Here is a 224,115-nt window from a genome sequence, read left to right on the forward strand (position 1 = left end):
CAGGATCACGGCGATATAGGACAGTTTATGCAGCTGCTTCCATGTGGCCGGCCCGAGCTTGCGGATCGCCAGATTGTTCGAGGTTACCGCCAGCGGGATCAACAGCACGAAGGCCAGCATCCCCACCGTCACATAGGGCCGCTTGACGATTTCGGTCCAGACACGCCCAAGGCTTTGGACATCCAGCACCGCGAAGACCAGAAAATGCGCGACCACGAAGAAGAAGGCGCATAGCCCGATTGCGCGCCGAAACTTGATCAGGTTCACGCCACTCCATTGCCGCAGCGGCGTCACCACAAGGCCCGCCACCAGCAAGATCAACGCGATTTCCCCATAGCTGCGTTCCAGCACGTTGATCGGTTCCACCAGATAAGGCCCCTGCTGGGTCAGCGCGCGCCAGAATTCCCACGCGCCATAGGCCGCCGCCAATAGATAGAGCGGCCAAGCCGGAACCCTGCGCAAAGCGCCATTGATCCTTGCCGAGACTGTCATGAGCTATCCAACCGGGTCCGCAGCCGTCAGATGAACACCGACAGGTCCATACCTTCGTATAAAGGCGCAACTTCGGGATAGCCGTTGAACATCAGCGTGTCGTGCCGGGCCGCGAACAAGCCGCTGCCGATGCGCCGTTCGGTGGCCTGGCTCCAGCGGGGGTGATCCACATTGGGGTTCACATTACTATAGAACCCATATTCGCGGGCATTGGCGATATTCCAACTGGTTGGCGGTTCTTCGTCGGTCAGGGTGATCCGCACGATCGACTTGATCGATTTGAACCCGTATTTCCATGGCACCACCAGCCGGATCGGCGCGCCGTTCTGGTTGGCGATAGGTTCGCCATAGATGCCGGTCGCCATAATGGTCAGCGGATGCATCGCCTCGTCCAGGCGCAGGCCCTCGACATAGGGGAAATCCAGCACGCGGCGTTGCACGCCGATCATGTTTTCGGGCTGCACGACGGTCTCGAAAGCGACATAGCGCGCGCCCGCCTGCACACCGACCTTGTTCAGGATATCGGCCAGTTCGATACCGTTCCAGGGGATGACCATGGACCAGGCCTCGACACAGCGGAAACGATAGATCCGGTCCTCGACGGTCAGACCCGCCAGCAAATCGCCCAGCGCGTAATCGCCGGGACGGTCCACCATGCCATCCACGGTGATCGACCATGGCGATGTCACAAGCTGGTGGGCATTGGCCGCAGGATCACCCTTGCCGGTGCCGAATTCATAGAAATTATTATAATTGCGGATCTCCGCAAGCGTGTTGGGTTCCAGCCCTGACTGCGCATCCGCCATCCTGGGCACCAAACCGATCGCACCCAGCCCAGCGGTGCCCGCAAGAATCTGGCGCCGGTTCAGATAGGCGGCTTTTGGTGTGACATCTGCGGGGGTCAGCGTGTTCTTCCAGCGATAGGCCATTGTCGGTCTCCGTTTCAGGTCGGTTACGTCTTTATACGACAAAAACCGGGAATGGTTTCTCACGATGCTGGCAGAGGATGAAATATGCCAGTTTTTGCACGGGATTTTCACAAGTTTTCACGGGACAGTGATTTGAAATGACGCAAAGCGCTGGCTTAGGCCGCGCGCCCTTTGCGTCAAGCGGCATGAGCGGGAATCCCCCCTGATCCAGACCCAAACCACTGCGTAAAAACTGCGATGCCAAAGACAGGCATTTCCAATCAAAGGAACTTAACATGCTACGTAGAACTTTCATCGCAATCGCCACCACCACCGCCTTGTCGTCGGTTGCTTTCGCTGGCGGGCATTCCAAGGATATCGTGGATACGGCTGTCGAAGCGGGCACATTCACCACGCTGGTCGCCGCTGTCGAAGCTGCCGGTCTGGTTGAGACGCTGAAAAGCGACGGCCCGTTCACCGTATTCGCCCCAACAGACGAAGCCTTTGCCGCCCTGCCCGCAGGCACTGTCGAAGGCCTGCTGGCCGATCCCGAAGCCCTGGCCGCGATCCTGACCTATCACGTCGTCCCCGGTGCCGTGATGTCGACCGACCTGTCGGATGGCATGACAGCCACCACTGTCAACGGCGCTGATATCACCATCGGCACGATGGGCGGTGTGACGGTCAATGGCGCGAATGTCGTGGCCGCCGATATCGCGGCGTCAAACGGCGTGATCCATGTCATCGACGCGGTGATCCTGCCACCGATGTAAGACCATTCGGTCTGAACAAGAAAGCCCCGGTCAGTGACCGGGGCTTTTCGTTTTCAGACGCTGCCGGAAGCGGGCGTTGATGGCGCTGAAGCCTCCGGCGGGGATATTTCGGCTCGGAAGATGCGAAAGGCTTTGGCCTTAATGCAACGGCAGGTTTGGCGGGGCGATCCGGCTGCTGGTGGCGACACGGTCGCCCACGATCAACCCATCGGCCCCGGCCGTGACCTTGATCACATCGCCGTCCATCACATCGCCGCCAAGGATCATCTCGGCCAGCTGGTCCTGCAAGGCGCGCTGGATCACCCGTTTCAGCGGACGCGCCCCGAACACCGGATCATAGCCTTCATCGGCCAGCCATTGCAGCGCGGCATCATCCAGATCAAGGCTGATATTGCGCCCTGCCAGACGTTTGGCCAGCAGACCCAGCTGGATCGTCACGATCCCCGCCATGTCATCGCGCGCCAGACGGTCGAAGATGATGGTTTCATCCAGCCGGTTCAGGAATTCAGGCCGGAAATGCGCGCGTACCGCATCCATCACATCGCGCTTGGCCGCGCTGGAATCGACCCCGTCGGGCAATTGGCTGAGCGCTTGCGCGCCAAGGTTCGACGTCAGGATGATCAGCGTCTGTTTGAAATCGACATGCCGCCCCTGACCGTCGGTCAAAACCCCGTCATCCAGTACCTGCAACAGCACGTTGAAGACATCGGGATGCGCCTTTTCGACCTCGTCAAACAGGATCACCTGATAGGGGCGGCGGCGCACGGCCTCGGTCAGCACACCGCCTTCGTCATAACCGACATAGCCCGGAGGCGCGCCGATCAGCCGCGCGACAGCGTGTTTTTCCATGAATTCGGACATATCGATCCGCACCATGGCGCTGTCATCGTCGAACAGATATTCGGCGACGGCCTTGGTCAATTCGGTTTTCCCGACGCCGGTTGGCCCAAGGAACAGAAACGACCCGAGCGGGCGGTTTTCGTCGTTCAAGCCCGCCCGCGCACGGCGCACGGCATTGGCCACGGCGCGCACGGCGGATTTCTGGCCGATGACGCGTTTGCCCAGCTCGTCTTCCATGCGCAACAGCTTGTCACGCTCGCCTTCCAGCATCTTGGACATCGGAATACCGGTCCAGCGTTCGACCACTTCGGCGATCTGTTCGGGGCGCACGGCCTCTTCGACCATCAGATCATCGCTGGCTTCAACCTCGGCCAATTGCCGTTCCAGCTGCGGGATCACGCCGTAAGACAGCTCGCCCGCTTTCGCGAGATTGCCTTCGCGCTTGGCGATATCCAGATCGGCGCGCGCGCGGTCCAGTTTTTCCTTGGCGCCGCGGGTGTCTTCGAGCTTGTCACGCTCGGTCTGCCATTTCGCCGTCATCTCTGACGCGCGGTCTTGCACATCGGCGAGTTCCTTTTCCAGCTTGTCCAGCCGGTCCTTGGAGGCTTTGTCATCCTCTTTCTTCAACGCCTCGGCCTCGATCTGCAATTGCAGGATCTGACGGTCCAGCGCGTCGAGTTCTTCGGGCTTGCTGTCGACTTCCATGCGCAAGCGGCTGGCGGCCTCGTCCATCAGGTCGATCGCCTTATCCGGCAGGAAACGGTCGGTGATATAGCGGTGCGACAAGGTGGCGGCGGCGACCAAGGCCGCATCGGAAATCCGCACGCCATGGTGCAATTCGTATTTTTCCTTGATCCCGCGCAGGATGCTGATCGTGTCCACGACGGTCGGTTCCTCGACCATCAGGGGCTGGAACCGGCGGGCAAGGGCTGCGTCCTTTTCGACATATTTGCGGTATTCATCCAGCGTGGTCGCGCCGATGCAATGCAATTCGCCCCGCGCCAATGCAGGCTTGATCAGGTTGGCGGCATCCATCGCGCCATCAGCCTTGCCCGCGCCGACCAGCGTATGCATCTCGTCAATGAACAGGATGATTTCACCGGCGGCGGTTTCGATTTCCTTGAGGACAGCTTTCAGCCGTTCCTCGAATTCGCCGCGATATTTCGCACCGGCGATCAGCGCCCCCATATCCAGCGCCATCAGACGTTTGTTGCGCAGGGATTCGGGCACATCGCCATTGACGATGCGCAAGGCCAGGCCTTCGGCGATGGCGGTTTTCCCCACACCGGGTTCCCCGATCAGGACGGGGTTGTTCTTGGTCCGGCGCGACAGCACCTGCATCGCGCGGCGGATTTCCTCGTCGCGTCCGATGATCGGGTCGATCTTGCCTTGCTCGGCGGCTTCGGTCAGGTCGCGGGCGTATTTTTTCAGCGCATCGAAACTATCCTCGGCGCTGGCGCTATCGGCCGTGCGGCCTTTGCGGATATCATTGATCGCGGCATTGAGCGCCTGTGCGGTGACGCCGCCGGCATCCAGCGCATCCTTGGCCTTGGATTTCACCAAGGCGAGCGCGGTCAGCAGCCGTTCGACAGGCACGAAACTGTCGCCCGCTTGTTTGGCGATCTTTTCAGCCTCGTCCACCACCTTGGCGGTCAGGTTGTCCAGATAGACCTGCGCGGCATCGCCGGTCACCTTGGGCATCTTGGCAAGGCTCGCATTGACAGCGCCCAGCACATCGGCCGGGCGGCCACCGGCACGGGTGATCAGGTTGGCGGCAAGGCCTTCCTCGTCATCCAGCAGGGCTTTGAGCAGGTGTTCGGGCGCCAGCCGCTGATGGCTTTCGCGCATTGCGATCGTCTGGGCGGCTTGAATGAAACCGCGCGACCGCTCGGTGAACTTGTCCAAGTTCATGAGTCTCTCCTTTATAAAGCGCCCATTGGCGGACATGCCCGGCTTTGCGGCACATGCCCAATTGGGCCTCATCCCATAAATGGGTGGACAGGATTGATTGCGCAAGACCCGGCCAGGGGCTAGACCGCTGGAAACCGCGAAAGGACCCGCCATGCCTGATGACCGCCTGATCGTTGCCCTTGATGTGCCAAATGTGGTGGCCGGGCTGGAATTGGCCGCAAGACTGGGCGATGCCGTATCCTTCTACAAGATCGGGCTGGGGATGCTGACTGGCGGCGGTCTGGCACTGGCCAACGAGCTGAAACAGGATCAGGGCAAGCGCATTTTTCTGGACATGAAGCTCTTCGATATCGGTGCCACGGTCGAGGCCGCCGTGCGCGGCATCGCACAATTCGATCTGGATTTCCTGACCGTGCATGGCGACCCGCATGTGGTGCGCGCCGCAAGGCAAGGCGCGGCGGGGTCCGAGATGAAAATCCTTGCTGTGACGATCTTGACCTCGCTGGACCGCGCCGATCTGGACGCGTCCTGCATCAAGGCCGGCGATCTGGCTGATCTGGTGCAGGAACGCGCGGGGCTGGCGTTTTTGGCGGGGGCCGATGGCGTCATCGCCTCGCCACAAGAGGCGGCTTTGATCCGCGCCCTGCCCGAATCCGCAGGCAAGCTGATCGTCACCCCCGGCGTGCGGCCTGTCGGCGCTGATCTGGGTGACCAGAAACGGGTGATGACCCCCGCCGAAGCCATCGCAAATGGCGCCGATCATGTCGTCGTCGGGCGGCCCATCTGGCAATCATCCGATCCCAAAGCCACCGCCGAAACCATCCTGCGCGAAATGTCATCGCCACAGGCGACTTTGCCCAATCATTGATTGACCTATTGCCCGTCGATCGGGGTTGTAGCCGCTGGCCCACCTTCCAGATCAATGATCAAAGCGCGCATTTCGGCAATTTCCAGCCGCTGGGCCGCGATGATCTCTTCGGCCAGTGCCACAACGCGTGGATCCTCAAGATCGGCGCGTTCACTGGTCAGGATCGCAATGGAATGATGCGGGATCATCGCCTTCATCCAGGCGATCTCATCAACGGTGGCCTGGCTGCGCAGCAGATATAAAGCGGCGACAAAGGCCAGACCGCTGCCCAGAAAGATCGCGGCATTCACGGCCTTGTTGCCATACATGCCCAGCATGAACGACAGCATGATGACGGCCATCGCCGCCCCCATATACAGCGCCATCCATGCCCGCGTCTGGCTGAAATAGACGTGATCAAGCGCATAGCTGTTGAGATACATCAGGCCATACATGACCAGCGTCGAGGTGGCGATCATGGCGGCAAATCTGTAATACGACATCGCTTGTTCCTTTCTGTTCCCATGACAGAACCGGATTTGCGCCGTATTCGTTCCGCTTTTCGCGGCTGCGATGCCGTAGCTTAATCGTTGATATCGGTTTCCCAGACCTTGACCTGCCCCTTGCGCAGCCGGAAAAACCGGCGCATCGCAAGATAGGACAGCAAGGACAGAAGCGCGAAGATCACCAGCATCAGCGCCAGACCGGTGGCGTTGATGCCAAACAGGATCAGCAGCCCCATCAGCCCCGCCCCGACAGCGAATCCCAGAAAGATATAGCCCGGAATAAGGACCTCCAGCGTGGCAAGGATCAGCGCGCCCGACATCCAGACCCACCATTCAGCCCATAACATCATATCACCGCCCCTTCAGCATCTTGAACGCATCGGCGAATGCATCCAGCGCATTGGCCGGCAGCACCACGGTCTGGTTGCCCTGACCTGCGCCCATCTTCGATATCGCCTCGACCTGTTTCAGCGCAACCTGATATTGCGCCGCTTCTAGGCCGTTTTCGGCAATGGCACCCGCGACAACCTGCGTGGCATAGGCTTCGGCATCGGCCAGCACCCGGCGCGCCTTGGCTTCCTGCTCGGCGGCATAAAGATCGGCGTCGGCCTGCAATTCGACGGCGCGCTTCTTGCCCTCGGCCTCTGTCACCTGCGCGCGGCGGGCGCGTTCGGCGTTCAGCTGCTGCAACATGGCCGCGCGCGTTGCCTGATCCAGATTGACGTCAAGGATTTCGGCGCGTGTCACCTCGATCCCCCAATCATCGACCTGTTGCGAGACTTGGTCGCGCACCGCCTCGATCAGGCGGCTGCGGTTGGCCTGCACCTGATCCAATTCCATCCGGCCGATCTCGGAGCGTACGATCCCGGCCACAGTGGTAGAAATCGCAGCATCGACATCGCGGATGCGATAAACGGTCTTTTCAGGTTCGATGATCCGGTAGAACACAGATGTTTCAACCTGCACCAGCACGTTGTCGGACGTGATCGCATCCTGCGTCATCGGGGGCAATTGCCGCTCGAGGATGGAGACCTGATGGCGCACCCGGTCCAGAAACGGCACGATGAAATTGATGCCGGGGCCAAGCACCGATTGCAGGCGGCCAAGGCGTTCCACCACGAACTTTTCCGATTGCGGCACGATGCGCACACCCGCCATGACGCAGATGATGATGAACACCGCCAGCAAAAGATAAACGATGTTCTGGCCAAAAAACTCTGCCATAAATTGATCCACGGGCATCAACGCATCCTTAAGTTGTGTCGCGCTCAGTTAGGCACGGTTGACGGCGATTGCAAATCAAACTGCGCCTTGCTGTTGCTTTTGAAGCGCGCGGCGATCGTCGCACCGATCGCATCGGCCGTCGCGGGGCTCAGCGTCCAGCCCAGGTGGCCGTGGCCGGTGTTATAGAACACACGGTCATTGCGGCCCGGCCCCACCCGCGGCATCATATTGGGCATCATCGGACGCAGCCCCGCCCAAGGCACACAATTCTCGGTAGATACGTCCGGGAAATGGGTTTCGCACCATTGGATCAAGGGCCGGACGCGGCGTTCCAGAATATCGCGGTTTTCGCCGTTGAATTCTGCCGTGCCCGCAATGCGCAACCGGGTCTTGCCCAGCCGCGAGGTGACGATCTTGGCCTTGTCATCCAGCAAGGAGGTGCTGGGCGCCGCCGCCTGACTGGCCGCATCATCCAGATTGACGGTGATCGAATAGCCCTTGACCGGATAGACGTTCACGCGGTCGCCCAGCTTGGCCGCGAATTTGCGGCTGGCGACACCGGCCGAAATGACGATGCCGTCAAAACGGGCTTCATCCCCGCTTTCGACATAAACGCCATCGGGGCGGACATGCAGATCGGTGACCGGCGCGCCAAGGCGAAAGCTGACACCTTGCTTTTGCAGCCAATCCGCCAGCCCGACGGTGAATTTGTGAATATCACCGGTGCTGTCGCTTTCGGTCCAGAACCCCCCGATGATATCGCCGCGCAGGGTCGGTTCGCGCGCCAGCACCTCGTCGACGCTCAATTCATGACGCTCAAGGCCACCTTCGCGCAACAGCCGGTTGACCATGCGGGCATGGCGCAGGTCTTTGTCGGTCTTGTAGAAATGCAAGATACCCGCCGGGCTGAAATCGAAATCCACGCCGGATTTATCCGCCATTTCCGCCAGCCCCGCACGCGCGGCCACAGCCAGCCGGGCAGTCTTGACCGTGTTGGACTTGTAATTGGGGATATTGCCCAGAAATTCCATCATCCAGCTGACCTTGTGCCAGCCCGGACGCGGATTCACGAACAAGGGCGCATCGCCCTGCAACATCCATTTGATGCCTTTAAGAACGGTGGACCATTGGTTCCAGACCTCGGCATTGGACGCGCTCAGCTGGCCGCCATTGGCGAAACTGGTTTCCATTCCGGCGTAACGCTGGCGGTCATAGACCGTCACGTCAAACCCGCGGATCATCAAGGAATAGGCAGTGGTGACGCCGGTAATCCCGGCACCGATAACAGCAATCGAAGGCATGGCATTTCTCCGCCAATGGCGCTTGCGCGCATTTGCCCCCACCGTTGCTGTGCCTGAGAGATTCACCCAGATCGCGGGGCTTGCTCCTTCGGCGGACCATCAAAGGCCACTCTTCGGCGTGTTGCACCCCAACCGGTCCTTTTGCCTGAGAGTGACCGGGGCGGTTGCTCCTTCGGCGACGGACATCCGTTCTCTCCCGGATGGCGTGTGATGACATGGCCATAAGCCGGAACCCACCACGGCGCAAACAGATTTCCGCATCTTCCGAGCATAAATATCCCCGCCGGAGGCCAGAAGTCTCTTTTTTACGCAACTGCCCGGTCTATGATGCGCCATGCCCGCCCTATGCCGCGATTGCCTCACTACATTCGACAGCGACACCCGCTGTCCAGCCTGCCGGTCACCGCGCGTGACACGGCACCCCGAATTGTTCGACCTCGGCATCGCGCATATGGATTGCGATGCTTTCTATGCCTCGGTCGAAAAGCGCGACAATCCCGCGCTGGCGGATAAGCCGGTCATCATCGGCGGCGGCAGGCGCGGGGTGGTCTCTACCGCCTGCTATCTGGCACGGATCAAAGGCGTCAAATCCGCCATGCCGATGTTTCAGGCACTGAAGCTCTGCCCCGAGGCGGTGGTGATCAAGCCCCGCTTCGATGCCTATGTCAAAGCCTCGCGCGCGATCCGCGCGATGATGGATGAACTGACCCCACAGGTCGAACCCCTGTCGCTGGACGAGGCCTTCATGGACCTGCGCGGCACAGCAAAACTGCACCATGCGCCACCTGCGGTCATGCTGGCGCGGCTGATCAAGCGGATGAAAGATGAATTGGGCCTGACGGGGTCAATCGGTCTGTCGCATAACAAGTTTCTGGCCAAGGTCGCGTCGGATCTGGAAAAGCCGCGCGGCTTTTCGATCATCGGCAAGGATGAGACCACCGCATTCCTGCGCCCGAAATCAGTGCGGCTGATCTGGGGGATCGGCCCTGCGGCGCAAGCCAGCCTCGATTCCGCCGGTATCCGCACCTTTGATGATCTGCTGCGCTGGGACCGGCGCGACCTGCAGGCACGATTCGGCAGCACGGGTGAACGGCTTTACGCGCTCGCACGCGGCGAGGACGCGCGCCGGATCAGCCCCAATGCGCCGGTCAAGACATTGTCGAATGAAACCACCTTTCACGAAAACACCGCTGACCCCGATATTCTGGACGGCCATCTGTGGCGGATGGCCGAAAAGGTCAGCGCGCGGGCCAAGGCCACCGACAAGGCAGGGCGGGTCGTGCAGCTGAAACTCAAGACAGCGGATTTCCGGCTGATCTCGAAACGGCAAAGCCTGCATCACCCGACGCAGCTGGCCGATACGATCTATCGCATAGCACGGGGGCTTTTCGATCAGGTGCCGGGGGCCGGGCCTTACCGGTTGCTGGGGGTCGGCCTGTCCGAGATCACGCATGCCGCAGATGCGGACCGGACCGGCGATCTGCTTGATCCTGCGGCAGGGCAACGGGCCAAGGCGGAACAGGCCACCGACCTGATCCGGCAAAAATTCGGGGCCGCGGCGATCATCAAAGGCCGGGCGCTGCGGTAAGGTGGATCATGATCCACCCTACTCTGCGGCGACGCGCAGATCGGTGATCCGTCCAATACCGGCAAGGCTGGCGATCACCCCGTCCAACAGGTCCCGGAACGCCTCGAAATTGGCACCGGGCGTCAGGGTCTTTTCATTCATGTAAAGCGCGCGGTCGATCTCGACCTGAATGGCATGCTGCTGGCGTGACGGGCGGCCATAATGCTGCGTGATATAAGCCCCCGCAAAAGGCATGTTGCGCGCCACTTTCAGCCCCGCCGCGACAAAAGCGGCCTCGACCTGATCCACCACCACGCCCGAGGCGGTCGCCCCGAAACGGTCTCCGAGCACGACATCAGGGCGGCCCGCACCGGGTGGGCCCATGTTTTCCAGCGCTTCATGCGGCATCGAATGGCAATCAATCAGGATCGCCTGACCGAAATCAGTCAGGTTTTGATCCAGCAACATCTGCAAACGGTCGTGATAGGGCCGCCAATATTGGGCGACCCGGTGATGCGCCTCGACCAGCGTCATCTTGCCGCGATAGATCTGCCGGCCATTCGCCACGACACGCGGAACAACGCCCAGACCGCTGGCAATACGCGGGTTATGGGCGTGACGCCGGGCGCCCTCGATCAGGGCCGGGTCAAATTCATCGGGTCCACGATTGAGATCTAGAAAAGCACGCGGCGCGGTGGCTGTCAGGAACGGCGCGCCATGCAGCGGTGCCGATGCAAAGAGCAGATCAACGAATGCATCTTCGGAGGACCGGATTTCCTGCGCATCCAGCACCGCGCGGCGCAGAAAGGCCGCAGGATAATCGCGCCCGCTGTGTGGCGAGGCGAAAACAACGCTGGTCGAACGCGTCTCTGGCAGGGCAAGATGATAGGGCGATGGCGGCAATGAAACACTCCTTCACAGCCCCAAGCTAGCGCATTTCTGGAAATGAGCAAAAGCCCTTGATCCCTGTTCCGACTCCTTTTATAGACCGCACGACTGACGCGGTTCATGCCGCGTCCTATTTCTTTGTAGGACGCATCAGACCGCCGACGGCATGGATGATTAGCTCAGCGGTAGAGCACTTCGTTGACATCGAAGGGGTCACTGGTTCGATCCCAGTATCGTCCACCATGAATTCGCGGGGCTTGCCCCATATTTTAACCCAAGGCGCAATCCGCGCGCCGCGACATGAAGGACACGCACCATGAAGGTCCGTAACTCCCTCCGCTCGCTCAAGCAGCGCCATCGCGATTGCCGCGTCGTGCGCCGCAAGGGCCGCGTCTATGTGATCAACAAGACGCAACGCCGGTTCAAGGCCCGTCAGGGCTAAGACCTGCAACAGCAGCAGATCGAAAAAGGTCGCATCCTTCGGGGCGCGGCCTTTTTCTTTGCGCTGGGTTCATGAAATTGAAGGCTCGGGGTCATAGAGACTGGCCAAACACGGCGGGGCTGTCATAGGCTCGCGCTGCTCTCGGTTTGATTGTCATAGAGGAAAGCACATGGCCCGTAGATCCCTTTTCCAACCAGCCGCATTATCGTTCCTTTTGCTGGGCATCGCCGCCCCTGCGTTCGCGCAGGACCTTTGCGGTGGCACCGGCGCTGGCGGCCAGTGGATCGGCGGCAACGAAAGCAGCTCGGATATCACAACAGCCGATAATTTCCGCGAACAGATGGCGCTGGTGCTGGGGGGCAATGATTATGTGGCCCTGTTCACGCTCTCGGCTGCGACGGATGTCCGGCTGGAGGCTGCGGGGCGCGGGGCGGGTGATCCGATGATCGACCTGCTGCATGCGGATGGTCGCCTGATCCTGTCGGATGACGATTCCGGTGGCAATGCCGCAGCGCGCGCCGAAACCAGCCTTGACGCCGGCACCTATTGCATGGCGATGCGCAGCTATGATGGCGGGCCGATGACCGCATTCGTCCGCATCGGGCGGCAGGACCATGCCCCCCTGACCGAAGGTATCAGCCTGCAGGGCGATCCCGGCACCAGCGGCACTTGTTCCGAGGCCATGCCGATTGGCCCGCTGGGCAGCAGCGTCACCGGTTCGGCCTTCGACACCCCCTATTGGAGCTTTACCCTTGATAGCCCCACAGCGGTGACCATCACTGCGATGAACGAATCTGCTGATCCGGTGATCACGCTTTTCGATGCCGCCGAGAATTACATCGCCGAGAATGACGATTATGACGGGTTGAATTCACGCATCGACATGACAGAACCGCTTGGCGCGGGGACCTATTGCATCGCGCTTGATGCCCTGTCCGATGACAGCGCACCGATCACCCTGACGGTCAGCGCATATAACCCGCAGGCCGCCTTGCTGGCGGTCTATGACCGCGGCGATGCGGCACCACCGCTGGACGGGACCGTGCCGGTGACCGAGCTTGGTCTTGTGAGCACCCGCATCCGGCAGGATGTGAATGCCAGCGCCAGCGCCTCTTGGTTCACCATCGATGTCGACACGCCCGGCCTGCTGGTGCTGGAAGCTATCGGCAATGCCAGCGCCGATCCGGTTCTGGTGATCTTTGACGATCTTGGCCGCGAGATTGGCCGGAACGATGATTATGGCAACGGGCTGGACAGCCTGATCGCGGCACGGGTGGATGCCGGGACCTATGTCGTCGGTGTGTGGAAATACGGCGAAGGTCTGGGCCTGATCCGCCTGCTGATCGAACGCTACGTTCCCGCCCAATAAGCGGCAGGCCTCAGCGCGCGAATGTATCCGTCAACAGGCGCGCCAGCGTCGGCTGATCCAGATAGCCGGTTGCGGGCAGGCTGCTGCGGGCCTGATAGCGGCTGATGGCCGCGCGCGTGTCACGGTCGAACCGGCCATCGACAGCACCCGGCGCATCGCCCATCTGCTCCAGCCTGCTTTCGATCAGCCGTGCCATGACCGGGTTGATGTTCAAACCATCCTCGATTGCGCGGGCCTGATCGGTGCTGTCGTCATCCTGCAACGCCTCTGTGGCCTGATCCGCGAACAGCCCTTGGGGATAGCGGTTCAGATAGGCGCGATAGCCCGCCTGCGTGCCGCGCGCGCCGGTTTCTTCCCAATAGGCGCGGTCCAGCCTTTCGTCCTCGGCCTGTGCGCGGGCAGCGGCGGCATCGGCTTCGGCCTGTCGGCGGCTGGCCTGCGCGTCGATCCGGCTGATCTGTTCGCGCGTCAGATACCCGGTCTGCGCGAACCCGTTGATCTGTTGCCAGTTGCGGATCGCGCGGCGGGTGCCTTGGCCGAAAATGCCGTCCACGCCGCGCGTGTCATATGCCAGCAGGGTCAGGTCGCCTTGGATCGCACGGCGGTCCGCGCGGGTCAGGCCCAGCGCAGTTTCTGTCTGTTCGGCAAGGCGGATCGGGTCGTTTTCGATCTGATCCAGCAGGCGGCGGGCCTCGGCGGCATAGGGGCTATCGGGAAAGCCGAGCAGGAACACGCGATAGGCATCGGCGGTATTTTCGGCCTGTGCATCCTGCCAGAATGGCAAAGCGGCATCATTGGGACGGGTGGTTTGGACAAGGCCCGCCTCTTCACGTTGCATGACAAGGCTGCGGGGCTGATAGCCCAGCACCTGCACCGCACGGGTATTGCGCGCGAAAGCCATCACATCGGCCCCTTGCACGGCAACCGCATCGATCACGATATTATCGGCAACATTCGGCGGCCCATAAAGAACGGTCACGCCCTGCGGGATGTCCAACTCTCCCAGACCCTGACGCAGATAGGGGTCAATCCGGCTGGTATCGCTGATATCCAGCCCAAGGATCAGCAGGCCACGCCCCGGCGTCTGCGCAAGCACGGCAAGAACCGAATCGATCGACAAAGCCTTGTCCAGCGAGAACAGGCCGGGCTGCGCTGGCGCATCACCGGCCAGCAGCCATGTCCGGCGGCCATCGGTGACAAAGCGCCCCGAGAGACCAATCACCAGCCGGTCGGCACCCTGCTCATCCTCGGCCAGGCGGTCCAGCAGACGGCGCATATCGGCCGCGGCGCCGTTTTCCAGCGAGCTGACAGCATAGCCCGCATCCCGCAGCGCACTGATCCCGACGACAATATCCGTCGCCCCTGCGACACGGCGGAACGCATCATAACGGTCGACCCCCATCAGCAAGGCCGCATCATCCGCCACAAGAGGTGTCGTCAGCATCACAAAGGCGGCGGTCAGGGTCCATCGGCGCATCGGCTGTCTTCTTTCCTATCAGGTGTCATAGGTCCGGCGATCCTCGATCACGAGCCCGTCGCGCGGCAAGGTGCCGGGGGGACAACAGATCACATCGCCTTTGAGTTTCAAAATATCGACAACGGCAGTGGCGATGGCGGTGGCATCCAGCCCCGCGCCCTCGACATGGACCTGCATCACATCGGCATCGCCCATGCGGTCAGCGATGATACGGGCGCGCGCCGCACCGACCTTGGCCACAAGGGCAGCCACCTGTTCAGGGCGCACGAACATGCCCTTGATCTTGGTGGTCTGGTCGGCGCGGCCCATCCAGCCCTTGATGCGCAGATTGCTGCGCCCGCAGGGGCTGGTGCCGGGCATCGCAGCGCTCATATCGCCGGTGGCGAAGCGGATCAGCGGATAATCGGGGTTCAGCGAGGTGACCACGACCTCGCCCACATCGCCGGGGGCGACCGGATCGCCGGTGCCGGGGGTGACGATTTCGACGATCACGCCTTCGTCGACGATCATGCCTTCGCCGGGGGCGGTTTCATAGGCGACATGGCCCAGATCGGCGGTGGCATAGCATTGCAGGCAGGTGATCCCGCGGTCGGCGTAATACTGGCGCAGCTGCGGAAACAGCGCCCCACCCGAGACAGCGGCTTTGGTGATCTGCAAGCTGACGCCCATCTCATCGGCTTTTTCGAGGATCACCTTGAGGTAATCAGGCGTCCCCGCATAAGCGGTGGTGCCGATATCCGCAGCGGCACGGACCTGCAATTCGGTCTGGCCAGTACCCGCAGGCAGCACGGCAGCCCCGACAGCGCGCGCCCCGTTCTCGAACATCGTGCCCGCAGGCGTCAGGTGATAGCCGAAACAATTCTGCACGATATCGCCAGGGCCGATGCCGCAGGCATGCAAGAACCGCCCGAAACGCCACCAATCATGTGACGACCCACCCGGTTCATAGATCGGGCCGGGGGATTGGAACACATGGGTCATGTTGGCCACATGCAGCCCCCCGAACGGTGGCTGCGCCTTTTGCCAGCCGCCAAGGTCGGATTTGCGCAGGACCGGAAACTTTGCCAAATCCGCCAATGACGTGACCACGACATCGGGCAGACCGGCCCCCGGCATCGCACGCACCAGCGCTATCTGCGCGCGCAGCGCGTCAAGCTGGGCTGCGGCCCGCGCCTCTGGCCTGCGTGTTTCCAGATCGTCGAAATAGCTCGTCATCAGTGTCTCCTGTCCACATCAAGGCAGCGACGTGGATAGGGGCAGGTCTGGCCCTGCACGCACTGCTATTCAATAGCGCCCCTTGCGCGGGGCGCGGGTCAATAGCGCCCCATGCGCGGGGCGCAGGTTACGCCAACCAGCGCTTGCGGCGTCGATAGCTGCGCACATCGCGAAAGGATTTGCGCCCCTCATCCGACATGCCCAGATAGAATTCCTTCACATCGGGGTTTTCACGCAATTCAGCGGCGGGGCCTTCCATCACGACGCGCCCGCTTTCAAGGATATAGCCCTGATGCGCGAACCGCAGGGCGACATTGGTATTCTGTTCGGCCAAAAGGAAGGACACGCCCTCGTTTTCATTGAGGTTCTTCACGATGGTGAAAATCTCTTCCACCAGCTGCGGCGCAAGACCCATCGAGGGTTCATCCAGCAGGATCGTCTCTGGCCGCGACATCAACGCGCGGCCGATGGCGCACATCTGCTGTTCGCCGCCCGAGGTATAGCCCGCCTGACTTTTGCGCCGTTCTTTCAGACGCGGGAAATAGGTATAGACCATCTCAAGATCGGCCGCGACCGCCGCCCCGCCATCGCGGCGGGTATAGGCACCGGTCAGCAGGTTTTCCTCGACCGTCAGATGTTCGAAACAATGCCGGCCTTCCATGACCTGCACGACGCCTTTCTTGACCAAAGCCTCGGGCGACAGGTGATGCACGGATTCGCCGCGATACAGCACCGACCCTTTCGTCACCTCGCCGCGTTCGGAATGCAAAAGGTTCGATATCGCCTTGAGCGTGGTGGTCTTGCCCGCGCCATTGCCACCCAAAAGCGCGGTGATCCCGCCTTTGGGTACGTTCAGCGACACGCCTTTGAGCACCAGAATGACGTGATTATAGATCACTTCGATATTGTTGACCTCAAGCAGGGTCTCTTTGGTATCGGGCATCGCTGTCTCCATGGGAAACGGACGGCCCAAAGGCCGCCCGTGGTGATGTGCTTACAGACAGCCGGGGGTGATCCCGCTTTCCGCAGCAAAGGCGGCGGAATCCTCGGCAACCAGCGGCGCGATGACAGAGGCATCGGGCGAGATGAAACCCGTCAGCGGCTCCCAGACACCGGCAGAGGCGTTCCATTGCTGCACAAGGCCCTGGCCCGTGCCGCCATGGTTCTGGCAGGTGACCGCGAATTCCGGCCCGATCCCTTCCATGCCCAGTTCAGCCATGCGGGCATTGGTGATCTCCAGCGCTTCCATCCCGTCACGCACCATCGGCGCTGTCACATCGGAAACGCCGTGGATCTCTTGCGCCTTGGCAATGGCCTCGGCAGCCAGCATGGCGGCATACATGCCACGGACATAAAGCACCGAGCCAAGGTTCGATCCGTCACCGGCGGCATTGCCTGCGTCATGCACAAGGCTCTGGATTTCCGCCAGCACCGGGTAATCGATGATCGGGTTCATGTTCAGCGATTTATAGCCATTGGCGGCCATGCCCGCAGGTGTCACGTCATGTTCCGCCCCGGCCCACCAATTGCCGATGAAGTTTTCCATCGGGAAACCGATATTCGCGGCTTCTTGCACGGCCACCTGGTTCATCACGCCCCAGCCCCACATCACCACATAATCAGGGCGTTCGCGCCGGATTTGCAGCCATTGCGATTTCTGTTCCTGACCGGGGTGATCCACCGCCAGCTGGGTCAATTTGAACCCATGCAGCGCCGACAGTTCCTCCAGCGTGCGGATCGGTTCCTTGCCATAGGCGGAATTGTGATAGACCAGCGCGATGGTCTTGCCATCCAGCGACCCACCATTTTCATCCAGCAGGTAATTCACCGCGACCGAGGCGGCATCCCAGTAATTGGCGGGATAGTTGAAGACCCAGTTGAACACCTCGCCATTGGCAGCGGATGTGCGGCCATAGCCCATCGTGTGCAGCGGGATATTGTCGGCCGTGGTGCGCGGGATCAGCTGATAGGTGATGCCCGTGGACAAGGGCTGATAGATCAACGCGCCTTCGCCCTTGGTCGCCTCATAGCATTCGACACCGCGTTCGGTGTTATAGGCGGTCTCGCATTCGATCACGCGGACCGTTTCGCCGCCGATCCCGCCGTCACGGGCATTCAGCAGCGCAAAGTAATCCTGATAGCCATCCGAAAACGGCACGCCGCCCGCGGCATAGGGGCCGGTGCGATAGCTCAGATCCGGTATCACCAGATCGGCCATTGCGGTGCCTGCGGCCATCGCGCCGGCCAAGGCCGTTGCGGCCAGTGTCTTCATCTTCATCGGTTTCTCCTCCCAATGGTTAAGATTGTTCTGCCGGGGTGTGCCCCGATCCGTCTTTTAATAGGGGAACGGCCATAGCCGGAGCTTCTCTTTCGCCAGGCGCCAGAGCTGGGCAAGGCCATGCGGTTCCTTGATCAGAAAGAACATGATCAACGCGCCCACGATCACCAATTGCAGATGGGCCACCAGATCGGTGGGCCAACCCAGCAGATCGACACCGATCACCTTCAGCGCGACAGGCAACAGCACCAGAAAGGCCGCCCCCGCGAAGCTGCCGAACAGCGATCCCAGCCCGCCAATGATGATCATGAACAACACCAGAAAGGATTTCTGGATGCCAAAGGCCTCGCCCACCTCGACAGCCCCCAGATAGACCGCAAAGAACAACGCCCCCGATATGCCGATAAAGAAGGATGACACGGCAAAGGCGGTCAGCTTGGCCTTCAGCGGGTTCACCCCGATGATCTCGGCCGCGATATCCATGTCGCGGATCGCCATCCAGGACCGCCCGATCGTGCCACGCGTCAGGTTGCGCGCGATCAGCGCACAGATCGTCAGGAACACAAGGCAGATCATATATTGTGCCCAAGGCGCGGTATTCGGTCCGGTCACGGCAATACCGGCGACAAAGCGTTCCGGCGCATTGATCTGGCCGGATGCGGAATAATTGTAAAACCAGCTGACCTTGTTGAACATCCAGACCAGGAAAAACTGCGCCGCCAGCGTCGCCACCGCCAGATAGAACCCTTTGATACGCAGGCTGGGCAGACCAAAAGCCGCACCGACAGCCGCCGTGATCCCACCGGCCAGAACGATATGAATGACGATGCTGACATCGGGAAAAGCGGTCATCAGCTTGTAACAAGCATAGGCCCCCACCGCCATGAACCCACCGGTGCCCAGGCTGACCTGGCCGCAATAGCCCGTCAGGATATTCAGCCCGATGGCCGCAATCGCATAGATCAGGAACGGCACAAGAATGGCATTGGCCCAATAGGCATTGACGAAAAACGGCACCACACAAAAGGCAATGACCAGCACGGCCCAATACCGCCAGCGATCAAAGGCAATCGGGAAAGTCTGGCTATCCGCCTGATAGGACGTCTTGAAATCGCCCGCCTCACGATACAGCATGGATCATCCCCTTCGCATCTTCCGAGCAGAAATATCCCCGCCGGAGGCCTGAAAGTTCTTTTGAAAAGACGCTTGCATCACACACGTTCGATGATCCTTTCGCCAAACAGCCCCTGCGGACGGAACACCAGAAAAACCAGCGCCAGCATATAGGCGAACCAGTTTTCCGTGGCGCCTCCCAGATAGGGCGCGCCAATCGTGTATTCGAACAGCTTTTCACCGACGCCGATGATCATGCCACCCACGATGGCACCGGGGATCGACGTGAACCCGCCCAGCATCAGCACGGGCAAGGCTTTCAGCGCGATCAGTGACAGCGAAAACTGCACACCGGATTTGGCACCCCACATGATCCCCGCGACCAATGCGACGACACCCGCCAGCGACCAGACCAGAACCCAGATATAGCTCAGCGAAATCCCCACGCTCAGGGCAGCCTGATGGTCATCGGCGACAGCGCGCATCGCGCGGCCCTGCTTGGTGTATTGCGCGAAGGCAACCAGCCCCGCGACCAACAGCAAAGCGACGACACTTGCGACCATATCCAGCTTGTCGATGAAAAAGCCGTAGAAATCGTCGCCGCCCAGCCCGCTGGTCATGTCTTCGACCCAAAGCGACCCACCCTGCGGCAGGCCCAGCGCCAGCGTGCGGATGCTCGACCCCCACATCAGATCGCCCATCCCTTCCAGGAAATAAGCCAGCCCGATGGTCGCCATGAACAGGATGATCGGCTCTTGCCCGACCAGATGGCGGAAGACGAAATATTGCACCGCCCAGGCGAAACCGATCATCACCACCACGGTCATGAAAATCGCCAGGATCGCCGGCACCTGCCAGCCGAAATGATGGATGCTCGTGCCGAAAACCGCATTGATCAGATGGGCAAAAGGCACCTGCCCTTCCATGATGCCGACCAGCGTCAGCGCGGCAAACAGCGCCATCACCCCTTGGGCAAAGTTGAAGATCCCCGAGGCCTTGAAGATCAGCACGAACCCAAGCGCGACCAGCGCATAAAGCACGCCCGCCATCAGCCCGTTGATCACGACTTCGATGCCGTAAAGAAAATCAGCCGACATAAGATGCCTCCCCGCCCCGGGCCTGACCCGGGGCCTCTTGCAAGTGATGGTCGAGGTCCCGGATCAGGTCCGGGACGGCGAAGGGTGCCAGAGATCCCGGATCACGTCCGGGATGATTGCGCCGTGCAAAATCATTCATGCGCCACCCCCAGATAGGCGTCGATCACCTCTTGATTGTTGCGCACCTCCTCGGGGGTGCCGTCGCCGATCTTGCGACCGTAATCCATCACGACCACGCGGTCGGACAGGTCCATGACCACGCCCATGTCATGTTCGATCAGCGCAATCGTCGTGCCGAATTCATCGTTCACATCCAGGATAAAGCGGCTCATGTCCTCTTTCTCCTCGACATTCATGCCGGCCATGGGTTCATCCAGCAGCAACAGTCTGGGTTCAGCCGCCAGCGCGCGCGCCAGTTCCACCCGCTTTTTCAACCCGTAAGGCAGACGGCCCACGGGCGTTTTGCGGATCGCCTGGATTTCCAGAAAATCGATGATCTTTTCCACCGCCTCGCGGTTGGCGACCTCCTCGGCCTCGGCGCGGCCTTTCCACAGGGCCTGCGAGAACAGCCCCGCCTTCATATGGGTCAGCCGCCCGGTCATGATATTGTCCAGCACGCTCATGCCTTCGAACAAAGCGATATTCTGAAAGGTGCGCGCAATGCCAAGCCGGGCCACCTGATAGGGTTTCATCGGCTTGCGCTTTTCGCCGCGAAACCAGACCTCGCCATCCTGCGGATGATAGAAGCCTGAAATCACATTCAGCATCGAGGATTTGCCCGCGCCATTGGGCCCGATGATCGCGCGGATCTCGCCTTCGCGGATATCAAACGAGATATTCTTGATCGCCTCGACCCCGCCAAAGCGCAGGGTGATGCCGCGCATATCCATCAAGACACCACCGATCTGGCGGCCATCCGCGGTCACATAGGGTGCAACACCGTCCATCATTCTGCTGCCACCTTGTGCTGTTCGGCCGCCACCTCTGCGTCGCAGATCACCAGCGTCGCCTTGATCTTGCCTTTGCGGCCATCCTCATAGGTGACTTCGGTTTCGGTGTAGATTTCGGGCACCCCGGCATAAAGCGCCGTGATCAGGTCGTGGAATTTCTCTTCCACGATCCGGCGACGGACCTTGCGGGTGCGTGTCATCTCGCCGTCATCGGCATCCAGTTCCTTGTGCAGCACCAGAAAGCGATGCACCTGACAGCCCGCCAGCATCGGGTCGGCGGCAACGGACCTGTTCACCTCGGACATATGGCCAAGGATCATGTCGCGCACGCGGCTGTGCTGCGACAATTCCTGATAGCTGGAATAGGCGATATTGTTGCGTTCGGCCCAATTGCCCACGGCCATCAGGTCGATATTGATGAAAGCGGTGCAATAATCGCGGTTCGCGCCGAATACGACCGCCTCGAGGATATTGGGATAGAATTTCAGCTTGTTCTCGACATATTTGGGCGCGAAGAGCCGCCCATCCGCCATCTTGCCCACATCCTTGGCGCGGTCGATGATCCGCAGATGGCCGGTGCCATCCTCGATGAACCCCGCATCACCGGTCGCAACCCAACCTTCGGCATCTTTGGTGGACGCCGTGCTTTCAGGGTTCTTGTAATATTCGACGAACACACCGGGGCTGCGATAGAAAACCTCGCCATTCTCGGCGATCTTCAGCTCGACACCCGGACTGGGCACGCCCACGGTATCGGACCGCACCTCGCCATCGGGTTGCTGGGTGATAAAGACGGTCGCTTCGGTCTGGCCGTAAAGCTGTTTGAGGTTGATGCCCAGCGCGCGGTAGAAATCGAAAATTTCCGGCCCGATCGCCTCGCCCGCTGTATAGCCCACGCGCACGCAGCTCAGGCCAAGGGTATTTTTCAGCGGCCCGATCACCAAGAGCTTGGCCAGCATGTAATTCAGCCGGTCCAGCGCGCCGACCGGCTTGCCATCCAGCAACAGCGGCCCAACCCTGCGCCCCACGGCCATATAGTGGTGGAACAGCCATTTCTTGAACCGCCCCGCATCTTCCATGCGGATCATCACATTGGTCAGCTGCTGTTCGAACACGCGCGGCGGGGCAAAGAAATAGGTCGGCCCGATCTCGCGCAGGTCCAGCTGCATCGTATCGGCACTTTCGGGGCAATTGACGCAGAATCCGGTCCACATCGCCTGCCCCACCGAAAAGATGAAGTCCCCGACCCAGGCCATCGGCAGATAGGCCAGCACCTCGTCATCGGGGCGCAGATGGTCGAATTCGGCGGAATTCTTGGAGGTCTCGATCACATTGCGGTTGGACAGCACCACGCCCTTTGGCCGACCCGTCGTTCCTGACGTATAGAGCATCACGCAGGTGTCGTCATAGCTCCGCGCCGCACTGCGGGCGTTGACCTGATCCAGCAAGCCCGACGCGCGCCCGGCCTTTTGCACATCGGCATAGCTGGACATGGCGGCATGGTCGTATTTGCGCAGGCCGCGCCCGTCGAGATAGATCACATGTTCAAGCTGGGTCAGCCCGTCGCGGACATCGGCGATCTTGTCCACCTGTTCCTGATCACCCACAACGGCAAAACGCGCGCCGCAATGATCCAGCGCATAGGCGATTTCTTCGGTGGCGGCTTCGGCATAAAGCGGGACGGGGATGCAGCCAATCCGTTGCGCCGCCACCATCGCCCAATAGAGCGCCGGGCGGTTCCGACCGGAAACAGCGATATGGTCACCCACATCCGCACCCAAGCTCAGCAAGCCCATCGCCAGCGCGTCGATCTGTTCGGCAGCCTCTGCCCAGGTCCAGCTTTGCCAGATGCCGAATTCTTTTTCCCGGTAGGCGGGCTTGGACCCATGGCGCGCCACATTGCGCGCCAACAGGTCAGGGATAGTCACAGGGTCGCCCTCGGCGCGTTCTTGCATCGTGATGATCCTCCCTCTGGGCGGTTATCCCGCCCTTGGCCGCGAGTCGCCTCCTCGCAAATCGCGACCTTGGGGTGATCTTGCGGACCATGGGGCGATCCGTCAAATCTTTTTTTGAACAAGCGTTCAGTTAATTGGCTTGGCCTTATTCCGCCGCAACCTCGCTTTGCGCCTTCTCCACCCTGACGGCGGCGAATTTGAATTCGGGGATCTTGCCATAGGGGTCGATCGCGGGATTGGTCAGGATATTCGCCGCCGCCTCGACATAGGCGAAGGGGACGAAGACCATGTCGGGGGCGACGGCGCGGTCGGACCGCGCCATGATGTCGATGCTGCCGCGCCGTGTGGTCAGGCGGACCATGCCGCCCGGTTCCACGCCCAGCCTGCGCAGGGTGGATGGATGCAGCGAACAATTCGCCTCTGGCTCTACCGCGTCCAGCACGCGCGACCGCCGCGTCATCGACCCTGTGTGCCAGTGTTCCAGCTGGCGGCCCGTGGTCATGATCATCGGATAATCGGCATCGGGGGTTTCATCCGGGGCGATCACGCTGGCGGGGGTGAACCGCGCGCGGCCATTCTCACGCGGGAAAGCATCGGCAAAGACAATCGGCTGGCCCGGATCATCGGGCGTGAGCGACGGATAGGTCACGGCGTTTTGCGCCTCTAGCCGGTCCCAGGTGATATTGGTCAGCGACGCCATGACTTGGGTCATTTCGCCAAACACATCGGAGGGATGCGCATAGGTCCAGGGCAGGCCCAACCGCTTGGCCAGTTCCACGGTGATCCACCAATCCTCGCGCGCGTCACCGGGGGGCGGCACGGCGGGACGGCCCATCTGGACCTGCCGGTTGGTGTTGGTCACGGTGCCAGACTTTTCGGCAAAGGCGCTGGCGGGCAGGATCACATCGGCGAAATTGGCGGTTTCGGTGATAAAGATGTCCTGCACGACAAGGTGGTCGAGCTTGGCAAGCGCCGCGCGCGCATGGTCCACATCAGGGTCCGACATGGCCGGATTTTCGCCAAGGATATACATCGCCCGAATATCGCCATCATGCACGGCATCCAAAATCTCGGTCACGGTCAGGCCCTTGGTGGCATCAATCTCGCCGTGTTGCCAGACCTCTTGGAACGCAGTCCGCACGCCTTGGTCGCCGACGGGCTGGTAATCGGGCAAAAACATCGGGATCATGCCGGCATCCGACGCGCCTTGGACGTTGTTCTGCCCGCGCAGCGGATGCAGCCCCGACCCCGGCCGCCCGACCTGCCCGGTCATCAACGCCAACGAGATCAGACAGCGCGCATTATCGGTGCCGTGGATATGCTGGCTGACGCCCATACCCCAGAAAATCATCGCAGCCTTGGCCCCCGCAAAGGTGCGCGCCACATCGCGCAGCGTTTCGGCATCGATCCCGCAGATACCGGCCATCTTTTCGGGGCTGAAATCGGCCAGATGCGCCTTTTCGGCCTCCCAATTCTCGGTATAGGCGGCGATATATTGCTGGTCGTAAAGCTGTTCCTCGACGATCACATGCATGATCGCATTCAGCATCGACACATCGGCACCGGGGCGGAATTGCAGCATATGCGAGGCATGGCGTTTCAACGCCTGCCCGCGCGGGTCCATCACGATCAGCTTGCCGCCGCGTTTGGCGAATTGCTTGAAATAGGTGGCGGCAACGGGGTGGTTCTCGATCGGGTTGGCGCCGATCACGATGGCAACATCAGCATGTTCGATCTGGTTGAAGGTCGCGGTGACAGCACCGGAACCCACATTTTCCATCAGCGCCGCCACAGATGACGCGTGGCACAGCCGGGTGCAGTGATCGACGTTATTGTGGCCGAACCCCTGCCGGATCAGTTTCTGGAATAGATAGGCCTCTTCATTGGTGCATTTGGCAGAACCGAAGCCCGCGACACCCTTGCCGCCAATCGCCTGCAAGCCGTTTGCGGCGGCGTCCAGCGCCTCGTCCCATGTCGCCTCGCGGAAATGTTGCTGCCAGTTGCCGGGATCGACGTTCAGCCCCTTGGCGGGCGCATCGGCGCGGCGGATCAGCGGCTTGGTCAGGCGGTGCGGGTGATGGATATAATCGAACCCGAAACGGCCCTTGACGCAAAGCCGCCCTTCATTCGCGGGGCCGTTGATGCCTTCGACGAATTTGACCTTGTTATCCTTGATCTTGAGACTGACCTGACAGCCCACACCGCAGAACGGGCAGACGCTGGCAACCTCGCGGTCGAAATCAGCGGTATCGCCCATCTGGTTTTCATCCGTCACCGTCGCGGGCAGCAGCGCGCCCGTCGGGCAGGCCTGCACACATTCGCCGCAAGCCACGCAGGACGATCCCCCCATCGGGTCATCCATGTCGAACACCGGATAGGCCGTGCCACCGCGCCCTGCCATGCCGATCACATCATTGACCTGCACTTCACGGCAGGCCCGCACGCAAAGCCCGCATTGGATACAGGCATCAAGATTCACCGACATCGCGACATGGCTGTCATCCAGCAGCGGGATATGATCCGCCTTGGCGGGAAAACGGCTGTCAGCCACGCCTTGCGCACCCGCCATGTCCCACAGATGGCTGGACCGGTCATGCGCCACATCCTGCGCCGGTTGGTCGGCGACCAGCAATTCCATCACCATGCGGCGCGCCTGCACCTCGCGCGGCTCGTTCGTGGTGACGACCATGCCATCACGCGGTTCGCGGATGCAGGACGCGGCAAGCGTGCGTTCGCCGTCGATGGCGACCATACAGGCGCGGCAATTGCCGTCGGACCGATAGCCGGGGGCGGGTTTGTGGCAAAGATGCGGGATCACCAGACCGCGCCCGTTCGCCACCTCCCAGATGGTCTGACCGGGGGCGGCGGTGACGGTTGCGCCATCAAGGGTAAAAGTGATCTGGTCGGACATTGCATCGCTCCGCTTGGCTTGGGGCGACTAGACCACGGCTGCCGCCATGCGGAAAGGTCAGGCGCGACCGCCAGCGGCAATTTTGCGCCATGCCGCCATGCGGGTTGCGATCAAAGAAACGCGCCCATGTTGTTGATCAGGAAGATGCGCAGGATTTCCAGACCGACCAGCACCAAGACCGGCGACAGATCGATGCCGCCCATATTCGGCAGCATCCGGCGGATCGGGCCATAGATCGGTTCCAGCACACGTTCGAGCGTGTACCAGACCTGCCCCACGAATTGCTGACGCACGTTCAGCACCTCGAACCGGATCAGCCAGCTCATGATGAAATGCGCAATGACGAAAAACCGCACGACGCCGATGATCAATAGCAACGCCTGTATGATGGTAAGCATGAAGAAACCGCCTTTTTGAAACTGTCGCACTGACCTAAGCGGTTCCCCCCAATCCGACAAGCCCAAGGTTGCCCCGAGGTTAAAGTTGACGTTAACGTCAGGCGAGATCACTTTGCACCCAGCAGCAAAAGGCGTCTTATGTATCCTGTCATCCGCACCCTCAAGGAAATCATCCTCGCCCGGCGCAGCCCTGCGATCGGGCCGATGGACGCGCATGTGTCTTGGCACCGCTGCTGGCCGCAGGATATCGACGTCTATTTCGAGATGAACAACGGCCGTATCCTGACGATCATGGATCTGGGGCGCACCGGGCTGGGCATCCGCACCGGGCTGGTGGCGGCATTGCAGCGCAACCGCTGGGGGCTGACGATGGCGGGCGCATCCGTGCGCTATCGCAAAAGGATCAGACCCTTCACACGGTTTCGCATGGTCAGCAAATGCATCGGCTGGGATGACAAGTTCATCTATCTGGACCAATCCATCTGGATCGGACAGGATTGCGCGGTGCAGATCCTCTATCGCTCGGCGGCAACGGATAGAAACGGGATCGTGCGGCCAGACAGGCTGCTGGCCGAAATGGGCATGCGCGATCCACAGCCCCGCCTGCTCGATTGGGTGCAAGGCTGGATCGAGGCCGACCGCGCGCGGCCATGGCCCCCTGTCGATCACGGCGCACAACCCTAAAGCTTGTCTTGCCAGCGACATGATTTGCAGTGTCTAGTCCCTGAAAAGAGATGCAGGGACAGGTCATGGTCAGCAAGAAACGGATCTGGGGATGGATGGCCTTTGACTGGGCATCGCAGCCCTTTTACACGCTTGGCCTGACCTTCATCTTCGGCCCCTATTTCGCGGTGGTCGCGGCGCAATATTATCTGGGCGCAGGACTAGAGGAATCCGCCGCCAACGCCCGCGCGCAATGGATCTGGTCCGCAGGCCAGACGGTCGCGGGGCTGCTGATTGCCTTCAGCGCGCCCTTTCTGGGGGCCTTTGCCGACCGGTCCGGGCGCAAGATCCCATGGATCGCCTTTTTCTCGGTCGTTTACGTCGTAGCGACATGGATGCTTTGGGGGCTGACACCGGATGGATCCGCGCTGATCCTGATCCTGATCCTGTTCTATGTGGGCTTTATCGCCGCTGAAAGTGCGCTGAACTTTGTCAATGCGATCCTGCCGTCCTTGGGAAATGACCGTGAGGTCGGGCGCATTTCGGGGTCGGGTGCGGCCTTTGGCTATTGGGGCGGGGTGGTGTCACTATTCCTAATGCTGCTGTTGCTGGCGGAAAACGAACAGGGCGTGACCTTGCTGGGCAATGCGCCGCTGTTCGGGCTGGGCCCTGACCTGCGCGAAGGCACCCGGTCTGTCGGGCCGTTTATCGCGATCTGGTATGTGATCTTTATCATTCCGTTCTTTCTTTATGTCCGCGACGATCCAGATGCCCTGCGCCAGCCCACCAATATGCGCGCCGTCACCGGCGAGCTGATGGCGACGCTGCGATCCGTCGTGAAACGCAAAAGCCTGTTCAATTTCCTGCTGGGGTCGATGTTCTATCGGGACGCGCTGAATGCGGTCTATGCCTTTGGCGGGGTCTATGCCGCGCTTGTGCTGGAATGGCAGACGATCCAGATCGGCGTCTTTGGCATCATCGCGGCCATCGCGGCGGCGATCGTGACATGGCTGGGCGGTTTGGGCGATGCGCGCTATGGCCCGAAACCGGTGATCAAAGCCTGCGTCTGGGTGCTGATCGGCGTGTCTGTCATCATCGTCGGCATGTCGCGGCAGGCGATCTTTGGCATCCCGCTGCCCGCAGGATCACCGATCCCCGATCTGGTCTTCTATTTCTGCGGCATCTGCATCGGCGGGGCGGGGGGTGCGCTTTATGCCGCGTCACGGTCAATGATGGTGCGGCACACCCATCCCGATCATCCGGCCGAGGCGTTCGGCCTGTTCGCCCTGACCGGCAAGGCCACGGCATTCCTCGCGCCCGCGCTGATCACGCTTTTCACGATCCTCACCGGCAGCAACCAATTGGGTTTCCTGCCGATCATCTTTCTTTTCATGATCGGGCTTTTCTTGCTACGCTATGTCAACAAGAACGGAGATCGTGACGCATGGTCCGCATTGCCGCAGCCATCATCCTGAGCATGGGGCTGGCGGCCTGCCAGCAGGATACACCACGGATCGCGGTGACGCAGAACGCGGGCGACAGCCGCGTGGCCAAGGTGCTGTTCGGCGCAGCCCCGCGCCCCAGCGCGCAATCACCTGCGGCCTTGGGCGGTTATGCACAAGGCTGTCAGGCCGGCGCCGTCGCCTTGCCAGAAACCGGCCCGACATGGCAGGCGATGCGCCTGTCGCGCAACCGCAACTGGGCGCAGCCGGTCACCGTGGATTATGTGCAAGACCTTAGCCGCTTCGCCGCAACCTTGCCGGGGTGGAACGGCCTTTACGTCGGCGATCTCAGCCAGCCACGTGGCGGACCGATGCTGACGGGCCACGCCAGCCACCAGACCGGGCTGGATGCCGATATCTGGATGCTGCCGGCGACACGGCTGGATCTTTCGCGCGCCGAACGCGAGGCGATTTCGTCGATCTCGATGCGGCGGGCGAACGGGGCCTATGTCAACAGCGACTGGACCCCGCAGCACGAGGCGCTGATCCGCGCCGCCGCCTCTGACCCGCGCACGGCACGGATTTTCGTCTTTCCGGGCGCAAAGGTCGCAATGTGCCAGAATGCGACCGGCGACCGCAGCTGGCTGAACAAGGTCCGGCCTTGGTACGGGCATCATTATCATTTCCATGTCCGGTTGCACTGCCCCGCCGGGGATCCGACCTGCGTTGACCAGGCCCCGCCGCCCGTCGGCGACGGCTGTGCCGAGGCCCAGGATTGGGTGAACACCATCCTGAACCCGCCGCCACCTGACCCTGCGGCCCCGCCCGCCATACCGCGCAGCGAATTGACCATGGCCAGCCTGCCGGGCCAATGTCTGAGCGTGCTGAATTCCAACTGAGTTTTGTAAAGCGATCTTAACCTTGCGGCGCTATCGTCGGGTCATGCGCCATCATCATGAAATGACCTTGCCTTGCGCCTGATCACCATGCTCTGCGCCCTGTTTTTCGGGCTTCCCGTCCGGTCAGAACCTGTCCTGATCGGCAGCTATACCTGGACGCTGGATGATCCGCGCTTTGGCGGCTTTTCCGCGATCGAGCTATCAGATGATGGGGACAGTTTCCTCGCGCTCAGCGACCGGGCGATGTTTATCACGGGTCAGTTTACCCGCGCTGACGGCCAGATCACCGGGATCACGGCAGGGCCGATCGTGACGATGACAGGCCCCGGCGGGCGCGCCCTGACCCGCGCGCAAAGCGATAGTGAGGGGCTGGCCATCGGGGCCGATGGCACGATCTATGTCTCTTATGAATGGACCCATGGCATCGGCAGCTTTGCCGCCATCGACGCACCCGGATCTGACCTGATCACCACACCGGCCTTTGACGGGATGCAGACCAATGCATCGCTAGAAGCTTTGGCCATCGACAGCGACGGGGCGCTTTACACCATCCCCGAACGGTCGGGTGCCGCGACGCAGCCTTTCACGGTTTACCGGCTGCGCGATGGCATCTGGGACCAGCCGTTCAGCATCGCGCGGCGCGGCGCGTTCCTGGTCGCGGGCGCGGATATCGGGCCGGACGGGCGATTATATGTGCTGGAACGGGATTTTCTGGGGATCGGGTTTCGCAGCCGGGTGCGGCGGTTCGATCTGACCGGCGGCAACGAAGCGGTCCTGCTGGAAACGCGGCTGCGCCAGCACGATAACCTTGAGGGGATCAGCATCTGGCAGGATGATCAGGGGCTGCGGATGACCCTGATCTCTGACGACAATTTCCGCGCCTTTCAACGGACCGAGATCGTGGAATACCGGTTGACGGACTGACGGGCGGGCGTTAGGTCGCGCTGTCCCCCTTGGGGGCCAAGTGCCGCACCCTTGTCAAAACGGAAACAATCAAATGACACGTATCCTTCCCGGCGTTATCGCCATGGCCGCCATCGTCGTGGCCTCTAACATCCTTGTTCAATTCCTGATCCTCGACGGTCTGCTGACTTGGGGGGCATTCACCTATCCGCTGGCCTTTCTGGTCACCGATGTGATGAACCGCGTCTATGGCATGCAAGCCGCGCGCAAGGTCGTGTTCGCCGGTCTGGTCGTCGGGATCATCTGTTCGCTGATCGGCAGCCAGATCATGCTGCAAGGCGACGGCTATGAATTCCCCGCCGTCGCGCTGCGGGTCGCCATCGGGTCGGCCACCGCCTTTGCCGTGGCGCAGATGCTCGACATCGCCGTGTTCAACCGGCTGCGCGACGGGTCCTGGTGGAAAGCACCGCTGGGCAGCACGCTGGTCGGGTCCACCGTCGACACGGTGATCTTTTTCTCTATCGCCTTTTCGGCGGCCTTCAACGGGCTGTCAGCCGCGGCGGCGGATGAAATCATCTGGGCACAGGACGCCGTGCCGTTCCTGAACGCCGGCCCGCTGGTGCCGCTTTGGGTGTCGCTGGCCGTGGCCGATTGGGGGGTCAAACTGACCATCGCCCTGCTGGCCCTGTTACCATTCCGCCTGATTGTTGGGCGAATGCAGCGGGCGCAAATTTAAACGCGACCTGTGGTATATTTTTACTTGAAATATACCAAATCTGTGCGACTCTGTAGAGAGTGAAACATTTGAAAGGAGGTGATCCAGTGCATCATGAAGTATTGGAAACGTGTGGCGGGACAACTTGGGGGGCGCGCAGCTAAGGCAGCCCTTGGCTGAATTAACCCCAAGGTGGAGATCCTAACCGACTCACCTCCGACATTCAGGAAAGGGCTATCCAGACCGGATAGCCCTTTTTCCATGGTCGAAAGCGCAGCTTTCGACCTCGTGCGGGTCAGCGTTTGGCGCAGCCAAATGCGGCCACACCACCCAACCAAAGACACCGTCATGACCCTGCGCATCACCGACCAGATCACCATCGCCGATTGGGAGCTGACGGAAAGCTTTGCCCGCGCCTCCGGTCCCGGCGGGCAGAATGTGAACAAAGTGTCCACCGCCGTGGAATTGCGGTTCGAGGCGGAACGGTCCCCCAACCTGCCCGATCCGGTGAAACGGCGGCTGCGGCGGCTGGCGGGGCGGCGCTGGACCAGCGAGGGGGCGATTGTGATCTTCGTCCAAGACACCCGCAGCCAGGCCCGCAACCGCGACATCGCGCGCGAGAGGCTGGCCGAACTGGTCCTCTCCGCCACAATGGTCCCCAAACGCCGCGTCGCCACGAAACCGACCTATGGGTCAGTCAAGCGGCGGCTGAAAGAGAAGAAGGTGCGCGGGGAAGTGAAGGCGATGCGGGGGAAGGTGGATGAGTGAGGGGATTAGCGCATCGACGAGATTTTTTGGTCTTTGATCTCGATGAAAAGGCGACGCGACTGTTTATGCTCGCAAAACTTCCACTCATGCTCAAGCAGACTCAATGCCTGTTCGACACGATACTTGGCTTGCGTTTGCTTCTTCAGTGTGAGCTTTAACAGGCTCAATTTTCGATATCGAGTATTTGTGACGCCATACTTTTTAGCCATGACCTTCATGTCACCATCACAGGCAACCAATATCGCGTCGTTCTCTTGAGCGGTTAATGCTACTAGATCGTCAGGAGATCCCGTCTGCAGCGCCTCTGAAAGGTAGATGACCGCATGGCCGTTATCAGTTAACACGGAGCCTACACTCCTCGGCACACCTTCATCCAAAAAAACCGCACTGAAAAACCTTTTTAAGCAGCTATTTCCTCGCGAACAGCAATTACATCAGCGATGGCTATCGTCGGGAATTCCGCAATAATTTCTATATCGGAGTAGCCTTCGTCAATAAAATCTCTGATCGTAGAAACTGGCACGCGTGTTCCGCTGATGACTGTTGCATTATGAACGACATTTCGCTTCTGCTGAAACGAACCTACAAGCTCCTCAGGCCTTACCCACAGCTCTTTAATCCGATCCCTCATGTCAGCCTTTACGATCCGAAGAGGAATTTTCAGCACTCGCTGAGAAGACAGGATATCTTCAAGTTGATCTGTCTCTTCGTCGTATACAACTACGCGTTTATCTAGAACGTATAGAATAGTGTTGGACCAACGCTGCTCGCCAATTTCTTCAAGCTTCTTCTTGACGCCCTTTAGGTGCTGCAAGGAACACTTATGGTCATTCCTAAGCGTCCTCAGCACTTGAAGTTCAACAAGATCTGAAAATGAATATACTCGACTAAGCGCTACACTTCTATTTGCGTGCGCCATCGCCGGTTGAAAGAACCCAATTTTATCCCAGTGACGAAGCTGATGCTTCGACAGCCCCGTGAGACTTGAGGCTTGCTCATCCGAAAAAGCTTTTATTACATTTTGCATGTCGGACACCAAGTAAGGTTCATACGCCAACAGGTACCTTAGTTATGATCACGGCATCAATGTGGCAATTTTGACTCAGCGTTACGCCTTTACCTAAACCACAACCTCTACCCTCTCCTGCTCCCCCACCCCGAACACGCGCTTATAACGTGCGATCTCGTCCGCTGGCCCCATCGCCTTGTTGGGGTTGTCGCTCAGCTTCACCGTCGGTCGCCCATTCGCCGCGACCGCCTTGCAGACAAGGCTGAACGGCGCTAGCGCATCCCCCGCCACCAAGCCCTTGAAATCATTAGTCAGCATCGTCCCCCAGCCAAAGCTCACCCGCACCCGTCCGGCAAACTGCTGGTGCAATTCGCTGATCTTGGCCACGTCCAGCCCGTCGGAAAAGATCACCAGTTTCTGGCGCGGGTCCTCGCCACGCGACTGCCACCAGGCAATCGCCGTCTCGGCCCCCGCCGCCGGATCGCCGCTGTCAACGCGGATACCCGTCCAGCCCGCCAGCCAATCGGGGGCGCGGTCCAGAAACCCCTTGGTGCCAAAAGTGTCGGGCAGGATGATCCGCAGATTGCCGTCATGTTCCTCTTGCCAATCGGCCAGCACCGCATAGGGCGCCTGCCGCAGGGCCGCGTCGCTATCAGCCAGCGCGGCATAGACCATGGGCAGTTCATGGGCATTGGTGCCGATTGCCTCGATCTCGCGCTGCATGGCGATCCGGCAATTGGAGGTGCCGGTGAAGTTGTTGCCCAGCCCTTCCATCATCGCCTGCACGCACCAATCCTGCCACAGATAGGAATGCCGCCGCCGCGTGCCGAAATCGGCCAGCCGCAGGTCGGGGATATGGCGCAGGTCCTCGACCTTTTCCCATAGCTTGGTCATGGCGCGGGCATAAAGCACCTGCAATTCGAACCGTCCCAGCGTTTTGAGCACCGCCCGGCTACGCAATTCCATAATGACCGCCAGCGCGGGGATTTCCCACAGCATGACTTCGGGCCAGGACCCCTCAAACGTCAGTTCATATTGCCCGTCGATCTTTTCCAGATGATAGGGCGGCAGTTGCAGGTTCTCGAACCAGGTCATGAAGGCGGGGGTGAACATCTGCCGCTTGCCATAGAATGTGTTGCCCCGCAGCCAGGTGCTTTCACCCCGCGTCAGCCGCAGCGAGCGGATATGATCCAGCTGTTCGCGCAATTCGCCTTCATCCACCAGATCGGCCAGCCGGATGGATTTGGTCCGGTTGATCAGGCTGAAGGTGACTTGCGTATCGGGATGATTGCGAAACACCGACTGGCACATCAGCAGCTTGTAGAAATCCGTGTCGATCAGCGACCGCACGATCGGGTCGATCTTCCACTTGTGGTTCCAGACGCGGGTGGCGATATCGACCATGATGTTCCCCTGACGGTTTGGGGTGTTAGACCAAGGCCTGCGCGCAAGGGCAAGGGTTAGCTGCGTGCCAGTTTGCGCGCGACGCGGCGCTGGTGGATGTTCTTGCCGCGCCTCTTCATTTGCCAGAACAGCCATGCGCAGACGCGCCAGTCGAGCGGTTTCAGTCCCGCCAAAAGCTCAGGCGGCGTCTCGCTAACGTCGTGGTATGCCGCAAAGCGGAGACAGCGTCGAATCAACGCCCAGCGCTCGGGCGACCTCGTACCAAAATACTTCTGGTTGCGCTGGAATGTACGCAAGTGGCATTCCGATTCGATCCGTTTTGCGGCGCCACGGGTCAGTTGCGGCGCGGTGTTTTCACGGACAGTGTAATTCTGGCTATAGATACAACCGGGCTCCGACTCGAACCATGCTCTGTGCCCGTGGCCATAAAGTCGTAAGCAATAATCGGAGTCCTCATCTAGCGTCTGATCAGCAAAGATCGGTCCAAGGTCATCAAAAACCTCCCGTCGTATCCAGAATCCTTGGCTGAATGCCGGCAAGCGCGTGAGGATCGGCACATTGTCCGGTACCATCCCGGTCGCGATATCTGGTGTCTGAATAGGTCGCGCCGTTTCTAACGCCTGTCCGATCCATGCAATCTCGGCCCGTCGTGCGAAACCCCAATCTGCCACGCTTTCCCGCGCCGCCGCAATCACCCGCGCGGGATAATCAGCGACCATCACATCATCGTCGTCAAGGAACATCACGATCTCGCCGCACGCGTGCGCGATGCCGTGGTTCCGCGCGCCCGCCGCACCTTTGTCGCCCGTATTTGTAGTTATCCGCAGACGCGGGTCTGTGATATCGCGCAAGGCTGTCTCGGCGGTATCGGACCTGTCGTCGATCACGATGACTTCGCCATCCTGCGGGCAGGCGGTCAAGGCAGACGCGACCGCCCGTTGCAGCAATGCAGACCGGTTATAGGTCGGGATAATGATCGACACCATCATCAGAGCGCAACACCCGCCGCGTCCATATCCGCCTTGGCTCGCGCCAGCGACCCGTCGAAATCAATCGCCCGGCATAGATCCAGCCGCACCGTCACGTCAAACCCCAGCTTTGCCGCATCCAGCGCCGAATAGGCGACGCAGAAATCTGTCGCCAGCCCGACCAGCGTGATCCGGTCGATGCCGCGCGTGCGCAGATAGCCTTCCAGCCCGGTCGGCGTGGTCCGGTCGTTTTCAAAAAACGCCGAATAGCTGTCGATGGCCGGGTTATGCCCTTTGCGGATGATCAGATCGGCGCGGTCCACCGTCAGATCGGGATGGAATTGCGCGCCCAGCGACCCCTGAATGCAATGATCCGGCCAGAGCACCTGTGGACCATAGGGCATGTCCATCATGCTCATCGGGGCGGCACCATGGGTCGATGCAAAAGAAGAATGCCCCGCCGGATGCCAGTCTTGCGTCAATACCACGACATCGAAATCATTCATTGCCGCGTTGATCCCCAGCACGATCTGGTCACCATCCGCCACGGCCAGCGCGCCACCGGGGCAAAAGTCCTGCTGCACGTCGATCACGATCAGCGCATGTGTCATCGTCGGCTTCCTGTCCTGCTTCTTGCCCAATCTGCCATTGATTTATCCCAAACGAAACCCGGGGGCTTGCGCCTTGCGCGCAATTTTCCTATCGGCGGCGTCTTTGCAGGGGGTATGATGGCGACGCTCGGGATCGATTTTGGCACCTCCAATACGGCGGCGGGCGTGATGGCGGCGGGGCGGCCGCATCTGATCGCGGTTGAACCCGGTCAGACGACTTTGCCGACATCCGTGTTCTTTGACCCTGATCGCAAGGTCACGCTTTATGGCTCCAGCGCCAATGCCGCCTTGATCGAGGGCCGCGAAGGCCGCTTCATGCGGGCGTTGAAATCGGTGCTGGGCACGCCTTTGCTGCGCGAACGGCGCATGATCGGCCATGAACGGCTGACCCTGCTAGAGGTCGTTGCCCGGTTTCTGGCGATGATCCGCGCCCGCGCCGAGGCCGAGACCGGCCAAAGCTATGACCACGCCCTGTCGGGCCGCCCGGTGCGGTTTCACTCTGGCGATCCCGCGCGCGATGCCCAGGCCGCGCTGGACCTGCGCGAGGCTTATCTGCTGGCCGGTTTCCGCGATGTGACCTTTATGAACGAACCAGAGGCGGCGGCACTGGCCGCGGGGCCGCTGGACAAGGGTGCCTTGGGGCTGGTCGTCGATATCGGCGGCGGCACATCGGATTTCACGATTTTTGAACGCGACGGGGAGGCCACGCGCATCATCACCAGCCACGGCGTGCGCGTCGGGGGCACCGATTTTGACCGCGCGCTGTCGCTGGCGCAGGTGATGCCGCTGCTGGGCCGCGGGGCCGAGATTGGCAATGCCATCGGCGACGGGCGGCATGTGGCACCGAATGCGATCTATAATGACCTGGCGACATGGCAGAAAATCCCTTTCCTCTACACGCCGGAAAACCGGCGCATGGCGGCGGGCTTTGCAAAACTGGGCGTCGATTCCACACTTTTCACCCGGCTGCAGACCGTGCTGGACATGGAATTGGGCCATGATGTCGCCTTTGCGGTCGAGGCGGCCAAGATCCGGCTGAACACCCCCGATACGGACCAGACCGGCATTGATTTGCGCTTTATCGCGGCTGATCTCTGGGAGCCGACCACCAAGGCCGCGATGGAAACGGCGCTGGCTGCACAGACCGCCGCGATCAGCGCCTGCGCGGCAGAGACGCTGGCGATAGCGGGCCTCACGCCTGCGCATATTGCCAAGATCGTCTTTGTCGGCGGGTCCAGCCTGTTGCAGGCCGTCGAAACCTCGATGACCGCGCTGTTCCCGCAGGCCGCCCTTGAACGCGGCGAGGCGTTTACCGCCGTCGTCGATGGGCTGGCGCTGGCGGCAGGCCCCTCTTGAACAGATGCGCGGGCAGGCGTAATCCAAGGCCCATGTATATCGTCGCTGCCCTTTACCATTTCACCCGCTTTGCCGACCCTGCCGCCCTGCGCGGGCCGCTGCTGGACCTGTGCCGCGCGCGCGGGATCAGCGGCACGTTGCTGCTGGCAGGCGAAGGGATCAACGGCACCATCGCGGGGGATCGCGCGGGCATCGACGCGGTGCTGACGCATATCCGCGCCTTGCCCGGCTGTGCCGATCTGGAATGGAAGGAAAGCACCGCCGCAGACGCGCCGTTCCACCGCATGAAAGTCCGGCTCAAGCGTGAAATCGTCACCATGGGCCAGCCCGATATCGACCCGGTGTCGCGGGTCGGCCATTACGTCGATCCAGCCGATTGGAACGCATTGATTTCTGCGCCCGATGTCGCGGTCATCGACACGCGCAACGATTACGAGGTGGCGATCGGCACATTCGACGGAGCAATTGACCCGCAGACCAAATCTTTCGGCGAATTCCCCGCATGGTGGGAAGCCAACAAGCACCGGTTCCACAACAAGCGCATCGCGATGTTCTGCACCGGCGGCATCCGCTGCGAGAAATCCACCAATTACCTGATGGGCCAAGGGGTGGAAGAGGTCTATCACCTCAAGGGCGGGATCCTGAAATACCTCGAAGAGGTGCCGCAGGATACCAGCAAATGGGACGGGGAATGTTTCGTCTTTGACGGCCGCGTCAGCGTCGGCCACGGGCTGGCCGAGGGGCCGCATATCCTGTGCCACGGCTGCCGCCGCCCGCTGCTGCCCGAGGATCGCAACCATCCCGCGTTCGAGCAAGGCGTTGCCTGCCATCATTGCGTGGATGAGACCAGCGCCGAGGACAAGGCCCGGTTCCGCGAACGGCAAAAGCAGATCGCCTTGGCAAAGGACCGTGGGGCCCGGCATATTGGCGGGCTTTGAACACAGAACCGCGCTGGCGCTGCTGATCGGGCTGGCAGGCGGGGTGATCGCCTATGCCATCGGGCTGCCGCTGCCGTGGATGCTGGGACCGATGATCGCCAATGTCGCCGCCGCCATGCTGCGCGCCCCGGTCAAAGGGCCCGCCGGGCTGCGCCATATCGTGGTGCCGGTGATCGGTGTGCTGCTGGGGTCGGGTGTGACGGCCGACATGTTCGGGCTGATCTCGACCTGGGTGCTGACGCTGGTCCTGCTGCCGCCCTTCCTGCTGGCGGCGGCGGGGGTGTCTTTCGTGATCTATCGCCGCATCGGCGGCTATGATCCGGTCACCGCCTATTATGCCGCCATGCCCGGCGGGTTGAATGAAATGATCCTGCTGGGCGGCGAGGCGGGTGGCAGCGAACGCCAGATCGCGCTTGCCCATGCCGCGCGGGTGATGATCGTGATTACCTTTGTGGCGCTTTACTTCGGGCTGGTGCTGGGCGTGTCGGCGGGGGGCAGCGATGGCGCCAATTGGACAGGCTTTGGCGCGCTGACGCTGCGCGATTATGCCGTGCTTGGGCTTTGCGCCGTGGCGGGCGCTTGGCTGGGCAAGATCGCGCGATTGCCCGCCGCCCCCGTCTTTGGCCCGATGATCCTGAGCGGGATCGCCCATTATACCGCCCTTGTGACCGTGCCGCCGCCCAGCCTGTTTGTCATAGCGGCCCAAGTCACCATCGGCACCGTGATCGGCACCCGCTTTGTCGGCGCAAGGCTGGCCGATCTGGGGCGCGAACTGGGGCTGGCTGCGCTGTCCTCGGGGATCATGCTGATCGTCGCCCTTGGCTTTGCCGAAGTGATCGTGCTGGCGGGGGGCATGCCACTGGCGCAGGCGTTTCTGGCCTATGCGCCGGGGGGGCTGACGGAAATGTCGCTGCTGACCCTCGCGATGGGGCAGGACGCAACCTATGTATCGGTGATCCACGTCATCCGCATCACGCTGGTGATCGCGGTTGCACCGCTTGTCTTTGCGATGATCCGCAAACCCAGCCTTTGATTGGAAATCTTGATGTTCAAACATTTGCCCGACGCGCCCTTGGCCGACAAACGCCCGACCACCGCGACGGCACATGGCGTCACCTTGCACGACGATTTCGCATGGCTGCGCGCGGACAACTGGCAAGAGGCGATGCGCGATCCCGCCAAACTGCCCACCGATATCGCGGATTACCTGCGGGCCGAGAATGCCTATTACGACACCGCCATGGCCGATACGACCGATCTGCAAGCCACGCTGATCGCGGAAATGCGCGGAAGGATCAAGGAAGACGACACATCCGTCCCGCGCAAAAACGGCGCTTATGCCTATCTCATGCGCTATAGCGAAGGGGCCGAACATCCTGTCTATATCCGCACCGCGCGCGATGGCGGCGACGAGGTCGTGCTGCTGGACGTCAATGCCGAGGCGGCGGCGCATGATTATTTCGACCTTGGCGCTGTCGCTGTGGCACCCGGCCACGGCATTCTTGCATGGAAGGCCGACACCACGGGATCAGAGTTCTTTACCCTGCGCCTGCGCGATACCGCCAGCGGACAGGACAGCGCCACGCTGATCGCGGATGTCGGGTCGGTTGCTTGGGTCGATGACCAGACATTGCTCTATGTCCGCGTGGACGACAGGCATCACCCCAACAAGGTGTTTCGCCACCGGATCGGCAGCGATCCCACAGAGGACGTGCTGGTTTACGAAGAAAAAGATCCCCGCTATTTCGTCGGCGTCAGCCGGCTGCGCTCGGGGGCCTATGTCCAGATCGCCACCGGCATGAACGACGAAAACGAGGTCTGGGTGATCCCCACCGCCACGCCGGAGGCCGCACCCCAGCTGATTGAAGGCCGGACCGAAGGGCTGGAATACGAGATCGACCATCAGGGCGATAACTTCGTGATCCTGACCAATGCCGATGGCGCGGTGGATTTCAAGATTGTCACCGCACCTGTCGCCACGCCGCAGCGCGCGCATTGGGCCGATCTGGTGCCCTATCGCGCGGGGCGCATGGTGATCGGGCTGGCCGCCTATCGCGACTGGCTGATCTGGGTGGAACGCGAAAACGCGCTGCCACGGATCTGCTATCAAGGGCCTGCGGGCGAGATGCAGAGTATCGCCTTTGACGAAGAGGCCTATGCTTTAGGGGCTGACCCGAGCGCGGAATATGACACCAATATGTTCCGCTTTACCTATTCATCGCCCACAACGCCGTCACAAGTGTTCGATTTTGATCTGGCGACAGGCAAGCGGGTGTTGATGAAACAGACAGAATTGCCCAGCGGCCACGACCCTGCCGATTACACCACACGCCGGATCATGGCGCCATCGCATGACGGGGCGCTGGTGCCGGTGACAATCCTGCACCACGCAACGACCGAACTGGACGGCGCAGCGCCTTGCCTGCTTTATGGCTACGGCTCTTACGGGGCATCCATGCCCGCAGGCTTTTCCGCCAACCGGTTGTCGCTGGTGGATCGCGGCTTTGTCTATGCCATCGCCCATGTGCGCGGCGGCGAGGAAAAGGGCCGCGCCTGGTATGAGGATGCGAAATTCGGACGCAAGGCGAACACGTTCCACGATTTCATCGGCGCAGCCAAGGCGCTGATCGCCGACGGCTACACCGGCAAAGGCCGGATCGTGGCGCAGGGCGGATCGGCGGGCGGGCTGCTGGTGGGGGCTGTGGTGAACATGGCACCCGAGCTTTGGGCCGGCATCATCGCCGATGTGCCTTTTGTCGATGTGCTGACCACGATCCTTGACGACACACTGCCCCTGACGCCGGGCGAATGGTCGCAATGGGGCAATCCGATCGAAAGCAAAACCGCCTTTGACGATATCCGCGCCTATTCGCCTTATGACAATGTCACCGCGCAGGATTATCCCGCGATGCTGGTGACAGCGGGCGTGTCCGACCCGCGCGTGACCTATTGGGAACCGGCCAAATGGGTCGCCAAGCTGCGGATCACCAAAACCGACGACAATATCCTGCTGCTGAAAACCAATATGACATCGGGGCATTTCGGCAAAACCGGACGGTTTGCAGCGCTCGAGGATGCGGCGCGGTCCTATGCCTTTGCGATCAAGGCTGTGGGTCGGGGGGTGCGCTGAAGCGCACCCTACCCTAGTTTTGCAAGACCGTAGGGTGCGCTTCAGCGCACCCCTGCACCCACATCAAAAATCAAGATTTTCCACGCTCAACGCATTGGTCTGGATGAATTCGCGCCGCGGCTCGACCACATCGCCCATCAACTTGGTGAACAGATCATCCGCCTCGGCCACATCCTCGACCTTGACCTGCAACAGGGTGCGCGCATCGGGGTCGAGCGTGGTTTCCCACAGCTGGTCGGGGTTCATTTCGCCCAGACCCTTGTAGCGCTGCAAGGACAGGCCCTTTTCGCCCTCTTCCAGAATGGCGCGCAGCAGGTCCAGCGGGCCATGGATCAGCTGGCTACGGTCCTTGCGCACCAGCGTCGCGGGCAGGTTGTAAACCTCTTGCAGGCTTTGCGTGAACGTCCCCGTGCGCCGCGCCTCGCCCGAACGCAGCATCGTGCCATCCAGCGTGCGCACCTCTTCCACGCCGCGCAGGATACGGGCCAGACGCATGCCTTTGTCCTGCGTGATCCGGCCCTGCCAGCCGCGTTCCCATTCCAGCGCGATCAGATCAAGGCGCTGGGCCACGCGGTCGGCAGTGCCCTGCAGATCGTTTTCCACGACGCCGGGCACGAAAGCCCCCGCAATGGCCGCCTGTTCAAGGATATGGCGGGGGTAATGGGTCGGAAACGCCTCTAGCACGCGTTTCAGCTGGCGGGCCTCGTCGACGATGCGGCGCAGATCGGCACCGGTGATTTCCTCGCCATTGCCTTGGCGCAGCATGGCACCTTCGATGCCCTGTTCGATCAGATATTCGTCCATCGCGGCCTGATCTTTCAGATAGACCTCGGACCGGCCGCGCGTGACCTTATAAAGCGGCGGCTGCGCGATATAGAGATGCCCGCCTTCGATCAGTTCGGGCATCTGCCGGAAGAAGAACGTCAGCAGCAAGGTGCGGATATGCGCGCCATCGACATCGGCGTCGGTCATGATGATGACCTTGTGATAGCGCAGCTTGTCGATATTGAATTCATCGCGCCCGATACCGGTGCCCAGCGCCATGACAAGGTTGCCAATCTCCTGACTGGACAGCATCCGGTCGAACCGGGCGCGTTCGACGTTCAGGATCTTGCCCTTCAGCGGCAGGATCGCCTGCGTGCCACGGTCACGGCCTGTCTGGGCGGACCCACCGGCGCTGTCACCCTCGACCAAAAAGACTTCGGTCTTGGAAGGGTCCTTTTCGGAACAATCCTTGAGCTTGGAGGCATTGAAATTCACATCCATCGCCGATTTGCGGCGGATCTCGCGGGCTTTGCGGGCGGCTTCGCGGGCTGCAGCCGCCTCGACGATCTTGGAGATGATCGCCTTTGCGGTGGCGGGGTTTTCCTCGAACCATTCGTTCAGCTTTTCGCCCATCAGGTTTTCGACGGCGGGGCGCACCTCAGAGCTGACGAGTTTATCCTTGGTCTGGCTGGAAAACTTCGGATCGGGCACTTTGACCGACAAGACGCAGGTCAGCCCTTCGCGGGCATCATCGCCTGTCAACGCGATCTTTTCTTTCTTGGTAATGCCGGTTTCGGTCGCATATTTGCTGATCGCGCGGGTCAGCGCGCCACGGAAACCCGCCAGATGCGTGCCGCCATCACGCTGCGGGATGTTGTTGGTAAACGGCAGCACCATTTCGTTATAGCTGTCATTCCACCACATCGCGACCTCGACCCCGATATCGTCACGTTCGCCGGTGACATAGATCGGCGTTTCCATCAGCGGCGTTTTCGACCGGTCCAGATATTTGACGAATTCGCGCACGCCGCCTTCGTAGAAAAGTTCGGTGCGCAGCGGTTCTGCGGGGCGTAGATCCTCGAGTATGATGCGCACGCCAGAGTTCAGAAAGGCCAGTTCGCGCAGGCGTTTTTCAAGAATATGGAAATCGAAATCGCGGTTTGAAAAGGTGGTCAGGGCCGCAAGAAAGGTGATCTCGGTCCCCTTGCGTCCGTCGGCATCGCCCATGATGCGCAGGGATTCCACGGTGAACCCGCCTTCGAAACGGGCGTAATGTTCCTTGCCTTCGCGCCAGATGCGCAGTTCCAGAAAATCCGACAAGGCATTCACAACCGAGACACCAACGCCGTGCAACCCGCCCGAGACCTTGTAGGAATTGCTGTCGAATTTGCCGCCCGCATGCAGCTGGGTCATGATGACCTCGGCTGCGGAAACCCCCTCGCCCTCATGGATGCCGACGGGGATGCCGCGCCCGTTGTCACCCACGGTGACAGAGCTGTCGGCGTTGATCCGCACATAGACATGGTCGGCGTGACCGGCCAAAGCCTCGTCAATGCCGTTATCGACGACCTCATAGACCATGTGGTGCAGGCCGGACCCGTCGTCAGTGTCGCCGATATACATGCCGGGACGCTTGCGGACAGCCTCTAACCCTTTGAGAACTTTGATGGAATCGGCACCGTATTCTTCTTGTTTCTTGTCGTCATCGGCCATGGGGTCAGTCCTGTTCATCTATGCGCAAAATATATGCGGTTTGGCCGGGGATGTCACGCGAATGACACCATATTTTGTGTGTTTGCAAAGCGCTTAGCTGATCGCGATGACGGCCCCGACCGCAACCAGCAAACAGCCAGCGACAAGATTGATCCGGCGCAGCACGTCAGGCGATTTCAGCGCGCCACGCATTCGCCCGATAAAACCCGCCAGCAGCAGATTGCCCACTAGCGGGATCACGAAGCTCAGCGTGCAGATCGCAAAGATATCGGCCGGCGTCACCTGTGTCAGGTCGAAAAATCCCGGCAGCACGCCCATGTAGAACAGCACCGCCTTGGGATTGCCAAGGATCACCGCGACACCCGCAACAAAGCCTGCCCAGCGCCCCGGCCGTGTCAGGCGGCTGTCCGCGCGCAGCGCGTGCCCCCCAGACCGGATCAGCCCGATCCCCATGAATATGAACACCGCCACAGCGATCCATTTCATCACCAGCATCACCTCGGCAAAGGCCGAGACCAGCCATGTCACACCGAGGATCGCAACCAATGGCCAGAAGATATCACCCAGCGCCACGCCCACCGCGAGCGGCCACGCGGCGGCAAACCCGCCCGACAGGGACCGCGCCAGCAGCGCGACCCAGACCGGACCGGGGGTGACGAACAGGATAAGCAAGGCACCGGCATACAGCACAAGGCCCGAGGCGGTAACGGTCATATTGCGTCTTTGCGCTCCACTGCCGACTGGCCGTGCGTTTCGGTGACTTCGGCGTATTGCGCGCGGGACCCCAGCTCGGCGAACAGTTCCGGCCCCGTGCCCGTCATGAACGCCTGTGCGCCCAGCGCGCAGATTTCATCATAAAGCGCGGCGCGGCGGCTGGCGTCAAGATGGGCTGCGACTTCGTCCAACAAAAGGATCGGCGGCGCGCCGAAATCCTGCGCCAGTGCGCGTGCATTGGCCAAAATCAGGCTGATCAGCAGGGCCTTTTGTTCACCGGTGGAACAGTCGCTGGCCGGCACATTCTTATCGACAAAGACGGCGTCAAGATCGGCGCGGTGCGGCCCCAACAGCGTGCGCCCGGCGGCCATGTCACGGCTGCGATGATCGGCCAGCGCCGATTGCAGGTCATCCGGCAACGGGTCCGCATGGGTCAGCGTCAACAGCGCGGTAGGAAAGGCGCTAACCGCCGCGGCCTGCGCAGCAGTCAGCGCTGCGATGGCCTGTGTGCGGTTGGTCGTAATCTGGGTTGCGGCCTCGGCCATCTGGCCTTCGATCGCGGCATACCAATGCGGATCGCGCACCATGTCTTTCAGCAGGCGGTTACGTTCGCGCATCGCCTTTTCATAGGTCAGCACAGCATCGGCATGGCTCGGCTCGAAGCTCAGCGTCGCGCGGTCCAGAAAGCGGCGCCGCCCCTCGGCCCCTTCGATCCAGAGCCGGTCCATCGCGGGCACCAGCCAGAGCACCCGCGCGATCCGGCCCAAGGCCAGCTGGGGGGCCGTCTTGGCGTCGATGCGCAATTGGCGGGGCTGGCCTGCCTCGGCCCAGGTTTCGATTTCATGGACCTGATAAAGCGATTGCAGGATGCCGGTGACCTTCCAGCCCAGCGCCTCTGGCCTGCGCGCCAGATCATCGGCCCCCGCGCGGCGCAGCCCACGCCCCGGCGACAAAAGCGACACCGCCTCTAGGATATTGGTCTTGCCCGCGCCATTTGGCCCAAAGATCGCCAGCGGGCGCGGGTCCAGATCCAGCACTGCGCGTTTATGCGACCGAAAATGCGACAGGCCAAGTTGAGACAATGCCAGCGCGGTCATGGCCCGCACAAAGAATTTTCACGAAAATTCTTCCCCCGACAAAATTTTTCGCGAAAAATTTTGTGCCCCGTCACACGCGCATCGGCATGACGACATAAATGGCGGACATGTCGTTGCCTTCGCGCATCAAGGTCGGATCGCCCGACGAATTGAACATGAAAACGGCGTTTTCGCGGTCCACTTGGCTCGCGATTTCGAGCAGGTATTTCGCGTTGAACCCGATTTCCAACCGTTCATCGGAATAGGCGACGGCCAGTTCTTCTTCGGCGGCACCGGAATCAGGGGAATTGACGGACAGGATCAGCCGGTCTTCATCCAGCGACAATTTCACCGCGCGCGACCGTTCGGACGACACAGTGGCCACCCGGTCCACGGCGCGCGCGAATTCGCTGGCATCGACCTCTAGCTTGCGGGTGTTGCCCTGCGGGATGACGCGGGTGTAATCGGGGAAGGTCCCGTCGATCACCTTGGATGTCAGGGTAATATCGGGCGTGGCAAAGCGGATCTTGGTTTCCGACACCGAGACGGCGATTTTCATATCGTCATCGTCCAGCAGCTTGCGCAGCTCGCCCACGGTCTTGCGCGGCACGATCACGCCAGCCATGCTTTCGGCACCCATCGGCAATTCCGCATCGATCCGCGCAAGGCGGTGGCCGTCGGTTGCCACGCAGCGCAGAACCTTGCCGTCATCCCCATCCGCGACATGCATATAAACGCCGTTCAGGTAATACCGCGTTTCCTCGGTCGAGATGGCAAATTTCGACTTGTCGAACAGCCGCCGCAACACCGGTGCCTTGGCCGAGAAATTCGCCGCGTAATCGGACGAGGCCATGACGGGGAAATCTTCCTTGGGCAGCGTCGCCAGCGAAAAGTTGGACCGGCCCGCCTCGATCGTCAGGCGGCCTGTGGCGCTTTCCTCGATCAGGGTGACCAGCGCGCCATCGGGCAATTTGCGCACGATCTCGTTCAAGGTGACGGCCGACACGGTTGTCGCGCCGGCACGTTCCACCTTGGCGGGGGCCTTGTCGACGATTTCGATATCAAGATCGGTGGCGCGGAAATGCACCTCGTCGCCCTGCGCCTCGATCAGCACATTGGCAAGGATCGGGATCGTGTTGCGCCGTTCGACGACCGATTGGGCCTGCGCGACCGCCTTGAGCAATACCGCGCGTTCAATGCTGAATTTCATGTCCCAATCTCCGCCTATCTTGTTGCCGGACGTGGCCGGGACGCGAAATCTACTGCATTCCGGCGCGGCCTCAAGTGTTTTGTTTCTGATGCAAGGCCCAGCGTCAAGCGCGGCTATGCTTCCAATGCGCGGCGCAACAGTTCCAGATCATCCGCGATCTGGCTGTCCAGCTGTTTGAGTTCCTCGATCTTGCGCACACCATGCATGACGGTCGTATGGTCGCGGCCACCAAAGCGCCGGCCGATTTCGGGCAAGGACCGGTTGGTCATCTGCTTGGCCAGATACATCGCCATCTGCCGCGGGCGGGCATAATTGCGCACGCGCTTGGGGCCGATCATGTCGGACAGGCGGATGTTGTAATGTTCTGACACCTTGCGCTGTATTTCCTCGACCGTGACCTTGCGATCAGAGGCTTTCAGCACATCGGACAGGCAATCCTGCGTCAGTTCCAGATTGATTTCGCGGCCCACCAAGGATGCAAAAGCAAACAGACGGGTCAGCGCGCCTTCGAGTACGCGGACATTGGTGGAAATCCGATGCGCAAGGAATTCCAGCACATTGGGCGCGACCGCCAGCCCGGGATATTGCGCCGCAAACGTATCCACCTTGGATTGCAGGATGCCCAGCCGCAATTCGTAATCGGTGGGGTGCAGATCGACGACCAGCCCGCATTGCAGGCGCGACCTGATGCGGTCTTCGAGGTCTTTGATCTCTCCGGGGGCGCGGTCGGCGGAAATGATGATCTGCTTTTGGCCATCCACAAGCGCGTTGAATGTGTGAAAAAATTCTTCCTGGGTGCTGTCCTTGCCCGCGATGAATTGCACGTCATCGACCATCAGCACATCGACTGACCGGAACAATTGCTTGAAATCCATCATCTTGCGTTCGCGCAGCGCGGTGATGAAACGGTACATGAATTGCTCAGCCGACAGATAGAGCACGTTCAATTCCGGCGAGCGGCGCTGCAATTCATGCGCGATGGCATGCATCAGATGGGTTTTACCCAGACCGACCCCACCATAAAGAAACAAAGGGTTAAAGGTCACTGGGCCGCCATCGGCGACGCGGCGTGCGGCGGCATGGGCCAGCTCATTGGGTTTGCCGACGACGAATGTGTCAAAGGTGAACCGCGCATCCAGCGGCGAGCCCGAGATTTCGTCAACGCTGACAGTGCGGGCCGTAGGCTTGGGCGCGGGTTTCGGCGCAGCCTGCGCCACCGCGGGCACTTTGAATTGCAGGCGCTGCACAGCCTCGCCCTGCTGGCCGAGGTGATAGATGATCTGATCACCAAAATTCTGAGAGACATAATTGCCAATAAAATTGGTCGGCACATGAAATACGGCAACACCATCGGCCAGTTGGGCAAATTCCAGCGGTTCGATCCAGTTGGAAAAATTGTTCACCCCAAGCGCCCCCTTGAGTGTCAGAAGCACCTTTGCCCAGATATCGTTCGTCATTCTTTTCTTTACCCTCACCCCGCACAACCCCACAGCAGAGCCGCACCCATCTTCGCCATGTCACATCGCCGTCGACAACAACATTTCAGGCGGCCGAGGTGTCCACCCCGGTCGAAATGCCTTTATCAAGCTACAGTCCATTCAGGGCACACGATGTTACTCGCGCACCAAAACGGCAGACGCATGGTGACACAGCAGCAACGAACACCAAAGAGCAGCCCTTGATGTCCACGCAGACACAAATGCGGGATCCTACGTTTTCGCAGTTTACCCCAGTCACATTTGCACGAAGGCCGACCCTCATATTCTGACCACCCTTGCAGCAACAGCAGGCTTGCGGATGTCAGACCGGATCGATCCCCCCATGTCCCCCCGGAACGATGTGAATCGCAGCGTCAAGCTAGCAAGGGGTTTAGGGCTGCTTCAACATAACAACGTGCTTGACTCTGCCTTTGCCCGAAAAGAATCTCTGGCGTCTTGGTTTTGCGCCAGATTCTCGGCAGGCCTGCAACACCTGCACAAAAAAAAACGCGCCCCGCAAAGGGCGCGTCTGTCGAATCTGGCCGGATGGTGCCGGTGGATCAGCCGATTGCTTTCACACGGGCGGACAGGCGCGACATTTTGCGCGCGGCGGTGTTCTTGTGGACGACGCCTTTGGTCACGCCGCGCATCAGTTCGGGCTGGGCGGCGCGCAATGCTGCGATCGCGGCGGCCTGATCGCCAGAGGTGATGGCCTCTTCGACTTTGCGCAGGAATGTGCGGATGCGCGAACGGCGCATTTTGTTAACCTGAAAACGCGCATCGTTCTGACGGGCCCGTTTTTTGGACTGCGGTGTATTTGCCATGGGTCTTTCCCTTCGTCGGGTCAAATTGATCTGTTAAGCGCAAAAAGCCCCGACCGGGTTCAGTACCGGTGATTCTGGCCTAGGCGGGCCTCTCGCGCATGTGTTGCGGGCTTTAGTGCAGTTTTCCCCCGAAGGAAACCCGAAATATCAGCGGTCGCGGAACTGCGCCTCGCGCTTTTCCAGAAAGGCGGTCATGCCTTCGGTCTGATCATCAGTGGCGAAGAGCGATTGGAACAGGCGGCGTTCATAATGCAACCCTTCGGCCAGCGTGGTCTCGAAAGATCGGTTGACCGCATCCTTGGCCGCCATTGCCGCGATCTGCGACTTTGCGGCGATCTTGACCGCTGCCTTGCGCGCCTCGGCCAAAAGTTCCTTGGCCGGGACAACGCGGCTGACCAGCCCACTGCGTTCGGCCTCTGCCGCATCCATGAACCGGCCTGTCAGATGCATATCCATGGATTTCGCCTTGCCAACGCAGCGCGTCAGCCGCTGGGTCCCACCAATCCCTGCGATGACGCCAAGATTGATCTCGGGCTGGCCGAATTTCGCGGTATCGGCGGCGATGATGAAATCGCACATCATTGCCAATTCGCAGCCGCCACCCAGCGCATAGCCTGCAACAGCCGCGATGATCGGCTTGCGGGTTCGGTTGAAACGGTCGGTTTCATTTTCGAAAAACCGGGTCGTGTAAAGATCGACAAAGCTCTTATCCGCCATTTCGGCGATATCCGCACCGGCGGCAAAGGCCTTGTCCGATCCGGTGATAATGATGCAGCGCACCTTGTCGCTGGTGTCGGCCTCTTCCAGCGCTGTGCAAAGCTCGCGCAGCAGATCGCCGTTCAGCGCGTTCAGCGCATCGGGCCGGTTCAGCGTGATGGTTGCCACGTCGTCGCGCGTATCGACGATGATGTTCTCATAGGCCATGCCGCTGTCCTTTTGCTGATGATCAGAGTCCCGTGCTTAACAAAGGCAGCGCATGGTTCAAGTTATCTTTGGCATTGGGCACAAAAGAAAGACGACCGCCCCGATTGGACAATGCGGCTGATCGGACGGCCGCAATCGGGGGTGACACATGGCGCGCCTTCGCGGTCATAGACCTGAAAACCATGCTGGAAATAGCCAAGCTCACCATCGCTTTGGCGGTAATCGCGCAGGCTCGATCCGCCCGCGGCAATCGCCTCGGTCAGCACGTCGCGGATCAGCGGCACCAAGGAGGCGATGCGGCTGGGCGCGATCCGGCCCGCCTTGCGCCTTGGGTCGATACCGGCGCGAAACAACACCTCACAGACATAGATATTGCCCAGCCCGGCCACGATCCGCTGGTCCAGCAAGGCCGATTTGATCGGGGTGTTGCGCCCTTTCAGCCGCGCGACCAGATAGGTTTCGTCGAACGCATTGCCCAAGGGTTCCGGCCCCAGATCGCGGATCAGCCAATGATCGTCCTGCGCCGCCGTCGGCATCAGATCCATCGCCCCGAAACGGCGCGCATCGTTAAAGGTGATCCGCGCGCCGCCATCCATATGCAGCACAACATGGTCGTGTTTCGCAGGTGCCGGATGGGGATGGCAAAACACCCCCTGCGGCGCCCCCGAGACCAGCATCCGCCCCGACATGCCCAGATGGATCAGCAAGGTTTCGCCGCTATCAAGATCGACCAGAATATATTTCGACCGCCGCCGCAGGGCCAAGACCCGCCGTCCGGTCAGCCTGTCCGCCATGTTTTCGGGAAAAGGCCAGCGCAGATCGGGCCGGTTGACCTCGGCTTTCGCGATCACTTGCCCCGTCATGACGGGGGCTATTCCAGCCTTGACGGTTTCAACCTCGGGCAATTCGGGCATGGCGGACTTTCTATCGGCGGGTCGGCGTTGTAAGCCTTTGTCTGCGCCCTATAGTTGGGACCAGCGCAAAGGACCACAAGCCCCGATGACCGACGATACAGACAAGACCACGCATTTCGGTTTCGACACCGTCCGCGAAGATGAAAAGGCAGGCCGCGTGCAGGGCGTGTTTTCCTCTGTCGCCAGCAAATACGACATCATGAATGATGTGATGTCCGGCGGCATCCACCGGATCTGGAAAGATGCGATGATGGATTGGCTGGCGCCCCGTCCCGGCCAGCGCTTGCTGGATGTGGCCGGCGGCACGGGCGATGTGTCGTTCCGTTTCCTCAAACGCGCGGGGCGCGGGCATGCGACCGTGCTTGACCTGACCGAATCCATGCTGGTCGAAGGCCGCAAACGCGCCGAGGCAGCGCAGATGTCCGACAGCCTTGACTGGGTGGTGGGCGATGCGATGGCGCTGCCCTTCGAGGCGAATACCTTCGACGTTTACACGATTTCCTTCGGCATCCGGAACGTGACCCGCCCGCAAGACGCCTTGGCCGAGGCTTACCGCGTGCTGAAACCCGGCGGACGCTTGATGGTGCTGGAATTCAGCCAGATCCCGAACCCGATGATGCAGGCCGCCTATGACGCCTATTCCTTCAACGTCATCCCACGCATGGGCCAGATCATCGCGGGGGATCGTGACAGTTACCAATATCTTGTCGAATCGATCCGACAATTCCCCGATCAGGATACATTCCTTGGCATGGTCCGCGACGCAGGCTTCGGCAATGCGAAATACCGCAACCTGACGCTGGGTGTGGCGGCGCTGCATTCGGGGTGGAAGCTTTAGGGTGCGCGGACCTCATAATATCATCCGCCTGATCCGGACAGGTGCGACGCTGGAACGCACCGGTGCGATGAAGGTGATTCTGGACGCTTTCGACGTTGGGATCTTGCTGCGCGTCACGCTGCGATCGCTGGTCTGGCCGTTCCAATGGCTGGGCTACAAAGGCGATCCGTTGATGCCCCCCGCCCCCCGCGCGCTGACGGCGCTTGGCCCGGCCTATATCAAATTCGGGCAGATCCTGTCGACGCGCCCCGATGTGGTGGGCGCTGACATGGCCGTGCAGCTGCGCGTGTTGCAAGACAAGCTGCCCCCCTTTTCCATGGCCGAGGCCAAGGCCGAAATCCAGCGAGAGCTGGGGATGCCCGTCGAAAAGCTGTTTTCCAGCTTTTCCGCCCCGGTTGCCGCTGCATCACTGGCGCAGGTCCACAAGGCCCATCTGGCCGACACCGGCGAGGCCGTGGCCGTCAAGATCCTGCGCCCCGGCATCGAAAAGGCCTTTCGCCGGGATATCGACGCCTTTTATTTCGCCGCCCGCACGATCGAAGTGCTGTCGCCTGCGTCGCGCCGCCTGCGCCCGATGGATGTGATCACGCATTTCGAAGGCGTGGTGATGGGCGAACTTGACCTGCGGCTGGAAAGCTCTGCCGCCGCCGAATTTGCCGCCAATACCAAGGATGACACGGGCTTTACCGTGCCGCAGGTCCGCTGGCACCTGTCGGGGCGGCGAGTCATGACGCTGGACTGGGCCGAAGGCACCGGGATCGGCGATAATCCGGCGCTGGATGCCGCAGGGCATGACCGGCGCGTGCTGGCGAACCGTGTGCTGGGGCTGTTCCTGAACCATGCGCTGCGCGACGGCTATTTCCACGGCGACATGCATCAAGGCAATCTCAAGGTCGACGCGGCCGGCGACATCATCGCCTATGATTTCGGGATCATGGGCCGGATCGACGAATATACCCGCCGCGTCTATGCCGAAATTCTGTTCGGCTTCATCCGCAAGGATTACCAGCGCGTCGCCGAGGTCCATTTCGAGGCAGGCTATGTCCCCGCCAACCGCGACGTCGATGAATTCGCCCGCGCCCTGCGCGCCGTGGGCGAGCCGATCTTTGGCATGGATGCCAGCCGCATTTCCATGGCGCGGCTTTTGTCCTATCTGTTCGAGGTGACCGAACGTTTCGGCATGGAAACCCGCACAGAGCTGATCCACCTGCAACGCACGATGGTCGTCGTCGAAGGCGTGGCCCGGTCGCTTGATCCACGGATGAATATCTGGGAAGTCGCGAAACCCGTGGTCGAAGATTACATCAAGCACAGCATCGGGCCAAAGGCCCTGCTGCGCGACCTTGGCCGCACCGCGATGATCCTGTCGCGCTTTGGCCCGCAGCTGCCACGCCTTGCCGAAGAGGCCCTGATCCGCCTGAACAACCCGGCACCCGAACCGAAACCGCAACGCAGGATCGCGCGCCTGTCGTGGATGGCGTTGGGGGGGGTATTGGTTGGCGGCGCGATGTGGCTGGGCCAGCTGATGTAATCCAGATGGGTGGCGGGTGATGCGTTGCCGCCTATTGCTGGCCTTTTGCAGGCAATCTGCACCCGATTACCTGCGCTACGGCGCATCATGATGCATTGCGCAGCGCCGTCACATCGCCCGACAGGATCACGATGCCGCCATCCATGACAAGGCTGGTCTGCCCGCCAGTCGACTGGACCTCTTTGACTGTGCTATAAGTTTCGACAGGGTTCTCGCCCAAGGTCTGGCCATCTCTTAGGCTGACAAAGGCGAAACTATAGACACCATTGGGCAAGCGATCCCCGTTGCTGCCGACACCGTCCCATTGCACAGGGTCAGTCGTCGCAGGTGACGCGAGCCGCTGCACCACCGCCCCGCCAGCATCACGCACGACAATTTCGCCAGCGGTAGAGGTCGCCGCGGGGTTGGGGTGCAGCGTCACGGGTGCCCCGTCAAAATAGACGGGCGCAGGCGCGCGCACTTCCTTGCCGACCCAGGCCGCCAACCCCGAAACCCCGAGTTGCAGCGAAAGCCCCCGCAACAGATCATTCGTCAGCACGGCCTGTTCGACGCCTGAGAATGTCGCCAGCTGCGTCGCGAAATCGGTTGATTCAACGGGGTTGAGCGGGTCCTGATTATTCATCTGCGCGGTCAGCATCCGCAAGAAGGTTTCAAAATCGGAACTGACCGCGGATTGCGATTCCGCAGGCGCTTGCGTGTTATTCACTGCAATCGTGCTGGTGGATTGGGCGATTTCCATCATCTCTCCTTAAAGGCGCAGGTCAAGGCCGCTGCGCGGCTGTGGCATTTCTGTGAGGTCCGGCACCTGCTGTTCGGTGACATCTTCGGCATGGTCAGGCAGCGGACCGGCGTCATGGCGCGCGTCGTCCTGTCTGCGCCCATCGCCGAAATCAAAGGAAATATCGTCATAGCCAAGGCTGCGGAATTCCTGCGCCAAAGTATCAATGTGACGCCGCAGCAAATCGGCTGTTTCCGGCCGTTCCGCATTGATATGCAACATCAAGGTGCCGTCGGTCAGCGACATGCTCATCCGGACCCGGCCCAATTCATCGGGGTTCAGCGCGATCTCGGTCAGCTGTCCACCGGTCTGCGTGATGGTGACCGCCAGCTGCTGGGCAACATGGCGGGCAAGCGCAGGCGCAGTTGACGTATCCCATGCCCTGGCCGCGCCCGCCGTTGTCGTCGTATCGCCAGCAGGGGCAAATAGCACAGCACTTTCGTCACCCCCAAGCGCGATGCCCCCCGTAGGGTCCAGCCCTTTGACAGCCGGGGTGACAAGCTCGGGTCGCTTGACCATGGCCACGACAGGCGGCGGCACCGCCCGATCCACGGCGATAGCGGGCGGCGCAGCTGCGGGGATGTCATCCGGCAGCGGCACCAGCGCCGGCGCTGGCGCGGCAGGTGGTGACGCGGCGGCAACCGGCAGCGGCACGGCAGCCGGCAGCGGTGCCTGGGTCGGCGGGGCGGCGACAGCGCTGGCCATGCGGGCGATTGCTGCGTCTTGCTTTATGGTGAGGGCGTCGCGCGGGGTGGGGACGAGGGCCGGATCGGGCAGATTGGCCCGGGCGATTTCCTCTGCCAAGGCGGGCGGGCGCGGCGCGAGCAGCGCATTTGTCGGCGCAGGCAGAACGGGTGCATCGGCAGCCGGCGGCGGGACGGGCGCGGCGGGGCTGTCAAACATCATCTGGACCAGCGCATGCTGGGTGATTTTGACCGGCTGGCGCGGGTCGGCCACCGCGATGGTCGACAGGGCGGTTTTCGGATCGGGACCGGCGGCGGTGATCGCAGGTTCTGCCATCGTCATCAGCGCCTGATCAGGATTGATTTCCCCCATCATATCACCAGCCAGAATCGGCATGTCGGGATCAAGATCCACAGCCGCAGCCAGATCGGGAATGATGATCGCCGTATCTGGCACGGGCGGCGGGTCAATAGCCGGCACTGTGGCAGCCGCATCATAAGCAAGGTGAAAATCATCCTGGCCTGCCAGCGCGACAGCACCGGCAGGGGCCTCGGGCAGTGCCGATGCAGCGGGAATCAATTGGGGCACAAACATGCAATGTCCTGTCCGATAATGTTCGGCATGTTGTGACAGAAGAAACTTACTGAATGTTTACGGCTTTGCGGCAGGATGAAAAAAACCACTGACGGAATTTGACATGACCATCATCCCCGTATTGTCGCCCCCGCGCGCGCCGATCGCCATCCCCGAATCGCTAAGTGGCGACAGCAAACTGCGCGAAGCCGCCCAAAAACTCGAAGCCACTTTTCTGTCGGAAATGCTGAAATCGGCGGGGCTGGGAACCAGCAGCAGCTCTTTCAGCGGCGGTATCGGTGAGGATCAGTTTTCATCCTTTCTGCGCGACGCGCAGTCAGATGAACTGGCGAAATCGGGCGGTATCGGCCTTGCCGAATCGCTGTTCAACGCGATGAAGCGCAGCATCGATGCGTGACCCGACAATCGCCCAATTGCGCAGCCTGCTAGAGGCGGAAACCACGGCGATTCTGGCCGGGCAATATGCCGTGCTTGACGATCTGGCCGCGCGCAAGGACCAGCTGTTCGACGATTTGCAGCAGGCGCCGCGCACGGCGACCGATCTGCGCGCAATATCAGGGCTGCTTACGCGGAATCAGGCCCTGCTGGCCGCCGCGCTAAAGGGGATCAGCGCCGCGCGCCTGCGGCTGACCGCCCTTAAGGCAGTGCGCGACGGGCTGCAGGTCTATGATCAATCAGGGCGCTTTGCGGCCAGCCCGGTCGCGCGGCCCGATCTGGTCAGAAAGGCCTGATTTGAGTCGAATTGGCTGAATCGCGATCTTGGACATTAATCCGTTGTTCAGGATCCGGCGCTTAACTCGGCGCACTGCCCGAACGGCAGGATGGCAGGCACCGGGGTGCCGACATCAACGTCAGAATGGCGCAACAACCTGCATATCCGCAGATTTATGAACCAACCCGGCGCAAAGCGCCTTTTGAAGGACCAACAATCATAGCGACCTTCCAGGCGCCACCGTGATGACCGCCACCGGCAACCACCTTTTTGCGCTTGATGATCGTTGGCTTATCATTTGCTTTTGTCATGCCGCACCTCTGCCACCCGAGGCCAGCTTTAGCGTTTGCAATATGAAGGGGCCGTTAAAGCTGCAATGCGATTAAAATACGCTCAGTTTTCGGGCCAGCCGTCTGTCGCGGATCGCGCGGCATGGCGCGCATAGCATTGGTTGATGCCTTTGCGCGCCTCTTCAACCGAGGCGATGGCCGCCAGCAAAGCCTGCGACATGGCCACGAAAGCAATGCCGTAATCCTTGCGCGCGTCGCAGATCTGCAGATCCGTCAGCAGGCTCGCCAGATCCCTGCGCGCATCGCCAAGCTGCTGGATCAGATCGGGCAAGATATCATCGGGCGGCATGATCCGGTCCGCCAGACGCGACAGCAGCCCATGCTGGCGACGCAGCTCGGATTGCAGCGACGGATCGTCCATCGCGTCGATACGCAATTGCAGCGCGACAATCCGGTCGATCAGATCGGCGGGGTCGGCCGGGACAAGAATATCGTTCATTGGAACTGTTCCACTTCGAGAGGGCCGGGCGCGCGGTTGCAGGCCACGCCATGCGACAAGACCGTAAACGGAAATCCTTGTCAAAAGACCCACCGTACGGTGGTCATGACAAAGCACTTGATCGGCTGCGGATTTTGTGAAAGCCGCCGCGCATGGCCCCCATCGACAACGCGACCGATTAGCGCAGTGTAAGCTTTAGTTTACACTTGCTCTGGCCATTACTGTCATCTTAGAGTGACAGAATGAATGTCGCCATCGATCTTGCCCTGAAACATCCCGAGCGCCGCTGGCCAGAGCCGCGGGCGGTCCTGCAGGTAATCAAACCGGTCACATGGTTCCCGCCGATGTGGGCGCTGCTGTGCGGGATCGTGTCTTCGGGGGCGGCGTTTACGGGCAATTGGACATTGATTCTGCTGGGTATCTTGCTGGCAGGCCCGATTGTCTGCGGCATGAGCCAGGCAGCCAATGATTGGTGCGACCGGCATGTGGACGCGATCAATGAACCTGACCGGCCGATCCCTTCTGGCCGGATACCGGGGCGCTGGGGCTTGTGGATCGCGCTGGTGATGACCTTGCTGGGGCTGGGCCTTGGCTATCATTTGGGGCCTTGGGTCTTTGGCGCGACGATTCTTGCCGTGCTGGCGGCATGGGCCTATTCGGCGGAACCTGTCCGCGCCAAGAAATCAGGCATCTGGGGGCCGGCCTTATGCGGGCTGGCCTATGAAACGCTGCCCTGGGTCACGGGTGCCGCGCTTTTGACATCGGGCGCACCCTCTGGTCCGGTCATCGCAATCGCTGTTCTTTACGGGCTTGGCGCGCATGGGATCATGACGCTGAACGATTTCAAGGCGGTTGCGGGTGACCGCGCCATGGGCCTGCGATCCCTGCCTGTCACGCTGGGGCCGGATCGCGCGGCGCGGGTGGCTTGCTGGGTGATGGCTGTGCCGCAGCTCGGCGTGATCGGCCTGCTGGCCTATTGGGGCCATCCGCTGCACGCCTTGGGTGTCGGTGCGATGCTGGCGGTGCAACTGGCCGCGATGCGGGTGCTGCTGCGCGATCCTTTGGGCAAGGCGCAATGGTATCAGGGCATGGGAATCCTGTTCTATATCAGCGGCATGATGATCGCCGCGACCGCCTTGGGGGCGATGGCATGACGCTGACATGGCCACAGATTTTCCGGCTGGGCCTGGTGCAGATGGCCCTGGGCGCAATCGTGGTGCTGATGACCTCGACGCTGAACCGGCTGATGGTGGTGGAACTGGCCTTGCCTGCGGTGATCCCCGGCCTGCTGGTGGCGCTGCATTACGGCGTCCAGATGTCGCGGCCGAAATGGGGCCATGCATCAGATACCGGCGGGCAGCGCACGCGCTGGATCATCGGCGGAATGGTCGCGCTGGGGGCGGGTGCCTTGGCCGCGACGATCGGGCTGATGGTGCTCGAAGCCTCCTTTGTCTGGGGCATGATACTGTCCATCGGCGCCTATGCGATGATCGGCATGGGCGTCGGCGCATCGGGCACGTCACTGCTGGCCTTGCTGGCCACGACCACCGCACCGCACCGGCGCGCAGCGGCAGCAACGATCACATGGCTGATGATGATCTTCGGGATCGCCATGACCGCGGGCGTGGTCGGCACGCTGATCGACCCCTATACCCCCTTGCGCCTGATCGAGATCGTGGCCGCCGTCGTGCTGATCGCGATTGGCGTGACAACGCTAGCCGTCTGGGGCATCGAGCGGGGGCTGAAAGTCAGCCGCGAACCCGACCCCACCCCCTTTCGCGCAGGGCTAACAGAGGTCTGGGGCGAACCCAAGGCGCGCAATTTCACCTTATTCGTCTTTCTGGCGATGACGGCCTATTTCATGCAGGAACTGATCCTTGAACCCTATGCCGGGCTGGTTTTCGGCCTGACGCCGGGGCAGACCACGTCGCTGTCAGGGGCGCAGAACGGCGGGGTGTTCATCGGCATGTTGACCGTGGGCATCATGGCAACAGGGCTGAAAATCGGGGCTTTGCGCAATTGGGTCATGGCGGGCTGTCTGGGGTCGGCCGGTGCGCTGGCGATCATCACACTGCTGGGGCCTGTGGGGCCGGGCGCGCCGATCCTGCCTGCTGTCGTGACCTTGGGCTTTTTCAACGGCATGTTCGCTGTCGCGGCCATCGGGTCGATGATGGCGCTGGCCGGTCAGGGCCGCGAGAGGCGCGAAGGCACGCGCATGGGGCTCTGGGGTGCGGCACAGGCCATTGCCGCCGGTTTCGGCGGGCTGCTGGGGGCTGGCATGGCCGATCTGCTGCGCCTGAACCTGACCGACACCCAGGCCTTTGGCGCGGTCTTCCTGTTTGAGGCCTGCCTTTTCATCGCCGCCGCTGTCGTGGCCGCCAAGATCATGGACCGCAAGATGCCGTCCGCAACCCTCGTTCCGGGAGAATAGCCAATGCAATATGATGTCATCGTCGTGGGCGCAGGGCCTTCCGGGGCCACCGCAGCCGAGGATCTGGCACGGTCCGGGCACAAGGTCGCCTTTATCGACCGCGAAGGGCGGATCAAACCCTGCGGCGGGGCCATTCCACCCCGGCTGATCGCGGATTTCTTCATCCCCGACGACCAGATCGTCGCCAAGGTGAACACTGCACGGATGATCTCGCCCACGGGCCGCCAGGTCGATATCCCGATCGAGAACGGCTATGTCGGCATGGTGGACCGCGAACATTTCGACGCATTCCTGCGCAAACGCGCGCAGGATGCGGGGGCGCATCGCTATGCAGGCACCTTTACCAAGATCACCCGCGACGCGGATGGCACCCATGTCATCTATCGCGACAAGGTCAGCGGCAATGACATGCAACTCAGCGCGAAACTGGTCATCGGGGCCGATGGCGCGCGGTCCAATGTCGCGCGGGCCGAAATCAAGGATGGCGACAAGATCCCCTATGTGATCGCCTATCATGAGATCATCGAGGCCCCCGCCGCCAATGCGACCTATGATCCGCTGCGCTGCGACGTCGTTTATGACGGACGGATTTCGCCCGATTTCTATGGCTGGGTCTTTCCGCATGGCGCGCAGGCCAGTGTCGGCATGGGGTCGATGCTGAAATCCGTCGATGTCAAACAGGCGACAGCCGATCTGCGCGCGGCCTCTGGTCTGACAGATTGCAAGACGATCCGCCGCGAAGGCGCGCCGATCCCGCTGAAACCTCTTGACCGTTGGGACAATGGGCGCGACGTGCTGCTGGCGGGCGATGCGGCAGGTGTCGTGGCGCCATCCTCGGGCGAGGGCATCTATTACGCGATGGTCGGCGGGCGCGTGGCAGCAACGGCGGCGGCGGCCTGTCTTGCCTCTGGCAGGGTCAAGGATTTGCAACTGGCGCGCAAATTGTTCATGCAGGAACATAAACAGGTGTTCCGCGTTCTGGGGGCGATGCAGAATGCCTATTACCGCAGCGACGAACGGCGCGAACGGTTCGTGTCACTGTGTCACGATATCGACGTCCAAAAGCTGACATTCGAGGCTTACATGAACAAGAAACTGGTCAAGGCCCGCCCCATGGCCCATTTGAAAATCGGCATCAAGAACCTCGCGCATCTGACGCGGCTGGTGTCGCCGCTGCGGACGTGACGATCCTGATCCCGGCCTGGGTGAATGGCAGGTTGCAACCGGTCGAAAAGCTTGAAGCGCATCAGCGCGGGCTGAAACACAAGGCGGTCAGCGTTTTTGTGATGAACCGCGGGCGGGTGCTGATCCAGCAACGCGCACTGGACAAATACCACACGCCCGGGCTTTGGGCGAATACCTGCTGCACCCATCCCGCATGGGACGAGGATCCCGCCGCCTGCGCGCTGCGCCGCCTGGACGAGGAATTGGGGATCACCGGCCTTTATCCAACACATCGCGACCAGATCGAATATCGCGCCGATGTCGGCGATGGGTTGATCGAACATGAACTGGTCGAGGTCTATGTCGCCGATGCCCCCAACAATCTGCGCATTGCCCCCAACCCTGCCGAGGTGATGGCGACAGCCTGGGTGGATTTCTACGACCTGTCGGCAGATGTGACGCGCCACCCCGAACATTACACGCCTTGGCTGCAAATCTACCTGCGCGATTACCAGGATACGATCTTTGGCGATCTGATGCGCGCGGTCTGACCCCTTTCCGTCGGCGCCCAAAGGGTGTTTATGGGCGTGACAGGAAAGGGCAGGTCTATGTGGGTTTTCGGATATGGGTCGCTGTTATGGAACCCCGGCTTTGCGCCCCAGCGGCGTCTTAAGGCCCGGCTGCCCGATTATCACCGCAGTTTTTGCATGTTGTCGATCCATCATCGCGGCACGCCTGACCATCCCGGCCTTGTGCTTGCGCTGGATCATCAGCCCGGCGGGCAATGCACGGGTGTTGCCTTTCAGGTCGCGCCCCAGGACGAAGCCATTGTCCTGGCGATGCTGCGCGAACGCGAATTGGTGTCATCGGCCTATGTCGAACAAGAGGTGCCGCTGATCTGCGACAGCGGCGAACAGATCACGGCGCTGGCCTATGTGGTGGACCGCAACCATATCCAATATTGCCAGTTCGACCTGGAACAGCAGGCACAAATGATCGCCCATGCGGTGGGCGGGCGCGGGCCGAATACCGAATATCTTTACAACACCGCCGCCCATCTGACCGAAATGGGGATCAAGGATGCCGATATGACGTGGCTGGCAGGCCGTGTTCGTGCCTTGACAGCAACATAAGACCGCCGCGATTTTGTTTGGGTTGGTCCCCATACCGCCATATGCTGCTATGGGTGCAATCAACCACCACCAGATAAGGATGAACCTGCGTGTCAGACAAACGGGTAGCCAAGGCAGCGCCGCAGTTTTCCCAACCGATCCGCCAATTGCTGTTCATGTTGATCGTGATCGGGCTTGTCGGGGCGGGGCTGTATCTCGGGCTTGACCAGATCAAGGCGATCTATCTGTCGAATCCCTATCTGAACGGGGTGATCCTGGGCGTTTTCGTGCTGGGGGTATTGTCTTGCTTCAACCAGGTTTTCCTATTGATGAATTCGGTCCGCTGGATCGAGCTTTTCGCGCGCGAAACCGGCGGGCATAGCTTTACCGCTGCGCCCTCGTTACTGGCGCCCTTGGCCACCTTGCTGCGGTCGCGCGGCGCAAGGACACAGATTTCGTCCAGCTCTGGGCGGTCCATCCTCGATTCCGTCGCCCAGCGCATCGACGAAGACCGCGAGATCACGCGCTATATCGGGAATGTGCTGATCTTTCTGGGGCTTCTGGGCACATTCTATGGGCTGGCAACCACCGTTCCGGCATTGGTCGAAACCATCCGGTCGCTGAACCCCGGCGACGGCGAATCCGGTGCCGATATCTTTGGGCGGCTTCAGGACGGGCTGGAAAACCAGCTGGGCGGGATGGGCACGGCCTTTTCCAGCTCTTTGTTGGGGCTTGCGGGGTCGCTGGTCGTCGGTCTGCTAGAACTTTTCGCAGGGCACGGGCAAAACCGGTTCTACCGCGAGCTTGAAGAATGGATGTCCACCATCACCCGCGTCGGGATCGACGGCGATGACAGCGCGGGCACGGGCGGGGCCGCGGCCACGGCCATGGTCGAACAGATGGGCGAAGTGATGGACACGATCCAGCTGCTGCTGGCGCAGAACGAGGCTGACCGCGCCGCCGCCGACAGCCGGTTCCAGACCCTGGCCCAGGCCATGACGACGCTGACACAGGTCGCGACCACGCATGATACATCCGCCCAGCTGGCCCGCGTGGCCGATGGGCAGGCCGCGCTGATCCAGAAACTGGAGGATAGCGGGATGGATGGGATCGATGCCGAAAGCAGGATGCGGCTGCGGTCGATCGATGTGCAATTGCTGCGGCTGCTCGAAGAACTTTCCGCCGGGCGGCATGAAAGCATCGGCGCGTTGCGGCAGGATCTGGCCGCCCTTGCCAGCGCGATCCGGGAAAGAGGCTGATCCATGGCGCTCAGCCGCAGGTCATCCAACCGTTTTCAAAACGCGATCTGGCCGGGTTTCGTGGATGCGATGACCGGCATCCTGCTGGTGCTGATGTTCGTGCTCAGTATTTTCATGGTGATCCAGTTCACGCTGCGCGAAACCATCACGGGGCAGGAATCGGAACTTGACCTCTTGTCAGTCGAAATGGCTACGCTCGCCGCGACGCTTGGGCTGGAACGCGACCGGACCGCCATGCTCAGCGCCGATCTTGACGCCGCCAATGCGCAAGCGGCCCAGCAGGCCAACCAGATCGCAGGGCTGATCGCGGAACGTGCGGCACAGGATCGGGCGCTCGAACAAGCGCAAAACCAGATCACCGGTTTCGAGGCGCAGATCGCGGGGCTATTGGCCGACCAGCGGCAGGCGCGCGACACGATTTCGGGGCTGGAGGCCGCGCAAGACCAATTGCTGTCCGAACAAGAGGCCTTGAACCTTGCCCTGGCGCAGGCGCGCAGCGAAGTTGACGCAAGTGCCGAGACCGCCCGCCTTGCCGCCGCAAGACGCGCGGCATTGGAAGCCATGATCGCCGATCTTGAAACCGCAAGGGACGAAGACGCCACCCGGATCAGCACGCTAGAGGCAGAGCGCCTTGCCGATGCAGCCGCCGCCGCCGCCCTGCGCGAAAGGCTGCAAAATGCGGATGCCGAATTGACCGCCATGACCCTGAACCTTGAACGCCAGCGCCGCGAAGCCGAGGAAACGCTGACCCTGCTTGCGGCGGCGCGTGCAGCGCAGGACGCAATCGCCGCCGAACGGGCCGCGGCATTGACCGAGGCCGAACGGCAAGCCGCGCTCTTGGCCACGGCGAATGCCGCCCTGTCCCGGCAAGAGGCCCAATCCGACGCCCGCCAACGGCAGGTCGCGGTGCTGAACGAACAGATCCTTGCGCTGCGCAATCAGGTGGGCAATCTGCAAGGCCTGCTGAACATGGCCGAAGATGCGGATCGCGCCGCGCAGGTGCAAATCGAAACGCTGGGTGCGCAGCTAAATACCGCGCTGGCGCGGGCGGTTTCCGAGGAACGGCAACGCATCGCGCTGGAAGAGGCCGAACGCATCAGGCTTGAATCAGAGGCCGCGCGCCTGCAGGCCGAGGCGGAAAACCTTGAACGGTTCCGGTCCGATTTCTTTGGCCAGCTGCGCACGGTGCTGGAAGGCCAAGACAGGATCAGGATCGAAGGCGACCGTTTCGTCTTTTCATCCGAAGTGCTGTTCGAAGTCGGGCGCGCCGACCTGTCACCGCAAGGGCGCGCCGAAATCGCCAATGTCGCGGGCATCCTGAACAGCATCGCCGATGATATCCCCGCCGGGATCGATTGGATCATCCGCGTCGACGGGCATACTGACGACATCCCGATCACCCCGGGCGGCCGTTTCGCCGATAATTGGGAACTCAGCCAGGCGCGCGCTCTCTCGGTGGTGCGGTTCATGGCAGAGGATCTGGGCATCCCGCCAACGCGGCTGGCCGCCAATGGCTTTGGTGAGTACCAGCCGCTGAACCCCGCCGATACGGCACAGGCACGCGCCCAGAACCGCCGGATCGAGCTGAAGCTGACGGAAAGGTAAGCACCGACAATCCCGGTGATGCCCCATGGATGACCAGCCCGTGGATCACGGGCCTATGGATCACAGGCGGACGCCCGCCGCTATTGCAGCCAATCCGCAGCGCAAAAGATCAGGCACCCCTAGGCAAAAACCAATGGCTGCGCATTGCGTTGATGCCGAGAGACCAGATTGCGCGCAGGCCGACCGGTGACCACGGGGCGGGCAAAAGCGACCGTTTCTTTTTCCATCTCTGGAAACAGTTCAAGCAGCTCGTTGCGCGTGGCGAAATCGAGGCTGCGCAGCACCATAGGTCCAAGATAGAAACTTTCCATCGCGGCCCCTTCTGCCAGAACGATCCGATGCGCGTCGAACATCAGATGGATATAGACGATATCCATGACATCATCTGCCCGCGCGATACCCGCCAAGCCGACCAGATCCTTTGCTGCGACCAACACCTCGTCAGCGTCGAACATCCGCCGGGCGATCCGCGAACGGATCAAGACGCGATGCTGCGGCGAAACCATGACATCGCGCTTTGGCAAGCCTGCGCCAAGCGCCCCGGCCTTGATACGCACAGGCCACCATTTCGGCATGCGGGACAAGACGTCGGACCTGATATGCCGCCGACCGACCCATCGCAATGTCTGCAACCCCGCATCGCAGGTGACAATGCGATCACCCGGCACCAATTCCTCGATCAGGCGCGGGCCGGTCTCGGTTTCGATCAGGGTTCCCGCAGCAAAACATATCGGGAAAAAGTCGGTTTTCAGGACAGGGGCGGTCACGCCATCCCCAAGCCTCACATCGTTTGAATAAGGCGTAAATGTCGTCGCCCCATTGCGTATACCACCACCAAACAGCTGCCAGGGATTGAAGTCGCCAGGATAATCGTTGCCAACCGAAATCAGGGTAAAGGTGGTTCCGATCGGCGGCGGTCCGACCCATTCTTGGGTGACCGGGTTCCAGCCTTCGGACATGACACTGCCATTATACAGCGAATCTATGGTGGTAGCGACTTTCACCTTGCCAATGAAATAATCAATGCCGTTGCTGTCGCGGACAACAAAACCGTAATCCATTTCGATGAATGTACCAGCCGCAAAGCTGGTCCCGCTGATCGTGTAATCTTCGGTCAGCCCACCGGCCACAGAGCGAGAATCGGCAATGCCATCCCCTGCAACGGTCACGACCTGCCCCGATTCAGGTGTCTGGAGCGTTATCTGATCCCCCACAGCAGCGCTGCCCGTATCATCATTGCTGCGCAGCATACCATTTGGATCATCCCAGGCATCGCGGTTGAACAAATAAAAACTGTAGGACATCACACTCCTCCTACGACGACGGTTAATATCCAAAAATTAAAAATTGCTTACGATAAGAAAGCTTGTTCATCCTACGGCTAATTTTGGTTTATTTTTGTTTATAAAATGGTCCAATATCGCCACGCAGATCTCGTCTGCGGGCGGCGAATGGCGGCGGGCGAAGACCTGCATCACAGCTGCGCTGGCCCCATGAAAACGGGCGCCAGCATCACGCCGGCGCCCGCATGTCTTGTCATGATCGGTCAGATCAGTTCAGTTCAGCGCCTGATCGGTGATCACATGCGTCCAGGCACCGGTCGGCGCGGTCGAAATCACCGGGTCAGACCCGCCGCCCAGCAAGGTCGCCACGGTGCGTTCGTAATCGGCCGGGTCCAGCGCGCCATTCGATCCGGCGGTCAGTTTGGCGACTTCCTGCATCATGCGGATCTGGGCCGCCTCTGACTGGGCACCGGTTTCATCATATTCGATGATGATGGCACCAGCGGCTTCGGGGTTTTCCTCAGCCCATTTCCAGCCCTTCATCGAGGCGCGGACGAAACGCACCATCTTTTCCACGAAAGCCGGATCTTCAAGGTTCTGTTCCAGCACCCAGATCCCGTCTTCGAGCGTGGCGACGCCCTGATCTTCATACATGAAGGTCACCAGTTCCGCCGGATCGACGCCTGCATCCAGCACCTGCCCATATTCGTTGTAGGTCATGGTGGAAATGCAATCCGCCTCGCGCTGCAACAGCGGATCGACGTTGAAACCCTGCCGCAGCACGGTCACGCCATCTGGGCCGCCATCGGTGGGGATACCGGCCTGGGCCATCCAGCTGAGGAATGGATATTCATTGCCAAAGAACCACACGCCGATGGTGCGGCCACGGAAATCCTCGACCGATTCAATGCCGGTATCTTTCCAGCAGGTCAGCATCAGACCCGATGTCTTGAAGGGCTGGGCGATATTGACCACCGGCAGACCGCGTTCGCGTGCGGCCAAAGCGGATGGCATCCAGTTCAGCATCGCATCGGCCCCGCCGCCCGCCAGCACCTGTGGCGGCGCGATATCTGGACCGCCGGGCAGGATGGTGACGTTCAGCCCTTCTTCGTCATAAAACCCCTGATCGAGGGCGACATAATAGCCCGCAAACTGGGATTGCGTGACCCACTGCAATTGCAGCGACACGTCATTGTCTTGCGCCTGGGCCATGCCGCCCAGACCGACGGCAAGCGCCGCCGCGATCATCGTCTTGTTCATTTTGACCTCCAAGTCAGTGTGATGCCCTCTTGCCGGGGCTTGTTATTTGCGTTGCGATGGGTGCCAGAAAGTCACCCGCCCCTCGACCCATGCGACAGCACCATAAAGCGCGCTGCCGGCAATCGCTGCGACCACAATTTCGGCCCAGACCATATCCAGCGCAAGCCGCCCCACGGATGTCGATATCCGAAAGCCCATTCCCACCGTGGGAGAGCCGAAAAATTCAGCAACAATCGCCCCGATCAGCGCCAAAGTCGTCGCGATTTTCAATCCGTTAAAGATGAACGGCATGGCGGCGGGCAGGCGCAGCTTGAACAGGGTCTGCCAATAGCCTGCACCATAGGTGCGCATTAGGTCGCGCTGCATGGCGGTCGTGTCCCGCAGGCCTGCGACAACATTCACAAGGATCGGGAAAAACACCATCACAGCGACAACCGCCGCCTTGGACTGCCAATCGCTGCCCAGCCAGCGCACGAAAATCGGCGCGATACCCACGATGGGCAATGCCGCCATGAACCCGCCCACGGGCAGGATGCCGCGGGTCAGGAAATCCGACCGATCCGCCAACACCGCGACGACAAAGGCGCAGACCATCCCGATGACATAGCCGGTCATCGCGCCCTTGATGATCGTCTGCTGGAAATCCGCCCAAAGGATCGGCAGCGAATGCGCAAATCGGTCGGCAATCATGCTGGGCGGTGGCAGCACGATCGGGCTGACGCCGGTCAGCCGCACCAGCAATTCCCAGATCAGCAGGAATGTCAGGCCAAAAACCACCGGCACCAGCAGGCGCACGAGCGCGGTATCAGCCACCCGGCTGGCAGCAAGGCGGGCATTGATGAACCAGCCCAAGGCCCAGACCGCCAGCACAGGGATCAGCACAGTTCCGGTCATGCTGCGGCCATCCCCATGCGGCGCAGGGTCAGCCTTTCCATCGCGGTGAAGATCGCGACAAGCGCCGCTGCCGTGATCGCCGCCGCAAAGAGCGCGGCCCAGGTCACCAGCGGATTGCCATATTGATCCCCCACCAGCATCCGCGCGCCAAATCCCGCGCGCGCGCCTGTGGGCAATTCCGCCACGATCGCCCCCACCAGCGCTGCCGAAATCCCGATCTTGAACGAGGCAAACAGATAGGGCACCGAGGCCGGAAGGCGCAGCTTCCAGAACCCCTGCCCCGCGCTGGCATGATAGGTGCGCAAAAGATCAAGCTGCATCGCATCGGGGCTGCGCAAGCCTTTGACCATGCCGACGACAACGGGAAAGAAGCTCAGATAGGCGCTGATCACGGCCTTGGGCAACAGGCCCTGAATGCCGAACTGCCCCATCATCACGATGATCATCGGCGCCAAGGCAAGGATGGGTATGGTCTGGCTGGCGATGGCCCAGGGCATCACGCTCATATCCATGGCGCGGTTATGCACGATCCCGATAGCCAGCAGAATGCCCAGCGTCGTGCCGATCACAAAGCCGACCAATGTCGACGAAAGCGTGACCCAGCCGTGATAGACCAGCGACCGGCGCGAGGTGATATTCTGCAAGGCGATGGTGTTCCACATCTCGCCCACCACCTGATGCGGCGAGGGCAGGCGCGGCCGCTCCAGATGATAGGTCAGCGGGATCAGATCCGGATTGGCGATACTCAGCCCCAGACCGGAATAAGCCTGGCGTTCCGCCGGGGTCGCAGGGGTCACGGCCAAGCCGTCGCGCTGCGCCTGATCGGCGGTCAGATGCATATTCATCGGCACGACTGCCAAGACCCAGATCAACAGGATCGCAGCCACGATGGTCAGGATCGGCAAGACCGATTTCATCCCCGGCCCCCTATATCTTCCGAGCCCAAATATCCCCGCCGGAGGCAGCGCCTAGTCATCCACATGGCCCGCCCGCAATCCTTCGCGCACACGATGCGCAATATCGATGAATGCCTTGCTGTCGCGAATATCCAGCGGCCGTTCGCGTGGCAGCGGGCTGTCGATCACATCGGTGATCCGGCCGGGGCGCGGCGACATGACGACGATCTTGGTGGACAGATAGACCGCCTCGGGGATCGAATGGGTGACGAAACCGATGGTCTTTTCGGTGCGCGCCCAAAGTGCAAGCAGCTGTTCATTCAGATGGTCGCGCACGATTTCATCCAGCGCCCCGAAAGGTTCATCCATCAACAAGATATCGGCATCAAAGGCCAGCGCGCGGGCGATACTGGCGCGCTGCTGCATCCCGCCGGACAGCTGCCAAGGAAATTTCTTCTCGAACCCCGCGAGGTCAACCAGCGCCAGCACGCGCGCCACCCGCTCGGCCTGTTCGGCCTTGGAAAAGCCCATGATCTCTAGCGGCAGTTTCACATTGCCGCCGATGGTGCGCCACGGATACAGCCCCGCCGCCTGAAACACATAGCCATAGGCCCGCGCGCGCCGCGCAGCGTCAGGTGTCATGCCGTTGACCGTCAAGCTGCCATCCGTCGGCGTCTCCAGCCCCGCGATGCAGCGCAGGAATGTCGTCTTGCCACAGCCCGATGGGCCAATGAAGCTGACGAATTCGCCCTTGGCGATATCCATATTGACATCTTTCAGCGCATGGACCGGACCGTCATTGGTCTGGAACGTCAGGTTCAGCCCTTGCGCGCTGATCACGGGATCATCAGTCATCACACCCCCGTCGCGGGAATGCCCGTGCGTTCAACCGGGCGGGGGGCGGTCAGCTCTTTCCATGTCGACAGTGCGGTGTTCGTCGGCGTATTGGGCGCGCGCTTGACGAATTGGCCGTGGCCCTCGCGGCTGCGCATCTCGCCATCATGGACCGCGACATGGCCGCGCGTCAGGGTGAAACGCGGCAGGCCAGTGACTTTCTTGCCCTCGAAGACATTGTAATCAATCGCTGATTGCTGGGATTTGGCCATGATCGTCTTGGACTTTTCAGGATCCCAGACCACCAGATCGGCATCCGCACCGACCAGCACCGCGCCCTTGCGCGGGTAGCAATTCAGGATCTTGGCGATATTGGTGGATGTCACGGCGACAAATTCATTCATCGTCAACCGGCCCGTGCGCACGCCATGCGTCCAGAGCATCGGCATCCGGTCCTCTAGCCCGCCGGTGCCGTTCGGGATCTTGGTGAAATCGCCCACGCCGTAACGTTTCTGATCCGTGGTAAAGGCGCAATGATCCGTCGCCACCACCGACAGGCTGCCCGATTGCAACCCCGCCCACAGGCTATCCTGATGCATCTTGTTGCGGAACGGCGGCGACATGACGCGCCGCGCGGCATGGTCCCAGTCCTGATTGAAATATTCGCTTTCATCCAAGGTCAGATGCTGGATCAGCGGTTCCCCCCAGACGCGTTTGCCCTGCATCCGCGCGCGCCGGATCGCCTCATGCGCCTCTTCGCAGGATACATGCACGATATAAAGCGGCACGCCGGTCATATCGGCGATCATGATGGCGCGGTTTGCCGCCTCGCCCTCGACCTGCGGGGGGCGGGAATAGGCGTGCGCCTCTGGCCCGGTATTGCCCTCGGCCAGTAGCTTGGCGGACAGTTCCGCAACCACATCGCCATTCTCGGCATGGACCATCGCGATGGCCCCGAGCGAGGCGAGACGGGCAAAGGATGCATACATCTCGTCATCATTGACCATCAAGGCGCCTTTATAGGCCATGAAATGCTTGAAGGTGTTGATGCCACGGTCGCGGACGACGCTTTCCATCTCGTTGAAAACCTGTTCGCCCCACCATGTCACCGCCATGTGGAAGGAATAATCGCAAGACGCGCGGCCCGATTTGTTGTCCCACATCTGCAGCGCGTCATGCAGGCCCTGACCCGGCGCAGGCAGTGCGAAATCGACGACCATCGTGGTGCCACCGGACAAGGCCGCGCGGGTGCCGGATTCAAAATCATCCGCCGAATAGGTGCCCATGAAAGGCATTTCCAGATGCGTATGCGGGTCGATCCCGCCCGGCATGACATAGCAGCCGGTGGCGTCGAGCTGTTCGTCGCCTTTCAGGTTCTGCCCGATCTCGATGATCTTGCCCCCGTCGATCAGGACATCCGCCTTATAGGTCAGGTCCGCCGTGACGATGGTGCCGTTCTTGATGATAGTGGTCATTGATCTCTCCCTGTCTTCACCCGTCCCGGCCCAAAGCCGGGACCTGTGTCCGGCTTAGACAGGAATATGGGCGGTGATGTCCTGCCAATGCGGATTGGCCGTGTGGATCAGCTGATTTTTCCAAGCGCGCCGCCAGCGTTTGATCGCGCGTTCGCGCCGCAGGCTGGAGTCGAAATCGTCGTGCGTTTCGAACCAGACCAGCGTCTTGATCTTGTATTTCGCCGTATGCACGGATCGTCCGTCGCGGTGGTGTTGCACGCGGGAATGCAGGTTGCGGGTGCGCCCGATATAGATCGCACCGTTGGGGCGTGAGGCCATGATGTAGACGAAGTGGGTCATGCCGCAATTTTGGCTGCATGTGGTGAACAAGTGGTAAATGCGCATCACGCCCCGGACCTGATCCGGGGCCTCTCGCCGGGCTGGGTACGAGGCCCCGGATCAAGTCCGGGGTGTTCTGTAGGGTCACACTCACGCCACAATCTCCGCCGTCTCGACCACCGCGTGAAACAGCACATCCGCCCCCGCAGCCGCCCATTCAGGCGTGATTTCTTCGGCCTCGTTATGGCTTAACCCATCCACACAGGGGCACATGATCATCGCCGTTGGATAAAGGTCATTGATCCAACACGCATCATGCCCCGCGCCAGACACGATATCCATATGGCTATAGCCCAGCCTTTCAGCGGCATGTCGCACGGCAGCGACGCAGTTTTCATCAAAGGCGGGCGGGTCGAACTGGCCCACGATTTCGGCCTCGAACGCGACCCCGATATCCGCACAAATCTGTGGCGCGCGGTCCATCAATTCGGCCACCATCGCATTGAGCTTGTCCAGCAGATGCGTGCGCAGATCGACGGTAAAGACCACCTTGCCCGGAATGATGTTGCGGCTGTTGGGATAGACGTCGATATGCCCAATCGCCCCCACCGCATTCGGCTGGTTCTTCATCGCGATCTCATGGACCAATTCGGTGATCAGCGCCAATCCGCGCCCGGCGTTCTTGCGCATATGCATCGGCGTCGATCCGGTATGGCTTTCCTTGCCGGTCACAATGCATTGCACCCAGCGCAGCCCCTGCCCATGGGTGACAACACCGATCTGCTTGCCTTCAGCCTCCAATATCGGGCCTTGTTCAATATGCAGCTCAAAGAAAGCATGCATCTTGCGATCACCCACCTTTTCGGGACCTTTCCAGCCGATCCGTTCCAGCTCGTCCCCGAACCGTTTGCCCTTGGCATCAACACGGTCAAGCGCCCAGTCCAGCGCATGTTTGCCCGCAAACACCCCCGAGGCCAGCATCGCAGGCGCATAGCGCGTGCCTTCTTCGTTGGTCCAGTTGGTCACGACGATGGGATGTTTGGTCTTGATATCCAGATCGTTCAGCGTGCGGATCACCTCCAGCCCGCCAAGAACCCCCAGCACCCCGTCATATTTGCCGCCCGTAGGCTGGGTATCCAGATGCGAGCCGACATAGACCGGCAGCGCGTCAGGGTCGGTGCCTTCGCGGCGGGCGAACATATTGCCGATCTCGTCCACGCCCATGGTGCAGCCCGCAGCCTCGCACCAGCGTTGAAACAAGTGCCGGCCTTCGCCATCTTCATCAGTCAGGGTCTGGCGGTTGTTGCCGCCCGCGATGCCGGGGCCGATCTTGGCCATCTCCATCAGGCTGTCCCACAGGCGTTCACCGTTGATCTTGAGGTTCTCTGCGGGGGATGGCATCGGGCTCTCCATTTTTCTTGGTTTGACCAAACGGTCAAAAGGACGCTAACAGAGGTTTAGAACCAGTCAAGTTTTCCGCGTGAGGTTTCGGCAAATGCTGGTTATGCAAGCAAAGCAGACAGCAGACGGGCCGTCACGCCACTAATTTGGGCAGAGCAAGATCATGACGAAAGCGCCGACCCGAATCCAGAAACGCAATCGGGCGGCGATCCTGTCGGCGGGGCTGGATGTATTCTCGCAATATGGCTTTCGCGGGACCACCTTGGACCAGATCGCCGAGGCGGCGGGGCTGTCGAAACCCAACCTGCTTTACTATTTTCCGTCAAAGGAATCGATCCATACCGCCTTGCTGGAACGTCTGCTGGAAAACTGGCTGGAACCGTTGCAAGCGCTGGATGCGGCGGGTGATCCGGTCACGGAAATCATGGGTTACGTCCGGCGCAAGCTGGCCATGAGCAAGGATTTCCCCCGCGAAAGCCGCTTGTTCGCCAATGAAATCCTGCAAGGCGCGCCACGGATCGAAACCATCCTGCGCAATGATCTCAAGCGGCTTGTCGATGAAAAGGCGGCTGTCATCCAAGCCTGGGCCGACGCGGGCAAGATCGCGCCGGTCGATCCGTATCATCTGATCTTTTCGATCTGGGCATTGACCCAGCATTACGCCGATTTCGATGTCCAGGTCGGCGCGGTGCTGGGCGACCGCGCGCCCTTTGACGGCGCTGCGCTTTTTCTCGACCAGCTTTACGGCAAATTGCTGGGTCCTTAGGACAGCATTAACGATGGTGATGCAGATTGGTGCCATGCAAATCGTTCACGCCGCCACTGTTCGCCATCCTCGTGCCAACCCAAGTTGGTGCGCGCGTATTTTTGATGCAAAATCTGCGCGTCGGGGCGGGATTGTCCGCCGCGCCGTTCGCGATGTGGACCGCGAGATCGGGCGCGCCGCTTTTGTCGCAGAAGTGACCCGCCGCGGTTTTCAGCTGATCGAATGCGGCGGCCAATATATCGTCATCTGCAACGCCGGGCAGCTGGTCGTCCACACCTGACAGCAAAAATCTTCGTCCGAAGATTTTTGTCGCAAGCCAAGAATTTTTGACAAAAATTCTTGCCCACTACTCGGCCGCCACGGCCCCCGGATTGTTGGGATGCGTCGTCCAGTTGGCATAATCCTTTTGCACGACCTTGCCGGTGCGCGGATCGACCTGCCCGGGTTCCATCGCCTCCATCGTGATACAGTTCTCGACAGGACAAACATCGACGCAAAGGTTGCAGGCCACGCATTCTGCGTCGATCACGGTAAAGGTCCGGTCCGCGGACATGGCAATGGCCTGATGGCTGGTATCTTCGCAAGCGGCAAAGCAGCGGCCGCATTTGATGCAATCATCCTGATTGATCTTGGCCTTGGCGACATAGTTGAGGTTCAGATATTGCCAATCCGTGACATTGGGCACCGCACGGCCAACGACCTGTTCGACCGCAGTATAGCCTTTTTCATCCATCCATTCCGACAGGCCGCTGATCATTTCCTGCACGATCTTGAAACCATAGGTCATCACCGCCGTGCAGACCTGCACATTGCCGCAGCCAAGGCTGATATATTCCGCCGCGTCGCGCCATGTCGTGACACCGCCGATGCCGCTGATCGGCAGGCCGCGCGTATCGGGATGGCGCGCGATTTCGGACACCATGGACAGCGCAATCGGTTTCACCGCCGGGCCGCAATAGCCGCCATGCGATCCTTTGCCATCGATAGAGGGTTCGGGCGACATGCTGTCGAGGTTCACCGAGGTGATCGAATTAATCGTGTTGATCAGGCTGACCGCATCCGCGCCACCGCGCATCGCCGCCGCCGCAGGTTTGCGGATATCAGTGATATTGGGCGTCAGTTTCACGATCACCGGCTTGTCGTAATATTGCTTGCACCAGCGTGTGACCATTTCGATATATTCGGGCACCTGCCCCACGGCGGCCCCCATGCCGCGCTCGGACATGCCATGCGGGCAGCCAAAGTTCAGCTCGATCCCGTCGGCACCAGTTTCCTGCACGCGCGGCAGGATGTCTTTCCATGCCTGTTCCTCGCAAGGTACCATGATCGAGACGATCATCGCGCGGTCGGGGTAATCGGCCTTGACCCGTTTGATTTCGTCAAGGTTGGTCTGCAACGGACGGTCGGTGATCAATTCGATATTGTTCAGCCCCAGCAAGCGCCGGTCCGCGCCATAGATCGCGCCATAGCGCGGGCCGTTGACATTGACGACAGGCGGCCCTTCGGACCCGAGCGTTTTCCACACAACCCCGCCCCAGCCCGCTTCAAAGGCGCGGCGGACATTGTATTCCTTATCCGTCGGCGGAGCAGAGGCCAGCCAGAACGGGTTGGGGGATGTGATGCCCAGAAAATTTGTTGTCAGATCAGCCATGGCTTTATCCTTTGCTATCCGCCCGTCCCGGGCGTGACCCGGGACCTCGTGCGGTGATGTGAAAGGTCCCGGGTCAAGCCCGGGACGCGGCCTTGCTCATGCGGTCAAAGCCGCATGGATATCCATCGCCGCATCGCGCCCTTCGGCCACGGCGGTCACGGTCAGATCGTCGCCACCGCTGGCGCAATCGCCCCCGGCCCAGACACCAGCGCGGCTGGTGCGCCCGGCCCCAGTTACCGCGATCTTGCGCCCGTCGAGCGCCAGCCCTGCATCGGTGACCAGCGTCTGGCCGATCGCCTTGAACAGCTGGTCGACGGGCAGGCGGATGGTCTCACCAATGCCTTGCAGACCTGCGCCGGTATCGGCGGTATATTCCAGTTCGACCTCGCGCAGGGCCCCATTGCCGTGGATCGCGACAGGCTGGACATTGAACAAGAGCCGCACGCCGTGGGATGCGGCAAGGTCCTGTTCATAGCGGCTGGCGCTCATCGCGTCGCGACCGCGCCGATAGGCGATGGTGACATTCTGCGCGCCCAGCAATTTGGATTGCACGGCGGCATCGACCGCCGTCATCCCGCCACCGATGACCACGACATCGCGGCCCACGGGCAAGGCGGTCAGGTCGCTGGCCTGCCGCAGCGCGGCGATGAAATCGACGGCATTATCGACGCCATCCTTGTCCTCGCCTGCGGTGCGCAATGCGTTCACACCGCCAAGGCCGACTGCAAGAAACACCGCGTCGAATTCACCCGCCAGCGCATCAAGCGACAGATCGCGGCCCAGCGCCTTGCCGGTTTGCAGCGTGATGCCGCCGATACCCATCAGCCAATCCACCTCGCGCGCGGCGAAATCATCGGTGGATTTATAGGCGGCGATGCCGAATTCGTTCAGCCCGCCGGGTTTGGCCTGCGCATCGAAAATCGTCACATCATGGCCATGCATCGCCAGACGATGCGCACAGGCCAGACCCGCCGGGCCAGCGCCAACGACAGCCACGTTTTTGCCAGTGGCAGGGGCGCGGTCATAGGGATGGCTTTGCCGGGCCATCAGCGTATCGGTGGCGTAACGCTGCAACCGCCCGATTTCGACCGGTTTGCCTTCGGCGGCTTCGCGCACGCAGGCCTGTTCGCACAGATCCTCGGTCGGGCAGACGCGGGCGCACATGCCGCCAAGGATGTTCTGGTCAAAGATGGTTTTCGCCGCAGCCTCTGGCGTACCGGTGCTGATCTGGCGGATGAACAGCGGGATGTCGATGCTTGTCGGGCAGGCCGTGACGCAGGGCGCATCATAGCAGAAATAGCAGCGATCCGCCGCAACGCGGGCTTCGTGCCGGTCGAGGGGGGCGTGCAGATCGGTGAAGTTCTGGGCAAGCGTTTCAGCGGGCAAGCGGGCCGCTGCAATTCCGGGGGTCATCGGGTTGGACATGGCTGGATCCTGTCTGGCGTGTCACCCTCAGCCTGCCACAGTTTTATTTTTTATCAAATGGTAAATTTTTGGCAGTTTATGAACACGCAAACGCCCCTCCGGGGCGGCCTCCGGCGGGGATATTTTTACTCTGAAGATGCAAGGGCTTGGTTAGAAGTCGAAAGCGTCGACCACATGCCGTTTGCCCAGCGTCAGCGCATCCGCGATATGGATCATCGGGGTGATGTCGACCTCGGATGCTGCTGTTTTCACCAGTGCTGCCATCCGGTCATAGAGCGCGGGATATTCGCGGTCGGGGCCGGATTCGACATCTGCCCCATTGATCACCAGCTGCGCGCCGCCGTCATGCAGGGCGAGCGTGCCATCCGTCGTTTCCACCGTGATGTCCCAGCTTTGCGGGCCGGTTTGCCGCCAGTCGAAACTGCCCGTGACATTGCCCGTCCATGCGAGTTCAGCCGCAATCGGCGTGTCACGGTTGGCCGGAAAGGAGAGATCGGCTTGCCGCAGATGCACGGGCGCAGGCAGTATTTCCGTCATGATCGACAGGGCGTTGCTGCCGGGATCGAAGACGCCCATGCCCCCCGGTGCAAAGACCCAATCCTGCCCCGGATGCCAGCGGCGCACATCCTCTTTCCAGGTGATATGGGCGGCGGTGATGATCTTATCCGCAAGCCATGCCTTGGCGGGGGCGACGCCTTTGGCCATCCGGCTATGCCATGTGGTATAAAGCGTCACACCCGCATCCTGCGCCATGGCGGCCAGTGCCTGCACCTCGGCCAAGGTCGCGCCGGGGGGTTTTTCCAGCATCACATGCCGGCCAGCGGCGATGGCGGCAGCGGCGTAATCATAGCGCGGCACCGGCGGCAGGCAGAGCGAGACCGTGTCGATATCGGGCCGTTCCGCAAGCATCTGGGCGAAATCGGTGTAGGCGGGGACGCCATCCACCGTGCCCGCGCGGCTGACCGTCGCGGCAAGGGTCCAGTCGGGGCTGGCGGCAATGGCGGGGACGTGCTGGTCAACGGCGATCTTGCCGATGCCCACAAGGCAGATGGGTCGCATCAATGTGCCTCTTTGCCGACGGCATTGCCGCGATGGCCCACGAGGAAATCGAAATCGGCCCCCGTGTCGGCCCCCATCACGCGGTCATGATAAAGCATCGCGTAACCACTGGCCGGGCGCGGATTGGCCCCTGATTTTTCCGCCGACCATGTGGCCAGACGCGCCTGCAATTCCGCATCGGGGATGTCCAGATGCAAGCGGCGACCCGCGACATCGAGTTCGATCATATCGCCATTCTGCACAACAGCCAGCGGGCCGCCCATCGCCGCCTCGGGCGAGGTATGCAGGACCACGGTGCCAAAGGCGGTGCCGGACATGCGGGCATCAGAGATGCGCACCATATCGGTGATGCCTTTTTTCAGGATCTTCGGCGGCAGGCCCATATTGCCGACCTCGGCCATGCCGGGATAACCGCGCGGGCCGCAGTTTTTCAGCACCATCACGCAGGTTTCGTCGATGTCCAGATCAGGGTCGTTGATGCGGGCCTTGTAATCGTCGATATCCTCAAACACGACGGCACGCCCGCGATGCTGCATCAGGGTTGCGGTCGCCGCAGAGGGTTTCAGCACCGCGCCACCGGGGGCCAGATTGCCGCGCAGCACCGCGATGCCGCCCGATTGCGTCAGGGCCTTTTCGACGGGCAGGATCACATCCTCGTTCCAGTTGCGCACGTCCTTGACCTCGTCCCAGATCGTCCCGCCAGAGACGGTCAGCGCGTCGCGGTGCAGCAATCCCGCCTCGCCCAGACGTTTGATCACGACAGGCAGGCCGCCGGCGTAAAAGAATTCTTCCATCAGGTATTTGCCCGATGGCATCAGGTTCAGGATCGTGGGCACATCGCGGCCCAGCCTATCCCAATCATCCAGCGTCAGGGTGACATCCTTGGTGCGCCCTGCCATGGCCAGCAGATGGATCACCGCATTGGTGGACCCGCCGATGGCGGCATTGGTGCGGATCGCGTTTTCAAAGGCGGCCTTGGTCATGATGTCAGAGGGTTTGAGATCATCCTTGACCATCTGCACAATGCGCCGCCCCGTCAGATGCGCCATCACGCGGCGGCGGCTATCCACGGCAGGGATCGCGGCATTGCCCGACAGCGCCATGCCCAAAGCCTCGGCCATGCTGGCCATCGTGCTGGCCGTGCCCATGGTGTTGCAAGACCCCGGCGAGCGGGACATCGACGCCTCTGCCTCGACGAATTCTTCGGCGGTCATTTCGCCTGCGCGCACCGCTTCAGAGAATTTCCACAGATGCGTGCCCGATCCGACCCGTTCACCGCGGAAATGGCCGTTCAGCATCGGCCGGCCCGACACCACGATGGCGGGCAGATCGACCGAAGCCGCACCCATCAACAACGCCGGCGTGGTCTTGTCACAGCCCGCCAGCAGCACGACGCCGTCGATGCATTTGCCGCGCAGCGCCTCTTCGACATCCATGGCGCAGAGGTTGCGATACATCATTGCGGTCGGGCGCAGGGTGCTTTCTGACGGGCTGAAGACCGGGAATTCCACCGGGAAACCGCCTGCCTCATAGACGCCGAATTTCACACGCTCGGCCAGATCGCGCAGATGAGCGTTACAAGGCGTCAATTCCGACCATGTGTTGCAGATCCCGATCACCGGGCGGCCATCCAGCAGATCGGCGGGCAGGCCCTGATTTTTCATCCAAGAGCGGTGATAGATCGCATCTTTCGACGACCCCCCGAACCATTCCTGTGACCGAAGTCGACGTGGCCAGCTGGCGGGTATGAAGGTCATGGTGCAATCCCTGTGATGTTTGCGCTATCAGTACAATGCGGCAAAGGGGAATCCAAGCTTTGCGCGCCGGATAAAAATTTACAGCTAAGTCAAGGTTTTGTAAATTTATTCACAACAGAAGAGTTCAAAACCCTTATCTTATTTGCAACTTCTGACAATCTGATAACCTGCACGCGGAGGAGATGGCATGCGTTCACCTGGTTGGACCGCGCCATTGGCTGAAAAGCCGGGATGATAAACGGAGGATTCATGACAAACGCACCCAGCGCCGACGGTCGGTTTGCGCCTTCTGCGGCCTTTGCCGCCAAGGCCCATGTGACAGCAGATCAATACCAGGCGATGTATGATGCGTCGATTCAGGACCCTGCGCGTTTCTGGGCAGAGCATGGCAAAAGAATCGACTGGATCAAGCCTTTCACAAAGGTGAAAAGCACCAGCTTTGCTCCCGGTAATATCGATATAAAATGGTTCGAGGACGGCACGCTGAACGTCAGCGCCAATTGCATCGACCGCCATCTGGAAACCCGTGGCGACCAGACCGCGATCATCTGGGAACCCGATGATCCAAAGGATGCCGCCCAGCATATCACCTATAAGGAATTGCACCGGCGCACCTGCCGGATGGCCAATATTCTGGAAACATTGGGCGTGCGCCGCGGCGACCGCGTGGTGATCTATCTGCCGATGATCCCCGAGGCCGCCTATGCGATGCTGGCCTGCGCGCGGATCGGCGCGGTGCATTCCATCGTCTTTGCGGGTTTCTCGCCCGATGCTTTGGGTGCGCGGATCAATGGCTGCGACGCCAAGGTTGTCATCACCGCCGATCACGCACCGCGCGGTGGCCGGTCCACGCCGCTGAAATCGAACACTGATGCCGCGCTTTTGCATTGCAAGGACAGCGTCAAATGCCTTGTCGTGCGCCGCACGGGCGGGCAGACCACTTGGGTGGACGGGCGCGATTACGATTACAACGAGATGGCGATGGAGGCCGATGATTACTCTGCCCCCGCCGAAATGGGCGCCGAAGACCCGCTGTTCATTCTTTACACGTCAGGGTCCACCGGCCAGCCCAAAGGTGTTGTGCATACATCGGGCGGCTATCTGACCTATGCGGCGATGACGCATCAATATACATTCGACTATCATGACGGTGACATTTTCTGGTGCACCGCCGATGTGGGCTGGGTCACGGGCCACAGCTATATCGTCTATGGACCGCTGGCCAATGGTGCGACCACGATCATGTTCGAAGGCGTGCCGACCTACCCCGATGCGGGCCGGTTCTGGGAAGTCTGCCAGAAACACAAGGTCAACCAGTTCTACACGGCCCCCACCGCGCTGCGCGCGCTGATGGCACATGGCAACGCGCCTGTGGAAAAATACGATCTGTCCAGCATCAAGGTACTGGGCACCGTGGGTGAACCGATCAACCCCGAGGCCTGGAACTGGTACAATGACGTCATCGGCAAGGGCAAATGCCCCATCGTCGATACATGGTGGCAGACCGAAACCGGCGGCCATTTGCTGACACCGCTGCCCGGTGCGATCGCAACCAAGCCCGGTTCGGCCACCTTGCCGTTCTTTGGCGTGCAGCCGGTGATCCTTGATCCGCAATCGGGCGAGGAAATCACCACGACCGCCGCCGAAGGTGTGCTGTGCATCAAGGACAGCTGGCCCGGCCAGATGCGCACCGTCTATGGCGATCATGAACGGTTCGAGAAAACCTATTTCGCCGACTACAAGAATTACTATTTCACGGGCGACGGCTGCCGGCGCGACGAAGACGGCTATTACTGGATCACCGGTCGCGTTGATGACGTGATCAATGTCTCTGGTCACCGGATGGGCACGGCCGAGGTCGAAAGCGCGCTGGTCGCCCATGTCGATGTCGCCGAGGCCGCTGTTGTGGGGTATCCCCATGCGATCAAGGGACAGGGCATCTATGCCTATGTCACGCTGATGAACGGGGTTGAGCCATCCGAGGAGCTGCGCAAAGAGCTGGTCAAATGGGTCCGCTCCGAGATCGGGCCAATCGCCAGCCCCGATCTGATCCAATGGGCGCCCGGCCTGCCTAAAACGCGGTCCGGCAAGATCATGCGCCGCATCCTGCGCAAGATCGCCGAAAACGATCATACGACGCTGGGCGATATCTCGACGCTGGCCGATCCCTCTGTGGTCGATCATCTGATCGAACACCGGATGAACAAAGCATGAGCGGCGCAGAGACGATCACCCGCCCCGCCGTGCTGATCCTGCTGGGGCCTCCGGGCGCGGGCAAGGGCACGCAGGCGCGGATGTTGCAGGACCGGTTCGGTCTGGTGCAATTGTCCACCGGCGATCTGTTGCGCGCCGCTGTTGCCGCCGGGACAGAGGCCGGTCTGGCCGCGAAATCGGTGATGGCGGCGGGCGGTCTGGTCAGCGATGATATCGTGCTGGCGATCCTCAAGGACCGGCTGGCCGCGCCCGACACACAAAAAGGCGTGATCCTGGACGGCTTTCCGCGCACCACCGTGCAGGCCGAGGCGCTGGATATCTTGCTGGCCCAAAGCGGGCAGCGGATCAACGCGGCCATCTCTTTAGAGGTGGATGATGCCGAAATGGTGACGCGTGTGGCCGGGCGCTATACCTGCGGCGGCTGCGGCGAAGGCTATCACGACAGTTTCAAGACGCCCGCGGTTGCCGGTGTTTGCGACAAATGCGGTGGCACCGATATGCAGCGCCGCCCCGATGACAATGCGGCGACGGTCGGCCAGCGGCTGGCGGCCTATCACGCGCAAACCGCGCCGCTGATCACCTATTACGAGAATAAAGGCACTCTGCAACGGATCGACGCCATGGGCGAGATCGGGCAGATCGCCGAAGAGCTGGGCACGATCGTCAAACAGGCGGTCGTGTAACAGGGAGGGGAAGAGGGCACAAAAGATCTGGTGCCTTCGATCAAGTGCAACAAGGGAGGATGCCAAAAATGGCAGAGGAACCACAAAACAACAACGCGTATTGGTCCGCGAACGTGCGGATCATTCTGATTAGCCTGGTGATCTGGGCGACAGTCTCTTTCGGCTTTGGCATCATCTTGCGGCCAGCGCTGATGGGCATTTCCGTCGGCGGCGCCGATCTGGGATTCTGGTTCGCGCAGCAAGGCTCGATCCTGGCATTTCTGGGCCTGATCTTTTTCTACGCCTGGCGGATGAACAAACTCGATGCTGAGCACGGCGTCGAGGAATAAGTGTAAGGGACAGGGAAACCAATGGATCAGTATACACTCAACCTGCTGGTGGTGGGCGCGTCTTTTGCGCTCTACATCGGCATCGCGATCTGGGCCCGCGCGGGCTCTACATCGGAATTTTATGCAGCCGGACAGGGCGTTCCGCCCGTCATGAACGGCATGGCGACGGCGGCAGACTGGATGTCGGCGGCGTCTTTCATCTCGATGGCGGGTCTGATCGCCTTCGTGGGCTACGACAACTCGACCTTCCTGATGGGCTGGACCGGCGGCTATGTGCTGTTGGCGTTGCTCTTGGCGCCTTACCTGCGCAAATTCGGCAAGTTCACAGTGCCCGAATTCGTCGGTGACCGGTTCTATTCCAACGGGGCACGGATCGTTGCGGTGATCTGTCTGATCGTCATCTCGGTGACCTATGTGATCGGGCAGATGCGCGGCGTGGGGGTGACCTTTGCGCGCTTCCTCGAAGTGTCCACCGACACCGGGCTTTATATCGGCGCGTCAATCGTTTTTGCTTATGCCGTGTTCGGCGGGATGAAGGGCATCACCTACACGCAGGTCGCACAATATTGCGTTCTGATCGTGGCCTATACGATCCCCGCATTGTTCATCTCTTTGCAAATGACGGGCTCGATCCTGCCACAGCTGGGTCTGATCGGGACTTACGCACCATCAGGCGGTGACCTGACCTTCCTGGCCAAGCTGGACCAGGTGGTGATGGAACTTGGCTTTAGCCAATATACCGCGCATTCGACATCGACGCTGAACATGATCTTCTTCACGATGTCGCTGATGATCGGTACAGCCGGTTTGCCACATGTCATCATCCGCTTCTTCACCGTGCCAAAAGTTGCCGACGCACGTTGGTCGGCCGGTTGGGCGCTGGTTTTCATCGCATTGCTTTACACCGTGGCACCTGCCGTGGGGTCGATGGCGCGTTTGAACATCACGACAACCTTCTGGCCAAATGCTGTCACCGGCGAAGCGCTGGCAGGCGATCCGATCTCGCTTGAGGAAATCAACACCAACCCCGAGCTGTCCTGGATCAATACCTGGAAGAACACGGGTCTGCTTGATTTCGAAGACAAGAACGGTGACGGTTTCATCCAGTACTACAACGATGGCAATGCAGGCATGCAGGCGATCGCGGCAGAACGTGGCTGGGCCGGCAACGAGCTGACCAAGTTCGACCGCGACATGCTGGTGCTTGCAAACCCAGAGATTGCGGCTCTGCCAGGTTGGGTGATCGCATTGGTCGCTGCTGGTGGTCTGGCTGCGGCGCTGTCAACGGCAGCAGGTCTGTTGCTGGCGATTTCCTCTGCAATCTCGCATGACCTGATCAAAGGCTCGATCAACCCGAACATCAGCGAAAAAGGCGAATTGCTGGCTGCGCGGGTTGCGATGGGCTTTGCGATCCTGCTGGCGACATGGCTGGGCCTCAACCCTCCGGGCTTTGCGGCTCAGGTTGTGGCGCTGGCCTTCGGTCTGGCAGCGGCGACGATCTTCCCTGTGCTCATGATGGGGATTTTCTCCAAGCGTGTGAACAAGGAAGGCGCTATCGCAGGGATGTTGGTCGGGTTGTTCTCAACCTCGATCTATATCTTCCTGTTCCTGGGCTGGTTCTTCATCCCCGGCACAGCGACGCTGGCCAACACGCCTGACAATTGGCTGTTCGGCATTTCGCCAGCTTCCTTCGGGACCGTTGGTGCAATCCTGAACTTTGCAGCCGCCTATATCGTGTCGGGCCTGACCAAGGCACCACCACGCGAAATCCAAGAGCTGGTTGAATCGATCCGCGTGCCAAAAGGCGCGGGCGCGGCAACCGGTCACTAAGACCACAGGGCGGGCAGTTCGCAAGGACTGCCCGCTTTCACTTTTCAGATGTCTGCTGCCTATGCCACGGCCGGACAAGGATACATCAGATGCCCCGATCCATGCTTGATCTGCGCCGGTTTCTTTTGTCGATCCACCCCTATGACAGTCTGCCAGATGCCGATTTTCAACGCGTGCTGACGCAGATCATCCGCGTGCCGATCACGCAGGATGATGTGATCTATGCTTTCGGGGCCCCCTGCAAAGGGCTTTATGTCATCCTCGAAGGCGAGGTCGAGATCACGACCGAAAGCGGCGAGATCGTGTCACATCTGGGCAGCCGCAATTCCTTTGGCGAACGCGGGCTGATGCGGGACGGCACGACCGGCACCCATGCCCGCGCGCTGAGCGATGGTGAATTGCTGCTGCTGCCCGCGGATGATTTTCACGCCATGATCGCGGCCAATGCAGGCGCGCATCGTTTCTTTACCCGTGGGCGAACGCGCAATGATGCCGATGCCACCCGCCCCGCCTCGCTGACCGAAACCCGTGTCGATCAGCTGATGGCCAGCGATCCCGTCACCTGCACCGCAGAGGATACGATCACCACCGCCGCCCAGCTGATGCGCCAGCATCGGATATCCTGTCTTGCGGTGATGGCAGGCACGCGGCTGGCCGGGATCGTGACGCTGCATGACATCAATAACCGCGTCGTGGCCGAAGGGCTGGACACCGGATTGCCGGTCAGCCGGATCATGACGGCAAATCCCGAAACGCTGCCACCAGCGGCGATCGGGTCAGATGTGCTGCATATGATGATGGAACGCCGCTTTGGCCATGTGCCCGTCGTCGATCAGGGAAGGCTGCTGGGGATCGTGACCCAGACAAACCTGACACGGTTTCAGGCCACGAATTCCGCATCCTTGGTGCGCGATGTCGTGCGCGCCGTCACCGCCGAGGATATGGCCGCCGTCACCGCAGGCATTCCGCAACTGCTGGTGCAGCTGGTGGGCGCGGGCAACCGGCACGAAACCGTCACCCGGCTGATCACCGATATCGCCGATGCGATCACCCGCCGGCTGCTGGCGCTGGCCGAAGACCATCTGGGGCCGCCACCGGTGCCCTATCTGTGGCTGGCCTGCGGATCGCAGGGGCGGCAGGAACAGACCGGCATTTCGGATCAGGACAATTGCCTGATGCTGGATGACAGCGTGACCGATGGCGATATGCCCTATTTCACCGCCTTGGCCAAATTCGTCAGCGACGGGTTAGACGAGGCGGGTTATTTCTATTGCCCCGGCGACATGATGGCGACCAATCCGCGCTGGTGCCAGCCGATGCGGGTCTGGCGCAGCTATTTCCACCGCTGGATCGACAGCCCCAGCACCGAGGCGCAGATGCTGGCCTCTGTCATGTTCGACCTGCGTCCGATTGGCGGCACGAAATCCCTGTTCGAGGATCTGCACCAAGAGACGCTGGAAAAGGCCGCGCGCAATTCGATCTTCGTGGCGCATATGGTGTCCAATTCGCTTAAGCATACGCCGCCGCTGGGGTTGCTGCGCGGCTTTGCAACGCTGCGCAGCGGCGAGCATAAGAACCATATCGACATGAAGATGAACGGCGTGATCCCGATTGTCGATCTTGGCCGGATCTATGCTTTGCGTGGCCAGCTGGACAGCGTCAACACGCGCGCGCGGATCGCCAGCGCACATGGGGCAAACCAGATCAGCCAATCGGGCGGGCGCGACCTGCTGGATGCCTATGATCTGATCGCACAGGCCCGGCTGGACCATCAGGCGACACTGATCCGGGCGGGGGCAAAACCTGACAATTTCATGTCACCCAACGTCTTGTCCGAATTCGAGCGCAGCCACCTGCGCGATGCCTTCGTCGTGGTGCGCACGATGCAATCTGCTGTTACACAGGGGCGTGGCGTCATCGGCTGACGCAGCTGCAACCAAAGGACCCAAGAATGTATGTCGATATCATCACCATCGTCACCGCAGGCTTTGCCGCGGCAGGCGTTGCGCTGATCCTCAACCGGCTTAGCAGGCGGCGCTTGCCACGCTGGATCATTCCCGCCTTTGCGGGCGCAGGCATGATCGCGATGAGCCTGACCAACGAATATCGCTGGTATCCGCGCACGCTGACGCTGCTGCCCGAAGGCTTCGAGGTGATCTCGACCGTGGATTATGCCGCACCGTTCAGCCCCTGGACCTATCTTGTGCCCTATGTGAACCGCTTTGCTGCCGTCGATGTGGCCGGGGCGCAGCGCAATGCCAATGCGCCCGGAATGCTGCTGACCAATGTGGTGTTTTTCCAGCGCTGGCAGCCGATGCAATTGCGCACCGCCTTGTTTGACTGCGTCCAAGGCCGGACGGCCCTGCTAGAGGATAACGCGGTTTTCAGAGAGGATGGCACAGTCCAAGTATCACGCTGGGATCAGACCGGCCCGGATGATCCTGCGACAACGCTGGTCTGCGCAGGGGCGATCTGATGCTTGACCGGCTTCGCCCGCGCCAGCGCACGCTTGCTTTCTTCGCCTTGCTGGCCTTTGGCTGCATCGCGATTCTGGCAGCTGCGCTGGTGCTGGCCGAGGCCCGTCTGGACCAAGCCGAAGCGCGGCAGGCCTTCATCGCGGCGGGGATCATCGGCGCCTTCGGCCTGTTGGGATTTGCCGCGCTGATGTGGTTCGTTTTCGATGACATGGTCGTGCGCCCGATGGAACGGCTGGCCGCAGCGATGCAAGCCCATGCCGCGACCGATATGCGCAACGGGATCGACCCGGATATGGCGCGCCATCTGGGCGATCTGGCCAAAGGCGCGGCGGCGCTGACGTCACGGCTGGCCTCTGCGCGCGCCGAGGCCGATGCGAATTTGGCGCGTTACACCAGCAAGCTGGCGACCGAGCGTGAACATCTGACGCGCATCCTGTCGGCTATTCCCGCAGCGGTGCTGATGGTCAGCCCCGACCACCGGATCGCCCTTTATGATGGTCATGCCGCCCTGATGCTGGACGACCAGCACCATCTGGGACTGGGGCAAAAGATCTTTGACTATTTCGACGAAACCTATTTGCGCGCCGCACTCGGTAATCTTGCGCGCAGCGGAAACGCGACGCTGGACCAGCAGATCCCCACGGCCGATGGCGCATCACTGCTGGATGTCAGCCTGCATAATCTGGGGCGGGACCAAGGCTATATGCTCAGCTTTCCGGTCCCCAGAGAGGCAAGCCCCGCCCGTCCCGTCGTCTTCGATTTCGCGATGACCACGCGCACAGAAACCCGCGACATCCAGGACGTGCCGCTGCGCGATCTGACCTATGTGGTCTTTGACACGGAAACCACGGGCTTTTTGCCCAACAAGGACGAGGTGGTGCAAATCGGCGCGCTGCGCGTCGTGAACGGGCAGCAAGCGCCGGGCGAGGTGCTGGATATCCTCGTTAATCCCGGACGGCCGATCCCGGCCAGTTCGACGGCTGTGCACCGGATCACCGATAGCATGGTGAAAGACGCCCCCGACATGGTGCAGGCAGGGCGCAGGTTTCACAGCTTTGCCCGCGACGCGGTGCTGGTTGCGCATAACGCGCCTTTCGATCTGTCGTTCTTTCACCGTTACGCGCCCAAGATCGGGGTGAAATTCGATCATCCGGTGCTGGATACGGTGCTGCTATCCGCAGTGCTGTTCGGGATCACCGAAGGGCATACGCTGGACGAGCTGGCCCAAAGGCTGGGCATCGAATTGCTGGACAAACACCGCCATACCGCGATTGGCGATGCCATCGCCACGCGCGATATCTTTCTGCGGATGATCCCGATGCTCGAAGCACGCGGATTGGCCACCTTTGGCGCGGTGGTGAACGAGATCCGCAAGCACAAGCGCCTGTTGCCGGATATGAACGGCTAGCGGGTCAAAACCGTGCAACCCGTACTGCGATCCGCGCTTTGGGGCCTTGCACCCGCGCCTTCGCTGCGGCACCAAGCCTTATGACCCAAACGCTTTTATCATTCGGACATGGCTTTAGCGCGGCGGCGCTGGCGCAGATATTGCTGCCACAGGGCTGGCGGATCATTGGCACCACCCGGTCCGAGGACAAGGCCGCGCGGCTGCATCAGGCCGGGGTTGAACCACGGATCTGGCCCGGTGCCGACATGCGCCCGGCGCTTGATGCGGCGACCCATCTGCTGATCTCGGCCGCACCGGATGCGGATGGCGATCCGGTGCTGGCCGCCCTGCAAGACGAGATCGCCGCGCGTGCCGGCCAATTCGCATGGGTCGGCTATTTGTCCACAACCGGGGTTTACGGCGATCACGCCGGCGATTGGGTCGACGAAACCACCCCCCTGACACCGGCCACGAAACGCGGCATCGCGCGGGTCGCAGCCGAGACCGCCTGGGCCGCCATCCCCGATCTGCCGCTGCATATCTTCCGGCTGGCAGGGATTTACGGGCCGGGGCGCGGCCCTTTCGCCAAGGTGCGCGACGGCTCTGCCCGGCGGATCATCAAGCCCGGACAGGTGTTCAGCCGCACCCATGTCGCCGATATCGCGCAGGTGCTTGCCGCCTCGATCGCGCGGCCCAATCCCGGCGCTATCTATAATGTCTGCGACGATGACCCCGCCCCGCCCGAGGATGTGATCGGCTATGCCGCCGCCTTGCTTGGGCTGCCGCTGCCCACGGCACAGGATTTCGCCACCGCCGAGATGACCCCCATGGCGCGCAGCTTTTACGCCGAAAGCAAAAAGGTGCGCAACGACCGGATCAAGGACGAATTGGGGGTGCAGCTGATCTATCCAGATTACCGCAGCGGTCTGCAGGCCTTGCTGGCGCAGGAAACGACGGGCTGACGGCAGGCCCGATCCCGGCCGCCAAAAGACCAGTTTGCCGATGGCAGATGCGCATAAGCGCGCAACTTTGCCGCGATTTTTAACCGTGACATGCGGCGACGCGTCCGGTGGCACTTGTTGTCGGGCGGCGGAACATACATATGCGGGCGAGATATGAACAAGGACATTTCGATGAATCTGCGCGCCCGCACATCCGCCTTTCTTGACCGGCCCTTCGTGGGGCAATTCATCTTTGGCGTGATCGTCTTTAACGCGATGATCCTTGGGCTAGAAACATCGGATAGCGTGATGGCCCAGGCGGGCGGGCTGATCCTGCTGCTGGACCAGCTTTGCCTTGCGATCTTTGTGGTTGAACTGGGGGCCAAGCTCTTTGCCTATGGGCCGCGGTTCTTTCGGGGCGGCTGGAATATCTTTGATTTTGTGATCGTCGGCATCTCGTTGGTGCCGGGCAATGGCGGGCTGTCGGTGCTACGCGCCTTGCGCATCCTGCGGGTGCTGCGCGTCATTTCGGTGGTGCCGTCATTGCGCCGCGTGGTCGAAGGCTTTGTCATCGCCCTGCCCGGCATGGGGTCGGTCTTTCTGCTGATGGGGATCGTGTTCTACATCGGCGCCGTCATGGCGACCAAGCTGTTCGGCAACAGCTTTCCGGAATGGTTTGGCACTCTGGGGGCCTCGGGCTATTCGCTGTTCCAGATCATGACGCTGGAAAGCTGGTCAATGGGGATCGTCCGCCCGGTGATGGAGGTCTATCCCTATGCCTGGGCGTTTTTCATCCCCTTCATCATGATGACGACTTTCGCGGTGGTGAACCTGCTGGTCGGTCTGATCGTCAATTCGATGCAAGACGCCCATGCCGAAGAGGGCAATGCCGCAACAGATGCCTATCGTGACGAGGTGCTGGCCAAGCTGACCGCGATCGAAAAGCGGCTGGATCAGACCGGCAAGTGACCTGAACCGGACAGGCACAAACCATGATCCGGTCGGGTTTCATGTCCGCGCGCCAGCCTGCCCTGCGCGCGCCAAAACATCGCAGATTGCCGCCAATGCCTTAGGCCAGATAGGCCAGCCTGACCCCGCCCCAATGACGCCCCTTGACCATGATCGGGGCAGAGACGTCTTTCATCATCGCATAGGTCCCATTGCCCATGTCCCGGCGATAGGCCTGTAGCAGGAACGGACGCTTGCTGCGGCCTGCGGCCAGACCGACGCGATCATTGAAAATCCGCCGGTTGCGGCAATTGGCAGCGTTCCAATCGGGATCATCGGGGCGCTGTGGGTGACTGAACTTGAGGTTATGGGTCGGCAGATAGCCATCGCTATTGACCGCCGCGCAAAATACCACGCGATCAGACAGGTCCAGCGCGGGTTCCTGAAACGCGGGCAGCACCCGGTCGGTGAACCGCACAGAGCGCAGAACCACCTGCGCAGGGTTGCTGCCGGGGACAGGGCGATAATCGCGGTCAAAAAGGTCGGCCGATGACACCTCTCCGCTTTGGAGGGCCTGGTCGAACCGGGCGCTGATCCGGCTTGCCAGATCCTGCGCCGCGGTGATGTAGGGCGTGTCTATCGTTTCCAAGCCGATCAGCGCGGTCATCGCTGTCAGGGTCTCGGAACTATTGGTCAGATCAAGCATTTTCTCGCGCGCATGCGCAAGGCTTTGGTCGGATGCGGCGATCCCGGCCGACAGGTCATCAATGCCCGATTTCATCTGCACGATTTCGGTCGCAATACTGGTCGAGGCCCCGACGATATCGCGCTGCGCGGCAATGACCGAACCCATGACGCGCGGCATATTCTCGACCAATGCGCTGATATCGTCGATCTGCGTGCGGATCACCCCGGCATGGTCCAGCGCGCGGTCGGTTTCCCCGCGCAGCCCGGCCAATTCACGGTCAAGCGCGCCAATCGTGCCAGCGATTTCGCCTGTCGCGTCGCGCGTGGTCTGCGACAGGTCTTTCACCTCGCGCGCCAGCACCATAAAGCCGCGCCCATGCGCCCCGGCGCGCGCCGCCTCGATCGCGGCATTCAACGACAAAAGGTTGGTCTGGCGCGAAATTTCACCGATTTCGCCCGAAACGCGGGCAACGCTGGTCAATGTGTCCTGCAGGCGGCCGAACTGATCCGCGATATGCGTGACCGTATCGATCAACGCGGCCACATCCGCCACCATCGCCTGCAATTTACTGCCGCTTTCCTGCGCGTTTTCTTCGGCCCTAGAGGATATATCCTGCGCCGCCTCTGCCGAGGTCAGCACCGCCTGCGCCCGACCAGAAATATGATCAACGCGCTGCGCCAGTTCGCTGCCCGTGCGCGATTGCTGGCCGACCTGTTGGGACGTGTCGTCAACATGACCAGAGACCCCGGCAATATCAATCGACAGATCACCCAGACGGCGCGCAAGTTCGGCCATCAGCGCATCGGATTTGTCTTGTTCAGGCATATCCTGTTGCAGATCTTTCATCAGCGATTCCCGTCCTAATGTGCCGTAGCCTAGACCGAAACCGACAATGATTTGTTAAGACCCGCTTGGCTCAGGCGCGTTTGCCCAGACGGGCGACGCCCAGCGCCTCCAGGACTTTTGCCTCGATATGCGCGGCATTCATGCCCGCCACATCATACATCGCCTTGGGGCTGGCCTGATCAATGAAGATATCGGGCAGCACCATGGACCGGAACCGCAGCCCGTGATCAAAGACACCTTCATCCGCCAGCAATTGCGCGACATGGCTGCCGAAACCACCAACGGCACCTTCTTCGACGGTGATCAGCGCGTCATGACCGGCAGCCAGCCGCAATATCAGGTCCCGGTCCAGCGGTTTGGCGAAACGCGCATCGGCAACGGTGGGCGTGATGCCTTTGGCCTCCAGTGCCTCGCAGGCGCGGGTCACCTCGGACAGGCGGGTGCCAAAGGACAGAATCGCAACCTGCGCGCCTTCGCGGATCATGCGGCCTTTGCCAATCTCCAAGGGCGCTGCGTTTTCGGGGATCTCGACCCCCACACCTTCGCCACGTGGAAAGCGGAAGGCGATAGGGCCGTCATCATGCGCCGCAGCGGTGGCGACCATGCGGACCAGTTCAGCCTCATCCGCGGCGGCCATGACGACGAAACCGGGCAGATTGGCCAGAAAGGCCACATCGAACGACCCCGCATGGGTCGCGCCATCCGCGCCCACCAGCCCGGCGCGGTCGATGGCGAAACGCACGGGCAGACGCTGGATCGCGACATCATGGACAACCTGATCGTAACCGCGCTGCAGGAACGTCGAATAGATCGCGCAAAACGGACGCATCCCGCCTGCGGCCAGCCCCGCGCTGAAGGTCACGGCATGTTGTTCGGCGATACCCACGTCGAAACAGCGGCTGGCATAGCGGTCCATGAATTTCGCAAGACCGGTGCCATCGGGCATGGCGGCGGTCACGGCACAGATGCGCGGATCGCTGGCTGCATGTTTCAACAGGCTTTCGGCAAAGACGGATGTATAGCTCGGCGCATTGCTGGGGGCCTTGGCCTGCTTGCCCGTGACCATATCGAATTTCGCGGTGGCATGGCCCTTGTCACTGGCGCGTTCAGCGGGGGCATAGCCTTTGCCCTTTTTCGTGATCGCATGGATCAGGATCGGGCCATCAGCCCGCGCTTTGACGGTGCGCAAAACGGACAAAAGCTGGTCCATGTCATGCCCGTCAATCGGCCCCAGATAGGAAAAGCCCAACTGTTCGAACAGGGTCCCGCCCACGGTCATATGCTTCAGAACATCCTTGGCGCGCTTGGCCCCTTCGCGGAACGGTTCGGGCAGCAGCGACACGGCGCCCTTGGCCGCAGCCTTGAATTCCTGAAACGGCGCACCGGCGTAAAGCTGTGACAGATAGGACGACATCGCGCCCACCGGCGGGGCGATGGACATTTCATTGTCGTTCAGGATCACGATCAGCCGCTTGCCCAGATGGCCCGCATTGTTCATCGCCTCATAGGCCATCCCGGCCGAAATCGCGCCATCCCCGATGATCGCGATGGCATCACCCCCATCGCCGCCCAGATCACGCGCCACGGCAAAGCCCAGTGCCGCCGAAATCGAGGTGCTGGAATGCGCGGCCCCAAACGGGTCATAGGGGCTTTCGGACCTTTTGGTGAATCCAGACAACCCACCTTCGCTGCGGATCGTGCGGATCCGGTCGCGCCGGCCTGTCAGGATCTTGTGGGGATAGGATTGATGCGACACATCCCAGATGATCTTGTCCTTGGGCGCATCGAATACGGCATGCAGCGCCACGGTCATTTCCACCACACCCAGCCCCGCGCCCAGATGGCCGCCTGTCACGGACACGGCGGCAATCGTTTCAGCGCGCAATTCATCGGCCAGCTTGCGCAGCTGCGCATCCGACAAGGATTTCATATCGGCCGGGGTCTGGACATTGTCCAAAAGCGGGGTGTTGGGTTGGTCCGACATGGCGACCCTTCCTAATGCGTGCGCGCGGTGACAAAACGCGCGGCGTCCTTTAATGTTTCGGCATCATCGCCATAGGCAGATAGCGCATCACAAGCCTGCGTGACCAGATCCGCTGCGCGGCGTTTCGCCCCATCCAGCCCTAAAAGAGACACGAAAGTCGCCTTGCCCGCCGCCGCATCCTTGCCCACGGCCTTGCCGACAAGTGCTGCATCGCCGGTCACATCCAGCACATCATCAGCGATCTGGAAGGCCAGACCCAGACAATCGCCATAAATGCGCAAAGCGGCCTGATCGGCCTGCGCCATACGCGGCCCGACCAACGCGGCCCATGAAATCAACGCACCGGTCTTGCCCGCCTGCAAGGCGATGATCTGATCCAGCACCAGCGGCAGAGCCGCCGTTTCCGCCGCAATATCCGCCGCCTGCCCGCCCACCATGCCGCGCACGCCCGCCGCCTGGGCAAGGGTCAGCATCAGGTCGATCTTGGGCGCATCCGGACAATCCAGCCTGCCGAGTAATTCAAAGGCCAGCGCCTGCAAAGCATCGCCCGCCAGCACGGCCGTTGCCTCGTCCCAGCGCTTATGGACCGTGGGCTGGCCACGGCGCAGGTCGTCGTCATCCATGCAGGGCAGATCATCATGCACCAGCGAATAGGCATGGATACATTCGATCGCCGCCGCCGCATGGGCCGCGACCTGCGGCGAGACACCATGCAGACGGGCGGTTTCCAAGGCCAGAAAAGCGCGCAAAGCCTTGCCGCCCGTGACAGCATAGATCATCGCCTCAGGCACGGGTCCGGACAGGTCCGACAGGCTGGCCGCTATGGTCTGGGTCGCGATCCGCCCCGCCTCTGGCAAGGCATCAGGCAAGGGGCGCCGCGCAAGCAGGTCAACCATCCAGCGGCGCTGTCCCTGTCGGCTGGCCCGTCTCGCCCAAGGTGATGCGGGCGACCTTTTCCTCGGCTTCCTTCAGCTTGGCCTCGCAGCGGGCCTTCAGCGCAGCACCGCGCTCATATAGCGCAATGGATTGGTCAAGTGCCACATCGCCGCGCTCCAACTGGCCGACAACGGTTTCCAGCTCCTTGATTGCGTCTTCGAAACTCATCTGGTCAACCTCGGTCATCGGCCTCTTTCCTCCAAAATACGGACATGGGCGGCTGCGGATGCGCCCAGCGCCAATAGGTCATAGCCGCCTTCCAGCGCCGACACCACCCTGCCGTGGCAATGGCTGTCCGCAAGATCGCATAGACGCGCGGTGATCCAGGCGAAATCATCCTCGGTCAGCTCCAGCCCCGCCAGCGGATCATCGCGATGCGCATCGAACCCCGCCGAAATCAGGATCAGCTCAGGCGCAAAGGCATCGACGCGGGGCAAAACCACGCGCTCCATCACATCGCGAAACGCCTTGGACCCCGTACCGCCGCGCAAAGGCACGTTCAGCACATTGCCCACACCGGTTTCATGCGCGGCCCCGGTGCCGGGATAAAGCGGTGATTGATGCGTGGAACAAAACAGGATGCGCGGATCATCCTCGACCAGATCCTGCGTGCCATTGCCGTGATGCACGTCGAAATCGACAATAGCGACCCGGGACAGCCCGTGATGGTCCAGCGCATGTTTGGCCGCAATCGCCACATTGCCAAAGAAACAAAAACCCATCGCAGTCGCGCGTTCGGCATGGTGACCGGGCGGGCGCATCGCGGCAAAGGCATTGGCGACCTCGCCCGCCATGACCAGATCGACCGCGCGCACCACAGCCCCCGCCGCGCGATAAGCCGCGGCCAGCGTGCCAGGGGACATATGGGTATCGGCATCCAGCGCGCGCCAGCCCGTTGCAGGTGCCGCCGCGCGCAGAGCATCGATATGCGCCTGCGGATGGGCGCGCAGCAAATCATCCTCGGCCGCCAATGGCGCCTTGACGCGCAAAAGGGCGATCCCGTCCAAAGCATCCAGCACGGCACCCAGCCGCGCCACCTGCTCGGGATGGCCGGGGGGCGTCACATGGCCAAGGCCATCATCGTGAAAGATCAGCGCAGTTGTCATAGCCCCACAGAACCCAATTCCATGACAAAGCTCAACAGGGTTCTTTTTTCCAAAAATACTCCCGCCGGAGGCCCAAAAGTTTTATTCCGGGGCCAGCATATAGCCTTCGCCGCGGACCGTTTGCAGGAACCGCGGCTGTTTGGGGTCGGTCTCGATCTTGCGGCGCAGGCGGGTGATCTGGACATCGACGGCACGTTCCTGGGTCTGCCCGCCCGACCGGCTCAGTTCCTCGACCAGCTTGGTGCGGGTGACAGGCTCGCCGGGGCGGCCCGAAAAGATGCGCATCAACTGGCTTTCTGTGGCGGTCAGGCGGACAAGATCTTCGCCATGCCACATCTCGCCGCGCTCGATATCATAGCGCACCGGACCCATATGCAGCACCTTGGGCAGGATCACGACAGGGTCGGCGGCGGGGACACGGCGCAGGATCGCGTTGATGCGCAACAACAATTCCTTTGGCTCGAAGGGCTTGACCAGATAATCATCCGCCCCCGCCTCCAGCCCGGTGATCCGGTCGATCGTTTCACCCTTGGCGGTCAGCAGCATGATCGGGGTGGTGATGCTCCGGCGCAGGTCACGGCACAGCGCGATCCCATCCTCGCCGGACATCATGACATCCAGCACGATCAGATCGAATTCCAGCCCCGCCAGCACCCGGCGGGCATGGGCGGCATCGCGCGCGGTGGTGACCAGAAACCCCGCGCGCATCAGGAATTTCTGCAAAAGGCTGCGAATCCGGGCGTCGTCATCGACAATCAACAGGTGGGCGTCGTCAGCACTCATTCCGGTTTGTCCTTCATCGCCTCGTAATGCAGGCGCGCCTCTGGGTCCATCATCGCCTCGAGCACCTGACGGAACCCGACCACAGCCGAGGGTCCGGCCGCCCGATAAGCGGCGCGCATCCGGTCACGCTGGGCATCGGATAATTCGCGTTCCAGCGTTGCACCGGCCGGGGTCAGATGCAGATGACGTTCGCGTTTATCCTTTTGGCCAACGCTGCTGATGACCAGACCGTCCTCGATCAGGCTGCGCAACACACGATTAAGCGATTGTTTTGTAACACCAAGTATCGACAACAGATTGTTGACTGTGGTGCCGGGGCTGCGATGGATGAAATGCAGCGCGCGGTGATGCGCGCGGCCATAGGATTTCTGCGCCAGAATACGGTCCGGGTCCGCGGTGAACCCACGATAGGCGAAAAACATCGCCTCGATCCCTTTGCGCAACTGTTCATCCGTCAGGAACAGCAGGTTTTGCCCCATCTGGGGCCGCGTGCCTTCTGGCATCCTGTCCTCCCTCGTTACCTGGTCGACAATACGTCAGCTTTATTGACATTCCAAGAATCAACTGTTAGCGATTTGGGGAAATTGCGCAACATTATATCCGAAACGGACCTTGTTGCGACACAATTGCAAAGTGTGGAGGAACCATGGCAGGCGCTTATGACGACAGGGACGGCAAGATCTGGCTGGATGGCAAACTTGTAGAATGGCGCGACGCCAATGTGCATATCCTGACCCATGCGATGCATTATGCCTCTTCGGTATTCGAGGGCGAGCGTTGCTATAGTGGCAAGATCTTCAAATCGCGCGCGCATTCCGAACGGCTGATCAAATCGGGCCAGTTGATCGATTTCCAGATCCCCTATTCGGTGGATGAAATCGAGGCGGCCAAACAGGCGGCCCTTGATGCCAATGGCCTTAAAGACGCCTATGTCCGTCCCGTCGCCTGGCGCGGATCAGGCGAGGATATGGGCGTCGCGGCGGCGCGCAACCCTGTGCATCTGGCCGTCGCGGTCTGGGAATGGGGCAATTATTATGGCGATGCGAAAACCCGTGGCGCCAAGCTTGATATTGCGAAATGGAAACGCCCCAGCCCCGAAACCGCGCCCAGCCAGGCCAAGGCCGCCGGTCTTTACATGATCGCCACCATGTCCAAACACGCCGCCGAAGCCAAAGGCTGTTCGGATGCGATGATGTTCGATTACCGCGGCTATGTGGCCGAGGCGACCGGCGCCAACCTATTCTTCGTCAAGGATGGCGAGGTCCACACGCCCAAGGCCGATGCCTTTTTGAACGGGATCACCCGTCAGACCGTGATCGGGATGCTGCGTGACAAGGGGATCGCGGTGCATGAACGTGTGATCATGCCCGAAGAACTGGAAGGTTTCCAGCAATGCTGGCTGACCGGCACCGCCGCCGAGGTCACACCCGTCGGCCAGATCGGTGATTACAATTTCGAGGTCGGCGCATTGACCCGCGACATCGCGGCCGATTACGAAAAACTGGTCCGCGCCTAGCCCGATCAGATAAAGGGCGCCCCAAAGGCGCCCTTTTCAGCCTCAGCGCTGCCAGATTGGCGTGTCCGCCTGACGCGCGATGCGCAGAAATTCCGTGGCACGACGGGCAGACATATGCGCGCGCGGCCGCTTTTGCAGGTCCAAGGTCATGCGGCGCGGCAAGGCATCCTTTTTCATGCCAATGGCCCGCTGCAATGCATTGCCCGAGACTGTCTTGGCGTGATCAAGTGGATGTTTCATCAGATCCTCCTTCCATTGCGGACTCTGATCATACCACAAACCGGCCCAAAGTTCCTGCAATTTCGCCTCAACTCCCCGTGTTGCCGGTGGCTTTGCGTTGCTGGGCGCGCTGTAGGCCCAGCTTGCGTTCACGCCAGATGATCAGCACGCCGGCAAGGATGACGATACCCGCCCCGATCAGCATCGGGCCGGTCGGCACCTCGTCAAAGATGAAATAGCCGATCGCCAGCGCCAGGATGATCGAGGTGTAATCGAAAGGCGCCACCAGCGATGCATCGGCGAAACGATAGCTGGAGGTCAGGAAAATCTGCCCGATCCCGCCCAAAAGCCCCGCCATGACCAAAAGCCCGGCAATATTCCATGTGGGCGTGACCCAGCCCCAGGGGATCGTCAGCAGCGCCAGCAAGGATGACGTAACAGTGAACCATAACACGATGGCCGCCGTCGTCTCGGTCGCCACCAATTTGCGCACAAAGACCTGCGCCAGCGCCGTCAGCACCGCCCCCATCAACACGACGATTGCGCCCAGAGTTTCAGCCGTGTTCAGTGACGCGCCCATCGACAGGCGCGGCGACAAGACCACCAGCACGCCGACCATGCCCAGCGCAACCGCCGACAGGCGAAAGGCGCGCACATCTTCGTTCAGGAACATCGCAGCAAAGATCACCACCAGCAAAGGCGCGGCATAGCCGATGGCCGTCACCTCGGGCAGCGGCAACAGACCCAAACCCGCAAAGCCCAACCCCATCGCCGAAGTGCCGACCAGACCGCGCCAGAAATGGCCCATGGTATTCTTGGTTTTCCAGCCATGGCGCAATTCGCCCCGCAGGGCCAACCAGCCAAAAATGATCGGCAGGGCAAAAAAGGACCGAAAGAAAACCGCCTGCCCCGGCGGCACGGTTTCCGAGGCGGCCTTGATCAGCCCTGCCATCGCCATGAACATGCCGACCGACGCGACCTTGAAGACGATTCCCTTGAGCGGCTGCATGATTTTCCCTTTTGACTGCGACACTATTGCGGCATCCGGACACAATGAAGCCCTTTTCGCTTGCTTATCGCAGCGGCTCGGGTACCGGTTACAAAACCGCATAAGAAGAACATGATGAGCAGAACCAAAGACCGCCCTTCAGACATGACCGCGCGCGACTGGGTGCATGTGCTTGCGCAATACCGCGAGCCCAGCAATTGGCGCAGCAGCTTTGAATTGGCGGTCAGCCTGATCCCTTTCATCCTGTTATGGGTGCTTGCGGTCTGGGTCTCGCAATTCAGCTATCTGGGTGCTCTCTTGATCTCGGCGCTGAACGGCCTGTTCCTGCTGCGGCTGTTCTGCATCCAGCATGATTGCGGACATGGATCGTTCTTCGGCAACCGCAATGTCAGCGACTGGATCGGGCGGGCCTTGGGCGTCGTGACCCTGACGCCCTATGATGTCTGGCGGCGCACCCATTCGATCCACCACAGCCATGCGGGCGATCTGGACCAGCGTGGCATCGGCGATGTGATGACCCTCACGGTCGAGGAATACCACCAGCGTACGCCGTTCGGGCGGTTCCTGTATCGGGCCTACCGGCATCCGCTGGTGATGTTCGGGCTGGGGCCAACCTATATCTTTTTCCTGCAAAACCGCGTGCCGCTGGGCCGGATGCAGCGCGAAAGAAAATATTGGATCAGCGCCATGGGCACCAATCTGGCCGTTGCGGTGATCCTTGGCGCGATCTTCTATATCGGTGGTTTTGCGGCGCTGTTTCTGGTGTTCCTGCCCACGACATTGATCGCCGCCTCGATCGGGGTCTGGCTGTTCTATGTGCAGCACCAGTTCGAAACGACCCATTGGGACACGACCGAAAACTGGCAATTGCACGATGCCGCCCTGCACGGCAGTTCCCATTACGACCTGCCGCCGATCCTGCGCTGGTTCACCGCCAATATCGGCATCCATCATGTGCATCACCTCTACAGCCGGATCCCGTTTTACCGCCTGACCGAGGTCTTGCGCGATCATCAGGATCTTGTGGATTGCAGCCGGATGACCCTGCTGCAAAGCCTCAAATGCGCCAGCCTCGATCTCTGGGATGAAAAATCACGGCAATTGGTGTCTTTTGCCGCCGCGCGACGGGCAACCAGCTAGGCTGACTGCGGCGTGACGCGCAAGATTGCACCGGACGCGCGGGTCTGGTTGGCAAAGGCGGGGGTCAAATCGGCATTCAGCTGCCCTGATCCACCTGCGCCACGGCGAAGGGCGGGATCAATATCAAGACACCCAAGTCATGGCGCATCTGCGTTCAGACGCAGGATAGCCCAGCGCGCCGCATCCGCCACGGCCGGATCAGGATCATCAACCAGATGTGACAGCGGGGCCACCATCGCCGGGTCACCCGAATTGCCCAGCGCATAGGCGACATTGCGCACGAAGCGGTCGCGCCCGATCCGCTTGATCGGCGATCCGGCAAAACGGGCGCGAAAGGCGGCATCATCCAGCTGCGCCAGCTCTGCCAAAGGCGGCGCCAGCAGATCATCGCGCGCGGCCAACCTTGCATCACGGCCAGAGGCTGCGAACTTGTTCCAGGGACAGACCGCCAGACAATCGTCACAGCCATAAATCCGGTTGCCCATCAAAGCGCGCAGGTCCAGGTCCACCGGGCCTTTATGTTCGATGGTCAGATAAGAAATACAGCGCCGCGCATCCAGCTGGTAAGGGGCCGGAAAGGCCTGGGTCGGACAAATATCCAGACAGGCGGTGCAAGACCCGCAATGGCTGATCTCGGGTGTGTCAGGTTCCAGATCGACGGTGGTAAAGATCGCACCTAGAAAGACCCAATTGCCCAGATCACGGCCCAAAAGATTGGTATGCTTGCCCTGCCAGCCCAGCCCCGCCGCCTGCGCCAGCGGCTTTTCCATGACAGGGGCTGTATCGACAAAGACCTTGATCTCGGCCCCCGGCACCTGGTCGATCAACCAGCGGCCCACGACCTTCAGACGCTTCTTGACGACATCATGATAATCGCGGCCCTGGGCATAAACGCTGATCGCCGCGCGGTCGCGTGCCTCCAGCACGGCAAGCGGATCATGATCGGGGGTATAGACCTCGGCCAGCATGATGACCGACCGCGCCGCGGGCCAAAGCGCTGTCGGGTCGCCACGCCAGCCCATCCGCTCGGCCATCCACGCCATCTGGCCATGGCGGCCATCATCCACAAAAGCGGCCAGCCGTTCGGCCATTTCCGGCACCGCATCGGGGCGGCAGACACCCACCTTACCGAAACCCGCGTCACGCGCAAAGGCTGTCAGGCGCTCCTTCATCCCTCTTCCGAGCCCAAATATCCCGGGGGAGCGCCGCAGGCGCGGGGGCAGAGCCCCGTCTTAAAAATCCAGATCAGCATAATGCGCCGCCGGCTGAAAGCCCGGCACCTCGTCAGCCAGCAAGGACCGGAACGCCGGACGGGACTTGATCTTGGCATACCAATCCTTGACCACCTCATGCCGGTTCCAATCGACATCGCTGGTGTAATCCAGGCAAGACAGATGCGCCGCCCCCGCGAAATCCGCCAGCGTCATGTCATTACCCGCCAGCCAGCGGCGGTTTTCCAGCAGATGCGCCATGTAATCCAGATGGAACTTGATCGCGCGCGCGCCGGCCTTGACATTGGCGCTGTCGGGATAGCCACGGCCCATCACCTTGCGATAGACGCGTTCGCCGGTCAGCTTGGACGTGACCTCGTGATAAAACTTGTCGTCGAACCAGCCGATCAGGCGGCGCATCTCATAGCGGCCCTCGGCATCACGCGGCATCAGCGGCGGCGTGGGCTGCACATCTTCCAGATATTCGCAGATCGCCGTGCTTTCAGACATGATACGGCCATTCATCTTCAGCACCGGCACCTTGGCGGCAGGGTTGCGGCGCAGGAATTCGGGGCTTTGTTCCCAATAACGTTCCTCGACCAGACCGACCTCGATCTTCTTTTCAGCGAGGCAAAGCCGCACTTTGCGCGAATAGGGCGACAAGGGATAGTGATACAGCGTGTTCATGGCAAACCTGGCTTGGGTGATCGTGCTTCCATGCCGCAACCGGTCGCGGGGTTCAATGCCTGCGTCATCTCTCGAAACATTCCGCGCGGCCATCCGCCGCGATCGTTGCCGCACCCTGCAAGATCTGGGCGGCGCGGTTGCGGGTGAAACTGCTGGGGTTAGCGGCAGAGCGTTCCTTGGGCGCAGGCAGGATCGCGGCCAGCCTTGCAGCCTGCGTCGCGGTCAGATCGGCGGCATCAACGCCAAAATAATGCCGCGCCGCGGCCTGCACACCAAAAACACCCGCGTCGAATTCGGCGACATTCAGATAGATTTCAAGGATACGGCGTTTGCTCCAGAACACTTCGGTGACGGGGGTCCACAGCGCCTCGATCGACTTGCGCGCCCAGGACCGGCCATGCCACAGAAACACGTTCTTGACGACCTGCTGGCTGATGGTCGAGGCCCCGCCCCGCCCGCGTTCCATCGCGTCGCGGATCGCATTCACATCAAGCCCCCAATGCAGGCAGAAATTGGCATCCTCCGCCGCCACCGCAGAGCGGATCATCACAGGCGCGATCCGGTCCAGCGCCACCCAATCCTGTGACACCCCGCCCAGCCTGCGGCTTTCGGACAGCATATAGGCATTGGTCGGCGGGTTGATCAGCGCATAAAGCAGGGTCCAGATCAGAACAAAGCCCGCGATCCCGCCGCCACCCCAGACCAGCACCCGGCGCACAGCACGCAGCACCCGCAGGCCAAGGCCCGGTTTCTTTGCCGCCGTGTCGCGCGCGGATTTGCGCGCGCGCCGTTTATTGGGTTTGGGGGTATCTGCCATCGCCCTGTATAGCCACAAGCCTGCCAGCTGGGTCAAGCGACCGCGCGCCCCGCGACTGCATTCAGCGCGGGGCGTTGCATCATTCCGCCGGTATCGCGGTTTCCTCGATCATCAGCGGATGCTTGAGGTGGACCAGCATTTCCTTGGGGCAGATCTGCACGAAATGCGCTTTTTCCACATCCCAATGCTGCAAGATATCGGCGGCCTTGCGGCTGCCGGTTTCCGCTGCATGACGTTCGATCAGGCCTTTAAGCTGGTCATGCCAATGATCGACCGTCACCGGACAGGTCACCAGCGTTTCCATATTGATCAAGGGTGCCGATGCGCCTTTGGGATCATAAAGATAGGCCATCCCGCCGGTCATGCCTGCGCCAAAATTCGCGCCGATGCCACCAAGGATCACCGCGACACCACCGGTCATATATTCGCAACCATTGGTGCCGCAGCCTTCGATCACGACATGCGCGCCGGAATTGCGCACGGCAAAGCGTTCACCCGCACGCCCCGCGGCGAACAGATAACCCGCCGTTGCGCCGTAAAGCACGGTATTGCCGATGATCGTGTTCTCGCTGGCGACCAGCGGGCTGATCATCGGGGGGCGCACGACGATGGTGCCGCCCGACAGACCCTTGCCGACGTAATCATTGGCGTCGCCCGACACTTCAAGCTTTAGCCCCGGCGCGGCAAAAGCGCCAAGCGATTGCCCCGCCGAGCCACGCAGTTTCACCGTCAGATGGTCGGGTTGCAGCGCGTTGCGCATCCCGAATTTCTGCACGATATGGCTGGATGTGCGGGTGCCGATGCTGCGCAACGTATTCTGCACCGCGTAATCCAGCTGCATCTTTTCGCCATCGTTGAGGAAACGTGCGGCATCCTGCACGATCTGCGCATCAAGCGTGTCATTGACCGCCGTGCGTGGGCGGTGCCGGTCATAGCGGATCTTATGCGCGCCATCGACGGTGATCAGCAGCGGGTTCAGGTCCAGATCATCCAAATGCGCCGACCCACGGCTGACCTGCGTCAGCAAATCCGCGCGCCCGATCACATCATCAAGGCTCCGCGCCCCGATGCTGGCCAGAATCTCGCGCACTTCGGTCGCGTAGAAGGTGATCAGGTTCACCACCTTTTCGGCATTGCCGGTGAACTTGGCGCGCAAGGCATCATCCTGCGTGCACACACCGACGGGGCAGGTGTTCGACTGGCACTGACGCACCATGATACAGCCCATCGCGATCAGGGCGGCGGTGCCGATGCCGTATTCCTCGGCCCCCAGCATTGCCGCCATGACGATATCGCGCCCGGTGCGCAGACCGCCATCGGTGCGCAGCGTGATGCGTTCGCGCAGGTTGTTCATCGCCAGCACCTGATGCGCCTCTGTCAGGCCCATTTCCCACGGCAGACCGGCATATTTGATCGAGGTGCCGGGCGATGCGCCCGTGCCGCCATTATGGCCCGAAATCAGGATCACATCGGCCTTGGCCTTGGCCACGCCCGCCGCAATCGTGCCAACGCCGGATGATGCCACCAGTTTCACCGTCACCTTACAGCGCGGGTTGATCTGCTTGAGGTCATAGATCAGCTGCGCCAGATCCTCGATCGAATAGATATCGTGGTGCGGCGGTGGTGAAATCAGCGTCACACCCTTGGTCGAATGGCGCAGGCGGGCGATCAGTTCCGTCACTTTCATACCGGGCAGCTGGCCGCCTTCGCCGGGCTTGGCCCCTTGGGCAACCTTGATTTCCAGCTCTTCGCAGGCGTTCAGATATTCCGCTGTCACACCAAACCGGCCCGATGCGACCTGTTTGATCTTGGCGGACGGGTTGTCGCCATTGGGTTCCGGCACGAAATGCGCGGGGTCTTCGCCACCTTCGCCGCTGTCGGATTTCGCACCGATCCGGTTCATCGCGACGTTCAGCGTCTTATGCGCTTCGGGCGACAGCGCGCCGAGCGACATGCCGGGTGTCACGAACCGTTTGCGGATCGCGGTGATGCTTTCGACCTCTTCAATCGGCACCGGCGCACCCAAAGGTTTGATCGCCAGCAGATCGCGCAGATGGATCGGCGGATTGGCCTGCATCGACTTGGAATATTGCTGCCAAAGCGCATAGGACGCATTATTGCAGGCCGCCTGCAACATATGCATGGTCTGCGCTTCCCAAGCGTGTTTTTCACCCGACCGGCGCGCCTTGTAGAAACCACCGATAGGCAACACATCGCTGCCGCTTTTCCAGCCTTTGGCATGGACTTCTTCAGCCTTGGCCTGAATCCCCGTCGTGCCGATGCCGGAAATGCGGCTATGCATGCCGGGGAAATATTCGGCGACCATGGCGCGCGACAGGCCCACAGCCTCGAAGTTCAGACCGCCGCGATAGGACGACAGGACCGAAATACCCATCTTGGACATAATTTTCAGCAGGCCCGCGTCGATGGCCGCGCGATAGCGGCGCACGGCATCGGTCAGCGTCCCGTCGATCAGCCCGCGGCGCAGACGGTCGGCGATGGAATCCTGCGCCAGATAGGCGTTGACCGTCGTCGCACCGCAGCCGATCAGCACGGCGAAATAATGCGGGTCGATACATTCCGCCGAGCGGATATTGACCGAACAGAATGTCCGCAGACCCTTGCCCGTCAGCCCCGAATGCACGGCGGATGTGGCCAGAATCATCGGCATCGCCACACGGTCCGCCGATTGATGCTGGTCGGTCAGCACCAGATGGCCCGCACCGGATCGCACGGCGTCTTCCGCCTCGGCGCGGATACGTTGCAGTCCCGCATTCAGCGCGCCCCGTCCGGGGTCAAAGGTACAGTCGATAAAGGCGACGCTATCACCGAACTGGCGGACCATTTCGTCGAATTCCGCATTGGCGATGAACGGGCTGTCCAGCACCAGAATTTCGGTCTGCGACGAATCCTCGTCCAGCACGTTCTTGAGGTTGCCGAACCGCGTTTTCAGGCTCATCACGCGGCTTTCGCGCAACGAGTCGATGGGCGGGTTGGTGACCTGGCTGAAATTCTGCCGAAAGAAATGCGACAACGGCCGGTAGGTCGTGGACAGCACGGCAGATGGCGTATCATCGCCCATCGAGGCGATCATTTCCTTGCCATCCTCGGCCATGGGGGCCAGCACCTGTTCCAGCTCTTCGATGGAATAGCCGGCCGCGACCTGCCGCTTGCGCAGCTCTGCCCCGTCAAACAGCGCCTTTTCCGGCACGTTGCACATCAGGTTGTTCAGGTCCACGACCTTTTCCACCCAGTCACCAAAGGGCTGGGCAGCGGCCAGTTTGTCCTTAAGCTCGCGGTCGCGGTAAAGCCGCCCCTCAAGCATATCGACGGCGATCATCTGGCCGGGGCCAAGCGCGCCTTTTTCGACGACGCTGGCTTCGTCCACGGGGACCATGCCCATTTCCGACCCTGCCACCAGCAGGCCATCGCCCGTGACGACATAGCGCAAAGGACGCAACCCGTTGCGGTCCAGCCCGCCGCAGACCCAGCGACCATCGGTCATGGCCAGCGCGGCAGGACCATCCCAAGGTTCCATCACGGCGTTGCAATAGCCGTACATATCCTGCCAGGCCTGCGGCATTTCCACGGCCTGTTGCGACCAGGCCTCTGGGACCAGCATGGTTTTCGCCATGGGCGCGTTGCGACCGGCGCGGACCAGCACTTCGAAAACAGAATCCAAGGCAGCGGAATCAGACGCACCCGAGGGGATGATCGGCTTGATATCTTCGGCCTTATCGCCAAAAGCACCGGATGCCATGCGGATTTCATGGCTTTTCATCCAGTTGACGTTGCCCTTGAGCGTGTTGATCTCGCCGTTATGGGCCAACATGCGGAACGGCTGCGCCAGCGACCATTGCGGAAAGGTGTTCGTCGAATAGCGCTGGTGATAGATCGCAAAGGCGGATTCAAACCGCACATCCATCAGGTCGGGATAGAATTCCGCGACCTGTTCGGCCAGCATCATGCCCTTGTAGATCACCGACCGGCAGGACAGCGAACACAGATAAACACCCGGGATTTGCGCGGCAGCGGCGGCTTTTTCGATGCGGCGGCGGATGATGTAAAGCTCGCGCTCGAATTCTTCCTCGGTCATGTCCTTTTCGCAGCGGATCAGGATCTGCTCGATCTCTGGCCGTGTGGCATTGGCCTTGTCGCCCAGCACTTCGATATTCACCGGCACATGGCGCCAGCCATAGATATAATGGCCCATCCGCAGCACTTCGGATTCGACAATCGTGCGGCAGCGTTCCTGCGCGCCAAAATCGGTGCGAGGCAGGAATACCTGACCCACGGCGATCATCTTGTCATCATCGGGTTCATGGCCGGTGCGGCGGACCTGATCATAAAAGAACGGCACCGGGATCTGGACATGAATGCCCGCGCCATCACCTGTCTTGCCATCGGCATCAACAGCGCCACGATGCCAGATCGCTTTGAGCGCATTGATCCCCTTTTCGACGACATCACGCGAGGGCGTGCCGTCGATCGCGACCACAAGGCCGACACCGCAAGACGCATGTTCGTCATCATCGCGGTAGAGGCCGTTTTCGGCCATCCATTTGCGCTTGGCTTCTTCTGCCGCTACCCAGCTCTGGTCATAGCTTGTCATCATAATCTCCTTCGGTGGGTCGGCACCGCTTGCGCGGCCGAGAGTATTTTTCGGGGCTTGGCCTTAGGGCCGGAACCCGGATTCAATCACATTGCATTCGTAACGGGGCTGGTCGGCGAAAAATCCTGCCTCGCCGGGATAGATGAATTCGACAGGCGAGGAATCCATGATCTGATCCGGCGTCGCATCTTCCCAACCTTCGCCCAGAAAGAACAAACGATGGTTTTCGCTGACATATTGGCGACCGGATCCTGCATAGATCTCATTGCCATCGGCATCGGTTGTGCGGCCCTGAAATTCCGTCACCAACAGCGTTTCTCCGTCGATCACGATTGTTTCGCCGGTCAACATATCAAAGCCGACATGCCGTTCGGTGCCAGCATCAGTGTCCAGCGTGAAATCCCATGTATCCAGCTGCGTCGCGAATAATTCGTCCAAAGACGCCGGGTCGGGCGCAGGCAGCTGCAATATCTCGGTGCCGTTCAACTTGTAGCTTTCCAGCCATTGAAACTGGTCATCGACGCGCTGCACGCTGAACAGGCCGTTCTGTCCGATCAGCGCCAGCCATTGATGGCCCGCCGGATCCGCCGCACAGGTCCAGACATTCACCAAGACGCAATTGCGGTGCTGCACCGTCAGCTTGCCCGTGCAGCCCTGCGGCGGCGCAAAGCTTTGCTGCGCGGCGACAGGGGCCGCCAGCAGCAGCGCGATCAGCGTCAAAAGCGGCTTGGCCATCATTCTGCCGCGACCGAGGCTGCCTGCCCCAGATAGTCAAGGATTGCAGTCGCCGCATCGCGCCCGTCACGGATGGCCCAGACGACCAGCGACGCGCCACGCACGATGTCACCGGCGGCATAGACACCGTCCAGACTGGTCTTGCCGGTGGTGAAATCGGCCTTGATCGTGCCCCAGCGGGTCACAGCCAGTTCCGGCACACCCCAGAGTGTGGGGATATCCTCTGGCTCGAAGCCCAGCGCCTTGATCACCAGATCGGCCTCTTCGATATAATCGGCACCGGCGATGACCTCGGGCATCTGACGGCCTGTCGCGTCGGGCGCGCCAAGGCGCATTTTCTGCACCTTCACACCAGAGACGGCATCGCCCTCGAACCCAAGCGGCGCAGAGAGCCAGACGAATTCAACGCCCTCTTCCTCGGCATTGGCGACCTCGCGCTGCGATCCGGGCATATTGGCGCGGTCACGGCGGTAAAGGCATTTGACGCTTTCGGCACCTTGCCGGATCGCGGTGCGCACGCAATCCATCGCCGTATCGCCACCGCCGATGACGACAACGCGCTTGCCAACCGCATTCAGCGCGCCGCTGTCATATTCGGGCACCTCATCGCCAAAGGATTTGCGGTTGCTGGCGGTCAGATAATCAATCGCGTTCACGATGCCTTCGGCGCTGGAATCGGGCAAATCACGGGTCTTGTAGACGCCGGTTGCGATCAGCACGGCGTCATGTTTGCCCCGGATCGCGTCAAAGGACAGATCCTCGCCCACATTGCAATTCAGCACGAATTGCACGCCGCCATCTTCAAGCTGCGCCATGCGCTGCATGACGATGTCTTTTTCCAGTTTGAAACCGGGGATGCCATAGGTCATCAACCCGCCACCGCGGTCATAGCGGTCGTAAACCGCAACCTGCACACCCTGACGGCGCAGCATATCGGCCGCAGCCAGCCCACCGGGGCCAGCCCCGATGATACCCACGCTTTCGGGGCGTTCGGCATGCGGGCGGATCGGCTGGACCCAGCCATTTTCAAAGGCAGTATCGGTGATGTATTTTTCCACCGACCCGATCGTGACCGTGCCATGGCCCGATTGTTCGATGACGCAATTGCCTTCGCACAGACGGTCCTGCGGGCAGATGCGGCCACAGATTTCGGGGAAAGTATTCGTGGCCTGACTGATTTCATAAGCTTCCTGCAACCGGCCTTCGGCGGTCAGGCGCAGCCAGTCGGGGATATTGTTATGCAGCGGGCAATGGGTCTGGCAATAAGGCACGCCGCATTGCGAGCAGCGGCTGGCCTGTTCGGCAGCCTTGTCACGGGCATATTCGGCATAGATTTCGTTGAAATCCTGCTTGCGCAGGTCAGGTGGCCGTTTTTCGGGCATGTCCCGGTGAACGGTGGTAAATTTCAACATACTCTGGCCAGCCATTGCCGTCCTCCTCATCCTGCGCAGACCTCGTTCTAGAGCGGTGGTCTGGAAAAGAAAAGGCAGTATAGCTGACCTATATTGACAATTTTGCGCGCAAAGTGACGCCGCGACGTAATTTCTGCGGCAAATTAGGTAACATATGTGACCTATATCTGCACTTCCCTCAAATTTTCATGCGGATAGGGTGCGCAGAACGAATCACCACGGCGGTTTCCATGACGACATTTCACCTTTTGCTGGTGGCCTTGATTCAAGGCGCGACAGAGTTTCTGCCGGTGTCATCATCGGGTCACCTGATCCTGCTGCCGGGGCTGACGGGCATGGCCGATCAGGGGCTGATCATCGATGTGGCGGCGCATCTGGGCACGCTGACGGCGGTCATTGTCTATTTCTGGGGCGATGTGCGCTTGGCGCTGACCGGAACGCGCCGGCTGTTGCAGGGTAAGATCGATACCCAAGGCGCGTTTCTGGCGCTCTGCCTGCTGATCGCGACGATCCCGGTCATCATCGCGGGGTTCATCCTGAAAGTGACCGGATTGGCCGATACGCTGCGCGGGATCGCGGTGATCGGCTGGGCGATGCTGCTCTTTGGGATCGTGCTCTATATCGCCGACCAGAAAGGCGAAACGGTCAAGACCGCCGCACGCTGGACATTGAAAGACGCCGCGATCATGGGGCTGTGGCAGGCGGTGGCGCTGATCCCCGGCACGTCACGGTCGGGTATCACGATCACGGCGGCACGGATGCTGGGCTATGCCCGGCCCGACGCGGCGCGGCTGTCGATGCTGATGTCGATCCCGACCATCATCGCCTCGGGCGCATTGCTAAGCCTTGACGTCATCGGCACCGCCACGGCGGCAGACCTGCGCGATATTGCCATCGTGGCTGTGATGTCGGGCCTGGCCGCCTGGGCCGCGCTGGCGATCATGATGCGGCTTTTGCGCAGCGTCAGCTATACGCCTTATGTGATCTACCGGATCGGGCTTGGGATCGTGCTGCTGGTCATCGCCTATAGCTAGGACCGCAGGTTCTTGGCCGATTCCTTGATCACGTCATATTGGCCCGACGGACGGAACCGCCACAGATAATCGGGCAAAACGGCCATCATCGCGGTGGGGGTAATCCCCAGATCGGCAAAGCCCTTGGCCGCGTCGCTGACGACATTATCAACGGCCAGATTGGCGACCTGATCGCGCGTCACGGGCGGCACCACCAGACCCAGCGACACCACGCGCGCCATATTGAACCCGCCCGCCATGATCCGCGCAGCCCAGAACGGGATATTCACGATCAGGCGGCGACGGCGCACGACGGCCAGCATCTGCTGCATCAAGGCGCGGAAGGTCGCGACATCCGGCCCGCCCAGTTCATAGATCCCGCCGGGGACCTCGCCCAACACGCCTTTGACGGCGGCGGCGGCCACATCATCGACATAGACCGGCTGGAACCGCGTATCGGCACCGATGACAGGCAGCACCGGGCCAAGACGGGTCATGCCCGCGAAACGGTTGAAAAATTCATCCTCGGCCCCGAAAATGATCGAGGGGCGCAGGATCACGGCACCGGGCATATGGTCCAGCACACCCTGTTCGCCTGCAGCCTTGGTGCGGGCATATGCGCTGGCCGATGTCTCGCTGGCGCCGATGGCCGACAGATGCACCATGCGCGCCACGCCCATTTCCGCCGCGATCCGGGCGATCCGCGTCGCACCTTCGGCCTGGACGGCGGCAAAGGTGTTTTTGCGCAATTCCGCCAGAACGCCGACGCAATTGACCACAGCATCCGCCCCGTTGGTGACGGCAGCCACGCTGGCATCATCCCGGATGTTGCAGAAAACCGGCTCGACCTGACCGACCACGCCATAGGTGCGCACGAACATCGCCTGATTGGTGTTGCGCACGGCAACGCGCACGCGCCAGCCGTTTTGCGCCATGCGGCGGGCGATATACCGCCCCACAAAACCGGATCCGCCGAAGATGGTGACAAGCTTTGACATAAGGCAGCCTTTGTTCCCGTTCGCTTTCGTTTACCGCCCCTACCCGTGTCAGACAAGGCGCAATCAGGCGCTGCGAAAGATCCTGCGATTTTCAGATCGAAAGCCGTTGACACGCCCGCGCCGCAGCCTTATTGCCGCCCCAGCACACCTGCCCAGGTGGCGGAATTGGTAGACGCGCTAGCTTCAGGTGCTAGTATTGGCAACGATGTGGAGGTTCGAGTCCTCTCCTGGGCACCATGTTGACTTTCAGCATTTCCATCTCCTTGATTTCACTTTGATATTTTTCCGGTGCGGGCGTCTGGATTTCGGGTGCGGGCCGAGGGGGTTGGATTTTCATCGGCTCCACCCCCTGATCGCGAGCTTCTTTCGGTTGGCCGACTTCGTGTAGTGAATGGCCATTTTGCCGCCCTCCCATCCGAACATCGCTTCCAGCTCATTCACCGTAGCCCCGGCCTCTGCGGCCCGCGTGGCGGCGATCTTCCTCAGCCCATGCGCCGACTTCTCGACCCCCGCCTCGCGGCAGGCATCACGGAACATGTTGCCGAAGCTCTCCTTGGTCAGCGGCTTGCCCGAGGCCCCGACGATGAAGTGCATGTCGCCTGTCGGCCCTGCGTCGAGGCTCGCCTTGAGGGGCGCCAAGATCGGGATCGTCACTTCGGTGCCGGTCTTCTCGGTCTTCAACGTCGCCCAACCTTCGCGGATGTGCTGGCGGCCAATCTGAACCGCATCGCCACGGCGCAGGCCCGTGTAGAGCAACACGTCGATCCAGACCCGCTCCTTCGTACCGTGAGGCCATCGGGCGTGGTAGCGCTCGACGTCCTCGTCGGTCCAGACCGCGAAGCCGCCGCCCTTGCCGGTCTTGGGCGTCTTCACCCCTAGCGTCGGGTTCTCAGTCACGAAGTCCATTTCGACCGCCCAGTTGAACAAGCCGCTCATGGCCTTCCTGAAGTTTTCGGCCTGCGCCGGTGTCTTTGCCCGCTTCTCGACCCCCTTTGCGATCGTCGCCTTGGTGACCGCCGCGTAGGGCGCAGCTCCCGCGCTCTCGATGACGTGCTTCAGGATGTTGTTGCGCTGCTTCTGGGTGGCCTTGGCGAGGTCGGCGAAGGCGGTGGATCGCCGGTAGCGGTCGATCAGCCATTCGAGCGACTTCGGGTCGGCCTGCCGGTAGCGCGGCGCAGGCTCGACCCCTTTCAGCGCGTCCATGTAGGCCGCGTCGAAGCCCGGATCGAGCAGGTCCGGGAGGCGGATGCGTTTTCCGTGGTCGCGTCGGAAATACCAGTTGACGCGGCCGTGCCGGGTTCGTTCCCGTGACACATAGGGCGGGATATTCTTGCCCATCGTCAGAGCTCGATCTCAATCGCGTCCTCGGCCAGCTCGGCGCGGGGATCGTGAAAGATCATCGGTGCGCCTGTGGCGCGGGTGAGGCGGATGCGACCATCCCGTTCGAGGACGACCTCCATTGCGGCGCCGGTCTGCTCGACGGCCCGGATTGCCCGGGCAACGTCGGCCTGCCGGAACTTGGCTGCGGTCCTCGGCATCACGAAGCCTCTTTCTGGCTTTCGAGCTCGTCGGGCGACCAGCCGGAACCGTCTTTTAGGGTGCGGATGATCTGGCGGCTAAGCGGGCGGTCATTCCGGTTGGCTAAGTCCCGGAGGTGGTCTGCGAGGCTCAGCGGCATCGGGACCGTCATTCGAACAAGTTCTTCTTTCATTGCGGTGCTCCTTTCACGAATTTCGTGGTTGCCCTTGCAACATGCCGTTCACGAAATTCGTGGTCAAGTAGAACATTGACATTTTTCACGACTACCGTGAAAAGATCGCATGGCTAGAGACGATGGATATACTCGATACACCGTGCGCATACCGACGCCGCTCTATGAGCGCGTGAAGGCTGCCGCTGGCGAGAAGTCAGTCAACGCTGAGATCGTCGAGGCCCTTGAAGCGGCGTATCCCGCTCCGAACCAGCGCGAGGTCGTGCTGGATGTGATCGTCCTTTTGGCCGATTTGCAACGGCAGATGAAGGAGGCTGGCGGCGCTGAGGCTGACCTTCAAGCACTCAAATCCAAGTGCGACGAGGTAATCGCGCAACTTAAGAAAAACCCCGATTTAGCTGGTGAAGAGGGTGCGCAGACTGAGTTTGATCTAGCGTTGCTGTTGGCCCATTTCCGAACCTGACGGAGCGTGCAAGGCCTGCATGAAACGCCCGACCCTGCTGGCGACGATCCGGTCGCATCATCTTTACCTCGAATGCGCCTGCGGGCGTGGCGCTGAGGTTTCGGTCTTAAGCGCGATCGGGCGGATCGGGCATAGCGCCAATGTCGGTGACGTGGTGGACAAGGCTCGGTGCGCGGCCTGTGGCGCGAAGTCGGTCAAAGGGGTGCGGATCGTCTACAAGGGCGCATCGGACACCGCGATGGCGGGTGCGGCGGGCAAGGTTGACCACGATCGTGAGGATGATGGCGGGGTGTCGGACTGGTAACCCGCGTCGAGGGCCTCCTTGGCCTCCGGCGACAGCGCCGCGACCTTGAGGGACCGCTCGACCGTCTGGCGCGTCATGCCCAGATTGCGGGCGGCCTCGCGGGTGCCGCCCTTATTGCCTCGGCCCTCGACGATGCCACGTTCAGAAACCGGCCCGTCTTGGGCCAGTTTCCGCTTCCCTTTGATCCCGACCCTTCCGCGACGAGCCCTGCGCGGTTGCTTTCAATTGGCGCAACTTGCGCCGATTGATGCTCGCCCTTGTTGTGTCCTCTAGTGGCCCAAGTTGGGCCACTAAGGCTTGCGCCCAAAGGTTGCGCAACTTGCGCATCCAGCCCATGCTGCTCCCCTGTGATCCTGCCCGGCCCAAGCGCATTGGGTTATGGCCAACTTGGCCGAAACCTCCCGCCTGCCGGATCGTCTGAAACGTGCGCAAGTTGCGCAGGTTTAGGTGCCCAACTTTGGCATCCCCTGCCATCCTGTAAGACAGGTGGCCCAACTTGGGCCACCTGCCGCTCCTTAAGATCCGGACCTGCCCGAACTCCTTGGGGTTTTTGCGCAACTTGCGCAGAAACCTACTGCCGACCGGATCGTCTGAAACTGGCGCAACTTGCGCCGGTTTCCCATCGGTCGTGATCCGTACCCGGACGACCGCGACCTATTTTATGGCCAACTTGGCCAGAAATTCGCTCCCCTGTGATCCTGACCCACTCGGCCACCAGCCCGGCGCGTTCGATATGGCTGATCTCCCGGCGGTGCAGGTTCTCCGCGATTTCCGTCAGGCGACCATCCGCCTCGCGGCCGTCGTCACCGTCGACCGCAGGCATCTGTAGCGCGTCGATGCTCTCCCATTTCAGCTTGATTGCAGCGGCAAGTCGGTGCCGACCCGCGATCAAGAGCAAGCGCTGGTGCTGCGGAGCCTGATTTGCCAGCCCTGTCGAACAATCCACGAGCATAGATCGACGACGATAAGACTTTCGCCCTCCAAGATTGCTGCCTAGTGTCTTGGGAAATAGGACGGGAATATCACAACGATGCTTTTTAACCGAAAGACGCTCAGTCGGAATATTCAGCCTGCGACGATCCCCGCCGATCACTTGGCCACGCTGAACGAATGGGCTGATATGATCCGCTCGGGCCGCGTTTATGCTCTTAAGGAAACCGCCCTGCATGGGCAATTCGCGGTGAAGATAATCGAAGGGGTACTCGGCTATCACGGGCCTGTGGGAGGGACAGATTACACTGTCTCAGCCGAACAGGGAATTTTGCAGGGCAGTGTCGATCTGGCCCTTGGCCGGTTCGGTGGCAAGGTCCCGGAAATCCTCGCTCCGTTCGAGTTGAAAGGCGCAAAAACGAAAGACTTGGACGCCATCATGCCCGGGCGGAACAAGACCCCTGTTCAGCAGGCGTGGGAATACGCCATGAACGCGCGGGGTGTAAAATGGGTGCTTGTCTCGAACATGATAGAGCTGCGCCTCTACGGTTTCGGGGAGGGCACCTCAGCCTACGAGATGTTCCGCCTCGATCAGTTGACAGACCCGAAAGAATACGCGCGCTTCATGCTGCTCCTATCAGCGGAAAACCTGCTGTCTGGCCGCACGGCTGATCTGCTGAAAGATAGCCGCCGCGAAGACAAGGACATCACCGACAGCCTGTATCGGGATTACAAAGACCTGCGCCTAAATCTCATGAGCGCTGTCCAGAAGGCCGATACCTCGATCGCGCCCCTCGATGCGATCGCCGTCGCACAGAAGATCCTCGATCGGGTGCTGTTCATCGCCTTCGCCGAAGATACCGGCCTGCTGCCCGACAATACCCTGTCACAAGCCTTTGTTACCCGCGACCCCTACAACCCCCGCCCGGTCTGGGACAATTTCCGAGGCCTGTTCAACGCCATCGACAAGGGCAGTGATGCTCTAAAAATCCCCCGCTACAACGGGGGCCTGTTCCGGCAAGACGACACGATCAACGCCCTGACCCTGCCCGATGATGTGTGCGAGGGGTTCAAAAAGATTGGCGAGTATGACTTCGCGTCCGAAGTCTCTGTCACTGTGCTGGGCCACATCTTCGAACAATCCATCGCTGACGTTGAGCGCCTTCAGGCGCAGGCGCGGGGGGAGGAAACAGAAGAAACCAAAGCCACCGGTACCAGCGGGCGACGCAAGCGTGACGGGGTGGTCTACACCCCCGACTACATTGCCCGCTTCATCGTGGCTGAAACTCTGGGCGCGCACCTCGAAGAAGCCTTCAACGGTATTCTGCGAGCTCATGCCAAGGCCGGGGCCGATCTGTCTGACTATGCCGCCATACAGTGGCGCAGAAAATCGGCCGAGCTGGAAGCGTGGCAAGCCTACCGAGACCGGCTGAAATCGTTGCGCATTGTCGATCCCGCCTGCGGATCGGGCGTGTTCCTCATCATGTCCTTCGATTTCCTGAAGGCCGAACTGTCGCGCGTGAACGACAAGATTGCCGAGCTGCGAGGCAAAGATCAACACATTCAGGACATGCTCGATCCTGACAGTGAAATCCTGACGAACAACCTTTTCGGGGTGGATGTGAACTCGGAAAGCGTTGAGATCGCCAAGCTGTCGCTTTGGATCAAGACCGCCCGTCGCGGCAAGGTTCTGGACAGCCTGTCTGGCAACCTGCGCGTGGGTGATAGCCTGATCGAGGACAGCAACTTCGCCTATCTCGATCACGCTTTCACTTGGGAAACCGCCTTTCCCAGCGTCTTTGCCGAAGGTGGGTTCGACGTGGTTCTTGGCAATCCACCTTATGTGCGACAGGAAATGTTTTCTGGCCTCAAACCCTATCTGCAAAGCCGCTTCGAGGTGTATCATGGCGTTGGCGACCTATTCACCTACTTCTTCGAGCGCGGCCTGCGCCTTGTGAAACCGGGTGGGCGTTTGGGCTACATCTCCTCCAGCACCTTTTTCAAGACCGGCTCGGGCAAGCCGCTGCGTGAATATCTGTTGAAAGAAGCCACCATCGAAAGCGTAGTTGATTTTGGCGACCTACAAATATTTGATGGAGTTACCACCTATCCGGCGATCCTGACAATGAAGCGTGGGGCCGCGGCAATAGATCACGAGCTGCGCTTCTGGAAGGTTGACGCGCTGACCGACGCCAACTTCCAAGCCCGATGGGAAAGTGCGCAAGCGCCTTATCCACAAACAGCCCTTCGGGCTGGATCATGGGAGCTGGAAAATCCCGTCCTGCGCTCCCTGCGCGAGAAAATCCGTGCGGGCAAAAAGACGCTCAAAGAGGTTTATGGATCGCCACTGCGCGGTATCGTGACCGGCCTTAACGCCGCCTTTGTGATCGACACGCCCACGAAAGAGCGGATCTGTGCCGATGACCCGTGCTCTGCCGAATTACTCAAGCCCTTCCTAGAGGGCAAGGACCTGAAACGATGGCGCGCAGAGCCGCGCGGGCTCTGGCTGATCAAGATCGAAAAAGGATGGACGACACGCACCTATGCGGAAACCGATGAAGACAGAGCATGGGAAGCCTTCCGTTCCGACTATCCAGCTTTGGCCTATTGGCTTTATCCATTTGCAGAACGCGCGCGCAAGCGGACCGACAAGGGCGATTTTTGGTGGGAACTAAGAGCTTGCGCCTATTATGATGCCTTTGACAAGCCTAAAATCGCCTACAAAGATATGGCTGACCGCGCACCATTCCATGTCGATTATGCCGGTTCCGTTATGGCAAACACAGGCTATTTTATCTCCAGTGATGATCACCACCTTGCATCTTATTTAAATTCAAAACTGTTCTGGTTCACCTATCTAAATGTAAGCGCACAAATAAGGGGCGGGTTCGTTCGTTTCTTTTCCGATCTTCTCAAAGAAATGCCTGTCCCTGAATGGTCGGAGGAACAGAAAGAGGAGCTTACAAGGCTATCTGACAGTGCCCACAAGTCGGCAAAAACCTGCCTCAAACTCCAAACCGCTCTCACCCGCCGTATCCCCGACCTCTGTCCGCCAGACCGCGAGCCAAAGCTCACCACCAAGCTCAAGGAATGGTGGACCCTGCCGGACTTCGCCACCTTCCGGGCCGAGGTGAACAAAGCGTTCAAGACCGATATTCCATTGGGCGAACGCTCCGACTGGGAAGACTGGATTACCCGTGACCGCGCCGAGATCGTCCGCCTCACCGCCGAAATCGCTCAGGCCGAAGCCCAGATCGACAGTATCGTGTACGGCCTGTTCGACCTGACACCTGACGAAATCGCGCTGCTGGAAAGCGTGGTATAGCGTGAAGGTCGGCTTCAGGGCACCGCCGCAGACACGCGGCGGCCCTGTGCGCCTATGCACTTTGCATTGCATTCGGTTTTTCAAATCGAAAAAAACGCGCGGAGGTGGCGCGGCGGCGGCCCCGCGAGCGGGGGGTCTCCCGGAGGGGACCCAAGGGGTGGGGGTCTGGGGGCGCCCTGCGGCCCCCCCCTGTGCGCAAGGCGGTGCGCCCGCTCTGTTGTGGTGCGCTCCCGGGACAGGCGCACCAGCGGTGCACTGTGCGGCCCTGTGGCGATGGGGCTCAGCGGCGCGGTTCGATCATTCCGAGGGGGCTTCGCGTATCCGCTTATGCAGCCGCTTCACCTGCGCCTTCAGAGCGACGTTTTCAGCAACAAGCTCAGCGGCCTGCACGTCGGTCAGGATCGCGCGGGACCACTGGTGAAGCTCGACAGATAGCTGGATCATGGGCGCAAGGTCGGCGGGTGCGACTTTACCTGAGGTCCGGAGACCTATCACACGTTTCTGCAGCTCATGCGTTTCCTGCGCGGCAGCTTGAGCCCACTCAATTCTCGATCGAAACTGCATCGCGGCACCTCTGATCTCCGACTACCAGAGCGAAGCACCAATAGACAACTGATTGGAACACTCAGTAAGGTCGGGGCGGCCGCATCGCGGTCGCCATGTACTTCCTGTTCATTTCCAAGGTTATTATTTCCAAGGTTATGGGGGTGGGAAATTTCCACTAGGGGAGGTGGCGTTTCTCCACTAGGGGGGTAGGAAATTTCCACTAGGGAGATGTGGCGTTTGACAACATGGGCCTGTTGCGTTTCACCACAGGGGCTGTTGCAATTTACAACCGTGGACGTCTGCCAGTGGTTGTAGAAATGCCGTGGCAGTAGCAGTGTTTGAAACTGGCGAGTTTTGCGCAAGGCGCAGCACCCGCCGAACCTTTAAGTTTCAGCGAACAGGGCCGCGCGGATTACGTCGATGCCCATGCAGCGCACCGCGTCGGGGACGAGGCGGACGTTGCGTAAGCGTACCCTCGCGCCACACATTCTTCTCACAACCTGCTCGGCGTCGGTCTCTGCTGCGTTGTGGGGCGGATCGTCGGTCAGCTGCGGTGACCAGCCGAGCGGGCCGCGCTGTTCGGAATACCAGCGACCGTGGCGCGGTGCTGCGGCAAAGGCGTCAGCGATCGTGCGCGCCAATTCCATTTGTTGCGGGGTTCGGATGCGCAGCGTCATTGTGTGCCCCCTTCGGACAGTTTGTGTTCGTCTTTCAGCGTAGCAGGCGCGGCGGCCTCGAAGCGTGAGTTTGCTTCCTGAACAGCTTTCGCCCAACCGGTTGCGCCGCTGCGGGCACCGGTTGCTTCTTCCATTGAAATGTCACATGGCCCGAACTCAGCCTCGCCTGCGAGCCGTTCCTCAATGGAGGCTATCCTCATTCGTGGTGGTAGAGCTTTCAGGATGGCCAGCGCGGCCGCGACGGGTGTGTCGGTTTCCAGCGCGAGAACGAGCGCTTGTTCAACATGATCAGCTGCAGCGTCTGCAGTCACGATCTGCCGGATGCGGTCTGCCTCGGCCTTTGCGGCGGCATCTGCAATCGCCCTGGGCGGCAAGCCCAAGTCGGCTCCTGCAGGCAAGTCGCGCAGTAGTCCATTGATCTGCATTGCGGTCATGTCGGTCCGAAGCGCGAGTGAAAAGGCGGCCTCAGTCTTGCCTCGTGCCGTTGGGTTGCGCAGCACGGCCCCGAGCCGGGTGCGGAGGGCCTCTGCGGGGGTTGGGCCTGCAGCGGGCGTGGGCGTTGCCTGTGGCGCCGATGGGACCGCCTCGGAGGCAGTGCGACGTGACTGGAAGACAGGCGTGTCAAACCTCAGATCGGTGATCCCTTTCGCGCGAATTTCCGCGTTGGCGCGGGCGGCGATCATGTCAGGATGGTCTGCGATGTATCGCGTCATTTATTTCTCCCTTGGCGAGCCGAGCCTTGGCGGCCTCGGTCTGTTTTTCCATTCTGGCAAGCGACTTTTCGATCATCGCACTCAGGTTGGCGTGGTTATCGGGATCGTCCGGATAAACATTCGAGGGTATTTTGCGCATTTCCTCCACAACCATCACACCGAATTCGTCCATGACCTCTCCCGGCACATGGACCTCGATCAGTTCGTCCATTTTCCGCTTGATCCGGAGCTCCGTCTCTCGCGTCCGCGCCCGCGTGGCGGCATTCCCGCGCGCTTGTTCCAGAGCCTCGTCAGCTTTAATTTCATAGTAATTAATGGCACCGCGGATGACGGAAATGAGCGGATACCGTCCGGGCCCGTCCGTCTCGATGAAGCCCATCTCTCTCAATTTTCCAATTTGTCGAATGCTGACGCCGAGCAGCCGCGCGGCCTGCGATAGAGTGAGGTGCTGAACTTTCTGCATACATTCTCCTCTCAATTTGCCCTCGGCGAACGCGCCGCCGAGGGCGTGGGTGCGCCCGTCGATCCTTGGGCATTTCCCCCCTTGGGGATAAGGTGGCGCTCGCGGCTCACCAACGCGAGCGCCCAGCCGGGTGCGGGAGAGAGATCGCCCCGACCAACGCGCACACCGCCATGAGAGGTGCGCGCGTAATTCATCAGCTCAGCGCGTCGTCGCCTGCGAGGACGGCGCGAGGATCAGCGTCGGCGCGACGCTGAACATGCAGTCCGACGGCTTCGGCGGAGCGGATCGCAGCCTCTTCTGCCAACTCGAGGTCGAGAAGATCCTCGTCGATGCGGTGGAGGGCGGCTTCACGCTCTTCGGCCGAGATCGGTTTCGCCTCGTTCGAATATGCGGGTTCCAGCATCGCGGCGAGCTGGTCGCGGAAGGTTGCGCGGCTGGCGCCGATCAACAGGCCCATCAAGACGCCGTTCTGCGGAATGGTCCAAGCGGGAGCCTCCGCCCGGGTCAGGCTGCGGACATTCGTTTCCCGCATGGCAATCGCGATTAGCTCGTCAATGTCGCGGTCGAGTGCGGCGAGGGCTTCGTCCTTGGGCACCGGCCGCGACGCAAGCTCGTCGCGCTCGTCGAGCAGGCGCAAGCGGCGCATCCTGAGCTCTGCAAGGCCGTCGCTGATGGCAGCCGTGGCCTTCTTCTGCCCGGCCAGCAGTTTGCCAATGTCGCCAATGATGTTCATGCCGCGCCCCCTTGCTGGATCATTCCAAGACCGCCCGGCATCCGCGCGCCGGCATATCCTTCCGCGTCGCCAATCACCTCCTCCGGCACCGGGAGACCATGCTCACGGGCGAATTCGCGGCAGCGGGTTTCGAGGGTCTTGGCGGCTTGGAAGCCCGCGCTGGCGTTTTGCCGCCGGTCTTCGAGGTCGGTAATGGTCTCGTCGAGGTCGGCGATGCGGGCCTCAAGGCGCTTCACTTCCGCCTCCACACCACCACGGTCGCTGTAGTCGCGACCCGTTGTCAGCCTTTCCACCCGCTCCGCAGCGCGGTGGCGCTCGTCGCGGACAGTGCGCAGGCGGTCGGCAAGCTCGCGGGTCGCAAGGTGGCGGGAGGTGGCGATCTCGCCTAAATGGCGAAGGCGGTTGAGGCTGTTGAAGTGCATGAGATTTCTCCTGTTTCGCCAAAGATGCCCAAGTCGGCACAGCATTTCGACCGCCCCAAAACGCTGTGCCCCGTTTCACTCCTCACGAGTTATGATTTTGCGGATCGTTTCGGCATGTAAAACTTTGTGCCCTGCGCGATCGAGGAGGGCGAAGGTTTGGCCCTCTGCGTCCCGCTCGTGACGCGCTGCCCCCCATCGGGTCCATCGGGTGACGATTAGGCGTCCTGCTGCGGTCGCCGAAAGGTCGACGTATGGCGGAAGCCGCGCGACGTAGCGCAGCGCCGCATTCCGCTCCGCGATCCGGTGCGCATCCCGCGCCGACGCTCTCCCTCCCTCGGAAAGGCCCAGCCACTTTTGCAGCGAAACACCTTCGCCATCCGTGACCCACTGGGCAAGGTCACGGCCAATGGCCCGCGCTTTCGGGTAGGGCGCCATCGCAAGCCATTCCGCTGCCTCCCATAGGCTGCGCATTGCCTCGAGCCCCAGTGATGTTTCAGGAACGGGATCGTCGATCTGTTTCAAGACCTGTTCAAACGGCACAGGCGGCCCGAATGCCCGTGGGCGGTCAATCCCGTCGATGGCGCTCGGGACCGGTTGCATCACGTTTTTCAACGAGTTGTCGGTGTGATTTTTGCTCATACACAGACCTCCGCACAGATCACCAACGCCGCACCTGTGGATACGGCAGGAGTGAGGGAGTGTTTTCTTTTCAAATTGAACTTGAAGGTCTTCATCTCAATGCCCCCCCGGTCTTTGGGTGGGGGGAGCGGGTGTATAGTGATTGTGCCCAGAAGTGGGCAGTCTATCGGATAGCCGATAAAGCCCCGCTTGACGCTTTTCTTTGCTAGGTGAACGCACCTCTTCGATCAGCTTTCGCTCGATAAGTACGTCACGTGCCATCGCGATCCTGCGTCGAGACCAAGGCGGCGATCCGGCCTCACTCATTGCACGCGGGGCGATGGCAAAATGTTGTCGATTGCCATGCCAGCGACGAAAAATCTGGTACAAGACGAAAGCCTCAGGTTGGTCTAGCAGTTGGTCCATCAAAACGTCCTCCAGAGAAAATTGTGGCTTCCGAAGGCCGAGGAAGTTTCGGCCTGTCGCCTCGTATCGCCAAGCGCTGCGCGCGCACTTCTCGAGTTCAGATAGGGGCAGCGGGTCGGGCATCGCGGTCGCCCATGTGACAACGTCGTCGAAAAGTTGCTCTACGTCATCGCAGTGCCGCGCCATCGCCATTGCGTAGCGCCATGCCGCGTTGTTCCGCATCCCGGGCAGGACGCCCTCGGCGGCGCGAGTAGGGCGCAGGTCGAAGGCGCCCTCTCGTATCGTCGGGAGGCCGTCCAAGTCCGCCAGCGATCCGTGCAGGAAGCGGTAGGCCGTCTCCAGATCGTCCCGCGCGCTTGGCGGGCAGATCGAGAAGCCTTCGCCCAAAACGTCGATTGGCCAATCGTTGAAGGGGCGGATGTGCCGCCCCTCCCGATTATGTGTGTACCAGAGTTTGTGCTTACGGCTGGCTGTCTGGATCACCACCGGCGTGTCGCCGAAATGGTCGAGGGCAGCCCCGACCCATGCCGTACCGACGGCATCGACGTCGATCTCGACGATGCCCGAGCGCTTGCCCATGAGCAGCCCGAGCCCGTCGGCCGCGCCCAACTCAGTTGATCGCGCCCATGCTCGACTGTGGCGCAGTGTGGTTTCCTGCCACCGCTTCACGCGCGGCTTCTTGGCCCGGGTATCGACCGGAAAGGTGGGCAGGCCAGCGTCGGCGTAGACCGGCGCGTGATGGCCGAAGATGGCGGTCATGACGAACCTCCCACCGCACGACGGCCAAGGCGGGCGCGGAACCTACGTTCGATCTCAACCTCAGCGGCGCAGGGCGGTTGATGTCGGGCTGCGGCTTCGTCCCGGTCAGTCAAGGGGAAGGCCGCCACACGGGCCTGTCGTGCCGTCAGGATGCCCATACGGATCAGGCGAGCAGTGCGTTCGGGTGTGCCAAGCCCCGGCGCACATCTGCCGTGCCGTCGCCACCAATCCGCGAGCCAGCCGAGGATCGCCTCATCGTTATCTGGCATCTTCCGGCTTCGCTGAGCGGCCTGTGTGGCCTGCTGGGCGGCGTCCCTCAGCATGGTGGAGGTGGGCCACCACGGCCCACCCCACGCGCGGCGAAGGGCGCGACGGGTGCCTTCGAGAATGGCGTCGAGCTCCTCAGGCGCAACGTCATTCGGGAGGGCGTCGTCCAGATCGGAGATAAGGTCCTCTGCCTCGGCCGTCCGAAGACGATCGGGCAAGTGCGTGCTCGGTCGGTAGCGGCGCAAGAGGCCGTCTGGACCTGCCATGAAGGTGCGGATCGCGGCCGCGCGATGGCAGGTTTGATTGTCCAAGGCCATGGATCAAGCGACCTCGTCGCCGACGATTGCGGCGAGTGTGTTGACGAAGAACCTCCACACATCCTCGGGTGCACCCCCAAGCTGGGCGACAACTGCGTCGAGGGTCGCGCCTGTCGCGTCGGAGATTGCGATCATTTCGTCAAGCCGCGCGTCGATTACGTTTTCAGTTGTTCCGAGGTGTACCGATGCGTTATCGTACGGTGTTCCTTCCACGGAGCTGTCGAGAGACATTTCAAGAGCGCTCGGGCCTGCACGCCCGGCGCTCTTTTCGTTTTCAGGCTGTCCAACGGGCCAACTTCTGGCTTCAAGGGGGTTCGGGCGGGCCTGAAAATTCTCTTTTAAGATCAATGGGGACTTTTGCCCGCACCGCTCGCACAAGTTATTGATTTTCTGATCTCGGGATGCCTCTCTCCTGGGCACCATTCTCCTTCAGGTTTTGTTGTCTGCTATGCGCGATAGGCATGTCGCGCTTGGCGTGGGCTGGTTTCCAGGCAAATGCTGCTTTCGCGCGGGCTGACCGGAACCAACTTTCCATATATTTAATGCAGAGATACCCATCGCGCGGTTGACCGGCACGGCGCTGGCCAAGGGCGATTCCAGCGGGGCAAAGTGCCGTCGGGATAACATGGCAGAGCCGCACATCCTGCACGACGTGGCAAAGATGGTTGCAAAAGCGCTGGCTCTGGCCAGATCGTCGGTGAAAACCGTAAAATACCCGGCCCCGCTGTGATCCGCGGGACCGGGTGGATGGATCACTCCGCCGTCAGCAGCGGTGGTTTGTTGCCGCCGGTGATGCGGCCTTGCTGCGGGGCTTCGAAGGTCAGGTCCAATTCGCCGTTCTTGACGCCAACCTTGACGATGCCGCCTTTCACCAAAGTGCCGAACAGCAATTCCTCGGCCAGAGGTTTCTTGATGTGTTCCTGGATCACACGCCCCAGCGGACGCGCGCCCATATTGGCATCATAGCCCTTGTCGGCCAGCCATTCAGCGGCAGCTTGCGTCAGTTCGATATGCACGTTGCGGTCGATCAGCTGGGCCTCGAGCTGGAGGACGAACTTTTCGACGACCTGCATGATCACATCTTTGGGCAAAGCGCCAAAGCTGATGATCGCATCCAGACGGTTGCGGAATTCCGGCGTGAAGATCCGTTCGATCGCGGCGGTGTCTTCGCCTGTCCGGGCCTCGCGGCCGAAACCCAGCGCATTCTTGGACATCTCGGCCGCGCCGGCATTCGATGTCATGATCAGAATCACATTGCGGAAATCCGTCGTGCGGCCATTGTGATCGGTCAGCTTGCCATGGTCCATGACCTGCAACAGGATGTTATAGACATCCGGATGCGCCTTTTCCATTTCATCCAGCAGCAACACGCAATGCGGGTTCTGGTCGACGCCATCGGTCAGCATACCGCCCTGATCAAACCCGACATACCCCGGAGGCGCGCCAATCAGCCGCGAAACCGCGTGCTTTTCCATATATTCGGACATGTCAAAGCGCAGCAATTCCACACCCAGCGTATCGGCCAGCTGTTTTGCGACCTCGGTCTTGCCCACACCGGTGGGGCCCGCGAACAGGTAATTGCCAATCGGCTTTTCGGGTTCGCGCAGACCGGCCCGCGCCAGTTTGATCGCAGAAGAGAGCGCCTCGATCGCCTTGTCCTGGCCGAACACCACGCGCTTGAGGGTCTTTTCAAGATCCTTCAGCACCTCTGCATCGTCCTTGGACACGTTTTTGGGCGGGATGCGGGCAATTTTCGCCACGACAGCCTCGATCTCTTTGGTGCCGATGGTCTTGCGCCGCTTGCTTTCGGCGACCAGATGCTGCGCGGCACCCGCCTCGTCGATCACGTCAATCGCCTTGTCGGGCAATTTGCGGTCATTGATATAGCGCGCCGACAATTCGACGGCGGTCTTGATCGCCTCAGAGGTGTATTTGATGTGGTGATGCTCTTCGAAATAGGGTTTCAGCCCCATCAGGATCTTGATCGAATCCGGCACCGAAGGTTCGTTCACGTCGATCTTCTGGAACCGGCGCGACAAGGCGCGGTCCTTTTCGAAATGCTGGCGGAATTCCTTGTAGGTCGTGGACCCCATGCAGCGCAGCTTGCCGCCCTGCAAGGCAGGTTTCAGCAGGTTGGACGCATCCATCGCCCCGCCCGATGTGGCGCCCGCGCCGATCACCGTGTGGATTTCGTCGATGAACAACACCGCATCCTTGTGGTTTTCCATTTCGGTCATCACGGCTTTCAGCCGTTCTTCGAAATCGCCGCGATACCGCGTGCCCGCCAGCAAGGCCCCCATATCCAGCGAATAGATCGTCGCACCGGCCAGGACATCGGGCACTTCTTTGTTGACGATCTTATAGGCCAGCCCTTCGGCAATCGCGGTCTTGCCCACGCCGGGATCGCCCACCAAAAGCGGGTTGTTCTTGCGGCGGCGGCACAGAACCTGGATGCAGCGTTCCACCTCATGCGCGCGGCCGATCAGCGGATCGACATCGCCCTTTTTCGACTTGGCGTTCAGATCAACGCAATATTTCGCCAGCGCGCTTTCTTTTTCGGGGTCGGCGCCGATGGTCTGTTCCGTTTCATCGGCCGCACCTGTGACAGGACGGGTTTCCCCGAAAGCGGGATCCTTGGCCACACCATGGGCGATGAAATTGACCGCGTCATAGCGGGTCATATCCTGTTCTTGCAGGAAATAGGCGGCATTGCTTTCGCGTTCGGCAAAGATCGCGACCAGCACATTCGCGCCGGTCACTTCGGACCGGCCAGAGGATTGCACATGGATTGCCGCGCGCTGGATCACGCGCTGGAAAGCCGCCGTTGGCACGGCTTCAGAGCCTTCGACATCGGTGACCAGCGTGGACAGGTCATCATCGATGAAATCTTCCAGATCCTTGCGCAGGTCATCCAGATCGACCGAACAGGCGCGCATCACGCGCGCGGCGTCCGGTTCGTCGATCAGGGCCAGCAGCAGGTGTTCCAGCGTGGCCAATTCGTGCTTGCGTTCGTTGGCCAGCGCCAGCGCACCGTGAATCGACTGCTCGAGTGTCGTTGAAAATGATGGCACGTCTGTGCTCCTTCACATCGGGGTCGGCCAGCATGCGCTGATCCCACCTTGGCCTCTAACTCTTAAAGTTTGGTTTTCTTTCCCAACCTTCAAGGACTTTTTTTATTCTGCGCTTCACAAATCGCGTGAAGATCGAAACAAGGCCCGGTTTTCGTCAAGCACCGGTCTGTTCGTGGTTAAAATCTGTCCTTGCTTGCGCGGATCTGCGCAAACACCTCTGCGTCGGGCTGGTTCTGCATGCCCAGATGGGCCCTCAGGCCCGCATCGTCGGCGCGCAGAAACGGATTGGTGCGCCGTTCTTCGTCAAGCCCGGATGGCACTGTCGGCTTGCCTGCCGCACGTGCCGTTTCAATCGCCCTAACCCGTAACCTAAGCTCTGCATTGTCGGGGTCAAGGGAGACCGCGAAGCGCGCGTTCGATTCCGTATATTCATGCCCCGAACAGACCGTGGTTTGCGCTGGCAGCGCCCGCAATTTCAGCAAGCTGTCCCACATCTGCGCAGCCGTGCCCTCGAACAACCGCCCGCAGCCCAGCGCCATCAGGCTGTCACCGGTAAAGACCAGCCCAGCATCCGGCCCAGCATCCGGCCCAGCATCCGGCATGTGAAAGGCGATATGCCCGATTGTATGCCCCGGCACGTCGATCACATGGGTGGTCTGCCCGCAGATCTGCAACATGTCGCCTTCTGCAACGGCCAGATCCAGCGGGGGCAGCCGGTGCGCATCTGCCGCGGCACCGATCACCCTTGCGTCGCCGCGCAGGCTTGCCAGCCCGCCGACATGGTCGTCGTGGTGATGCGTCAGCAGGATGTCAGTCAGCCGCCAGCCCCGCTGCGCAAGCGCGGCCTTGATCGGGGATGCCTCGGGCGCGTCGATCAGGGCGGTCTGCCCTGTTGCGGCATTGTGCAGCACAAAGGCATAATTGTCGCGCAGGCAGGCCACGGTGACCAGTTCGACGGGGGATGCGGTGTTTGTCATGGCAAACCGTCCTTTCCTTGATATTGTTCACAAAGTGTCATCCAAGGAGGTCTGAACCGCAATGCACCTTGATGTGCTGGACCTGCGAAATTTTTACTATCGCAGCGCGTTGGGCCGCGCGGCGCAACAGGTGATCCGTGACGAGCTTGTCACGCTCTGGCCCGAAGCGAAAGGGCAGGTTGTGGCGGGTTTCGGTTTCGCCGTCCCGTTATTGCGCCCCTATCTCAAGGATGCGCGCCGCGTGATCGGCTTGATGCCGGGGCCGCAAGGCGTGATGCCCTGGCCTCCCGAAGGCCGCAATGTCAGCGTTTTATGCGAAGACACGCTCTGGCCGATCGAGACGGGGCATATCGACAAGCTGGTCGTGATGCATGGGCTGGAAACATCAGAACACCCGACGGCGCTGCTGGATGAGATGTGGCGCGTGCTGGGCCCCGGCGGGCGGGCGGTCGTTGTGGTGCCCAATCGCGCGGGACTGTGGTCGCGGACCGACAAGACCCCCTTTGGCTTTGGCCGTCCTTATTCGCTGACGCAGCTGGATGCGCAATTGCGCAAACACAGGTTCGTCACCGAACGCACCTTGTCCACCCTGTTCCAGCCGCCATCACGCAGCCGGTTCTGGCGCAGATCGGCAGGCATGTTCGAACGGGTCGGCCACAAGATCCCGGTGATCGCGGCAGGCGGTGTGCTGATGGTCGAGGTCACAAAACAATCCGCCGCCCCGACACGGCCCGGCTTGAAAGAGGCCGTGCGCCGCCCGCTCAAGGCGCTGGAAGGCATCGCCGCACCGCAGCCGAAACCGGAATCGGCCCGCCTTGGGGGTTAGTTTGATATTTGCCTGTTCACCCCAAAGGCCCTAAGCGGGCAGGATGACACAGAGATTCGAGATCTTTCTGACCGCAACCCCCGGATTCGAACCCGCCCTGCTGGCCGAGGCGCAGGCCGCGGGCTTTGCCGGTGAGCTGACCCAAGGCGGTGTGACCATGACAGGCGGCTGGTCCGATGTCTGGCGCGCCAATCTGGTGCTGCGCGGTGCGACCCGCGTGCTGGTCCGGATCGGCAGTTTCATGGCGTTCCATCTGGCACAGCTGGACAAACGCGCGCATAAATTCCCCTGGGCAGAGGTGCTGCGCCCCGATGTGCCGGTCAGGGTCGAGGTCACGACCAACCGCAAATCCAAGATCTATCACGCCGGGGCCGCCACCCAGCGGATCGAGACCGCGTTAAAGGCGAACGGCTATCAGATCAGCGCCGAGGCGGCATTGGTCCTGAAATTGCGGATCGACGACAACCGCGTGACGATCAGCGTCGATACATCCGGCGAAAGCCTGCACAAACGCGGGCACAAGCAAGGCGTCGGCAAAGCCCCCATGCGCGAAACGCTGGCGTCGCTGTTCCTGCGCGACTGCGGCTATCAAGGGACGGAACCCGTGCTGGACCCGATGTGCGGCTCTGGCACATTTGTTATCGAGGCGGCGGAAATCGCGGCCGGGCTTTGCCCCGGGCGCAGCCGCAGCTTTGCCTTTGAACAGCTGGCCAGCTTTGATGCCGCCGCATGGGACGCGCTGCGCCAGCATCAGCCGACACCAACGGACCTGCGCTTTTACGGCAGCGACCGTGATGCGGGCGCGATCCGGATGAGCCGCGAAAACGCCGACCGCGCGGGTGTGGCGGGCCTGACCACATTCGACACTTTGCCCGTCGATGCGCTGACACGGCCCGATGGCCCGCCCGGTCTGGTGATCTGCAACCCGCCTTACGGCGACCGGATCGGCAATCCCAAACTGCTGTTCGGGCTTTATGCCAGGCTGGGGCAAAGGCTGAAGGCCGATTTCGCAGGTTGGCGCGTGGGCATCGTGACCAGCGACGCAGCCCTTGCCAATGCGACCGCACTGCCATTCAAACCCAAAGGCGCGCCCGTCCCGCATGGCGGGCTAAAGGTCTGGCTGTTCCAGACCGGACCACTTTAAGGATCGCATCATGACCCTGTTCCACGGCCTGTCCGCCTTTCCGATCACCCCCGCAACGCCGGATGGGACGATCCTCGCGGATGATCTTGCGCGGCTTTTGCTGCGGCTCAAGGCGGCAAAGGTCAATTCGGTCGGTCTTTTGGGCAGCACCGGCACCTATGCCTATCTGGACCGCAACGCGCGGCGGGACGCGGTCACTATCGCCGCTGAAACGCTGGCGGGCGAAATGCCCCTGATCGTCAGTGTGGGTGCCCTGCGCACCGATGCCGCCGTGGCGCTGGCGCAGGATGCGGCCAAGGCGGGTGCGGATGCTCTGCTGATGGCACCGGTATCCTATACGCCGCTGACGCAGGAAGAGGCCTATCAGCATTATCTGGCGGTCGCTGCGGCGACCGATCTGCCGCTGAGCATCTATAACAACCCCGGCACGACGCATTTCACCTTTGGCACCGACCTGCTGGTGCGGCTGGCCGCGATCCCGACAATCACCGCCATCAAGATGCCACTGCCTGCGCAAGGCAATGTCGCAGATGATTTCGCGGCACTGAAAACCCACCTGCCCGACGGTTTCATCATCGGCTATAGCGGCGATTGGGGCTGCGCCGAGGCGCTGCTGGCAGGCGCGCAGACATGGTACAGCGTTGTGGGTGGCATTCTGCCGGAACCGGCGCTGCGGCTGACGCAGGCGGCGCTCGCAGGGGACACGGTGCGCACGGCGGAACTGAATGCGCAATTCGCCCCGCTTTGGACGCTGTTTCGGGCGCATGGCAGCCTGCGCGTGGCCTATGCCATCGCGCATTTGCTGGGGTTGACGCAGGCCCTGCCGCCACGTCCGATCCTGCCGATGCCCGACAGCGCATGGCCCGATCTGCGCACCGCACTTGCCGCGCTGGGCGTCCAGCCAGACTGACAGCAGGTCAGGCCGGGGGCATCACGCTTTTGCGGCCAACGCCCGTGTAATAGGTGAACCCGGCCGCCAAGGCATCATCGCAATCATAGACATTGCGCAGGTCCGCCATCCGCGGCGAAGCCATGCTGCCTGACAGGCGGGCAAGGTCGAGCCTGCGGAAATCATCCCATTCAGTCAGGATCACCACCAGATCGGCACCCTGCACGGCCGCATAAGCATCATCATACCATGTGACACCGGGCAGCAATTCTTCGGCCTCGCGAAAACCTTGCGGGTCCACGACGCGCACATCGGCCCCTTGCCCCACCAGCGCCGGCACGATCGTCAGCGAGGGCGCATCGCGCATATCATCCGTGCCGGGCTTGAAGGTCAGACCCAGCACGGCAATCGTCTTTTTGCGCACATGGCCATCGCAAAGGTCGATGATCTTGTCGATCATGACGCGCTTGACCTCTTCATTGACCTTGATGACGGTTTCCACGATCTGCAAAGGGGCGGCATAATCCTGCCCGATCCGCGCCAGCGCGCGGGTATCCTTGGGAAAACAGGACCCGCCATAGCCCGGACCGGCCTGCAGAAACTTTGGTCCGATCCGCTGGTCAAACCCCATGCCATTGGCGACCGCGTTGACATCGGCATCGGTTCTTTCGCACAGCAACGCCATTTCATTGATGAAAGTCACCTTGGTCGCCAGAAAGGCATTGGCCGCGTATTTGACCATTTCGGCAGTTTCGAGATTGGCGACCAGCATCGGAAAGCCCCGGTCGGTCAACGGGCGATAGATCGCCTGCATGACCGCAGCGGCGCGGTCGGTCTGCACACCGACGACAATGCGGTCGGGATGCATGAAATCGTCAATCGCCGCACCTTCGCGCAGGAATTCGGGGTTCGAGACCACGTCGAAATCCAGCGCCGGATTCACCGTCTTGACCAGATCCGCCACCTTGCGGCTGGTGCCGACAGGCACGGTCGATTTGGTCACGATCACCACATGATCTGTCAGCACTGCGGCCAGTTCGCGCACAGCGGCAAAGACATAGCTAAGGTCGGCATGCCCGTCGCCGCGCCTGCTGGGCGTGCCGACGGCGATAAAAACGGCCTGCGCGCCGGTGATGGCCTGTTGCAGATCGCTGGTAAACGACAGGCGGCCCGCGGCCATATTGGCGGCCATCAAAGCGTCAAGCCCCGGCTCAAAGATCGGGATCTTGCCGTCGCGCAACAGCGCGAGCTTGGCTTCGTCCTTGTCGATGCAAACGATCTGATGCCCGAAATCGGCAAGACAGACCCCCGACACCAGCCCGACATAACCCGTCCCGATCATGGCTATCTTCATCGCTATCGCGCCTTTCGTGACGGTATCGCAGCAGTCCGGGTGTTTCTATTGCGCCTGAACGTGCAGGTCCAGCAATCAATGCACGCAAAGGTTGTTTTGCCAATTGGCTTGGCAGTTGCCGCATCATAGCCAAGCAAGTATGAACGGAACGTTGCAACACAAAGGCCCATCAAGATGCAGGACCGCGCCGGGACAGTTTCGATTTCGCTTGGCGCGCAGCGTCCGGTCCTGGGGCTGGCGCTAGGGGCACTGCTGATCGGGGCGATCTATCTGGGCCTGACCGGATCGGGGCGGCTGGCCGCGCTTTGGCTGGTGGGCGCGGGGCTGGGCTTTGCGCTATATCATGCGGCTTTTGGTTTCACGGGGGCCTATCGCGCCTGCATTCAGACCGGCCATAGCGGGGCCGTGCGGGCGCAAATGCTGATGCTGGCGGTTGCAATCTTGCTGTTCTTTCCGGCCCTTGCCGCCGGAACCGTCTTTGGCCAGCCGGTGCGGGGCTTCGTCTTTCCCGCAGGCTGGGAGGTCGTGATCGGCGCCTTTCTATTCGGCATCGGGATGCAATTGGGCGGCGGCTGCGCGTCCGGCACGCTCTATACCGCAGGCGGCGGCGATACGCGGTCGGTGGTGACGCTGGTGTTCTTCATCACCGGCATGACGCTGGGCGCATGGGATGTCGAACGCTGGGACTCTTTGCCCGCCCTGCCGCCGGTCTCGCTGCCGGATCAGCTGGGGCTAGGGCCTGCGCTTGTGCTGAACCTGGCCGTGCTGGGCTTGATCGCATGGCTGCTGGGGCAACGAGAACGGCGACGGACAGGGCAGATCGCCCCCCTGTTCCGCAGGCCGGGCGCAAGCTTTTTGTCAGGACCATGGCCGCTGGCCTGGGCGGCACTGGCGCTGGCGGTGCTGAATTTCGCAACCTTGCTGATCGCCGGGCGGCCTTGGGGAATTACGCAAGCTTTTGCCACCTGGGGCGCGCGCTTTGCCGAGGATATGGGCTGGGCCGACCCGGTTTTCTGGCCCTATTGGGAAGACCCGACGCGCGTTGATCTGTTGCACCGACCCCTGACGCAGGATGCGACGCATCTGATGAACATCGGCCTGGTGCTGGGCGCATTTCTGGCAGCGGGGCTTGCCCGACGCTTCGCCCCCAGCTGGCGGATCGGTCTGCGGCCGCTGCTGGCTGCGGTGATCGGCGGCTTGCTGCTGGGCTATGGCGCAAGGATGGCCTTTGGCTGCAATATCAGCGCGTTCTTTTCCGGTGTGGCATCAGGCAGCCTGCATGGTTGGGTCTGGATCGCAGCGGCGATTCCGGGCAATATCCTGGGTCTGTGGCTGCGGCCATTGTTTGCGCTGCAAGCCAAACCCGCCCCATGACCCGAGCCCCTAGCCCCAAGCAACTCGGGCAAGGCATGGCAAGAAAATTGCAATGAAAGACGACCGGCTTTATCCTGCAAGATATTGACCCGCAATCGGTGGAGCGCGCTTATGAAATTATTGAAAAAAATGACCTTTGTTTTCTGCGCGGGGATGCTGTCCGGCGGCGCCCTTGCCCAAGAAAACGCGCCGATGCTGGCGCAAAGCTGTGCAGGCTGCCATGGGCAGGCGGGCGAAGGTGCCGGGTCGATCGCTGCGATCGCAGGCTATGACCGCGCCTTGTTCATCGCGACCTGGGAAGAGTTCCGCAATAACGAACGGCCCGCCACGATCATGAACCGGATCGCTCCGGGCTATAGCGTGGACGAGGTCGCCATTCTCGCCGATTACTTTGCATCGCTCGAATAAGGAGCCAGCCATGACAACATTCACACGCCGCAGCTTTGGCGCCCTGATCGGCGCAAGCCTGGCCGCACCCAGCCTTGTTGGCGCGCAGACAGCAGGCAGGCTGGTCATCATCGGGGGCGGGTTTGGGGGCGCGACCGCCGCGCGGTTTGCCCGGATCAATTACCCCCAGGTCGAGGTGACGCTGATCGAACCCTGGCCCACATTCATCACCTGCCCCTATGGCAACCTGATCCTTGGCGGCAAACGCAGGCTGCCGCAGATCACCCATTCCTATGACGGGCTGCGCGCACGCGGCGTCAACGTGGTGCAGGACCGTGCCGCCGATATCGACCCTGTCGCCAAGACGGTCGCCCTCGAATCCGGCGCTGTGCTGGGATATGACAAGCTGATCGTATCGCCCGGCATCGGGTTTCGCTGGGACGCCATCGAAGGCTATGACGAGGCCGCAGCGCAGCTGTTCCCGCATGCCTGGATGGGCGGCGACGGGTCACAGATCAGCCTGCTGCGCCAACAGCTCGAAGCGATGCCCCAAGGCGGTGTGTTCGGGATCGCCATTCCGGGCAATCCGTTCCGTTGCCCGCCCGGCCCCTATGAGCGGATTTCGATGGTCGCGCATTACCTCAAGCAGAATAATCCGACCGCCAAGATCCTTGCCTTTGACGCCAAGGATGGGTTCTCCAAACAGGGTCTGTTCCAGGATGCCTGGGGCGAGCTTTACGGCGACATGATCGAATGGGTGCCGCTGAATGCGGATGGCCGGATCGTGCGCGTGGATGTCGAAAACAAGCTATTCATCAGCGATTTCGGCCAGGAACATCGCGTCGATGTCGGCAATGTCATCCCGCCGCAGCAGGCCGCATCCATCGTGCGCGACACCGGTCTTGCCAATGACACCGGCTGGGTGCCCGTCGATGCGCGCAGCTTCGAAACGGCGGCCGCCGCGGATGTGCATGTCATCGGTGATGCCAATATCGCCTCGCCTTTGCCGAAATCGGGCTATGTGGCCAATTCGACCGCCAAGGTCGCCGTGGCCGCAGCTTTGGCGGATATGACCGGCACGGCAGCCCCCAGCGATCCGGTCTATTTCAACACCTGCTATAGCCATGGCGGGGAAGATTACAGTTTCTCGGTGGTGGGCGTTTACCGCACCACCGACGACGGCTTTGTCGAGACGCCGGATTCGGGCGGCATTTCGCCCCGTGGGCCGCTGTCGGAACTGGCAGAGAACCGGCGGCTGGAATCCGGCTATGCCGATGCATGGTACGACAGCATCACGCGGGACATGTTCTCTTGATGCCACAAGAAAGGACGCTGCATGACGATTGAACGGCGGACGATCATCACGGGCGCGGCCTCTGCCGCGCTGGTGCTTGCCAGCGGGATGCCGCTGCGCGCGGATAACCACAACGACTGGCAGGGCTGGCGCGACCAGATCCTTGCCGGGCGCGCGGTCTCGGACGGGACCATCACGCTTGACCTGCCCGCTGTCGCGGAAAACGGCGCGCAGGTGCCGTTGACTGTCCGGCTCGACAGCCCGATGACGGCTGATGACCATGTCACCGCGATCCATATCATCGCCACCCGCAACCCTGCGCCGCAGATCGGCAGCTTCCGGCTGACGCCGCAGATGACCCGCGCCGAAGCGATGACCCGCATCCGCGTCGCCGAGGAACAAGAGATCCTTGTGCTGGCCGAAATCTCGGACGGGCGGGTGTTCCAGCAGACCGCCAGTATCATCGTATCCGTCGGCGGCTGCGCGACCTGAGGGAGAAAGACCATGCCTACACCCCGTGTCCGCCTGCCCCGTTCCGCCAGCGCAGGCGAAGAAATAGAGATCCGCACGCTGATCGACCATCCGATGATCACCGCCGTGTCATCATCGGACCCGCGCGACATGCTGGCGACATTCACCGCCACGATGAACGGGCAAACCGTGTTTTCCTATGATTTCGCCAATGGCAGTGCGGCCAATCCGACATTCACCTTTTATGTGCGCGCAGCGGCGCCGGGCGACTTTCGCTTCGTGTGGACGCATGAGGATGGGACCGAATATGTGGCCGAGGAAAGCCTGTCTCTGTCCTGATCCGGCCGTCAGAAACTGCCAAAGATAGTCCCCAGCGTGATCAGAACGACCAGCGCCAGCAGCGGAACAATCACGGCGACCACCGCGATATCCAGATAGGCCTCGCGGTGGGTCAGCCCGCAAATCGCCAAGAGCGTGATGACAGCGCCATTATGCGGCAAGGCATCCAGCCCACCGGTGGCGACGGCTGTCACGCGGTGCAGCAGGTCGGGCGCAAGGCCTGCGGCAGTGCCCATTTGCAGATAGGTCTCGCCCAATGTCGCCAGCGCGATGGACATGCCCCCGGATGCGGACCCCGTGATCCCCGCCAAAAGCCCGGTTCCCGCCGCCAGCGAAACCAGCACATTATCCCCTCCGACCGTGACCACCCAGTCGCGGATCACCCCGAAGGCCGAAAGCGAGGCGATCACCGCGCCAAACCCCACAAGGCTGGCCGTGTTGAAAATCGGGGCGAGCGCATCCTTGGCGCCTTGGTCCAGCGTCTTGGCAAGATCGGCGGCCAGACCCCGCCAGTTCAGCGCCACCAATGCGACCACCGCAACCGTCAGCGCCGCGATGATCGACCAGATGCCGCGCAGCGCGTCAACATCAGTGGCACCGTAGATTGCCAGCGCCAGATAGCCCGTGTCCATGCGCGGGATGACCAAGACCGTAAAGCCAAGGTTCAACACCAGCACCAGCAATAGCGGCAGCGCCGCGATGACAAAGCCGGGGTCGCGCCCCAGCCTGGCGGGTTGGGTCACATCATCCGCCACCACCCCATATCCCGGCCCCAAGACCCGCGCCCGAAAGCGCAGCCATGCCATCCCCAGACCAAACATGATCCCCGCTGCGATCAAGCCCAGTCCGGGGGCCGCAAAAGGCGTCGTGCCGAAATAGGGCATCGGGATGGCGTTCTGGATCGCGGGCGTGCCGGGCAAGGCGGTCATCGTAAAGGTGAACGCGCCCAGCGCGATGGTCGCGGGGATCAGCCGCTTGGGCAAATCCGCCTCGCGGAACAGAACGGCCGCAATCGGCCAGACCGCGAAAGCCACGACAAACAGCGACACGCCGCCATAGGTCAGCGCCGCGCAGGACAGAACGACCGCCATGATCGCGCGGTCTCGGCCCAGCCTGCCGATGATTCCATCCGCCAGCACGCGGGCTGATCCAGAGGCCTCCATCAGCTTGCCGAAAACAGCGCCCAGCAGGAATAACGGGAAATACTGGATCACAAAGCCGCCCATCGCCTGCATGAAAACCTGCGTATAGCTGGCCAGCACCGGCCCGCCCTCGGCAAAGGCCACGGCCAGCAAGGCCATGGCGGGCGCCAGCAATAACAGGCTGAGCCCGCGATATGCCAGAAAGATCAGCAGCGCGAGCGCGGCGATGATCACGACAACGCCGGTCATCGGGCGTCACACGCGCATAGATCACCACAGCGCCGGCGGGCAAGATTGATCGGTTTGCCTGTCACTGATCCTGCACCCCATCGCTGCTGCTGCGTTGCAGCAAAACTAGCGCATATCGGGCCAGCCGACAATCAGCACCGCGCCCCCACAGCCAAGGCGCAGCTGCGTCGCGCGCAGGCAAATCGTACGGGTCAATCACAGCAATGCGGGATCGCACCGGCGGATTCTTCTGGAACATTCATCCACCGGCCCTGTTCAACGCAAACATACCGCAACGAAGGAAAGGAAACGAAACATGCCAATAATAGGTCTTTCTCGCCTCAAATCGGTGCGTGGCGCCTTGCTGTGCAGCGCTTTCGCCACCACGGCGCTCATCCCTGTGCAAAGCTTTGCGCAAGATCAGGACAACGCCTGCGCCGAACTACAACGCGCGGCCGAACAGATTGATTTTGAACAATCGGGTCTTTCCGAAGACCAATATATCCGCATGGTCGAGGCCAATGACTCCGCCCAATGCAGCGTGCTGCTGACCGAGGTGAACGCAGCACTCGGGCTTGAAGGCTCTGTATCGGAAACCGAACAGGCCCGCATCCGGCTGTCGGACGAGGTGGTGATCGAAGGGCGCGCCATCATTGATCAAGGCCCCGCCAATGTGCAGATCGACGAACAGGCCGCCGAAGTCATCGTCAGCGAAAGCACCGCCGATGTGAATGTCACGCAAGAGGCTTTTGACATCGTGGTCCGGCAGGACGCGCCCCGCATCACGCTGGATATGCCACAGCCGACGATCACCATCGAACAGCCTGCGCCGGAATTCATCATCACCATGCCTGATCCGTCAGTCGATGTCGCCAATGCCCGCCCCCGGGTCGAGGTGCGTCAGGCCCAGCCACGCGTGCGGGTGAATGTGCCGGATCCGACGGTCAAGCTTGATCTCTATCAGGCCGAAGATCCCGAAAACTCGCCCGGGATCGAAATCTCGCGGCGCGCGGCGGCAGATGGGACGACAGCGACAGCCGAACCGCAAGTGTCGATGACACGGGCCGAAGCGCGGATCGTCTATCCCGATACCGACCAGCAGCCACCCAATGTCACCATCGCGCGCGCGCAACCCAATATCCGCTTTGAACAGCGCGATCCGCAGATCGAGATCACCTCTTCGGGTGAACCACAGGTGAACTGGACCCAATCCGGCGATCCCATCGTGCGTTTCGAAGATGCCAGCGCAGGTGACGGACAGCCGCAGGCAGCCGGCAACAGGCAGGCCATGGCGGGCGGTCCGAATGTCCGGCGCGACGGCTATGAGATGATCGACGCCACCGAGGTTTCCACGGCCGAGCTTGACGGCGCACCCGTCTTTGGCGTGCAGGGCAACGACGTGTCGGAAATCGGCATGCTGAGCGTGGCAGAGGACGACGCCCAATCCGTGATCGTCGATATCGGTGCCTTCATGGGGACAGAACCGCGCGAAATTCGCGTGCCCTTGTCAGATCTGACCATCCTGCACAACGCCCAGGACGGTGATCTGCGCACCTATATCAACGCCAGCGAAGAACGGTTGATGTCCTATCCAGATGCTGGGTAAGGCGCGACCCTGACCCCGTGCCGCGCCGGATCATCCGGTGCGGCACCTGATATCTGCCAGCCTTCCAACCGCATGACGCGGGGAAGGCGGCACCCCATTCAGATTTGCAAGACAAAGGAAACCAAACATGGCCAATCCGCAAAGACCCGCCCCCGGCCAGCACGGCACGGGCACGTCCCGCAGGCAAAGCGGCAGCACCTGGATCTACGGCGGCATCGCCGCGATCATCATCCTGCTGCTGATCTTGTTCTTTGGTGGCTTTCTGGGCAATGGCACGGCATTGCAGGACGATGTCGCAACGCCAGCCGTGACAGAACCGGCAACACAAGACGATGCAGAGGTGATCACCTCGGACCCGCCGACCACGGCACCACCGGCAACAATCCCGGACAGCCAGACAGATACGCCCGCCCCAGCCCCCGCAACCCCCGCACCCCCCGAGGAGGATACGATTGAAATCCAAGGCGATGCCGAGGTCGAGGTTCTGGACGAATCCTGACCCCATCCAAACAGGCGGCGGCGACGGAATATCGCGCCGCCTGCTTACCCTTTAGCGGCCGCGCGGCGCAGCGGGTGTGTCCGTTTCATCTGCGGATGAAATGTCAAACTCGCTCAGCTCTGGTCGTTTGCCGATATTGATATGGGCGATATCCTCGGCGGCGAAGCCTTTGATCAGCGCGGGGATCATCATGCAGACCAGCACGAAGATCGGCAGCCCAACCACCGTGATGACCTGTTGCAGCGCGACCAGCCCTGCCTCGCCCGCCAGCAGGATCAGCGTTGCGGCGATGGCCCCTTCGGCCAGCCCCCAGAACACCCGCTGACGGACGGGACCGGGCTTTTGGGTGCCCGTGCACAGCATATCGACAACCAGCGAGGCGGAATCCGACGAGGTGGCGAAAAAGATTGCCACAACCAGCACCGCCAGCCCTTGCATGAACGTGGCCCAGGGCAATTCGGCGAAAAAGGCGAACATCGCCAGCGGCACCGATTCAGCGACGGCCTGACTGATCCGGCCCGCCTCTGCGCCCATCGCAAGGCGCTGTGCCTGCCCCAGCCCGTCAAGCGCGATGGCCTGCCAGCCGAAGATCGCGAACCAGATGATCGTGAATAGCGAGGGGGCCAGAAGCACGCCAAACACGAACTCGCGGATCGTGCGTCCGCGCGAAATCCGCGCAACGAACAGACCGATGAAGGGCGACCACGTCACCGTCCAGGCCCAGTAGAACACGGTCCAATCGCCCTGCCAGCCCCAATCACCGGTGCCCATATCGCTGCCGTGCAACATGTCGTTCCAGAAGGCCAGACGCGGCAGGTTCGACAGGTAAAGCCCGAATGTCTCGACGATGCCGCGCAGCAGGAACAGGGTCGATCCGGTCACCAGCACAAAGATCATCAGCCCGATGGCCATGCCGATATTGATGTTGGACAGGACCCGCACGCCCTTATCCAGCCCCACGACAATCGAAATCGTGGCGACAATCGTCAGCGATCCCAGGATGGCAAGCCGCAGGCCGGTATCATTGGACCAGCCGAACAAGGCGGACAGCCCCGCCGCCACCTGCGACGAGCCCAGCCCCAGCGACACCGCCACGCCGAACAACGTGCCGATGATCGCGGCGATGTCGATGGCCTTGCCGATGGGGCCATAGATGCGGTCGCGCAGCAGCGGGTAGAACACCGAACTGACCCGCACTGGCAGATCATAGCGGTTGACGAAATAGGCAAAGGCCAGCCCCGGCAAGGCAAAGATCGTCCAGGTATGCAAGGCAAGGTGGTAAAGCGAGATCGAAACCGCATCCTGCGCCGCCGCGAGCGTGAAGGGATCGACACCGGGCAAGGGCGGGTTGCTGTAATGGCTGATCGGCTCGGCCACGCCCCAGAACATCAGCACGGTCCCGATGCCACCCGCAAACAGCATCGTGAACCATGACAAATTGCTATAATCGGGCCGCGCATCCTTGGGCCCCAGCCGGATATGGCCATGGCGCGACATCGCGGCATAGATCAAAAACCCCAGCCAGAGATTCACCCCAAGGATAAAGAACCAGCCCAGATTGGTGACAATCCACGCCCGCCCTTGCGCAAAGGCAGTGCCAATGGTCACGGGGGCTGCGGTCAGAACGACGACAAAGACAAGGCTTAGCCCTGCAGAGATGAAAAAGATCGTGGGGTCGACCCGCAGGCCTAATCTATCTGCCAGATTTTGCAATGAAGGGCCTTTCAATCACATTGGTGGCGGCATGAAGATTTCATGCAGCCTGAACCGCGTACAGGGGCAGATGCGGCTGACCCCGCTGTCGCGGCATGGGCAGACCATCCATGATCCCCCCGAAATCCATCGGGGGCCACAGGTACGGCAGGACAATGCGACCCGGTCAGATTAGTTCCAGAAAACTTTGCCACATATCGCAGCACCGGCATGATCGGGCGGTGTCATCAGGGAAAGAGCTGTTGCAAAGCAGGACAGCCAGCGGGTCAATTTGCGAATTTATCGCCGATCCCGTCCATGACACCGCGCATGCGCTCGCCCTCGGCGCAATCGGCGGTCATGGTCATCTGCGGTGCGATGCGTTGCTTTTCGCCGCTGAAGCTGACGCCGTCATAGCGGTTGGCCAGGGCAATCTGCAGATAAGTACCCCTGTCACCCTCGATCCGCGCCATGCCGTTGGAAAATGGAATGCTGCGGCCGGTATCTGTGTTGCGCACAGCAAAGCTGCTGTCGGCAAGGGGGCATTGGTTGATTAATCGCACCTCGGCGCGGATCACGGCACCATCGCCGGTGTTCAGCGCATCTTGGATGATGGGAAGCACAAGCTTGACCAGCCCAAAGGCCACCACGGCGGCAAGGATCGTCAAGACAATGGCACGTCGGGTCATGGCTCTGGTCCAATCACAACAGGCCCGGAATAACCCGGGCCTGTGTTTCGCGTGGTGGTGCGCTTAGCCTTGCAGCAGGCTCAGCACGCTTTGCTTGGAGGCATTCGCCTGCGCCAGCATCGCGGTGGAGGCTTGCTGCAGGATCTGCGACTTGGCAAGGCTGGTCGATTCCGCCGCAAAGTCAGCGTCTTCGATACGGCCACGGCCACCTTCGAGGTTGATGGAGATGTTGGTGAGGTTGCTGACCGTGTTGTCAAGGCGGTTGGAAACTGCGCCAAGTTCTGCACGCTGTGTGTTGACTGTTGAGATAGCGGCATCCATCAAAACAATCGACGCCAAAGCTGCGTCACGAGTGCTGATGTCAAAAGCACCAGCAGCGGTGACTGCATCAGCACCAGCGGTAGTTTCAGTTACTGTGAGGCCAGTAGCATCAACGCCCGTAGTTGCTTTTGTCACAGCACCAGCAGCTACCTCCGTAGACTCAGCACCACCGCCGCCAAGCGTGAAGTTGCCTGCCTGAACACCTGGAGCAGTCGCTGTTAGAATAAGTTTGTCAGCACCCGATGAAACAGTAAAACCAGTGACACCAACAGCCTGCAAATCACTAGCAAGTGCGGCTACGTCAGCGAAACTTGTTCCAGTTGTAGTGAACGTTTCGCCACCAATCGTAAGAGTAACTGCAGCATCAATATCACCGAAAGTTATGCCATCAGTTGCAGCCTCTTGTACCTCAGCAGTACCAAGTGTTGTTGCGGTCAGGTCTTCAGTACCACCACCGGTCACTGTGAAGGTGCTGACAGTTGCCCCTTCTGTTTTGGCGGTAGCAATAAGGTCAGTGCCACTCGCGCTGAAAGTCCAATCGGTGTTGTCAGTATTCGCATTCAGTGATGTTACGATATCGTCAAGAGATGTAGCGTCTGCCGCATCAACAGTCAGGTCTACGCCGTCAATCGTCACGGTGACGTCAGCATCAACCGCGGTAAGGTCAAAATCTGAAAAGTCACCAGTCAGCACTGCCGTTGCTGCATCGGAAGCAGCTACTGTGGTATCCGAGGCACCAAGCGCCGCAGTTGTCATTGCAGAGATACTAACCGTAATTTTATCAACGTCACCAGTGTTGCCGCCAACCTGCAGATTGAAAGTACCATCGCTACTGCCGCCACCGGCACCAGTCAGCAAGTCTTGGCCAGCCCAAGTAGTCGCGCCAGCAATACGGTCTATTTCAGTTGTCAGCGCCGTAAATTCAGCCTGAAGATTGGACCGATCAGTGCTGTCGTTGGTATCGTTCGCAGCCTGCACAGCCAGTTCGCGCATCCGCTGCAGGATGTTTTCGATTTCCTTATGCGCGCCTTCGGCGGTGTTGATCAATGCCTGACCGTCCTGGGCGTTGCGGATCGCCTGGTTGGTGCCGCGGATTTCCGAGCTGAGGCGCGATGCAATGGCCACGCCAGCTGCGTCATCTTTGGCAGAGTTGATGCGCTTGCCGGTTGACAGGCGTTCCATCGAGGTTTCCATGTCCTTGTTGACGCTGGTCGCGGAAGCCGCGGCCATCAAGGCGCCGGTATTCATTGTATCGCTAAATACAATTCAACTTTGCGTTGATTTCAAAGTTAAAATCACGCCTGTCATCCCGTGTCGACAAAACTGCACACAAGACAGTGACATTTTATCTTAATAACAATATCTTGGAGTTTTATTTAGGCTTGCAAGGCGTGGCGGTATGAACCGAGACGCAGTTACAATACAGCCAAAATATATCCATTGTCCAGATACACAAAACTCGCTTAACGTGTGTAAAAGCTCAATGGTCTGGAAGCAATCTCGTGCAGTTCACCACTAAAAACATCGAAACGTGCACCAACTCATCAGACCATCGTCGGCTGACCTACACCGACCCAGCTATGCCTGGCTTGCAGCTTGAGTTGTTGCGAAAGTCCAAGAAGTTCCGGTTTCGATATCTATGGCATAGCAAGCAACGCTCAGTCGTGATTGGGGAATTTCCAAGTTTAAGCATCAATGATGCGCGCGCGAAGGCAACGGAATTCAAGCGCTTGCTGGCAGACGGCATTGATCCACGCGAAGCCAGACAACAGAAGAAAAGCACGCCAACTGTTGGCGAATTCTTTTGGGAACATTTTCTGCCAAACGCGCGACGATATAAAAGCAGCTGGGAGCTCGACCAGTCAACTTATGTAAATCACATAGGGCCGAGGTTTGCCGAAATTGCGATGGACCAAGTCACACCCACCAACATAGACGAAATCGTGGAGCGCTTGTCCGGACAGGGGTATGCACCCGGCACCATCAACCGCGTGCTGATACTGTTTGGATCACTGTTTACACTTGCGAACAAAAGGCGTGTGCCGTGGGTGCCGGCCCGACAGGATTTGCACATCAAGCTTTTGCCCAACCCGCTGAAACTGGAACGATATATTTCTCCAGAAGAAACACAGCGTCTATTTGTTGAACTTGAGCGCAGCCGCAATCCACTGCTCAAATACATCGTGGCTTTCCTGCTGCTGACTGGAGCACGTAAAAGTGAAGCTTTGAACGCAAAATGGGTCGACTTTGATTTTGCCGTTCAATCTTGGACAATCCCGCGCGCCAAAGGTGGTGGCCACCGCCGTGTGATGATTTCCTCAGCTATTGAATTGATCCTCGATGACGTACGCGATGTTCATCTTAGACAAAGCGGAACAATCAATCCTTTGGTGTTCCCAAATTTCAAGACTGGCGAACCATTCATCAACGTATATCGCACTTGGGATTATGCGCGGCGGCGTGCTGGCTTACCCAACTTGAGAATGCACGACCTTCGTCACAGCTTTGCTAGCGCCCTCGTCAACCGCGGTGTCTCCATTTACGAGGTACAAAACCTGCTGGGTCATTCATCAATCAACACCACCAAGCGTTACGCCCACCTGTCGCCTGAACGACTGCGTCAAAGTGCCGAAGTTGCGTCATCCGTGTATAGCGCACCAATGGCTGCATCAAAAACGATGATGGAACCCGAAGTACCAGATTTCTTGTTGTCGCTGCTGATTGAAACACAAGCGTCAAAGGCAGCCACTTCGGACTGCGCTCAGCATTCTACAGCTGTTCCACGAGGAACAAGCTAGGCGTTGTTGAAGCTGAACATATTGACCTGAGATTTCAGAGCGAATATGATTAGATCACATAGGGAGGCTGGAATGGCTAAAGCAACCTCAATCATTCTGGGTGAACACTTCGATCACCTGATATCTCAGCAAGTGCAGGCTGGGCGATATGGCACGGTCAGCGAAGTGATACGTGATGCATTGCGCTTGTTCGAGCAGCAGCAGACAGCAATTCAGCGGCTCAACGACGCAATTGAAGAAGGATATGCAAGCGGCATAAGTGAACCGTTTGATTGGGATGACCTGTTCGACGAGGCTGCTGCTGAAGCATAATGCCTGAAATCAAGTTCACAAACGCAGCACGGCGTGATCTCAAAAGCATCTTCACCTACAGCACGCGCAAATGGGGTCAGCAGCAAGCAAAACGTTACGCCGATCAGCTCTTTGTACACGTTGAAAAAATCGCAAGCGATGCAGTCTTCAGCAAAAACATACCAAGCACTCCGCGTGATTTGAGGCAAAGCTCAGTTGGAAGACACCTAATCATTTTCGAACAGACCGACGGCCAAATCCTGATTGTTCGCGTACTACACGAAGCGATGGATATCACACGGCACATCGGTCAATCTGACTAACCAGCTATAGCAACTCCACCGCAGCGCTCATCTGATCAGCGTTCACGTCGATGTATCTTTGTGTCGTCGAAATATGCGCGTGCCCCGCAAGTTCCGCCAACACACGCACGCCAATGCCTTTGTTTGCGAGCCTTGTGATGTAGGTGCGCCTTCCCGAATGGCTTGACGCATCTTTCAGCCCAACTGCCTTGTAGATATCCAGAAATAGCTGACACATCGTGTTTGCTGAAAACGCACCGCCCTTTTGGCTCTCAAACAGCGCGCGCTCAGGATTGTTGTGACCAAGTTCGGCGGCATAATCTGCCAGCACCTTTCGCATTCGCTGGCTCAGATATACTGTACGGGTCCTGCCCCCTTTGCTTTGGGCAGCGCTGAGTACGAACTGCTCGCGGGTCGCACCTTGTTCGTCAACTACGTCACTGTACTTCAGCGCAGCGATTTCACTGGCACGCAGCCCTGCATAAAAACTAAACTGAACGATGGCTTGATCACGTGAAGGATAACGCCTGCTGCGGCAGTATTGCAGCACGCGGCGCAGTTGAGTTTCGTTCAAAGTTTGGGCCTGGCGCATAGTAAAAACCTCATATTATCATATACTTGACTATACAGTCTGAGGTTTTGGTTGGGCTACCGAATTCGCCCCCAATCCGTTTGTTAAAAAAAACAATGGCTTACACTATAACCTCACAAAGCGCATATTCTCTGAGGTTTCATTTTGACCGCATTTGAGCACGGCTGAAACCGGCTCAGCGCTCGTCACTGCCACGTCATCTTGACCTTAGCTATATTAGCTAATATGTGTATATTATATAAAGGGAGCTGACCATGCGTAACTTCTCATCAACAGAACTGGCGAACAATACCGGTGACGTGCTGGCAGCAGCAGCGCAGGAACCAGTCAACATCCAACGACATGGCAAAGCCCGTTATGTGCTTCTGAGCGTTGAGCAGTTTGAACGGTTAAGCATGAGAGCAGATCAGCGCCGTACCATTCATGTCGATGATTTAGGCGCAGACGAGGCAGATGACCTTATCGCGCAGCTCGAGCACAGCATCGCACATGACTGATGTGCCACATGCAGGTCACGTGCTGCGCTATCCCTATTTATGGGCGCGGCAAGCAGGACAGGGCGAAACTGAAGGCCGCAAACCGCGTCCTTGTGCCGTTATTTTGGCACTGAGCAGTGGCAAGGGGCAAACTGAACTACGCCTATGCGCCATCACCACGCAGCCGCCGAGGCGGGAAACACACGCAGTTGAAGTGCCTGAAATTGAAAAACGCCGCGCTGGATTAGATAGCAGTGTGGCGCTGTGGGTGATCGTGGATGAGCACAATCTGGATGTGTTTGAGCAAAGCTTTTATATCGAGCCACAAAGCATGCTTGGCGCATTCAGCAGCACTTTCACAAAAGAGCTTCAAACGGCAATGATTGTGGCCTTGCGCCAACGCAAATCAAACGCAGTCCGCAGACGCGATTGACCGTATTTGAGCCGCTTATTTGCGCAAGTTGATAAATAAACTTGTAAGGCAAAACATAGGCTCAACAAACGAGATCAAGGCTGGCACGCCGATTATGACAGTGCTGCAAACCCGTTCTGATGTGAGACGGTGCGCAAACGGATTGCTCGTTATCTGCTTCAATCAACTACCCCATCGTCTGGTGGGATGCCTTAAGCTGTAGAGACGCAAATGTTCGGTCTGCCCTCAGCTTTGATTGTCGTAATGGTGTGCGGTTAATAAGGCAGTGCTGACGTGTTCAGTGCTGCTTGCAAGTGAGATGGATGACAACCTCGGCAACGAGACCCATCGTCATATAGGAGTGCCTGACTGTATAGGTCCTATATGTGTGTATGATACGCTGGTAATAGAGATGATAGCAAAACCTGCTCTTCCAATTTGGTTCAGTGATACAGTCTGACTGCGACGTGCAATGGATATTGTGGTGCGCAGTTTTTAGATCGACGCCTTTATAGGCGTTGATCTGACTGCTCCTTGCAATGTCAAAGAAAAAAATAATCAAAAAAAGATAAAACAAATCAAAGACGAAGAACAAAAGCGAAGCAGAGCTGAAGCTTCGACAGAAACGCAGTTGATGTCGCTGAACATCATACAAGATATCACATGCGTTTGAGTTCTTTGGAAAAGCGATGATGATTATATTGCCCAAACTATGGCTTGAACACAGAACAAAGCCACAGATGACATCGCAATATTATGTCAGTATTCGTCCACGAACATGATGGTCAGCACACGACAGGTGACGTTTGGGTCAGCTGGGTCAGGTGAGTGATACTGCAGGTCCAAGTCGAGATAATCCCATTTCCAAAACACCACGTCATCTTCGACCGCAAATGAGCCAAAGTCGTGTTCGTTGTAGCTGTCGTTGTCTGTGGTGAAACTGCTGTAGTGCTGAACATTGCACAGTATCTGATTGAGGCTGTCATGGTCGCGCACAGCGGGGGTGAGGTGCACTCGGCACTCAGCAAAGCTCTGTCGTGCGCGGTCATTGAGGTCTCGTATGCGGGTGGTTTTGCACTTCATCACCGCACAAGCAATATGGTCACTTATAGCGTTGGACGACCAAATTCTGCGTGCGTGATAAATACTGCCACAAGGAGAAGCCCATGAGCCAACAAACCCTACGCGAAGTACGCGACAGCCTGCTGCACTTGAACGCCGTCAACAGTGAGCGCGAGTTCTGTGAACGCTGGCTGTGCAAAAGCGAGTGCTATCTGCGCACACTCAAAATCAACCACATCGATGCCAGCGCCGATGCCCTTGCCACGCTTGCCAGTAAACTGGGGCATTATGCTGGTGAACTCAGCAACAGCCCCCAAAGCCATCACCGCCATCACGCACGAGAGTTTGCACGCCTCAAGCGATTATGTGAACACAGTTTGTTCGCGCAGGCAGAGCGCAAGTGGCGGAGGGTCACAGCGTGAACAGTTTGGCGAAATGGGTTTTGCGAAGGGAAAAATCTCTGCTGCAAAATCTTAGGGGCCAGTACTTACACATTTGGGCTGGTGATTTTACATCACCCCATTGCAGCAGGCGGGCAGGATGCGAATAAGCGAAGTGGTGGGCGAAGCTGTGTGGCAGCACCTCCCGCTACCCAAGCCAAAACCCTTGCCCATACCCAAGCACACCAAGTCCAAGCCACCAACACCCAAGAAGAACACAAAGCCCAAGCCATTCAACGAGCCAAAGCCAGATGAGCTGAGCTGACAGCACACGCTCAAGGCGAAGTGTTTGGAGGCGCTCAACCCTAATGCTGAAAATGTTCCTCGTGGAACACGTGCAATGTCAAACGGAGCCATTCCGCTATTGTCGCAACGCAAGCATCGGCTATCGTCTTACGAAACACGAAGGAGCGAGTGATGAACTATATTGTTTCCCCCAAATACAAGAAATCTGTGCGCTACAAAACAACTTATAAGCACTCAACAAGAGACAACATCTTCGCAATTCACGACGAATACTTTCGCTTCGAAAGTTTTCTCGTCGAATTCCGAGCTGGCATAGATATCGAAAAGGTCAAAGATTGGGATGTACTTGATTTGGACGAGGACACTGTGGTTGATAGCTATGAAAGCCAAGAAGATGGCACAGATGTGGGCTATGCCGAATGGAATTTTTCTGGGCTAACGGACGAAGAGCGTGAAGAACTCGAACAGTATATCGAAGAAGAGTATGGGCTCTACGATCACGAGGACTGGGAAGAAGTCGAACTTGAGATTTCGATAGAAGGTGGTGTGAACATAGAGCCTGCCAAATAAAAAGCCGCCCCGCAGTACGGGACGGCTGTGTAGGCTACAGATTAACTGCGCAGTTTATTTGGTGATGGCGACAGTCTGTGTGGCAGTACCTTCGATAGTGCGCAGCTCGGTGACATCCGCTTTGAGATTGTCCTGTGCTGCTTCTGTGCCGTAGTCCCACAGCGCAGGCTTGAACTCCACGTCCTTTGCGTTCTGCTTTGCCTGTGTATAACGGTGTGTGACTGTGTGCTGATAAGCTTGCTCTGCCGCAGCGACGAACTGAACCTTGATAGGCAGACGGCTTTCGATCTCCGCCAGTGCTTTTTTCACCGCCCTCCAGTCGTATGCGTCCACGAATGTCTTGTCGAACAACAGCTTAGCGAACACGAAATTGTTGCTGTCCTTGTCTTTGGGTAACAGCAGCGACAACTGCTTTACCTGAGGTCGCGTCGCATCTACCAAAGCCTTCAGCTGTTTGCCCGTCAGTCCACGGAAGTCCATGCCGTCGTTGACATAGCTTTCAAAGAACTGCGCAGGCATTTGTGTAAGCGTGTAAATTTTAGTCCACTCAGGCGGCATGAATGCGGCGTGGTTGACCAAACGCGGCTGCAGTTTGCCAATAGCGCAGAATTTACGAATAACCGAACTATCGTCCTTGTAGCCAACAGCCGCACAGAAATCCGCAAAATCATATTCTTCCAGCGATTGGTGTGCTTCGTAAACCACCCTGCACATCTGTAGGGTCGCACGTGCTGTACGTTCTTCAGTCTTTTTGAACAGCGCAACATATTGATCACGCGAGCGCGGTTTGATTGTTTCAATGTCCCCAAGCCCCTGCGCTGCTGAAACCTGTCCAGGCGCAAAGGGGTCGTAACGCACATTGCCTGCGTCAGCGCCCGCTGTGCCATAGTAGCTGGTCACAGTTTCGGTGGTGGTGTCTGCCGCGTCGTCTGCAGCATTAGTGATGATGTTGATATCGAGCATGTGTAGTTCCTCTTTGATTTGATGTCGGCAGCGACATTGCTTGCCGATAAACAAAAGATAACATGAAGATTGATGCCCAGAGATTTACACGATATCTATCTTTACATGGCATCAAACGAGCAAAGCATGGGTGTAAACACAAACCGAAGGCTTCACTTTGCGTATGCATGGCCACTCAAACGTTGGCCCAAGGACGGCAAGCAGCGAGTGATGCCGCCATTCCCTGAAGCTGAGCCATGGCAGTGCAGTGTGTACTATTATTGGTGGGAGTATTTGCGCAGGCATGAAGGTTATCGAGACACCTGCGCATGTGGCGGCAAGGGTGCCTATGCTGAACTGTTTGCGGATTTTGGCGATGTGCATGCCACTGACTTTTGGACATGGTGGCGGGCGCACAATCACATCTTCGCAGAACCACCAGTTCGACAGGTACGGCATGCGACAGAGGGGGAAACTGCGGACGAGCGTACACTGATCCTGTCTGTGCCTTTGGACACCAAGCTCGCGCTCACAGTTGGTCAGTTCAAACGCTTGGTGCGCCCACTGCTGAAAGAAGCCCCGCGTGCCAAGACGCAAAGCCGCGCACAATACCCTGTTGCTGCCAAGCCAATACTACCAGCACTGCATGAACATCTGATGGTTTGGGATGCACGGCAGGCAGACAACGACTGCAAGGACTGGGAACTGGCTGACAGGGTGGGACTGCGCATCAACCATGTTGTGGATGGCGAAACCATCGCCACACGCAAAAGCCTCAAGTTGGGCTATGACGATATTCTGCAGGTGCTGACACGCCGCAAGCAGTTGGCAGTGCAGCGTCACCTGCGCATTGCAGAACAGTACATCCACTATGTTGGGCGAGGACGCTTTCCCTACAGAGACAGCAGGTAAACACGCTTGGGGTGTAAACGCCTGAGTAGAACAACCCTGACCGTGAAAATGTTCCTCGAGGAACACGCCAAACTGTTTTATCGCACAACGCTGGCGTCAACGAAGCGCTGTGCTGCCCGTACAGCTATCCCACAGCCCTTGTCCGTGGACAGCGTAGCACTCAACGCCAACAGCGCGCTGTATGTGGGTTTTTGAACGATTTTGCGGCGAATATAGCAGAACCAATAATCCGTTGCGCACATCACCGACTGGCATAGTGATGCGGGTATAAAATAGTTTGGGATCAGTGACTTGGGTGTGGGATTTTATTGAAACTGAGTTTGCGCACAAGTTTTTAAAATGTGCACAAGATGGTGACATCATTGCGGCTCAATTACCGAATTTATCGCCGATCCCGTCCATCACGCCGCGCATCCGTTCGCCACTGGCGCAATCGGCGGTCATGGTCATCTGCGGTTTGATGCGTTGCTTTTCGCCGCTGAAGGTCACGCTGTCAAAACGGTTGGCCAGCACGATCTGCAGGTAAGTGCCGCTTTCGCCCTCGATCTGCGCCCTGCCGTTGGAAAACGGGATGCTGCGGCCCGTATCCGTATTGCGCACAGCAAAGCTGCTGTCGGCAAGCGGGCATTGGTTGATCAATCGCACCTCGGCACGGATCACAGCGCCATCGCCGGTGTTCAGCGCATCTTGGACGATGGGAAGCAAAAGCCTGACCAGCCCAAGCACCACAACGGCGGCAAGGATCGTCAACACAATGGCACGTCGGGTCATGGCTGTGGTCCAATCACAACAGGCCCGGAGTAACCCGGGCCTGTGTTTCGCATTGTGGTGCGCTTAGCCTTGCAGCAGGCTCAGCACGCTTTGCTTGGAAGCATTGGCCTGCGCCAGCATCGCGGTAGAGGCTTGCTGCAGGATCTGCGACTTGGCAAGGCTGGTCGATTCCGCCGCAAAGTCGGCGTCTTCGATACGGCCTTTGCCGCCTTCAAGGTTGATGGCGATGTTGGTAAGATTGTTAACAGTGCTATCGAGCCGATTGCTGATCGCACCAAGTGTAGCGCGCTGAGTGTTTATCTCCGAAATAGCAACATCGATAGTGTCCAGGGCACTAGCGGCTGCAGAACGTGACTGCACGCCAAAGTTAAGGGCCCCGATATCAACAGTACCATCGCTGTTATCCGTAGCCTCAATATCTGTGAAGCCCTGTGCCGCAATTTGGTCAAAAATTGCTGTAGCAATCTCCTCAGCGCTCTCGCCCCCAGCCAAAGTTGTCGAGATTTCTGTTCCATTCACATCGAAGGTGATGTCGCCGGCAGAGAAGACCCGCGCTAGTGCGACTGAACCGCCAGTCGCTGTAGCAGACGCGCCAACAGTTGCTGTGGCCGCGTTTACGGCCGTTTCAATCGCTGTTGCAATCTCATCGAAAGTGTCCCCTTTGGTTACTGTCACTTCGACGGGGTCACCACTTCCAATGGTAAGAGCCAGTTTTCCATCGACCAACGCAGTTTCACGGGCAAGTGTCACTGTACCTGCTGTTGCATCAGTAACGGAAGTTTGAGCACTAATTACATCGGCTGTCGCACTGTTACTGTCTGGATCTACGAACGCAGCTGCAATCTTGTCCATTATTTCTTCTACAGTGTCACCACCGGTCAAAGCCACATCTGTTTGCACCCCATCGACGAGTAACGATACTGAGCCACCTTGATCGGCAGCAAGACCGATTCTTTCCAGCGTAACCGCAGCACCAGTATACGTCGCACGCACGGATGAGCTACTTGTGCCTGTATTGATTGCAGCAGTCATCTTCGCTGCAAGAGTTTCGGTGGTGTCAACACCGTCCGCAACTTCTATCGTAAAAGCGACGCCATCAAGTGTCAAAGTTGTCGTTCCGTCAGCAGTTCCACCTGCCGCCGTGAAAGTAATGGTATCGTCGGCCAATGTGGCAGCCGTACCCGTAGTATCGGTATCTGCAAAGGCCATATCAGCAGCGAGAACAGCGCCAGCGGTAACGGTCAAAACACCGGCAGCGTCAGCCACAGAGATTGATGTCATAGCCACAGGGACCACCGTGTATACGTCATTGTCAACAAATGCAGCAGCACCAACAGAAATTACGCCATCGGTATCAGTAGTGGTGATACCCATCGCAGCGGATGCTGAACCACCCACTGTCTGCGCTACGACTACATCGTCATCAGTATAGCCTGACGCGACAGTCAGAACACCATCGGCAATGCTGACGCTGGCGTTCGTCGCACCAGTCAAAACCGCGGATGTGGTCACAGACGCAGCTGTATCAATCCCTAAAGCCAAGGCAGACATAGCATTGATCGAAACCGTCAGCGTATCAAAACCGTTTGAACCGCTTCCGATCTGCAAATTAAACTCTGCAGTGCCTTGTCCTGTTCCATCTCCATCAAGCAACTGCTGACCAGCCCAACTGCTCGCTTCGGAAATCCGATTGATCTCAGTAAGCAACTGGTCCATCTCAGCCTGCAGATTGGTACGGTCAGCGCTGTCGTTGGTGTCGTTGGCGGACTGCACAGCCAGTTCACGCATCCGCTGCAGGATGTTTTCGACTTCCTTGTGCGCGCCTTCGGCGGTGTTGATAAGACCTTGGCCATCGGCAGCGTTGCGGATCGCCTGGTTGGTGCCACGGATTTCCGAGCTCAGCCGCGATGCAATGGCCACGCCAGCTGCGTCATCTTTGGCAGAGTTGATGCGCTTGCCGGTCGACAAACGCTCCATCGAAGTTTCCATGTCCTTGTTGACGCTGGTCGCGGAAGCCGCGGCCATCAAGGCGCCGGTATTTGTTGCAATTGCGAGTGCCATCACATCTCTCCTATTATGTCATTAAGAGAACACGTTCAAAATCCGCGCTCTCAACCAACTGAAGCATGCTGTCGCTATCAACCGGCCTGTTAAGGGTAACGGTTGCCGCAGGGCCGCCTTTAGCCCCGAAAGCCAACATTCTTTGACAAGGTTGATTGCTGTAAAGCCGTGACCCGATTAGGATTGCAATTGACCGGCTGAAAGGTGCGCATCGCCATGACTTTCTTCTTTCGACTGCCCATTTGTTTTTGTCGGATCGCGACAGGCAGTTTTTGCGCATTGCTGTTGATCACCGGAACCGTGCTTGCTGCCGAAGGGTCAGATGCCAGCCCCGATCCGTTTGACGCCGCCGTCGATGCCGTGAAAGCAGAGGAATTCGGCCTGGCAAATGACCTGTTCTTTGCCTTGGCCGAGCAGGATGATCATGACGCGCAATTCAACCTGGCGATCTTGCTGGAAGCCGGCAAGGGCACGCCGCAGAATTACAGCCTGGCGCTGGAATGGGCCTGGCTGGCGCAGCTGGGCGGGGTCACGCGCGCGCAAGCTCTGGCCGACCGGCTGGCCGAGAAATTGCTGCCCGCCACGAAAGACATGATCGCATCGCGTATCGACAGCCGCCTGCAAGACCGCCTGTCCAAGGGCGATTCTGCGGCCATCATGCAATATGTTGCCTTCAATCAGACGATATTGGCGCGGCCGGATCTGGAAACCGCCTATATCTGGACGCTGATTGGCGCGGCGTTGAATATCGCCCATGCCGCCACAACCCGCAATGACATCGAGGGCACGCTAGAGCCACGCGTTATCCTGGCCGCCCAGGACACCGCGCGGATGATGTTTCTTGATCAGGATATGGCGTTATTATTCGCCGAGACCGGCGTCGCATCACGGTAGCTGATCGAGATGGCCAAGGCCTCGTCCTCGGTCAGGTCGTATCGCTGGGCGGCCTCTTGCACACTATGGCCCGCCTGACGCGCGGCGATGAAGGCCATGATATTGGCGGCTGATTTTGTCTGCGGGCCAGGGCTGGTGTCTGCATCTGGCGGCTGAACAATGGGTGTTTCTATCTGCGGGGTGATCATCTCGGGGTTTGTGCCCTGCGGCAGCGCCTGGATGATATGTTTCAGCGATGATCTGATATCCGACAGATCACGTTGGTTGCGCCTGACGCCGATAAAAACCCAGCCGACAAATAGCAGATTCAACAACAGCACCGCGATTGTCATCATCTGGCCCGTCGTCAAAATTGCCGCATCATTTGGTGTCAAAATATAATCCTCTGATGGTCAATATTTTGACGTTTGCGACGCCGTATTGCCGCCAAAAGCGGGTCTGCGCAATTCAGCACATTTTTCGGCATAAAGAAACTCGAGACTCAGTTGCTGATACAAATCCATCAGATCAGAGGATGCATCCAGCCCAAGCGGCCCCAGCTTGGTGATCTCGGCCAGCACCTCTTGGGATGCGGCGACATAATCCTTGTCCGTGGCGCGGCACGCTTTGAGGCGGTCAAGCGCCGCTGCTAGCTGTTGTGTCGCGTCACCGGCTTTTGACATCAGTTCATGGATTCAAAGGCGTCGGCCAGACCCTGCGCGATCTTGTCAAAATCGACAGGATATTCATTCGCCTGGATCGAGGCCCGGATCCGTTCGACCGCTTCGATATCAACCGGGACCGGCATGCTCTGCATCGACGCCAGAACCTCGGCCGCGGCGGAATTGATTTCGACAGCGGGTCGAGACGCGGCAGATACCGGGTTTACCGGTGCCGCAGCACCCAGCCCAGCCGTATCGCCGCTGCTTGCAGGCGAAATGTTGACTTTGGGAACCGCATTCACCTCTGGCATCTTCGCCGAAGTGACCGTTCCAGTCAGATTTTGTGTTGCATCAACCATTTTGCATTCTCCTGTCGAAGATAGGTAACGACTGTTCAGCGTGCCATTTTAGAGATGACGTGAACTTTTCTTTCCGCAGAGATCCGTCCCGTCACTTCGCTGCCACTGCTCAGGTTTCTTAGCCGTATGTTATCGCCAATCTGTCCGGGTTCCAAGGCAATCCCGGGGCTTTCGATTTCGATACCACCATTCACGATCTGCAATGTCACGATATCATCTGCATTGATAGCCCAGTCACGTTGCAGATGGCGCGGGCTGACAGGCACACGGGGCGTCAAGGATTGCGACAGCACCCGGCCCGCGACATCCTCGATCGCGATATAGACGCTGCTGACGGACAAAGGGTCGATCGGACGCAGTTCCAGATCATCGGGCTGGATACGGTCGCCACTGCGCAGCGGGCGACGCAGAAAAACCGCTTGGGTCACGTAGGATTCCCTGGCTTCGGGCACATGCGGAGCGGCACCTTGGACCTGCGCGCGCAAGGCAATGCTCCATTCCACCGGCGAGGGGCAGCGCACCGTCACACTGCGCCAGCCGCCAAAGGCCTGTTCCACCTCAAGCGGCGCGTCACAGGCATAGAATTGTTTTTCAGCCATGACATTGGGGGCGGCGACTTCACCCGCGCTGGCCAGCCGCTCGATGATCGCCTGCTGGACCTCTTGGCCCGAGACGATCCGCGTGACGGCCTGATCCTGCGCCCAAAGCGCGACAGGCCAGATCAGCAGGATGCACAACCAGCGCCTCATATCAGAACACATAAATATCATCAGGGACGGCTGGCAAGCCAGAGCCTGCAGGCAAGGTCAGGGTCTGTCCTGCCACCATCCTGTCAGGATCGCCGCGCTGAAATGCGCGCGGATTATCCTGAACGACTTGCGCGATCACGCTTTGCAGATTGGTCGCGCCATATTGATAGTGCCGCAAAATCCCCAAAAGATTTTCACCCGGCGCGATGACATGCTGCCGCGCTGAACCCGTAGTTTGGGAACAATCGGCCTGGCATAGCAAAACCCAAGGCTCTTGCGCCTTTGCGACACCCGGCAGCAGCATGGCAAGACTAGCGATGATTGCGTGACGCAATTGCATGAACATCACCCTCCGATCTCAAAGCGCACCTGCGCGCCGGCCATTTGCGGCCCCGCACGCCGCGCGTTCAGCGGGCTAAGGATCGCATGGCTGGGGCTTAATTCCACGATGCGGAACACGGTCCAAGGCTGGCCACGACCTTCGGCAAAGCCAAGGCTTTGATGGGTCAGCCCGTCCCGGCTGCCCAAGTCAATGCGGAAACGGCCGGTCCCTGCCGCCGTCAGATAGCCTTGCAACGGCGCGCAGGCATAGGATCCCAGCCATGCGGCAAGCTCGGCAGAGAATTGTGCGGCGACGCTGTTTGCGACCTCATGCGCATCCTTGCGCGCCAGGACATTGATCGTGCGCCAGGGCGTGTTGGCCGATACAGCCACCACATGATTGGTGGATAGCTGCTGTGCCCGTCCGGGCGCGGCAGGGTCAAGCAGCCGGGCATGCAAAGTCACCGTCAATGTCGCGGCTTGAAGACCGGGGGCCGTCGCCTGCCATGACAAATGCAGGCCCCGCGCGGTATCAGGTATCGGGTTGGCGCGCGATGTCTCTACCCGTGCCGGCCCGCTCGTCAGGCTGTTATAGTCAAAACCGGCGGGCAATCTGCTGCCGCTTTGGTCAGCTACCACAAGCGAGATATCGCGCGCCGAAATCTGGATCTGCGGCGTATTCCCCAGCCCCCGGATCGTCGCATCATGCGCCATCTGCAAAGCCTCTGACGCCCAAAGCGGTGCGCTCTGCCCGACATGGATCTGCGGGGTCCCGGCGATCAGATGAACCGCAGGCCGCACGGCACAGCCCAGCGCGGGCGCGGCGCCGACATAGGCATCAATGACGACCTCGTAATGATGGCCCGAACGGCCCTGACTGACGACAGAATAATCCAGAATGCGCGAATTGGGCCGCAGCAGAATGCTTTCACCGGTCAGCACACCGTTATCCGCCATGGAAAAGCCGGACACATCCGCCCCCCCTGCCAGAGCCGCAAGATAAAGCGCATCTTCCAAGGCAATCCGCTGCGCGCGGTCGGTGTTATTGTCGGTCACAGCCGCCCGCCCGGTGACACGGACCAGATCGGCAAAAACCGGCCCGCTGCCCAGAATGAACAGCATGACAGCCCCAAGCAGCCCGATCTGACGCGAAAGGATTTTGGGCAGCATCACCGGTCTTGCCTCCTGCCCGCTTATCGCACGGCCATCAGGATGCGCGCGATCATGTCGCGGTCCAGCTCTAGCACGACCTCATAAGTATCTCGGCCCACCGGATTGATCCGCACCGTGCGCGCGCCGCGAATGGTGCCATCGACAGCGGCGCGTGTTGTATCATTCTGCAAAACCGCATCAACCACGGTTGTTTGCGCGCTCAGCCGCAACCCATGCACCTGTTCGGTGATGTCGCGCATGGCATCAAGCCGGGCGACGCGGATCGCCATCAGGCGCTTTTGGTTGATGTTATGGGCAGGCTGCGCTGAAATCGTGGCATAGCCCGTGCCGATGATCGGCGGGACGGTTTGCTGTGCAACAGCGGCATCGGTGGCCTTCAGCGCATTTTCGATTGCAACGACTTGTTGTGCAGCAGGCGATATGCCCGCGTGACTGGATGATGTGTGGCCATTCATGTTGCAGGCGCCCAGCGCGGCAAAAATCGCAAAGGCCGCACAGGTCTTGATCAGATCGGTTAAGGCAAAGTCACGCACAGAAATATCCTCCGCAAGTCGCGTTTTGCCCTTGGTCTTGCATATGTCGTGCCAGTGCCGCGCAGAGCAGAGATACAATGCATTTTTTTACTGGCACAAGAATTGCCTGTCACTTGGGTGAAGTGGTGCCTTTCAGGCGCTGCAGCAGATGGAGCAGCAAGTCAGATGAGCTTGTCCGATACAACAGCACCGCGGCACCTGTTGGGGCGCAGCCTGACCAGCATCACGCTGCCGCTTGGCATTCTGATCCTTGTGGCGATGATGGTTCTGCCATTGCCAGCCTTCCTGCTGGATATCTTTTTCACGCTCAATATCTTCATGTCGCTGTTGATCTTGATGGTGGCATTGCACACTTACCGGCCGCTTGATTTTTCGTCCTTCCCCAGCCTCATTCTGGTGGCAACGGTCTTGCGGCTGGCGCTGAACGTCGCCTCGACACGGATCATCCTCAGCGAAGGTCACACCGGCACCAGCGCCGCCGGGGCGGTGATCGAAGCATTCGGCGCCTTTGTCATTGCGGGTAATTATGTTGTCGGGATCTTCGTTTTCGTCATCCTGGTGATCATCAACCTTGTCGTTATCACCAAAGGCGCGGGCCGGGTGTCCGAAGTCTCTGCCCGTTTTACGCTTGATGCGATGCCCGGCAAACAGATGGCCATTGACGCCGATCTGAACGCCGGGGTGCTGACCGCCGAAGAAGCAACCACGCGGCGCGCCGAAATCTCGCGCGAGGCGGATTTCCATGGCGCGATGGATGGTGCGTCCAAATTCGTCAAAGGCGACGCTGTCGCCGGCGTCCTGATCCTGGCCATCAACGTGATCGGTGGATTGACGATCGGGATGTTGCAGCATGGTCTGTCGATCCAGGAATCCTCCGAGCTTTATATCCTGTTGTCCATCGGGGATGGCCTTGTCGCGCAGATCCCGTCTTTGCTGCTGTCCATTGCCACCGCCATCATCGTCACGCGCGTATCTTCAAGCCAGGATATGGCCGAGCATATCAAGGGCGAAGTCAGCATGTCACGCGCATGGTTCCCGGTGGCCGGGGTGCTGCTGTTGATCGGCCTTGTGCCCGGCATGCCTACGGCGCTGTTCGGCGGGATGGGTCTTGCCGCTGGTGTCGCGGCCTATTTCTTTCGCAAGCAAGAGCAGACCGAGGGCACCGAGGACGAAGACGACGCCAAGGCAGATGTCGAAGACAGCAATCCCAATAGCCTGAAAATCACCGATGTCGCGGATCTGTCTGCGGTGACATTGCTGCTGAGCTATCCGCTGTTGTCCATGGTCGACAAAGACGATGGCGGGCCTTTGGCGCGGCGCATTGTCACCGTGCGCAAGGAAGTCTCGCAGGCTTTGGGATTTGTCCTGCCCAGCGTGCGCATCCGCGACGATCTGGGGCTGACGGCCAATGAATATAGAATAAAGATCGGCCAGACTGTCGTCGCCGAGGACAAGATCTACCCCGACCAAAAGCTGGCACTGCCCAGCGGCACATCGCGTGTCAAAATCGAGGGCATCGATGTCAAAGAACCGTCTTTCCGCATTGATGCCACCTGGATTCAGGCAGATCGCGAATTCGAAGCAGAGGCGAACGGCTATATCATCATCGAACCTGAAACGGTTCTGGCGACACATCTCAGCCAGATCTTGTATAAATATGCGTCAGAGCTGATCGGGCAGGATGATGTGCAGGAACTGCTGGACAATCTGTCGAAGGTGGTGCCGCAGCTGGTGCAATCCGTCGTCCCCAAACTGATGCCCTTGCATAACCTGACAGCGGTGCTGCGTCAGATCCTGCGCGAACGCATTCCGATCAGCGACCTGCGCCGCATCTTGGAATTGATTTCCGAAATGGCCGGTAAAAACATGAGCATCACAGAGACAGCCGAGGCGCTGCGCCCGCATCTTGTCGGCCTGCTGATCCAACAGACAACGCCGCTGAACACCGCCCTTCCGGTGGTGACGCTGGACAGCGCCTTCGAGCATCTGCTGATCAATGCCGCCAAGCGGTCCGAGGGCGATCAATTGCTGCTGGACGGATCATTGGCCGAACAGATGGTCAAATCGCTGGTGCGGATCAACGAAGAACAAGGCGAAGCCGACAAGAAACCCTTTCTGGTGGTCTCGCCGCAGATCCGCCGCAAGCTTTCGGCCTTTCTGCGTCAGCATATCGCAGATTTTCCGGTCCTTTCCTTCACCGAATTGCCAGATGGACGGCGGGTAGAGATCGTCGCGACCGTTTCTGGCGAAGAGCAATTGGCCGTGGAATGAGCATGGCCAGTTTTTTGATCCCCCCGATAAGGCGCAACGGTCATGACTGAATATATCTTCAGAGCATCCGATCCCGACACTGCGATGGAAAAGGCGGTGCGCGAGCTTGGCGATGATGCCATGATCCTGTCCGTCAAAAAGATGGGCGACATCACCGAAGTCCGCGCAACCCGCGAATCGAACATGGCCAATCAGCCGCCGTGGGATGACAGCAAGCCGCAATCCTGGCCCAGCGACGCGATGGATCTGGGGGCGGCGATGCGCAGCGCGCGGGCGCGGCGCAACGGATCCGATCCTGCCCCGGCTGCGCGACAGCCTGCCGATCTTGCCTTGGCGCGCGGCCGCAATAAGGCCAAGGATGCCACACGCAACGCGGGCCGTGTGGCGCGACCAGCCGAAGAGCCGGACAGCATATTGGATGCAACGCAATTCGAGGAATTATTCCGCCAACGCCTTGCCGCCACCCCTGATCCCGAAATCCCGGCGCAGGCAACACCGCCTGTCGCCAGCCCAATGGCAAAAGAGACGGCCACAGGCGGCAATATCGCGAAACCGGCCCCCGACCCCCTGCCCAATGCGGGTGAATGGGACCCGCGCAGCGCCGTGCCAGCCGCGCCTGCACCCTTGCCGGCCAGCCCGCACCGCCGGTCGATCTTTGATTATGGCTTCCCCGAAGATATTGCCCGATCCTGCGCGATCGCGCCCGATCTGCATAATCTGCAAGCCCAGCAAGACCACGCCTGCCGCCTGCTGGCCGCGCGGATCGCCGATGATGCCGAAAGCTCTGTTGTGCATGAAGATACGGTGTTGTTTCTGTTCGGCCCACCCGGTGCGGGCAAGACCACCGTCGCGGCGCAGCTGGCCTTTGAACGCTTGCGCACCACGGCTTTCCACCCGCGTCTGGTGCAAGTGTCGCAAAAGGGCTTTGTCAGCTGCGGTCGTTTGCAACAATATGCCACTTTGCTGAATTCTGCGTTTCAGAACCTGTCATGCGACGATGATGCAGAGATCGCATCCAACGACATCATTGATTGCGACCTGACCGAACCGGACGCCATTGCCGAGGCGCTGGCATGGGTCACTGACCGCATCCCCGACAGCAATGTCAGCCCTTTGCTGATCCTGCCCAGCACATGGTCCATCGCTGCCATCAAGCAATATACCATGATGTTCGAAGCGATCTGCCCCGCGACCGTTTTGACGCATATGGATATCGGCGGGATTGACATCGCCGGGCTATCGGCAATGGCCGATGCGAATATCAAACTGATCGCCGCCAATGAGACCCGCAAGATCACCGAGGGCCTGACGCTGGTGGATCGCGACTCCGTGGAACGCTTCTTGCAAGAGACACTCGCCGCATCAGCGGCAAATGACCGGTAATCTTGAACGCGCCACTAAACAAGTCGTGCAGTGAGTCGTTTCTACTTGGAGATCACAATGCCGACGGAGCCGTATTCGATGTCAATGTTAAGTCCCGCCGCAGTGTACAAGCGCCAGCAACAAAATCCGGGGTTCAATCCCGAAGACGGCCATCAATTGATCAAGGCGACACTGGAATATCTTGTGCGCAGCCTTGGCATCCTGATGCAGGAACCGGCGCGCGATAGCGAGATATTCAAGACCCATATCGCGCGCGTCTTGACCTCGATCTATGTGCTGCAATCAAGTCTGGATTTTGAACGGGGTGGGGAAATCTCTACCAACCTTTTCCAATTGTATGAATATTCCCGACAGCAGACCCTGAAACTGATGCGGAATGACGATACAGCGCAGATCGACAGGGCCTATCATTCGATTTCCGAAATCTTCGACGCCTGGCAGAAGATCAAGTGACGCCACGGCTGCATGACCCGCTTCTTGTCGCCTTGGAACAGGCCCAAGAGGCGCTGGAGGCCGCGTTACAAGACGCCGATTTTGATGCCGCAGAACGTATTGATCTGGACATGCAGGCATGTCTTGCCGGGCTGTCGGACGTTCCGGCAGCGCAAATACGCCATGACCTTGCGCGTTTGACCGCGATCATGGGCCGTCACAGGCAGGCGCGCGATGATCTGGTGGCACAGCTTGCGTGCTTGCAGCGCGATCAACGGCGGACCCGGGCGGTCCTTGCGGCCTATGCGAAAAACTGACGCCATCCGGGGCGGCACCGATGGCAAAAACCGCACTTGATTGTCTTTGTCGAAAAAGCCGCGGCTGGCTGCATGAATATTCCGGTTGTCTCTGCCACGGGACGCTTTATTGGATGTCGGAATATTCTAAAATCGCGCAGGCAAGGCTGGCTGAACTGATGGAATTGCAAGGCAGGCGGATGCCGCCTGCGACCCATCTGGCAAAAGCGGAAAATCAGGCCGGCGCAACACAATCGATCAAGACCATTCGTAACTTTTTCAATACAAGCCAATGGAAAACGGTCATAATAAAAGACGGTGACAGGCTCATTGGTTACATCACGGCAGACGCTTTGCTTAGGGCACAAAATCGAACGCAGGACGCGGCCATCCTCGTTTAAATTATGGTAACCTGACCAACAGAATGAAGGTTCTCCGATGTCTTACGCTCCAGATTGGATTTTGAACATTGTCTGCGCAAAAGTCGCAGAGCGTTATGTTCTTGGCAACTTGCCGATCGAAGCTTTTGCAAACCGCATGTCGCGGGAATTATTGCTGACCTATGCCGATTGCACCCCCGAAAAGCTGTATAGCGTGGCCGAAAACATGCTGTTTTTTCTGGCCGAAATCGAAGATGACAATGCGCTGGACCATTGCCATTCCTTCATCTACCGCGCGGTGCATTTCGACAAGGCCGACCGCCCCAGACGGTTGAAGGGCCTGTTTCTCGATCCTCTGGCCGCCGTCAAACAGCAAACCAGCAGCGATACCGTGTTCAAAAGCTTTCGGGCTTTCGTTTTCAGATCCCGCGCCGAGGGCAATCTGTCTGCCCCGGTCGAATGGAATGTGCGCAATCACAAAGAACTCATCTCGCTGGCCAATATTCTGGATATCGACGTGTCTTTTTCAGACGCGGTCTAGGCAAGGATCAGCGCGGGCGCACCAGCCGCACCGCGAAAGTCCGGTTTTCATGCGCGCGGCCATAGGCATGACCGGTAAAGAAATTAATGCTCCAATGCGCATGCGGCATCAGCCAATTGGTATCGCTGGTCCAGTAAAGGCCGGGATAGGTATTTGGAAAGACATTCTGATTGATCATCGGCGGTTCGGGGTTGTCGGCGATCAAGCGTTCCAGCTCTTCGCGGGTGGGCAGGCGCCAATCGGGACCGATATTGCGCTGGGCACGCTCGATCAACGAATCTACCGCGCCAAAGCGCACCAGCAAGGCTGACCCCACGCAGCTGTCATTTTCCCAGACCTGCCCGATGCTGCATCGCATCCAGTCCAGACCGCCCAGCACATCAATCACGATTGGCCCCTTGGCAACAAAGGTGGTTTCCTGCGCCTGCGCCGGGCGCAAAGCGAGGTTCACCATCCCGATGCTGATCATAAAGCACAGAATTGCGGCGTTGATATTGGCGATACCCGGCATCTCATTCCTTTCAAAGCGCTACTTGGCACCTTCTTTGCATGAAGTGTGCCGAACTGTTTTATCGGGAGACATACCATGGATATCGCATCCCTACTCGGACTTGTTGGGTGCTTTGCAATGATCGTCGGCGCAATGATCGTTGGCGGCGGTGTTGGCCCATTTTTTGATGTTCCCTCTGCGCTTATCGTGATTGGTGGCACGTTCTTCGCTGCCATGTATACCACGCCGCTTCCGACCTTTCTGAACAGCTTTGTCGCGATGTCCAAGGCTTTCTTGCCGCCGGTGAAAAAGCAGAATGTCCTGATCGAACGTATGGTCGAGCTGGCAGGCATCGCGCGCAAGGATGGCATGATGGCGCTAGAGGGGCAGGCTGTCCCGGACAAGTTCTTTGAAAAGGGTATGCAGCTTTTGGTGGACGGCGCGGATGAAACCAAGCTGGTCAAACAGCTGAACGCCGAATTGAAATCGATGAAAAGCCGGCATGAAGCCAATCAGAACGTTGTCAAAGCCTGGATCGACCTGGCCCCGGCAATGGGCATGATCGGCACATTGATCGGTCTGGTGCTGATGTTGGGGAATATGGAAGACCCCAAGGCGATTGGCCCCGCGATGGCCGTTGCCTTGCTGACAACCATGTATGGGGCGATCGTGGCCAATGTGTTGTTCGGGCCGCTTTTGACGAAGCTTCAGGGCTACACGGCCTATGAAGTCGCTTACCGCGAAATGGTGGTTCTGGGGTTGCGCAATATCGCGCGCGGGGAATCACCGCGCAATATTCAGGATCAGATGGTTTCGAACCTTCCACCAAAGATGCAGGCGAAAATCGACGCCGCGTAACTTTGCACCAACAAGAAGGTTTCCCCGATGTCCGAGGCAGTCGAAGCAGAACAAGACGAAGAGGACGAAGAATGTCCAAAGTGCCCCCCCGTCGGGGCACCTGCATGGATGGCCACCTTTGCCGATCTTGCGACATTGCTGATGGCGTTTTTCGTGCTGATCTTGTCCTTTGCCGAAATGAATGTCCCGAAGTTCAAGCAGATTTCCGGGTCTCTTAAGGATTCTTTCGGCGTGCAGCGGATCATCCCTGTCGTCGAACAGCCGATGGGCACCACCGTTCTTGAAATGAACTTCAGCCCCTCGCCTTCACCCTCTGTCTTGGATGAAGCAACGCAGGAGACGACCGAAATCCGCGAACCCGAGGTGAAACTTCCCACCGATAACCGGGATATGGATGGCGAAGACCAGCTGTTGGAAGGCGAGGTGGAATTCGAAGGGCTGGGCGGAGAAAACGCGCAGAATATCGCTGAAAACGAAAATATGTCGGATGCCGAAAAACTGGCTGCGGCGCTGGAACAAATCGGCAGCGCGGTCAACATCGACGCCGAGATCGTCGAAGGCAAGGTTGCCATCAACATGAATGCCGAGGATGCCTCGCCGCAGGAATTGATCGCCAAGTTTCAGCGCGTCGGACAGGCGATCGAAATTGCCGGACTTGCGACAGGCAAAGCAGAACAAGAAATTCTCTTTGGCGGCTTGGACGAGACATTGAATGACCTGATTTCCATGGTCTCTGAAATTCAGCGCCAGCAACAAGAAAGCGGCGGCGCCACCTTGGACGATGCGCTGAGCCAAGTGGCCCGCGCCACCCAAATGGCGCAAGAGGCCGAGGCGCAATTGCGCGCCAATCTACAGGATGAGATCGACCAGGGGCTGGTCACGGTGGAACAGCGTGACGGCACGGTTTATGTCAATCTGGGCGCGGGGGGCGCTTTCCCGTCCGGTTCGGCTGATCTGACCGCCCAGGCCCGGGGCATCATCGACGAGCTTGCCGCCGTCACCGTCGATCCGTCCAGCAAGGTCGTTGTTTCTGGGCATACGGACAATGTGCCGATCTCATTTGGCGCGCTCTACCGGGACAATTGGGACCTGGCCGCCGCGCGTGCGGCAAGTGTTGTCCAAGAAATCGAAGCAAGTATTCCCGCACCGGGCCGCGAAATGTCGGCGATTAGCTTTGGTGAAACGAAACCAATCGCAGATAATAACACGGCCGAGGGCCGCGAACGTAATCGCAGAATCGAACTTGAAATCGAATTTGGACAATAGCGCTGCGGGGCAAGCCGCAGCAGCGCCATTCATGAAGGGTAATCAAAGCGCAATGTTGAACAAGCTGAAACTTGCCGGGCTTGGCGGGGGCGCATCCGGTCAGCATGCGAAATTCACCAAACGCAAGTCGGACCAGGAAGGCTGGACCGCCGGCGTCTTTCTGAAATCGCGCGCCAATGGGGACCGGATCTGGCTTCAGCGGATCATGATCGACGGCAAACGGCGCGAAATAGAGCTGGGGTCCTTCCTGACCCTGTCACTGGCCGAGGCGCGGGCTGCGGCACAAGAAAACCGCAAGACCATTGCCGAAGGCGGCGATATCTTTGCAGAACTGCGGCGCCAACACCGGCAAGATATCCGCGACCGGATCAGGCGGCTGTCGGCCAAGCTGAATGAAAACACGGCCTTGCCCGCGCAACAGCCGATCCCGCAAGACCCGGCACCTGGGCCGAGGCCTGTTGCGATTGAACAGCCCGATGCGCCCATCGCTGATGCCGCGTCAGAAGAATCCGATATCGCCAAGGTGCGCGCGCTTGGGCCGCATATCGACGCGGCGCTCTCTGTCATCCTCGAAGCTGTCCCCGCAGATGTCGATTCCAGCTATGTGTCACAGGATATGCTGGCGCTGGCCACGGCCTGCGGCATCGACATGCTGGAACAGGCCTGCCGGGTGACGCTTGAAAAAGGCGACTGCACGCTTTTGTCGATCGTCGCAATTCTGGACGAAGATGCCGCCGCCACCGATGCGGATGAAAACGCCAACCCTATCGCGCATGGCAATATACGCGGGCCCGAACACTTTCACTAAAAAGGATTTCCAAATGTCGACAGACGCAACATATCAGGCGCTCCGCGCGTTGAAACTTGACGGCATGGCGGATGTTTTTGCCGAGCTGGCGGCCCAGAACGCCAAGGCATCTTTGGACCCGACACAATGGGTCAGCCATATGGTCGCGCGCGAAAAATCGATCCGGGATGCACGGCGTCTGCAAAGCCGTTTGCGCGCTGCACGCTTGCGCCAAGCTGATGCCACGATGGACAAGGTCGATTTCACCGCGGAACGCACCCTTGACCGCCCCGCTTTCGAGGCCTTGCGTGGCGGCGCCTGGATCGAGACGCACCGCACCGTTCTGATGTCCGGCCCCTGCGGCGTCGGCAAATCCTTTCTGGCCTGCGCCTTGGGTCACGAGGCCTGCAAACACGACAAAAGCGTCCTGTATTTCCGGATGCCCCAACTGTTTGCAGAGCTGGCAAATGCCAAACAGGCCGGGACCTATGATCGGCTGTTCAACAAGATCAAGCGCACCGATGTGCTGATCCTGGACGATTGGGGGCCAGATCTGATGACCGCCGCGCAACGACGCGATCTGATGGAAATCGTCGATGCCCGGTATGAACGCAAATCCACCGTGATCACCAGCCAGCTGCCGTTTGAAAAATGGTATGACATCATCGCCGACCCGACCTTGGCGGATGCCATTCTGGACCGGCTTGTTCACCAGGCCTATCGGTTTGACCTGGCTGGCGTGTCGATGCGCAAGGCACCGGTTGACGTCAAAAAGGACATCCCCAGCGCAAAACCAAGCTTTGGTCGCCTGCTCAGCAAGCCCGCGCATCCAGCAAACAGATAGCGCATATCACCCGCACCACAGGCGGCGGCTGTCCGGAATCGCCGGATTGGCCGCGCCTTTTTACACGGCCGCGCGCAGACGGTAGGATCTGCGCCGTTGCGACGATGACGGGATCTTGTCGAGTTTGCGATATTTGGCGATCGTCCGCCTTGCAATGTTCAGACCCTCGCATTGCAAGCTCTGCGCGATAAACTCATCGCTTAACGGCCCCGACGGATTCTCTGCCCCAATCAGATTGCGGATCTTTTCGCGCACCATACGCGCTGATACACCCTCGTCCGTGCCATCAAGTTCGATGGCCGTGCTGAAGAATGTCTTTAGCGGGAACGTCCCCTGCGGCGTTTGCATCATCAAGGATGATGTCACCCTGCTGATGGTGCTTTCATGCAGCCCGACCGCATCTGCGACGGTCTTCAACTTCAGCGGCCGCATATGTTGCATACCATGTTCAAGAAAGGCTTTCTGAAAACGCACGATCTCGGCGGCGACCTTGATACTGGTCTCGTTTCTCTGCGCAATCGCCCGCTTCAGCCAGCGCGCATTGCCCAGCGTGTCGCGCACATAGGCTTGGTCGCTGTCATGTTTGACAAGCTTGCGCACGCGGCGGCCTTCGATCTCATCGACTTTCAGAATGGGCAAGGTCGCGCCATTCAATTCCACGAACCACGCGCCGTCAGGGCCGCGCGCGGCAAGGATATCGGGCGCGCGCGCCGCCATCATTGCATCATCCGCCAGCGCAAGACCCGGCTTGGGGTTGAAACCGCGCAAACGGCGCAACAGGCGCTTTACCTCCTCTGCCGAACATCCGATTTTCCTGCGCAATTCAACGATGGCACCGCGTTCCACCAGCTGCAGGTTTTCCACCACGATCAGCAAGGCCGCGCGATCCGGGTCATCCAAGGCAATCTGCAAGGCCAGACATTCCGCGAGGTTTCTGGCAAACAGCCCGGCAGGCTCTGCCGTTTGCAATTTGCGCAAGACGGCGTGGACCGGCTGTTCATCCAGACCCAGATTGCTGGCCAGCACAGACAGCGGGACCGACAACCAGCCCGACGGCTCGACATGGCTGGCGATTGCATAGCCGATGGCGCGTTCAGCCTGTTCTGTCAAAATATCGTCAACCTGCGCGAAAAGCTGGGCAGCGAAACCTTGCGTTGAGGTATCGGCCAACAGGCTGATCGGATCAAAAGACGGGTCGCGCTGCGATGCGCTGATCAGGGGCGGCGTCGCAATGCGTATTTGCGGCAGCTCGACCTCTACAAACGGATTTTCTTCGGCAATCTTTTCGACGTAGTTCGACAGCTCGATATTATTGAAAAGCAGCAGTTTTATCGCCTGCTGAAGCTGCGGCGTAAAAACAAGCGACTGCTTTTGCGCAAGATGCGCATTGGGGGACATATACAACATGAGGAAACTTTTCTCTTTTTGTTAATACTAAATTAACGAAGAATAATTTCTGCGGGGACTATCTTTCAGACAGAATGAACCTCTTTCGGTCATTCTTGTCGGATTGGCCTGAAAATTGCTCTATTGGGCATATACGCGATGCGGTCAGCCTATGCGCATCGGATTTTCAGGCGATTTCTTATCGACGAAACCAAGATTTTGCATTCGCCCCGCCAGCCTGGCGCGCAATTCCATCAAATCACCCGTCACGATGGCCTGTCAGAATCATCAGCCCGCGTTGCCAGATATTCCGCAACGCTTTTCACGATCGCGATGATCCCGAATCCCGCCACAAAACAGATCGACAGGGTCAATGGACCCAGCCCTTGCAAGATCGCAAAAGTGCCGGGCGCGATTAACTGCAGGATGCCAACCCCAGCAGCCGCAATCAAAAACAGCCGGATCACCTGACAGCGCTGGCAGGGTTGCTTGGCTGATCGAGGCCGCCGTTGACGCGAATTCGGTGTCGATTCCGACATCTCTGAACTATCTGTCTCTGTCTTCATCGCTCACACAATCTCGACATCAATGGCCAGCCCGTCTGCCTTTTCCCTGCTCGTGAACTTGAATTGCAATTTGTCATTGAAATCCAACGCGACCGCCTGAGCATTATGTTCGTCACTGGCCGCAAAAACCATCCGCCGCCGCATGCCTTCTCTTTGCATCGACGAAAGCCCAAGTGGGACCTGCCTTATGCCAACATAGACACACATGAAAAAATACATCAGCAGACCCAAGAATTGATGGACCACGAATGCTGTCATAATCGCACAGGTAAAGGCCGCCAGCTGTTCCCACAAACGACGCGAAATCAGCCATAAAGGCGGGAAGATCATGGCCAGAAATGATTTGCGCATCTCGAACACATCGGCCGCATTTTCACCATCCGCCAGAATTACATAATTGCTCAGCGTTCGGATATAGGCGATGGACATCGCAGTTTTGAAATCACGAAAGGCCTGCGCCTCTTCTCCGGCCAGAATAATCGAATCCTTGGGAAAGGGTTTTGACACGAAAACAGAAAACATTTTCTGGTCGCGCACGATCGTCGCCAGAACAGGGCGTCCCGTTCTTTCAATCGCGGTCCTGACCGTGGCTTCGATAGATCCGATCTGCGACCAATGTTTGCCATTCACCGCGATCACAACATCATCGTTTTGCAGAAAATAATCCCGCTGCAAACCCGTCCCTTTGACCTTGACCAGTTTCAGCGGTCCGGGCGCTGCGACCTCGACAATTTTTTCTTCGGGCGGGCTGCTTACAGCCATCACGGAAACTTAATAATATCAGGGTCTTGCCGGGCTTGCGATGGGCTGGCACCCGATGTCGATGCGCCCGCCTGCAGCCTGTTGATCCGCTGCGCGATTTCCTGAAGACGCGTTTCCATCTGTTCTTTGATCGCGACCAATTCTTCTGCGCCCGCGCTATTGCCTGCGGCATCAGCCGCCTGGGATAGATCGGTGATCATATCGGTAATCGTCTCTGATTGCGCCGTGAATGTATCACGCATCACCGTGGATACATTCATTGCCAACTCTCCGTTTAATGTCGCTATTCTGTCGCCGATGTCCTGCGCCAGCGTCTCTGACCGCATTTGCGCCGCTTCCAGCGTATCAAACGCGGCCAGCATATCATTCATCGCCGCCAATTCGGATCGCAACGCGGAGGTATCATCCAAGGCCTGCGCCGCGACAGAAACCCTTTCGTTCAAGACGGTCAATTCATCACGCAACCGCGCCATCTGTGAATCGAGCGCGACAATGGGAACCAATTTGTCGTCCATCGTGGACACGTTTTCAGCCAGAATGGTCAGCAATTCGGTATTGGTCGCGCTCAGCCGTTCCAAACCGGACGCCGACCTTTGCCAGATCGTCGCCATTAGCAATATCGCTAAAACCGCGACGCCGCCGCCAGCCATCAAGGCCATGCGTGACATCTTTTCCAACCGCTGCGCGGCGGTCACCGTTTGTTCGAATTGCGCCGAGATCCGCTCGAATTCGGCGGTCACATCCATTGACGCTTCGGCCGCATCAAGAGCGATCTGAATGCTCTGATCGAGATCCGGGCTATCGGCAGTCTTGGGGGAACGTGCGGCCATGTTTCGGTTTCCTGCTACTTAGATTTGCGCACAATGGGCGCTTTAGGGGTGTAGAATGCACATTCTGTGCCAGTTGTCTGAAGAACGACCCGCGCTGGCAATTCTTTGGATTTGAAACCAAAGCGATCGCATTTCCACGGGTTTTGCCGCTGATAGGTCACGCCTAAATACTGGCAGTCACCACAAATCATGCGCGGTGGTTTGTTGTTTGCTGTCATTTGCGAAATTGCCTGACCCAGCGCCAAAGATTATGCAGATGAAACCGCAGCGCACCCGCCAGCGCCAGCAAACCGCACAGACCGATCATCACGGCGTAACCTGTCGCGCCCTCCTCTTGGTAAAGGCGCGCCTCGCCTACAAAGTAAACACCGGAAATAGCCAGCGCGAAAGTGCTGATCATCTCACCGCGTGTCTGGTGCTTTCGGCGCTTGAATTGGGTCATGACAGCGACTTTCCATTTGAATCAAACAGCATATCGTCGGGTAATTCGACATCCGGCGCGTCGACCTGCTCGCCCTTGTTCAGTTGGTAGATGAAAGCCAGCACAGCCGCGACCGCCGTATAGAGCGGCGGCGGAATCTCATCTCCGATCTTGCCTGCAAAGAACAAGGCGCGGGCCAGTAATTCGTTGGAAAAGACCGTGACGCCCGCGTCTTTGCCAAGGCGGATAATCTCTTGCGCCTGATGGCCGCGCCCCATTGCCAGAATTGTCGGCGCGCCACTGGTCCCAATCTCGTATTTCAAGGCGACAGCAAAATGGATCGGGTTGGTAATAATCGCGGTTGCGCTTGGCACTTGGTCCATGGCTTCGCGCCGCTGTTTCGCCCGCGCACCCGCAGTCATTTGAAGGCGACGGATCTTGGCTTTGACTTCTGGGGAGCCTTCCGTTTGCTTGCTTTCATCCTTCAATTCCTGAAGCGTCATTTTGAGTTTCTTGTTGTGATCATATTGTTGATAAACGACGTCGAACATCGCGATAATAGCAAGAACCAGAAGAAAGACGATGATCAGCAAAACAAAGACATCACCCAGACGGGACATACCACCAAACAGATGCGTCGCCTGCGACGTCAGCAATTTGTCGACTTCGCTGGTGAATACAAAAATGGCTGCGCCGATCAGCGACGCAACTTTGCCCACGGCTTTGAGCATTTCGACCAGGGCTTTGACCGAAAACATGCGCTTCAACCCGGCTGTTGGGTCGATACGATTGGGCTTGAAGGCCAATGCCGAAGTGGACCAGTTGATGCTGCCGGACATTGTCATTTGCGTCAGCACGATAATCACCAGCAAAGGCAGTGCGAAAATGACCGATTTCCAGAATATGAATGTGAAAGACGCACCCATATTGCGGTAGATTTCGTCTTGCAGCCCGTTTTCGCCAGAAAAGCGCAGCAGGGACGACCATTCCAGCAAGATCGTCGCGAAAAACGGCGACAGCCCAAAGTACAGCAGGAAACCAGCCAGTAATGTGCTGAGAACAAACAATTCCTTAGAGCTGGCGACCTGTCCATCTTCCTTGGCTTTTTCCAGCCGTTTCTGGGTTGGTTCTTCGGTCTTTTCTTGACCGTCGCTTTCAGGATCAGCCAACTTCTGCCTCCGCGATGGTGTCTTCGATGAATTCGAGAATAAATTCGACCAGCTCGGCTATGCCGTTGGCAAATGGCGTGGTCGAAACATAAAGCGCCACAAAGCATGTCAGGATCGTCAGCGGAAACCCAAATGAAAACAAATTCAACTGCGGCGCGGACCGCGTCACAACACCCACCGTGATATTCGCCAAAAGCAGGATCGAAACGACAGGCAGCATCAGTTGCGACGCAATCGTAAACATATGGCCCGCAGCGGCCAATCCTCCGCTGACAAAGGCGCTAAATTGGAACGGCTGACCGAGTGGCAGTATTTCGTAACTCATCCTGATCAATGCAATCATATGCAGATGCCCATTCAACGAAAGAAATGCGGCAATAGCGAAAAGATTGAGAAACTGGCTGACCACCGGCGTCTGTCCGCCAGAGTTCGGGTCCATCTGCGCGGCAAAGCCAAGTCCCGCAGAGGCGGCGATTTTCTCGCCTGTCAGGGCAACGGCAGAAAAGACAATCGTGAATGCCAGACCCAGCGACAGACCAATTGCGATCTCGATCAACGCGATTTCGATCATGGCCAGAAACGGTAAATTGGTCGGATCTGGTACCTCGATCATACCATAAAAGCCAAGGGCCATCACGACGCTGACAATCACCCTGACTTGCACGGGGATGGCCGCAGCGCCGAAAAAAGGTGCGGAAAGGAAAAACGCGCTCAGGCGCAGCGTATGCAAAAAGAAAACCAGCATAAAGTCGATCAGGAACTGAAGCTCGACCCCGCCCAGCCCCAGAACGTCGTCAAGCGTGGGGACCTGACCTATCATTTCAACAAACGGATTTGTTCGAAAATAGATGCAAAGTAATCTGTCATCTCTTGCATCATGAATGACGACAAAGCCGCCATCGCCGCCAAAACAATGACCAGCTTTGGCACAAAACTTAACGTCATTTCATTGATGCTGGTGGCCGCTTGCAGAATACCGATGACAAGCCCGACCGCCAGCGCGACACCAAGAATGGGGCCAGAGGCGATAATGATCTGCCAAAAGGCGGCTCTTAGACTTTCTATGTTGCTGTCAAACTCCATCGGTCAATTCACATATGTCGAGGCGATCGAACCAATGGTCATGGCCCAGCCATCCACCAAGACGAAAAGCAAGAGTTTGAATGGCAGTGCGACCAACATCGGGCTCAGCATCATCATCCCCAAGGACATCAGGATCGACGCGATGACGAGGTCGATCACCAGAAAGGGAAGAAATAGCAAGAAACCGATCTGAAACGCGGTTTTCAGCTCGGATGTGATAAACGCTGGCAAAAGAACAGCATATGGCACGTCTTCGTTCGTGGCATAGGGCGCATCGCCGGCCATTTCGGCGAACATTGCCAATTCGGCCTCTCTGGTGTTGAGGATCAGAAAACCGCGCATGATATTTGCCGAGCTTTCAACCGCCGCGATTGCCGATAATTCCCCGGCAAGATATGGGGAAATGGCCGTCGTATAGATATCTTCGAATGTGGGCGCCATGACATAGAATGTCAGAAAAAGCGCAATAGAGATCAGGACCTGATTGGGCGGCGTTTGCTGCGTGCCCATCGCCTGTCGCAAAATCGATAGAATGATGATGATCCGCGTGAATGCGGTAATACCCAGCAAAAACGATGGCAGGATCGTCAACACCGTCATCAATGCAAGTATTTGCAATGACAGCGAATAGGTGGTCTCGCCGTCGTCGCCGACCAGCACGTTCAATGCGGGCAGGCCGCCGCCGTCTTGTGCAAAGGCGGCTCCCAGCGGGAGGCTGCATAATACGATCATCCCGAATAGACGGGCGAAGACCGAAGTTAACCGCTTGATGCCTGCGCTATTCATTCGCAGGCTTTCGTGGTGGCAGCAATAGCATCGTCGCTGCCTTGCCCGGGCCATGGACAATCGCGACGGATTGTCCGTCCAATTCGAATAACGACACTTGCGTCGTGCGATCAATACGCTGCGTTTCGCATAGTTTGATGCTGGATTCAGCGGGCAATATCCGTTGACGCAAAACGCCAGCTTTCGACACGATAATCTGGCGGGCAATCAGCAAGACCGCCAGAAACACCACCACAATCACGATGCTGGACGTATCAAAGATGGGGTTTTGCATGATATTTCCCTTCCGCAGATCGACGGATCAAATGCTTCCGACGCGGTTTTCAGGGTCGACGATATCCGAGAAACGGATGCCGAAACGTTCGCCGACCATCACGATTTCGCCCTTTGCGATCAGCGTGCCGTTTACAAGAATATCCAGCGGTTCACCGGCCAGACGGTCCAGTTCCACGACCGATCCTTCGTTAAGACGCAGCAATTCGCTGATTGAAATCTCTGTCCGGCCGACTTCGACCGACATTTCGACTTCGATGTTTTCAAGCGCGCGCAATTTATCACTCTCTGGGCCGCGGGGGTCTTTGTCCTGATTTTCCATATTTGGTTCTTCCATCTTGTTATGCCGCGCCTAATCCAGCTTTTGGGTGATCGTAATTGCGCTTGTGCCAGCGACTTCACCGATATCGGCAAAGAACATTTTCTGGCCCTGCACCAGCACGCTTAATCCTTCGCGCAGTTGGATCGGGTAGACGTCACCCTTTCGCATGCTGATCAAATCCCGCAGCGAAACACGCGGCTTGCTCAGTTGCACATTGATCGGCAGGCGAACTTCGGAAACAGCCCTTTCCAGACGTTCGCGCCAGGTCATATCGTCGTCGATGACTTCGGATTGCATCCGCGAGCGCAGCTGCGCCGCAATCGGTTTCAGGGTCTGTAGCGGATAGAGGATGTCAATCCTGGCATCATCCGCCTTTGGCAATTGCACTGAAAAGCTGCAAACGATGACGATTTCGCCCCCGTCGACAAAGGATGCGAATTGCAGATTTTCCTCGCGCGATTCATCGCTAAAGGTCAATTGCATCAAATCCTGCCAGGCTGAAAGAAGCGTCCTGTTCAACCCGTCGGTAATGATCTCGATCACGCGCGTTTCGGTCGCGGTGAATTCGGCCCTTGGCTGATATTTCAACCCAAGATCCCCGCCATAATAAGCATTGATCAATGCCGAGATGAAACCGGGCTGGATCACCATCATCTTGCTGCCGCGCAATTCGTCGATGCGCGACGTTGTCAAACTCATCAACGCAGGGGCATTGTCGCAATATTCGTCAAATGTTTTGACCTCGGGCATCAGCGCCGTGATGCGCGGCTGCACGCGCAGCATCGGCTGGAAAACGCTGCGGGCCAATCGTGCAAATCGTTCATTGATGACGCGCAGGGCATAATAATCCCCAAGCAAGGACAAATCGTCAGAGCCAAATACAAAATCACGGATATTCTTGGACGCGGATACGTCGGCTTTGGCCTTGGCACTGGTGTCGACGCTACTGATCAGCGCGTCGACTTCATCCTGTGTGAGTTTCTTGGAGGACATTTAAATTTCTGCGCCTATTGCATCACGAATGAAGTCAGCAAAACGCCTTCCACACCGCCAAAGCCTTCGAGCTCTTCCAAAGTGGCATTAATCGCCTCTTTCAAATCCTCCGCCAAGATGCTGCGGGCTTCTCGGCCGACGACATCGGTCTCGGTATAATCGCTGAGCGTGGCAAGAATGGCAGCTCTGACCGCAGGCAGGTTGGATTCGACATTTTGCAGAATGGCCTGATCATATCGGGTCGATAACCCGATGCCGATTTGCAAAAACCGGCGCGAATCTTTGAGGTTTGTCGTCAATGTCCCCGGCAGCTCGTAGTAAAGTGTTTCGAAGACTTCGCTTTTGATGCTGTCTTTAGAAACTTGCTGCGGGGGGCCATCACCGGCGGCCTCTTCGGTTTCCACCTCGGCGATCTCAGCAGCAGGGGCCCTGTTTCTTTCGATGATTTCGGCGGCAATTTGTTCCGGAGAATTGCTCGCAGTGCCAAACAGGACATAACCCACGCCCAGACCGGCGCCCATCATGACCAAGCCAAGCACAGCGAATATCAGTATCTTAACAATACCGGATTTTTTCTTTTTTGGCTCTTCTTCTTCAGACATCTCTGCGTCTCCGTCGGGTCATTTATAATAAGATGTTGATGCGCGACAGATTATCCGCGCGCGCCATATCATCGCCATTTTCCACTGTATCAATAGCCAATTCCGATAAGGCCGGCTGGTCGGTGGGGCCGTCTTTCTGGCCACTTTCGCCGCCATTATTTCCGGTGCTTGCGGAATATGTCCCCAAGGTCAGGCCCGCGCTGTCAAAGGCCGAGGAAAGCTGATCCTGCACATCGCGGAGCATCGCGGCGGTGGCCGGCACATCCGCGACGATCCGCAGGTCGGTGCCGCGTTTGCCCTCGCTCAGCTTGAGCGTGATTTGCCCCAGATGCGCTGGCAGGATCTTGATGGTCAGCGCCCCGCCTGCCTGCGCGGCATTTATCGCGCGATTGACCAGAATTTTGGTCCAGCCTTGCTGGCGGACATCCAAAGCCGCCTCGATCTGCCCTTGCAGAGACGCAGCCGCCTGCCCGCCGACGCCGGACCCGGCCTGCCCATTGCCATTTTGCGATGCAGTCCCCGCCCCGCCACTGGCGTTATCGATCTGGGTCATGGTCGGCAGCACTGGATCAGCACCAAGGGTCGGTGGCACGGGCGGCCGCGACATATGTTGCGTGGCAATCACTGATGCCTCTGCGGTCAATGGCGCGGTCTTTGGCACCGCCATGCCCGTGACGGCCTGATCGGGCGCAATCGCGGGCATCATATCATTCTGGGCGCGGGCTTTCGCAATCCCAATCTGGGGCGCAGCGCCGGTGCCGGGCAGCATGGCCGCGCGCGCGTTCAGCAAATCCTCTGACCCATCTGCGGCCACTGTCGGCGATGGCGCGGTTTGCAGGGTCAGGACATCCGCAGGCTGTTGGGTTGGCGTGATCTGAACTGCGGTCTCGGCCATGGGGGCGCGGGCGGCCCCGGCAAATGGGTCCGGCCCCGCAACCGCCGCTGGCAAACCGGCCTGCACTGGCGGTAACGCTGACAAGGTCGCTGGCGATTGGTCTGCAGCGGTCAGCGCGACAGGCGATTGTTGCGGATCTGCGCCCTGCTGCGCCAATGTCAAAAGGCTGACCATCGTGCCGGGGACCGCGTCCATTTTCACCGCCGCGACCAAGGGCGGGGTCACGCGGTCACCCTGCAACGCCAAACTGCCCGGTTGCAGCAGGATCACAGGGCGTTCAGCCGCCATCTCAGGATTTGACAGCGCGTCCAATCCCAGACCCGCATCCGGCCCAGCAAGCGGAGAGGTCATTTGGTCAACTGTCAGCTTCCAGCCATCAGGCGTCATTTTTTTGACGCTATCGGCGACAGCCCCATCCGCCGTGGCCTGCGCAGACATGGGTCCAGCAGCCAGAACCGGCAAGATCATGCCTTCAAATCCGGGATCGCTGGCCGTTACCAAGGCTGCATCATCCTGCGGCACCACGGCCACCAAAGCCGCGCGCGCAAGGCCGATGTCGCCATGCGGCAGATCCAAAGGCACCCCAACCAGAACAACGGGCTGCAATGCGGTGGATTGATCGGCCATGATATCGGGATCGACGGGCAAGATCTGGATCTGGGTGATCTGCGTCACATCCCAGAAATCAGCGGGCTGATCGCCAAGGACGACCCCATCCATATCCGCAACAGGCAGGTCATCGCCCGCCGCCACAGCCGCCACAGGATCAAGTCCCGCCTTCGCGGACCCGACAGAGGCCGCCATCGCCAATAAAAACAATGCGCCGTCTTGGGCATTGGCGGGCTGATCCGGCCCAGCGGCACCTTGGGGCGTTGGCAGCTGTTCCAGTGCTTGATCTGGCATATCCATCTGGGACAGGATCGGCGTTGCGCCCTTTTCCAAGCTGGTCATCAGCTGCACGAAAGAATGCTCTACCGCGCTGACGCTGGCCTTGGTGGACTCGAGACCGGTCTTGGCCAGCCAATCTGTTGCACCAGCAACACCAATGTCGTTGGTGTTCAACAAAGCTATCATCCAACCAACCCATTCCAGAACCTGCCGGTTGTCTTTGCAAGCGCAATGCCAAGCGGGGTGTTGCCCGGCGTAAATCGCTGATTTCGCTTTCAGACCTGCCGTGTCGTGCGGATAAAATCCTGCGCTGCGGCCGATTGCGCCTCGCGCTCTTCGCTGGCCTGACGCGCGACCTCGTCAGCCTTGTTGGTCACGACCCGTTTCTTATGGCTCATCCGGTTGATCGCGGCGGTCAGATCACGCAGTTCGATTTGCAGAAATTCCAGCTTGTTGCGCAAGATCAGGCCTTCATCGACCAGCTGCAATTCATACCAGCGATCACTTTCCAACTGACGCGGATCAAGATCGCCGTGCTGCCTGCTTTTGGCCTGCAGATCGGTGATCCGCGCAATCAGATCAGTCAATTGGCTGATCTCATCCTGCAGAGCCTGCTGGCGTTTGATCAAGGCTGGCATGCCTGCATGGGCCTTGAGCGCCATATTCCGCAGCATTTTCGCCTTGCGTTCACCCATGGCTATTGGCCGACAATCGCGGCCAGCTGGCCCGAGGCTTTGCTCAGCTCGGCCTGTTCGTCAGGGCTTTGGCTGATGTAATCCACCAGTTTCGGCCAAAGCGAGACCGCCTGATCCAGATCCGTATCCTGCCCAGAGACATAGCCGCCCATCAGCATCAAATCTCTGTTTTCATTATACAAGGACACTAGCTTTTTGAATTTTCGTGCGGCTTTTTGTTGGGCGGGCGGAACGATGTCATTCATCACCCGACTGATCGAGGCCGGGATATCAATGGCCGGATAAACACCCAGCTGCGCGATGGACCGGCTCAGGACGATATGCCCGTCAAGGATCGCGCGGGCCGTATCGACCACCGGATCATTGCTGTCATCACCATCGGCCAAAACAGTATAGATCCCGGTGATCGAACCCGCATTGGGGCCGATACCCATACCGGCGCGTTCAATCAGGTTCGGGATCATCGAGATGACAGAAGCCGGATAGCCTTTCGAGGTCGGCGCCTCGCCGAGCGCAAGCCCGATTTCGCGCTGCGCATGGGCGACACGGGTCAGCGAATCCATGATCAGCAAGACATTCTTGCCTTGGTCTCTGAAATGTTCGGCCAATGCGGTGGCCCGCCGCGCGCCCCTGATCCGCAAAAGCGGGGACCGGTCGGCAGGCACGGCAATAATGCTGACCTTATCCTTTGTCGCGGGCTGCATGATGGCGCGCACCATTTCGCCGACTTCGCGGGCGCGCTCGCCGATCAGCCCGATCACCACCACATCGGCCGATGTATATCGCGCCATCATCCCCAAGAGCACCGATTTGCCGACACCAGACCCTGCAATGATCCCAATGCGTTGCCCGCATCCGATCGTCAAAAGGCCGTTGACCGCGCGCACGCCCACATCCAGCGGGCCGGGTATCTGTCGTCTGGCCAGCGGATTAACAAGCGTGCCGTTCAGCGGGGCCTGTGCCGACACCTGCGGCCTGGGCGCATTGTCCAAAGGCCAGCCCAGCCCGTCCACGACACGGCCAAGATAGCTGTCACCGACATCGACCATTGTGCCTTCGTCGATCAGGGCAACGCGCGCACCGGCCTGAACCGCGGCCCCCGATTGGTAAAGCACCAGCTTGTTGCGCCCCTCGTTAAAGCCGATCACCTCACCCAGCACCGCTTGACCATCGGTTGTCTGCACCGAACAGACCGAACCGACACAGACCGGAAAGCCGTCACATTCCAGCAGCAACCCATCGTAACGGGACACCCGCCCGCTGAGCATCGGCCCCTGCGTCGCGCCGCCGCGATCCTGTTTCAGCGGGCGCGTGATCTGGTCGGTAAAGTTCAGCATCAGGCCAGCTCTGCCCCCGTTTTGCGCAGCAAAGAGGTTGCCCGGTCGCGCAACAGATCCGACACCTCGGCCCCACCCACCCGCAGCCTTGCATCGCCGCGCTGCAATGTCGGATCGCCCCGCAGATAGATCAACGGCGGGTTCGGATGGGTATCAAGGCATTTTTGCAAAAGCGGGATATCATCGGGGCAGACAAAGACTTCGCGCGTGCCCAGAAGATGCGCCAGATTGTCCAACAGCGTATCCAACCGCACCAAAAGCGGCTCTGGCATATCGGTCAGGGCCTGGCCGATGCGTTCCGATGCCAGGGTCAGAACGGCCTCTTCGATACTGCGGGCGACGACATCCATATCAAAGACCTGTTCGGACCCCAAAGAAACCGTCAGCTGCTGCAACTGGGTGAATTGCTCCTCCAAGGCGACCTCGCGTTCGCCCTGCGTGATGGCTTTGCCAGCGGACAGGCCCTCGGCATAGGCATCATCGCGGATGCGCTGCAACATGGCCTCATCGACCGGTGGCGCGGGCGGATGATGCGGCTCTGGCACGGCCTCGGCAGGCTGCGGCACAGCCTCGGGCAGCGGAGGTGGTCCTTCTTGTGGCGGCGCCGGAGGGGGCGATAGCGTCTCTTCGGGGATGGCTGCACCCGGCTCTGCCGGCAGGGCGGGTGCGGACTCCTCCGCCTGTATCAGGTCGGTTTCCAACGAAATCTTGACCGCAATCTCGGCCCATGACAGCCGCCTGAAGGTCTGGTCAGCCTGCCGCGAGGCGGTATCGACCAAGGCAAAGGCGGGGTCTTTGGTCTTTGCAAGCAGATCCGCCAGATCCAGCTGCTGCGGATCGCGCGCCGGATCGCTGGCTTTCATGGGGAATAACCGGCCCTTCATCAGACCATTTCATCCCCGCCGCGGCCGGCAAGCACGATGGTGCCTTCGTCGGACATTTTGCGCGCCACTTCGATGATCTGTTTCTGGGCGGTTTGCACTTCGGTCAAACGCACGGGACCAAGCACTTCCATTTCGTCTTTGATATTGGCCGCCGCGCGCGACGACATGCAGCCGAACAATTTCTCTTGCAGTTCTTCGGTCGCACCTTTGAGCGCCATGATCAGATCTTCGGTTTCCACCGACCGCAGCAGGGTCTGCAAGGACCGATCATCCGACATGCCAAGGTTATCGAAGGTGAACATATTGTCCTGAATCGCCTGCATCAGATCCTTGTCGTTGCGTCTGATCGCACCAAGGATACGCTTTTCCATATTCGCTTTGGTAAAGTTCATGATCTTGGCAGCCGCTTTCACGCCGCCAACCTTGGTCGAGCGCAGGCTTGTATTTGCCTTGAATTTCATCTGCATCACCAGCTCCAGCTCGCGCAGGGCCTCTGGATCGACGGTTTCAAGAGTCGCGATACGCTGGACGATTTCCGGCTGCAAATCTTCTGGCAGCAGGTTCAGCACGTCAGACGCCTGACTGTAATCGAGATAGGACACGATCAGCGCGATGATTTGCGGATGTTCATCTTGCAACAATTCCGCGATGGACCGGCCATCCATCCAGTCGAGGATCTCGATCGGTCTTTCGCTGCTGGCGGGGGTGATGCGGCTTAGAACGGATTGCGCCTTATCTTCACCCAAAGCACGGTTCAGAACGTTGCGGATGTAATTGCCCGCGCCCAGCCCAAGGCTGGTCTGTCGCTTGATGATGGCAAGAAACTCGTCCAGCACGGCATTGACGGTTTCCTGATCCGTATTGCGCACAGAATACATCGCGCCACCAAGATGCTGGACTTCTTTCGGCGACAGGTTCTTGAGAATTTCCGCAGCCTCTTCTTCGCCCAAAAGCATCATCAGGATCGCGGATTTTTGCGTTCCGGTCAGGCGTTCGGTAATTTCCGTCGCGGTCAGTTCAGGTGTTGCTGCGCCATCCATCATATGTCCCCCCGGTTATCCCACTTGATCCAAATCGTTTTCCATCAAGGCCTTGAACACGTTGGACACGCGCCCGGCCTCATCCGCCACGATCATCCGGATCAAGGCGACCTTGTCGTCATAGCTGTTGGCAGTATCCAGCATTTCAGCCGAAATCGTGCTTTTCTTGGGTTTCAGCTTGGCCTTGATTTCTTCGAGCGTCTGGCCCTCTTCCATCTCGATCACATCCATGTCGATGATTTCGCCGTCTTCGGTGGTGATCACATTGCCATAGCCACCCGATTCACCGGTCGTTGCCAGGAATTGGGTCAGCAAAGGCTTGATCAATCCCAAAGTGACCACGGCCAGGACAAGCACCATCAAGGCATTGCGCACCATTTCCTGCACCCAGGGATCTTCATACCAGACCATCTCGGTGTCGCCGCTAAGCGCAGAGATCACGGCCTCGGGTGAAATGAAGGGCAGGCTGGACACGATCAGCGTATCGCCCCTGTTCTCGTCGATCCCAACGGTGCGAGAGACAAGGGATTTGACCTCTTCGATCCTGCTGGGGTCCAGCCCGACTGCGGGGGCGGCCTGGGGCTCGCCGTCTTCGGCGGCCACCACGGGCTGTAGTTCACGCAGCAACACGGCAACATGGACACCATTGATCCGGGTCATCGGGCTGGCTTCAGACATCACCGTCCGGCTGACCTCGTAATTGCGCAGATTGTTCGAAGACCGCAGGCGCGACTGTTCATTTCCTGACACTTCTGCGCCCGCTGCATCCAGGTCTTGGCCATCTGCTGCGTCGGTCTGCTGTTCCAACTCCGCGCGGGGCGGCGGCGTATTGCCCACCGCGCCGGGAACCCCCTGTGCGCTTTCGGTGATTTCCTCTTCCAAAGCTTCCTGCTCGCTCAAAAGAGCAGATCGATCGGGAACCACCATATCTTCGGTGCGCTCGGTGCGGGTAAAGTCGATATCCAGCGATACCTGCGCCGAAACATTCCCCGGCCCCACAATGGGCGTCAGCAAGGCCTCGACCCGCATGCGATAGATGTCTTCCAGCCGCAGCCGATATTCAAGCTGGCGGTCGGCCAGATCGGTCGCAGGGTCGTTGACGGTATCGGACAAAAGCTGCCCGTTCTGGTTGACGACGGTCACGCTGGTCTTTGGCAGATTGGCGACAGAGGACGAGACAAGGTTCACGATCGCCATCACTTGCTGGTCGCTCAGACTGCGGCCAGGCGCGACTTGGACGAAAACCGAGGCGGTCGGATTCTGGGCATTGCGCGCAAAGGCCGAACGCTCGGGTATCGCCAGATGCACCCGAGACGCCTGCACCACGTCAATCTCGTTGATCGACCGTGCCAGTTCGACCTCTTGGCTTTGCTTGAGGCGCATGCTCTCGACTGACCGGCTCGTGCCCATCGGCATATCGGTCAAGACGCTGTAGCCATCGGGCATGGATTGGGGCAAACCCTGCGCGGCCAGGGACATGCGCGACGTATAGAAATCGCCGGTCGGCACGGTCAGATCGCCGGTGACAGGGTCAACGCGCACATCCGTGCCATTGTTGCGCAGCACATCCAGCACCGCCGCCTTTTCCGCCTCGGGCAGCGAGGCGAACAGCGTCGTGCGCTGCGGTGTCTGCAAAACAAGATATAAAATCAGGCCAAGAACAACCAGCAAAGCCGCGGCAATGACAGGGAACGCACGCTGCACGGCGGGCTGCATGTAAAACGACCGCAGCTCCTGCATGGCATAGGACGTCCGTTGCATCACCCCGTTGCGAGAGGATGCCGCGCTCAGATTGGTCGAGCTATCGGTCATGTCTTGGTCTCATTCAGCACATCATTTTCCCAGATCACACAATGCCTTAAACCGGCATGTTCATGATGTCCTTGTAGGCGGTCAGCGCTTTGTTGCGCACGTTCAGCGTCATCTGAAAGCTCAGCGAGGACACCTGCTGCGCCACCATCACCTTGGTCAGGTCGGTTTCTTTGCCGGTCTCGTAATCCCGGACCAGCTGGGCGGCTTCGTTTTGCGTACGCGCCACATTATCAAGGCTGTCGCTCATCCGCTCGGCAAAGCTTGGGCCGGCGTTCGACCGGCCAACCGCGCCCCCGCCACCGGCCCGTTCCGCCATATCCGCAGCCCGATCAAGCGCGGCAGTGACGGTTGTAGATGAAACATTGCTGATCTGTTCCAAGGCTTTCATGTCATACTCCTCTGGCGCGCGGTCAAAGCGGGGCCTGCGCTGTTGTTGTCTGAGATTGAACATCCATCATCGAAGACTGATCGATCATAATGGCATCGGCCGTGATCACGGGGCCGTCTTTCAGGACCAAGGCCCGCTGGATCACGTTTTCCAACTCGCGGACATTGCCGGGCCAGCTGTGCGACATCAGCAGATCAAGCGCACATGGCATCATCAACGGCGTTTCTGTCACATCTTTGACATGCCGCATGACCAATTCATAAGCGATCGCGGCGATATCTTCCGGCCGCTCGCGCAGGGCCTGCGTCTGGATCGGGAACACGTTGAGCCGGTAAAACAGATCTTCGCGGAACCGGCCCATGCGGCATTCATCCGTCATATTCCTGTTTGATGTCGCGAAAATGCGCACATCGACCTTGATCGGCTTGGTGCCGCCAACCGGCGTGACGGTCAGTTCCTGGATCGCGCGCAACAGCTTGGCCTGAAGCTGCAGCGACATCTCGGAAATCTCGTCCAGCAAAAGCGTGCCACCATCCGCCGCCCTGATTACGCCGACATTCGACGTGGACGCCCCGGTAAAGGCGCCTTTCTCATGGCCGAACATCATGGCTTCGAGCATGTTATCGGGGATTGCCGCGCAGTTGATCGCGATGAATTCTTTCTCTTTGCGGGGCGATTGCAGGTGCATGAAACGCGCCATGACTTCCTTGCCGCTGCCGCTGGGACCATTGATGAAGACACTGACATCCGATTTGGCAACGCGCCGGGCCAGATCATATAGCCGCCGTGACCCATCCGACCGCACCAAGGCGCGCCCGGTGCCATGCAACAGCGTGACGATGAATTGCCGGGCAGCATCGCGCGCCATGTCTTTTGGCAATGACAGATGCACGATCCGCCCCCCCAAAGAGGCCGTGACGGCATAGGCATCGGCCCCCATATCGGCGATCAAGACCGATTTGGCACCAACAGATTTCGCCAGCTCGATCACCCCGGACTGACCACCCAGTTCCGCGGCCCGCTGCGCCGACAAGACCAGAAAATCGGTGCTGCATTTATTGGCATGAGAACAGCCCATAACCTCGACCGCATCGACCTCATGCAAAATGAGATAATCCAATATTTCGGCGCCCAGGTCGAAAGCGACCCGATCAATAACCACTCTATGTACGCTCTTCATCATGGCTCATGAAAGGCAAGTGCCATGCCAACTTTGACCGCTGCGTGAAATTCAATCGCGATCCAAGTTGCAATTTGCAGACAGCTGGCGCGCGGCCCACATCATTGCCTATATTCCATGCCAATGCGGCTGGCCAAACCCTGCCTGATTGTCAGGATTTTCGGTGCGCAACCTGGGCTAATATCGCAAAATCCGGAAATCCACGCGGATATGCCCGTTTGCCCTGCCTTCAAAAGCGGCAAAACCCGGTCACAGAATGTCGCGGTCACTGGATTAAAGTTTGACACATCGTCAACAAGGTTGTGCAGATGCGTGGATTCTTGTTAGGGGTTCGGTAAATAATTAATACCAGTAGACGCAAGTAACAAAAACGTATCGGCAGAAATAGGCGGTGACGAGACATGTTGATATCTGGATCATCTGAACGGATTCAGACACTCTTGGCTGATGTCAAAAATGCTGCGCCTTACAACGTCAATGTGCTTGTGGTCGGCCCGACCGGCTGCGGCAAGGAACTTGTCGTGCAAACGATTCACGACCTGTCAGGCCGCAAGGGCAAGCTGGTCAGCGTCAACTGCGCCGCAATCCCCCGCGATCTGCTAGAGGCCGAACTCTTCGGACATGAAAAAGGGGCGTTCACCGGCGCGGCCACACGCCGGATCGGCAGATTCGAAGAAGCCGCCGGCGGCACCCTGTTTCTGGACGAAATCGGTGACATGCCGCTTGAACTGCAAGGCAAGCTTTTGCGCGCCATCGAGGCCCGCGCCGTCAGCCGTATCGGATCAAACAGCGAACAGCCCATCGACTTTCGCCTGGTCTGCGCGACGCATCAGAACATCGAACACAAGGTCGACAAGGGCGAGTTTCGCCAGGATTTGATGTATCGGATCTCGGTGGTCATGCTGCAAGTTCCGTCTCTGCGCGACCGCATGGGCGATCTTCCCGAACTGGCGCAGGCAATTCGCACCAGCTCGAAACAGACGGCTCTGGGCTGGTGCCGCCCAAAGTCAGCACGGATGGTCTTGCAGAAATGATGGCCTATTCCTGGCCCGGCAATATTCGTGAATTGCGCAACTTTTTTCAGCGCGCAGCGGTTCTGTCAAAAGGCGTTCCAATAGACAGAGAGGCGGTTCGGAAACTTCTTCATCTTCCGCATAATCAATCCGAAGAACAAAGCTTTCTTTGGTCTGCAATTGCGCAGATGCCAGATGATGATGAAGAGCCGGAAATTGCACCCGATGCAATCGCCCCTTTGGAACGGAGTGATCAGTCGATCATGACAATCCTGAACGGCCATGAAGACTTTTGTTTGCAAGGTCACCTGAGCGCGCAGGAAGCAAAGTTCATCGCATTGGCGATGCAAATGTCCAATTACAATACCGCACAGGCAGCCAAACGGCTGTCGCTCAAACGCACGACGCTGATTGCAAAAATGCGAAAATACGGCATTTCGTCTGACGTGCCACCGGAAATCCCCGCCATCTGATCGCAGCCACCAGCCACGCCAGCCCGGATCACAGGATCGGGATGCTCCATGACAGGTCGGAAATCATGCAGCGATCCTGACCATCCACATCCAGATACCCCCCGGTCGTCAGCGTCAGACTGTCCTGCAACGCCAGAATAAGCGTCACGGGGCGCGGCGGGTGATGTTGCAGGCAATTCAGCAGCAGACTGAACTGCGCCACAGAGACACTGGCGCGCGCCAGCATGACCGGCCGGTTCTTTTCGATCTCGACCACGCCGATGGCACCAACCTGGTCAACCTCGATGGACTTGAGCGTCAGGACCATATTGCCGCGCGCGATATTCATCAGGCTGCAATTGATCACCAGATCGGGGACGGCCTCATGCCCGACCAAGGCGACCTCGGCGGATTGCACCGAAACCTGAATGACGTTTATCTTTTCTTTCATCGGTTCAGGACGCCCCCATCCCGACGGCAAAATCCTGCAACATGGGCTGCATCTTCTTGAATGCCATTGATTTAAGCTGCGAAACGCGGCCGGGGGTGACCTCTAGGATGGCTGCAATCTCGTAGATGTTCAGCTCTTCGACATAATATAATTGCAGGACCAAGGCCTCTCTTTGGGGCAAGGCTTTCAGCGCGACCAGCAATGCCTCTTTCAGGCGGCCACGGTCCAAAAGCTGTTCTGCGGGTGGGTCTTCGGTGGAAAACCACATCGAATATTCGTCATATTCATCCTGCAACGAATTCTGGTAACTGCTGTTCAGGCTTTGCTCCCAGCTGCTGAGTTCGCCAATGGTCATGGACACGGCCTCGGCCAATTCCGGACGGGTCGGCGCGCGGCCCAGTTTCTGCGACAGCTCTGCCTGGGCGAATTTGACAACTTTGGTTGTCGCAATCGTTTTGCGGCCCAGATTGGAATTTTTGCGCAGGTAATCGTAAATCGCGCCCCGGACGCGCAAGACGGCGTAATTTTCGAAAGACACGCCCTCGCGCCTTGTATAGCGCTGCGCGGCCTCGATCAAGCCGATCAGACCGACCTGCAATAGATCATCGAATTCGACAATAGAGCGCACACGCGAATAGATATGATGCGCCACGCGCCGCACCAAAGCCTCGTGTTCTCTGACGAGTTTTTCGACATTCAGCTTGGCCGATGGATAATCTTGCATCCGCCACATTCACCTATGGGACGGGGCTATGAAGCGTGACAGGATCAGGCTCTGTATAGGGCGGGTCCTTTTCAAACAGAGCAGTCAGAATGGAATCGATCCTGGGGAAAATACGCGCCTTCATGACATCGTGATCAATTGATCTTCCATGGACAGAGCTTGAATTGATTTCATTCATCTTTGGCAGATAACCCGTATAGGTCAATTTGACCGGCAGAAAGCTTGATACGGTCCGTTCGAAATTGTCAAAAATCGTTTTCGCCTGTTCCGCTGACTTGGCCATGTTAACGATAGCAGAAAATGATGTCACATCCTTTTCAAGATAAGCATTTTTGATCAAGGCATAGGCATCAACAAAGCTGGTCGCCTGCCCCAACAGCACCACCATCGTATGATCCGCCACAGAGACGGTATTCATCACCCCCGTCCCCGACCCGGCGGGCACATCAACGATGATGAAAGCGAATTCATGCGCGGTGGTTTTCAGCGTATGCAGCAAATCCTTAAGCCGCTCTGCATCGCTTTCGACCAAGACATTCGCGGCCGTCCTACCGGGCAGCAATGACAGACCATTTGGCAATTTATGGACAGCGGCGCGCCAATCGCACCGGCCTTCGAGAACATCAATCAGATCAGCCGTTGGGCGCGTGTTCAGCAAGACATGCGAATTTGCCATCAACAGATCGGAATCGACCAAAAGCGTCGGTCCGTGACCATCTTGCAAGCGTATTGACATGTTGACGGCCAAAGATGATTTGCCGACGCCGCCTTTTCCACTCGCAACTGAAATAATCGTAGGCATGACACCGCCCCCCTTTTGACCGTCTATGCATAAACAAGGCCAAGTTTAAAAATTTGTCTGAAAACAGATCAAAACGATGTAGAACGACCAAAATCAGGCACTCCAGCGACGATTATTGCCACTATCGATGTGGATGAACGTCGCATAAGTGCCTACCCCACCCCGACAAATGTCATTTGCGACAGCACCAAGCTGTCGCGGTGACACCCCCGGCAGTCCGAAATCAATCGCCTTGCCTTCGACATGCAGCGAATTGACAGCGACCTGGCGGCTACGTTGGCGCAGCATCTCATTTGTTCTTTGTGACCGGTAACCTGAATTGATCCTGACATCGGTCGGGATGCCGGGTGTGGCAAAAGACCGGCAAATCTGCAGGAAATCCTGAACAATCAAAGGATCAATTCTTTTGACCTGGTCTTCGCGCCAATCGCGCATGAAATGGTTCAATCGGCGGTGCTGTATCCAACCCAAATCCAACGAAGCGGGCACATCCAGAAAAAGCGCTTCACCGGTATTGGCATTTTGCAGCCGCATGGCAAAAGCCATCGGCGCGCGAGCGTTGTCGCTGCGCGGGCTGGCGGGCGGGCTGGGCGCCGGATCAGCCAGTGGTGGTTGCCTGTAAAGGTCCAGCATCGCGCGATCGGCGCTTTGTTCCGGGGATACAGGTTTATGCGAAAACAGCCCGCCACCTTTTTCAAGGTCAACAAGGGGTGCTGCGCTGACGCTGATCGGGGCGCATAAAAGGCCGGATAGGACAGTTCTGCGAGAGAACAAAACCGTGCCGCGCATCAGATGCTTTCCCCAAGTGACATGAAATAATGCCTAGCGGGTCAGTTTTTCGATCATGTCGGAATAGGTCTGCAAAATGCGCGACGATCCCGAAAACTGCTGCTGTGCGCGGATCATATTGGTCAATTCGGTTGTCAGATCGACGTTTGATGTTTCCAGAACGCCCGCCTGGATCATGGCAAACCCCTCTTGGCCGCCGGCACCCAAGATCAATTCACCAGACCCATCGGTCGCTTGGAAACGGTTCATGCCCAACTGGCGCAGCGCGGTTTCGTTTGGAAACGATCCAATCGCAATCTGGCCCAGCACGACGGCGGGTTGGCCACCATATGTCGCCAGGATCTTGCCCTCGGCATTGATCTCTAGCGCGGTCAGCTGGGCGCCGTCTTCGCTCTCATAGGGAACCACCAGACTTTGCAGATCCGTGCCGCCGACGCCATCATAACCAAGCACGAAATCATTGGTCGAGGTCCGCAAGATGCCGTCCTTGTCCAACGCAAATTCGCCATCGCGGCTGAAGGTCAGCGTTTCTGACGGCACCCCGTCAGCGGCGGGCGCGGCCGAAACAAACATGCCTTTGCCGATCAATGCGAGGTTCAGAACACCTTCACGGTTCAGCAAACCGCCCTGTTCGGTGCTTTGCTTGGTTCCCTCGACAAGACTGCCGACACCTTTGGATAGGCGCGCGACAGATTCAGGCGATGCACCGCTGTAGAGGTCCGAAAAGCTGGTATTGCTCTTTCGGAAGGCCGTTGTGCCAGAGTTCGCGACATTGTTCGAAACCACGGCGATTTCGAACATCGAGGTCGCCATTCCAGACTTGATTGTGCCGAACATTTACATCTCCTCAGCGTTCAATGACATAACTTTGCAGAAAGCGTGCCAAGATGCCGTCACTTCAGAAAATCGAACAGGCTGCTTTGGCTGATGCGCGAATAGGCCTGTAACGCCGCATCGCGCGACACCAAAAGCGCCTGAAGCTCGGTCACGACCTTTCCCAGATCAGCAGATCCAAGCTCGTTCACATCGGTTTCCAAGGCCACGGCGCGCGTTTGCAAGATCGCCTCTTGATCCTCTGCGCGTTTCAACCGGGCACCGATCTGGGTGCGCGAAACGGCGATATCCTGTCCGGCCTGCACAAGCTTTTCCAGCTGCGCATCAAGCGTTTGCACCGTCGGCACCATGGTTTGCGGCGGTGTGCCATCCGTCGTGATCGTGAAACGCGGCACCCGCACGGCCAGGTCGACACCTTCGATCTTGAGCGCGGACAGCGCCACCGTGCCACTGGCTGCCGACAAGACCAAGCGCCCATCAGCGCTGGTCGCGGTCACACCGGTGCGTGTTGTCTGTTCATTGATCGCGCTGATCAATTGATCATGCGACCCGCCGACGACATCTTTTGCCGTGATCGATACGCTGCCTGCCGGGCCTTGCAGATCAAAGGACACATCACGCGGTAGCCGGTCACCGTTGAAATGCAGCGACAGCCCGTCACTGGCCGGGGCTGAAAGGGTGCTGGCAAATTGCCCTTCGGTGGCCAGCGCGGCCTCGAAACTATCGACGATGTCGAAAATGCTTGCGATGCCGTCGCGCGTTTTCACCTGCATGAAAACCTCTGCCCCGTTGACCGATGTCGGCAGGCGCGTGGTTTCCGAGGCGGCCAAAGTATGCTGGCCACCATCACCGCGATATTGGATGCGGCCGGTTCCGTCCGGGGTAAAGGGTTCGACATCGGTGGCATAACCGCCGAACAGCGCCTGACCATCGGATGTGCGGCTATTGGCCAGATCAATCAATGCTTCGCGGTTTTGCGCGACATCAACCCGAAATGCGGCCAGATCCACCGGATCGACCGTATCTGTATTGGCCGCAACGGCCCGTTCGCGCAGCTGCGCCATGATGCTATCGACACTGGCCAGCACGGTATCGCCCAATGACAGACGCTGCTGCGCCGTCGTTGCATTGCGTTGAAACCCTTTCAGCTGTGTCAGATTTTCCTCTAGGGCGGACAGGCGGACAGCCTCAAGAGGCTTGTCAGAGGCTTGGGTAATTTCCCGCCCGGTCGCGATTTTCGTCTGGCGCAGTTCGATTTCGCTGTTGATCTGCGAGAACCGCGTCAACATCTGATCAGAGAACAGCTTGGTGGATATGGACATTTTCTACCTCATGCGATCCGGATCAGGGTGTCGAACATTTCGCGTGCCGTTTGCAGAATGCGCGCAGCGGCCTGATAGGCTTGTTGCTGGGCCATCAGTTTTGCGGCCTCTTCGTCAAGATTGACCCCGCTCAATTCACTTTCGGCGGCGACGGCGGCATCGCGCACGGCCTCGTTCGACATGCGCGTCAGGCGACCGGCCTCGAGGCTGGACCCGATGCCCGCGGCGATAGACCGAAAACTGTCTTGAAAGCTGCGCCTGCCGGCGCCTTGCTCGCCCAGTTTGATCATCATGTCCAGATTGCGCGCATCCCCCGAAGACCGTTGCCCGGTGCTAAATTCAAAGCTGTCGCCAGTGTCCGAGAAACCGGCAAGTTCCAAGGTTTGATCCGCCACGTTGAACCGCGCCAACCCGCTGGACATACGGGTCGCGATCGACGCGCCCGATGCGATGTCAAACAATTCAACGCGGCCTGACGCATCATCCATCATTTCCACGCGGAACTTTTCAGGTTCCCGCGTCTTGGCAGAAAGAGGCGCACCGATTTCAAATTCCGCGCTTAGGCGTCTTGCGCCCTCTGACCCCATCACGACGATCAGCTCTTCGTCGGGAAGATCGCTTAGATGCAGGTAAACCCCCGCAGCACTGGTGCCGCCCGCCTTGATATTGACGACGCTATCATCGGTGCTGCGCGCCAAAAGCTTGCCGCCTTCGACGCTCAGCTCGGCATTGGCAAGCTTGAAGCCAAGATTGGTTGCGATGGCAGATGGCGTGACGGCCATCATATCGGCACCCGCAGACGCCGTCAGCGTGATGCTGGTCAATCCTGCATCGTCCAGGGTGACCGCAGCCGACAATACATCCGCATCACTGACCGATTGCAGGCTCAGCACCCCGTCGCTGACGGCGAATGTCACGGTCTCGGCTGCGCCGCCGATGGTGACATCCATTGCGTAGGTGCCATCCTCCAGCAAGGTCGCATCAAGGCTGCGCCCCTGCAGGCGCTGCGTAGCCTGACTATCCGCCAGCCCGAAAAGCGCCGCGCCGCCATTGGCCACTGGCCGGGGGCCTGCACCGTTCAGCTGGCCATCCGTCACAATCAGCGACAGCGAAAACCCGTCATCGGTTTGCGTAATCCGGGGCGTGATCCGCCCGGCCTCGGGGCCGGTGATCATGAAATCGAGCGCGGTCAGCCGATCCGGATTGCCATCATCGACACGGGTCAACGTATATTCAGACCCCGCCAGAACGAAGGTTGCAGCGCTGCCAATCGGCGGGACCGCCTCGGGCGCCAGCACGGCACCTTGCAGCACCGGCACCGGTGCCTGCGCGCGCAGTTTTTCTGCGGTCACTTCCGCGACGCGATCCCCGGACATCAGCCCCAGCTCATTGGCTGAAACCTCGGCGGTGAACGATGTGCCGTCTGCCAGCGTCAAGATCGTTTCAAACCGTGCCGAGGGTGCATGCACGCGCGTTCCATCGACATTCTGCGACAGCCCGTCAACACGGCCATCGAGCGCATAGCCCAACGCAGCCAGCGTGCCGCCGTTTGAACGCTCTTGCGTGACCAAGCCGCCCTTCATCGGATCAGCCGCCGAATTCAACGCCACATCCGCGCGCCCTGCGCCACTTGTCGTCAGGGTAAAGCCGGACCCGCTGCTGAAGGCGACAGTGCCACTGAACCGCAGGTCAGCCGCAAAATCCACCGAGACCGCAGGGTCGGCCGTGTCATCCAGCGCCAGAGGATTATACGTTTGATCAAGCGCGCTGGCGCGCAAAGCAACGCCAGAGGAAATATTCGTCGTCACAACATCAAAGCCATCGCGCTGCACCAAGGTGACAGCATTGCCTGATAGTGAAAGCTCGGCTGTGACGCCGGTTTCATCGGATCGGCGGTTCACGGCCTGCATCAGCTCTGACAGGTTTCCGTTATTGACCTGCGCCGAGATCCGAAACGGGGTGTCATTCACACCTGTCAGGTCGAATTGCACTGCCCCGCTTGTCGCATCATCCAGCGACAGGCGCAGGGCCGTGCGTGCCAGCGCGCTGACCCCGACCGCCGCAAAGGCCTTGTTCGCGGCTTCGGCGACATAGGCCGCATCAACGCCCGCGGGAATGCCAAGCGTTCCTGTTGCGGCCGTGTCCATCTGCAGCGCGATGGTTTGCGCTGTGGTGCTATTGGCGGCGGGATTGGTTGAAATCGTGCCGACCGCAGTGCCGCTGAGACCGGTCAAGGACAATGTTTTGGATTGCAATCCGCTTTGCAATGGATCGAACCCGGCACTGCGCTGCGTCACATTTAATCCGCGATAGGTCCCTGAGCCGCTGACAGCGTTGTAATCGGACCGATATTCCGCCGATGCGTTAAAACCGTTCTCTTGCGTCAGCAGCTGCGCCACCTCTGCCGCTGCCAAAGGTGTCCCCGAAACCTGCCGCCCCTCGCGGGTAAAGATGCGGATATCGCTGGCCGGTTTGCCCGCGGTGATATCGGTCAACAAGGCCCGGCCCTGCGACGAGGAAGCACTGATCCCTGTCAGCGCAAGCGCGCCATCCGAGGCAAAGGTCAAGCCTGTCGCCGAACCGGTGACGGACAGGCCCAGATCAGCCAGCGTCAAATCGGTCGTCGTTGACCGGAAAATCCCCGCAGACAGGTAATTGGCGACTTCCTGACCCGATACCCATGCTTGGGTCCCCACCGTTTCAGGGTCCAAGGAAAAGCTGTAATCCACCCCGTCAACCGTCAGGGTCAGGCCCCGGATATCCGCCTCATCCTGCACCGACACTGTGGCCGTTGTCTGCGTGGCCAGACTTGCCAGCGTCATGGTCTGGGTGCCGCGCGGGATGCTTCCGACGACGCCGCCGCGCAGGAAATCCTTGGCCGCAACAGGGGACAGGTTGTTGGCCAGCACCGACGACAGCGCAGGCACGCCTGAGCCGGGCAAGGTTTCCTGTGTCGAGGTCAGGACAGCCGAGCCTTTGTTGGTGGTAGCCGGATAGATGGCAATCGTAGAGGCTGCGGCAATTTCCTCGCCCCGCGTCAGCAGAAAGGACATCCGCGATGCCTCGCCCGGCATCGGTTTGAAACTGAAGGAATCGCCGTCCTTGGGCGTGCCCTCGACAAGAATGACAGCGCTATCAAGCTGGATACTTGCGCGGCCCGCACCCAGCATTGCACCCGTATCATCGGTTAATTGCCATTGCCCACGACGCCCGTCAAAGGTCATTTGCAACGCGCCCAGACGGTCGGACAGGCCGGGCACCAGACGAATGGTTGCCTGCGCATCCCCTTGGTTGGACGGGCGCGGGGTGACGGAAAAATCCGCAACGGCAAAAAGCTCTCGTCCCAGCTGGCCGTCCAGATCAATGCCCTGCGCATGCTGATCATTGAGCTTCTGGCTAAAGTCGCGCGCCAAGGCGTCAAGCTCGCCCAAGGCGCGGCGGTTCGCGCCATGCGCATCAACCAGCCCACGCAAAGCCCCCGTTTCCAACTGCGAGACAATCTGGCCAGAGCCGATGCGGAACATGATGCTGCCGGATTCGCCATCGACCATCGACAGCGGCTTGGCATCTTCCCCGGTCAGGATCAGCGGCCCGGCATCGGATGTGCCCAGCCGCAATTCGGCGGTCAGCCGCTCGCCGATCTTGATGTTGACCGGGATTTTCTGCGCCAGCGTATCCAGCAGCCGATCCCGTTCATCCAACAGACTGTTTGGCGGTGCGGCACCGATATTGGATGATCGCAACTGCCCGTTGATGACACCCAGCGCCCCAAGTGTGCGGTTCACCTCATCCAATCTGGTGCCGATCTCTTGCGCGGTGCCATTCATCAGGCTGGTCAGCAGATTTGCCGTTGTATTAAAGCCATTGGCAACGGTCTTGCCCATTTCCAACGCCGCTTCGCGCGGCGCAAAATCGCCGGGGCTGGCGGCGACCTGCGTCAGGTTGTCGAAAAACGCAGTCATCACCACGGCCAAATCGCCATCATTGGGAAGGATCAGGTTTTCCAGCTGTTCCAGCTTGCCCACAAAGGCATCAGAGGCTTCGAACCGCGCCGTGGCGCTGCGTTTGCTTTCCGTCAGGAACACGTCATAGGCCCTGCGGATTTCGCCCAGCTTGACGCCCAACCCGGTTTGCGATGTCAGGGCGGTCAGTTCACTTTGAACGCCGTAAACCTCGGTCAGGGTCGCATCGCGGCGGCGATAGCCTTCGGTATTGGCATTGACGATATTCTGGCCAGTGACATTCAGCGCCTCGCGTTGGGCCTGAACCGCACTGCGACCGATGTCGAGCAAACTGGCCATTTATGCTGCATCTCCATTCCGGACTCTGTGTTGAAACTGCCGCACGATGGCATCGGCGATGCCGAGCGATTCCCGCTGTGCCAGTGCCCCGGCATATTCAGCGTCCAACATCTGAGTAAACGTCTTTTGGCCCTCACTATTTAGCAAAGGGTCCGACAATTCCGCCGACCGCGCAGAGGACAGGATGGCCTTGACGAAAATCGTCTCGAATTGTTCGGCAACAGCGGCAAGCTCTGCCGGCGTTCCCAGCCTTGCGTCAGATGTCGCCGCCTTGGATTGTTCGCTTTGAAAGGCGGCATCCGTCGCCAGGTTGAACGCGGATGAACTGATGGAATTCATGATATGGCCTCCTGTTCTGCGCCAAAGACCCTGGATCAGATGATGATAAGCTGCGCGCGCAATGCGCCTGACACGCGAAGCGCCTCGAGGATCGCGACAAGATCGGATGGCGTGGCACCGATCGCATTGATCGAATCGACCACATCGCTCAGGCTGACGCCCGGATCGAAAAGAAACGCCCGCGCCTCTTGTTCATCCACGGTGATTTCGCTGTCTTGGGTTTCAAGCGGCGCAACCGGTGTGTTGATCACAGCGCCATCCGTGATGATCGTCTCGCTTTGCGGCACGGCTTGCGGGTCTTCACGGATCCGCACGGTCAGGCTGCCATGGGTGATCACGGCGGGTGTGACATTCACATTGCCGCCAATCACGACCGTGCCAGTGCGCGAATTGACGATGACCTGCGCGGGCGGGTCGCCGGGTTGCACCTCGACCTGTTCAATCAGGCTGGCAAAGGACACTTTCTGTTCGGGATCGGACGGTGCCTGCACGCGGATGGACGAGGCATCAATCGGCACCGCCGTGCCACCGCCAAAGACGACATTGATCGCCTCGGCAACATTGCTGGCGGTCGAGAAATCGGGGCGGTGCAGGTTCAGCACCATATATTCATTGGTGATGAATTCATTCTCGACCAATCGTTCGACGGTGGCACCCTGCGGCACCCGCCCGACAGTGGGCACATTCACCGTCAGCGAAGATCCATCCTGTCCGGTGACACCCAAACCACCCACGACCAGATTTCCCTGGGCCAGCGCATAGGTTTCGCCATCAACCCCCAAAAGCGGCGTCAGCAAAAGCGTGCCGCCACGCAGCGATTCTGCCGGTCCCAAGGTTGACACAGTCACATCGAGCGTCTGTCCGGGCTTGATAAACGCGGGCAGGTCGGCGGTGACGATCACGGCGGCTGCATTTGATCCATTCAGACCTTCCAGCTCTGTCACCATGCCAAAGCGCGAGACCATGGATTGCAAGGATTGCAAGGTGATCCCAAGATCGCCATCCCCGGTGCCGGACAGGCCGACCACCAGACCATAGCCGACCAATTGGTTGGACCGCACGCCCGCCAATGCTGCGATATCCTTGACCCGGTCCGCCTGTGCGACGCCGGACAACAGCGAGAGTGTTACCGCCAAAAGACCGATGATAAATAATCGCATGCGACGCATCACGGCCCCCTAGAGCAGGTTCAAACTGGACACGGCGCGCGACAATAATCCACGTCTGGCCGTATCCGCGATATCACCCGCCCCGGTATAGGTGATCTCTGCATTGGCAAGCCGGTTGGAACTGACGATATTGGCCGGGCTGATATCGCTGCGCCGGACGATCCCGCTGACGCGGACATATTCATCCCCGCTGTTCAGCGTCAGCTTTTTCTGCCCCAGAATCTGCAGATTGCCATTCGGCAAGACCCGCACAACGCTGACCGTGACAAGTCCGGTGAATGTATTCGATTGCGCCGCAGCACCAGAGCCCGCAAAGGATTGGTTCACACCGAATGCCGGATCATCAGCACCCAGAAAACTGGGCAGCTGCGCGGTTGTGCTGTCCGATTTATCGGCAGTCGCGGTTTGCGATTTGGTCGCCTGAAAGGATTCGTTCAAGGCGACCGTCAGCACGTCACCGACCTTTGAGGCGCGCTGTTCCACGGCAAACAATCCGGACACGCCGGGGTGATAAATACTGCCATTGGACGGACGGTCCAGATAGGCGCTCTGCGGCATGACAGGCTGAAATTGGGCGCTGGCCTCGTTTTCGACATAGGTCGAACAGCCGGCAAGTATCGGAAGCATGAAAACAGTCAATAGGCGGATCATCTGCATCCTCTTGTCTTTACAGGTTGTTCGAAATGTAGCGCATCATTTCATCCGAAGAGCTGATCGCCTTGGAACTGACCTCATAGGCCCGTTGCGTCTCGATCATTTCAACAAGCTGCTGAACGACATTGACGTTGGACCCTTCCAAAGCGCCCTGCATCAATTTGCCCAACCCCTGCGCTTGGGGTGCGGCAACCGTTGGCGCGCCGCTGGCCTGCGTTTCGGTCAGAAAGCTTTCGCCGATGGGCTGCAAGCCACGCGGATTGGCAAAGGATGCCAGCGTCAGCTGCCCGACCTCTTGGGTCTGGTCCTGACCCGCCTGGCGCACGAAGACGAGCCCGTCTTGCGAGATATTCACCTCGATTGCATCTTCGGGAATCCGGATCTCTGGCTGGACCACATAGCCGCTGGCCGTGGTCATGGTCCCGTCAGCACTGCGCGAGAAAGACCCGTTGCGGGTGTAACCGACACGTCCATCCGGCATCAGAACCTGGAAGAACCCTTGCCCTTCAATCGCCAGATCGAAGGAATTATCCGTGTTCACCATTCCGCCCTGGGTATATAGCTTTTGGGTATTCACCGCCCGCACACCCGTGCCCAGCGCCAGGGCAGAGGTCAGCGCGGTTCCTTCGGATGTCTGATCCCCGCCAGACCGCTTGACCTGATAAAGCAAGCTTTCGAAATTCACGCGGTCGCTTTTGAAACCGACCGTGTTCAAGTTCGCGAGGTTATTGGCAATGACCTGCATGCGCGTTTGCTGCGCGTTTAACCCGGTCTTTGCGACATGCATTGCGTTGGTCATTGTCGGCTCCTGATTGATCGTTATCAGGATGTTTGCAATCAATGTGCCAACCCCGAAAACCGGGACGGATTTAGCCGGGCAGACGCATGATCCTTGTGCCGCCTTCGTCGATTTCCTGCGCAAGCGCGATGAACTTCACGCTCATTTCAAATTGCCGCTGGCTTTCGATATTCTGGATCAAGGATCCGATTGTATCGACATTGCTGTTTTCCAAGAAGCCTTGGGTCAGGCGCGCTCTTTGGTCGGGGGCGGGCAGGGCGGCTTCGTTGGCCGGGCGGATATGGCCATCGGGCGATTTTGCAAGAACGACACCCTCTGCCTGTGAGGTCGCGATGATCGGACCCGCCACAAAGGTGCCCTCGGGCGCATCGAGAAGTTCCATCTGGATCTGGCCGGTCTCTTCGACCACGATCCGCCGCGTCGCAGGAAGCTGGATTGGGTTCAAGCCGATATCCAGCAACCGATTGCCCGCGCCATCGACAACAAAGCGATCCAGATCGAACGACAGGTCGCCGCGCCGGGACAAGGCCGGGTCACCACCGCTGGTCGGGGCGATGTAGAAATAGCCCTGGCCCTGGATGGCGATATCCATCTCTGCCTCGGTGCTTTGCAATCCACCCTCATCGGTCGAGAACAGCGCTTGCGACGCTTCCTGGCTGTAAACACGCGACCGGAATTGGTCGAAGGGGGTCAGAAAACTCGCCTCGCGCGTGACGCTCAAATCAGCGCGGAAACCCGGCACATTCGCATTTGCCATATTCTGGGCATTGACGCGTAATTCGGACGAGATGTTGCGCAGGTTATTCAGCGCAATATGAATGTTGCGATCCATGCAGATTTCCTTAAATGCGGGGTCGGCCTATGGCATAGACCGACCCTCAGGCCCCTTAGGTACGGATGTTGATGATCGTCTGTGTCAGCTGGGTCGATGTTTCGATCGCCTTGGACGCGGCCTGGAAGTTCCGCTGCGCGGTGATCAGGTTGACCAGCTCTTCGGTGATATCCACGTTCGACCGTTCCAGCGCGCCGGATTGGATCGACCCGAAACCTTCGGTCCCGGCTTCGCCGATGATCGGATCACCTGATGATGCCGTCTGGACGAATGTCGCATTGCCGACCTGTTTCAGACCGTTCTGGTTGTTGAAATTGGCCAGCACGATCTTGCCCAGCGGCTTGTTCTGCCCGTTGGTGTAATTGGCACGCAACAGGCCCGTGGCATCGATGCTCAACCCGTCCAGACGACCCGAGGTAAAGCCGTTCTGTTCAAGATTGTTGACCACGAAAGGTGTCGCCAGCTGCGACGAAGCGCTGTAATCGATGTCCAGCGAGATCGAGAAAGTCTCGGTCTGGGCTTCATAGCGGGTCAGCCCCTGCGGACTGATCAACCGGCCGGTCTTGTCAAAGGTCAATTCACCTTCGTTCAGATAGAGCGGGAAATATCCCTCGACCAGGTTGTCAGGCTCTGAATCGACGATCTCGCCGTTTTCGTTCACGAACAGCGGCACGCCGTTTTCATTGGTGGCCTGAACAAGATTGGCAATCGTCGGCACGCTGCCGATACCCAGCGGCACATCATCCAGCCCCAGCTTTGCCGGTCCCCGCACCCGGATCGTTGAATCCGATCCTGTTGTGCCGGTGGTAAAGACAAAGTTGTTGTCATTGGGTTGATAGCGGACGGTGACGCCGCCGATGGTTCTGCCGGTGGCCGGGTCCTGCATCTGGTTGATCCGTTCCTGAAGCCGCTCGGCCAGGGTCGACCCGATGTAATTGCCGCCCGGAATCTCGATCACCGCGTTGATCCCGTTGACCGATACGTTGAATGTCGTCTCTCTATTCGCGGGGTTCAGGAAAACAGGGTTTGAATTCAACGGGTCCGTCGCCGGCGCACCAATCGCACGCGCGGGTGTCGATTGCAGGCCCGTGCCTGCCGCAAAGGCGACATTCTTGCTGCCGCCGACGCCCATCAGGTCGTTTTCACCCTGTGCCAGAACGCGCGATGCCAGATCGACGGCACCGGGCTGGATTTTGGCGGCCTTGGTGGTTGGGTCAATTTCATATCGGCCAACCTGAATGTTGGAGGCTTTCTGCGCCGTCGGCACGCCCAGGGCCTTGTCTTGTGCAATGGCCTCACCGGTTGTCCCGCTTTCAAAGGTAAAGGCGCGGGCCTCGCGGTCATAGCTGACCTTGGCGCCAAACCGCGTCGGGCCATCCCCCTGGTTTGCCCCGTCAAAGACAAAGGGCTGACCTTGGACACTGGTCGCGCTGGTGATCTCGACCCGTGGCGAGGAACTGCCCGCCAAGCCAAAGGCATTCACACCGGAATTGCTGGTGGACGAGACCTGAATCGCGGACAGGTTGCTGATTGCGCCGCCGGGGCCCAATGTCGTGTGGTCCACATTGAAGACAATGCTTTGCGTTGCGGCATCATAGGCAATTTTGATGGGCGGGTTCAGCTCGTCCACCCAGGCCATAGCCGTGACCGGGCTGTCGAGACCAAGGATAGAGGCTGTCGCATCAGAACCGGTCACATTGCCAACAAAGTCGCCAAAGATATTGACGTCAAAATCAGCATCTAGTTGGGCATCGGTATAGGCATGACGCGCGGCATCCGTTTCACGCACCACCAGTCGCTGATTGTTAAAGCTGGTGGCAGATCCCTCGACCTCTAGCGCGGCACCTTCGAAATAGGCTTCTACATCAGAGGATCGGCCGGACAGGACAAAGTAATCCGCGCCTGCAATGTCGATGTCATTTTCGGGCAGGCCCAAAGCACCGGTCGCGATTTCGATCTGATCACCGTCTATCGCCGTGATCCGGAAACTGCGGCCGTTCAACGCCTGTGCATCGTCATTCGCGCCCATCAGCAGGATCGTATCATCAACGCTCAGTGAGGCCCCAAGACCCGTGCCCAATGTAATCAGCAGGCGATTGTTCTGCGCATCCAAAGTGATGCTGCTATCCGCGGTAGCCACGCCAAGCTTTTGGTCAAACACTGCGACGCCAGGCCGGTTTCCGACATTCGTATAGGCTAGATGACGTTCTTTCTGGATGGCAAAATCTCTGGTTGGCGTCGATGTGTCATCTTCGGTCAAAAGCGCGGTGCCGAAATAGCCTGGATCACCCAGCTCGGTCTCAATTTCATCCAATACACTGGCTGCATCAGCGGCACTCGGGATTGCGACGGTCAGATCTGCCAGTGCAGTGTCAGAAAAAGTGATGGTGATCGTATCACCGACGGCAGCCGTGCCACCCAGATCCGAAACCGTGAATTCTCCGTTGCTATAGCCGATACCCCATTTGGCAGATGAGCTGGACACCGTGGTGATGCCAAGGTCGCGGGTGGTGTAATCAAAATCGAACACCTCCGGGTCTGCTGGCGGCACGGATATCTTGGCGCTACCGGTCAACTGCGCAAATTGCTTGTCGGCTGCTCCGGGCACGAAAGCCGGCTCGCTGTTCAATGCCGCGTTCAGGCGGGTCTGTGCATGGGCCAGAAAGACATCAAGATCGAAATTCGGTGATGTGCTTTCTGACAGATCCATCCCGGCCTGGATCGAAACAAAAGACGGTTGCAGCAGATCAACCTCTAGCGGCGTGCTGCGCACCGGCGCTTCGCCGGATGTGGTTGGCTGGAACAGCTGGATCGAAATCTTGTCGTCCACACCTTTCTGGATCTCAAGCTTGCGGGAATCGTCATGCGCCGCATTGATCGCACGCTCGACTTCGGCGGCCAATTGCTCGGCATTATAGCGGCCTGCGCGGACATCAATGCTGACTGGGCGGGTGCCGTCGTCGATATTGACCAGCAGGAAATCACGGCCCCAATAGACACCCTGATTGGCGTCCGGGTTGGCCTCATAGGTCGCCCCGAATTGCATCGGATCGGTGACAATCTCGATTTCACCGGTGCCCTCGTCGCCAAAGTTAAAGCTGCTTGCCTGGCCGGTCAGGGCCGCTGGCTGGGATGGCACCCGGTTATTCTGTTCATCAAGCTTGTAAAGCGGCGAGCTTTTCTGCTCGAGCGTATAGCTCGCATCCGGAACGGTCGTCGTCTGGTTGCCAAAGCGGTCGATGAAGATCTGTTCGTTGGACCTGGTGACAGCGGGCACCAGGTCAGGCGGCACCACCTCGTCATTGATGACAAGGCGGGTTTCGAATTTATTGGTCGGGTCTTCGGCCGTCGCACGCTGGGTCTTGATGAAATAGACGGTCGCAATCGTCGGATTGCCGAGGTCATCAAAGATGGTGAAGGATGTCGAATTGGTAAAGCTTTCGGGATCTTCGGGATCAAAGGCATAGCCATCCGCGAACTTTTCCTTTTCCGTCACCACATCGGCGCTGGCAGGCACGTTGACCGCCAGATCAACCTTGGACGTCGCCTGCGGGTCGCCCGATGTCACCGGCAACCGCAGCGGAGACGCGCTGTTGATATCCTTGGCCGTGACCGATCCGTCTTCGTTGACGGGATAGGCCAGCAGGAACTGCCCCGAACTGTCCACCACGTTGCGGTTATTGTCGACGTTGAACGACCCGTTGCGCGTATAGACCACCTGCGTCGATGTCAGGCTGGGCTTGAGCGCGAAAAACCCCTGCCCGGAAATCGCCATGTCCAGCGCGTTCAACGACGAGGCGATATTGCCCTGCGTGAACTGCTGCTTGACGCCCTTGAGGATCGCGCCAGAGCCAATCGAGGAAGAAGAATTCTGCAAGGGCGATGTTGCAAAGATATCGCCGAATTCCGCGCGTGAGCGCTTGAAACCTGTCGTGCCCACGTTGGCAATGTTGTTCGAGGTCGCCGAAATATCGGATTGCGCGCCGTTAAGTCCGGTCAAGGCTGTGTAAAAAGACATGCGTAGTTCCCTTGATTGAGGTTAGTGCTCCGCCCTAAAGGCGGAACCGCAGGACTTCTGCGGCGCTGACGTCGCCGTAGTCTTTGGTTTCAAGCAACCCAGCGCCATTGGTGGCCGTATTGGATGTGCCGATGACCTGTGCATAGACATTGGGCATCAGGCTTTGGACGCCTTCGCCATCGCCGTAATTCACAAGAACATCGAGACGCACGCCACGCGACCCGTCGCGATATTGCTCGGGCAGATCGGTCCAGGCAAAGCCGGACAGACCGCTTGCCTGCCCACCCATATCCAGCATGTGCAGGCTTTCTCCGGTCGTGGCGTCGAGGAATTCAATCCGCGTATCAACGGATGCACGTTCCAATTCGATCGCACCGTGGATTTCGCCGTTATCATCGGCTCGGGCCAGGTTTCCGGGGATCATCACCGAATGGCCAAGATAATTCACCGATGACGCAACCCGGAACTGCCCCATCTGATCGGCGATGCCTGACATTGTCTCGGACATCTTGCTGATCCCGGCAACAGACGAAAACTGCGCCATCTGTGCAATGAAATCCCCGTTATCCATCGGGGCAAAAGGGTCCTGGTTCTGCAATTGGGCGGTCATCAGCTTTAGAAAATCTGTCTGCCCCAATTCCTCTTTTGGTACGGCATTCTTGTCCTGGGTCGTGCTTATGCCCAGCTTGGACAGCAACGCGTTCTGCGCGGCCAAACTTTTGTTATCAACATCCATCTATTCCGCTCCCTTAAGACTTGCCCATATCCACGGTGCGCAGCATCAGCGTGCGCATCGTGGTCAGCACTTCGAGGTTGTTTTGATATTGGCGGCTGGCCTCCAGCATATCGACCAGCTCTTCGTTCATGTCGACGGGGGGCAGGTAAACAAAGCCCTCTGCGTCAGCCATCGGATGGCCCGGCTCGTGTACGCGCTGCGGTTCACGGTCCAAAGAGACGATCTCTTTGACATCCACCGTCGCGCGCTCGGCATTCTTTAGCCCACCCTCAAAGGCGGTGCGGAAAACCGGGCGCAAAGGGCGGAACGTCTCTTCTGGGCTGCCCGCACGCGTATTGGCATTCGCGATATTCGACGCCACGGTATTCAGACGGACCATCTGCGCGGCCATCGAGCGGCCTGCAATGTCAAATACGTTCTTGATATCAGCCATTATTCCCCCTTGATCGCGGTCATCAGGCCGGAAATCCGGCGGTTCAGAAAGGACAGCGTCGTCATGTAGCGCAGGGAATTCTCTGAGAATTCCATTTGCTCGACCGACAGTTCGACCGTATTGCCGTCCAAAGACGGGTTCAGCGGCACGCGATATTGCACGCCATTGCCTGAGACACCTGCAAGATTGTCGATATGACGGGCGCTTGTCTTGCGCACGGGGCTATCCCCGACCTGACGCGCAAGCTCGCGGTCAAAATCCATATCACGCGCCTTATAGCCCGGCGTGCCGGCATTGGCGATATTCGAGGCCAGCATGTTGTTGCGCTTTTCCCGCAGGGAAAGCGTCGATGCCTGAAAAGCAATATGATCTTTTATTGCGCTCACTTTTATCGTCCTCGCAGCCCGTGTTCTGGTCCGAGATTTGCAAGTTGGGTGCCAAACCAATGGCGGAGACGAAAATGGTTGAAAAATCTTCAAAGCCCCGGCGCGCGGCACCCAAACCCGGCGGCGCAAAGGCATCGGGCCAATCGGGCGCACAGCTTTCACCCAAAGCCCAGCCCGAGCGGAAACCCGAAACCCGGCGCAAACGGCTGACGCTGCAAGAACGCATCATGGAACATCTTGCCGACATCCCTGCGTTGCTGGCTGTCTCGACACTGTCCGAAATGCTGCGCGATACCGCGCATCGCCCGACACGATTGGCGATCCAGAAGGCCCGGATCGATGTGCTGCGCGCGCGCACAATCGCCTGCCGCCTTGGCAAGCCTGCGGATGGTTCTATCACGCTGGCGGCCTTGCTGAACCGCAATGCCAATGGCGATGCCCCCCCGGTGGAAACACCGCCACCCCCCGCAGAAGAGGCGCAGACACCGCCCCCAGCGCCAGAGACCGCACCACCAGCAGAGCCGCAACAGGACATGCGGATCGAATTGACCGAGGCGCATATCCACCAAGGCATTCAATTGCCCAAAGGTGCCACGCTTGTGGTCAATGCGGCGATCGGCGCAAACCTGATCGACATGGGCGTCGCCAAACTGGCCCCCGATCTGGCCCCCGATCTGGCCCCAGATGCGGCACCAGACGAGGACAGCGCCGACCCCGCCGAAGATGGCGCCGAACCCGATCAGGACGCGGATAAAACCGACGAGCTTGATGAGCAAGATAGACCATCATCCTGACTTTCTGCCGATCACCGCAACCGCAGCTTTCACCTTCACATCGTTCGGAGCTTTCCAATGCCGCTAACCACTTCTTTTCCGCTGACGGCAACCTTGCTGCTTTTTGCAGGGCTGACGGATTGTCAGGCGCTGAACAGGTTCACGCAGGAAAGCTATGATTGCACCGCGACGGCCGCACCCCTTGGCCGGATCGTCTTTACCAAGACATCACAGGGGGCGGTCGGCGTGATCGAAGGCGCAAGCCCCGACAAGATCACCATCACGGCAATAACGGATACCCAGATCGACGCCGATTGGGGCGGAGAGCCGGTCCAGATCCAACGGGGAACCGGCCGGGTGCTGTTCACCCGCAATGCCATCGTGTCTTCTTATGCCTGCAAGGCGGCGCAGTTTCGCATGTAATCGCCGCATGGCGTTAAACCTTGCGGCCAATCTGTCGTTTCTTGCTGTGATACAGGAGCAAACCAATGGCTGAAATCAAGCCCGATATTCTGTCCACGGTCAGCCGTGGCGGCAGCGGTATCGAGATCAGGCAGCTTGTCACCAGCCTTGTCGCGGCTGAAACAAGCGGCGAACGCTCGCTGAACCAACGGCGGCTGGACGATACCAATACGACGATATCCGCCATGGGCCAGCTGTCGCAGCAAGTTGGCACATTCAAGGATGCGATGGCCGCTGTTGCACAGGCCGCGTCGCGTCAGGCGTCCTCCTCGACCAATGCGATCACTTTCGAGGTGACCAACGCGGCGCTGGCCAGCGATGTCTCCGCATCGGTCAGCGTCGAACAGCTGGCATCCGAACAGGTGCTTAGCTTTCGGTTTGACGCATCGGTGACCCCGACCAGCGCGGTCAAGCAAGGCGCTGTGGCCTTGAATACAGACGCATGGGACGATGATCGCAATTTCACGATTGATGCCAGTAACGATACGCTTTCCGGTCTGACCAAGCAGCTGAATGCAATCGACGGCGTCACCGCATCGCTGCTGGACACCGGGACAGGCTATGCGCTGATCGTCAAATCGCGCGCGGGCGAAAGCAATGCCCTTGATGCGGATTCGATCACCGCGATCAAGACAGCGCTGAACATCGCCGATGGCGCGGCAGATGGCGTCACTGATGCCACCAACAATCCGCTGGGTGTGTCCAGCACTGTGGTCGCCGCGCAAGATGCGCTTTTGCTGGTCGATGGTGTCACCGTCCAGCGCAGCGAAAATACATTCGAGGATCTTTTTCCGGGCCATAAGGTCACTTTGAACGCTGTCGGCACGTCAACGCTGGCCTCTGCTGACACCAGCACATCGGTGCAAGAGCGGATCAACAGCTTTCTGACAATCGCAAACGACCTGAAATCCTACCTGACCGAGGCAACACAGCGCGGGCTGAACGGCGCTGAACCCGGCCCGCTGGCCGGGGATGTCGCCGCGCAATCCGTTTTGTCGCGGATCCGCAACATTGCCACCCAGCCGATCAACGGCTTTGGTGCCGAACCGGTCTTTCTGGCCCAGATCGGGATCCAGACCGAACGCGACGGCACATTGACGCTGAACAGCGCCCGGTTCGAACGCGCAATGGCGGAAAACCCCGATATCGTGGATGCGCTTTTTTCAACAAAATACAGCAGCAACGATCCGGATGTGACAGTCACCGGCCTCAGCTTTGCGCCTCCCAAGGTCGGGTCCTATGCTTTGGTCTATGATCCCTCGACATCGCCCGCGACCGCCACGCTGGACGGTCAGGCGCTGAGCGTGACAACCAACAGCGCAGGCAAGATCGTGCTGCGCGCATCGGAGGGCGATGCCAATGGGCTGCAAATCGTGCTTGGCAGCAACGAAAGCCTGACGACAACAGTGCGCTACGGCCAAAGCATGGCCGATCAGCTAAAGACCTATGGTGAAACCCTGCTGGGCGCGTCAGGCATCATCGCGCGGCGCGAAACAGAGCTTTCGAACAATCTGGCGGGATTCGAGACCAATCTGGAAGATATCGAAACCAAGGCCGCCGCCTTGACCGAACGCTACAATATCCGCTTTGGCCGGATGGAGGCGGTGATCACCAGCCTGAACAAGACCGGCGAATATATGCAAAGCCTGATGGATGCCTGGAACGCCGATAGATAAATGTGATGCAATCACGCGCCGTCCGACCCAATGGGGACCGGGCCGTGCTGCTGTTGCGATATCTTTTGACCGGAAAGTGGTGCCGCTGAAGGGACTCGAACCCCCGACCCCATCATTACGAATGATGTGCTCTACCAGCTGAGCTACAGCGGCGTACCGGAGCGGGACATAGCATCCCGATCAGGCGTCGAAAAGCGCTATTTTGCCGCGTCATCAGCCAGGCTGTCGTCCTGCAAAGGCGGGGACCCGACGATCAGCGGCAGCATCTCGGTGCTGGCGGGCATCGCCATTTCGCCGGGCGGTGGCCGTTTCCATGACAGCGTGTCGAATGCGGCACAATTACCGCAGACAGGCACCCAATGCGGATGGATATGCTGGCATTTGTCACAGATCCATTGCGGGCCGCGCGCGGCCGTCAGCGCGCGGGTCAGCCAGCCGCGCACCACGGCATCTTCGGCACCGGCCCCGCGTTCGATGGCGGCCATCAGCGCCAGGCTGCGCGCGGTCGGATCGGTGTCAACCAGATCGGCGATATCGCGGCGCGCGGCTGGGAAATCCTCGGCGGCGATATGCAATTCGGCCATCAGCATCTTGGTTTCGGGGTGATCCGGCGCGGCCTTTGTCAGGGTTCCGAACCGTTTGAGCCGGGCCGCCGCTGTCTCATCCGGCACGATTTCGGCAAAAGCGGTGGCAATATCGGGATGCGGTTGTGCGGTCCATGTCTTGACCAGCACACGCGACGCATAGCGCGCATTGCCCTGCGCAATATAGCCACGCGCAGCCATGACAGCGGCAGGGATCAGGTCGGGCGACAAGCGGTTCGCCTCGATCGCGGCCTCGCGGGCTTCGATCGGATTGCCCTCGTCCAGAATATCGCGCGCCTCTGACAGGGCCAGCACGGCATCGCGGCGTTGATGCACGTCGCGTGGCAAGGTGCCGGATTTCAGTTTCGCACCCAGCGTCTGGCGCGCGCCTTTCCAATCGGCCTTATCGGCCTGCAATTGCAGCAAAACATCCTGCGTCTCGGCATGTTTCGGCTTTAGCGCAAAAGCCTTTTGCGCCAGTTTGAGCGCAAGCTCTGTATCGCCTTCTGCCAGCTTCTGCTTCATGATACCGCGCACCCCGACAAAACGGGTGCGATCATCGGCCAGCAGTTTCTTATAGGTCTCTTCGGCCTTGCGCCGGTCGCCTGTCATTTCAGCAGCCTGCGCGGTCAAAAGATTGGTCAGCTGCGGCTGGTGCAGGTATTTTTCCGCGCGCGCGGCCTTGGTCATGGCCAGATGCCCCTCGCCCGAGGCCAGCGCCATCATGCCCTCAGACAGCGCCTCATATCCTTTGCGTTCGCGGTTGCGGTCGAAATAGCGCGAAATCGCGGTCTCGTCGCCATTCAGGAAATGATAGCTGGCCAGCAGAAAGGCCAGCATCCGCAGGCCGAGCCAGACCAGCGCGACAAGCCCCACCAGCACAAACACCATTTCAAGGGTCGTCAGCGTGAATTCGATCCCCGCGACCGCAATCGTCGCCCCGCCATCCACATCATAAAGCAGCGTGGCACCATAGGTCAGCGCGGTGACCGTCAGGATGAAAGCGGTGATTTTTATCAATGACCAGATCATATGCATCGCTTTCAATTCGCGTTCAGGGAAGCGGCGAGCATGTCGACCGCCGCAATGGCATCGGCCCGCGCCTCGGCCAGAGCCAGCCAATCGGATAATTCCGCGCGCGCGACCTCTGGCAATTGTGCGATTTCGGCCAGCGCGTCATCCAGCAGACCCGCGCGCAATGCGGCCTGCGCGCGCGACAGGATCGCATCGACATCATCGCCCGCGCGCGGATTGACCGACCGGACCTGAAACTGGTTGCGTAAAAACGCCCCGACACCGGTGTCATCCTCGCCCGCGACACCTTCGGCGCGCGCAATCGTCAGCGCAGCACGGGCATAGGCGGGAAAACTGTCCTGCAAGGCCATCAGCGGCGGCACGCCGTCCTGCACCGCCAGCAAGGCGGCGGGTGCGGGGGCGTCCAGCAGATCCTCTAGATCAGCAAGCACAGCACCCAGGGGCGCGCCACTTTCGACGCCGGTCTGCAACCTTGCCAGTGCGGCACGTCCGGCAGCGGCACGGGCGGCGGCAGCGGCGTTTTCTTCGATTGCGGCGGCCTCGGCGCGGGCGGCATCCAATTGTGTTTTTGCCATCTCGGTCAATTCGGTCAGCTCGGCGCGCAACGCGGCAACATCTGCCCCAAAACCCGCAGCGCTGGTGTCGGCAGCGTCACCCGTGGGCGGCGCGGCGGGCCTTGTCTCGAGCGCGGCAATCCTGTCTTCGAGCGCTGCAGCCAGCGCAGCAAGCTCGGCCTGCCCCGCGACAAGAGGCGCCAGATCGACATCTGGTTCTGCATTCAGCTGTTGCTGGATCGCGGCGATACGGGCGTCTTGTGCGGCCAGCAGATCCTGCAAATCCATCTGTGCGGATGGCAGCGTCAGGCTGGCCACGGCAAATCCGATCCCCCCCGCGACCAGCCCGCCCAGCAGCATCGGCAGCAAACCGCTGCGGGTGGCAGGGGCGGGCGCGGGCGGCAGCACGGCGGGTTCGGGTGCGGCTTGGGGTTGGTCCTTCTCGGGTGTGATACGTGCGTGATATTCCGGCGGAACAGCATCCGCAGCGGATGATGCTTCCTGCGCCGATTCGACCAATGCTGCCGTGTCAGCAGGTGCTTTGCGCGGCTTGGCAGCGGCCCGAGGCCTTTTGGCAGGCTGTTTCACCATTTTCGCCTCTTCCCATCCCATCAAGTGCCCATCGCAACTGAGGCAACATTAAACGACCTGTCACCGCTCCTCAAGCAAGGGGCGGATCAAACAGCTGTGCCAGACACCGCGTTCAGCCGTTTCAACGTTGCGGCGACCATCGCATCGGCATCCGGCGTCGCGGCCACGGTCAGGCTGCGGGTGCTGATTGTGGATGCTGCATTCTGAACCGCCGTGCTGATCACCACCACATGCACCGGCGCCGCAAAAGGTGCCTGCCCGGCAAGGATGGTCGCGGTCCGCGGGGAAAACAAGGGCAAGATCACCGCTGCGTCACCCTGCAGCGCCTTGCAGGCGGCATCATCCAAAGGTTGGGCGATCTGGTCATAGGCGATGACATCAATGCACCCGATCCCCACCGCTGCAAGTCTTTCAGAAATGCCACCGCGTGTGTGAACACCGTGCAGATGGACCAGCGGTCCATCGACCCGACGGGCAATGATCTTATCCGCAAGGCGCGTGGCGTCCCCCGGCCCGGTGATTGCGTCAAAACCGGCGGCGGTGGCCAGTTGGGCGGTCTTTTCGCCCACGCACCAAGCGGGCAGGCCGCGCGGCAAAGCGGCCGTGCGCGCGGCCGCCACACCATGGGCCGATGTCAGGATCACCCCTTTGACCCCTGCAAGATCAGCCGTGATCGGCACCGGGATGATCTCTAGAAGCGGCGACAGAATAATCCGCAACGGCCCGACCCAACGCGCAGTGATCTGTGCGGCGAAGGCCTCGGCCTGTGGGGCCGGGCGGGTCAGGATCAGCGCAGGAGTCATCGGGATCCCATTGTTTGCAGGCTGGTGCAGTGTTACCTGCGATTAACGAACACGCAACAGGATCAATGCATGGCGCGCGCGCTGACTGTCCTTGGCATCGAAAGCAGCTGCGACGATACCGCCGCCGCCGTGGTGCGCAGCCATGATGTGCTGTCCTCGGTGGTCTATGGCCAGACCGCGCTCCATGCCGATTTCGGCGGTGTCGTCCCAGAGGTGGCAGCCCGCGCCCATGCCGAAAAGCTGGATCATTGCGTCGAAGAGGCCTTGGGCCGCGCTGGTCTTGGCTTTGCCGATCTGGACGCTATCGCCGTGACGGCCGGGCCGGGGCTGATCGGCGGGGTGCTGTCCGGCGTCATGTGCGCCAAGGGTTTGGCCGCTGCGACAGGCCTGCCGCTGATCGGTGTCAACCATCTGGCAGGCCATGCGCTGACGCCGCGCCTGACGGACCGCGTCGCCTATCCCTATCTGATGCTGTTGGTTTCAGGCGGGCATTGCCAATTCCTGATCGTCGCGGGGCCTGATACATATCACCGCCTTGGCGGCACCATCGACGACGCGCCGGGCGAGGCGTTTGACAAGACCGCGCGTATCCTTGGCCTGTCGCAACCGGGGGGGCCTGCGGTTGAAACCGCAGGAACGGGGGGCGATCCACGCGCCTTTGACCTGCCGCGGCCCTTGCTGAACCAGCCGGGCTGCGACATGTCTTTCTCGGGGCTGAAAACCGCGATGCTGCGCGCCCGCGACGGGCTGGTCGCCGCCAAAGGCGGGCTGACGCGGCAGGATCAGGCCGATCTGAGCGCCTCTTTTCAGGCGGCCATCGCAGATGTGCTGGTCGAGAAAACCCGCCGCGCGCTGGCCCTATATCTGGCAATGACGCCCGCAGAGCCGTGTTTTGCCATCGCGGGCGGGGTCGCGGCGAACCAGGTGATCCGCGCCCGGTTGATGCAGCTTTGCGCCGGGTCAAGCGCGGCTTTCGTGGCCCCGCCCTTGGCGCTTTGCACCGATAACGCTGCGATGATCGCTTATGCGGGGGCTGAATTGCTGGGCGCGGGGTTCTGCGACGACCTGGGCCTGTCGGCCCGACCGCGTTGGCCATTGGACAAAACAGCCGCCCCGATGCTGGGGTCGGGCAAGAAAGGGGCCAAGGCATGACTATCGGGATCGCGGGGGCCGGCGCTTTTGGGACGGCACTGGGCGTGGCTTTGGCGCGCGACGGGCGCGCTGTGCAGCTCTGGGCGCGCGATGCGGCGGCGGTTGCGCAGATGCAGGCCAGCCGCGAAAACCCGCGGCTGCCGGGCGTGACATTGCCCGACACCATCACGCTGACCGCCGCGTTAGACCCGCTTTTCGCCTGCGAGACTGTCTTGCTGGCGATCCCGGCGCAGGCGCTTTCAGGGTTTTTGGGAGACTATGGCGCGCGTTTGTCGGGCAAGGCGCTGGTGGCCTGTTGCAAAGGGATCGACCTTGGCCGGATGACCGGCCCTGCCAGCACCATTCGCGATCTGGTGCCCGATGCGGGCGCCGCAATTCTGACCGGCCCCAGCTTTGCCACGGATATCGCGCGCGGCCTGCCCACGGCGCTGACCATCGCCTGCGCGGATGACGCCAGCTGTGCGCTGCTGCAACAGCTGCTGTCCACCCCGACCCTGCGGCTTTACCGCACAACCGACATCACCGGCGCGGAACTGGGTGGCGCGTTAAAGAATGTCATGGCGATCGCTGCGGGGGTGACCATCGGGGCCGGCCTTGGCGAAAGCGCGCGGGCCGCCCTGATCACACGCGGTTTTGCTGAAATGCAGCGGCTGGTCACCCAGCTGGGCGGGCAGGCCGAGACGCTGGCGGGCCTGTCCGGCCTGGGCGATCTGGTGCTGACCTGCACATCCGCGCAGTCGCGCAATTACCGCTATGGGCTTGCCTTGGGGGCGGCGCAGGATTTCAACACCACCACCACCGTCGAAGGCATTGCGACAGCAAGCGCGCTGCGGCAACTGTCGCTTGATCTGGACATCGACCTGCCGATATGCACGGTTGTCGCTGACCTGACGACAGGTCGGACCGATGTGAAAACCGCGCTGCACGCCCTGCTGTCGCGCCCTTTGAAAGAAGAATAGATGCGTTTCGCCCTGCTTGCCAAAGACAAAACCGGCGCCTTGCAAACCCGGCTCGACAACCGCGACGCCCATCTGGCCTATGTGGCTGAAACAGGCGTGGTGGAAATCGCGGGGCCGCTGCTGGATGCGGATGGGCAGATGTGTGGATCGCTGATCATCCTTGATGTGCCCGATCTTGCCGCAGCAGAGGCCTGGGCCGCCGCCGACCCCTATGCCAAGGCGGGGCTGTTCGGGGATGTCACGCTGAGCGCATGGAAAAAGGTCATCGGCTGATGGCCTATTGGCTGTTCAAATCCGAACCCGATGTCTGGGGCTGGGACCATCAGACCGCCAAAGGCGCGGCGGGCGAGGAATGGAACGGCGTGCGCAATTACCAGGCCCGCAACAACATGCGTGCGATGCAGATCGGCGATCTGGGGTTCTTTTACCATTCCCGCAGCGGGCTAGAGATCGTCGGCATCGTCGAAATCTGCGCCGAAAGCCACCCCGACAGCACCAGCGATGATCCGCGTTGGGATTGCGTCGATGTCCGGGCGGTGCGGCCTTTCGTCAAACCCGTCAGCCTTGAACAGATCAAAGCGGATCAACGGCTTCAGGATATGGTCTTGGTGAATAATTCGCGCCTATCGGTGCAGCCGGTCACGGATGCGCAATGGCAGATTATCTGCGCGCTGGGTGACACAGATCCCTGACAAGACAACGCCGCCCATGCAAAAAAGGGCCCGGCAAATGCCGAACCCTCTTTCACCCCGCGTGCTCCCAAGCCACCACACGCAATCAGTTATTAGGTCCGGCCATCCTGGCCATGACAAGCTCTACCACAGGTAGATCGCTAGGCCAAATCCAATAAGCGCATGATTTTAGGTTCATTTTAGACATCGCAGTCCGTTTTGCTGGAACATCAGTGAAATATAGCAAAAAGCGGACGCCAAGCCCTTTCGCCAGAACGGGTCACCTCCAGAACCGCACAGCCAGAACGCGAAACGCCGCCGCCCCATGTACAGGGGGCAGCGGCGTCATGATCATCCGCAGCCTGACGTCAGGCGCGATGCATCAATAGCGGTAATGTTCGGGCTTGAACGGGCCATCGACGGTGACGCCGATGTAATCCGCCTGATCCTTGCGCAATTCGGTCAGTTTGACCCCGATCCGTTTCAAATGCAGGCGGGCGACCTTTTCATCCAGCGCCTTGGGCAGGATAAAGACGCCGGGCTGGTAATCTTCGCCCTTGGTCCAGAGTTCGATCTGCGCCAGCACCTGGTTGGTGAAAGACGCCGACATCACGAAAGACGGATGGCCGGTGGCATTGCCAAGGTTCAGCAAACGCCCTTCGGACAGCAGGATCAAGCGGTTGCCGGATGGCATCTCGATCATGTCGACCTGTTCCTTGATATTCGTCCACTTGTGATTTTTCAACGCAGCGACCTGAATTTCATTGTCGAAATGGCCGATATTGCCGACAATCGCCATATCCTTCATCTCGCGCATATGCTCGATCCGGATCACGTCACGGTTGCCGGTGGTGGTGATGAAAATATCGGCGCTGTCCAGCACATCTTCCAGCAAGACGACCTCGAACCCGTCCATGGCGGCCTGCAATGCGCAGATCGGGTCAACCTCTGTCACCTTCACACGGGCACCGGCCCCTTGCAGCGACGCGGCAGAGCCTTTGCCCACGTCACCGTAACCGCAGACCACGGCGACCTTGCCGGCCATCATCGTATCGGTGGCGCGGCGGATACCGTCGACCAGCGATTCCTTGCAGCCGTATTTATTGTCGAATTTCGACTTGGTCACAGAATCGTTCACGTTGATCGCAGGGAAAGGCAGCTGGCCTTTCTTGTGCAGATCATACAGGCGATGCACGCCGGTCGTCGTTTCCTCGGACACGCCCTTGATCGCATCGCGGGTTTTGGTGAACCAGCCGGGGCTTTGCGCCATGCGCTTCTTGATCTGGGCCTTGATGACCTCTTCTTCCTCGGATTGGGGGACGGGGATGATTTCCTCGCCCGCTTCGGCGCGGGCACCCAACAGCACGTAAAGCGTCGCATCGCCGCCATCATCAAGGATCATGTTGGCGCCTTCGGGGAATTGGAAGGATTTATCGAGATAATCCCAATGTTCTTCCAGCGTCTGGCCCTTGATCGCAAAGACCGGCGTGCCACCGGCGGCAATCGCGGCAGCGGCGTGGTCTTGCGTGGAAAAGATATTGCAGGACGCCCAGCGCACATCGGCACCAAGTGCTGTCAGCGTTTCGATCAGCACGGCGGTCTGGATCGTCATGTGCAGCGATCCGACGATCCGCGCACCGGCCAGCGGCTTGGCCGCGCCATATTCTTCGCGCAGGGCCATCAGGCCGGGCATTTCGGTTTCGGCGATATCAAGTTCCTTGCGACCGTAGGCGGCCAATGCGATATCCTTGACGATGTAATCCAGCGACATGCGGTCTCTCTCATAATAAATGGGTTGACGGTCCATAGCATCGCGACCCGCTTGCCACAATCCAAAGTCGCGTATTATGCAGAACGCTCAAGATTCAGTTAAGGCGCAGTGATCATGAAGCAACCAAGAGCCTGGCAAAGAATGCTGTCGGGGCGCAGGCTCGATCTTCTTGATCCGACGCCGGTGGATATTGAAATCAGCGATATCGCGCATGGCCTTGCCTTTGTTGCGCGCTGGAACGGTCAGACCAAGGGTGATTTCGCCTATACCGTGGCCGAACATTCGCTGTTGGTGACGGATATCTTCATCCAGCAGAACCCCAAAGCGCCGCTGCGCTGGCAGTTGGCAGCGCTGCTGCATGATGCGCCCGAATATGTGATCGGCGACATGATCAGCCCGGTCAAGGCGGCGGTCGGCCCCGGTTACGGCGCGCTGGACGACCGGTTGACCGCGGCGATCCACCTGCGGTTCGGATTGCCCGCGCAGCTGCCGGTGCAGATCAAGCGGCAGATCAAAAAGGCAGACAAGCTGTCGGCATGGCTGGAAGCCGTGCAGATCGCCGGATTCTCGCGCCCCGAGGCGGATAAGTTCTTTGGCAAGCAGGACGCCGCGCTGTTGGATCTGTTTGCGATCCGGCTGCGCCCGCCGATGGCCGTGCGCGACGATTACACCCGCCGCTGCCAGGACCTGATGCAGGCGATGTGACCAAAAGGGCAGGCAGGCGCGCAACGCTCCCTTAATCAATCTGGATCAAGCTATCCCGGCCAAACCTGCGGGATTCGTCGGATGCTCTTGATCAAATATCTATCAGACCGTCTGACCGGGCATCTTGCACAGATCAGCCCCGAACAGCTTTGGCTGCGCTATATTCTTGGCCTGACAATCGCGCTGGCATTGCTGGCCACGATGCATGGCGTCAACCAGCAGATCATCGCGCATAGCGCCCCGATCAATGCGGCGGCGGAACTGGAAAAACTGCAAAGGCATCAACGCGTGGTCCTTGGGGCTGCCATGCTGGTGCTGCTGGCAGAGGCGTTGGTCATATTCTATCCCGCGCATCGGGCGGTGCAGACCCAGATCCGCGCCCTGCGCGACCAGTCCAAACGCCTGCTTAGTTCCAAGGTGGCGCTGAAACAGACGAATGCGCGCCTGCTCTACCTGGCCAATCACGACAGCCTGACCGGATTGCCCAACCGCAGCCATCTGATCACCACGCTGACAGACCGGATGACCAGCACCCCCGCGACGCCGCAGACCTTTTTGTTCATCGGGCTGGACGGGTTCAAATCCATTAACGATTCCGCCGGACATGAAAGGGGCGATGACCTGCTGATCGCGGTTGGAAAAGCGCTGCGCGCATGCGTTGATGACGACCAGATCGTCGCCCGGATCGGCGGCGATGAATTCGCGCTGATGACCGATGAACCCCCTGCGCTGATGCTGCGCCGTGTCATGGCGGCGCTGTCTGACCCCTGGGATGTGCGGGGCCGGCGGTTGAAGGTGCGCGCCAGCATCGGTTTTCTGGTGATTGACCCGGATCGGACCGAGCCTTTGTGCGTGCTTGCCGATGCGGCCATGGCGCTGCAGGTGGCCAAAAACGAAGGCGGCAACCGCGCGCAAGAATTCACCCCGGCGCTGCGCGAGGCTGCGGGACATTTGCTGGAACTGCAGATGCAAGTGCCCGACGCAATCCGCAATGGCGAATTGGAACCCTGGTTTCAGCCGCAGATCCGCCTGATCGACGGGGCCTTGCATGGTGTCGAGGTGCTGGCCAGATGGCGCCACCCGACCCGCGGCTTGATGACCCCGGACAGGTTTCTGCCCGCGGTCGAACGCGCCGGCATGAGCGTCGAGATGGATCTTGCCATCTGGAAAGCCGCCATGGTGCAAGCCGTGAAATGGCAGACGATGAATATCTGGGATCCCGTGCTGTCATTGAACGCCGCGCCAACCACCATTGCCGATCCCTATCTGGTCGAACGCTTTCTTCTTGTGCTGCGCAATTCAGGGCTGCGCCCGGAACAGGTGATCGTCGAGGTGCTGGAAAACACGCTGCTCAACGGCGCGGGCGATATGGCCGCTATCAATATCGACAGCCTGTCAGAATGTGGCATTGCGCTGGAACTGGATGATTTCGGCACCGGCTATGCGTCGCTGTGCCATCTGACGCAATTGCCGCTTTCAGGGATCAAGCTGGACAAATCGCTGGTCGCACCCCTGCCCGACCATGGGGCCGATAGTATCGTGCGCGCCATTCTTGCGCTATCAGCGGAACTTGGCCTGCATGTCGTGGCCGAAGGGATCGAGGAAAGCCACCAGGCACAGCACCTGCTTGACCGTGGCTGCACCATTGGCCAAGGCTATGGCTTTGCCCGCCCGATGCCGGCGCGGGAATTCGAAATGTGGCTCTCGTTGCACGCCGCCCATCCGGTCACGATATCACAGGATCGGCTGGTTCTGATCAACGAAGCTTGAGCATTGCGGACTTCCTGCGTATCTGGAACGGCGAAACCAGCGGATTGGAACGACGATGGCGAATTTTCTGTATCACAACGATCTGCCAGATGGGCTGAACCTGGGGCCGGTCGTCGCGATCGATTGCGAAACCATGGGGTTGAACCCGCACCGCGACCGGCTGTGCCTGATCCAGATGTCGGGCGGCGACGGCGATTGCCATCTGGTGCAGGTCAGCAAGGGGCAGGCCGCCGCGCCGAACCTATGCGCGATGCTGACCGACCCGGCCGTGCTGAAACTATTCCATTTTGGCCGTTTCGACATCGCGGCCTTGCTTCATGCCTTTGGTGTCGTGACCGCCCCCGTCTATTGCACCAAGATCGCGTCCAAGCTGGTGCGCACCTATACCGACCGGCACGGGCTGAAGGTTCTGTTGCAGGATATGCTGGGGATCGACATTTCCAAACACCAACAGCAAAGCGATTGGGGCGCGCCCAAATTGACAGCCGCGCAGCTGGATTACGCCGCCTCTGATGTCTTGTATCTGCACCAGCTGATGGCGGCCTTCGATCTGCTGCTGCAACGCGAAGATCGGGTCGCGGTCGCACAGGCCTGTTTTGATTTTCTGCCGACACGCGCCGCGCTGGACCTGGGCGGCTGGCCCGAAACCGATATCTTTGCGCATTGATGGCTGATCCTGTCCCCTTTCTGGCAACAGCCCGCCGCGTGATCTTGCAAGAGGCGGATGCGCTGACCGCCTTATCCGCCGCGCTGGATGCAAATTTCGCGGATGCGGTCACGCTGTTGTTGAACGCCAAAGGCCGGGTCATCGTGTCGGGCATGGGCAAATCCGGCCATATCGCGCGCAAGATCGCCGCCACCTTTGCCAGCACCGGCACGCCCGCCCATTTCGTCCATCCCGCCGAGGCGAGCCATGGCGATCTGGGCATGATGACGCGGGGCGATGTGGTGCTGGTGCTGTCGAATTCGGGGGAAACGCCCGAATTGGCCGATCTGGTCGCCTATACCCGCCGCTTTGGCATTCCGATGATCGGCGTGGCCAGCCGTGCCGATAGCACGCTGATCCAGCAGGCCGATGTCGGCATCACCCTGCCGCAATTGGGCGAGGCTTGTGGCCGCGGCATCGTGCCGACGATATCCACCACGATGACATTGGCGCTGGGCGATGCGCTGGCCATCGCGCTGATGGAACATCGCGCCTTCACGCCTGAAAACTTCCGTGACTTTCACCCCGGCGGCAAGCTGGGCGCGCAATTGTCCAAGGTTGCCGATCTGATGCACCGCGATGACATGATCCCGCTGGTGCATGTGGATACGCCGATGTCGGATGTCTTGCTGGTGATCACCCAGAAAGGATTCGGCATCGCCGCCGTGCTGGATGATGATCACCGGCTGGTCGGCATCGTCACCGACGGCGACCTGCGCCGGCATATGGACGGCCTGCTGGATCATAATGCAGGCGAGGTCATGACCACCAACCCCACCACCGTATCGCCCCATGCGCTGGCCGAAGAGGCGGTCAAGATCATGAACAGCCGCAAGATCACTTGCCTGTTTGCGCTGGACCCCGCCAATGCCGGACAGGTCGCAGGCGTTTTGCATATCCATGATTGCCTGCGGGCTGGTATTGTCTGACCATGAATGGCGGCGACAATCTGTATTCGCAATGGGTCGGCTGGGCCAAGATCCTGCTGCCGGTCGGCGGGCTGGCCTTGTTGTCGACGCTGTTCTTATTCGCGCGCGCGCCAAACGACGGCACCAATATCCCGGTGGCGCAGGTGATCGAGCTTGCGCGTGAGCAGCAATTATCCGCCCCCGAATTTTCCGGCCTGACCGATACCGGCGCGGTCGTCGTGGTCTCCGCGCGCAGCGCCCGCCCGCTGCCGGACCAGCCCGATACCGCCACCGTCGATAATCTTCGGATGCAGATGGACAATCCCGGCGGCGGCACGCTGAACGTCACCGGCGTCACCGGCGAGATTGACGGCCGCGCGCGCATCGCCCGGTTCTCGGGGCTTGTGCGGCTAGAGACATCGACAGGATATACGATGGAAACCAGCGGCCTGACCGTCACGCTGGACACAGGCACCGCCGTTTCGGACGGCTCGCTGGAAATCCGCGCACCAATGGGAAATCTGACCGCAGGACAGGTGACATTCCAGGTCGATACCAGCAATACTGGTCACCAGATGCTGTTCACTGACGGGGTCCGGCTGATATATACGCCGCAAGGATAGGCCGCCCGCAGCAAAGGATATTTCTATCGTGTCTCGATTTCTGGCCTTTTGCATGACGCTGCTGGCGTTGCTGTCCAGCGCCGCAAGCGCCCAAACGCAGATCGATCTGGGGGCTTTGGTCGTCGATCCCGGCGCGGCGATCGAGGTGACATCGCAAACCTTGTCCGTCGATCAGGACACCGGCATCGCCGTTTTCACCGGTGACGTGCTGGTCATCCAGGGCGATCTGCGCCTGTCAGCCCAAAGGGTCGAAGTGGTCTATGGCAGCGACACGGACGAAATCGCGCGGCTGATCGCCTCTGGTGATGTGTTGCTGGCCAATAGCCAGGACGCGGCCGAGGCGGATAATGCCGATTACGACATCACGACCGGCCTGCTGACATTGACCGGCGATGTTCTAGTGACCCAAGGCGGCACCGTGATATCGGCGCAAAACATGGTGGTGAACGTGACCGATGGCACCGCGACCATGCAGGGCCGCGTGCGGACCATGCTGCAACAGGGTGCGACCGAATGAACCCAACCCCCAATCTGATTGTGCAGACAGGCGATGTCGGCTTGCAGGTGATCAGCCTGCGCAAAAGCTATCGCAAGCGCCCTGTGATCCGCAACGTATCCATCAACATGGGCCGGGGTGAGGTCGTGGCGTTGCTGGGGCCGAACGGATCGGGCAAGACCACCTGCTTTTACGCCATCGCCGGGCTTGTCGCCCCCGAAGGCGGCAAGGTCATCATCGACGGGCGCGATGTCACGACCCTGCCCATGTATCGGCGCGCGCAGCTGGGCATCGGCTATCTGCCACAAGAGATGTCGATTTTCCGGGGGATGTCGGTCGAAGACAATATCATGTCGATCCTCGAAATCGCGGTGAAAGACCGGCACCAGCGGCGCGAACGGCTTGAAACCCTGCTGGCCGAATTCTCGATCGAGCATCTGCGGCGCGCCTCGGCCATGGCGCTGTCGGGGGGGAACGGCGGCGGGTCGAAATTGCACGCTGCCTTGCGGCAGGGCCG

Annotated in this window: 225 protein-coding genes, 3 tRNA genes, 1 pseudogene and 1 riboswitch (2 of these 230 cut by a window edge); of the genes and pseudogenes, 90 read left to right on the forward strand and 139 right to left on the reverse strand. The window is 59.8% G+C overall.

The annotated features are described in order from the left end of the window. Both msrQ and msrP read right to left on the reverse strand, forming a co-directional pair. Positions 1-492, reverse strand: the 5' portion of a protein-coding gene (gene msrQ / locus LOKVESSMR4R_RS16250; RefSeq protein WP_087210690.1) for a protein-methionine-sulfoxide reductase heme-binding subunit MsrQ. The gene continues 126 nt to the left of window position 1, outside the view; the window shows 492 of its 618 coding nt (coding positions 1-492); it begins with the start codon at positions 490-492; the stop codon falls past the left edge of the window. Between the two features lie 26 nt (positions 493-518). Then, on the reverse strand, positions 519-1,421 hold the full coding sequence (gene msrP, locus LOKVESSMR4R_RS16255) for a protein-methionine-sulfoxide reductase catalytic subunit MsrP (RefSeq protein WP_087210693.1): 903 nt from the start codon (positions 1,419-1,421) through the stop codon (positions 519-521). Positions 1,422-1,696: 275 nt separating this feature from the next. On the opposite strand from msrP, the gene LOKVESSMR4R_RS16260 reads away from it, so the two are divergent. Then, positions 1,697-2,173, forward strand: coding sequence for a fasciclin domain-containing protein (locus tag LOKVESSMR4R_RS16260; protein WP_087210696.1), 477 nt, complete (start codon positions 1,697-1,699; stop codon positions 2,171-2,173). A gap of 138 nt (positions 2,174-2,311) precedes the next feature. On the opposite strand, the gene clpB is transcribed toward LOKVESSMR4R_RS16260, so the two are convergent. Next, positions 2,312-4,924: an ATP-dependent chaperone ClpB gene (gene clpB, locus LOKVESSMR4R_RS16265; protein WP_087210699.1), complete on the reverse strand. Its 2,613-nt coding sequence runs from the start codon at positions 4,922-4,924 to the stop codon at positions 2,312-2,314. Positions 4,925-5,075: 151 nt separating this feature from the next. Here clpB and pyrF point away from each other — a divergent pair, with 151 nt between their 5' ends. Then, positions 5,076-5,792 (forward strand): orotidine-5'-phosphate decarboxylase, encoded by a 717-nt coding sequence (pyrF, locus tag LOKVESSMR4R_RS16270; RefSeq protein WP_087210701.1) that lies wholly within the window; start codon positions 5,076-5,078, stop codon positions 5,790-5,792. Positions 5,793-5,797: 5 nt separating this feature from the next. Here pyrF and LOKVESSMR4R_RS16275 read toward each other — a convergent pair whose 3' ends face one another. From LOKVESSMR4R_RS16275 to LOKVESSMR4R_RS16290, 4 genes are all read right to left on the reverse strand, one after another. Further along, a complete protein-coding gene (locus tag LOKVESSMR4R_RS16275; protein WP_087210704.1) occupies positions 5,798-6,274 on the reverse strand; it encodes a DUF305 domain-containing protein in 477 nt (158 codons plus the stop codon). A gap of 80 nt (positions 6,275-6,354) precedes the next feature. Then, positions 6,355-6,627: an NfeD family protein gene (locus LOKVESSMR4R_RS16280; protein WP_087210707.1), complete on the reverse strand. Its 273-nt coding sequence runs from the start codon at positions 6,625-6,627 to the stop codon at positions 6,355-6,357. A gap of 1 nt (position 6,628) precedes the next feature. Next, entirely contained in the window at positions 6,629-7,519 is an 891-nt protein-coding gene (locus tag LOKVESSMR4R_RS16285; protein ID WP_162290742.1) for an SPFH domain-containing protein, read from the reverse strand. A gap of 26 nt (positions 7,520-7,545) precedes the next feature. Next, positions 7,546-8,802 carry a D-amino acid dehydrogenase gene (locus LOKVESSMR4R_RS16290; protein ID WP_087210710.1) on the reverse strand — a complete coding sequence of 419 codons (1,257 nt, stop codon included), beginning with the start codon at positions 8,800-8,802 and terminating at the stop codon, positions 7,546-7,548. Positions 8,803-8,925: 123 nt separating this feature from the next. Beyond that, positions 8,926-9,011, reverse strand: a riboswitch (glycine riboswitch). 125 nt (positions 9,012-9,136) lie between these two features. Between LOKVESSMR4R_RS16290 and LOKVESSMR4R_RS16295 the strand changes: the two genes are divergently transcribed. Next, positions 9,137-10,390 carry a DNA polymerase IV gene (locus LOKVESSMR4R_RS16295; RefSeq protein ID WP_087210713.1) on the forward strand — a complete coding sequence of 418 codons (1,254 nt, stop codon included), beginning with the start codon at positions 9,137-9,139 and terminating at the stop codon, positions 10,388-10,390. Positions 10,391-10,408: 18 nt separating this feature from the next. Here the strand turns inward: LOKVESSMR4R_RS16295 and LOKVESSMR4R_RS16300 are convergent, their stop codons facing one another. Next, a complete protein-coding gene (locus LOKVESSMR4R_RS16300; protein WP_087210715.1) occupies positions 10,409-11,272 on the reverse strand; it encodes an N-formylglutamate amidohydrolase in 864 nt (287 codons plus the stop codon). Between the two features lie 153 nt (positions 11,273-11,425). Between LOKVESSMR4R_RS16300 and LOKVESSMR4R_RS16305 the strand changes: the two genes are divergently transcribed. From LOKVESSMR4R_RS16305 to LOKVESSMR4R_RS16315, 3 genes are all read left to right on the forward strand, one after another. Next, positions 11,426-11,500: transfer RNA gene (locus LOKVESSMR4R_RS16305), tRNA-Val, on the forward strand. 73 nt (positions 11,501-11,573) lie between these two features. After that, complete coding sequence (gene ykgO, locus LOKVESSMR4R_RS16310; RefSeq protein ID WP_010141322.1) at positions 11,574-11,699, forward strand: type B 50S ribosomal protein L36; 126 nt, start codon at positions 11,574-11,576, stop codon at positions 11,697-11,699. A gap of 169 nt (positions 11,700-11,868) precedes the next feature. After that, on the forward strand, positions 11,869-13,068 hold the full coding sequence (locus tag LOKVESSMR4R_RS16315; RefSeq protein WP_087210718.1) for a PPC domain-containing protein: 1,200 nt from the start codon (positions 11,869-11,871) through the stop codon (positions 13,066-13,068). 10 nt (positions 13,069-13,078) lie between these two features. Here LOKVESSMR4R_RS16315 and LOKVESSMR4R_RS16320 read toward each other — a convergent pair whose 3' ends face one another. From LOKVESSMR4R_RS16320 to LOKVESSMR4R_RS16365, 10 genes are all read right to left on the reverse strand, one after another. After that, the gene (locus LOKVESSMR4R_RS16320; RefSeq protein ID WP_087210720.1) at positions 13,079-14,545 is read right to left on the reverse strand and encodes a peptidoglycan-binding protein; all 1,467 of its coding nucleotides are present in this window, start codon (positions 14,543-14,545) and stop codon (positions 13,079-13,081) included. An 18-nt stretch (positions 14,546-14,563) separates the two neighbouring features. After that, complete coding sequence (locus tag LOKVESSMR4R_RS16325) at positions 14,564-15,760, reverse strand: phenylacetate--CoA ligase family protein (protein ID WP_087210723.1); 1,197 nt, start codon at positions 15,758-15,760, stop codon at positions 14,564-14,566. Between the two features lie 127 nt (positions 15,761-15,887). After that, positions 15,888-16,715: an ABC transporter ATP-binding protein gene (locus LOKVESSMR4R_RS16330; RefSeq protein WP_087210725.1), complete on the reverse strand. Its 828-nt coding sequence runs from the start codon at positions 16,713-16,715 to the stop codon at positions 15,888-15,890. Between the two features lie 39 nt (positions 16,716-16,754). Then, positions 16,755-18,038: an ABC transporter substrate-binding protein gene (locus LOKVESSMR4R_RS16335; RefSeq protein WP_087210728.1), complete on the reverse strand. Its 1,284-nt coding sequence runs from the start codon at positions 18,036-18,038 to the stop codon at positions 16,755-16,757. A 57-nt stretch (positions 18,039-18,095) separates the two neighbouring features. Next, complete coding sequence (locus tag LOKVESSMR4R_RS16340; protein WP_087210731.1) at positions 18,096-19,172, reverse strand: branched-chain amino acid ABC transporter permease; 1,077 nt, start codon at positions 19,170-19,172, stop codon at positions 18,096-18,098. A 77-nt stretch (positions 19,173-19,249) separates the two neighbouring features. Next, the gene (locus tag LOKVESSMR4R_RS16345) at positions 19,250-20,248 is read right to left on the reverse strand and encodes a branched-chain amino acid ABC transporter permease (RefSeq protein ID WP_087210735.1); all 999 of its coding nucleotides are present in this window, start codon (positions 20,246-20,248) and stop codon (positions 19,250-19,252) included. A gap of 131 nt (positions 20,249-20,379) precedes the next feature. Continuing rightward, a complete protein-coding gene (locus LOKVESSMR4R_RS16350) occupies positions 20,380-21,198 on the reverse strand; it encodes an ABC transporter ATP-binding protein (RefSeq protein ID WP_087210738.1) in 819 nt (272 codons plus the stop codon). Beyond that, the gene (locus tag LOKVESSMR4R_RS16355) at positions 21,195-23,153 is read right to left on the reverse strand and encodes an AMP-binding protein (RefSeq protein WP_087210742.1); all 1,959 of its coding nucleotides are present in this window, start codon (positions 23,151-23,153) and stop codon (positions 21,195-21,197) included. The genes LOKVESSMR4R_RS16350 and LOKVESSMR4R_RS16355 overlap by 4 nt, the downstream gene beginning before the upstream one ends. Before the next feature lie 145 nt (positions 23,154-23,298). After that, complete coding sequence (fdhF, locus tag LOKVESSMR4R_RS16360) at positions 23,299-26,064, reverse strand: formate dehydrogenase subunit alpha (RefSeq protein WP_087210745.1); 2,766 nt, start codon at positions 26,062-26,064, stop codon at positions 23,299-23,301. Between the two features lie 110 nt (positions 26,065-26,174). Continuing rightward, the gene (locus tag LOKVESSMR4R_RS16365; RefSeq protein ID WP_087210747.1) at positions 26,175-26,462 is read right to left on the reverse strand and encodes a YggT family protein; all 288 of its coding nucleotides are present in this window, start codon (positions 26,460-26,462) and stop codon (positions 26,175-26,177) included. Positions 26,463-26,600: 138 nt separating this feature from the next. On the opposite strand from LOKVESSMR4R_RS16365, the gene LOKVESSMR4R_RS16370 reads away from it, so the two are divergent. From LOKVESSMR4R_RS16370 to arfB, 6 genes are all read left to right on the forward strand, one after another. Next, positions 26,601-27,146, forward strand: a complete 546-nt coding sequence (locus tag LOKVESSMR4R_RS16370; RefSeq protein ID WP_087210750.1) for an acyl-CoA thioesterase — start codon at positions 26,601-26,603, stop codon at positions 27,144-27,146. A 65-nt stretch (positions 27,147-27,211) separates the two neighbouring features. Beyond that, entirely contained in the window at positions 27,212-28,600 is a 1,389-nt protein-coding gene (locus LOKVESSMR4R_RS16375) for an MFS transporter (protein ID WP_237331823.1), read from the forward strand. Further along, positions 28,570-29,466: a penicillin-insensitive murein endopeptidase gene (mepA, locus tag LOKVESSMR4R_RS16380; RefSeq protein WP_087210758.1), complete on the forward strand. Its 897-nt coding sequence runs from the start codon at positions 28,570-28,572 to the stop codon at positions 29,464-29,466. Before LOKVESSMR4R_RS16375 ends, mepA begins: the two co-directional genes overlap by 31 nt. A 72-nt stretch (positions 29,467-29,538) precedes the next feature. Next, on the forward strand, positions 29,539-30,390 hold the full coding sequence (locus LOKVESSMR4R_RS16385) for an esterase-like activity of phytase family protein (protein ID WP_087210761.1): 852 nt from the start codon (positions 29,539-29,541) through the stop codon (positions 30,388-30,390). A 73-nt stretch (positions 30,391-30,463) separates the two neighbouring features. Beyond that, positions 30,464-31,105, forward strand: coding sequence for a queuosine precursor transporter (locus LOKVESSMR4R_RS16390; protein ID WP_087210764.1), 642 nt, complete (start codon positions 30,464-30,466; stop codon positions 31,103-31,105). Between the two features lie 327 nt (positions 31,106-31,432). Next, positions 31,433-31,852, forward strand: coding sequence for an alternative ribosome rescue aminoacyl-tRNA hydrolase ArfB (gene arfB / locus LOKVESSMR4R_RS16395; protein WP_087213445.1), 420 nt, complete (start codon positions 31,433-31,435; stop codon positions 31,850-31,852). 5 nt (positions 31,853-31,857) lie between these two features. Here arfB and LOKVESSMR4R_RS16400 read toward each other — a convergent pair whose 3' ends face one another. The 5 genes from LOKVESSMR4R_RS16400 to pncA form a co-directional block, all read right to left on the reverse strand. Next, a complete protein-coding gene (locus LOKVESSMR4R_RS16400) occupies positions 31,858-32,229 on the reverse strand; it encodes a DUF5615 family PIN-like protein (RefSeq protein WP_257790134.1) in 372 nt (123 codons plus the stop codon). A 23-nt stretch (positions 32,230-32,252) separates the two neighbouring features. Next, complete coding sequence (locus LOKVESSMR4R_RS16405; RefSeq protein ID WP_157898255.1) at positions 32,253-32,909, reverse strand: MerR family transcriptional regulator; 657 nt, start codon at positions 32,907-32,909, stop codon at positions 32,253-32,255. A 63-nt stretch (positions 32,910-32,972) separates the two neighbouring features. Next, positions 32,973-34,265, reverse strand: coding sequence for a nicotinate phosphoribosyltransferase (gene pncB, locus LOKVESSMR4R_RS16410; RefSeq protein WP_087210774.1), 1,293 nt, complete (start codon positions 34,263-34,265; stop codon positions 32,973-32,975). A gap of 56 nt (positions 34,266-34,321) precedes the next feature. Next, on the reverse strand, positions 34,322-35,254 hold the full coding sequence (locus LOKVESSMR4R_RS16415; RefSeq protein WP_087210779.1) for a glycosyltransferase family 2 protein: 933 nt from the start codon (positions 35,252-35,254) through the stop codon (positions 34,322-34,324). Continuing rightward, positions 35,254-35,844, reverse strand: coding sequence for a bifunctional nicotinamidase/pyrazinamidase (gene pncA, locus LOKVESSMR4R_RS16420; protein WP_087210782.1), 591 nt, complete (start codon positions 35,842-35,844; stop codon positions 35,254-35,256). Before pncA ends, LOKVESSMR4R_RS16415 begins: the two co-directional genes overlap by 1 nt. Before the next feature lie 117 nt (positions 35,845-35,961). Here pncA and LOKVESSMR4R_RS16425 point away from each other — a divergent pair, with 117 nt between their 5' ends. From LOKVESSMR4R_RS16425 to LOKVESSMR4R_RS16440, 4 genes are read left to right on the forward strand one after another with little or no spacing between them, the layout of a single operon-like run. Continuing rightward, a complete protein-coding gene (locus LOKVESSMR4R_RS16425; RefSeq protein ID WP_237331967.1) occupies positions 35,962-37,200 on the forward strand; it encodes an Hsp70 family protein in 1,239 nt (412 codons plus the stop codon). 32 nt (positions 37,201-37,232) lie between these two features. After that, on the forward strand, positions 37,233-38,138 hold the full coding sequence (locus LOKVESSMR4R_RS16430) for a rhodanese-related sulfurtransferase (RefSeq protein ID WP_087210789.1): 906 nt from the start codon (positions 37,233-37,235) through the stop codon (positions 38,136-38,138). After that, entirely contained in the window at positions 38,110-39,171 is a 1,062-nt protein-coding gene (locus tag LOKVESSMR4R_RS16435; protein WP_237331824.1) for an AbrB family transcriptional regulator, read from the forward strand. Before LOKVESSMR4R_RS16430 ends, LOKVESSMR4R_RS16435 begins: the two co-directional genes overlap by 29 nt. A 12-nt stretch (positions 39,172-39,183) precedes the next feature. Beyond that, complete coding sequence (locus LOKVESSMR4R_RS16440; protein WP_087213448.1) at positions 39,184-41,268, forward strand: S9 family peptidase; 2,085 nt, start codon at positions 39,184-39,186, stop codon at positions 41,266-41,268. A 63-nt stretch (positions 41,269-41,331) separates the two neighbouring features. On the opposite strand, the gene gyrB is transcribed toward LOKVESSMR4R_RS16440, so the two are convergent. The 8 genes from gyrB to mutM form a co-directional block, all read right to left on the reverse strand. Continuing rightward, positions 41,332-43,746: a DNA topoisomerase (ATP-hydrolyzing) subunit B gene (gene gyrB, locus LOKVESSMR4R_RS16445; protein WP_087210796.1), complete on the reverse strand. Its 2,415-nt coding sequence runs from the start codon at positions 43,744-43,746 to the stop codon at positions 41,332-41,334. A 93-nt stretch (positions 43,747-43,839) separates the two neighbouring features. Further along, entirely contained in the window at positions 43,840-44,460 is a 621-nt protein-coding gene (locus LOKVESSMR4R_RS16450) for a LysE family translocator (protein ID WP_087210799.1), read from the reverse strand. After that, on the reverse strand, positions 44,457-45,557 hold the full coding sequence (gene recF, locus LOKVESSMR4R_RS16455) for a DNA replication/repair protein RecF (RefSeq protein ID WP_087210802.1): 1,101 nt from the start codon (positions 45,555-45,557) through the stop codon (positions 44,457-44,459). The genes LOKVESSMR4R_RS16450 and recF overlap by 4 nt, the downstream gene beginning before the upstream one ends. Before the next feature lie 70 nt (positions 45,558-45,627). Next, on the reverse strand, positions 45,628-46,746 hold the full coding sequence (gene dnaN / locus LOKVESSMR4R_RS16460) for a DNA polymerase III subunit beta (protein ID WP_087210804.1): 1,119 nt from the start codon (positions 46,744-46,746) through the stop codon (positions 45,628-45,630). 113 nt (positions 46,747-46,859) lie between these two features. Next, on the reverse strand, positions 46,860-48,203 hold the full coding sequence (dnaA, locus tag LOKVESSMR4R_RS16465; RefSeq protein ID WP_087210807.1) for a chromosomal replication initiator protein DnaA: 1,344 nt from the start codon (positions 48,201-48,203) through the stop codon (positions 46,860-46,862). A 581-nt stretch (positions 48,204-48,784) separates the two neighbouring features. Continuing rightward, the gene (gene rpsT / locus LOKVESSMR4R_RS16470; RefSeq protein WP_087210810.1) at positions 48,785-49,048 is read right to left on the reverse strand and encodes a 30S ribosomal protein S20; all 264 of its coding nucleotides are present in this window, start codon (positions 49,046-49,048) and stop codon (positions 48,785-48,787) included. Positions 49,049-49,195: 147 nt separating this feature from the next. Further along, a complete protein-coding gene (locus tag LOKVESSMR4R_RS16475) occupies positions 49,196-49,972 on the reverse strand; it encodes an enoyl-CoA hydratase (RefSeq protein WP_087210812.1) in 777 nt (258 codons plus the stop codon). A 62-nt stretch (positions 49,973-50,034) separates the two neighbouring features. Beyond that, positions 50,035-50,886, reverse strand: a complete 852-nt coding sequence (gene mutM / locus LOKVESSMR4R_RS16480; RefSeq protein WP_087210815.1) for a bifunctional DNA-formamidopyrimidine glycosylase/DNA-(apurinic or apyrimidinic site) lyase — start codon at positions 50,884-50,886, stop codon at positions 50,035-50,037. Positions 50,887-50,971: 85 nt separating this feature from the next. On the opposite strand from mutM, the gene ubiE reads away from it, so the two are divergent. Then, on the forward strand, positions 50,972-51,724 hold the full coding sequence (gene ubiE, locus LOKVESSMR4R_RS16485; protein ID WP_087210818.1) for a bifunctional demethylmenaquinone methyltransferase/2-methoxy-6-polyprenyl-1,4-benzoquinol methylase UbiE: 753 nt from the start codon (positions 50,972-50,974) through the stop codon (positions 51,722-51,724). A 1-nt stretch (position 51,725) separates the two neighbouring features. After that, positions 51,726-53,255 (forward strand): 2-polyprenylphenol 6-hydroxylase, encoded by a 1,530-nt coding sequence (gene ubiB, locus LOKVESSMR4R_RS16490; protein ID WP_087210821.1) that lies wholly within the window; start codon positions 51,726-51,728, stop codon positions 53,253-53,255. An 85-nt stretch (positions 53,256-53,340) separates the two neighbouring features. Here ubiB and LOKVESSMR4R_RS16495 read toward each other — a convergent pair whose 3' ends face one another. Both LOKVESSMR4R_RS16495 and LOKVESSMR4R_RS16500 read right to left on the reverse strand, forming a co-directional pair. After that, complete coding sequence (locus tag LOKVESSMR4R_RS16495) at positions 53,341-53,997, reverse strand: flagellar hook capping FlgD N-terminal domain-containing protein (RefSeq protein WP_087210824.1); 657 nt, start codon at positions 53,995-53,997, stop codon at positions 53,341-53,343. Positions 53,998-54,003: 6 nt separating this feature from the next. Beyond that, a complete protein-coding gene (locus LOKVESSMR4R_RS16500; protein ID WP_087210826.1) occupies positions 54,004-55,311 on the reverse strand; it encodes a flagellar hook-length control protein FliK in 1,308 nt (435 codons plus the stop codon). A 103-nt stretch (positions 55,312-55,414) separates the two neighbouring features. Between LOKVESSMR4R_RS16500 and LOKVESSMR4R_RS16505 the strand changes: the two genes are divergently transcribed. Together LOKVESSMR4R_RS16505 and LOKVESSMR4R_RS16510 are read left to right on the forward strand one after the other, a co-directional pair. Next, positions 55,415-55,708: a rod-binding protein gene (locus LOKVESSMR4R_RS16505; protein WP_087210829.1), complete on the forward strand. Its 294-nt coding sequence runs from the start codon at positions 55,415-55,417 to the stop codon at positions 55,706-55,708. Then, on the forward strand, positions 55,701-56,042 hold the full coding sequence (locus LOKVESSMR4R_RS16510) for a flagellar protein FlgN (protein ID WP_087210832.1): 342 nt from the start codon (positions 55,701-55,703) through the stop codon (positions 56,040-56,042). The genes LOKVESSMR4R_RS16505 and LOKVESSMR4R_RS16510 overlap by 8 nt, the downstream gene beginning before the upstream one ends. A 154-nt stretch (positions 56,043-56,196) precedes the next feature. On the opposite strand, the gene LOKVESSMR4R_RS20300 is transcribed toward LOKVESSMR4R_RS16510, so the two are convergent. Further along, entirely contained in the window at positions 56,197-56,334 is a 138-nt protein-coding gene (locus LOKVESSMR4R_RS20300) for a hypothetical protein (RefSeq protein WP_420645894.1), read from the reverse strand. An 82-nt stretch (positions 56,335-56,416) separates the two neighbouring features. After that, positions 56,417-56,812: a hypothetical protein gene (locus tag LOKVESSMR4R_RS16515; RefSeq protein WP_087210835.1), complete on the reverse strand. Its 396-nt coding sequence runs from the start codon at positions 56,810-56,812 to the stop codon at positions 56,417-56,419. 242 nt (positions 56,813-57,054) lie between these two features. Here LOKVESSMR4R_RS16515 and chlG point away from each other — a divergent pair, with 242 nt between their 5' ends. The 7 genes from chlG (at position 57,055) to LOKVESSMR4R_RS16550 (ending at position 64,383) form a co-directional block, all read left to right on the forward strand. Continuing rightward, positions 57,055-57,966 (forward strand): chlorophyll synthase ChlG, encoded by a 912-nt coding sequence (chlG, locus tag LOKVESSMR4R_RS16520; protein ID WP_087210838.1) that lies wholly within the window; start codon positions 57,055-57,057, stop codon positions 57,964-57,966. Then, complete coding sequence (locus tag LOKVESSMR4R_RS16525) at positions 57,963-59,243, forward strand: BCD family MFS transporter (RefSeq protein ID WP_087210841.1); 1,281 nt, start codon at positions 57,963-57,965, stop codon at positions 59,241-59,243. Before chlG ends, LOKVESSMR4R_RS16525 begins: the two co-directional genes overlap by 4 nt. 3 nt (positions 59,244-59,246) lie before the next feature. Beyond that, entirely contained in the window at positions 59,247-60,428 is a 1,182-nt protein-coding gene (locus LOKVESSMR4R_RS16530) for a geranylgeranyl diphosphate reductase (RefSeq protein WP_087210844.1), read from the forward strand. After that, the gene (idi, locus tag LOKVESSMR4R_RS16535; RefSeq protein WP_087210848.1) at positions 60,425-60,958 is read left to right on the forward strand and encodes an isopentenyl-diphosphate Delta-isomerase; all 534 of its coding nucleotides are present in this window, start codon (positions 60,425-60,427) and stop codon (positions 60,956-60,958) included. The genes LOKVESSMR4R_RS16530 and idi overlap by 4 nt, the downstream gene beginning before the upstream one ends. 30 nt (positions 60,959-60,988) lie before the next feature. Then, on the forward strand, positions 60,989-61,540 hold the full coding sequence (locus LOKVESSMR4R_RS16540; RefSeq protein ID WP_087210851.1) for a gamma-glutamylcyclotransferase: 552 nt from the start codon (positions 60,989-60,991) through the stop codon (positions 61,538-61,540). Between the two features lie 155 nt (positions 61,541-61,695). Continuing rightward, positions 61,696-62,778 (forward strand): biopolymer transporter ExbB, encoded by a 1,083-nt coding sequence (locus LOKVESSMR4R_RS16545; protein WP_087213451.1) that lies wholly within the window; start codon positions 61,696-61,698, stop codon positions 62,776-62,778. A gap of 3 nt (positions 62,779-62,781) precedes the next feature. Then, positions 62,782-64,383, forward strand: a complete 1,602-nt coding sequence (locus tag LOKVESSMR4R_RS16550; RefSeq protein ID WP_087210855.1) for a peptidoglycan -binding protein — start codon at positions 62,782-62,784, stop codon at positions 64,381-64,383. Positions 64,384-64,502: 119 nt separating this feature from the next. On the opposite strand, the gene LOKVESSMR4R_RS16555 is transcribed toward LOKVESSMR4R_RS16550, so the two are convergent. The 8 genes from LOKVESSMR4R_RS16555 to LOKVESSMR4R_RS16590 form a co-directional block, all read right to left on the reverse strand. Further along, the gene (locus LOKVESSMR4R_RS16555; RefSeq protein WP_237331826.1) at positions 64,503-65,720 is read right to left on the reverse strand and encodes a Hint domain-containing protein; all 1,218 of its coding nucleotides are present in this window, start codon (positions 65,718-65,720) and stop codon (positions 64,503-64,505) included. Positions 65,721-65,939: 219 nt separating this feature from the next. Continuing rightward, the gene (locus LOKVESSMR4R_RS16560; protein ID WP_087210858.1) at positions 65,940-66,926 is read right to left on the reverse strand and encodes an ABC transporter substrate-binding protein; all 987 of its coding nucleotides are present in this window, start codon (positions 66,924-66,926) and stop codon (positions 65,940-65,942) included. A gap of 42 nt (positions 66,927-66,968) precedes the next feature. Beyond that, positions 66,969-67,820: an ABC transporter permease gene (locus tag LOKVESSMR4R_RS16565; protein ID WP_087210861.1), complete on the reverse strand. Its 852-nt coding sequence runs from the start codon at positions 67,818-67,820 to the stop codon at positions 66,969-66,971. Next, the gene (locus tag LOKVESSMR4R_RS16570) at positions 67,817-68,737 is read right to left on the reverse strand and encodes an ABC transporter permease (protein ID WP_087210864.1); all 921 of its coding nucleotides are present in this window, start codon (positions 68,735-68,737) and stop codon (positions 67,817-67,819) included. The genes LOKVESSMR4R_RS16565 and LOKVESSMR4R_RS16570 overlap by 4 nt, the downstream gene beginning before the upstream one ends. A gap of 51 nt (positions 68,738-68,788) precedes the next feature. Beyond that, entirely contained in the window at positions 68,789-69,571 is a 783-nt protein-coding gene (locus tag LOKVESSMR4R_RS16575; RefSeq protein ID WP_087210868.1) for an ABC transporter ATP-binding protein, read from the reverse strand. After that, positions 69,571-71,025: a dihydropyrimidinase gene (gene hydA, locus LOKVESSMR4R_RS16580; RefSeq protein WP_087210871.1), complete on the reverse strand. Its 1,455-nt coding sequence runs from the start codon at positions 71,023-71,025 to the stop codon at positions 69,571-69,573. Before hydA ends, LOKVESSMR4R_RS16575 begins: the two co-directional genes overlap by 1 nt. Before the next feature lie 54 nt (positions 71,026-71,079). Next, on the reverse strand, positions 71,080-71,364 hold the full coding sequence (locus tag LOKVESSMR4R_RS16585; RefSeq protein ID WP_237331827.1) for a GIY-YIG nuclease family protein: 285 nt from the start codon (positions 71,362-71,364) through the stop codon (positions 71,080-71,082). 129 nt (positions 71,365-71,493) lie between these two features. After that, positions 71,494-72,744, reverse strand: coding sequence for a Zn-dependent hydrolase (locus LOKVESSMR4R_RS16590; RefSeq protein WP_087213458.1), 1,251 nt, complete (start codon positions 72,742-72,744; stop codon positions 71,494-71,496). Between the two features lie 163 nt (positions 72,745-72,907). Here LOKVESSMR4R_RS16590 and LOKVESSMR4R_RS16595 point away from each other — a divergent pair, with 163 nt between their 5' ends. Both LOKVESSMR4R_RS16595 and LOKVESSMR4R_RS16600 read left to right on the forward strand, forming a co-directional pair. After that, complete coding sequence (locus tag LOKVESSMR4R_RS16595; RefSeq protein ID WP_087210877.1) at positions 72,908-73,510, forward strand: TetR family transcriptional regulator C-terminal domain-containing protein; 603 nt, start codon at positions 72,908-72,910, stop codon at positions 73,508-73,510. Between the two features lie 13 nt (positions 73,511-73,523). Further along, positions 73,524-73,790, forward strand: coding sequence for a hypothetical protein (locus LOKVESSMR4R_RS16600; protein WP_087210882.1), 267 nt, complete (start codon positions 73,524-73,526; stop codon positions 73,788-73,790). A 66-nt stretch (positions 73,791-73,856) separates the two neighbouring features. On the opposite strand, the gene preA is transcribed toward LOKVESSMR4R_RS16600, so the two are convergent. The 4 genes from preA to araD form a co-directional block, all read right to left on the reverse strand. Further along, positions 73,857-75,161, reverse strand: a complete 1,305-nt coding sequence (preA, locus tag LOKVESSMR4R_RS16605) for an NAD-dependent dihydropyrimidine dehydrogenase subunit PreA (RefSeq protein ID WP_087210885.1) — start codon at positions 75,159-75,161, stop codon at positions 73,857-73,859. 96 nt (positions 75,162-75,257) lie between these two features. After that, positions 75,258-76,586, reverse strand: coding sequence for an NAD(P)-dependent oxidoreductase (locus tag LOKVESSMR4R_RS16610; RefSeq protein WP_087210888.1), 1,329 nt, complete (start codon positions 76,584-76,586; stop codon positions 75,258-75,260). Between the two features lie 150 nt (positions 76,587-76,736). After that, a complete protein-coding gene (locus LOKVESSMR4R_RS16615) occupies positions 76,737-77,645 on the reverse strand; it encodes a Gfo/Idh/MocA family protein (RefSeq protein ID WP_087210891.1) in 909 nt (302 codons plus the stop codon). Further along, entirely contained in the window at positions 77,645-79,402 is a 1,758-nt protein-coding gene (gene araD, locus LOKVESSMR4R_RS16620) for an L-arabinonate dehydratase (protein ID WP_087210893.1), read from the reverse strand. Before araD ends, LOKVESSMR4R_RS16615 begins: the two co-directional genes overlap by 1 nt. Positions 79,403-79,651: 249 nt before the next feature. On the opposite strand from araD, the gene acs reads away from it, so the two are divergent. The 9 genes from acs (at position 79,652) to LOKVESSMR4R_RS16665 (ending at position 90,232) form a co-directional block, all read left to right on the forward strand. Next, positions 79,652-81,616: an acetate--CoA ligase gene (gene acs / locus LOKVESSMR4R_RS16625; RefSeq protein ID WP_087210896.1), complete on the forward strand. Its 1,965-nt coding sequence runs from the start codon at positions 79,652-79,654 to the stop codon at positions 81,614-81,616. Next, a complete protein-coding gene (locus LOKVESSMR4R_RS16630; RefSeq protein ID WP_087210899.1) occupies positions 81,613-82,299 on the forward strand; it encodes an adenylate kinase in 687 nt (228 codons plus the stop codon). Before acs ends, LOKVESSMR4R_RS16630 begins: the two co-directional genes overlap by 4 nt. 68 nt (positions 82,300-82,367) lie before the next feature. After that, positions 82,368-82,628 carry a DUF4212 domain-containing protein gene (locus tag LOKVESSMR4R_RS16635; protein ID WP_087213461.1) on the forward strand — a complete coding sequence of 87 codons (261 nt, stop codon included), beginning with the start codon at positions 82,368-82,370 and terminating at the stop codon, positions 82,626-82,628. 21 nt (positions 82,629-82,649) lie between these two features. Beyond that, positions 82,650-84,458 (forward strand): sodium:solute symporter family protein, encoded by a 1,809-nt coding sequence (locus LOKVESSMR4R_RS16640; RefSeq protein WP_087210902.1) that lies wholly within the window; start codon positions 82,650-82,652, stop codon positions 84,456-84,458. Between the two features lie 89 nt (positions 84,459-84,547). After that, a complete protein-coding gene (locus tag LOKVESSMR4R_RS16645) occupies positions 84,548-86,383 on the forward strand; it encodes a DUF294 nucleotidyltransferase-like domain-containing protein (protein ID WP_087210904.1) in 1,836 nt (611 codons plus the stop codon). A 26-nt stretch (positions 86,384-86,409) separates the two neighbouring features. Then, positions 86,410-86,934, forward strand: a complete 525-nt coding sequence (locus LOKVESSMR4R_RS16650; protein WP_087210907.1) for a hypothetical protein — start codon at positions 86,410-86,412, stop codon at positions 86,932-86,934. Next, complete coding sequence (locus LOKVESSMR4R_RS16655) at positions 86,934-88,343, forward strand: 3'-5' exonuclease (RefSeq protein WP_087210912.1); 1,410 nt, start codon at positions 86,934-86,936, stop codon at positions 88,341-88,343. Before LOKVESSMR4R_RS16650 ends, LOKVESSMR4R_RS16655 begins: the two co-directional genes overlap by 1 nt. An 80-nt stretch (positions 88,344-88,423) precedes the next feature. Then, positions 88,424-89,284, forward strand: a complete 861-nt coding sequence (locus LOKVESSMR4R_RS16660; protein ID WP_087210916.1) for an SDR family oxidoreductase — start codon at positions 88,424-88,426, stop codon at positions 89,282-89,284. Positions 89,285-89,455: 171 nt separating this feature from the next. After that, positions 89,456-90,232: an ion transporter gene (locus tag LOKVESSMR4R_RS16665; protein WP_087213464.1), complete on the forward strand. Its 777-nt coding sequence runs from the start codon at positions 89,456-89,458 to the stop codon at positions 90,230-90,232. A 100-nt stretch (positions 90,233-90,332) separates the two neighbouring features. Here the strand turns inward: LOKVESSMR4R_RS16665 and LOKVESSMR4R_RS16670 are convergent, their stop codons facing one another. The 7 genes from LOKVESSMR4R_RS16670 to LOKVESSMR4R_RS16700 all read right to left on the reverse strand — a co-directional run bounded on the left by LOKVESSMR4R_RS16670 (position 90,333) and on the right by LOKVESSMR4R_RS16700 (position 97,057). Then, complete coding sequence (locus tag LOKVESSMR4R_RS16670) at positions 90,333-91,745, reverse strand: methyl-accepting chemotaxis protein (RefSeq protein WP_087210919.1); 1,413 nt, start codon at positions 91,743-91,745, stop codon at positions 90,333-90,335. 70 nt (positions 91,746-91,815) lie between these two features. Continuing rightward, on the reverse strand, positions 91,816-93,729 hold the full coding sequence (gene dxs, locus LOKVESSMR4R_RS16675) for a 1-deoxy-D-xylulose-5-phosphate synthase (protein ID WP_087210922.1): 1,914 nt from the start codon (positions 93,727-93,729) through the stop codon (positions 91,816-91,818). 11 nt (positions 93,730-93,740) lie between these two features. Further along, the gene (locus tag LOKVESSMR4R_RS16680; RefSeq protein ID WP_087210926.1) at positions 93,741-94,625 is read right to left on the reverse strand and encodes a polyprenyl synthetase family protein; all 885 of its coding nucleotides are present in this window, start codon (positions 94,623-94,625) and stop codon (positions 93,741-93,743) included. Then, entirely contained in the window at positions 94,618-94,851 is a 234-nt protein-coding gene (locus tag LOKVESSMR4R_RS16685) for an exodeoxyribonuclease VII small subunit (RefSeq protein ID WP_087210929.1), read from the reverse strand. Before LOKVESSMR4R_RS16685 ends, LOKVESSMR4R_RS16680 begins: the two co-directional genes overlap by 8 nt. Further along, positions 94,848-95,771, reverse strand: a complete 924-nt coding sequence (locus LOKVESSMR4R_RS16690) for a histone deacetylase family protein (protein ID WP_087210932.1) — start codon at positions 95,769-95,771, stop codon at positions 94,848-94,850. The genes LOKVESSMR4R_RS16685 and LOKVESSMR4R_RS16690 overlap by 4 nt, the downstream gene beginning before the upstream one ends. Positions 95,772-95,852: 81 nt before the next feature. Continuing rightward, positions 95,853-96,554, reverse strand: coding sequence for a response regulator (locus tag LOKVESSMR4R_RS16695; RefSeq protein WP_087210935.1), 702 nt, complete (start codon positions 96,552-96,554; stop codon positions 95,853-95,855). Next, positions 96,551-97,057, reverse strand: a complete 507-nt coding sequence (locus tag LOKVESSMR4R_RS16700; RefSeq protein WP_087210938.1) for a MarR family winged helix-turn-helix transcriptional regulator — start codon at positions 97,055-97,057, stop codon at positions 96,551-96,553. Before LOKVESSMR4R_RS16700 ends, LOKVESSMR4R_RS16695 begins: the two co-directional genes overlap by 4 nt. Positions 97,058-97,200: 143 nt before the next feature. Between LOKVESSMR4R_RS16700 and LOKVESSMR4R_RS16705 the strand changes: the two genes are divergently transcribed. Next, on the forward strand, positions 97,201-98,070 hold the full coding sequence (locus LOKVESSMR4R_RS16705) for a branched-chain amino acid aminotransferase (RefSeq protein WP_087210939.1): 870 nt from the start codon (positions 97,201-97,203) through the stop codon (positions 98,068-98,070). Positions 98,071-98,112: 42 nt separating this feature from the next. Here the strand turns inward: LOKVESSMR4R_RS16705 and LOKVESSMR4R_RS16710 are convergent, their stop codons facing one another. Then, positions 98,113-98,310 carry a hypothetical protein gene (locus LOKVESSMR4R_RS16710; RefSeq protein ID WP_087213468.1) on the reverse strand — a complete coding sequence of 66 codons (198 nt, stop codon included), beginning with the start codon at positions 98,308-98,310 and terminating at the stop codon, positions 98,113-98,115. Between the two features lie 67 nt (positions 98,311-98,377). Further along, positions 98,378-99,298 carry a DMT family transporter gene (locus tag LOKVESSMR4R_RS16715; protein WP_087210943.1) on the reverse strand — a complete coding sequence of 307 codons (921 nt, stop codon included), beginning with the start codon at positions 99,296-99,298 and terminating at the stop codon, positions 98,378-98,380. 114 nt (positions 99,299-99,412) lie between these two features. On the opposite strand from LOKVESSMR4R_RS16715, the gene LOKVESSMR4R_RS16720 reads away from it, so the two are divergent. Further along, a complete protein-coding gene (locus LOKVESSMR4R_RS16720) occupies positions 99,413-100,438 on the forward strand; it encodes a fatty acid desaturase (protein WP_087210946.1) in 1,026 nt (341 codons plus the stop codon). Between the two features lie 137 nt (positions 100,439-100,575). Here LOKVESSMR4R_RS16720 and queG read toward each other — a convergent pair whose 3' ends face one another. The 6 genes from queG to LOKVESSMR4R_RS16750 all read right to left on the reverse strand — a co-directional run bounded on the left by queG (position 100,576) and on the right by LOKVESSMR4R_RS16750 (position 109,927). Continuing rightward, positions 100,576-101,610, reverse strand: coding sequence for a tRNA epoxyqueuosine(34) reductase QueG (gene queG, locus LOKVESSMR4R_RS16725; protein WP_087210949.1), 1,035 nt, complete (start codon positions 101,608-101,610; stop codon positions 100,576-100,578). A gap of 60 nt (positions 101,611-101,670) precedes the next feature. Beyond that, positions 101,671-102,336: a glutathione S-transferase family protein gene (locus LOKVESSMR4R_RS16730; RefSeq protein ID WP_087213471.1), complete on the reverse strand. Its 666-nt coding sequence runs from the start codon at positions 102,334-102,336 to the stop codon at positions 101,671-101,673. A gap of 64 nt (positions 102,337-102,400) precedes the next feature. After that, positions 102,401-103,153, reverse strand: a complete 753-nt coding sequence (gene mtgA / locus LOKVESSMR4R_RS16735; protein WP_087210951.1) for a monofunctional biosynthetic peptidoglycan transglycosylase — start codon at positions 103,151-103,153, stop codon at positions 102,401-102,403. 79 nt (positions 103,154-103,232) lie between these two features. Further along, a complete protein-coding gene (gene gltB, locus LOKVESSMR4R_RS16740; protein WP_087210954.1) occupies positions 103,233-107,765 on the reverse strand; it encodes a glutamate synthase large subunit in 4,533 nt (1,510 codons plus the stop codon). A gap of 63 nt (positions 107,766-107,828) precedes the next feature. Beyond that, positions 107,829-108,503: a hypothetical protein gene (locus tag LOKVESSMR4R_RS16745; RefSeq protein ID WP_237331828.1), complete on the reverse strand. Its 675-nt coding sequence runs from the start codon at positions 108,501-108,503 to the stop codon at positions 107,829-107,831. After that, positions 108,500-109,927, reverse strand: coding sequence for an NAD(P)-dependent oxidoreductase (locus LOKVESSMR4R_RS16750; protein WP_087210956.1), 1,428 nt, complete (start codon positions 109,925-109,927; stop codon positions 108,500-108,502). The genes LOKVESSMR4R_RS16745 and LOKVESSMR4R_RS16750 overlap by 4 nt, the downstream gene beginning before the upstream one ends. A 215-nt stretch (positions 109,928-110,142) precedes the next feature. Between LOKVESSMR4R_RS16750 and LOKVESSMR4R_RS16755 the strand changes: the two genes are divergently transcribed. Next, a complete protein-coding gene (locus tag LOKVESSMR4R_RS16755) occupies positions 110,143-110,946 on the forward strand; it encodes an undecaprenyl-diphosphate phosphatase (protein WP_087210958.1) in 804 nt (267 codons plus the stop codon). Here the strand turns inward: LOKVESSMR4R_RS16755 and LOKVESSMR4R_RS16760 are convergent. Further along, positions 110,943-111,923 carry a complex I NDUFA9 subunit family protein gene (locus LOKVESSMR4R_RS16760; protein ID WP_087210962.1) on the reverse strand — a complete coding sequence of 327 codons (981 nt, stop codon included), beginning with the start codon at positions 111,921-111,923 and terminating at the stop codon, positions 110,943-110,945. The two genes, LOKVESSMR4R_RS16755 and LOKVESSMR4R_RS16760, sit on opposite strands and share 4 nt — an antisense overlap. A gap of 150 nt (positions 111,924-112,073) precedes the next feature. Here LOKVESSMR4R_RS16760 and LOKVESSMR4R_RS16765 point away from each other — a divergent pair. Beyond that, positions 112,074-112,160: transfer RNA gene (locus LOKVESSMR4R_RS16765), tRNA-Leu, on the forward strand. A gap of 96 nt (positions 112,161-112,256) precedes the next feature. Here LOKVESSMR4R_RS16765 and LOKVESSMR4R_RS16770 read toward each other — a convergent pair. From LOKVESSMR4R_RS16770 to LOKVESSMR4R_RS20305, 3 genes are read right to left on the reverse strand one after another with little or no spacing between them, the layout of a single operon-like run. Then, a complete protein-coding gene (locus tag LOKVESSMR4R_RS16770; protein WP_087210964.1) occupies positions 112,257-113,261 on the reverse strand; it encodes a tyrosine-type recombinase/integrase in 1,005 nt (334 codons plus the stop codon). 2 nt (positions 113,262-113,263) lie between these two features. Next, on the reverse strand, positions 113,264-113,461 hold the full coding sequence (locus LOKVESSMR4R_RS16775; RefSeq protein ID WP_087210968.1) for a hypothetical protein: 198 nt from the start codon (positions 113,459-113,461) through the stop codon (positions 113,264-113,266). Beyond that, positions 113,461-113,634 carry a hypothetical protein gene (locus LOKVESSMR4R_RS20305; RefSeq protein ID WP_157898256.1) on the reverse strand — a complete coding sequence of 58 codons (174 nt, stop codon included), beginning with the start codon at positions 113,632-113,634 and terminating at the stop codon, positions 113,461-113,463. Before LOKVESSMR4R_RS20305 ends, LOKVESSMR4R_RS16775 begins: the two co-directional genes overlap by 1 nt. 109 nt (positions 113,635-113,743) lie before the next feature. On the opposite strand from LOKVESSMR4R_RS20305, the gene LOKVESSMR4R_RS16780 reads away from it, so the two are divergent. After that, positions 113,744-114,097: a hypothetical protein gene (locus tag LOKVESSMR4R_RS16780; protein ID WP_087210971.1), complete on the forward strand. Its 354-nt coding sequence runs from the start codon at positions 113,744-113,746 to the stop codon at positions 114,095-114,097. A 19-nt stretch (positions 114,098-114,116) separates the two neighbouring features. Next, complete coding sequence (locus LOKVESSMR4R_RS16785) at positions 114,117-114,401, forward strand: hypothetical protein (RefSeq protein ID WP_087210974.1); 285 nt, start codon at positions 114,117-114,119, stop codon at positions 114,399-114,401. A 571-nt stretch (positions 114,402-114,972) separates the two neighbouring features. Here LOKVESSMR4R_RS16785 and LOKVESSMR4R_RS16795 read toward each other — a convergent pair. Beyond that, positions 114,973-115,299 carry a hypothetical protein gene (locus tag LOKVESSMR4R_RS16795; RefSeq protein WP_157898257.1) on the reverse strand — a complete coding sequence of 109 codons (327 nt, stop codon included), beginning with the start codon at positions 115,297-115,299 and terminating at the stop codon, positions 114,973-114,975. A gap of 132 nt (positions 115,300-115,431) precedes the next feature. On the opposite strand from LOKVESSMR4R_RS16795, the gene LOKVESSMR4R_RS16800 reads away from it, so the two are divergent. Beyond that, positions 115,432-118,656 carry an Eco57I restriction-modification methylase domain-containing protein gene (locus LOKVESSMR4R_RS16800; RefSeq protein WP_087210986.1) on the forward strand — a complete coding sequence of 1,075 codons (3,225 nt, stop codon included), beginning with the start codon at positions 115,432-115,434 and terminating at the stop codon, positions 118,654-118,656. Between the two features lie 297 nt (positions 118,657-118,953). Here the strand turns inward: LOKVESSMR4R_RS16800 and LOKVESSMR4R_RS16805 are convergent, their stop codons facing one another. The 12 genes from LOKVESSMR4R_RS16805 to gloB all read right to left on the reverse strand — a co-directional run bounded on the left by LOKVESSMR4R_RS16805 (position 118,954) and on the right by gloB (position 128,645). Continuing rightward, positions 118,954-119,220 (reverse strand): hypothetical protein, encoded by a 267-nt coding sequence (locus LOKVESSMR4R_RS16805; RefSeq protein ID WP_087210990.1) that lies wholly within the window; start codon positions 119,218-119,220, stop codon positions 118,954-118,956. A 365-nt stretch (positions 119,221-119,585) separates the two neighbouring features. Further along, complete coding sequence (locus tag LOKVESSMR4R_RS16810) at positions 119,586-119,879, reverse strand: hypothetical protein (protein WP_087210993.1); 294 nt, start codon at positions 119,877-119,879, stop codon at positions 119,586-119,588. After that, positions 119,876-120,592 carry a hypothetical protein gene (locus LOKVESSMR4R_RS16815; protein ID WP_157898258.1) on the reverse strand — a complete coding sequence of 239 codons (717 nt, stop codon included), beginning with the start codon at positions 120,590-120,592 and terminating at the stop codon, positions 119,876-119,878. Before LOKVESSMR4R_RS16815 ends, LOKVESSMR4R_RS16810 begins: the two co-directional genes overlap by 4 nt. Continuing rightward, complete coding sequence (locus LOKVESSMR4R_RS16820) at positions 120,564-121,055, reverse strand: hypothetical protein (protein ID WP_087210999.1); 492 nt, start codon at positions 121,053-121,055, stop codon at positions 120,564-120,566. Before LOKVESSMR4R_RS16820 ends, LOKVESSMR4R_RS16815 begins: the two co-directional genes overlap by 29 nt. Positions 121,056-121,248: 193 nt before the next feature. Beyond that, the gene (locus LOKVESSMR4R_RS16825; protein WP_087211002.1) at positions 121,249-121,788 is read right to left on the reverse strand and encodes a hypothetical protein; all 540 of its coding nucleotides are present in this window, start codon (positions 121,786-121,788) and stop codon (positions 121,249-121,251) included. Continuing rightward, on the reverse strand, positions 121,785-122,210 hold the full coding sequence (locus tag LOKVESSMR4R_RS16830; protein ID WP_087211005.1) for a hypothetical protein: 426 nt from the start codon (positions 122,208-122,210) through the stop codon (positions 121,785-121,787). The genes LOKVESSMR4R_RS16825 and LOKVESSMR4R_RS16830 overlap by 4 nt, the downstream gene beginning before the upstream one ends. A 75-nt stretch (positions 122,211-122,285) precedes the next feature. Continuing rightward, complete coding sequence (locus LOKVESSMR4R_RS16835) at positions 122,286-122,849, reverse strand: hypothetical protein (RefSeq protein WP_087211008.1); 564 nt, start codon at positions 122,847-122,849, stop codon at positions 122,286-122,288. A gap of 96 nt (positions 122,850-122,945) precedes the next feature. Then, positions 122,946-124,013, reverse strand: coding sequence for a bifunctional DNA primase/polymerase (locus LOKVESSMR4R_RS16840; RefSeq protein ID WP_087211012.1), 1,068 nt, complete (start codon positions 124,011-124,013; stop codon positions 122,946-122,948). Beyond that, positions 124,010-124,282: a hypothetical protein gene (locus LOKVESSMR4R_RS20310; protein WP_157898259.1), complete on the reverse strand. Its 273-nt coding sequence runs from the start codon at positions 124,280-124,282 to the stop codon at positions 124,010-124,012. Before LOKVESSMR4R_RS20310 ends, LOKVESSMR4R_RS16840 begins: the two co-directional genes overlap by 4 nt. Positions 124,283-124,600: 318 nt before the next feature. Next, positions 124,601-124,945 carry a hypothetical protein gene (locus tag LOKVESSMR4R_RS16850; protein ID WP_157898260.1) on the reverse strand — a complete coding sequence of 115 codons (345 nt, stop codon included), beginning with the start codon at positions 124,943-124,945 and terminating at the stop codon, positions 124,601-124,603. Between the two features lie 404 nt (positions 124,946-125,349). After that, complete coding sequence (gene clpA / locus LOKVESSMR4R_RS16855) at positions 125,350-127,668, reverse strand: ATP-dependent Clp protease ATP-binding subunit ClpA (RefSeq protein ID WP_087211024.1); 2,319 nt, start codon at positions 127,666-127,668, stop codon at positions 125,350-125,352. Between the two features lie 176 nt (positions 127,669-127,844). After that, a complete protein-coding gene (gene gloB / locus LOKVESSMR4R_RS16860; RefSeq protein WP_087211027.1) occupies positions 127,845-128,645 on the reverse strand; it encodes a hydroxyacylglutathione hydrolase in 801 nt (266 codons plus the stop codon). A gap of 61 nt (positions 128,646-128,706) precedes the next feature. Between gloB and LOKVESSMR4R_RS16865 the strand changes: the two genes are divergently transcribed. The 3 genes from LOKVESSMR4R_RS16865 to LOKVESSMR4R_RS16875 are packed head-to-tail and all read left to right on the forward strand — an operon-like array spanning position 128,707 to position 131,525. Continuing rightward, positions 128,707-129,471 carry a class I SAM-dependent methyltransferase gene (locus LOKVESSMR4R_RS16865; RefSeq protein ID WP_087211030.1) on the forward strand — a complete coding sequence of 255 codons (765 nt, stop codon included), beginning with the start codon at positions 128,707-128,709 and terminating at the stop codon, positions 129,469-129,471. Positions 129,472-129,514: 43 nt separating this feature from the next. Further along, positions 129,515-130,615, forward strand: coding sequence for a THUMP domain-containing class I SAM-dependent RNA methyltransferase (locus LOKVESSMR4R_RS16870; protein ID WP_087211035.1), 1,101 nt, complete (start codon positions 129,515-129,517; stop codon positions 130,613-130,615). Between the two features lie 10 nt (positions 130,616-130,625). After that, the gene (locus LOKVESSMR4R_RS16875) at positions 130,626-131,525 is read left to right on the forward strand and encodes a dihydrodipicolinate synthase family protein (protein WP_087211038.1); all 900 of its coding nucleotides are present in this window, start codon (positions 130,626-130,628) and stop codon (positions 131,523-131,525) included. Positions 131,526-131,532: 7 nt separating this feature from the next. On the opposite strand, the gene LOKVESSMR4R_RS16880 is transcribed toward LOKVESSMR4R_RS16875, so the two are convergent. Next, positions 131,533-132,858 carry a UDP-glucose dehydrogenase family protein gene (locus LOKVESSMR4R_RS16880; protein ID WP_087211041.1) on the reverse strand — a complete coding sequence of 442 codons (1,326 nt, stop codon included), beginning with the start codon at positions 132,856-132,858 and terminating at the stop codon, positions 131,533-131,535. A 174-nt stretch (positions 132,859-133,032) separates the two neighbouring features. Between LOKVESSMR4R_RS16880 and LOKVESSMR4R_RS16885 the strand changes: the two genes are divergently transcribed. From LOKVESSMR4R_RS16885 to LOKVESSMR4R_RS16905, 5 genes are all read left to right on the forward strand, one after another. Continuing rightward, positions 133,033-134,232 carry a YeeE/YedE family protein gene (locus tag LOKVESSMR4R_RS16885; RefSeq protein WP_087211044.1) on the forward strand — a complete coding sequence of 400 codons (1,200 nt, stop codon included), beginning with the start codon at positions 133,033-133,035 and terminating at the stop codon, positions 134,230-134,232. Positions 134,233-134,343: 111 nt separating this feature from the next. Further along, positions 134,344-134,640, forward strand: coding sequence for a c-type cytochrome (locus LOKVESSMR4R_RS16890; protein WP_087211048.1), 297 nt, complete (start codon positions 134,344-134,346; stop codon positions 134,638-134,640). Between the two features lie 10 nt (positions 134,641-134,650). Beyond that, the gene (locus tag LOKVESSMR4R_RS16895) at positions 134,651-135,934 is read left to right on the forward strand and encodes an NAD(P)/FAD-dependent oxidoreductase (RefSeq protein WP_087211051.1); all 1,284 of its coding nucleotides are present in this window, start codon (positions 134,651-134,653) and stop codon (positions 135,932-135,934) included. A 21-nt stretch (positions 135,935-135,955) separates the two neighbouring features. Then, positions 135,956-136,405, forward strand: coding sequence for a thiosulfate oxidation carrier protein SoxY (locus LOKVESSMR4R_RS16900; protein WP_087211054.1), 450 nt, complete (start codon positions 135,956-135,958; stop codon positions 136,403-136,405). Positions 136,406-136,417: 12 nt separating this feature from the next. After that, on the forward strand, positions 136,418-136,723 hold the full coding sequence (locus tag LOKVESSMR4R_RS16905) for a thiosulfate oxidation carrier complex protein SoxZ (RefSeq protein WP_087211057.1): 306 nt from the start codon (positions 136,418-136,420) through the stop codon (positions 136,721-136,723). A gap of 8 nt (positions 136,724-136,731) precedes the next feature. Here the strand turns inward: LOKVESSMR4R_RS16905 and LOKVESSMR4R_RS16910 are convergent, their stop codons facing one another. Then, positions 136,732-138,114, reverse strand: a complete 1,383-nt coding sequence (locus LOKVESSMR4R_RS16910; RefSeq protein ID WP_087211061.1) for a GntP family permease — start codon at positions 138,112-138,114, stop codon at positions 136,732-136,734. A 295-nt stretch (positions 138,115-138,409) separates the two neighbouring features. Here LOKVESSMR4R_RS16910 and LOKVESSMR4R_RS16915 point away from each other — a divergent pair, with 295 nt between their 5' ends. Continuing rightward, positions 138,410-139,699, forward strand: a complete 1,290-nt coding sequence (locus LOKVESSMR4R_RS16915) for a hypothetical protein (RefSeq protein ID WP_157898261.1) — start codon at positions 138,410-138,412, stop codon at positions 139,697-139,699. Positions 139,700-139,826: 127 nt separating this feature from the next. After that, positions 139,827-140,198, forward strand: coding sequence for a hypothetical protein (locus LOKVESSMR4R_RS16920; RefSeq protein ID WP_087211070.1), 372 nt, complete (start codon positions 139,827-139,829; stop codon positions 140,196-140,198). Between the two features lie 51 nt (positions 140,199-140,249). Here the strand turns inward: LOKVESSMR4R_RS16920 and LOKVESSMR4R_RS16925 are convergent, their stop codons facing one another. The 3 genes from LOKVESSMR4R_RS16925 to LOKVESSMR4R_RS20635 form a co-directional block, all read right to left on the reverse strand. Next, the gene (locus LOKVESSMR4R_RS16925) at positions 140,250-141,911 is read right to left on the reverse strand and encodes a BCCT family transporter (RefSeq protein ID WP_087211074.1); all 1,662 of its coding nucleotides are present in this window, start codon (positions 141,909-141,911) and stop codon (positions 140,250-140,252) included. Positions 141,912-142,177: 266 nt separating this feature from the next. Further along, positions 142,178-142,579, reverse strand: coding sequence for a hypothetical protein (locus tag LOKVESSMR4R_RS16930; protein WP_087211077.1), 402 nt, complete (start codon positions 142,577-142,579; stop codon positions 142,178-142,180). A gap of 63 nt (positions 142,580-142,642) precedes the next feature. Next, complete coding sequence (locus tag LOKVESSMR4R_RS20635) at positions 142,643-144,094, reverse strand: flagellin (RefSeq protein ID WP_237331829.1); 1,452 nt, start codon at positions 144,092-144,094, stop codon at positions 142,643-142,645. 308 nt (positions 144,095-144,402) lie between these two features. Between LOKVESSMR4R_RS20635 and LOKVESSMR4R_RS16940 the strand changes: the two genes are divergently transcribed. The 3 genes from LOKVESSMR4R_RS16940 to LOKVESSMR4R_RS16950 all read left to right on the forward strand — a co-directional run bounded on the left by LOKVESSMR4R_RS16940 (position 144,403) and on the right by LOKVESSMR4R_RS16950 (position 146,312). Then, positions 144,403-145,698 (forward strand): site-specific integrase, encoded by a 1,296-nt coding sequence (locus tag LOKVESSMR4R_RS16940; protein WP_087211084.1) that lies wholly within the window; start codon positions 144,403-144,405, stop codon positions 145,696-145,698. 72 nt (positions 145,699-145,770) lie between these two features. Continuing rightward, entirely contained in the window at positions 145,771-146,010 is a 240-nt protein-coding gene (locus LOKVESSMR4R_RS16945) for a type II toxin-antitoxin system ParD family antitoxin (protein WP_087213478.1), read from the forward strand. After that, on the forward strand, positions 146,010-146,312 hold the full coding sequence (locus LOKVESSMR4R_RS16950; protein WP_087211088.1) for a type II toxin-antitoxin system RelE/ParE family toxin: 303 nt from the start codon (positions 146,010-146,012) through the stop codon (positions 146,310-146,312). The genes LOKVESSMR4R_RS16945 and LOKVESSMR4R_RS16950 overlap by 1 nt, the downstream gene beginning before the upstream one ends. A gap of 4 nt (positions 146,313-146,316) precedes the next feature. On the opposite strand, the gene LOKVESSMR4R_RS16955 is transcribed toward LOKVESSMR4R_RS16950, so the two are convergent. Continuing rightward, a complete protein-coding gene (locus LOKVESSMR4R_RS16955) occupies positions 146,317-146,883 on the reverse strand; it encodes a tyrosine-type recombinase/integrase (RefSeq protein WP_087211091.1) in 567 nt (188 codons plus the stop codon). Between the two features lie 254 nt (positions 146,884-147,137). Here LOKVESSMR4R_RS16955 and LOKVESSMR4R_RS16960 point away from each other — a divergent pair, with 254 nt between their 5' ends. After that, on the forward strand, positions 147,138-147,380 hold the full coding sequence (locus LOKVESSMR4R_RS16960; RefSeq protein ID WP_087211094.1) for a type II toxin-antitoxin system Phd/YefM family antitoxin: 243 nt from the start codon (positions 147,138-147,140) through the stop codon (positions 147,378-147,380). Then, positions 147,373-147,792 carry a hypothetical protein gene (locus LOKVESSMR4R_RS16965; RefSeq protein ID WP_087211097.1) on the forward strand — a complete coding sequence of 140 codons (420 nt, stop codon included), beginning with the start codon at positions 147,373-147,375 and terminating at the stop codon, positions 147,790-147,792. Before LOKVESSMR4R_RS16960 ends, LOKVESSMR4R_RS16965 begins: the two co-directional genes overlap by 8 nt. Positions 147,793-148,530: 738 nt before the next feature. Here LOKVESSMR4R_RS16965 and LOKVESSMR4R_RS16975 read toward each other — a convergent pair. Further along, positions 148,531-148,854, reverse strand: coding sequence for a DUF3768 domain-containing protein (locus tag LOKVESSMR4R_RS16975; RefSeq protein ID WP_087211104.1), 324 nt, complete (start codon positions 148,852-148,854; stop codon positions 148,531-148,533). Positions 148,855-148,937: 83 nt separating this feature from the next. Here LOKVESSMR4R_RS16975 and LOKVESSMR4R_RS20315 point away from each other — a divergent pair, with 83 nt between their 5' ends. Both LOKVESSMR4R_RS20315 and LOKVESSMR4R_RS16985 read left to right on the forward strand, forming a co-directional pair. After that, positions 148,938-149,255, forward strand: a complete 318-nt coding sequence (locus LOKVESSMR4R_RS20315) for a DUF6626 family protein (protein WP_157898262.1) — start codon at positions 148,938-148,940, stop codon at positions 149,253-149,255. Positions 149,256-149,690: 435 nt separating this feature from the next. After that, positions 149,691-150,089 carry a hypothetical protein gene (locus LOKVESSMR4R_RS16985; protein ID WP_087211110.1) on the forward strand — a complete coding sequence of 133 codons (399 nt, stop codon included), beginning with the start codon at positions 149,691-149,693 and terminating at the stop codon, positions 150,087-150,089. Positions 150,090-150,143: 54 nt separating this feature from the next. Here the strand turns inward: LOKVESSMR4R_RS16985 and LOKVESSMR4R_RS16990 are convergent, their stop codons facing one another. After that, a complete protein-coding gene (locus LOKVESSMR4R_RS16990; RefSeq protein ID WP_087211113.1) occupies positions 150,144-151,052 on the reverse strand; it encodes a hypothetical protein in 909 nt (302 codons plus the stop codon). Between the two features lie 72 nt (positions 151,053-151,124). Here LOKVESSMR4R_RS16990 and LOKVESSMR4R_RS16995 point away from each other — a divergent pair, with 72 nt between their 5' ends. After that, on the forward strand, positions 151,125-151,943 hold the full coding sequence (locus LOKVESSMR4R_RS16995) for a hypothetical protein (protein ID WP_087211118.1): 819 nt from the start codon (positions 151,125-151,127) through the stop codon (positions 151,941-151,943). A gap of 369 nt (positions 151,944-152,312) precedes the next feature. Here the strand turns inward: LOKVESSMR4R_RS16995 and LOKVESSMR4R_RS17000 are convergent, their stop codons facing one another. After that, positions 152,313-152,714 carry a hypothetical protein gene (locus LOKVESSMR4R_RS17000; RefSeq protein ID WP_087211121.1) on the reverse strand — a complete coding sequence of 134 codons (402 nt, stop codon included), beginning with the start codon at positions 152,712-152,714 and terminating at the stop codon, positions 152,313-152,315. A gap of 63 nt (positions 152,715-152,777) precedes the next feature. Further along, positions 152,778-154,775 carry a flagellin gene (locus tag LOKVESSMR4R_RS20640; RefSeq protein WP_087211125.1) on the reverse strand — a complete coding sequence of 666 codons (1,998 nt, stop codon included), beginning with the start codon at positions 154,773-154,775 and terminating at the stop codon, positions 152,778-152,780. A gap of 279 nt (positions 154,776-155,054) precedes the next feature. Between LOKVESSMR4R_RS20640 and LOKVESSMR4R_RS17010 the strand changes: the two genes are divergently transcribed. Next, positions 155,055-155,669, forward strand: coding sequence for an SEL1-like repeat protein (locus LOKVESSMR4R_RS17010; protein ID WP_087213481.1), 615 nt, complete (start codon positions 155,055-155,057; stop codon positions 155,667-155,669). Here LOKVESSMR4R_RS17010 and LOKVESSMR4R_RS17015 read toward each other — a convergent pair. Genes LOKVESSMR4R_RS17015 through LOKVESSMR4R_RS17045 form a run of 7 tightly spaced genes read right to left on the reverse strand, consistent with a single transcriptional unit; the run spans position 155,621 to position 159,445 of the window. After that, positions 155,621-156,043 (reverse strand): hypothetical protein, encoded by a 423-nt coding sequence (locus LOKVESSMR4R_RS17015; protein ID WP_087211128.1) that lies wholly within the window; start codon positions 156,041-156,043, stop codon positions 155,621-155,623. The two genes, LOKVESSMR4R_RS17010 and LOKVESSMR4R_RS17015, sit on opposite strands and share 49 nt — an antisense overlap. An 18-nt stretch (positions 156,044-156,061) precedes the next feature. Further along, a complete protein-coding gene (locus LOKVESSMR4R_RS17020; protein WP_087211131.1) occupies positions 156,062-156,331 on the reverse strand; it encodes a hypothetical protein in 270 nt (89 codons plus the stop codon). Next, a complete protein-coding gene (locus LOKVESSMR4R_RS17025; protein WP_087211133.1) occupies positions 156,331-156,669 on the reverse strand; it encodes a flagellar biosynthesis anti-sigma factor FlgM in 339 nt (112 codons plus the stop codon). Before LOKVESSMR4R_RS17025 ends, LOKVESSMR4R_RS17020 begins: the two co-directional genes overlap by 1 nt. A 35-nt stretch (positions 156,670-156,704) precedes the next feature. Further along, entirely contained in the window at positions 156,705-157,418 is a 714-nt protein-coding gene (flgA, locus tag LOKVESSMR4R_RS17030; RefSeq protein WP_087211136.1) for a flagellar basal body P-ring formation chaperone FlgA, read from the reverse strand. 1 nt (position 157,419) lies between these two features. Then, the gene (locus tag LOKVESSMR4R_RS17035; protein WP_157898263.1) at positions 157,420-157,758 is read right to left on the reverse strand and encodes a FimV family protein; all 339 of its coding nucleotides are present in this window, start codon (positions 157,756-157,758) and stop codon (positions 157,420-157,422) included. 5 nt (positions 157,759-157,763) lie between these two features. Further along, positions 157,764-158,909 (reverse strand): flagellar assembly protein T N-terminal domain-containing protein, encoded by a 1,146-nt coding sequence (locus tag LOKVESSMR4R_RS17040; protein WP_204248689.1) that lies wholly within the window; start codon positions 158,907-158,909, stop codon positions 157,764-157,766. Positions 158,910-158,932: 23 nt separating this feature from the next. After that, positions 158,933-159,445 (reverse strand): LPP20 family lipoprotein, encoded by a 513-nt coding sequence (locus tag LOKVESSMR4R_RS17045; RefSeq protein WP_237331830.1) that lies wholly within the window; start codon positions 159,443-159,445, stop codon positions 158,933-158,935. 165 nt (positions 159,446-159,610) lie between these two features. Here LOKVESSMR4R_RS17045 and flhA point away from each other — a divergent pair, with 165 nt between their 5' ends. The 6 genes from flhA to LOKVESSMR4R_RS17075 all read left to right on the forward strand — a co-directional run bounded on the left by flhA (position 159,611) and on the right by LOKVESSMR4R_RS17075 (position 164,748). Next, positions 159,611-161,716 (forward strand): flagellar biosynthesis protein FlhA, encoded by a 2,106-nt coding sequence (flhA, locus tag LOKVESSMR4R_RS17050; RefSeq protein WP_087211142.1) that lies wholly within the window; start codon positions 159,611-159,613, stop codon positions 161,714-161,716. A gap of 42 nt (positions 161,717-161,758) precedes the next feature. Beyond that, positions 161,759-163,099: a hypothetical protein gene (locus LOKVESSMR4R_RS17055; protein WP_087211144.1), complete on the forward strand. Its 1,341-nt coding sequence runs from the start codon at positions 161,759-161,761 to the stop codon at positions 163,097-163,099. Between the two features lie 78 nt (positions 163,100-163,177). Further along, a complete protein-coding gene (gene fliS, locus LOKVESSMR4R_RS17060; RefSeq protein WP_237331831.1) occupies positions 163,178-163,552 on the forward strand; it encodes a flagellar export chaperone FliS in 375 nt (124 codons plus the stop codon). After that, positions 163,549-163,848: a hypothetical protein gene (locus LOKVESSMR4R_RS17065; protein ID WP_087211150.1), complete on the forward strand. Its 300-nt coding sequence runs from the start codon at positions 163,549-163,551 to the stop codon at positions 163,846-163,848. The genes fliS and LOKVESSMR4R_RS17065 overlap by 4 nt, the downstream gene beginning before the upstream one ends. A gap of 20 nt (positions 163,849-163,868) precedes the next feature. Next, complete coding sequence (locus tag LOKVESSMR4R_RS17070; RefSeq protein ID WP_157898264.1) at positions 163,869-164,228, forward strand: hypothetical protein; 360 nt, start codon at positions 163,869-163,871, stop codon at positions 164,226-164,228. Positions 164,229-164,265: 37 nt separating this feature from the next. After that, a complete protein-coding gene (locus LOKVESSMR4R_RS17075; RefSeq protein WP_237331832.1) occupies positions 164,266-164,748 on the forward strand; it encodes a hypothetical protein in 483 nt (160 codons plus the stop codon). 7 nt (positions 164,749-164,755) lie between these two features. Here the strand turns inward: LOKVESSMR4R_RS17075 and LOKVESSMR4R_RS17080 are convergent, their stop codons facing one another. Further along, positions 164,756-165,259 carry a DUF1566 domain-containing protein gene (locus LOKVESSMR4R_RS17080; protein WP_087211156.1) on the reverse strand — a complete coding sequence of 168 codons (504 nt, stop codon included), beginning with the start codon at positions 165,257-165,259 and terminating at the stop codon, positions 164,756-164,758. Positions 165,260-165,334: 75 nt separating this feature from the next. On the opposite strand from LOKVESSMR4R_RS17080, the gene LOKVESSMR4R_RS17085 reads away from it, so the two are divergent. Genes LOKVESSMR4R_RS17085 through istB form a run of 4 tightly spaced genes read left to right on the forward strand, consistent with a single transcriptional unit; the run spans position 165,335 to position 168,993 of the window. After that, entirely contained in the window at positions 165,335-166,096 is a 762-nt protein-coding gene (locus LOKVESSMR4R_RS17085) for a motility protein A (protein WP_087211159.1), read from the forward strand. A 27-nt stretch (positions 166,097-166,123) separates the two neighbouring features. Further along, on the forward strand, positions 166,124-167,362 hold the full coding sequence (locus LOKVESSMR4R_RS17090; RefSeq protein WP_087211161.1) for a flagellar motor protein MotB: 1,239 nt from the start codon (positions 166,124-166,126) through the stop codon (positions 167,360-167,362). A gap of 31 nt (positions 167,363-167,393) precedes the next feature. Further along, positions 167,394-168,170 (forward strand): Arm DNA-binding domain-containing protein, encoded by a 777-nt coding sequence (locus LOKVESSMR4R_RS17095; protein WP_237331833.1) that lies wholly within the window; start codon positions 167,394-167,396, stop codon positions 168,168-168,170. Positions 168,171-168,183: 13 nt separating this feature from the next. Next, the gene (istB, locus tag LOKVESSMR4R_RS17100; protein ID WP_087211167.1) at positions 168,184-168,993 is read left to right on the forward strand and encodes an IS21-like element helper ATPase IstB; all 810 of its coding nucleotides are present in this window, start codon (positions 168,184-168,186) and stop codon (positions 168,991-168,993) included. Positions 168,994-169,053: 60 nt separating this feature from the next. Here the strand turns inward: istB and rpoN are convergent, their stop codons facing one another. The 21 genes from rpoN to LOKVESSMR4R_RS17210 form a co-directional block, all read right to left on the reverse strand. After that, a complete protein-coding gene (rpoN, locus tag LOKVESSMR4R_RS17105) occupies positions 169,054-170,400 on the reverse strand; it encodes an RNA polymerase factor sigma-54 (RefSeq protein ID WP_237331834.1) in 1,347 nt (448 codons plus the stop codon). 245 nt (positions 170,401-170,645) lie between these two features. Continuing rightward, a complete protein-coding gene (locus LOKVESSMR4R_RS17110) occupies positions 170,646-170,945 on the reverse strand; it encodes a disulfide bond formation protein B (protein WP_087211170.1) in 300 nt (99 codons plus the stop codon). Positions 170,946-170,948: 3 nt separating this feature from the next. Next, the gene (locus tag LOKVESSMR4R_RS17115; RefSeq protein ID WP_087211174.1) at positions 170,949-171,707 is read right to left on the reverse strand and encodes a DUF2628 domain-containing protein; all 759 of its coding nucleotides are present in this window, start codon (positions 171,705-171,707) and stop codon (positions 170,949-170,951) included. After that, positions 171,707-172,537 carry a hypothetical protein gene (locus LOKVESSMR4R_RS17120; protein WP_087211178.1) on the reverse strand — a complete coding sequence of 277 codons (831 nt, stop codon included), beginning with the start codon at positions 172,535-172,537 and terminating at the stop codon, positions 171,707-171,709. The genes LOKVESSMR4R_RS17115 and LOKVESSMR4R_RS17120 overlap by 1 nt, the downstream gene beginning before the upstream one ends. Before the next feature lie 214 nt (positions 172,538-172,751). Beyond that, a complete protein-coding gene (locus LOKVESSMR4R_RS17130) occupies positions 172,752-172,979 on the reverse strand; it encodes a hypothetical protein (protein WP_087211185.1) in 228 nt (75 codons plus the stop codon). Next, entirely contained in the window at positions 172,976-174,127 is a 1,152-nt protein-coding gene (locus tag LOKVESSMR4R_RS17135) for an EscU/YscU/HrcU family type III secretion system export apparatus switch protein (protein ID WP_087211188.1), read from the reverse strand. Before LOKVESSMR4R_RS17135 ends, LOKVESSMR4R_RS17130 begins: the two co-directional genes overlap by 4 nt. Beyond that, the gene (fliR, locus tag LOKVESSMR4R_RS17140; RefSeq protein WP_237331835.1) at positions 174,120-174,857 is read right to left on the reverse strand and encodes a flagellar biosynthetic protein FliR; all 738 of its coding nucleotides are present in this window, start codon (positions 174,855-174,857) and stop codon (positions 174,120-174,122) included. The genes LOKVESSMR4R_RS17135 and fliR overlap by 8 nt, the downstream gene beginning before the upstream one ends. An 86-nt stretch (positions 174,858-174,943) precedes the next feature. Next, positions 174,944-175,210, reverse strand: a complete 267-nt coding sequence (fliQ, locus tag LOKVESSMR4R_RS17145) for a flagellar biosynthesis protein FliQ (RefSeq protein ID WP_087211194.1) — start codon at positions 175,208-175,210, stop codon at positions 174,944-174,946. Between the two features lie 3 nt (positions 175,211-175,213). Continuing rightward, a complete protein-coding gene (fliP, locus tag LOKVESSMR4R_RS17150; protein ID WP_087213496.1) occupies positions 175,214-175,942 on the reverse strand; it encodes a flagellar type III secretion system pore protein FliP in 729 nt (242 codons plus the stop codon). Positions 175,943-175,988: 46 nt separating this feature from the next. After that, on the reverse strand, positions 175,989-176,270 hold the full coding sequence (locus LOKVESSMR4R_RS17155) for a hypothetical protein (RefSeq protein ID WP_087211197.1): 282 nt from the start codon (positions 176,268-176,270) through the stop codon (positions 175,989-175,991). A 27-nt stretch (positions 176,271-176,297) separates the two neighbouring features. After that, positions 176,298-176,591, reverse strand: coding sequence for a flagellar motor switch protein FliN (gene fliN, locus LOKVESSMR4R_RS17160; RefSeq protein ID WP_204248690.1), 294 nt, complete (start codon positions 176,589-176,591; stop codon positions 176,298-176,300). A gap of 30 nt (positions 176,592-176,621) precedes the next feature. Beyond that, entirely contained in the window at positions 176,622-177,584 is a 963-nt protein-coding gene (fliM, locus tag LOKVESSMR4R_RS17165; protein WP_087211203.1) for a flagellar motor switch protein FliM, read from the reverse strand. Between the two features lie 14 nt (positions 177,585-177,598). Further along, positions 177,599-178,186, reverse strand: a complete 588-nt coding sequence (locus LOKVESSMR4R_RS17170; RefSeq protein WP_087211206.1) for a flagellar basal body-associated FliL family protein — start codon at positions 178,184-178,186, stop codon at positions 177,599-177,601. 22 nt (positions 178,187-178,208) lie between these two features. Continuing rightward, on the reverse strand, positions 178,209-180,143 hold the full coding sequence (locus LOKVESSMR4R_RS17175; protein ID WP_157898265.1) for a flagellar hook-length control protein FliK: 1,935 nt from the start codon (positions 180,141-180,143) through the stop codon (positions 178,209-178,211). Between the two features lie 101 nt (positions 180,144-180,244). Beyond that, the gene (locus LOKVESSMR4R_RS17180) at positions 180,245-180,664 is read right to left on the reverse strand and encodes a hypothetical protein (protein WP_087211214.1); all 420 of its coding nucleotides are present in this window, start codon (positions 180,662-180,664) and stop codon (positions 180,245-180,247) included. A 2-nt stretch (positions 180,665-180,666) separates the two neighbouring features. After that, positions 180,667-182,001 carry a FliI/YscN family ATPase gene (locus LOKVESSMR4R_RS17185; RefSeq protein ID WP_087211217.1) on the reverse strand — a complete coding sequence of 445 codons (1,335 nt, stop codon included), beginning with the start codon at positions 181,999-182,001 and terminating at the stop codon, positions 180,667-180,669. Beyond that, on the reverse strand, positions 182,001-182,864 hold the full coding sequence (locus LOKVESSMR4R_RS17190; RefSeq protein ID WP_237331836.1) for a FliH/SctL family protein: 864 nt from the start codon (positions 182,862-182,864) through the stop codon (positions 182,001-182,003). The genes LOKVESSMR4R_RS17185 and LOKVESSMR4R_RS17190 overlap by 1 nt, the downstream gene beginning before the upstream one ends. Positions 182,865-182,884: 20 nt before the next feature. After that, on the reverse strand, positions 182,885-183,925 hold the full coding sequence (fliG, locus tag LOKVESSMR4R_RS17195) for a flagellar motor switch protein FliG (RefSeq protein ID WP_087213499.1): 1,041 nt from the start codon (positions 183,923-183,925) through the stop codon (positions 182,885-182,887). Positions 183,926-183,940: 15 nt separating this feature from the next. Further along, positions 183,941-185,737, reverse strand: coding sequence for a flagellar basal-body MS-ring/collar protein FliF (gene fliF / locus LOKVESSMR4R_RS17200; protein ID WP_087211223.1), 1,797 nt, complete (start codon positions 185,735-185,737; stop codon positions 183,941-183,943). Positions 185,738-185,783: 46 nt separating this feature from the next. Beyond that, positions 185,784-186,125, reverse strand: coding sequence for a flagellar hook-basal body complex protein FliE (fliE, locus tag LOKVESSMR4R_RS17205; protein ID WP_087211226.1), 342 nt, complete (start codon positions 186,123-186,125; stop codon positions 185,784-185,786). A 22-nt stretch (positions 186,126-186,147) separates the two neighbouring features. Continuing rightward, complete coding sequence (locus tag LOKVESSMR4R_RS17210) at positions 186,148-187,308, reverse strand: sigma 54-interacting transcriptional regulator (protein ID WP_204248691.1); 1,161 nt, start codon at positions 187,306-187,308, stop codon at positions 186,148-186,150. Positions 187,309-187,745: 437 nt separating this feature from the next. On the opposite strand from LOKVESSMR4R_RS17210, the gene LOKVESSMR4R_RS20645 reads away from it, so the two are divergent. Next, positions 187,746-188,339 (forward strand): sigma 54-interacting transcriptional regulator, encoded by a 594-nt coding sequence (locus LOKVESSMR4R_RS20645; protein WP_237331837.1) that lies wholly within the window; start codon positions 187,746-187,748, stop codon positions 188,337-188,339. Further along, complete coding sequence (locus LOKVESSMR4R_RS20650) at positions 188,336-188,791, forward strand: helix-turn-helix domain-containing protein (RefSeq protein ID WP_237331838.1); 456 nt, start codon at positions 188,336-188,338, stop codon at positions 188,789-188,791. Before LOKVESSMR4R_RS20645 ends, LOKVESSMR4R_RS20650 begins: the two co-directional genes overlap by 4 nt. Before the next feature lie 28 nt (positions 188,792-188,819). On the opposite strand, the gene LOKVESSMR4R_RS17220 is transcribed toward LOKVESSMR4R_RS20650, so the two are convergent. From LOKVESSMR4R_RS17220 to flgB, 16 genes are all read right to left on the reverse strand, one after another. Beyond that, complete coding sequence (locus tag LOKVESSMR4R_RS17220; RefSeq protein ID WP_087211230.1) at positions 188,820-189,221, reverse strand: hypothetical protein; 402 nt, start codon at positions 189,219-189,221, stop codon at positions 188,820-188,822. Positions 189,222-189,225: 4 nt separating this feature from the next. Beyond that, positions 189,226-189,945, reverse strand: a complete 720-nt coding sequence (locus LOKVESSMR4R_RS17225) for a sigma-70 family RNA polymerase sigma factor (protein WP_087213504.1) — start codon at positions 189,943-189,945, stop codon at positions 189,226-189,228. A gap of 13 nt (positions 189,946-189,958) precedes the next feature. Continuing rightward, positions 189,959-190,747 (reverse strand): AAA family ATPase, encoded by a 789-nt coding sequence (locus LOKVESSMR4R_RS17230; protein ID WP_087211234.1) that lies wholly within the window; start codon positions 190,745-190,747, stop codon positions 189,959-189,961. A 93-nt stretch (positions 190,748-190,840) separates the two neighbouring features. Then, positions 190,841-191,293 carry a YcbK family protein gene (locus LOKVESSMR4R_RS17235; protein WP_237331840.1) on the reverse strand — a complete coding sequence of 151 codons (453 nt, stop codon included), beginning with the start codon at positions 191,291-191,293 and terminating at the stop codon, positions 190,841-190,843. A gap of 276 nt (positions 191,294-191,569) precedes the next feature. After that, entirely contained in the window at positions 191,570-192,373 is an 804-nt protein-coding gene (locus LOKVESSMR4R_RS17240; RefSeq protein WP_087211241.1) for a flagellar hook-basal body protein, read from the reverse strand. 56 nt (positions 192,374-192,429) lie between these two features. Beyond that, positions 192,430-193,692 (reverse strand): flagellar hook-associated protein FlgL, encoded by a 1,263-nt coding sequence (gene flgL, locus LOKVESSMR4R_RS17245; RefSeq protein ID WP_087211244.1) that lies wholly within the window; start codon positions 193,690-193,692, stop codon positions 192,430-192,432. Between the two features lie 8 nt (positions 193,693-193,700). Then, the gene (flgK, locus tag LOKVESSMR4R_RS17250; RefSeq protein WP_087211247.1) at positions 193,701-197,993 is read right to left on the reverse strand and encodes a flagellar hook-associated protein FlgK; all 4,293 of its coding nucleotides are present in this window, start codon (positions 197,991-197,993) and stop codon (positions 193,701-193,703) included. Continuing rightward, entirely contained in the window at positions 197,994-198,332 is a 339-nt protein-coding gene (locus LOKVESSMR4R_RS17255; RefSeq protein WP_087211250.1) for a rod-binding protein, read from the reverse strand. It lies immediately after the preceding gene. Between the two features lie 35 nt (positions 198,333-198,367). Continuing rightward, on the reverse strand, positions 198,368-199,492 hold the full coding sequence (locus LOKVESSMR4R_RS17260) for a flagellar basal body P-ring protein FlgI (protein ID WP_204248692.1): 1,125 nt from the start codon (positions 199,490-199,492) through the stop codon (positions 198,368-198,370). Positions 199,493-199,510: 18 nt separating this feature from the next. Beyond that, entirely contained in the window at positions 199,511-200,152 is a 642-nt protein-coding gene (locus LOKVESSMR4R_RS17265; RefSeq protein ID WP_204248693.1) for a flagellar basal body L-ring protein FlgH, read from the reverse strand. Positions 200,153-200,168: 16 nt separating this feature from the next. Next, positions 200,169-200,954: a flagellar basal-body rod protein FlgG gene (gene flgG / locus LOKVESSMR4R_RS17270; RefSeq protein WP_087211259.1), complete on the reverse strand. Its 786-nt coding sequence runs from the start codon at positions 200,952-200,954 to the stop codon at positions 200,169-200,171. 70 nt (positions 200,955-201,024) lie between these two features. Further along, a complete protein-coding gene (locus LOKVESSMR4R_RS17275) occupies positions 201,025-201,786 on the reverse strand; it encodes a flagellar hook-basal body complex protein (protein WP_087211262.1) in 762 nt (253 codons plus the stop codon). Positions 201,787-201,841: 55 nt separating this feature from the next. Further along, positions 201,842-205,804 (reverse strand): flagellar hook-basal body complex protein, encoded by a 3,963-nt coding sequence (locus LOKVESSMR4R_RS17280; RefSeq protein WP_087211267.1) that lies wholly within the window; start codon positions 205,802-205,804, stop codon positions 201,842-201,844. A 34-nt stretch (positions 205,805-205,838) separates the two neighbouring features. Next, the gene (locus LOKVESSMR4R_RS17285) at positions 205,839-206,540 is read right to left on the reverse strand and encodes a flagellar hook assembly protein FlgD (protein WP_087211270.1); all 702 of its coding nucleotides are present in this window, start codon (positions 206,538-206,540) and stop codon (positions 205,839-205,841) included. Positions 206,541-206,553: 13 nt separating this feature from the next. Then, positions 206,554-206,973: a flagellar basal body rod protein FlgC gene (gene flgC / locus LOKVESSMR4R_RS17290; RefSeq protein ID WP_087211274.1), complete on the reverse strand. Its 420-nt coding sequence runs from the start codon at positions 206,971-206,973 to the stop codon at positions 206,554-206,556. Next, complete coding sequence (gene flgB / locus LOKVESSMR4R_RS20655; RefSeq protein WP_087211276.1) at positions 206,973-207,359, reverse strand: flagellar basal body rod protein FlgB; 387 nt, start codon at positions 207,357-207,359, stop codon at positions 206,973-206,975. The genes flgC and flgB overlap by 1 nt, the downstream gene beginning before the upstream one ends. A gap of 74 nt (positions 207,360-207,433) precedes the next feature. Here flgB and LOKVESSMR4R_RS17300 point away from each other — a divergent pair, with 74 nt between their 5' ends. The 3 genes from LOKVESSMR4R_RS17300 (at position 207,434) to fliD (ending at position 210,270) form a co-directional block, all read left to right on the forward strand. After that, positions 207,434-208,153, forward strand: a complete 720-nt coding sequence (locus tag LOKVESSMR4R_RS17300; RefSeq protein WP_157898266.1) for a DUF7210 family protein — start codon at positions 207,434-207,436, stop codon at positions 208,151-208,153. Between the two features lie 57 nt (positions 208,154-208,210). Beyond that, positions 208,211-208,555 (forward strand): hypothetical protein, encoded by a 345-nt coding sequence (locus tag LOKVESSMR4R_RS17305; RefSeq protein WP_087211282.1) that lies wholly within the window; start codon positions 208,211-208,213, stop codon positions 208,553-208,555. Between the two features lie 65 nt (positions 208,556-208,620). After that, on the forward strand, positions 208,621-210,270 hold the full coding sequence (fliD, locus tag LOKVESSMR4R_RS17310; RefSeq protein WP_087211285.1) for a flagellar filament capping protein FliD: 1,650 nt from the start codon (positions 208,621-208,623) through the stop codon (positions 210,268-210,270). 77 nt (positions 210,271-210,347) lie between these two features. On the opposite strand, the gene LOKVESSMR4R_RS17315 is transcribed toward fliD, so the two are convergent. The 4 genes from LOKVESSMR4R_RS17315 to LOKVESSMR4R_RS17330 form a co-directional block, all read right to left on the reverse strand. Continuing rightward, positions 210,348-210,423 (reverse strand) — tRNA-Thr (locus tag LOKVESSMR4R_RS17315). A gap of 44 nt (positions 210,424-210,467) precedes the next feature. Beyond that, on the reverse strand, positions 210,468-211,886 hold the full coding sequence (locus tag LOKVESSMR4R_RS17320) for a heme biosynthesis protein HemY (protein ID WP_087213507.1): 1,419 nt from the start codon (positions 211,884-211,886) through the stop codon (positions 210,468-210,470). 11 nt (positions 211,887-211,897) lie between these two features. Continuing rightward, positions 211,898-213,034: a COG4223 family protein gene (locus tag LOKVESSMR4R_RS17325; protein WP_087213510.1), complete on the reverse strand. Its 1,137-nt coding sequence runs from the start codon at positions 213,032-213,034 to the stop codon at positions 211,898-211,900. Between the two features lie 86 nt (positions 213,035-213,120). Next, positions 213,121-213,837 (reverse strand): uroporphyrinogen-III synthase, encoded by a 717-nt coding sequence (locus tag LOKVESSMR4R_RS17330; protein WP_087211289.1) that lies wholly within the window; start codon positions 213,835-213,837, stop codon positions 213,121-213,123. Between the two features lie 69 nt (positions 213,838-213,906). Between LOKVESSMR4R_RS17330 and tsaD the strand changes: the two genes are divergently transcribed. The 4 genes from tsaD to LOKVESSMR4R_RS17350 are packed head-to-tail and all read left to right on the forward strand — an operon-like array spanning position 213,907 to position 216,640. Beyond that, a complete protein-coding gene (tsaD, locus tag LOKVESSMR4R_RS17335) occupies positions 213,907-214,989 on the forward strand; it encodes a tRNA (adenosine(37)-N6)-threonylcarbamoyltransferase complex transferase subunit TsaD (RefSeq protein ID WP_087211292.1) in 1,083 nt (360 codons plus the stop codon). Next, positions 214,986-215,948 carry an NAD(P)H-dependent glycerol-3-phosphate dehydrogenase gene (locus LOKVESSMR4R_RS17340; RefSeq protein WP_087211295.1) on the forward strand — a complete coding sequence of 321 codons (963 nt, stop codon included), beginning with the start codon at positions 214,986-214,988 and terminating at the stop codon, positions 215,946-215,948. The genes tsaD and LOKVESSMR4R_RS17340 overlap by 4 nt, the downstream gene beginning before the upstream one ends. Beyond that, positions 215,949-216,221: a YciI family protein gene (locus LOKVESSMR4R_RS17345; protein ID WP_087211298.1), complete on the forward strand. Its 273-nt coding sequence runs from the start codon at positions 215,949-215,951 to the stop codon at positions 216,219-216,221. Further along, positions 216,221-216,640: an EVE domain-containing protein gene (locus LOKVESSMR4R_RS17350; protein WP_087211301.1), complete on the forward strand. Its 420-nt coding sequence runs from the start codon at positions 216,221-216,223 to the stop codon at positions 216,638-216,640. The genes LOKVESSMR4R_RS17345 and LOKVESSMR4R_RS17350 overlap by 1 nt, the downstream gene beginning before the upstream one ends. 361 nt (positions 216,641-217,001) lie before the next feature. Here LOKVESSMR4R_RS17350 and ahcY read toward each other — a convergent pair whose 3' ends face one another. Then, positions 217,002-218,390 (reverse strand): adenosylhomocysteinase, encoded by a 1,389-nt coding sequence (ahcY, locus tag LOKVESSMR4R_RS17355; RefSeq protein ID WP_087213513.1) that lies wholly within the window; start codon positions 218,388-218,390, stop codon positions 217,002-217,004. A gap of 114 nt (positions 218,391-218,504) precedes the next feature. Between ahcY and LOKVESSMR4R_RS17360 the strand changes: the two genes are divergently transcribed. From LOKVESSMR4R_RS17360 to lptB, 7 genes and pseudogenes are all read left to right on the forward strand, one after another. Beyond that, positions 218,505-219,095: an HD family hydrolase gene (locus LOKVESSMR4R_RS17360; protein ID WP_237331842.1), complete on the forward strand. Its 591-nt coding sequence runs from the start codon at positions 218,505-218,507 to the stop codon at positions 219,093-219,095. Positions 219,096-219,176: 81 nt separating this feature from the next. Beyond that, positions 219,177-220,865, forward strand: a complete 1,689-nt coding sequence (locus tag LOKVESSMR4R_RS17365; RefSeq protein WP_087211306.1) for a putative bifunctional diguanylate cyclase/phosphodiesterase — start codon at positions 219,177-219,179, stop codon at positions 220,863-220,865. A gap of 55 nt (positions 220,866-220,920) precedes the next feature. After that, on the forward strand, positions 220,921-221,532 hold the full coding sequence (locus LOKVESSMR4R_RS17370; RefSeq protein WP_087211309.1) for a ribonuclease D: 612 nt from the start codon (positions 220,921-220,923) through the stop codon (positions 221,530-221,532). After that, a complete protein-coding gene (locus LOKVESSMR4R_RS17375; RefSeq protein WP_087211313.1) occupies positions 221,532-222,500 on the forward strand; it encodes a KpsF/GutQ family sugar-phosphate isomerase in 969 nt (322 codons plus the stop codon). Before LOKVESSMR4R_RS17370 ends, LOKVESSMR4R_RS17375 begins: the two co-directional genes overlap by 1 nt. Positions 222,501-222,502: 2 nt before the next feature. After that, positions 222,503-223,102 carry an LPS export ABC transporter periplasmic protein LptC gene (lptC, locus tag LOKVESSMR4R_RS17380; RefSeq protein ID WP_087211317.1) on the forward strand — a complete coding sequence of 200 codons (600 nt, stop codon included), beginning with the start codon at positions 222,503-222,505 and terminating at the stop codon, positions 223,100-223,102. 28 nt (positions 223,103-223,130) lie between these two features. Further along, the gene (locus LOKVESSMR4R_RS17385; protein ID WP_335673970.1) at positions 223,131-223,619 is read left to right on the forward strand and encodes an LptA/OstA family protein; all 489 of its coding nucleotides are present in this window, start codon (positions 223,131-223,133) and stop codon (positions 223,617-223,619) included. Beyond that, a pseudogene (gene lptB, locus LOKVESSMR4R_RS17390) lies at positions 223,616-224,115 on the forward strand (LPS export ABC transporter ATP-binding protein) (it continues 261 nt past the right edge of the window). The gene LOKVESSMR4R_RS17385 and the pseudogene lptB overlap by 4 nt, the downstream one beginning before the upstream one ends.

This window comes from Yoonia vestfoldensis (genome assembly GCF_002158905.1).
Lineage (GTDB): Bacteria > Pseudomonadota > Alphaproteobacteria > Rhodobacterales > Rhodobacteraceae > Yoonia > Yoonia vestfoldensis_B.

What these genes read in the sequence shown, in the direction of transcription:
- pyrF (WP_087210701.1), top strand. Translation starts at nt 5,076, where the DNA reads ATGCCTGATGACCGCCTGATCGTTGCCCTTGATGTGCCAAATGTGGTG.
- LOKVESSMR4R_RS16720 (WP_087210946.1), top strand. Translation starts at nt 99,413, where the DNA reads ATGAGCAGAACCAAAGACCGCCCTTCAGACATGACCGCGCGCGACTGG.
- LOKVESSMR4R_RS20310 (WP_157898259.1), bottom strand. Translation starts at nt 124,282, where the DNA reads ATGCCAGATAACGATGAGGCGATCCTCGGCTGGCTCGCGGATTGGTGG.
- fliP (WP_087213496.1), bottom strand. Translation starts at nt 175,942, where the DNA reads ATGATCGTATTATGCAGCCTCCCGCTGGGAGCCGCCTTTGCACAAGAC.
- LOKVESSMR4R_RS16590 (WP_087213458.1), bottom strand. Translation starts at nt 72,744, where the DNA reads ATGCCATCCCCCGCAGAGAACCTCAAGATCAACGGTGAACGCCTGTGG.
- LOKVESSMR4R_RS16615 (WP_087210891.1), bottom strand. Translation starts at nt 77,645, where the DNA reads ATGCGACCCATCTGCCTTGTGGGCATCGGCAAGATCGCCGTTGACCAG.
- LOKVESSMR4R_RS17240 (WP_087211241.1), bottom strand. Translation starts at nt 192,373, where the DNA reads ATGTTCGGCACAATCAAGTCTGGAATGGCGACCTCGATGTTCGAAATC.
- msrP (WP_087210693.1), bottom strand. Translation starts at nt 1,421, where the DNA reads ATGGCCTATCGCTGGAAGAACACGCTGACCCCCGCAGATGTCACACCA.
- LOKVESSMR4R_RS16745 (WP_237331828.1), bottom strand. Translation starts at nt 108,503, where the DNA reads ATGATGGCCAAGCCGCTTTTGACGCTGATCGCGCTGCTGCTGGCGGCC.
- arfB (WP_087213445.1), top strand. Translation starts at nt 31,433, where the DNA reads ATGACCCTGCGCATCACCGACCAGATCACCATCGCCGATTGGGAGCTG.
- LOKVESSMR4R_RS17210 (WP_204248691.1), bottom strand. Translation starts at nt 187,308, where the DNA reads ATGATGAAGAGCGTACATAGAGTGGTTATTGATCGGGTCGCTTTCGAC.
- LOKVESSMR4R_RS16430 (WP_087210789.1), top strand. Translation starts at nt 37,233, where the DNA reads ATGTATATCGTCGCTGCCCTTTACCATTTCACCCGCTTTGCCGACCCT.
- fliE (WP_087211226.1), bottom strand. Translation starts at nt 186,125, where the DNA reads ATGAAAGCCTTGGAACAGATCAGCAATGTTTCATCTACAACCGTCACT.
- LOKVESSMR4R_RS16785 (WP_087210974.1), top strand. Translation starts at nt 114,117, where the DNA reads ATGAAACGCCCGACCCTGCTGGCGACGATCCGGTCGCATCATCTTTAC.
- LOKVESSMR4R_RS17055 (WP_087211144.1), top strand. Translation starts at nt 161,759, where the DNA reads ATGACTGAATATATCTTCAGAGCATCCGATCCCGACACTGCGATGGAA.
- LOKVESSMR4R_RS16330 (WP_087210725.1), bottom strand. Translation starts at nt 16,715, where the DNA reads ATGGAGACAGCGATGCCCGATACCAAAGAGACCCTGCTTGAGGTCAAC.
- LOKVESSMR4R_RS16495 (WP_087210824.1), bottom strand. Translation starts at nt 53,997, where the DNA reads ATGATGGAAATCGCCCAATCCACCAGCACGATTGCAGTGAATAACACG.
- LOKVESSMR4R_RS17130 (WP_087211185.1), bottom strand. Translation starts at nt 172,979, where the DNA reads ATGACCCAATTCAAGCGCCGAAAGCACCAGACACGCGGTGAGATGATC.
- LOKVESSMR4R_RS17020 (WP_087211131.1), bottom strand. Translation starts at nt 156,331, where the DNA reads ATGTCAAAAGCCGGTGACGCGACACAACAGCTAGCAGCGGCGCTTGAC.
- LOKVESSMR4R_RS16320 (WP_087210720.1), bottom strand. Translation starts at nt 14,545, where the DNA reads ATGCGCCGATGGACCCTGACCGCCGCCTTTGTGATGCTGACGACACCT.
- LOKVESSMR4R_RS17235 (WP_237331840.1), bottom strand. Translation starts at nt 191,293, where the DNA reads ATGGCTTTTGCCATGCGGCTGCAAAATGCCAATACCGGTGAAGCGCTT.
- LOKVESSMR4R_RS16630 (WP_087210899.1), top strand. Translation starts at nt 81,613, where the DNA reads ATGAGCGGCGCAGAGACGATCACCCGCCCCGCCGTGCTGATCCTGCTG.
- istB (WP_087211167.1), top strand. Translation starts at nt 168,184, where the DNA reads ATGTCGACAGACGCAACATATCAGGCGCTCCGCGCGTTGAAACTTGAC.
- LOKVESSMR4R_RS16990 (WP_087211113.1), bottom strand. Translation starts at nt 151,052, where the DNA reads ATGCTCGATATCAACATCATCACTAATGCTGCAGACGACGCGGCAGAC.
- LOKVESSMR4R_RS16670 (WP_087210919.1), bottom strand. Translation starts at nt 91,745, where the DNA reads ATGAAAGATCTGCAACAGGATATGCCTGAACAAGACAAATCCGATGCG.
- LOKVESSMR4R_RS16375 (WP_237331823.1), top strand. Translation starts at nt 27,212, where the DNA reads ATGGTCAGCAAGAAACGGATCTGGGGATGGATGGCCTTTGACTGGGCA.
- flgG (WP_087211259.1), bottom strand. Translation starts at nt 200,954, where the DNA reads ATGACCAACGCAATGCATGTCGCAAAGACCGGGTTAAACGCGCAGCAA.
- LOKVESSMR4R_RS17070 (WP_157898264.1), top strand. Translation starts at nt 163,869, where the DNA reads ATGGCAAAAACCGCACTTGATTGTCTTTGTCGAAAAAGCCGCGGCTGG.
- LOKVESSMR4R_RS20315 (WP_157898262.1), top strand. Translation starts at nt 148,938, where the DNA reads ATGAGCCAACAAACCCTACGCGAAGTACGCGACAGCCTGCTGCACTTG.
- dnaA (WP_087210807.1), bottom strand. Translation starts at nt 48,203, where the DNA reads ATGACGAACGATATCTGGGCAAAGGTGCTTCTGACACTCAAGGGGGCG.
- LOKVESSMR4R_RS17090 (WP_087211161.1), top strand. Translation starts at nt 166,124, where the DNA reads ATGTCCGAGGCAGTCGAAGCAGAACAAGACGAAGAGGACGAAGAATGT.
- LOKVESSMR4R_RS17185 (WP_087211217.1), bottom strand. Translation starts at nt 182,001, where the DNA reads ATGCTGAACTTTACCGACCAGATCACGCGCCCGCTGAAACAGGATCGC.
- LOKVESSMR4R_RS20635 (WP_237331829.1), bottom strand. Translation starts at nt 144,094, where the DNA reads ATGGAAACCTCGATGGAACGCCTGTCAACCGGCAAGCGCATCAACTCT.
- LOKVESSMR4R_RS16710 (WP_087213468.1), bottom strand. Translation starts at nt 98,310, where the DNA reads ATGAAACATCCACTTGATCACGCCAAGACAGTCTCGGGCAATGCATTG.
- LOKVESSMR4R_RS17110 (WP_087211170.1), bottom strand. Translation starts at nt 170,945, where the DNA reads ATGAAGACAGAGACAGATAGTTCAGAGATGTCGGAATCGACACCGAAT.
- LOKVESSMR4R_RS16830 (WP_087211005.1), bottom strand. Translation starts at nt 122,210, where the DNA reads ATGCACTTCAACAGCCTCAACCGCCTTCGCCATTTAGGCGAGATCGCC.
- mtgA (WP_087210951.1), bottom strand. Translation starts at nt 103,153, where the DNA reads ATGGCAGATACCCCCAAACCCAATAAACGGCGCGCGCGCAAATCCGCG.
- dnaN (WP_087210804.1), bottom strand. Translation starts at nt 46,746, where the DNA reads ATGAAATTCAGCATTGAACGCGCGGTATTGCTCAAGGCGGTCGCGCAG.
- LOKVESSMR4R_RS17080 (WP_087211156.1), bottom strand. Translation starts at nt 165,259, where the DNA reads ATGCCGGGTATCGCCAATATCAACGCCGCAATTCTGTGCTTTATGATC.
- LOKVESSMR4R_RS16920 (WP_087211070.1), top strand. Translation starts at nt 139,827, where the DNA reads ATGGCCAATCCGCAAAGACCCGCCCCCGGCCAGCACGGCACGGGCACG.
- LOKVESSMR4R_RS17075 (WP_237331832.1), top strand. Translation starts at nt 164,266, where the DNA reads ATGTCTTACGCTCCAGATTGGATTTTGAACATTGTCTGCGCAAAAGTC.
- LOKVESSMR4R_RS17000 (WP_087211121.1), bottom strand. Translation starts at nt 152,714, where the DNA reads ATGACCCGACGTGCCATTGTGTTGACGATCCTTGCCGCCGTTGTGGTG.
- LOKVESSMR4R_RS16595 (WP_087210877.1), top strand. Translation starts at nt 72,908, where the DNA reads ATGACGAAAGCGCCGACCCGAATCCAGAAACGCAATCGGGCGGCGATC.
- recF (WP_087210802.1), bottom strand. Translation starts at nt 45,557, where the DNA reads ATGACCGCGCTGGCATTGTCTCAACTTGGCCTGTCGCATTTTCGGTCG.
- LOKVESSMR4R_RS16355 (WP_087210742.1), bottom strand. Translation starts at nt 23,153, where the DNA reads ATGCAAGAACGCGCCGAGGGCGACCCTGTGACTATCCCTGACCTGTTG.
- LOKVESSMR4R_RS17155 (WP_087211197.1), bottom strand. Translation starts at nt 176,270, where the DNA reads ATGCAAAACCCCATCTTTGATACGTCCAGCATCGTGATTGTGGTGGTG.
- LOKVESSMR4R_RS16565 (WP_087210861.1), bottom strand. Translation starts at nt 67,820, where the DNA reads ATGACCGGAACTGTGCTGATCCCTGTGCTGGCGGTCTGGGCCTTGGGC.
- LOKVESSMR4R_RS16905 (WP_087211057.1), top strand. Translation starts at nt 136,418, where the DNA reads ATGCCTACACCCCGTGTCCGCCTGCCCCGTTCCGCCAGCGCAGGCGAA.
- LOKVESSMR4R_RS17190 (WP_237331836.1), bottom strand. Translation starts at nt 182,864, where the DNA reads ATGAAAGCCAGCGATCCGGCGCGCGATCCGCAGCAGCTGGATCTGGCG.
- LOKVESSMR4R_RS16750 (WP_087210956.1), bottom strand. Translation starts at nt 109,927, where the DNA reads ATGGCTGGCCAGAGTATGTTGAAATTTACCACCGTTCACCGGGACATG.
- LOKVESSMR4R_RS20305 (WP_157898256.1), bottom strand. Translation starts at nt 113,634, where the DNA reads ATGAAAGAAGAACTTGTTCGAATGACGGTCCCGATGCCGCTGAGCCTC.
- LOKVESSMR4R_RS17370 (WP_087211309.1), top strand. Translation starts at nt 220,921, where the DNA reads ATGGCGAATTTTCTGTATCACAACGATCTGCCAGATGGGCTGAACCTG.
- LOKVESSMR4R_RS17255 (WP_087211250.1), bottom strand. Translation starts at nt 198,332, where the DNA reads ATGAATTCCATCAGTTCATCCGCGTTCAACCTGGCGACGGATGCCGCC.
- LOKVESSMR4R_RS17345 (WP_087211298.1), top strand. Translation starts at nt 215,949, where the DNA reads ATGCGTTTCGCCCTGCTTGCCAAAGACAAAACCGGCGCCTTGCAAACC.
- LOKVESSMR4R_RS16825 (WP_087211002.1), bottom strand. Translation starts at nt 121,788, where the DNA reads ATGAACATCATTGGCGACATTGGCAAACTGCTGGCCGGGCAGAAGAAG.
- LOKVESSMR4R_RS20650 (WP_237331838.1), top strand. Translation starts at nt 188,336, where the DNA reads ATGATGGCCTATTCCTGGCCCGGCAATATTCGTGAATTGCGCAACTTT.
- LOKVESSMR4R_RS16415 (WP_087210779.1), bottom strand. Translation starts at nt 35,254, where the DNA reads ATGATGGTGTCGATCATTATCCCGACCTATAACCGGTCTGCATTGCTG.
- LOKVESSMR4R_RS16875 (WP_087211038.1), top strand. Translation starts at nt 130,626, where the DNA reads ATGACCCTGTTCCACGGCCTGTCCGCCTTTCCGATCACCCCCGCAACG.
- LOKVESSMR4R_RS16915 (WP_157898261.1), top strand. Translation starts at nt 138,410, where the DNA reads ATGCCAATAATAGGTCTTTCTCGCCTCAAATCGGTGCGTGGCGCCTTG.
- flhA (WP_087211142.1), top strand. Translation starts at nt 159,611, where the DNA reads ATGAGCTTGTCCGATACAACAGCACCGCGGCACCTGTTGGGGCGCAGC.
- mutM (WP_087210815.1), bottom strand. Translation starts at nt 50,886, where the DNA reads ATGCCCGAATTGCCCGAGGTTGAAACCGTCAAGGCTGGAATAGCCCCC.
- fliS (WP_237331831.1), top strand. Translation starts at nt 163,178, where the DNA reads ATGTCAATGTTAAGTCCCGCCGCAGTGTACAAGCGCCAGCAACAAAAT.
- LOKVESSMR4R_RS16665 (WP_087213464.1), top strand. Translation starts at nt 89,456, where the DNA reads ATGAATCTGCGCGCCCGCACATCCGCCTTTCTTGACCGGCCCTTCGTG.
- chlG (WP_087210838.1), top strand. Translation starts at nt 57,055, where the DNA reads ATGAATGTCGCCATCGATCTTGCCCTGAAACATCCCGAGCGCCGCTGG.
- LOKVESSMR4R_RS16945 (WP_087213478.1), top strand. Translation starts at nt 145,771, where the DNA reads ATGGCTAAAGCAACCTCAATCATTCTGGGTGAACACTTCGATCACCTG.
- LOKVESSMR4R_RS17275 (WP_087211262.1), bottom strand. Translation starts at nt 201,786, where the DNA reads ATGGATCGCAACATTCATATTGCGCTGAATAACCTGCGCAACATCTCG.
- LOKVESSMR4R_RS16525 (WP_087210841.1), top strand. Translation starts at nt 57,963, where the DNA reads ATGACGCTGACATGGCCACAGATTTTCCGGCTGGGCCTGGTGCAGATG.
- LOKVESSMR4R_RS16275 (WP_087210704.1), bottom strand. Translation starts at nt 6,274, where the DNA reads ATGTCGTATTACAGATTTGCCGCCATGATCGCCACCTCGACGCTGGTC.
- gltB (WP_087210954.1), bottom strand. Translation starts at nt 107,765, where the DNA reads ATGACAAGCTATGACCAGAGCTGGGTAGCGGCAGAAGAAGCCAAGCGC.
- LOKVESSMR4R_RS16315 (WP_087210718.1), top strand. Translation starts at nt 11,869, where the DNA reads ATGGCCCGTAGATCCCTTTTCCAACCAGCCGCATTATCGTTCCTTTTG.
- flgK (WP_087211247.1), bottom strand. Translation starts at nt 197,993, where the DNA reads ATGGCCAGTTTGCTCGACATCGGTCGCAGTGCGGTTCAGGCCCAACGC.
- LOKVESSMR4R_RS17325 (WP_087213510.1), bottom strand. Translation starts at nt 213,034, where the DNA reads ATGGTGAAACAGCCTGCCAAAAGGCCTCGGGCCGCTGCCAAGCCGCGC.
- LOKVESSMR4R_RS16820 (WP_087210999.1), bottom strand. Translation starts at nt 121,055, where the DNA reads ATGCAGAAAGTTCAGCACCTCACTCTATCGCAGGCCGCGCGGCTGCTC.
- fdhF (WP_087210745.1), bottom strand. Translation starts at nt 26,064, where the DNA reads ATGTCCGACCAGATCACTTTTACCCTTGATGGCGCAACCGTCACCGCC.
- LOKVESSMR4R_RS16870 (WP_087211035.1), top strand. Translation starts at nt 129,515, where the DNA reads ATGACACAGAGATTCGAGATCTTTCTGACCGCAACCCCCGGATTCGAA.
- LOKVESSMR4R_RS16885 (WP_087211044.1), top strand. Translation starts at nt 133,033, where the DNA reads ATGCAGGACCGCGCCGGGACAGTTTCGATTTCGCTTGGCGCGCAGCGT.
- LOKVESSMR4R_RS16645 (WP_087210904.1), top strand. Translation starts at nt 84,548, where the DNA reads ATGCCCCGATCCATGCTTGATCTGCGCCGGTTTCTTTTGTCGATCCAC.
- LOKVESSMR4R_RS16515 (WP_087210835.1), bottom strand. Translation starts at nt 56,812, where the DNA reads ATGAACGATATTCTTGTCCCGGCCGACCCCGCCGATCTGATCGACCGG.
- LOKVESSMR4R_RS17040 (WP_204248689.1), bottom strand. Translation starts at nt 158,909, where the DNA reads ATGCTGCCCAAAATCCTTTCGCGTCAGATCGGGCTGCTTGGGGCTGTC.
- LOKVESSMR4R_RS16890 (WP_087211048.1), top strand. Translation starts at nt 134,344, where the DNA reads ATGAAATTATTGAAAAAAATGACCTTTGTTTTCTGCGCGGGGATGCTG.
- fliM (WP_087211203.1), bottom strand. Translation starts at nt 177,584, where the DNA reads ATGTCCTCCAAGAAACTCACACAGGATGAAGTCGACGCGCTGATCAGT.
- LOKVESSMR4R_RS20300 (WP_420645894.1), bottom strand. Translation starts at nt 56,334, where the DNA reads ATGACAAAAGCAAATGATAAGCCAACGATCATCAAGCGCAAAAAGGTG.
- LOKVESSMR4R_RS16365 (WP_087210747.1), bottom strand. Translation starts at nt 26,462, where the DNA reads ATGCTTACCATCATACAGGCGTTGCTATTGATCATCGGCGTCGTGCGG.
- LOKVESSMR4R_RS16335 (WP_087210728.1), bottom strand. Translation starts at nt 18,038, where the DNA reads ATGAAGATGAAGACACTGGCCGCAACGGCCTTGGCCGGCGCGATGGCC.
- LOKVESSMR4R_RS16545 (WP_087213451.1), top strand. Translation starts at nt 61,696, where the DNA reads ATGTTGATCGTGATCGGGCTTGTCGGGGCGGGGCTGTATCTCGGGCTT.
- LOKVESSMR4R_RS16715 (WP_087210943.1), bottom strand. Translation starts at nt 99,298, where the DNA reads ATGCAGCCGCTCAAGGGAATCGTCTTCAAGGTCGCGTCGGTCGGCATG.
- fliN (WP_204248690.1), bottom strand. Translation starts at nt 176,591, where the DNA reads ATGGAAAATCAGGACAAAGACCCCCGCGGCCCAGAGAGTGATAAATTG.
- LOKVESSMR4R_RS16695 (WP_087210935.1), bottom strand. Translation starts at nt 96,554, where the DNA reads ATGAGTGCTGACGACGCCCACCTGTTGATTGTCGATGACGACGCCCGG.
- LOKVESSMR4R_RS17280 (WP_087211267.1), bottom strand. Translation starts at nt 205,804, where the DNA reads ATGTCTTTTTACACAGCCTTGACCGGACTTAACGGCGCGCAATCCGAT.
- LOKVESSMR4R_RS16985 (WP_087211110.1), top strand. Translation starts at nt 149,691, where the DNA reads ATGAACTATATTGTTTCCCCCAAATACAAGAAATCTGTGCGCTACAAA.
- LOKVESSMR4R_RS17170 (WP_087211206.1), bottom strand. Translation starts at nt 178,186, where the DNA reads ATGTCTGAAGAAGAAGAGCCAAAAAAGAAAAAATCCGGTATTGTTAAG.
- LOKVESSMR4R_RS17225 (WP_087213504.1), bottom strand. Translation starts at nt 189,945, where the DNA reads ATGCAAGATTATCCATCGGCCAAGCTGAATGTCGAAAAACTCGTCAGA.
- LOKVESSMR4R_RS16510 (WP_087210832.1), top strand. Translation starts at nt 55,701, where the DNA reads ATGCGTGACCCGACAATCGCCCAATTGCGCAGCCTGCTAGAGGCGGAA.
- LOKVESSMR4R_RS16500 (WP_087210826.1), bottom strand. Translation starts at nt 55,311, where the DNA reads ATGTTTGTGCCCCAATTGATTCCCGCTGCATCGGCACTGCCCGAGGCC.
- LOKVESSMR4R_RS16730 (WP_087213471.1), bottom strand. Translation starts at nt 102,336, where the DNA reads ATGAACACGCTGTATCACTATCCCTTGTCGCCCTATTCGCGCAAAGTG.
- gloB (WP_087211027.1), bottom strand. Translation starts at nt 128,645, where the DNA reads ATGACAAACACCGCATCCCCCGTCGAACTGGTCACCGTGGCCTGCCTG.
- fliQ (WP_087211194.1), bottom strand. Translation starts at nt 175,210, where the DNA reads ATGGAGTTTGACAGCAACATAGAAAGTCTAAGAGCCGCCTTTTGGCAG.
- LOKVESSMR4R_RS16530 (WP_087210844.1), top strand. Translation starts at nt 59,247, where the DNA reads ATGCAATATGATGTCATCGTCGTGGGCGCAGGGCCTTCCGGGGCCACC.
- LOKVESSMR4R_RS16865 (WP_087211030.1), top strand. Translation starts at nt 128,707, where the DNA reads ATGCACCTTGATGTGCTGGACCTGCGAAATTTTTACTATCGCAGCGCG.
- LOKVESSMR4R_RS16910 (WP_087211061.1), bottom strand. Translation starts at nt 138,114, where the DNA reads ATGACCGGCGTTGTCGTGATCATCGCCGCGCTCGCGCTGCTGATCTTT.
- LOKVESSMR4R_RS16575 (WP_087210868.1), bottom strand. Translation starts at nt 69,571, where the DNA reads ATGACTGATGATCCCGTGATCAGCGCGCAAGGGCTGAACCTGACGTTC.
- araD (WP_087210893.1), bottom strand. Translation starts at nt 79,402, where the DNA reads ATGACCTTCATACCCGCCAGCTGGCCACGTCGACTTCGGTCACAGGAA.
- LOKVESSMR4R_RS17120 (WP_087211178.1), bottom strand. Translation starts at nt 172,537, where the DNA reads ATGGCCGCACGTTCCCCCAAGACTGCCGATAGCCCGGATCTCGATCAG.
- LOKVESSMR4R_RS16345 (WP_087210735.1), bottom strand. Translation starts at nt 20,248, where the DNA reads ATGTCGGCTGATTTTCTTTACGGCATCGAAGTCGTGATCAACGGGCTG.
- LOKVESSMR4R_RS17285 (WP_087211270.1), bottom strand. Translation starts at nt 206,540, where the DNA reads ATGGATGTTGATAACAAAAGTTTGGCCGCGCAGAACGCGTTGCTGTCC.
- LOKVESSMR4R_RS16260 (WP_087210696.1), top strand. Translation starts at nt 1,697, where the DNA reads ATGCTACGTAGAACTTTCATCGCAATCGCCACCACCACCGCCTTGTCG.
- LOKVESSMR4R_RS16440 (WP_087213448.1), top strand. Translation starts at nt 39,184, where the DNA reads ATGTTCAAACATTTGCCCGACGCGCCCTTGGCCGACAAACGCCCGACC.
- LOKVESSMR4R_RS16835 (WP_087211008.1), bottom strand. Translation starts at nt 122,849, where the DNA reads ATGAGCAAAAATCACACCGACAACTCGTTGAAAAACGTGATGCAACCG.
- dxs (WP_087210922.1), bottom strand. Translation starts at nt 93,729, where the DNA reads ATGTCGGACCAACCCAACACCCCGCTTTTGGACAATGTCCAGACCCCG.
- LOKVESSMR4R_RS17180 (WP_087211214.1), bottom strand. Translation starts at nt 180,664, where the DNA reads ATGGGTGAACGCAAGGCGAAAATGCTGCGGAATATGGCGCTCAAGGCC.
- hydA (WP_087210871.1), bottom strand. Translation starts at nt 71,025, where the DNA reads ATGACCACTATCATCAAGAACGGCACCATCGTCACGGCGGACCTGACC.
- LOKVESSMR4R_RS16370 (WP_087210750.1), top strand. Translation starts at nt 26,601, where the DNA reads ATGTATCCTGTCATCCGCACCCTCAAGGAAATCATCCTCGCCCGGCGC.
- LOKVESSMR4R_RS16700 (WP_087210938.1), bottom strand. Translation starts at nt 97,057, where the DNA reads ATGCCAGAAGGCACGCGGCCCCAGATGGGGCAAAACCTGCTGTTCCTG.
- LOKVESSMR4R_RS16640 (WP_087210902.1), top strand. Translation starts at nt 82,650, where the DNA reads ATGGATCAGTATACACTCAACCTGCTGGTGGTGGGCGCGTCTTTTGCG.
- lptC (WP_087211317.1), top strand. Translation starts at nt 222,503, where the DNA reads ATGAATGGCGGCGACAATCTGTATTCGCAATGGGTCGGCTGGGCCAAG.
- flgA (WP_087211136.1), bottom strand. Translation starts at nt 157,418, where the DNA reads ATGAGGCGCTGGTTGTGCATCCTGCTGATCTGGCCTGTCGCGCTTTGG.
- LOKVESSMR4R_RS17300 (WP_157898266.1), top strand. Translation starts at nt 207,434, where the DNA reads ATGGTTGAAAAATCTTCAAAGCCCCGGCGCGCGGCACCCAAACCCGGC.
- LOKVESSMR4R_RS16340 (WP_087210731.1), bottom strand. Translation starts at nt 19,172, where the DNA reads ATGCTGTATCGTGAGGCGGGCGATTTCAAGACGTCCTATCAGGCGGAT.
- ykgO (WP_010141322.1), top strand. Translation starts at nt 11,574, where the DNA reads ATGAAGGTCCGTAACTCCCTCCGCTCGCTCAAGCAGCGCCATCGCGAT.
- LOKVESSMR4R_RS17375 (WP_087211313.1), top strand. Translation starts at nt 221,532, where the DNA reads ATGGCTGATCCTGTCCCCTTTCTGGCAACAGCCCGCCGCGTGATCTTG.
- LOKVESSMR4R_RS16585 (WP_237331827.1), bottom strand. Translation starts at nt 71,364, where the DNA reads ATGACCCACTTCGTCTACATCATGGCCTCACGCCCCAACGGTGCGATC.
- ubiE (WP_087210818.1), top strand. Translation starts at nt 50,972, where the DNA reads ATGACCGACGATACAGACAAGACCACGCATTTCGGTTTCGACACCGTC.
- LOKVESSMR4R_RS16840 (WP_087211012.1), bottom strand. Translation starts at nt 124,013, where the DNA reads ATGACCGCCATCTTCGGCCATCACGCGCCGGTCTACGCCGACGCTGGC.
- LOKVESSMR4R_RS16635 (WP_087213461.1), top strand. Translation starts at nt 82,368, where the DNA reads ATGGCAGAGGAACCACAAAACAACAACGCGTATTGGTCCGCGAACGTG.
- LOKVESSMR4R_RS17025 (WP_087211133.1), bottom strand. Translation starts at nt 156,669, where the DNA reads ATGGTTGATGCAACACAAAATCTGACTGGAACGGTCACTTCGGCGAAG.
- LOKVESSMR4R_RS16705 (WP_087210939.1), top strand. Translation starts at nt 97,201, where the DNA reads ATGGCAGGCGCTTATGACGACAGGGACGGCAAGATCTGGCTGGATGGC.
- LOKVESSMR4R_RS16755 (WP_087210958.1), top strand. Translation starts at nt 110,143, where the DNA reads ATGACGACATTTCACCTTTTGCTGGTGGCCTTGATTCAAGGCGCGACA.
- LOKVESSMR4R_RS17320 (WP_087213507.1), bottom strand. Translation starts at nt 211,886, where the DNA reads ATGATCTGGTCATTGATAAAAATCACCGCTTTCATCCTGACGGTCACC.
- LOKVESSMR4R_RS16895 (WP_087211051.1), top strand. Translation starts at nt 134,651, where the DNA reads ATGACAACATTCACACGCCGCAGCTTTGGCGCCCTGATCGGCGCAAGC.
- LOKVESSMR4R_RS16800 (WP_087210986.1), top strand. Translation starts at nt 115,432, where the DNA reads ATGCTTTTTAACCGAAAGACGCTCAGTCGGAATATTCAGCCTGCGACG.
- LOKVESSMR4R_RS16560 (WP_087210858.1), bottom strand. Translation starts at nt 66,926, where the DNA reads ATGAACAAGACGATGATCGCGGCGGCGCTTGCCGTCGGTCTGGGCGGC.
- ahcY (WP_087213513.1), bottom strand. Translation starts at nt 218,390, where the DNA reads ATGTCGCTGGATTACATCGTCAAGGATATCGCATTGGCCGCCTACGGT.
- LOKVESSMR4R_RS16540 (WP_087210851.1), top strand. Translation starts at nt 60,989, where the DNA reads ATGGGCGTGACAGGAAAGGGCAGGTCTATGTGGGTTTTCGGATATGGG.
- LOKVESSMR4R_RS16815 (WP_157898258.1), bottom strand. Translation starts at nt 120,592, where the DNA reads ATGACGCGATACATCGCAGACCATCCTGACATGATCGCCGCCCGCGCC.
- LOKVESSMR4R_RS16390 (WP_087210764.1), top strand. Translation starts at nt 30,464, where the DNA reads ATGACACGTATCCTTCCCGGCGTTATCGCCATGGCCGCCATCGTCGTG.
- queG (WP_087210949.1), bottom strand. Translation starts at nt 101,610, where the DNA reads ATGAAGGAGCGCCTGACAGCCTTTGCGCGTGACGCGGGTTTCGGTAAG.
- fliF (WP_087211223.1), bottom strand. Translation starts at nt 185,737, where the DNA reads ATGACCGATAGCTCGACCAATCTGAGCGCGGCATCCTCTCGCAACGGG.
- pncA (WP_087210782.1), bottom strand. Translation starts at nt 35,844, where the DNA reads ATGACACATGCGCTGATCGTGATCGACGTGCAGCAGGACTTTTGCCCC.
- flgL (WP_087211244.1), bottom strand. Translation starts at nt 193,692, where the DNA reads ATGTCCATATCCACCAAGCTGTTCTCTGATCAGATGTTGACGCGGTTC.
- LOKVESSMR4R_RS16950 (WP_087211088.1), top strand. Translation starts at nt 146,010, where the DNA reads ATGCCTGAAATCAAGTTCACAAACGCAGCACGGCGTGATCTCAAAAGC.
- LOKVESSMR4R_RS16680 (WP_087210926.1), bottom strand. Translation starts at nt 94,625, where the DNA reads ATGGTTGACCTGCTTGCGCGGCGCCCCTTGCCTGATGCCTTGCCAGAG.
- LOKVESSMR4R_RS17340 (WP_087211295.1), top strand. Translation starts at nt 214,986, where the DNA reads ATGACTATCGGGATCGCGGGGGCCGGCGCTTTTGGGACGGCACTGGGC.
- rpsT (WP_087210810.1), bottom strand. Translation starts at nt 49,048, where the DNA reads ATGGCAAATACACCGCAGTCCAAAAAACGGGCCCGTCAGAACGATGCG.
- LOKVESSMR4R_RS16775 (WP_087210968.1), bottom strand. Translation starts at nt 113,461, where the DNA reads ATGCCGAGGACCGCAGCCAAGTTCCGGCAGGCCGACGTTGCCCGGGCA.
- LOKVESSMR4R_RS17230 (WP_087211234.1), bottom strand. Translation starts at nt 190,747, where the DNA reads ATGCCTACGATTATTTCAGTTGCGAGTGGAAAAGGCGGCGTCGGCAAA.
- LOKVESSMR4R_RS16960 (WP_087211094.1), top strand. Translation starts at nt 147,138, where the DNA reads ATGCGTAACTTCTCATCAACAGAACTGGCGAACAATACCGGTGACGTG.
- LOKVESSMR4R_RS16280 (WP_087210707.1), bottom strand. Translation starts at nt 6,627, where the DNA reads ATGATGTTATGGGCTGAATGGTGGGTCTGGATGTCGGGCGCGCTGATC.
- LOKVESSMR4R_RS16690 (WP_087210932.1), bottom strand. Translation starts at nt 95,771, where the DNA reads ATGACAACTGCGCTGATCTTTCACGATGATGGCCTTGGCCATGTGACG.
- LOKVESSMR4R_RS17035 (WP_157898263.1), bottom strand. Translation starts at nt 157,758, where the DNA reads ATGCAATTGCGTCACGCAATCATCGCTAGTCTTGCCATGCTGCTGCCG.
- pncB (WP_087210774.1), bottom strand. Translation starts at nt 34,265, where the DNA reads ATGGTCGATATCGCCACCCGCGTCTGGAACCACAAGTGGAAGATCGAC.
- LOKVESSMR4R_RS16995 (WP_087211118.1), top strand. Translation starts at nt 151,125, where the DNA reads ATGCCCAGAGATTTACACGATATCTATCTTTACATGGCATCAAACGAG.
- LOKVESSMR4R_RS17265 (WP_204248693.1), bottom strand. Translation starts at nt 200,152, where the DNA reads ATGATCCGCCTATTGACTGTTTTCATGCTTCCGATACTTGCCGGCTGT.
- preA (WP_087210885.1), bottom strand. Translation starts at nt 75,161, where the DNA reads ATGGCTGATCTGACAACAAATTTTCTGGGCATCACATCCCCCAACCCG.
- LOKVESSMR4R_RS16770 (WP_087210964.1), bottom strand. Translation starts at nt 113,261, where the DNA reads ATGGGCAAGAATATCCCGCCCTATGTGTCACGGGAACGAACCCGGCAC.
- LOKVESSMR4R_RS16450 (WP_087210799.1), bottom strand. Translation starts at nt 44,460, where the DNA reads ATGACCGTTACCGCCTCGGGCCTTGTGCTGTATGCCGGTGCCTTGCTT.
- LOKVESSMR4R_RS16975 (WP_087211104.1), bottom strand. Translation starts at nt 148,854, where the DNA reads ATGAAGTGCAAAACCACCCGCATACGAGACCTCAATGACCGCGCACGA.
- LOKVESSMR4R_RS16965 (WP_087211097.1), top strand. Translation starts at nt 147,373, where the DNA reads ATGACTGATGTGCCACATGCAGGTCACGTGCTGCGCTATCCCTATTTA.
- LOKVESSMR4R_RS20640 (WP_087211125.1), bottom strand. Translation starts at nt 154,775, where the DNA reads ATGGCACTCGCAATTGCAACAAATACCGGCGCCTTGATGGCCGCGGCT.
- LOKVESSMR4R_RS16650 (WP_087210907.1), top strand. Translation starts at nt 86,410, where the DNA reads ATGTATGTCGATATCATCACCATCGTCACCGCAGGCTTTGCCGCGGCA.
- LOKVESSMR4R_RS16810 (WP_087210993.1), bottom strand. Translation starts at nt 119,879, where the DNA reads ATGACGCTGCGCATCCGAACCCCGCAACAAATGGAATTGGCGCGCACG.
- LOKVESSMR4R_RS16290 (WP_087210710.1), bottom strand. Translation starts at nt 8,802, where the DNA reads ATGCCTTCGATTGCTGTTATCGGTGCCGGGATTACCGGCGTCACCACT.
- LOKVESSMR4R_RS16600 (WP_087210882.1), top strand. Translation starts at nt 73,524, where the DNA reads ATGGTGATGCAGATTGGTGCCATGCAAATCGTTCACGCCGCCACTGTT.
- LOKVESSMR4R_RS16660 (WP_087210916.1), top strand. Translation starts at nt 88,424, where the DNA reads ATGACCCAAACGCTTTTATCATTCGGACATGGCTTTAGCGCGGCGGCG.
- LOKVESSMR4R_RS16805 (WP_087210990.1), bottom strand. Translation starts at nt 119,220, where the DNA reads ATGCAGTTTCGATCGAGAATTGAGTGGGCTCAAGCTGCCGCGCAGGAA.
- LOKVESSMR4R_RS16425 (WP_237331967.1), top strand. Translation starts at nt 35,962, where the DNA reads ATGGCGACGCTCGGGATCGATTTTGGCACCTCCAATACGGCGGCGGGC.
- rpoN (WP_237331834.1), bottom strand. Translation starts at nt 170,400, where the DNA reads ATGTTGTATATGTCCCCCAATGCGCATCTTGCGCAAAAGCAGTCGCTT.
- LOKVESSMR4R_RS16880 (WP_087211041.1), bottom strand. Translation starts at nt 132,858, where the DNA reads ATGAAGATAGCCATGATCGGGACGGGTTATGTCGGGCTGGTGTCGGGG.
- LOKVESSMR4R_RS16760 (WP_087210962.1), bottom strand. Translation starts at nt 111,923, where the DNA reads ATGTCAAAGCTTGTCACCATCTTCGGCGGATCCGGTTTTGTGGGGCGG.
- clpB (WP_087210699.1), bottom strand. Translation starts at nt 4,924, where the DNA reads ATGAACTTGGACAAGTTCACCGAGCGGTCGCGCGGTTTCATTCAAGCC.
- LOKVESSMR4R_RS17350 (WP_087211301.1), top strand. Translation starts at nt 216,221, where the DNA reads ATGGCCTATTGGCTGTTCAAATCCGAACCCGATGTCTGGGGCTGGGAC.
- fliD (WP_087211285.1), top strand. Translation starts at nt 208,621, where the DNA reads ATGGCTGAAATCAAGCCCGATATTCTGTCCACGGTCAGCCGTGGCGGC.
- LOKVESSMR4R_RS16900 (WP_087211054.1), top strand. Translation starts at nt 135,956, where the DNA reads ATGACGATTGAACGGCGGACGATCATCACGGGCGCGGCCTCTGCCGCG.
- LOKVESSMR4R_RS16475 (WP_087210812.1), bottom strand. Translation starts at nt 49,972, where the DNA reads ATGGCCTATGAGAACATCATCGTCGATACGCGCGACGACGTGGCAACC.
- tsaD (WP_087211292.1), top strand. Translation starts at nt 213,907, where the DNA reads ATGGCGCGCGCGCTGACTGTCCTTGGCATCGAAAGCAGCTGCGACGAT.
- LOKVESSMR4R_RS17085 (WP_087211159.1), top strand. Translation starts at nt 165,335, where the DNA reads ATGGATATCGCATCCCTACTCGGACTTGTTGGGTGCTTTGCAATGATC.
- LOKVESSMR4R_RS16955 (WP_087211091.1), bottom strand. Translation starts at nt 146,883, where the DNA reads ATGCGCCAGGCCCAAACTTTGAACGAAACTCAACTGCGCCGCGTGCTG.
- LOKVESSMR4R_RS16350 (WP_087210738.1), bottom strand. Translation starts at nt 21,198, where the DNA reads ATGATGGACGGTGTTGCACCCTATGTGACCGCGGATGGCCGCCAGATC.
- LOKVESSMR4R_RS17360 (WP_237331842.1), top strand. Translation starts at nt 218,505, where the DNA reads ATGAAGCAACCAAGAGCCTGGCAAAGAATGCTGTCGGGGCGCAGGCTC.
- LOKVESSMR4R_RS16610 (WP_087210888.1), bottom strand. Translation starts at nt 76,586, where the DNA reads ATGTCCAACCCGATGACCCCCGGAATTGCAGCGGCCCGCTTGCCCGCT.
- LOKVESSMR4R_RS16295 (WP_087210713.1), top strand. Translation starts at nt 9,137, where the DNA reads ATGCCCGCCCTATGCCGCGATTGCCTCACTACATTCGACAGCGACACC.
- LOKVESSMR4R_RS17330 (WP_087211289.1), bottom strand. Translation starts at nt 213,837, where the DNA reads ATGACTCCTGCGCTGATCCTGACCCGCCCGGCCCCACAGGCCGAGGCC.
- LOKVESSMR4R_RS16780 (WP_087210971.1), top strand. Translation starts at nt 113,744, where the DNA reads ATGGCTAGAGACGATGGATATACTCGATACACCGTGCGCATACCGACG.
- LOKVESSMR4R_RS17220 (WP_087211230.1), bottom strand. Translation starts at nt 189,221, where the DNA reads ATGAAAGAAAAGATAAACGTCATTCAGGTTTCGGTGCAATCCGCCGAG.
- LOKVESSMR4R_RS16570 (WP_087210864.1), bottom strand. Translation starts at nt 68,737, where the DNA reads ATGAAATCGGTCTTGCCGATCCTGACCATCGTGGCTGCGATCCTGTTG.
- LOKVESSMR4R_RS16685 (WP_087210929.1), bottom strand. Translation starts at nt 94,851, where the DNA reads ATGACCGAGGTTGACCAGATGAGTTTCGAAGACGCAATCAAGGAGCTG.
- LOKVESSMR4R_RS17095 (WP_237331833.1), top strand. Translation starts at nt 167,394, where the DNA reads ATGAAGGGTAATCAAAGCGCAATGTTGAACAAGCTGAAACTTGCCGGG.
- acs (WP_087210896.1), top strand. Translation starts at nt 79,652, where the DNA reads ATGACAAACGCACCCAGCGCCGACGGTCGGTTTGCGCCTTCTGCGGCC.
- LOKVESSMR4R_RS16325 (WP_087210723.1), bottom strand. Translation starts at nt 15,760, where the DNA reads ATGACGAGCTATTTCGACGATCTGGAAACACGCAGGCCAGAGGCGCGG.
- LOKVESSMR4R_RS16285 (WP_162290742.1), bottom strand. Translation starts at nt 7,519, where the DNA reads ATGCCCGTGGATCAATTTATGGCAGAGTTTTTTGGCCAGAACATCGTT.
- LOKVESSMR4R_RS16930 (WP_087211077.1), bottom strand. Translation starts at nt 142,579, where the DNA reads ATGACCCGACGTGCCATTGTCTTGACGATCCTTGCCGCCGTGGTGGCC.
- flgC (WP_087211274.1), bottom strand. Translation starts at nt 206,973, where the DNA reads ATGGCTGATATCAAGAACGTATTTGACATTGCAGGCCGCTCGATGGCC.
- LOKVESSMR4R_RS16505 (WP_087210829.1), top strand. Translation starts at nt 55,415, where the DNA reads ATGACCATCATCCCCGTATTGTCGCCCCCGCGCGCGCCGATCGCCATC.
- gyrB (WP_087210796.1), bottom strand. Translation starts at nt 43,746, where the DNA reads ATGGCCGATGACGACAAGAAACAAGAAGAATACGGTGCCGATTCCATC.
- LOKVESSMR4R_RS16655 (WP_087210912.1), top strand. Translation starts at nt 86,934, where the DNA reads ATGCTTGACCGGCTTCGCCCGCGCCAGCGCACGCTTGCTTTCTTCGCC.
- LOKVESSMR4R_RS17260 (WP_204248692.1), bottom strand. Translation starts at nt 199,492, where the DNA reads ATGCGATTATTTATCATCGGTCTTTTGGCGGTAACACTCTCGCTGTTG.
- LOKVESSMR4R_RS16550 (WP_087210855.1), top strand. Translation starts at nt 62,782, where the DNA reads ATGGCGCTCAGCCGCAGGTCATCCAACCGTTTTCAAAACGCGATCTGG.
- mepA (WP_087210758.1), top strand. Translation starts at nt 28,570, where the DNA reads ATGGTCCGCATTGCCGCAGCCATCATCCTGAGCATGGGGCTGGCGGCC.
- LOKVESSMR4R_RS17305 (WP_087211282.1), top strand. Translation starts at nt 208,211, where the DNA reads ATGCCGCTAACCACTTCTTTTCCGCTGACGGCAACCTTGCTGCTTTTT.
- LOKVESSMR4R_RS17115 (WP_087211174.1), bottom strand. Translation starts at nt 171,707, where the DNA reads ATGGCTGTAAGCAGCCCGCCCGAAGAAAAAATTGTCGAGGTCGCAGCG.
- LOKVESSMR4R_RS17365 (WP_087211306.1), top strand. Translation starts at nt 219,177, where the DNA reads ATGCTCTTGATCAAATATCTATCAGACCGTCTGACCGGGCATCTTGCA.
- fliG (WP_087213499.1), bottom strand. Translation starts at nt 183,925, where the DNA reads ATGGATGGCGCAGCAACACCTGAACTGACCGCGACGGAAATTACCGAA.